Annotated in this window: 163 protein-coding genes, 3 tRNA genes, 1 rRNA gene, 2 pseudogenes and 2 other annotated features; of the genes and pseudogenes, 140 read left to right on the forward strand and 29 right to left on the reverse strand. The window is 38.5% G+C overall.

Annotated features, from left to right (window positions below):
- Window positions 1-63 precede the first annotated feature (63 nt).
- Window positions 64-177: ribosomal RNA gene (gene rrf / locus BQ9859_RS04820) — 5S ribosomal RNA — on the forward strand.
- A 174-nt stretch (window positions 178-351) separates the two neighbouring features.
- Here rrf and BQ9859_RS04825 read toward each other — a convergent pair.
- Both BQ9859_RS04825 and BQ9859_RS04830 read right to left on the reverse strand, forming a co-directional pair.
- Window positions 352-1,332 carry a homoserine O-succinyltransferase gene (locus tag BQ9859_RS04825; protein WP_083662675.1) on the reverse strand — a complete coding sequence of 327 codons (981 nt, stop codon included), beginning with the start codon at window positions 1,330-1,332 and terminating at the stop codon, window positions 352-354.
- A 1-nt stretch (window position 1,333) separates the two neighbouring features.
- A complete protein-coding gene (locus tag BQ9859_RS04830; protein WP_075877108.1) occupies window positions 1,334-2,611 on the reverse strand; it encodes an O-acetylhomoserine aminocarboxypropyltransferase/cysteine synthase family protein in 1,278 nt (425 codons plus the stop codon).
- A gap of 165 nt (window positions 2,612-2,776) precedes the next feature.
- Between BQ9859_RS04830 and BQ9859_RS04835 the strand changes: the two genes are divergently transcribed.
- The 6 genes from BQ9859_RS04835 to BQ9859_RS04860 all read left to right on the forward strand — a co-directional run bounded on the left by BQ9859_RS04835 (window position 2,777) and on the right by BQ9859_RS04860 (window position 7,739).
- Window positions 2,777-3,583, forward strand: a complete 807-nt coding sequence (locus BQ9859_RS04835) for a putative manganese transporter (protein ID WP_075877109.1) — start codon at window positions 2,777-2,779, stop codon at window positions 3,581-3,583.
- Between the two features lie 12 nt (window positions 3,584-3,595).
- Window positions 3,596-4,987, forward strand: coding sequence for a tetratricopeptide repeat protein (locus tag BQ9859_RS04840; RefSeq protein WP_075877110.1), 1,392 nt, complete (start codon window positions 3,596-3,598; stop codon window positions 4,985-4,987).
- Window position 4,988: 1 nt separating this feature from the next.
- Complete coding sequence (locus BQ9859_RS04845) at window positions 4,989-5,534, forward strand: SOS response-associated peptidase (RefSeq protein ID WP_075877111.1); 546 nt, start codon at window positions 4,989-4,991, stop codon at window positions 5,532-5,534.
- Between the two features lie 29 nt (window positions 5,535-5,563).
- On the forward strand, window positions 5,564-6,310 hold the full coding sequence (locus tag BQ9859_RS04850; protein ID WP_075877112.1) for an ABC transporter permease: 747 nt from the start codon (window positions 5,564-5,566) through the stop codon (window positions 6,308-6,310).
- Complete coding sequence (locus BQ9859_RS04855) at window positions 6,307-7,263, forward strand: glycosyltransferase family 2 protein (protein WP_075877113.1); 957 nt, start codon at window positions 6,307-6,309, stop codon at window positions 7,261-7,263. The genes BQ9859_RS04850 and BQ9859_RS04855 overlap by 4 nt, the downstream gene beginning before the upstream one ends.
- A gap of 62 nt (window positions 7,264-7,325) precedes the next feature.
- Window positions 7,326-7,739, forward strand: coding sequence for a zinc ribbon domain-containing protein (locus tag BQ9859_RS04860; RefSeq protein WP_083662680.1), 414 nt, complete (start codon window positions 7,326-7,328; stop codon window positions 7,737-7,739).
- Window positions 7,740-8,003: 264 nt separating this feature from the next.
- Here the strand turns inward: BQ9859_RS04860 and typA are convergent, their stop codons facing one another.
- Window positions 8,004-9,839 (reverse strand): translational GTPase TypA, encoded by a 1,836-nt coding sequence (typA, locus tag BQ9859_RS04865; protein WP_075877114.1) that lies wholly within the window; start codon window positions 9,837-9,839, stop codon window positions 8,004-8,006.
- 301 nt (window positions 9,840-10,140) lie between these two features.
- Here typA and BQ9859_RS04870 point away from each other — a divergent pair, with 301 nt between their 5' ends.
- From BQ9859_RS04870 to BQ9859_RS04895, 6 genes are all read left to right on the forward strand, one after another.
- On the forward strand, window positions 10,141-11,397 hold the full coding sequence (locus tag BQ9859_RS04870; protein ID WP_075876229.1) for an IS110 family RNA-guided transposase: 1,257 nt from the start codon (window positions 10,141-10,143) through the stop codon (window positions 11,395-11,397).
- A gap of 250 nt (window positions 11,398-11,647) precedes the next feature.
- Window positions 11,648-12,847, forward strand: coding sequence for an ATP-grasp domain-containing protein (locus BQ9859_RS04875; protein WP_075877115.1), 1,200 nt, complete (start codon window positions 11,648-11,650; stop codon window positions 12,845-12,847).
- Between the two features lie 4 nt (window positions 12,848-12,851).
- On the forward strand, window positions 12,852-13,604 hold the full coding sequence (locus BQ9859_RS04880) for an esterase family protein (protein ID WP_075877116.1): 753 nt from the start codon (window positions 12,852-12,854) through the stop codon (window positions 13,602-13,604).
- 429 nt (window positions 13,605-14,033) lie between these two features.
- Complete coding sequence (gene cysK / locus BQ9859_RS04885; RefSeq protein WP_407940073.1) at window positions 14,034-14,915, forward strand: cysteine synthase A; 882 nt, start codon at window positions 14,034-14,036, stop codon at window positions 14,913-14,915.
- Window positions 14,915-15,469 (forward strand): serine O-acetyltransferase EpsC, encoded by a 555-nt coding sequence (gene epsC / locus BQ9859_RS04890; protein WP_075877118.1) that lies wholly within the window; start codon window positions 14,915-14,917, stop codon window positions 15,467-15,469. Before cysK ends, epsC begins: the two co-directional genes overlap by 1 nt.
- A 92-nt stretch (window positions 15,470-15,561) precedes the next feature.
- Window positions 15,562-16,824 carry a tetratricopeptide repeat protein gene (locus BQ9859_RS04895; protein WP_075877119.1) on the forward strand — a complete coding sequence of 421 codons (1,263 nt, stop codon included), beginning with the start codon at window positions 15,562-15,564 and terminating at the stop codon, window positions 16,822-16,824.
- A gap of 165 nt (window positions 16,825-16,989) precedes the next feature.
- Here BQ9859_RS04895 and BQ9859_RS04900 read toward each other — a convergent pair whose 3' ends face one another.
- Both BQ9859_RS04900 and BQ9859_RS12705 read right to left on the reverse strand, forming a co-directional pair.
- Window positions 16,990-18,573, reverse strand: a complete 1,584-nt coding sequence (locus tag BQ9859_RS04900; RefSeq protein WP_075877120.1) for an IS1182 family transposase — start codon at window positions 18,571-18,573, stop codon at window positions 16,990-16,992.
- 91 nt (window positions 18,574-18,664) lie between these two features.
- Entirely contained in the window at window positions 18,665-18,961 is a 297-nt protein-coding gene (locus BQ9859_RS12705; protein ID WP_235846396.1) for a hypothetical protein, read from the reverse strand.
- Window positions 18,962-19,328: 367 nt separating this feature from the next.
- On the opposite strand from BQ9859_RS12705, the gene BQ9859_RS04910 reads away from it, so the two are divergent.
- The 7 genes from BQ9859_RS04910 (at window position 19,329) to BQ9859_RS04940 (ending at window position 26,008) form a co-directional block, all read left to right on the forward strand.
- Entirely contained in the window at window positions 19,329-20,327 is a 999-nt protein-coding gene (locus BQ9859_RS04910; RefSeq protein WP_075877122.1) for an FHA domain-containing protein, read from the forward strand.
- Between the two features lie 8 nt (window positions 20,328-20,335).
- On the forward strand, window positions 20,336-23,881 hold the full coding sequence (locus BQ9859_RS04915) for an FtsK/SpoIIIE domain-containing protein (RefSeq protein ID WP_235846397.1): 3,546 nt from the start codon (window positions 20,336-20,338) through the stop codon (window positions 23,879-23,881).
- The gene (locus BQ9859_RS04920; protein ID WP_075877124.1) at window positions 23,878-24,129 is read left to right on the forward strand and encodes a hypothetical protein; all 252 of its coding nucleotides are present in this window, start codon (window positions 23,878-23,880) and stop codon (window positions 24,127-24,129) included. Before BQ9859_RS04915 ends, BQ9859_RS04920 begins: the two co-directional genes overlap by 4 nt.
- Window positions 24,130-24,158: 29 nt before the next feature.
- Window positions 24,159-24,455, forward strand: a complete 297-nt coding sequence (locus tag BQ9859_RS04925) for a WXG100 family type VII secretion target (RefSeq protein ID WP_075877125.1) — start codon at window positions 24,159-24,161, stop codon at window positions 24,453-24,455.
- Window positions 24,456-24,468: 13 nt separating this feature from the next.
- On the forward strand, window positions 24,469-24,768 hold the full coding sequence (locus tag BQ9859_RS04930; RefSeq protein WP_075877126.1) for a WXG100 family type VII secretion target: 300 nt from the start codon (window positions 24,469-24,471) through the stop codon (window positions 24,766-24,768).
- A gap of 141 nt (window positions 24,769-24,909) precedes the next feature.
- Entirely contained in the window at window positions 24,910-25,722 is an 813-nt protein-coding gene (locus BQ9859_RS04935) for a hypothetical protein (protein WP_075877127.1), read from the forward strand.
- A 28-nt stretch (window positions 25,723-25,750) separates the two neighbouring features.
- Window positions 25,751-26,008: a DUF4176 domain-containing protein gene (locus BQ9859_RS04940; protein WP_235846398.1), complete on the forward strand. Its 258-nt coding sequence runs from the start codon at window positions 25,751-25,753 to the stop codon at window positions 26,006-26,008.
- Window positions 26,009-26,044: 36 nt separating this feature from the next.
- On the opposite strand, the gene BQ9859_RS04945 is transcribed toward BQ9859_RS04940, so the two are convergent.
- Window positions 26,045-26,293 (reverse strand): NifU family protein, encoded by a 249-nt coding sequence (locus BQ9859_RS04945; RefSeq protein ID WP_075877129.1) that lies wholly within the window; start codon window positions 26,291-26,293, stop codon window positions 26,045-26,047.
- Between the two features lie 10 nt (window positions 26,294-26,303).
- On the reverse strand, window positions 26,304-26,771 hold the full coding sequence (locus BQ9859_RS04950; RefSeq protein WP_075877130.1) for a divergent PAP2 family protein: 468 nt from the start codon (window positions 26,769-26,771) through the stop codon (window positions 26,304-26,306).
- A 92-nt stretch (window positions 26,772-26,863) separates the two neighbouring features.
- Here BQ9859_RS04950 and BQ9859_RS04955 point away from each other — a divergent pair, with 92 nt between their 5' ends.
- The 7 genes from BQ9859_RS04955 (at window position 26,864) to BQ9859_RS04985 (ending at window position 41,415) form a co-directional block, all read left to right on the forward strand.
- Complete coding sequence (locus tag BQ9859_RS04955) at window positions 26,864-27,235, forward strand: CvfD/Ygs/GSP13 family RNA-binding post-transcriptional regulator (protein ID WP_075877131.1); 372 nt, start codon at window positions 26,864-26,866, stop codon at window positions 27,233-27,235.
- A complete protein-coding gene (locus BQ9859_RS04960) occupies window positions 27,228-28,499 on the forward strand; it encodes a glucose-6-phosphate isomerase (protein WP_075877132.1) in 1,272 nt (423 codons plus the stop codon). The genes BQ9859_RS04955 and BQ9859_RS04960 overlap by 8 nt, the downstream gene beginning before the upstream one ends.
- Window positions 28,500-28,597: 98 nt before the next feature.
- On the forward strand, window positions 28,598-30,181 hold the full coding sequence (locus tag BQ9859_RS04965) for an IS1182 family transposase (RefSeq protein ID WP_075877133.1): 1,584 nt from the start codon (window positions 28,598-28,600) through the stop codon (window positions 30,179-30,181).
- Window positions 30,182-30,442: 261 nt separating this feature from the next.
- Entirely contained in the window at window positions 30,443-35,668 is a 5,226-nt protein-coding gene (locus BQ9859_RS04970; RefSeq protein WP_075877134.1) for a hypothetical protein, read from the forward strand.
- 190 nt (window positions 35,669-35,858) lie between these two features.
- Window positions 35,859-39,368 (forward strand): pyruvate:ferredoxin (flavodoxin) oxidoreductase, encoded by a 3,510-nt coding sequence (gene nifJ / locus BQ9859_RS04975; protein ID WP_075877135.1) that lies wholly within the window; start codon window positions 35,859-35,861, stop codon window positions 39,366-39,368.
- A 160-nt stretch (window positions 39,369-39,528) separates the two neighbouring features.
- Complete coding sequence (locus tag BQ9859_RS04980) at window positions 39,529-40,095, forward strand: hypothetical protein (protein ID WP_143404377.1); 567 nt, start codon at window positions 39,529-39,531, stop codon at window positions 40,093-40,095.
- Window positions 40,096-40,137: 42 nt separating this feature from the next.
- Window positions 40,138-41,415 carry an FUSC family protein gene (locus BQ9859_RS04985; RefSeq protein WP_075877137.1) on the forward strand — a complete coding sequence of 426 codons (1,278 nt, stop codon included), beginning with the start codon at window positions 40,138-40,140 and terminating at the stop codon, window positions 41,413-41,415.
- A 149-nt stretch (window positions 41,416-41,564) separates the two neighbouring features.
- Here BQ9859_RS04985 and BQ9859_RS04990 read toward each other — a convergent pair whose 3' ends face one another.
- Window positions 41,565-42,821 (reverse strand): IS110 family RNA-guided transposase, encoded by a 1,257-nt coding sequence (locus BQ9859_RS04990; protein WP_075876229.1) that lies wholly within the window; start codon window positions 42,819-42,821, stop codon window positions 41,565-41,567.
- Between the two features lie 250 nt (window positions 42,822-43,071).
- On the opposite strand from BQ9859_RS04990, the gene BQ9859_RS04995 reads away from it, so the two are divergent.
- From BQ9859_RS04995 to BQ9859_RS05005, 3 genes are read left to right on the forward strand one after another with little or no spacing between them, the layout of a single operon-like run.
- Window positions 43,072-44,010 (forward strand): peptidase U32 family protein, encoded by a 939-nt coding sequence (locus tag BQ9859_RS04995; RefSeq protein WP_083662683.1) that lies wholly within the window; start codon window positions 43,072-43,074, stop codon window positions 44,008-44,010.
- A 10-nt stretch (window positions 44,011-44,020) separates the two neighbouring features.
- Window positions 44,021-45,247 (forward strand): peptidase U32 family protein, encoded by a 1,227-nt coding sequence (locus BQ9859_RS05000; protein WP_075877139.1) that lies wholly within the window; start codon window positions 44,021-44,023, stop codon window positions 45,245-45,247.
- A gap of 16 nt (window positions 45,248-45,263) precedes the next feature.
- Window positions 45,264-46,952 carry a proline--tRNA ligase gene (locus BQ9859_RS05005; protein WP_075877140.1) on the forward strand — a complete coding sequence of 563 codons (1,689 nt, stop codon included), beginning with the start codon at window positions 45,264-45,266 and terminating at the stop codon, window positions 46,950-46,952.
- Window positions 46,953-47,115: 163 nt separating this feature from the next.
- On the opposite strand, the gene BQ9859_RS05010 is transcribed toward BQ9859_RS05005, so the two are convergent.
- The 3 genes and pseudogenes from BQ9859_RS05010 to BQ9859_RS05020 form a co-directional block, all read right to left on the reverse strand.
- Window positions 47,116-48,330 carry an IS256 family transposase gene (locus BQ9859_RS05010; protein WP_075877063.1) on the reverse strand — a complete coding sequence of 405 codons (1,215 nt, stop codon included), beginning with the start codon at window positions 48,328-48,330 and terminating at the stop codon, window positions 47,116-47,118.
- 111 nt (window positions 48,331-48,441) lie between these two features.
- Window positions 48,442-49,925, reverse strand: a pseudogene (locus BQ9859_RS05015) (IS1182 family transposase).
- Between the two features lie 189 nt (window positions 49,926-50,114).
- Window positions 50,115-50,489: a helix-turn-helix domain-containing protein gene (locus BQ9859_RS05020; protein ID WP_075877141.1), complete on the reverse strand. Its 375-nt coding sequence runs from the start codon at window positions 50,487-50,489 to the stop codon at window positions 50,115-50,117.
- A gap of 282 nt (window positions 50,490-50,771) precedes the next feature.
- Here BQ9859_RS05020 and BQ9859_RS05025 point away from each other — a divergent pair, with 282 nt between their 5' ends.
- The 6 genes from BQ9859_RS05025 to BQ9859_RS05050 all read left to right on the forward strand — a co-directional run bounded on the left by BQ9859_RS05025 (window position 50,772) and on the right by BQ9859_RS05050 (window position 58,477).
- Entirely contained in the window at window positions 50,772-52,466 is a 1,695-nt protein-coding gene (locus BQ9859_RS05025) for a phosphoenolpyruvate carboxykinase (ATP) (RefSeq protein WP_075877142.1), read from the forward strand.
- A 185-nt stretch (window positions 52,467-52,651) separates the two neighbouring features.
- Window positions 52,652-53,965 (forward strand): phosphopyruvate hydratase, encoded by a 1,314-nt coding sequence (gene eno / locus BQ9859_RS05030; RefSeq protein WP_075877143.1) that lies wholly within the window; start codon window positions 52,652-52,654, stop codon window positions 53,963-53,965.
- A 95-nt stretch (window positions 53,966-54,060) separates the two neighbouring features.
- Window positions 54,061-54,378 carry a phasin family protein gene (locus BQ9859_RS05035; RefSeq protein ID WP_075877144.1) on the forward strand — a complete coding sequence of 106 codons (318 nt, stop codon included), beginning with the start codon at window positions 54,061-54,063 and terminating at the stop codon, window positions 54,376-54,378.
- Window positions 54,368-55,951: an ABC1 kinase family protein gene (locus BQ9859_RS05040; RefSeq protein ID WP_075877145.1), complete on the forward strand. Its 1,584-nt coding sequence runs from the start codon at window positions 54,368-54,370 to the stop codon at window positions 55,949-55,951. The genes BQ9859_RS05035 and BQ9859_RS05040 overlap by 11 nt, the downstream gene beginning before the upstream one ends.
- Window positions 55,952-56,060: 109 nt before the next feature.
- Window positions 56,061-57,707, forward strand: coding sequence for an oleate hydratase (locus BQ9859_RS05045; RefSeq protein WP_075877146.1), 1,647 nt, complete (start codon window positions 56,061-56,063; stop codon window positions 57,705-57,707).
- A gap of 71 nt (window positions 57,708-57,778) precedes the next feature.
- A complete protein-coding gene (locus BQ9859_RS05050; protein WP_075877147.1) occupies window positions 57,779-58,477 on the forward strand; it encodes a Bax inhibitor-1/YccA family protein in 699 nt (232 codons plus the stop codon).
- A 139-nt stretch (window positions 58,478-58,616) separates the two neighbouring features.
- On the opposite strand, the gene BQ9859_RS05055 is transcribed toward BQ9859_RS05050, so the two are convergent.
- The 3 genes from BQ9859_RS05055 to BQ9859_RS05065 form a co-directional block, all read right to left on the reverse strand.
- Window positions 58,617-59,225 carry a hypothetical protein gene (locus tag BQ9859_RS05055; RefSeq protein WP_075877148.1) on the reverse strand — a complete coding sequence of 203 codons (609 nt, stop codon included), beginning with the start codon at window positions 59,223-59,225 and terminating at the stop codon, window positions 58,617-58,619.
- Complete coding sequence (locus BQ9859_RS05060; RefSeq protein ID WP_075877149.1) at window positions 59,207-59,725, reverse strand: flavodoxin family protein; 519 nt, start codon at window positions 59,723-59,725, stop codon at window positions 59,207-59,209. Before BQ9859_RS05060 ends, BQ9859_RS05055 begins: the two co-directional genes overlap by 19 nt.
- Before the next feature lie 98 nt (window positions 59,726-59,823).
- Window positions 59,824-60,684, reverse strand: a complete 861-nt coding sequence (locus tag BQ9859_RS05065) for a DUF4438 domain-containing protein (RefSeq protein ID WP_075877150.1) — start codon at window positions 60,682-60,684, stop codon at window positions 59,824-59,826.
- 85 nt (window positions 60,685-60,769) lie between these two features.
- On the opposite strand from BQ9859_RS05065, the gene BQ9859_RS05070 reads away from it, so the two are divergent.
- From BQ9859_RS05070 to BQ9859_RS05085, 4 genes are read left to right on the forward strand one after another with little or no spacing between them, the layout of a single operon-like run.
- Window positions 60,770-61,741: a retropepsin-like aspartic protease gene (locus tag BQ9859_RS05070; protein ID WP_075877151.1), complete on the forward strand. Its 972-nt coding sequence runs from the start codon at window positions 60,770-60,772 to the stop codon at window positions 61,739-61,741.
- 21 nt (window positions 61,742-61,762) lie between these two features.
- Window positions 61,763-62,194 (forward strand): peptidylprolyl isomerase, encoded by a 432-nt coding sequence (locus tag BQ9859_RS05075; RefSeq protein ID WP_075877152.1) that lies wholly within the window; start codon window positions 61,763-61,765, stop codon window positions 62,192-62,194.
- 2 nt (window positions 62,195-62,196) lie between these two features.
- Window positions 62,197-62,550, forward strand: coding sequence for a hypothetical protein (locus BQ9859_RS05080; RefSeq protein ID WP_075877153.1), 354 nt, complete (start codon window positions 62,197-62,199; stop codon window positions 62,548-62,550).
- A gap of 33 nt (window positions 62,551-62,583) precedes the next feature.
- The gene (locus BQ9859_RS05085) at window positions 62,584-63,369 is read left to right on the forward strand and encodes an HAD hydrolase family protein (protein ID WP_075877154.1); all 786 of its coding nucleotides are present in this window, start codon (window positions 62,584-62,586) and stop codon (window positions 63,367-63,369) included.
- A 16-nt stretch (window positions 63,370-63,385) separates the two neighbouring features.
- Here BQ9859_RS05085 and BQ9859_RS05090 read toward each other — a convergent pair whose 3' ends face one another.
- Window positions 63,386-64,120: a TrmH family RNA methyltransferase gene (locus BQ9859_RS05090; protein WP_075877155.1), complete on the reverse strand. Its 735-nt coding sequence runs from the start codon at window positions 64,118-64,120 to the stop codon at window positions 63,386-63,388.
- A 148-nt stretch (window positions 64,121-64,268) separates the two neighbouring features.
- Between BQ9859_RS05090 and BQ9859_RS05095 the strand changes: the two genes are divergently transcribed.
- The 16 genes from BQ9859_RS05095 (at window position 64,269) to BQ9859_RS05170 (ending at window position 78,762) form a co-directional block, all read left to right on the forward strand.
- A complete protein-coding gene (locus BQ9859_RS05095; RefSeq protein WP_075877156.1) occupies window positions 64,269-65,462 on the forward strand; it encodes a carbon-nitrogen hydrolase family protein in 1,194 nt (397 codons plus the stop codon).
- Window positions 65,463-65,519: 57 nt separating this feature from the next.
- Entirely contained in the window at window positions 65,520-66,059 is a 540-nt protein-coding gene (gene rbr / locus BQ9859_RS05100; RefSeq protein WP_075877157.1) for a rubrerythrin, read from the forward strand.
- Window positions 66,060-66,129: 70 nt separating this feature from the next.
- Window positions 66,130-66,423: a DUF1805 domain-containing protein gene (locus tag BQ9859_RS05105; protein WP_075877158.1), complete on the forward strand. Its 294-nt coding sequence runs from the start codon at window positions 66,130-66,132 to the stop codon at window positions 66,421-66,423.
- Complete coding sequence (gene yunB / locus BQ9859_RS05110) at window positions 66,362-67,069, forward strand: sporulation protein YunB (RefSeq protein WP_075877159.1); 708 nt, start codon at window positions 66,362-66,364, stop codon at window positions 67,067-67,069. The genes BQ9859_RS05105 and yunB overlap by 62 nt, the downstream gene beginning before the upstream one ends.
- Before the next feature lie 112 nt (window positions 67,070-67,181).
- A tRNA-Leu gene (locus BQ9859_RS05115) sits at window positions 67,182-67,268 on the forward strand.
- Window positions 67,269-67,280: 12 nt separating this feature from the next.
- Window positions 67,281-67,354 (forward strand) — tRNA-Cys (locus BQ9859_RS05120).
- A 93-nt stretch (window positions 67,355-67,447) separates the two neighbouring features.
- On the forward strand, window positions 67,448-69,613 hold the full coding sequence (gene priA, locus BQ9859_RS05125; RefSeq protein ID WP_075877160.1) for a replication restart helicase PriA: 2,166 nt from the start codon (window positions 67,448-67,450) through the stop codon (window positions 69,611-69,613).
- Between the two features lie 2 nt (window positions 69,614-69,615).
- Window positions 69,616-70,392, forward strand: a complete 777-nt coding sequence (locus BQ9859_RS05130; RefSeq protein WP_075877161.1) for a phosphatase PAP2 family protein — start codon at window positions 69,616-69,618, stop codon at window positions 70,390-70,392.
- Window positions 70,379-71,626: a 16S rRNA (cytosine(967)-C(5))-methyltransferase RsmB gene (gene rsmB, locus BQ9859_RS05135; RefSeq protein ID WP_075877162.1), complete on the forward strand. Its 1,248-nt coding sequence runs from the start codon at window positions 70,379-70,381 to the stop codon at window positions 71,624-71,626. Before BQ9859_RS05130 ends, rsmB begins: the two co-directional genes overlap by 14 nt.
- A gap of 102 nt (window positions 71,627-71,728) precedes the next feature.
- A complete protein-coding gene (rlmN, locus tag BQ9859_RS05140) occupies window positions 71,729-72,766 on the forward strand; it encodes a dual-specificity RNA methyltransferase RlmN (protein ID WP_075877163.1) in 1,038 nt (345 codons plus the stop codon).
- Between the two features lie 4 nt (window positions 72,767-72,770).
- Window positions 72,771-73,520 (forward strand): Stp1/IreP family PP2C-type Ser/Thr phosphatase, encoded by a 750-nt coding sequence (locus BQ9859_RS05145; protein WP_075877164.1) that lies wholly within the window; start codon window positions 72,771-72,773, stop codon window positions 73,518-73,520.
- On the forward strand, window positions 73,513-75,174 hold the full coding sequence (gene pknB / locus BQ9859_RS05150) for a Stk1 family PASTA domain-containing Ser/Thr kinase (RefSeq protein WP_075877165.1): 1,662 nt from the start codon (window positions 73,513-73,515) through the stop codon (window positions 75,172-75,174). Before BQ9859_RS05145 ends, pknB begins: the two co-directional genes overlap by 8 nt.
- A 2-nt stretch (window positions 75,175-75,176) precedes the next feature.
- On the forward strand, window positions 75,177-76,043 hold the full coding sequence (gene rsgA / locus BQ9859_RS05155) for a ribosome small subunit-dependent GTPase A (RefSeq protein WP_075877166.1): 867 nt from the start codon (window positions 75,177-75,179) through the stop codon (window positions 76,041-76,043).
- A gap of 15 nt (window positions 76,044-76,058) precedes the next feature.
- The gene (gene rpe, locus BQ9859_RS05160) at window positions 76,059-76,721 is read left to right on the forward strand and encodes a ribulose-phosphate 3-epimerase (protein ID WP_075877167.1); all 663 of its coding nucleotides are present in this window, start codon (window positions 76,059-76,061) and stop codon (window positions 76,719-76,721) included.
- Window positions 76,712-77,323 (forward strand): thiamine diphosphokinase, encoded by a 612-nt coding sequence (locus BQ9859_RS05165; RefSeq protein ID WP_075877168.1) that lies wholly within the window; start codon window positions 76,712-76,714, stop codon window positions 77,321-77,323. The genes rpe and BQ9859_RS05165 overlap by 10 nt, the downstream gene beginning before the upstream one ends.
- 113 nt (window positions 77,324-77,436) lie before the next feature.
- Window positions 77,437-78,762: a DUF308 domain-containing protein gene (locus BQ9859_RS05170; protein WP_075877169.1), complete on the forward strand. Its 1,326-nt coding sequence runs from the start codon at window positions 77,437-77,439 to the stop codon at window positions 78,760-78,762.
- A gap of 75 nt (window positions 78,763-78,837) precedes the next feature.
- Here BQ9859_RS05170 and rpmB read toward each other — a convergent pair whose 3' ends face one another.
- Window positions 78,838-79,029 (reverse strand): 50S ribosomal protein L28, encoded by a 192-nt coding sequence (gene rpmB, locus BQ9859_RS05175; RefSeq protein WP_075877170.1) that lies wholly within the window; start codon window positions 79,027-79,029, stop codon window positions 78,838-78,840.
- 165 nt (window positions 79,030-79,194) lie between these two features.
- Between rpmB and BQ9859_RS05180 the strand changes: the two genes are divergently transcribed.
- From BQ9859_RS05180 to BQ9859_RS05200, 5 genes are read left to right on the forward strand one after another with little or no spacing between them, the layout of a single operon-like run.
- Entirely contained in the window at window positions 79,195-81,111 is a 1,917-nt protein-coding gene (locus BQ9859_RS05180) for a penicillin-binding transpeptidase domain-containing protein (RefSeq protein ID WP_075877171.1), read from the forward strand.
- Window positions 81,089-82,501 (forward strand): UDP-N-acetylmuramoyl-L-alanyl-D-glutamate--2,6-diaminopimelate ligase, encoded by a 1,413-nt coding sequence (locus tag BQ9859_RS05185; protein ID WP_161941280.1) that lies wholly within the window; start codon window positions 81,089-81,091, stop codon window positions 82,499-82,501. The genes BQ9859_RS05180 and BQ9859_RS05185 overlap by 23 nt, the downstream gene beginning before the upstream one ends.
- Window positions 82,502-82,557: 56 nt before the next feature.
- On the forward strand, window positions 82,558-83,463 hold the full coding sequence (gene mraY / locus BQ9859_RS05190) for a phospho-N-acetylmuramoyl-pentapeptide-transferase (RefSeq protein WP_456237777.1): 906 nt from the start codon (window positions 82,558-82,560) through the stop codon (window positions 83,461-83,463).
- 1 nt (window position 83,464) lies between these two features.
- On the forward strand, window positions 83,465-84,769 hold the full coding sequence (gene murD / locus BQ9859_RS05195; RefSeq protein ID WP_075877173.1) for a UDP-N-acetylmuramoyl-L-alanine--D-glutamate ligase: 1,305 nt from the start codon (window positions 83,465-83,467) through the stop codon (window positions 84,767-84,769).
- A 14-nt stretch (window positions 84,770-84,783) separates the two neighbouring features.
- Window positions 84,784-85,614 (forward strand): undecaprenyl-diphosphate phosphatase, encoded by an 831-nt coding sequence (locus tag BQ9859_RS05200; RefSeq protein ID WP_075877174.1) that lies wholly within the window; start codon window positions 84,784-84,786, stop codon window positions 85,612-85,614.
- Window positions 85,615-85,674: 60 nt separating this feature from the next.
- Here BQ9859_RS05200 and trpS read toward each other — a convergent pair whose 3' ends face one another.
- Entirely contained in the window at window positions 85,675-86,664 is a 990-nt protein-coding gene (gene trpS, locus BQ9859_RS05205; protein ID WP_075877175.1) for a tryptophan--tRNA ligase, read from the reverse strand.
- Window positions 86,665-86,698: 34 nt separating this feature from the next.
- Window positions 86,699-86,886 (reverse strand) — a binding site (T-box leader).
- 105 nt (window positions 86,887-86,991) lie between these two features.
- Here trpS and BQ9859_RS05210 point away from each other — a divergent pair.
- From BQ9859_RS05210 to BQ9859_RS05245, 8 genes are all read left to right on the forward strand, one after another.
- Entirely contained in the window at window positions 86,992-87,420 is a 429-nt protein-coding gene (locus tag BQ9859_RS05210; RefSeq protein WP_075877176.1) for a Spx/MgsR family RNA polymerase-binding regulatory protein, read from the forward strand.
- A 75-nt stretch (window positions 87,421-87,495) separates the two neighbouring features.
- A complete protein-coding gene (locus BQ9859_RS05215; protein WP_075877275.1) occupies window positions 87,496-88,815 on the forward strand; it encodes a replication-associated recombination protein A in 1,320 nt (439 codons plus the stop codon).
- Between the two features lie 75 nt (window positions 88,816-88,890).
- A complete protein-coding gene (locus BQ9859_RS05220) occupies window positions 88,891-89,496 on the forward strand; it encodes a cytidylate kinase-like family protein (RefSeq protein WP_075877177.1) in 606 nt (201 codons plus the stop codon).
- A 126-nt stretch (window positions 89,497-89,622) separates the two neighbouring features.
- A complete protein-coding gene (gene ppdK, locus BQ9859_RS05225) occupies window positions 89,623-92,253 on the forward strand; it encodes a pyruvate, phosphate dikinase (protein ID WP_075877178.1) in 2,631 nt (876 codons plus the stop codon).
- A 90-nt stretch (window positions 92,254-92,343) separates the two neighbouring features.
- Complete coding sequence (locus BQ9859_RS05230) at window positions 92,344-93,477, forward strand: Mbeg1-like protein (RefSeq protein WP_075877179.1); 1,134 nt, start codon at window positions 92,344-92,346, stop codon at window positions 93,475-93,477.
- 165 nt (window positions 93,478-93,642) lie between these two features.
- Window positions 93,643-94,062 (forward strand): Hsp20/alpha crystallin family protein, encoded by a 420-nt coding sequence (locus BQ9859_RS05235; RefSeq protein WP_075877180.1) that lies wholly within the window; start codon window positions 93,643-93,645, stop codon window positions 94,060-94,062.
- Between the two features lie 52 nt (window positions 94,063-94,114).
- On the forward strand, window positions 94,115-94,705 hold the full coding sequence (locus BQ9859_RS05240) for an HdeD family acid-resistance protein (protein ID WP_075877181.1): 591 nt from the start codon (window positions 94,115-94,117) through the stop codon (window positions 94,703-94,705).
- Between the two features lie 78 nt (window positions 94,706-94,783).
- Window positions 94,784-95,329, forward strand: a complete 546-nt coding sequence (locus BQ9859_RS05245) for a methylated-DNA--[protein]-cysteine S-methyltransferase (RefSeq protein WP_075877182.1) — start codon at window positions 94,784-94,786, stop codon at window positions 95,327-95,329.
- A 132-nt stretch (window positions 95,330-95,461) separates the two neighbouring features.
- Here the strand turns inward: BQ9859_RS05245 and BQ9859_RS05250 are convergent, their stop codons facing one another.
- Complete coding sequence (locus tag BQ9859_RS05250; RefSeq protein ID WP_075876442.1) at window positions 95,462-96,631, reverse strand: IS110 family RNA-guided transposase; 1,170 nt, start codon at window positions 96,629-96,631, stop codon at window positions 95,462-95,464.
- Between the two features lie 255 nt (window positions 96,632-96,886).
- On the opposite strand from BQ9859_RS05250, the gene BQ9859_RS05255 reads away from it, so the two are divergent.
- The 9 genes from BQ9859_RS05255 to BQ9859_RS05295 all read left to right on the forward strand — a co-directional run bounded on the left by BQ9859_RS05255 (window position 96,887) and on the right by BQ9859_RS05295 (window position 106,677).
- Window positions 96,887-97,441, forward strand: coding sequence for a DNA-3-methyladenine glycosylase I (locus tag BQ9859_RS05255; RefSeq protein ID WP_075877183.1), 555 nt, complete (start codon window positions 96,887-96,889; stop codon window positions 97,439-97,441).
- A gap of 118 nt (window positions 97,442-97,559) precedes the next feature.
- Window positions 97,560-97,937 carry a BlaI/MecI/CopY family transcriptional regulator gene (locus BQ9859_RS05260; RefSeq protein ID WP_075877184.1) on the forward strand — a complete coding sequence of 126 codons (378 nt, stop codon included), beginning with the start codon at window positions 97,560-97,562 and terminating at the stop codon, window positions 97,935-97,937.
- Window positions 97,912-99,801 carry a M56 family metallopeptidase gene (locus BQ9859_RS05265; protein WP_083662689.1) on the forward strand — a complete coding sequence of 630 codons (1,890 nt, stop codon included), beginning with the start codon at window positions 97,912-97,914 and terminating at the stop codon, window positions 99,799-99,801. The genes BQ9859_RS05260 and BQ9859_RS05265 overlap by 26 nt, the downstream gene beginning before the upstream one ends.
- Window positions 99,802-100,065: 264 nt before the next feature.
- Entirely contained in the window at window positions 100,066-101,484 is a 1,419-nt protein-coding gene (locus BQ9859_RS05270) for an amidophosphoribosyltransferase (RefSeq protein ID WP_075877186.1), read from the forward strand.
- A gap of 130 nt (window positions 101,485-101,614) precedes the next feature.
- Window positions 101,615-102,382, forward strand: a complete 768-nt coding sequence (locus BQ9859_RS05275) for an ABC transporter ATP-binding protein (RefSeq protein WP_075877187.1) — start codon at window positions 101,615-101,617, stop codon at window positions 102,380-102,382.
- Entirely contained in the window at window positions 102,375-104,357 is a 1,983-nt protein-coding gene (locus tag BQ9859_RS05280) for an FtsX-like permease family protein (RefSeq protein ID WP_075877188.1), read from the forward strand. Before BQ9859_RS05275 ends, BQ9859_RS05280 begins: the two co-directional genes overlap by 8 nt.
- A 96-nt stretch (window positions 104,358-104,453) precedes the next feature.
- Window positions 104,454-104,876: a hypothetical protein gene (locus tag BQ9859_RS05285; RefSeq protein ID WP_075877189.1), complete on the forward strand. Its 423-nt coding sequence runs from the start codon at window positions 104,454-104,456 to the stop codon at window positions 104,874-104,876.
- 1 nt (window position 104,877) lies between these two features.
- Window positions 104,878-105,744: a DNA/RNA non-specific endonuclease gene (locus tag BQ9859_RS05290; protein ID WP_075877191.1), complete on the forward strand. Its 867-nt coding sequence runs from the start codon at window positions 104,878-104,880 to the stop codon at window positions 105,742-105,744.
- Window positions 105,745-105,843: 99 nt separating this feature from the next.
- The gene (locus BQ9859_RS05295) at window positions 105,844-106,677 is read left to right on the forward strand and encodes a putative ABC transporter permease (protein WP_075877192.1); all 834 of its coding nucleotides are present in this window, start codon (window positions 105,844-105,846) and stop codon (window positions 106,675-106,677) included.
- Between the two features lie 34 nt (window positions 106,678-106,711).
- On the opposite strand, the gene BQ9859_RS05300 is transcribed toward BQ9859_RS05295, so the two are convergent.
- From BQ9859_RS05300 to BQ9859_RS05310, 3 genes are read right to left on the reverse strand one after another with little or no spacing between them, the layout of a single operon-like run.
- Complete coding sequence (locus BQ9859_RS05300) at window positions 106,712-108,796, reverse strand: transglutaminaseTgpA domain-containing protein (RefSeq protein ID WP_075877193.1); 2,085 nt, start codon at window positions 108,794-108,796, stop codon at window positions 106,712-106,714.
- Complete coding sequence (locus BQ9859_RS05305; protein ID WP_075877195.1) at window positions 108,777-109,733, reverse strand: DUF58 domain-containing protein; 957 nt, start codon at window positions 109,731-109,733, stop codon at window positions 108,777-108,779. Before BQ9859_RS05305 ends, BQ9859_RS05300 begins: the two co-directional genes overlap by 20 nt.
- Complete coding sequence (locus tag BQ9859_RS05310; RefSeq protein WP_075877197.1) at window positions 109,730-110,647, reverse strand: AAA family ATPase; 918 nt, start codon at window positions 110,645-110,647, stop codon at window positions 109,730-109,732. The genes BQ9859_RS05305 and BQ9859_RS05310 overlap by 4 nt, the downstream gene beginning before the upstream one ends.
- Window positions 110,648-110,854: 207 nt before the next feature.
- Between BQ9859_RS05310 and BQ9859_RS05315 the strand changes: the two genes are divergently transcribed.
- The 16 genes and pseudogenes from BQ9859_RS05315 (at window position 110,855) to BQ9859_RS05385 (ending at window position 127,283) form a co-directional block, all read left to right on the forward strand.
- A complete protein-coding gene (locus BQ9859_RS05315; protein ID WP_075877198.1) occupies window positions 110,855-111,283 on the forward strand; it encodes a GNAT family N-acetyltransferase in 429 nt (142 codons plus the stop codon).
- A 183-nt stretch (window positions 111,284-111,466) separates the two neighbouring features.
- The gene (locus tag BQ9859_RS05320; protein ID WP_075877200.1) at window positions 111,467-112,759 is read left to right on the forward strand and encodes an adenylosuccinate synthase; all 1,293 of its coding nucleotides are present in this window, start codon (window positions 111,467-111,469) and stop codon (window positions 112,757-112,759) included.
- 31 nt (window positions 112,760-112,790) lie between these two features.
- Window positions 112,791-113,501: a phosphoribosylaminoimidazolesuccinocarboxamide synthase gene (purC, locus tag BQ9859_RS05325; protein WP_075877202.1), complete on the forward strand. Its 711-nt coding sequence runs from the start codon at window positions 112,791-112,793 to the stop codon at window positions 113,499-113,501.
- A 12-nt stretch (window positions 113,502-113,513) separates the two neighbouring features.
- Window positions 113,514-114,944: an adenylosuccinate lyase gene (gene purB / locus BQ9859_RS05330; protein WP_075877204.1), complete on the forward strand. Its 1,431-nt coding sequence runs from the start codon at window positions 113,514-113,516 to the stop codon at window positions 114,942-114,944.
- 175 nt (window positions 114,945-115,119) lie between these two features.
- Window positions 115,120-115,899, forward strand: a complete 780-nt coding sequence (locus tag BQ9859_RS05335; protein WP_075877205.1) for a ZIP family metal transporter — start codon at window positions 115,120-115,122, stop codon at window positions 115,897-115,899.
- A gap of 84 nt (window positions 115,900-115,983) precedes the next feature.
- Complete coding sequence (locus BQ9859_RS05340) at window positions 115,984-117,219, forward strand: aminopeptidase (protein WP_075877206.1); 1,236 nt, start codon at window positions 115,984-115,986, stop codon at window positions 117,217-117,219.
- 100 nt (window positions 117,220-117,319) lie between these two features.
- Window positions 117,320-119,179 (forward strand): DUF2207 family protein, encoded by a 1,860-nt coding sequence (locus tag BQ9859_RS05345; RefSeq protein WP_075877207.1) that lies wholly within the window; start codon window positions 117,320-117,322, stop codon window positions 119,177-119,179.
- Window positions 119,180-119,315: 136 nt separating this feature from the next.
- Complete coding sequence (locus tag BQ9859_RS12440) at window positions 119,316-119,471, forward strand: hypothetical protein (protein ID WP_235846400.1); 156 nt, start codon at window positions 119,316-119,318, stop codon at window positions 119,469-119,471.
- A 96-nt stretch (window positions 119,472-119,567) separates the two neighbouring features.
- Complete coding sequence (gene thrS, locus BQ9859_RS05355; RefSeq protein WP_075877276.1) at window positions 119,568-121,298, forward strand: threonine--tRNA ligase; 1,731 nt, start codon at window positions 119,568-119,570, stop codon at window positions 121,296-121,298.
- Window positions 121,295-122,218 (forward strand): substrate-binding domain-containing protein, encoded by a 924-nt coding sequence (locus tag BQ9859_RS05360; protein ID WP_075877209.1) that lies wholly within the window; start codon window positions 121,295-121,297, stop codon window positions 122,216-122,218. Before thrS ends, BQ9859_RS05360 begins: the two co-directional genes overlap by 4 nt.
- Window positions 122,219-122,232: 14 nt before the next feature.
- Window positions 122,233-122,610, forward strand: coding sequence for a NifB/NifX family molybdenum-iron cluster-binding protein (locus tag BQ9859_RS05365; RefSeq protein WP_075877210.1), 378 nt, complete (start codon window positions 122,233-122,235; stop codon window positions 122,608-122,610).
- Between the two features lie 226 nt (window positions 122,611-122,836).
- Complete coding sequence (locus BQ9859_RS05370; protein ID WP_075877277.1) at window positions 122,837-123,100, forward strand: GroES family chaperonin; 264 nt, start codon at window positions 122,837-122,839, stop codon at window positions 123,098-123,100.
- A 15-nt stretch (window positions 123,101-123,115) separates the two neighbouring features.
- Window positions 123,116-124,732, forward strand: a complete 1,617-nt coding sequence (gene groL / locus BQ9859_RS05375; protein ID WP_075877211.1) for a chaperonin GroEL — start codon at window positions 123,116-123,118, stop codon at window positions 124,730-124,732.
- A gap of 161 nt (window positions 124,733-124,893) precedes the next feature.
- Window positions 124,894-125,079, forward strand: a pseudogene (locus tag BQ9859_RS12790) (transposase); the annotation flags it as partial.
- Window positions 125,080-125,298: 219 nt separating this feature from the next.
- Window positions 125,299-126,258 (forward strand): transposase, encoded by a 960-nt coding sequence (locus tag BQ9859_RS12795; RefSeq protein WP_407940076.1) that lies wholly within the window; start codon window positions 125,299-125,301, stop codon window positions 126,256-126,258.
- 203 nt (window positions 126,259-126,461) lie between these two features.
- Window positions 126,462-127,283: a M55 family metallopeptidase gene (locus tag BQ9859_RS05385; protein ID WP_075877213.1), complete on the forward strand. Its 822-nt coding sequence runs from the start codon at window positions 126,462-126,464 to the stop codon at window positions 127,281-127,283.
- Between the two features lie 124 nt (window positions 127,284-127,407).
- Here BQ9859_RS05385 and BQ9859_RS05390 read toward each other — a convergent pair whose 3' ends face one another.
- Window positions 127,408-127,950 (reverse strand): rubredoxin-like domain-containing protein, encoded by a 543-nt coding sequence (locus tag BQ9859_RS05390; RefSeq protein ID WP_075877214.1) that lies wholly within the window; start codon window positions 127,948-127,950, stop codon window positions 127,408-127,410.
- A 189-nt stretch (window positions 127,951-128,139) separates the two neighbouring features.
- Between BQ9859_RS05390 and rdgB the strand changes: the two genes are divergently transcribed.
- The 11 genes from rdgB to BQ9859_RS05445 all read left to right on the forward strand — a co-directional run bounded on the left by rdgB (window position 128,140) and on the right by BQ9859_RS05445 (window position 137,833).
- The gene (gene rdgB / locus BQ9859_RS05395; RefSeq protein WP_075877216.1) at window positions 128,140-128,727 is read left to right on the forward strand and encodes an RdgB/HAM1 family non-canonical purine NTP pyrophosphatase; all 588 of its coding nucleotides are present in this window, start codon (window positions 128,140-128,142) and stop codon (window positions 128,725-128,727) included.
- Window positions 128,724-129,236 carry a tRNA (cytidine(34)-2'-O)-methyltransferase gene (locus BQ9859_RS05400; protein WP_075877218.1) on the forward strand — a complete coding sequence of 171 codons (513 nt, stop codon included), beginning with the start codon at window positions 128,724-128,726 and terminating at the stop codon, window positions 129,234-129,236. Before rdgB ends, BQ9859_RS05400 begins: the two co-directional genes overlap by 4 nt.
- Entirely contained in the window at window positions 129,229-129,834 is a 606-nt protein-coding gene (locus BQ9859_RS05405; RefSeq protein WP_075877219.1) for a hypothetical protein, read from the forward strand. The genes BQ9859_RS05400 and BQ9859_RS05405 overlap by 8 nt, the downstream gene beginning before the upstream one ends.
- Before the next feature lie 182 nt (window positions 129,835-130,016).
- Complete coding sequence (locus BQ9859_RS05410; protein ID WP_075877220.1) at window positions 130,017-131,162, forward strand: NlpC/P60 family protein; 1,146 nt, start codon at window positions 130,017-130,019, stop codon at window positions 131,160-131,162.
- Window positions 131,163-131,296: 134 nt separating this feature from the next.
- Window positions 131,297-132,553, forward strand: coding sequence for an EF-P 5-aminopentanol modification-associated protein YfmF (gene yfmF, locus BQ9859_RS05415; RefSeq protein WP_075877222.1), 1,257 nt, complete (start codon window positions 131,297-131,299; stop codon window positions 132,551-132,553).
- The gene (gene yfmH, locus BQ9859_RS05420) at window positions 132,534-133,811 is read left to right on the forward strand and encodes an EF-P 5-aminopentanol modification-associated protein YfmH (RefSeq protein ID WP_075877223.1); all 1,278 of its coding nucleotides are present in this window, start codon (window positions 132,534-132,536) and stop codon (window positions 133,809-133,811) included. The genes yfmF and yfmH overlap by 20 nt, the downstream gene beginning before the upstream one ends.
- Window positions 133,812-133,998: 187 nt before the next feature.
- The gene (locus BQ9859_RS05425; protein ID WP_075877225.1) at window positions 133,999-134,316 is read left to right on the forward strand and encodes a single-stranded DNA-binding protein; all 318 of its coding nucleotides are present in this window, start codon (window positions 133,999-134,001) and stop codon (window positions 134,314-134,316) included.
- 78 nt (window positions 134,317-134,394) lie between these two features.
- The gene (locus tag BQ9859_RS05430) at window positions 134,395-134,880 is read left to right on the forward strand and encodes a YtxH domain-containing protein (RefSeq protein ID WP_075877228.1); all 486 of its coding nucleotides are present in this window, start codon (window positions 134,395-134,397) and stop codon (window positions 134,878-134,880) included.
- 125 nt (window positions 134,881-135,005) lie between these two features.
- Window positions 135,006-135,347, forward strand: coding sequence for an ankyrin repeat domain-containing protein (locus BQ9859_RS05435; RefSeq protein WP_075877229.1), 342 nt, complete (start codon window positions 135,006-135,008; stop codon window positions 135,345-135,347).
- Between the two features lie 23 nt (window positions 135,348-135,370).
- The gene (locus BQ9859_RS05440) at window positions 135,371-136,318 is read left to right on the forward strand and encodes a helix-turn-helix transcriptional regulator (RefSeq protein ID WP_075877231.1); all 948 of its coding nucleotides are present in this window, start codon (window positions 135,371-135,373) and stop codon (window positions 136,316-136,318) included.
- 42 nt (window positions 136,319-136,360) lie between these two features.
- Window positions 136,361-137,833 carry a DUF2779 domain-containing protein gene (locus BQ9859_RS05445; RefSeq protein WP_075877232.1) on the forward strand — a complete coding sequence of 491 codons (1,473 nt, stop codon included), beginning with the start codon at window positions 136,361-136,363 and terminating at the stop codon, window positions 137,831-137,833.
- Window positions 137,834-138,049: 216 nt separating this feature from the next.
- Here BQ9859_RS05445 and BQ9859_RS05450 read toward each other — a convergent pair whose 3' ends face one another.
- Entirely contained in the window at window positions 138,050-139,717 is a 1,668-nt protein-coding gene (locus BQ9859_RS05450; RefSeq protein WP_075877233.1) for a peptidoglycan-binding domain-containing protein, read from the reverse strand.
- 530 nt (window positions 139,718-140,247) lie between these two features.
- On the opposite strand from BQ9859_RS05450, the gene BQ9859_RS05455 reads away from it, so the two are divergent.
- The 12 genes from BQ9859_RS05455 to ileS all read left to right on the forward strand — a co-directional run bounded on the left by BQ9859_RS05455 (window position 140,248) and on the right by ileS (window position 150,484).
- On the forward strand, window positions 140,248-141,243 hold the full coding sequence (locus BQ9859_RS05455; protein WP_075877234.1) for a zinc dependent phospholipase C family protein: 996 nt from the start codon (window positions 140,248-140,250) through the stop codon (window positions 141,241-141,243).
- Window positions 141,230-142,141, forward strand: a complete 912-nt coding sequence (locus BQ9859_RS05460; protein ID WP_075877235.1) for a dipeptidase — start codon at window positions 141,230-141,232, stop codon at window positions 142,139-142,141. The genes BQ9859_RS05455 and BQ9859_RS05460 overlap by 14 nt, the downstream gene beginning before the upstream one ends.
- 106 nt (window positions 142,142-142,247) lie before the next feature.
- Window positions 142,248-142,784 (forward strand): ribosome hibernation-promoting factor, HPF/YfiA family, encoded by a 537-nt coding sequence (gene hpf / locus BQ9859_RS05465; RefSeq protein WP_075877236.1) that lies wholly within the window; start codon window positions 142,248-142,250, stop codon window positions 142,782-142,784.
- A gap of 101 nt (window positions 142,785-142,885) precedes the next feature.
- Window positions 142,886-143,080 carry a hypothetical protein gene (locus BQ9859_RS05470; RefSeq protein WP_143404379.1) on the forward strand — a complete coding sequence of 65 codons (195 nt, stop codon included), beginning with the start codon at window positions 142,886-142,888 and terminating at the stop codon, window positions 143,078-143,080.
- 93 nt (window positions 143,081-143,173) lie between these two features.
- On the forward strand, window positions 143,174-143,902 hold the full coding sequence (locus BQ9859_RS05475) for a sigma-E processing peptidase SpoIIGA (protein WP_075877238.1): 729 nt from the start codon (window positions 143,174-143,176) through the stop codon (window positions 143,900-143,902).
- 4 nt (window positions 143,903-143,906) lie between these two features.
- Window positions 143,907-144,602, forward strand: a complete 696-nt coding sequence (gene sigK / locus BQ9859_RS05480; protein WP_075877239.1) for an RNA polymerase sporulation sigma factor SigK — start codon at window positions 143,907-143,909, stop codon at window positions 144,600-144,602.
- Between the two features lie 128 nt (window positions 144,603-144,730).
- Window positions 144,731-145,510, forward strand: coding sequence for a SigB/SigF/SigG family RNA polymerase sigma factor (locus tag BQ9859_RS05485; RefSeq protein WP_075877240.1), 780 nt, complete (start codon window positions 144,731-144,733; stop codon window positions 145,508-145,510).
- A 40-nt stretch (window positions 145,511-145,550) separates the two neighbouring features.
- Window positions 145,551-145,790 carry a PRC-barrel domain-containing protein gene (locus BQ9859_RS05490; protein WP_075877241.1) on the forward strand — a complete coding sequence of 80 codons (240 nt, stop codon included), beginning with the start codon at window positions 145,551-145,553 and terminating at the stop codon, window positions 145,788-145,790.
- 90 nt (window positions 145,791-145,880) lie between these two features.
- Entirely contained in the window at window positions 145,881-146,294 is a 414-nt protein-coding gene (locus BQ9859_RS05495) for a cell division protein SepF (RefSeq protein WP_075877242.1), read from the forward strand.
- A gap of 2 nt (window positions 146,295-146,296) precedes the next feature.
- Window positions 146,297-147,052 carry a YlmH family RNA-binding protein gene (locus BQ9859_RS05500; RefSeq protein WP_083662697.1) on the forward strand — a complete coding sequence of 252 codons (756 nt, stop codon included), beginning with the start codon at window positions 146,297-146,299 and terminating at the stop codon, window positions 147,050-147,052.
- 15 nt (window positions 147,053-147,067) lie between these two features.
- The gene (locus BQ9859_RS05505) at window positions 147,068-147,532 is read left to right on the forward strand and encodes a DivIVA domain-containing protein (RefSeq protein WP_075877243.1); all 465 of its coding nucleotides are present in this window, start codon (window positions 147,068-147,070) and stop codon (window positions 147,530-147,532) included.
- Window positions 147,520-147,729, forward strand: a binding site (T-box leader). (Overlaps the previous gene by 13 nt.)
- A 34-nt stretch (window positions 147,730-147,763) precedes the next feature.
- Window positions 147,764-150,484, forward strand: coding sequence for an isoleucine--tRNA ligase (gene ileS, locus BQ9859_RS05510; RefSeq protein WP_075877244.1), 2,721 nt, complete (start codon window positions 147,764-147,766; stop codon window positions 150,482-150,484).
- Between the two features lie 111 nt (window positions 150,485-150,595).
- Here ileS and BQ9859_RS05515 read toward each other — a convergent pair whose 3' ends face one another.
- Complete coding sequence (locus tag BQ9859_RS05515; RefSeq protein ID WP_075877245.1) at window positions 150,596-151,753, reverse strand: FAD:protein FMN transferase; 1,158 nt, start codon at window positions 151,751-151,753, stop codon at window positions 150,596-150,598.
- A gap of 149 nt (window positions 151,754-151,902) precedes the next feature.
- Here BQ9859_RS05515 and rsxC point away from each other — a divergent pair, with 149 nt between their 5' ends.
- From rsxC to BQ9859_RS05550, 7 genes are read left to right on the forward strand one after another with little or no spacing between them, the layout of a single operon-like run.
- The gene (gene rsxC / locus BQ9859_RS05520; protein ID WP_075877246.1) at window positions 151,903-153,195 is read left to right on the forward strand and encodes an electron transport complex subunit RsxC; all 1,293 of its coding nucleotides are present in this window, start codon (window positions 151,903-151,905) and stop codon (window positions 153,193-153,195) included.
- A gap of 16 nt (window positions 153,196-153,211) precedes the next feature.
- Window positions 153,212-154,390 (forward strand): RnfABCDGE type electron transport complex subunit D, encoded by a 1,179-nt coding sequence (locus BQ9859_RS05525; protein WP_075877247.1) that lies wholly within the window; start codon window positions 153,212-153,214, stop codon window positions 154,388-154,390.
- Window positions 154,387-154,902: an RnfABCDGE type electron transport complex subunit G gene (locus BQ9859_RS05530; RefSeq protein ID WP_075877248.1), complete on the forward strand. Its 516-nt coding sequence runs from the start codon at window positions 154,387-154,389 to the stop codon at window positions 154,900-154,902. The genes BQ9859_RS05525 and BQ9859_RS05530 overlap by 4 nt, the downstream gene beginning before the upstream one ends.
- A gap of 11 nt (window positions 154,903-154,913) precedes the next feature.
- Window positions 154,914-155,573 (forward strand): electron transport complex subunit RsxE, encoded by a 660-nt coding sequence (rsxE, locus tag BQ9859_RS05535; RefSeq protein ID WP_075877249.1) that lies wholly within the window; start codon window positions 154,914-154,916, stop codon window positions 155,571-155,573.
- 1 nt (window position 155,574) lies between these two features.
- Entirely contained in the window at window positions 155,575-156,150 is a 576-nt protein-coding gene (locus BQ9859_RS05540) for an electron transport complex protein RnfA (RefSeq protein WP_075877250.1), read from the forward strand.
- Entirely contained in the window at window positions 156,150-156,329 is a 180-nt protein-coding gene (locus BQ9859_RS12605) for a hypothetical protein (protein ID WP_075877251.1), read from the forward strand. Before BQ9859_RS05540 ends, BQ9859_RS12605 begins: the two co-directional genes overlap by 1 nt.
- Window positions 156,330-156,347: 18 nt before the next feature.
- Window positions 156,348-156,656, forward strand: a complete 309-nt coding sequence (locus BQ9859_RS05550; protein WP_075877252.1) for a (Fe-S)-binding protein — start codon at window positions 156,348-156,350, stop codon at window positions 156,654-156,656.
- A gap of 49 nt (window positions 156,657-156,705) precedes the next feature.
- Here the strand turns inward: BQ9859_RS05550 and BQ9859_RS05555 are convergent, their stop codons facing one another.
- Both BQ9859_RS05555 and BQ9859_RS05560 read right to left on the reverse strand, forming a co-directional pair.
- Window positions 156,706-157,119 (reverse strand): competence protein ComK, encoded by a 414-nt coding sequence (locus tag BQ9859_RS05555; RefSeq protein ID WP_075877253.1) that lies wholly within the window; start codon window positions 157,117-157,119, stop codon window positions 156,706-156,708.
- Window positions 157,120-157,505: 386 nt separating this feature from the next.
- The gene (locus BQ9859_RS05560) at window positions 157,506-158,186 is read right to left on the reverse strand and encodes a peptidoglycan-binding domain-containing protein (protein ID WP_075877254.1); all 681 of its coding nucleotides are present in this window, start codon (window positions 158,184-158,186) and stop codon (window positions 157,506-157,508) included.
- A gap of 155 nt (window positions 158,187-158,341) precedes the next feature.
- On the opposite strand from BQ9859_RS05560, the gene BQ9859_RS05565 reads away from it, so the two are divergent.
- Window positions 158,342-159,313, forward strand: coding sequence for a nucleoid-associated protein (locus BQ9859_RS05565; protein WP_075877255.1), 972 nt, complete (start codon window positions 158,342-158,344; stop codon window positions 159,311-159,313).
- A 45-nt stretch (window positions 159,314-159,358) separates the two neighbouring features.
- The gene (locus BQ9859_RS05570) at window positions 159,359-159,571 is read left to right on the forward strand and encodes a zinc ribbon domain-containing protein (RefSeq protein ID WP_075877256.1); all 213 of its coding nucleotides are present in this window, start codon (window positions 159,359-159,361) and stop codon (window positions 159,569-159,571) included.
- 398 nt (window positions 159,572-159,969) lie between these two features.
- On the opposite strand, the gene BQ9859_RS05575 is transcribed toward BQ9859_RS05570, so the two are convergent.
- Both BQ9859_RS05575 and BQ9859_RS05580 read right to left on the reverse strand, forming a co-directional pair.
- Window positions 159,970-160,410 (reverse strand): GNAT family N-acetyltransferase, encoded by a 441-nt coding sequence (locus BQ9859_RS05575; RefSeq protein ID WP_075877257.1) that lies wholly within the window; start codon window positions 160,408-160,410, stop codon window positions 159,970-159,972.
- A gap of 75 nt (window positions 160,411-160,485) precedes the next feature.
- The gene (locus BQ9859_RS05580) at window positions 160,486-162,558 is read right to left on the reverse strand and encodes a glutamine synthetase III family protein (RefSeq protein WP_075877258.1); all 2,073 of its coding nucleotides are present in this window, start codon (window positions 162,556-162,558) and stop codon (window positions 160,486-160,488) included.
- 258 nt (window positions 162,559-162,816) lie between these two features.
- On the opposite strand from BQ9859_RS05580, the gene BQ9859_RS05585 reads away from it, so the two are divergent.
- The 3 genes from BQ9859_RS05585 to BQ9859_RS05595 are packed head-to-tail and all read left to right on the forward strand — an operon-like array spanning window position 162,817 to window position 166,594.
- Entirely contained in the window at window positions 162,817-163,509 is a 693-nt protein-coding gene (locus BQ9859_RS05585; protein ID WP_075877259.1) for a response regulator transcription factor, read from the forward strand.
- Between the two features lie 12 nt (window positions 163,510-163,521).
- The gene (locus tag BQ9859_RS05590; protein ID WP_075877260.1) at window positions 163,522-165,591 is read left to right on the forward strand and encodes a sensor histidine kinase; all 2,070 of its coding nucleotides are present in this window, start codon (window positions 163,522-163,524) and stop codon (window positions 165,589-165,591) included.
- On the forward strand, window positions 165,584-166,594 hold the full coding sequence (locus BQ9859_RS05595) for a glycosyltransferase family 2 protein (protein ID WP_075877261.1): 1,011 nt from the start codon (window positions 165,584-165,586) through the stop codon (window positions 166,592-166,594). Before BQ9859_RS05590 ends, BQ9859_RS05595 begins: the two co-directional genes overlap by 8 nt.
- A 51-nt stretch (window positions 166,595-166,645) precedes the next feature.
- Here BQ9859_RS05595 and plsY read toward each other — a convergent pair whose 3' ends face one another.
- Window positions 166,646-167,275, reverse strand: coding sequence for a glycerol-3-phosphate 1-O-acyltransferase PlsY (plsY, locus tag BQ9859_RS05600; protein ID WP_075877262.1), 630 nt, complete (start codon window positions 167,273-167,275; stop codon window positions 166,646-166,648).
- A 221-nt stretch (window positions 167,276-167,496) separates the two neighbouring features.
- Here plsY and parE point away from each other — a divergent pair, with 221 nt between their 5' ends.
- The 11 genes from parE (at window position 167,497) to BQ9859_RS05655 (ending at window position 178,023) form a co-directional block, all read left to right on the forward strand.
- Window positions 167,497-169,431, forward strand: coding sequence for a DNA topoisomerase IV subunit B (gene parE / locus BQ9859_RS05605; RefSeq protein ID WP_075877263.1), 1,935 nt, complete (start codon window positions 167,497-167,499; stop codon window positions 169,429-169,431).
- Window positions 169,428-171,953, forward strand: coding sequence for a DNA topoisomerase IV subunit A (gene parC / locus BQ9859_RS05610; protein ID WP_075877264.1), 2,526 nt, complete (start codon window positions 169,428-169,430; stop codon window positions 171,951-171,953). The genes parE and parC overlap by 4 nt, the downstream gene beginning before the upstream one ends.
- 78 nt (window positions 171,954-172,031) lie before the next feature.
- A complete protein-coding gene (locus BQ9859_RS05615) occupies window positions 172,032-172,610 on the forward strand; it encodes a TlpA family protein disulfide reductase (protein WP_075877265.1) in 579 nt (192 codons plus the stop codon).
- Between the two features lie 161 nt (window positions 172,611-172,771).
- Window positions 172,772-173,107, forward strand: coding sequence for a hypothetical protein (locus tag BQ9859_RS05620; protein WP_235846401.1), 336 nt, complete (start codon window positions 172,772-172,774; stop codon window positions 173,105-173,107).
- Between the two features lie 27 nt (window positions 173,108-173,134).
- Window positions 173,135-174,073, forward strand: a complete 939-nt coding sequence (locus BQ9859_RS05625) for a DMT family transporter (RefSeq protein ID WP_075877267.1) — start codon at window positions 173,135-173,137, stop codon at window positions 174,071-174,073.
- A 34-nt stretch (window positions 174,074-174,107) separates the two neighbouring features.
- Window positions 174,108-174,368 (forward strand): hypothetical protein, encoded by a 261-nt coding sequence (locus tag BQ9859_RS05630; protein WP_143404382.1) that lies wholly within the window; start codon window positions 174,108-174,110, stop codon window positions 174,366-174,368.
- A 121-nt stretch (window positions 174,369-174,489) separates the two neighbouring features.
- The gene (locus BQ9859_RS05635; RefSeq protein ID WP_075877269.1) at window positions 174,490-174,711 is read left to right on the forward strand and encodes a YneF family protein; all 222 of its coding nucleotides are present in this window, start codon (window positions 174,490-174,492) and stop codon (window positions 174,709-174,711) included.
- 97 nt (window positions 174,712-174,808) lie between these two features.
- Window positions 174,809-175,507 carry a biosynthetic peptidoglycan transglycosylase gene (locus tag BQ9859_RS05640; RefSeq protein WP_143404383.1) on the forward strand — a complete coding sequence of 233 codons (699 nt, stop codon included), beginning with the start codon at window positions 174,809-174,811 and terminating at the stop codon, window positions 175,505-175,507.
- A 206-nt stretch (window positions 175,508-175,713) separates the two neighbouring features.
- Window positions 175,714-175,800, forward strand: a tRNA-Leu gene (locus BQ9859_RS05645).
- Between the two features lie 88 nt (window positions 175,801-175,888).
- A complete protein-coding gene (locus tag BQ9859_RS05650) occupies window positions 175,889-176,794 on the forward strand; it encodes a LysR family transcriptional regulator (RefSeq protein WP_075877271.1) in 906 nt (301 codons plus the stop codon).
- A 110-nt stretch (window positions 176,795-176,904) separates the two neighbouring features.
- Window positions 176,905-178,023 carry a 5-methyltetrahydropteroyltriglutamate--homocysteine S-methyltransferase gene (locus BQ9859_RS05655; protein ID WP_075877272.1) on the forward strand — a complete coding sequence of 373 codons (1,119 nt, stop codon included), beginning with the start codon at window positions 176,905-176,907 and terminating at the stop codon, window positions 178,021-178,023.
- The last annotated feature ends 332 nt before the right edge of the window (window positions 178,024-178,355 follow it).

Raw genomic sequence — 178,355 nt, forward strand, 5'->3', positions numbered from 1 at the left:
GAGGACTTGATCTGAAGTCGAGCTGTTATTCGGTTTTGAGAGGCTGACTCTCAAGGAAAGAGATCCGGTGATGAAGGCGGAGTGGACACACCTGTCCTCATACCGAACACAGAAGTTAAGCACTCCAGCGGCGACAATAGTTGGGCCTGCCCCTGCGAAGATAGCACGTTGCCGGTCTCTTCCTTTGCGATCACTTTGTGGTCGCTTTTTTTTCGCTTTTCAAATATAGTTTCTGATGTAGAAAGCAAATGAAAAGGATTGTTTCTTGATTAGATGAATTGCAGAGCTCCAGAAAGTTGAACAATGATGGATCAATACATCTTCTATAAGGAAACAATCCTTTTATAATTTTTATTTACGAAATGCGTGGGAGTATCCATGGGCATCTTTTTCGCCCGTTCCAATCGGAACTCGAATATCACCAATCTTTTCAATTACATACGGTGTAACTTGATATACATAGTTTAACCAGTTACGATAAAGAAGATTGGCGTGAGAACGCCATTTTAATAAAGGCTCTTTCTTTGGATCATCATTTGGAAAGTAGTTGTAAGGAATATGGATTGGTTTGCCTAGATGTACATCACGCCAGTATTCTTGCGCGAGTGTATCTTTACCATATTCAAAATGCCCAATCAGGAAAATCTGACGATAATCCTTGGTCACGATGATATTGGAACCTATTGTCTTGTTTTTGGATAAAATGGACAAGGTTTTAACTTTCCTTAATGCTTCTTCATCAATTGCCGTATGTCTGGAATGGGGAGTGAAATGAATTTCATCAAACCCGTTGGTTAAAAAATCATACTCATCTACTAATGTTTCAGGGAATATACCAAATACTTTTTCTGGAAGCAGTTTTTTCTGAATTCCATAATGGTAATAAAGGCCTGCTTGCGCACCCCAGCAAATATGGACCGTGGAAAAGACATGCGTCTTTGACCATTCCATGATATCCATTAATTCTTTCCAATAATCAACCTCTTCGAAAGCAAGCTGCTCAACAGGTGCTCCAGTAATGATCATCCCATCATAGAACTGGTTGTGTAAGTGATCAAATGTGTCATAGAATTTTACTAAATGGTCGTGACTGGTATTTTTTGCCTCATGGCTTTTAACCATCAGAAAATCGATATCTACTTGCAATGGTGATTTGCTGATCAATCGCAAGATTTGGGTCTCAGTTTCGATTTTTTTTGGCATCAGATTCAATATGACTAATTTGAGTGGACGGATATCTTGTTTTGATGCATCTGAATCATCGATGGCAAATATCTTTTCGCTTTCTAATATTTCTTTTGCCGGAAGATCTTTTGGTATATTGATTGGCATTTTATGCCTCGCTAGCGGCCAGTGCTTGTTTTAGATCGGCGATGATATCTTGTGCATCTTCTAGTCCGACAGAGAAACGAATTAGATCTTTATCAATGCCTGCCTCTTTTAATTGCTCATCTGTCAATTGACGATGTGTATGGCTTGCTGGATGTAATAAACAAGTGCGAGCGTCGGCTACATGTGTTGCGATGATAGCCAGCTTCAAAGAATCCATAAATTTTTCTGCTTTTTCTCTGCTTCCTTTCAAAGCAAATGCCAAAACGCCGCAAGTACCGTTAGGACAATATTTTTGGGCAAGTGCATAGTTCTCATCATTTTCGAGCCCTGCATATTTTACCCACGCTACATCTTCACAGTTTTCTAAGAATTTGGCAACGGCTAGTGCATTTTCACAATGACGTTTCATACGTACAGCAAGAGATTCCAATCCCAGATTAAGATAGAATGCATTTTGCGGAGATTGAATGGATCCCAGATCGCGCATCAATTGACTGGTCGCTTTTGTGATATAAGCCAATTTTCCAAATTTTTCGGTATAAGTAATGCCGTGGTAAGATGCATCAGGTGTAGTCAATCCAGGGAATTTCTCAGCGTGTGCGCTCCAGTCGAAGTTGCCGCTGTCCACAATGGCGCCGCCGACAGAAACACCGTGTCCATCCATATATTTTGTTGTAGAATGAGTAACGATATCACAGCCCCATTCAATTGGACGGCAATTGATCGGTGTTGCGAATGTATTGTCGATGATCAAAGGAACACCGTTCTTGTGGGCGATTTTTGCAAATTTTTCAATATCGAAGATGCTCACAGTCGGATTAGTGATCGTTTCACCAAAGACACATTTCGTATTTTCTTTAAAACATTTTTGTAAATCTTCTTCACTGATCTGTGGATCGACAAAAGTGCATTCAATACCCATTTTTTTCATTGTTACACCAAACAGATTATAAGTACCACCATAAATGGCACTAGAAGCAATGAAATGGTCGCCTGCCTCGCAAATATTGAATACCGCAAAGAAATTGGCAGCTTGACCAGAAGAAGTCAACATGCCGGCAACACCACCCTCCATTGCGGCGATACGTGCCGCAACTGTATCATTTGTAGGGTTTTGCAGACGTGTGTAGAAATATCCGGATTTTTCAAGATCGAACAGTTTGCCCATCTCTTCACTGCTATCATATTTAAAGGTCGTACTCTGATAAATCGGTACTTGACGTGGTTCCCCATTATGAGGTTCATAGCCGGTATGTAGGCATTTTGTATCTATATTCATATTTCTTCCTCCTTATATCGTATGAAATGATTTTACACTTTTTGTAAATGACTTTCAATGCCTTTTGTAAATCCTTTTCTTTTCGTTTCCGAATGATGAAGAAGTGGCATGTTCGCTTTTTTTCCTCATTTCATGTATAATGTCTTTTACGGAAGGATGTGTTATATGGAACTAATCTCAGATGTTGTGGTAGATACACTTCGTTTAATTCCTTTTTTATTTTTAACATATGTATTATTGACCTATGTGGAACAAAAAGATGCTTATAGATTCCACCGGTTAATACAACGATATAAATATCTAGGTCCATCTATTGGTGCAATCTTGGGTGTGATTCCCCAGTGTGGATTCAGCGTGATGGCGGCATGTTTGTATTTGAATTCTTCTATCTCAATCGGCACATTGATCGCAGTTTTCTTTTCGACCAGCGATGAAGCAATTCCTATGCTGTTAGCACGTCCGCAAAGCTTTGATTTATTATGGAAATTACTGATTGCCAAAGTGATATTCGGCATGTTGATCGGGTATCTGATCGACCTGCTGACACGTTTCCATTTCCATCAGGATAAGCGAGATCGTTTTGTGGAAGATGTACATTGTCATCATTTTTGGCAAGAAGTCATCCAGCGTACATTATCAGTTACCGTCTACATTTTTATTTTTTCTTTGCTGCTTTCTTTTATCATGGAGCAGTTTACTGCAGAAAGCATCTCCTTATTCATGGAAAACTTAGGATGGCTGCAGCCCGTTCTTTGTGCTTTGATCGGTTTTATTCCCAATTGTGCTTCCAGCGTCTTGCTGTGTGAATTGTTTTTTCATGGTTTTATTGAGGCTGGGGCGTTGTTTTGCGGTTTATGCTGCAATGCCGGTCTTGGTTTTATGATCTTATTACGGTCGCAAAGTTGGAAAACTGTATTCTTTTGCGCTGCTGTTTTATTCGTCTCTGCATTGTGTGGTTGTTTATTGTTTTAAAGGAGTGATCGTATGGATTACAAAGAGCATTTCCATTCCTTGATCGATTTAGGGAATTATGAAGATGCATTTACTTATTTAAAAAAGTTTAAAGGATATGCATATGAGGAACCTTTTTATTTCGCAAACATGGGATGGATGTACAATCAGTTTCATGATTATGAGAATGCAAAGAGCTATTTATTGACCGGATTACGTGTATTTGAGAAAGATGGATGGATGTATGCACAATTAGGATGTACGTATAATCGATGTATGGAGTATGACAAAGCGTTGGATTGTTTCTATCATGCATTGGATCTTGAATTTGATGAATCTTGGATCCATTACGAGATGTGCATTGCTCATCGTGAAAGAAAAGAATATGAAGAAGCATATGAAGAAATTGAAAACGCATTGCTTGATGTTCCTGATCATCTCGGCTATATGGAAGAATGCGGGGATTTATTAATTACGATGGAGCAGTATGCAAAAGCAAAAGAGATATATGAAAAAGCATTTGCACTATCAAATGAGCCTTACTATCAGTTAATGATTGCCCAGTGTTTGGAAAAAGATGCACGTTATGAAGAAGCTTTATCACTTTATGAAAAGATCCATGCTGAAGAATTACGCAGTGAAATTGCTTTGCATAAAGGAATATGTCAATATTATTTGCAGCAGTATGAACAAGCACGATCCGATTTGAATGATGCGCACCTTTTAGGAAGAGATGATACCCTGTTATATCAGTATATGGGCCGTGTCTATCAAAGTTTAGATCAGAATGAACAAGCCGAGCTATGCTTTCAAAGAGCGTTGACGTATTATCAAAGAGCTTTTGATAATTATGAGGATCGTCGTTGGCTGTATCAAGAAATGATCGATGTCGCCTCCTTGATGCAAGATCCCAGCCATCTGTTAGATATCGTGGAGAAAGGTCTGCATGAATATGGAGGAGAAGCATGGATTCGTTATCAAGCAGCACGTGCTTACAGTGATGTGCAGCAGTATGATCAATCGATTCCCATCATTCAAAACACAGATGCATCGATTTATTCAGATGAATTTGATTATTTATTGGCACATGATCTTGGCCGTGCAAGACGTCAAAGCGAGGCAATCGCAGTATTGGAAAAATTATTGCATGCTCATCCAAATGATACATGGATCTTATGCGAATATGGATGGAATCTGGCGGGAATGGAATATTATGAGGCAGCTGTAAAGATGTTTCAAAAAGCGCTGGCCATTGAAGAAGATCCTTATTGCGAAGCAATGATCGGGTGGTGTTATTATCAGTTGGAACAACAGGACAAAGCCATCGCCTACCTGAAAAAAGCTGAGGAATTAGGATTTGATCAAGAATGGCTCATTCCATTATGTCAAGATTGTGAAGAAAAACAAAAAGCTGAGGTAAAATGATATGTGTGGCCGTTATCAATTCCTATATGAACCTAAGGATGAAGATCCGCCTATTTCAAAAGAAATGCTTGCTGCAATTGATCAAATGCGCGATGGGGAGGTCTTTCCTTCACAGCCCGTTTTATATTTTTATGCACGGCAAGACATGATCCAGGCAGCAATCGGAAGTTGGGGATTTCGTTATCAGAAAAAGCGTGTCATCAATGCGCGGCTAGAAACACTGCAAGAGAAAAAAATGTTTTCTCCTTATGCTCATTATCGCTGTGTTCTTCCTTGTAATGGATATTACGAATGGAAATTAGTAGATGGAAAAAAACAGAAAATGCGGATCTATCATCCATCTAGTGATCGCATTTACTTGGCAGCAATCTTTAATGAATACAAAGAAGTCTGTGTATTGACAAAGAAAGCAGCCGGCAAGCTGGCATATTTACATGATCGCATGCCGATAATATTAGATTCTAAAGGTATGCAGGCCTATTTGCACGGGGAACAAGGCATACCTGTCTTAAATAGCAGGCTGAAGATAGAGCAAACAGAAAAATAAGCAGCAAAAAAGCAAAGAAGGGGATCTGTATGAAAGGAAAGAATAAGATTATCGTATTATCTGTTTTTATATTGTTGTTCCTGTGGAAAGCAGCATCGATCTTGGTTGGTTACAGTTTTATCCTTCCTGGACCTGAACAGGTCTTTGTAGCCATGATTGCTTTATTGCAGGATCTGTCATTTTACGAAGCTGTCATTGCGACCGCGTTACGTTCGATCTTTGGATTGTCCCTTGCATTTTTATCAGCATTTGGCTTTGCTTATTTTGCATGGAAGCATACATGGTTTGCCAATGTATTTTCCCCAGTATTATTACTGATGCGAAGCGTACCGAATATTTCTTACATCTTGTTGATCCTTTATTGGTGTTCCCGCAACAGCAGTTCGATCATCATCAGTTTTTTGATCTTATTTCCAATGATCTATCAAACTTTATACGAGGCATTAAAGGAGTTGCAGCGTTCCTATCTAAATGTATTAAAGATATATCCCAAAAAAATGAAAGAGTCAATTTTACAAGTTTATTTACCGTTATTGCGTCCAGCAATCAGCGCAAGCATCTGTAACGGTATTGCTATGTCTTTCAAGGTAGGGGTGATGGCAGAAATACTAGGACAAGTAGGAACAGGCGTGGGCAGGCAAATGCAGCTGGCACGATTGAATTTTGATTTAGTGACGGTCATGGCTTGGACAGGCTGGATCATATTGTTATTGTTTGTTTCAGATCAAATATTAAAACGCCTGTTAGCAGTATTGTGTAGGGGGGAAGTATCATGAAACAAGGATTAGTCAGCATCATCGTACCAGTTTATAACGTGAGGAAATATATCGAACGTTGTTTGTCTTCTTTAGTCAATCAGACATATTCCTTAATTGAAATTTTATTGATCAATGATGGTTCAAGTGATGACAGTGATCTCATATGTGAGCAATATCAAACACGGTATCAGCAAATTCGTTATTTTACAAAGAAAAATGAAGGTCTAAGTAAAACACGAAATTTTGGAATAGAAAAAGCAGCTGGCGAATATCTTCTTTTTGTAGACAGTGATGATTATATTGAACTTGATATGGTCGAAAAAATGATACAGTGTGCTATGAAAGAACAGGCCGATCTGGTAATAGGATCTTATCGAATGGATTATCCTTTTTTTTCTCTATGCAGAAGGGCGCCGAAATATCAAGTATGGGAACCAGTAGATGCAATCAAAGCATTACTGCATAATCGCACTGTTTCAAATTTTGCATGGGGAAAATTGTACCGGACGTCTTTATGGAAAGATATTAGATTTCCCAGTTGCCGATTTGAAGATGTTTACACTACATATCGCCTTTTCATAAAAGCAAATCGCATCGTCACCATGCCTGATCGGTTTTATCACTATGTACAGCGCAAAGGTTCCATCATGAATCAAAATGGATTGTTGGCATTGGATATGCCGATTGTCTGTGAAATGCGTCGTGCTTTTGAAGAACAGGAACGTATGATCAATGAAGCTTTCCCTTTTTTACATGCATATAATCTATATAATTACTATACGAGTGATATGTTGATGATCTATACCATGATTTTTTTTGTAAAACGAAGTGAGATCGTAAAGTATCCATTGCCTTATTTAAAGTTGGATGGACTGCCTCTCATTCTTCAGATTGCGTATCACCTGTGGCGAGGCTGTGCAAAGATAAAGTTTGGAAAAAAGCTTTTGATCGAAGAAAAAGATCAAGCTTAGCCCAGTAGAAAGTTTGTAACAACAATGTTATAATGAAAATCAAAAGGAAAGGAATAAGCAAGATGAAATTTATGGATAAATTGCGTTATGCACTGTCTCGTTATTTATATGGACGTTATGGTGTAGATCAATTTGGACGTTTTCTTTCGTTCCTCATTACGATTCTGCTTGTCATTTCATTATTTTGGCGAAATGTCATTTTGATTTGCATCACATTGGTATTGCTGATCATATTGTACGCGCGCGTATTATCAAAAAATTATGAAGCAAGACGTAAAGAAAATGAGCGGTATCTTAAAATAAGCATGCCTTTTCGGCGATTTTTTTCAGGATGGTATTTACGTATTCGTGATGGAAAACAGTATCGATATTTTTATTGCCCACATTGTCACCAGCGATTGCGTGTACCAAAAGGAAAAGGTAGAATTACGATCAAATGTCCAAAATGTGCAACACGTTTTGATGCAAGATCATGATAACCTGCATTCTGCAGGTTTTTTTATGTAGGATTGAACGAAAAGCAATTTTTTATCTGAACTTGATGAGGTGTTTTCACCTGAAAAAGTTCTCGTTTCTTTATTTTATCCAATAATAATGATTTATATCTAAACTTTGATATCGCTGCTATCTTTGTTTTCAGGAAAATAAAATGCAATACCCAATGTATCTGATCATTTTAATGTGGCGTAATGCATGGCCCATAAAAAAAAGTGATACAGATGTTCTGTATCACTGTAATATTAATCTTCACGTGCGCTCATCTTTTCACGGTAAAGCTGACGGCGATCATTTGGTGTCAATCCTTTTTTGCGTAAACGAATTGCATCCGGTGTAACTTCAACTAATTCATCATCGTTGATGAATTCCAGTGCTTCCTCTAAAGAAAGGATCTTTGGCGGGGTCAATAACATAGCTTCATCTCGTCCGCTAGAACGAATAGCAGTCAGTTTTTTATTCTTTAACGGGTTGACGTCAAGGTCGATGTTCTTTGCACTGACACCGATGATCATTCCTTCATAAACTTCTGTCTGCGGGGAAATGAACAATGTGCCGCGTTCTTGCAGGTTCCATAATGCATAAGTCATGGCAGTGCCTGTCTCTGTAGAGATCATAGCGCCATTGGCACGCTGAGGAATCTCTCCTTTATATGGTTCATATCCAACGATACGGCGTACAAGCGTACCTTCGCCATGTGTATCATTGATAAATTCGTTTCGATAACCTAACAGACCGCGTGTAGGTGCGTGATATGTAATACGCGCATATCCGTTTTCTTCTTCCATATCCATCAAGATACCTTTTCGTAAATTCAACTTGCTGATGACCGTACCTTCATATTCGCTTGGCACGATTGCTACGACTTCTTCCACCGGTTCTACTTTTACACCATTCTCATCTTTGTGTAAGATAACTTCCGGTTTTGATACAGCTAATTCATAACCTTCACGACGCATATTTTCAATCAAAATGGAAATGTGCAGCTCGCCGCGGCCGCTTACTTTGAAACAATCAGCAGAATCGGTTGGTTCCACTTTAAGACCAACATTGACTTCCAGTTCACGTTCCAAACGCTCTTTTAAATTTCTGGAGGTAACATATTTTCCGCTCTTTCCAGCAAATGGACTTTTATTGACATGAAAATTCATGCTCAATGTCGGTTCTTCAATTTCAATGCTCTCCATTGGCAGAATATGATCTTTGATACAAAGCGTCTCGCCAATGGAAATGTCCGGTATACCTGCGACAACGACGATATCACCGCTGTGTGCTTCATCAACGCTGACGCGTGTCAATCCTTTATATACAAAGATCTGTGAGATCTGTTTGCTGCGTTCATTTCCTTTATCGTCACATACAACAATGGGTTCTTGTGCCTTTAAAGTACCTTGGAAGATACGGCCGATGCCTAATCGTCCGATATATTCATCATATGCTAATGCGGATACCTGCATTTGCAACGGTTCTTCATCTAAATCAGGATATGGCTGACAATGGCGCAAGATCGTTTCAAATAAAGGTTCGATGCTGTCGCTTGGAGTATCCATATCATACTGCACGATGCCTTCGCGAGCAATTCCGTACAAGATAGGAAAATCTAATTGTTCATCCGTTGCATTGAGATCTAAGAATAACTCATAGACTTCATCCACGACTTCTTGTGCACGCTGATCTTTTTTATCGATCTTATTGATCAATAAGATCGGCTTAAGTCCGTATTCCAAAGCTTTGCTGAGAACAAAACGTGTCTGCGGCATAGGTCCTTCGCTTGAATCAACCAGCAAGATGACGGTATCAACGGTCTTGATGATCCGCTCTACCTCGCTGGAAAAATCAGCATGGCCTGGTGTATCTACGATATTGATCTTCACACCCTTATGAATGACGGAACAGTTTTTAGAATAGATCGTGATACCGCGTTCCCGTTCCAGATCGTTACTGTCCATGACGCAATCTACAACTTCTTCGTTGGAACGAAATACATCGCTTTGACGTAGAAATGCATCTACCAATGTAGATTTACCGGCATCGACATGGGCAATGACGGCTATATTGATAATCTTTTCTTTTTCGCTCATATATTCCTCCATTTCCCCGCGCCTAAGGTCGCGCGGACACAAATATTTCATCAATAAATCTCACACGTCTCATTTTTTCGTGTTACCATATAAGAGAGGTGGTACACTACAGAGCACGTGGAGGTGAGTAGGAATTCTACTCAATTGAATATCCTGTATATATATAAGTTGCCGTCATCATCTCAAGCACAAATAAGTAGGACTTTGAGCCTGGACACTTATGATTGTTCAATCAACTGTTGTCGATTCGCTTTGATGACAGTCAATGCCACCTCTCCTTTTGCATGAAAGGAGTTTTTTTATGGTAATGAAAATCGTTCGTTTCAACTGTTGTGGCATGGATGTTCACAAAAACCTGGTTGTCGCTACTATTGGGATCACCGATAGAAAGACCAACATTACAGAATACTTCCAACGATCCTTCTCCACTTTAAACTCCGACCTATACCGTTTAAAGGATTGGCTGCGATCTCATCACTGTTCTGATGTCTGTATGGAGTCTACCGGTAAATACTGGATCCCGATCTTTAACATTCTTGAAGATGAGACCAATGTCCATTTAACTCACCCCAAGTATGTCAAAGCCATCAAAGGCAAGAAGACAGATAAGAAAGATTCCAAATGGATCTGTGATCTCTTCAAACATGATCTGATCAAGTTTTCGTTTATCCCTCCCAAAGAAATTCGGGAGATGCGTGAGATCGCACGTTACAGATACAAACTGGTCTGCATGCGTTCTTCAGAACGGAATCGTTATCAAAACTGTATGACCATTTCTAATGTCGGTCTGGCTTCTGTTGTTTCAGATCCTTTTGGCAAGACGGCTTCCAACATTATGAAAGAAGTCATGAAATCCAATGTGATCGATGATGACAAGATCCTAAAGCTCGTTCACAAAAACTGTAAGAACAAAGATAAGATACTGGACTCTCTTCATGGCTATCACATTGAATCGGATCAACGATTCAAGATGGAAAAATCTTTGGATCATATGGAATATTTAGATCAGCTCATTGATTCATGCGAAGTGGAATTGATTAAGCGTGCGTATCCTTTTCGCAGATCTTTTCAGCACATCACACAAATAAAAGGAATCAGTGCTTTATCTGCTATTCTTATCATCTCTGAAATAGGAATTGATATGTCTCAGTTCGAATCCGACAAACAGCTTGTCAGTTGGGCCGGACTTTCTCCTGCCAACAACGAGAGTGCCGGCAAGAAAAAGTCAGTCCGTATCTCAAAAGCTGGACAGTATCTCAAACCTCTGCTTGTCCAATGTGCTTTATCGGCCATCAAAGATAAGACATCTTATTTTGGAAGAAAGTATTCCAATATCAAGAAACGACGAGGTCATAAGAAAGCAATCATTGCGATCGCACGCATGATGCTGGTCAGCATCTACCACATGATCCTTACAGGAGAAGAATTTAATCCATGTGACCATGAATCCTTTATGGATCCAAAACCAAACGCCAATCCTTCACTTACAGTTGAAAAAGCATTGAACTTTTTAAAACAATCTGGCATTGATATTTCTTCTATTCCAGTCAACTTATAAATTTTTTCGATATCTTTTACCTCCTGTTTTTAAGTCGGCCCTTTTTGCGCATTTTTATTCACACTTTCACCTCAATAATAAACAGTATATATCATATACCTAAAAGCTGATAAATACAATGAAATTTCGACGGAAAACAATTGGATACAGCCTACTTTTGGCTTAGATTGGATCCTGTGAAAGCTGAGATGTTTTTTGGAATGATAAAAATTGTGCTATAATGAAAAAAATATCAAAAGGGGAGTTGTTTATGAATTTTATATTTATATCGCCACAATTTCCAAAAACATATTGGAATTTCTGCAATCGTTTAAAACAACGGGGCGTTTGCGTCCTAGGTATCGGAGACACGCCATATGATGACTTAGATGATCATGTAAAAGAATCCCTACAGGAATATTATCGTGTCGACAATATGGAAAATTATGATGAAATGTTTCGTGCTGTCGCTTATTTCTCATTTCGTTATGGAAAGATCGACTGGATCGAATCCAATAATGAGTATTGGTTAGCACAAGATGCCCGTCTGCGCAGCGATTTTCATGTGACGACTGGTTATCAAAGCGAAGAAGTATGGGAAATCCGCAGCAAATCAAAGATGAAAAAGTATTATGCAAAAGCGAAGATACCGACTGCTCGTTATCATATGGTAACGACATTTGAAGAGGGCAAGGCATTCATTGATACGGTCGGCTTTCCAGTCATTGTCAAGCCGGATACAGGTGTAGGTGCAGCAAAAACATATCGTTTGTCCAATGAGCAGGAATTAAGGGCTTTTTACGAACAAAAACCGGACATTCCTTATATCATGGAAGAATTTATTCCGGGCATGATCATTTCTTATGATGGTATCATGAATTCTAAAAAAGAAGTGATTTTTGATACGTCGCATATTTTTCCAACGCCGATCATGGATATCGTAAATACGCAGGATCATTTGGTTTATTTTAGTGCAAAAGAAATCGATCCTAAATTAAAGAAATTGGGACAACGTGCTGTTAAAACATTCCCAGGAGGCAGTCGTTTTTATCATTTTGAGTTTTTTAAGCTTTTACAGGATAAAAAAGGGATTGGTAAAAAAGGGGATTATGTTGGATTGGAAGTCAATATGCGTCCTCCGGGAGGCTATACGACGGATATGATGGATTTTGCCAATAATGCAGATATCTACTCTATTTGGGCAGATATGGTAACAAAAGATCGTACCGATTTCATCCTGCCTGCAATACGTCCGTATGTCTGTATCTTTGTGTCACGAAGAGATGGAAGACAATATGTTCATACGCATGAAGAGATCTTGGAAAAATATGGTTCGCATATCGTTATGCAAGAACGGATGCCGCAGGCTCTTTCGGATGCAATGGGCAATCAAATGTATACGGCAAATTTTGAAAAAGAAGAGGATGCACAAACATTTGCCGCCTTTGTAGATGAAATGAAGGAGGAATGAAAAAATGAAAGAACAATATAGTAAGCATTACAGTCAGTGTTTGCAGAAAGAAATGGAGGTCAGCGTATATGGTCATGGCGGAAAACCATGTTTGGTATTTCCTCCACAAGATGGGAAACATGGAGATTGGAAAGCCTTCGGCATGATCGATGCGATGGCAGAATATATCAATGAAGGGCGTATTCAAGTTTTCTGCTGCGATTCCATCGATGAGGAAACATGGTCAAATCAATATGGAGATCCACGTTGGAGGATCGAACGTCAGGAAGCCTATTTTCATTATATTTGTGATGAGCTGGTACCAATGATCTTAGATTGGAATGAAGCCGATTGTGGTCTTCGAGCAGGAAAACTGATGACGACAGGAGCGAGCATGGGAGGGTATCATGCAGTGAATTGCATGATGCGCCGTCCAGATTTATTTGATAAAGTTCTTTCTTTGAGCGGTTTATTTCAAAGTGATTACTTTTTCCATGATTATCATGATGATCTGACGTATGCAAATTCACCTTTGAATTTTTTGCAGAACATGCCATTAGATCATCCTTATATCCAAATGTATAATGAAAGTGAGATCATTTTATGCTGCGGACAGGGTGCATGGGAAGAACCGATGATCGATCATATGCATCGAATGGAAGATGTATGCAGCCGCAAAGGGATCAATGCGTGGATCGATTTTTGGGGATATGATGTGAATCACGACTGGCCTTGGTGGAGACGTCAGATCGTATATTTCTTGCAATTTTTGGTATAGATGCAGACAATAAAATAAAAAGAACAAAAGCAGCGAGGGGAACGCTGCTTTTGTTCAACATTATACTTAGTTAAAAAGAAAGGGAAAATTGATTATGAAGAATTGAGCTCTTTTTTTAAGCTCAGTTATAGTATAGGAAATATCACCCGTTAAATTATCATAAAACCATGTTAAATTATGTGAATACAGAAAAAAAGCAGAAAACTTTCATAAGTTTTACATTAATTTGCATTTTTTCATTTTTTAAATCAAATCAATTGTCATTTTTTATGGATTTATGGCATAATGTATAAAATGGTAAGGAGGCATATAGGAAATGACTTTTAAATATCATTGGAATCGATATTCTTTATCTGGAACATTCCTATTTTGTCCACGATGTTGTCATGTGGAGGTGAATTGGTAGAAGTCAGATGAAGGAGGAAAATAATGAAAGCAATTGAATTGATCGGAAATACACCAATGATTCAAATTGGTGATAGCAATGTATATGTGAAATTAGAAAAATATAACCCAGGCGGAAGCGTAAAAGACCGTGCTGTTTATGCCATGCTGAAAGGTGCTTTAGAACGGGGAGAAATTACAAGAGAGCACACATTGATCGAAGCAACGAGCGGGAATACGGGTATTGCCTTGGCAATGTTAGGGGCTGTCTTGAAAATGAAAGTAGTCATCGTCATGCCGGAAACGATGAGCGTAGAACGCCGTAGATTAGTACAGGCATATGGGGCTCAACTTGTCTTAAGTGATGGAAAAAAAGGAATGCAGGGTGCCATTGACCGGATGGAAGAACTGATCAAAGAAAATGATCATTATGTGACGCTGGGGCAGTTTGATAATCCGGATAATGTGAAAGCACATTATGAAACGACAGGTGTGGAAATCTTAAAGCAGCTGCCGGATGTGGGAGTGTTTGTTGCAGGAGTTGGAACAGGCGGTACTTTCAGCGGTGTATCGAAGCGCTTGAAAGAAAAAGATGGATCGATTCTTTGTGTAGCCGTAGAACCGGCTTCCAGTGCCTTGTTGAGCGGAAGAGATGCTGGTCCGCATAAGATCCAAGGAATCGGTGCCAATTTTGTGCCGAAAAATTTTGATTCCAGCGTATGTGACGATATCGCGGTCGTAAGCGATGAAGAAGCAGTCGAAGCGATGATCGCTTTTGGCCGTGAAACCGGTATTCTGGTCGGTATCAGTTCCGGTGCAAATATTGCTGCTGCCAAACGTTATTCTGTCTATTATCCAGATAAAAAAATCGTAACGATTGCACCGGATGGTGCAGATAAATATTTGTCTCTTGTGGAGTTTGCGTAATGGCTTTTTTTCGGAATGCTGCTTATAATATCAAACGAACGATGGAAAATGATCCTGCGGCACATTCACGCATAGAGGTGCTGCTGCTCTATCCGCATATCAAGGCAATCGGTATCCATCGAATTGCACATTGGTTTTATTGTCGGCATCTATTTTTCCTGGCACGTTTCATATCCAATATTGCTCGCTTTTGGACCGGTATTGAAATCCATCCGGGAGCTCAGATCGGCAAAGGGTTTCTCATTGACCATGGAATGGGCGTTGTGATTGGCGAAACTGCGGTAATTGGGGATGATTGTCAGATTTATCATGGTGTGACTTTAGGAGGAACCGGTACGCAGCATACAAAACGTCATCCAACTTTGGAAGATGGAGTGATGATTGGCGCTGGTGCAAAGTGTCTGGGAAATATCACGATTCATAAAGGAGCCAAAGTTGGAGCAAATGCAGTTGTATTGCAAGATGTACCGGCAGGTGCTACTGCGGTAGGGATTCCGGCAAGGATCATTCCAGCAAATAGAAAAGAGAAAAGGGACAATAGTGGGTCGAAGTAAGAGCTTCGACCTTTTTTGTTCACTTTGCATTAGTTGTGTTTTTAGCAATAGTTATGATATGATGTACACGGTATAAATTTCGGAGGGGTCTTATGTGGAAATATGAATGCAAGCGACATCTGCTGTATCTGCTGATTGCGGCTATCGCTGGTGGCGTTTTGTTTGGATTGACGATAGATGACAGTTTTGTAAAAGAAATGAGCAATATATACGATTGGGTTCCTATCACAATCGTCATGCAGGTTTATGAACTGCGCTGGCTTGTAGGAGCGCTTATTGGTGCAGCATTTGTGAATGCAATCTTATTGTTGCGTTACTTGATCATAAAATTCAATATCAGTCCGTTTATCATATTGATGCTTTTCTTTTTTGTGCAGCTCTATCAATTTTTGATTCTTGCCGGTCTTGTTTTGCTGCTGCCATCGGTGTTGGTTTGTCTTTATGGCATGTTCACTGCACATAACGCAGCCTCTAAGAACTTTCGGACATTGCCAAAAGGAAATGGAAATGAAGTAGAAAGAGTTTATCGACTGCATCATGCATTCAATGAAGATGTCAAAGAACTGGCATCCAAGTGCCGAAAAGAAAGTGACCGCTGGTCCATCATCTATGTGTTAGGCCTGCTTGCATTAGCATGTGTTGCTTTGATCATCCCAAATATGATGCTGATGTTGTTATTATTAGCTGCGTATAGCATCTTGTTCGTTTACGTATTCCGCTTACGGGCACAAAGCGTGATGCCTATCAATGCATTATTGTTTGATGAATGCGACCCTATCGCATGTGCAAGTGCCATCTTGCTTTTTTCTAAACGCGGGAAACGCTCTAATTTAAAAATGCATCTATTGTTTGCGCAATGCATGTTATGTTTGGATGATCCGCAATTGGCGATGGATGCCTTGGTATTGATGCCAAGAAACAGAAGCAATAGTTCCATGGAATTGAACTATCAGACATTATTGGCGGAAGCCAATTATCAATTGGGAGATCGCGCAGCTTTAGAGCGGACTTTGGAGTCAGTACGTTCTACAAGGGTCAATTTAGGATCTGCTGGAAACATGCTGCTACAGGAAAGCATTGCTTCTATTCAGAACAAGCTGTACTTGATGGACGAGAGATTTGATCAATGTGAAGCATATTATCGTCAGGCACTTCCGCAACTGAAGCTGCGGTTACAACAAGTGAATGCTCGGTATTATTTAGGTATGATCGCTTTCATCAATAAAGATCTTGAGACTGCTAAAGACCAATTTGATTATGTTGTACAATATGGAAATACGACCACTTATAAAAACAAAGCACAAAAATATCTAGGTATGATCGAAAGATCGATGCCAAAAGAAGAAACTGAGTAAAAAAGAGGCTGTAACGAAATAGAAGATTTTAATTAAACGAATCTGTCTATTGAGGTTACGACCTCTTTTTTCTTTTCTTTACTTTGAAATTGTTTCAATTCTCCCAATTATCCCTGTTTTTTGGCATTATGAAAACACCTATTGTGGAAAACCCATCAACATTATTTATGCTTGTGCTTTTTTTCTTATTTTTTTGTTATGATATTTCATCAGATTAAAGCCTACGCACACCAACAGGAACTCCATTTCTACATTTTTGATGCTTCTCCTATGTAATCTGTCATAAGCATAATCTTCTTTTATCACTCCAAAAGCTCCTTCGCTTTGTATGGATCTTTGCACTCGATGATGGATTCCTTCTTCGCTATTTAGTTTTTTTCTCGCTGTTCTTTCAAACTCCTCAAGTATCGGATTCACGCTTATCGTTCGATCTCCCTTGGCTTTCGTACATTGAGATTTGAGTGGGCAATCCGTGCATTTGCCACAGCTGTGCGTTTGATTGATTCGATAATATTTGCTTCTCTTATCAACCGTTTCATTGATACAGCCAAATTCATGTCCTGCCGGGCAGATATATCTTCCATTTCCATTTCTGTTCCAGTTTGATTTGATGAATGTTTTTTTCTTGTAGCTCGTTTCTTTTTCTTTTGAATACATCATATATTTGATATAGGCTTCCATATCATTTTCTAAACAGAAGAAATAATTATCATAGGATCCATATCCTGCATCCGCTACTACTGTTTTAGGCATCCTGTTATAAAGTGCTCTGAATGTTTCAAGAAATTTGATAAATGTCTTTTGATCGGTTCTATCCTGATAGATACAAGCCAATTGGATATATTCGCTGCTTACTGCTATCTGTGCATTGTATCCTGCCTTGAAGATTCCTGTCTTCATGTAATGGTCCTCTTTCATGTGCATCATCGTTGCATCGTGGTCTGTTTTCGAACAGCTGTTTCTGTCAGGTCCGCATAGTTCAATTCTTTCCAAACAGTTTTGCAGTGTTTCTTTGTATTTCATCAATTCATCATAATAACGCTGAATCTGGCTTTTTCGCTTACCTTTTCCATAAATGAAAGTGATTCCCTCTTGTTCAACGATATGAAAAATTTGGTTAGCCATATTCTCTATGTCTTTTATTGTCCACTCCTCTTTTTGAGATGCTTCAATACGATCACCCAGTTTCTTGACCCATTCGTTTAATCGAGTGAATATTTTATCTCTTGTTTTGATTGCGGTCTTTTTCCAGATGAAAGTAAACTTGTTGGCATTGGCCTCAAGCTTGGTTCCATCAATATAAACCGTATCATGATCAATTGACGGATCTAATATCTCAATTGATTCAAATATATCTCTAAAAATGAATTGGATGTCATATTTTAAATACTTTTGGATGAAACGATGAAATGCCATGTGACTTGGCGTTTCCTCCTGCATCAAGAACATGAAACGGATGTCCGTTCTACAGCTTTTTTCAATATCTCTTAGACTATAAATATGATTCATGAACGCAAACAGGATGACTTTGATCATCTTGAAGGGATTATATTCTTCACGCCCTCTGTGAGCAGGGTGATCAAGATATTTGTTCCAGTTGACTCCTTCCATCACTTCAAGAAAACTGTACACCGGATCAGAAGAATCGATCTTTTTTTCACAATCCAGTGGTAAAATCATCTGAAATGCGGTATAATTCCTATTGCTCAAATAGGAATGATTTAGCTCTAACACTTCGATGTTTTTCATAGCTAAATTATACCAAAAAATGCATCCTTTCTCTTTCGAGATTAGATGCATTTTTTATTTTTGGCTATTCCTTATTCGTTACAGCCTCTTTTCATTTGTGATAGAGCAGCCGGAATAGGAAAAAGCCCATTCCCATTGAATAAGTGATTTCTGTAAAAGAAGTAACTGCACCATGCAATGCAAATCCATAGATGCAGATAAAACAAAGAAATAAATATATGAAAAAATAAGAACGCAATTCTACATATCCTTGCAAGAGCGACATATATAAAAAAATAAAAATGACAACGGCATAGCCTACACTTGCCAACATTGCGATGCGTACATGCCATTTGCTGCTGATTGCACAGGATACAGGGTCGTAGGGAAGAATTACGGATAATACCATGCACATGCATAGGATGATCACAATTTTATGAAAAAATGAGGGGATGCAGGGATAGCGGTTGAAGCAATGCAAAGCCATGAATAAAAAATAGACAGCATTGCATATGCCCCACAAAAGTAAATAAAAAGGGTGTCCTAATTCATTTCCAATATAGGTTTGATTGTTAAGGAAAATGTCTGTCATCGACAAAGCATATAAATTTAAAACAGGTAAGAGAAAGAAAGCAAAAAATGCATGAATGAGCTTTCTTTTATTTTTTATTCGTTTCATCGTTTGGATTATAGCATATCCCTTTCTTTTTGAAAATGTTTAGGGATGGTAAATGTTGATCCGTATATGAGAAGTGTAGGAGAAAGGAGGAAAGAAAGTGCGAAGCGGATTGCAGGATATCAAAGAAAACAATGGATATCTTTACGTGCAAATAGACGAACATGTGAAATTTGATGCATTTATCTATGACCAGATCCGTATGGATGAAGAATGTTTACAGCCAATCCAGAAAGCAAAAAATTGTCTTCGTTATGAGATCAATGGGCTTATCTCACTTTCCTGTTTTCTTGAAAGTTATGTTTTTGAACGAGAGGAGGGATACCGATTTCTGATCCAATTGCTGGAACATTGTCTTAAAGTGAACCGCAACAAACCTATTGTGATGGATGTGCGCTTTATTTATCTTCCTCCACGTGGTAATTTTCTTCGTTTTGTTGCTGTACCGCTGAATGTGGATCATTGGTATCTGCAAAAAGAAGAGTGTCGTGTTTTTGCAAAATATCTTGCTATGCATTTTCAAACGAAAGAAGCATATGAGATCATTGGTTTTCTCGTTCGTTCTACACATGGAAGTGAATTCTCTTTGACTGCACTGCTGCAAGGTTTTTTGTTTTTGAAAGGACAATATGAAGAAAAAATAAAATTTTGGCAAAGGGCAAGAAAAAAAGCGGAGCAGCAGACTTTCATCGCCAGGGAACAACAGTTGCAAAACTTTCAGAAACAACCGGCTGTTAATGAACAAACGAAAGTGGAAGAGAGGTGGAGCGAGGAAGTTAAAACGTGTCAATTAGGAGATGAGAAGGGCAGATATGCTTGGCTGGAAGGAGAAAAAGACAGCTATGCATTGAGAGGAGAAGAATTAGATATTGGAAGAGCGCAAGATTGTGCGATCACTATCTCAGATCTTTCTGTCTCAGATCATCATCTGCATTTGCGAAAAGAAAGAAATCGATGGTATATACGTGATCTAAAGTCGCAAAATGGGACTTTTCTAAATGGGAAAAGAGTGCAGAGAGAAATGCGTTTAAGAGAAGGTATGGTCATTCAAATTGCTCAATTCCGCCTTGTTTTTCATGAACAAAGCATATCGACATGAGAATTTATTTGTTTACAAAAGAATGGATGCAGAGTGCATATGTATCTTTTGGGGATACATTGATCTTTCATCATCCGCATACAAAGCATGTTTTTATACAGCTTGAACCAGGAAAGGAAGATTGGAATGTATATGACAGTGATTGCAGATTGTTAGGCACGCTGTCTCTATCCACTTTTGAGCCAACCGACATTCGCTGTTCATTTTATTTGCAATTGGAGGAAGAAACAAAGGATCCGCTTCAGTTTTATTTATTAAGGCCTTTTACTATAGGAAGAAGCTCAAAGTGTGAATGTGTAATTGAAGATACCTATGTATCCACTCATCATTGCAAGATCGACAAAGAGAATAAAGAATGGATCATTAGGGATCTGGATAGTACCAATGGTACTTATGTGAATGGCAGGCGCATCAAAAAGCAGGATCTGCATGCTGGGGATGTAATCAACGTCTGTCAATTTATGATCATAATAGGTACAGACTTTATTGCAACAAAGGTGTCTCTTACCTTTGATCCGATTCATATAGCAGAAAGATATCATCCTATTCATGAGTGGACGTGTCCTTTTGTATGGCTGGCACCCTATGTAACAAGAGCAATGCCAACGATCCCTCTTCCTTATAAAAAACAACGGGCAGAAACAATTCCATATTTATTTCAGATTGGACCCGGCATTACAATGGCTGCTTGTTCATTGCTTGCCATGCAGGCGAGTACTGGGAATATTTGGTTGCAGATTGGTATTTTGGTCAGCATGGTATTTTGGCCTTTGAGTAGTGCATCTTATCAGCAATGCAAACGTTTGTTTGAACGAAAACGAATTAGAAAAAAATATGGGGAAGCATTGATCTCCTATAATGAAAAGAAAAAGGATCAGCTAGATGAACAAAGTCGATTGCAACAGCTGTGGAAACGATATCTGGTCGAAGAACATGTAAGGGTATATTGTGAAGAACGCTTTCTGTATTTGGGAGATCAGTATAAGGAGAGTGAAGAAAATCATCTTGCCGATGAAGAATGGGATCCCGTATGCCGCCGGATGTATGAGGATTGCCAAAAAAAGGAAACGAATACGATCATTCAGCCTGTATTGATAAAAGCAGATCGATTGATCTGGGTCGTAGGGAAAGAGAGCATAGCCTATGGGCTTTATTTGTTGATGCAGTTGATCAAACAAATTGACAATAACTATCAGATCAGCCTGATAGGTTTTGAAAGCCGTATTGCATTTGGAAGATTGCGCTTTTTGAAAGCATTTCAACCGATCGACGATCTGTTTGCACGACAAGGGGATGAGACTGAATTGATCCTTTGTGATGCCGCCAGCTTTGATTCTCTTTTGCTGAAAAAAGAAAACAGGATCTGTATTGTGGTTACGGATAAAAAAGTACAGATGAATCAAAATGGTATCGTGATCGATCTTGAGGAAAGTAGATACTGGAGGCATACATGGCACTCTTTTTCTCCTTACTTGTTCTCTATCGAAAAATGGAATGATTTTTGCGTTTTTCTCGAAATGACCGTATTTCAAAGAAAGAGTCTTCCTGGTGATTTTTTATCGCTGTTTTCTTGTTGCGATATTCATCATATGCCAATTGAACAGTATTGGAAAAAGGAAAAGGAACATTCATTGGCTGCATGGATCGGATGGGATTTTCGTGGAAATCCCATCATGCTGGATGCACATGAAAAAGCAGATGGACCACATGGAATCATTGCAGGAACCACAGGTTCAGGGAAAAGTGAATTCTTATTGACATATATTCTTTCATTGTCATGTTTGTATTCTCCAAATCAGGTTAATTTCTTTTTGATTGATTATAAAGGAGGGGCGATGGCTAAGGTTTTGGAGGAGCTTCCTCATATCAGCGGGGTCATGACCAATCTGGAAGAAGCTTCATTACAAAGAGTGCGGCAATCTTTGTTAAGAGAGTTAATTGTCAGGCAGTCGTTATTTCAAAAAATCATGAAATTGCAGGATCTTTCGAACCTGAGCCTAGAACAATACAATCATTATCGAACAAAGCAGGATCCATCTTTGCCACACTTATTTCTGATCGTTGATGAGTTTGCACAGCTTCGCCAGGATCATCATGAATTTTTGGATGATTTGCAACGTATCGCTCGTATAGGGAGAAGTCTGGGCATTCATTTGCTTCTCTGCACACAAAAACCAGGAGGCATCATTGATGATCAAATTTGGAGCAATGCGCGTTTTCATATTTGTTTTCGTGTACAGGATGCTTTTGATAGTCAAGATATGTTACATCGAAAAGATGCGATCCATTTAAAAGAACCGGGTGAATTTTTGATGCAGATTGGAAATGAATCACGTCTATTACATGGCATCAGTGCTTATGCGAATGCTGATTATTGTCCCGCGCGTTGTTATCGTGAAAATCAGGTTCATCAATTAGGTATTTATGATTCATTGGGAAAAGAACTGTTTCGTCATGCTTGGAGAAGCTGGCAGTCTTCTCAGAAACAACTCAGCATCATCTGTCATTATTTGAACCATATGGCATATGGGAAATATGAAATTCGCAGGATTTGTCTGGAAAATCTGGAAACATATCGTCAACATATGAAAAAGCAAATGATGAGGCAAATCGGCTGGATCGATCAGCCCCAACAGCAACGAATCATCCCTTTTATCATTGAAAAAAAGACTTATGTTGTCCTTTCGCCTTCTTTGCAAAAAACAAAGCAGTTTTATGAAAATTGTATAGGGTCATTGTTGGATGACAACCAAAATGAACACTACCGAATTTCGGATAGCAGTGATTCTTTTTCACTTCAAAAAGATAGAGAAAGAAGTATCTTATTGTTTCATTTGGAAAGAGAGGTACAACATAGTTATATTTGGATCGATTCCTTAATGCTGTTTCAACCGCTGCCCGATGTATTAAAACGTTTTGTGAAACTGGCTGAGCGGCACACGATCTTTTTCTCCGTGCAGCAGCTGGAGTATAGCTTGCTTTCACTATTGCCGGCATCGTTTGTCAAGATGAGCATTGCAAGCAAGGACAAAACGCTTTTGAGTGAGTGGTTTCATCAGGGAAATTTACCTGTTTCAAATCATGAAGATTGTGGAATCGTTTTTCAAGAAGAAGCTTATAGCTATATTTGTCTAAAAACAAGAGACAAGAAGATCTATCAAAAACCACATTCTTTTTTTGCTAGTGCGGGATGGAGCAGTATTGGAGAAAATGAGGAGGGAGAATTGTTTTTTTGGCAGCCGCGAGGTTTGATGATCCTTTTATATGGTGATCCTGCACAAGAAGAAAAGATTCGTTCCTATCTTGTTGCCTGGGATGCTGCAAGAAAGTATAAAGAGACTTACTCGCTTTTCTTAGGGTGGGGAGGAGAAGAAAATACTAGACGATTTGTTGCGCAACATCGATATGATGCAACCTTATGCTGGATCGGTTGTGGTATGGAAGAATTTGGTTATCAATACGGGTTTCGAACAGCAAGTTGCAAAAATAATGAGATGATCGTCCGCTTAAATGGAACAGAACAACGAATCGTTCTTTGGGACAGAGATAAATGAAGGACACGATATTAGTAGAAGTGCATTTTCCGCAGTTTTTAAAAATTTACGATATGGAACTGGCATTATTTGCAGATACAGAGATTTTGTTAGAAATATGTTTGAACTGGATCAAGGAGCAATATGGATGTGCAGTACAAGAAGGAGAACACTTTTTCTGCAATCCGCGAACAAATGAAATAATAAAAAAAGGAAAGACCTTGAGTGAAACAGGTATTGTTCGAGGAGATATATTGATTGTTTTCTAAGAGATTGATAGAAGAAAGCAGGGGAATCTATGAAAATCAATGTAGACATGAATCAATTATTACAAAATGCTTCTTACATATCACAACAAGCGCAACGATATGCAGATATCTATCATCGTATCTACCAATTATTGGACCAGATGCAAGGTGCGTGGCAAGGAAAGGACTATACGGCTTTTGCGGCCCAGGTGCGAAATTTTCAAAAGGACTTTGATCAAATGAAACTGGTCTTGGATGAATATGCTGCATATCTTCGTGAAAGTGCATCGATTTATGCACGTTTGCAACAGGAATGTATGGTAATGGCAAATCGCTTGCGTTATTGAGGGAGGAATCAAAATGGATCATGTTCATATTCGATCGCAAGAAGTCAATGAGATGGCAGGACAGCTGCAGGTTTATAATGGACAATTGCGTACATGTTTGAATGAAGTAACGGCAAAAATGCGTCAATTGCATTTGAGCTGGGATTCACCGGCAGGATTTGCTTTACAGGAGCGTTTTCTACAATTGCTGCCTGTTTTTGAGCGCTATGAACAGGTAGTAGAACAATATGCAACTTATCTTCGTCAAACTGCGCAATCTTATCAGGATGCAGACAGCATGCTGAAACAACAGGCACAAAACGTTGTATATTAGACAAAAGGAAGGCCAAGATCTACAGTTATATGCATTATTGCTTCAATGTTACCATGCTTGTGAGCACGTGACAGATAAAAAAGAGCAGGCAGTTTTGCTTGCCTGTATAGAAGAACTGATGCAGCTTGCTTTATATAAATAATGGTGATAGATACAGCAACCTATGAATTGATTGAGAAGAAGGTCCAACAAGCAATTCGATATGTGGAAGGCATCGCATATATTGGATCGATAAAAAATCAATTCATGCAAAAGTTACTGGGATTATCCTTTTACTGTGGGTATCGGATTCAAGCTGTGCAAGAAGCTGAGCAAGTGTTACAACGAAAACAAGAACAAATGACAGTTTCTTCCTTTACCCACCATTTCAACCATTACGTAATTAAACCAGGATCTGGATCAGTGAAAGATGCGGGATTTTTCAAGATGGGGGCAGGTGCTGCCTGTCGCTTCAACACTTTTCAAACAGTGATATCAAAAAGTGTTTCTATCATCAAAACAACTTTAGAAACAAACATCTTATCAGGTGTTTTAAAAGCAGAGGTACAGGCTTCATTATTTGATGAAGAAGGCGCCATAGCACCGCAATTGATTGGATATGTTGGTTTACAGGCGTATTTGGCACAGGCATCTCTTGCATTACAAAGCGATATTCCATTTGTCAAAGCGTCAACAAAGTTGACTGGTTCAATAGGGACGGTTTATGCACAGGCAGAAGCGGTTTTGTCAAAAGCGGAACAGACCCTTTCATTGAAGGCAGGAGCTGCTGCATTAACTGGAGAGGCACAATGTGCTTTTGAATTATTTGGCGCGAAAGTTACTTTGACTGGAAGTCTGTCCTTAGGAAGTGCGGAGGCGGAACTGACATATTCACATAAGAATAAAGAATGGGAATTTGGAAGCAAATTGGGATTTATTGCAGGTCTCGGTTTTCGTATAAAAGTAGAGTATTAAGGAGCAAGTTATCAAAGAGTATTTGCCGTTGGGCAGCGTAGTTACATTAAAACAAGGAGATAAGAAATTAATGATCTGCGGCAGGGTGCAGCGCGAAGTACATAGTAAAAGAATCTATGATTATTGCGCATGTCTGTATCCCGAAGGAATGATCGACTCCAAGTCGGTATATTTATTTAATCAAGAAGATATCGATCAAATATTTTATATCGGTTTACAGGATGTGGAGGAATTTCGCTTTCGTCATCATATGGAAGAAGAACTTAAGAAGCTGCAGATGCAATAGCGCAAAAAAAACTGTTTCAATTTTAGAAACAGTTTTTTAATACTGGGTACGCATATAAGAGGATTCTTCGATACGCACATCCTCCAATTCAGGAAGTTCTTCTAATAATAAATCACGGATACCGCCGTAAAATGTATCGTCAATTGCCATACAACCAACGCAGGCACCATGAAAACGTACATAAGCAATATTTCCGTCTAAATGATCCAGACTGACATCACCGCCATCTCGCTGGATATACGGACGAATCTTATCGAGTACTTTTTCTACTTTTTTTTCGTTCATATTAACCTCCTCAAACTGTCATCAAAGGTGCTAATAAAAAAGCCACTAATAAACCTAAGATGATTCCGCCGATCGCTTCTACAAATTTATGTCCAAGTACGTCTTTGATCTTTTCATGATAAATTGGATCAGAGAAATTTACTTTTTGCATTTCTTCGATATCGCTGATCAATTGTTTTGTTAACTGTATATTTTTTCCAGCATAATAGCGCACATTGACAGCATCGTAGATCACGATGAGGGCAATAATGCAGGTAATTGCAAATAAAGCAGAGTCAAAACCTTCCTGTAATCCGATTGCAGTTGCTAAAGCAATTACAGTAGAACTATGAGAACTCGGAAATCCTCCGCAGGAAATGACCTGATGCAGATCCCAGCGATTACTGCGGAAATAAAAAATAAACAGTTTTAACACCTGGGCTGCCACATTTGCTAATAATGCTGCGATCAGCGGGTAGAATGACGGGGAAATAACCATACTATCACCTCGTTATCTTTTTTTGGATTACATTTTTCATTATACCACAAATATTTAAAAAGATGTGCTATAATATGTCACGAGGTGAGCAGATGCGCTATTCGATTGGAGATATTGTAGAGGGAGTTGTAACAGGAATCATGCCTTATGGAGCTTTTGTTTCGTTGGACAGCTCTCATAATGGACTCATTCATATTTCAGAGATAAGTGAGCGCTATGTGCGGGATGTACATACATTTGTCAGCGTAAATGAACGAGTTCGCGTAAAGATATTGGATATAGATGAAGACGGCATCCATTTTCGTTTGTCATTGAAAGCCGTAAATGCTCCAAAAAAGCGCTATCCCCGTTATCGGCATCCGAGCGCACCATATCCAGATCAGAAAATAGGATTTCGCTCGCTTGCTGAGAAGATCGATGATTGGATCGAAGAAGCATATAACAGGAGGAACAGTTATGATTAATCTCGAAACAAAACATGCGTTCTTAAAAGAAAACGTGAAAGACTATCAAGAAACAGTTGATCGTCTGCATCAGCAATTGATGAACAAAGAGTGCAAAGGGAATGATTATGTAGGTTGGGTTGAATGGCCAAATACATATGATAAAGAAGAATTTACCCGTATTAAGGCAACTGCTGCAAAGATGCGCGATATGTGCGATGTTTTCCTTGTTTGCGGAATCGGTGGTTCTTATTTAGGAGCACGAGCAGCTATTGAGATGATCAATGGCCTTTATGCGAATAAAAAACCGGAAATCATTTTTATTGGAAATACATTCTCAAGCACATACATTGCACAGGTACTGGACTACATCAAAGACAAAGAAGTCTGTGTCAATGTAATTTCCAAATCAGGAACGACAACGGAAACATCTTTGGCATTCCGTTTGTTAAAACAATTCATGGAAGAAAAATATAAAGATGAAGCAAAAAACCGTATCGTAGCAACTACTGACAAGGCACGCGGCGTGTTAAAAGACGTAGCGGATAAAGAAGGCTATGAAACATTTGTTATCCCAGATGATATTGGCGGACGTTATTCTGTCATTACGCCTGTTGGATTGTTGCCAATTGCAGTTGCGGGAATCGATATCGATGCTATCATGAGTGGTTTGAAAAAAGCATACGATGATCTTGCTACAAGCGATCTGGACAAAAATACGGCTTATCAGTATGCTGTTTGCCGTCGTATCTTGCAAAATCAGGGATATGATGTGGAAATGCTGGTCAGCTATGAAATGCAAATGGGCATGTTGGCTGAATGGTGGAAACAGCTGTTTGGAGAAAGCGAAGGAAAAGAAGAAAAAGGAATTTTACCTGATTCAGCTATTTTCTCAACAGATCTTCATTCATTAGGACAATTTGTTCAAGAAGGAAAGAAAGTTTTATTTGAGACAATCTTGATGGTCAATAAGCCAACTTTGGATATTACTTTCCCATCGGATAAAGAAGATTTGGATCATATGAATTATTTAAGCGGAAAATCGGTTGACTGGGTCAACAAGATGGCAGCACAGGGAACCTTAGAAGCGCATGTAAATACAGGCGGAGTACCTAATCTAGTGCTGACGATGGAAGATATGAGTGCAGAAAGCTTTGGTTATATGTGCTATTTCTTCTTCCGTGCATGTGCAATGTCAGTATTGATGTTAGATGTAAATCCATTCAATCAGCCAGGTGTAGAAGTATATAAGAAAAATATGTTCCGTTTATTAGGGAAAAAATAATACAAACAGAGAGGCTGTAACGAATAAGGAATAGCCAAAAATAAAAAATGCATCTAATCTCGAAAGAGAAAGGATGCATTTTTTGGTATAATTTAGCTATGAAAAACATCGAAGTGTTAGAGCTAAATCATTCCTATTTGAGCAATAGGAATTATACCGCATTTCAGATGATTTTACCACTGGATTGTGAAAAAAAGATCGATTCTTCTGATCCGGTGTACAGTTTTCTTGAAGTGATGGAAGGAGTCAACTGGAACAAATATCTTGATCACCCTGCTCACAGAGGGCGTGAAGAATATAATCCCTTCAAGATGATCAAAGTCATCCTGTTTGCGTTCATGAATCATATTTATAGTCTAAGAGATATTGAAAAAAGCTGTAGAACGGACATCCGTTTCATGTTCTTGATGCAGGAGGAAACGCCAAGTCACATGGCATTTCATCGTTTCATCCAAAAGTATTTAAAATATGACATCCAATTCATTTTTAGAGATATATTTGAATCAATTGAGATATTAGATCCGTCAATTGATCATGATACGGTTTATATTGATGGAACCAAGCTTGAGGCCAATGCCAACAAGTTTACTTTCATCTGGAAAAAGACCGCAATCAAAACAAGAGATAAAATATTCACTCGATTAAACGAATGGGTCAAGAAACTGGGTGATCGTATTGAAGCATCTCAAAAAGAGGAGTGGACAATAAAAGACATAGAGAATATGGCTAACCAAATTTTTCATATCGTTGAACAAGAGGGAATCACTTTCATTTATGGAAAAGGTAAGCGAAAAAGCCAGATTCAGCGTTATTATGATGAATTGATGAAATACAAAGAAACACTGCAAAACTGTTTGGAAAGAATTGAACTATGCGGACCTGACAGAAACAGCTGTTCGAAAACAGACCACGATGCAACGATGATGCACATGAAAGAGGACCATTACATGAAGACAGGAATCTTCAAGGCAGGATACAATGCACAGATAGCAGTAAGCAGCGAATATATCCAATTGGCTTGTATCTATCAGGATAGAACCGATCAAAAGACATTTATCAAATTTCTTGAAACATTCAGAGCACTTTATAACAGGATGCCTAAAACAGTAGTAGCGGATGCAGGATATGGATCCTATGATAATTATTTCTTCTGTTTAGAAAATGATATGGAAGCCTATATCAAATATATGATGTATTCAAAAGAAAAAGAAACGAGCTACAAGAAAAAAACATTCATCAAATCAAACTGGAACAGAAATGGAAATGGAAGATATATCTGCCCGGCAGGACATGAATTTGGCTGTATCAATGAAACGGTTGATAAGAGAAGCAAATATTATCGAATCAATCAAACGCACAGTTGTGGCAAATGCACGGATTGCCCACTCAAATCTCAATGTACGAAAGCCAAGGGAGATCGAACGATAAGCGTGAATCCGATACTTGAGGAGTTTGAAAGAACAGCGAGAAAAAAACTAAATAGCGAAGAAGGAATCCATCATCGAGTGCAAAGATCCATACAAAGCGAAGGAGCATTTGGAGTGATAAAAGAAGATTATGCTTATGACAGATTACATAGGAGAAGCATCAAAAATGTAGAAATGGAGTTCCTGTTGGTGTGCGTAGGCTTTAATCTGATGAAATATCATAACAAAAAAACAAGAAAAAAAGCACAAGCATAAATAATGTTGATGGGTTTTCCACAATAGGTGTTTTCATAATGCCAAAAAACAGGGATAATTGGGAGAATTGAAACAATTTCAAAGTAAAGAAAAGAAAAAAGAGGTCGTAACCTCAATAGACAGATTCGTTTAATTAAAATCTTCTATTTCGTTACAGCCTCTTTTTTTTATGAATATGAAAAAAAAGGCTATCAAAATGGATGTCTCTACATATACTGAAGTGTGCAATAGGCGAATATGCCGGGGACAAGGAGGATCTGTATGCAGAGATATCGAAAAATACAAGGACCTGCTTTTTTGCAGACATGTACTGCATCCATGATAGCCGGATTTCGGCTGATCGTTCATAAAGATGATAGTTTTCCTATGGAAAATGAAGATGAGATACAAGTTTTGATCAGCCAGGCGAACGGTGGTATGATCATACAGAAATTATCATTTGTGGATGATACGGCAGAAATCAAGGTACAGCATTTACCGCTTGACTGGTATACACTATCTTTGGTCAATGGAACACAGCATGTTATCAAAGAAGATGATCGTTGCTGTATTCATACAATCATAGACGGAGAGAATGTAGATGGAAACCAAATTCGATTTCAATTAACAGAAGAAACACCAGTCAAGGAACTTACCATGCAGCTGTTTAGAGATGTTTGTCAACTTCATATTCATGTATTGGAAGAAGGAACTTCTGGACAGCATTTGCCAAAAGGGGATCGTATCTATCAGTATGAATTTGTTTCGAACAAGAGCCGCCAATGGGTAGAACTCAATGCTTACAATCACTATGAAACGGTATTGAAACTGCCGAAAGGCGAGTATTCTCTCATTGCTCATGACAATACGCAGGCATATTTAGATGATACAAGGATGGAGACTGCTTTAGCGTTAGAAAAAGAAGAGCATTCCCTTATGCTCTTAGAACAGACACAAGAAAAAGCAGCATTGCAAATAAAAGTATTTGTGATGGATGAACAATGTGTGTTGACAACACCTAAAGATTGTTATTTTCAAGTAGAAATTGCGGGAAATGATGATGTACAGACAGTAAATTTGAATGAAATGAATGATTTTGCCATTGTTTTATATGATTTGACACCGGGCATGTACACTATCAAAGCGCATGATGCCAATGGCTACACGATCTTGTATGAAGTTGATGGAGAAGCAAACTTGAGCGGAGACGTTGCGATACAAGATGAATGTGTGCAGGTAGATATTCTCTATCAAAAGAATTCTACATTTTTTCGGCCATCTTTTCGTATTCGCAAACGGATCAAAACGGAGGGCGGCACTCTGACTATGCCAAAAGAAGCTGACTGCTTTGTAGTAAATGTTGCCGGATGTGGAACAGCTTATTCCTTTTATCTGACGAAAGAGAATCATTTTTGTGCAGAGCTGGCAGATTTATGCCCTGGCTGTTATCAGATCAAGGAATTAGATGCAAAAGAGTATACCAGCACGATCCAATTTAGCGATGGAACGCCTGTATTAGACGGCTGTATCGAAATCGGGCCTTGCAAAGGGGCAGATATCCTGTTGGTCAATGAGACAAAACGGAATGGGAAATTGCAGATCTGCAAATATGAAGAAGATGAAAATGGCAATTTGACGCGTCCAAGTAATCATGCTTGTTTTGCAATTCGTCTGCATTCCTTTGCCTATCAAGAAATACTGATGTTAAAAGAAGAAAATGCCTATTGTGTCTTGTTACAGGATCTGGCGAAAGGATGCTATGATATTCGTGAAGTAGAGGGAGAACATGTATTATATAGCGTGGATCAAGGGGAATGGAGCCATCATGCAAGAGTTGTGATTGATGATGGAAGACTGCATGAGATACGCATATTAAATCTAAAAGAAGAAGATTGTGGTAGCATACGTATTGAAAAATGGATTGAAAATGAGCATGGCCATTGGATGCATCCATCGTGTATGGAGCGTTATACGGTCTGTATCACAGGTGAAAAGACCCGACAAGAAGTGGTGTTAAATGTTGAAAATCAATGGTGTGTGTATGTAGAAGGATTAGCTTACGGTATCTATCGAATAGAAGAACTGTATGGAGGAAATGAACGTTATCTTATTAATGGGGTCTTTAGCGAAGATGCGTTGGTTCAGGTGCAAAAGGATTTGCAAGAAGTGAAGATCATCAACCCGCTCTTATCCGCTACAACGCTTCATTTCTCTATTTGTATCGTCGATTGTCAGCATCAGCTTGTAACTCCAGATGCTTCATTTGAAGCAATCGTCATAATAGAAGGGGATCACTGCTACAAAGAAATTTCGTTGAATGAAAGCAATCGCTGGCAGGCAATCCTTGCTGGTTTGCAGGGAGATTATGTGCGAATCATCCAAAAAGATACAATGGGATATCATGTGCTTTATCAGGTGGATGACCAGATATGTGCCGGTGCAATGGTTGTTCTGGATGGAAAGAACCATTCTATCCGCTTGATCGATCAGTTTCATTGTCATGATGGTATATTGTCTGTCGAAAAGAAATGTGTAGATGAACAAGGATGCTTGCATATTCCTCCACAGGATGCAAGCTATTCGATGCAGTTGTGCGGATGCGGGATAGAAGTACCATTTGAATTAAATGCGGATAATGGATTTACTGTTGTATTTGATGATCTGCAAAAAGGAGAATACACGCTTTGTGAGATAGGGGAAGAACCATGCTGCTGGAAAGTAAACGGAGAAGTAGTAGAAAATGGTACGATTTATCTGGATGCGTGCGATATGCACTTGGAAGTAATAGATGCGTTTCCAGTGATGCCTTGTTTGCATATAATGTATCAAAATGAAGAATTGTGTTGTGATCAGCTTTCCTTTGCATTGATCGGAAATGACATGCATAGCATGTATACTTTGGCGAATGATGGACAAGAATTATTGATAGAAGGTATTTTACCAGGGACTTATGAGATTCGTCTCCAAGGGGGGCAGCGCATCTTATTTGAAATCAACGGCTGTGTTTATGAACAAGGAAAGTTTGCTGTTGAACAGGAAGATGTTTATGTCGTATTGATCAAAGAACATTGTGATAATACGTTGGTCTTACACAAGTTTATCGAAAATAGGCAAGGAGCTTATGAATTAGAGACGGCAGGAATAAGTTACATTCGTGTGCAAAGTGTTCTTGGCGAGCAAGAGGTGGTTTTAAATGCAGCTAATCAATTCACATATACGCTGTATGATCTCCCTTTTGGCATGATTTGCATACAGGATGAACAAGATCCTTACGCGCAAATCAAAGTCAATGGAAAATTTGCTGAAAATGGTTGTTTTCAGATACAAAACGGCAGTTATGAAGCAGTGATCATCGAGAAAGCAGCAGGGGGCATACTCGAAATTAACGGCTGCTGTCAAAAGGAAGATACATTCTATGAATGTACAAATCAGAGTCTTCATCTGCAATTGATTAGTCAAAAAGAACAAACGGCAATTTGTTTAGATGCGGAAAATGAATGGCATCAACAATTGCGATGTTTGCCGGCAGGTGAATATACGCTGCGTTCTCTTGATCAGACGGTTTGTTTTTATTTAAACGAGATGCAAAGTTACAATGCGATCACTTTTAAAGTGGAATGCTCTCTGGTGAAAATACAGGCAGTGTTGCAGGAACAGGATACACGTCCTTTGCTTACAATGAATATACAGATAAAGAACGCTCAAGGTTCGAATATAGAAATTGCTGATGATGCGCTTTTTACTGTGCGTATGATTGGCAAACAGTTCTATGAAATGTTAGCTTTTTGCAAAGAAAATCAGTTCCAGATACAGCAAAGGGTAACGAAAGGAACATATGAGTTCTTTGTAAATAACAATGCATATGCTTTATATGACCATACTTTGGTGAATGGACAACAAAGAGCAATTGCACAGTATGAGATCACACAAGATTGTAAGATCACATTTGTATTTAAAGAAAGAGTGAAGCAAACAGGTACTTTGTATATACAAGGATACCGCCAAGATCTAGATTGTGACTGTTTGAAACCTCCCTTTGATTCCACTGTGTTATCGATGGTATTGCAGGGCGAACAGTCCATGCATTCCATACAATTAGAGAAAGAGAATGCTTGGAGAGAGAAAATAACGGGATTAGAAAAGGGAAGATATGAACTATTAGGTGAAAGTACAGGAAATTATTGTTATTTAGTGGATGGAAAGGAAGAAACAAAAGCTGTTGTTAATGTGGATCAGGATATGCACAATATCAAGATCATTGAAAAAACAGAGGATCTATCAAAAGGCATGTTGCTTATTGAAGCTTGGAAATGGGATGGAAAGAGAAAAGAAAAACCGGATACTTCCTTTAGCGTCTGGGTCAATGTGGCACATGATGAACAGCAATGGGATCTATTATTGAACGAGGGAAATCAATGGCTGGGGATGATCGATCATTTACAGCAAGGAAGCTACCAATTAAAGACAGCAGGAAATCAGAGTGCTGTTTACCAAATAGGGGAACAAACGATTTCAAATGGTGAAATAGCATTGGAATCTGCAGAAGTACATGTCAATATTTTGTTTGATGATAATAGAGCGAAAGGCAGCGTACGACTGCAAGCAAAAGTTGATGATTTAAATGGAAATGATGGGGGAACATGGTTCTTTCTGATCACGCGGCCAGGTTTTGAAAAACAAGTATGTTTGGATGCAGGAAACGGATATGAAACAACAATAACAGGTCTCGAAGATGGACAGTATGTGGTTACACAGTATCAAGATCAAAATGTGACTTATCGTGTGGATGGAAAAAGTGAGACACAGCATGCTGCGTTCACTGTAGATGGTGATGCACATGCGGTTGTAGCAATCTTGCCATTGTTAAAGACAGGCACCTCTACATTGCTTGTAAAGGGTGAAGAAATAGAACAGCCGTTGGAATTGATCTTGCAAAAAGCGGGTATGGAAAAAACAATTCTGCTGGACCCTGCTAATCAGTTTCAACAAGAAATAGAGCAGATCGATTCCGGGCGATATAGTCTTTTTGCAAAAGAAGGTCAGTATCTTTATGCATTAGATGGGCAATCGAAACGTTCCTACTGTACAATCGTGTTTGCAAAGGATGCTCATTGTGTCATTGTTTCGCCAGCTAAAGAAGATTGGCAAATTCCAAGTTTTATCACAAAAGAGGAACAAGAAGAACAAAAGGGAGGCATCCAGTTTCGGCTTTGGTCAAAAGATGAAAGAGGATATCTGTGTCATCCAGAAAATATAGATGAAATGGTGCTGACAGTGGGAAATCAAAAAGTCACTTTATCGAAAGAAAATGATTATCAAGCAGCGATATCACAATTACAGTATGGATGTTATGCTATCTCTGCTACGAAAGAGTGCATCTTTCAAATTGATGGCGGCAGTGAACAAAAAGAATGCAAGATCAATATCCAAAGCTCAACGATGCATCAGATCAATGTGATTCTTGTAGACTCATTGAATAAAAGATCGACGACACGATTGGTCTTATAAAGCGTTTGCCGGCAGAGAATATTTCTCTGCCTTTTTTTTCGCAAGGAAGATTTCACAGTCTTTCCCCAGTTTATGTGCTTTGTAAAATAAACGGGAAATAGACAAAGGAAATTTGCAAAAAAAACTTTAAAAAACAAACATTTCGTTCTATAATGATTAAGTAAAGTTTACGCAAGGAGGAAAATTTCAAATGGCAAAGACATTTATGTCAATGGATGGTAATACTGCCACTGCGCATAATGCGTATGCGTTTACCGAGCTAAGCGCTATTTACCCAATCACTCCTTCCTCTCCAATGGCAGAGGTTGTTGATGTATGGGCAAATCAAGGGCGCAAGAACATCTTCGGCAGCGTTGTAAAAGTTGCTGAATTACAGTCCGAAGGTGGAGCAGCTGGTGCTGTTCACGGTGCATTGCAGGCTGGTGCATTAGCTACAACTTTCACTGCATCTCAGGGTCTGTTGTTGATGATTCCAAACATTTATAAGATGGTTGGTGAGTGCTTACCAGGTGTATTGCACGTATCTGCTCGTGCAATCGCATCACGTTCACTGAATATTTTTGGTGACCATCAGGATATTTACGCTTGCCGTCAGACTGGTGTATGTATGTTAGCTTCTCATTCAGTACAGGAAGCAATGGATCTTGCTGGTGTTGCACACTTGGCTGCAATTAAAGCAAGTGTTCCTTTCATTCATTTCTTTGATGGTTTCCGTACATCTCATGAGATTCAAAAAGTAGAAGTTTTCGATACAGAATTATATAAAGACCTGATCGATTACGATGCATTGGAAGCATTCCGTAAACGTGCGTTGAATCCGCACACAAATCCAGTAACTCGTGGTGGTGCTGAAAACGACGATATTTACTTCCAAGGTATGGAAGCTCGTAATGAACACTATGCAAAAGTTCCTGCAATCGTTGCAGACTACATGGAAAAGATTTCTGAGATCACAGGTCGTCATTATGCTCCATTTACTTATTATGGTGCTCCTGATGCTGAACGCATCATCATTGCAATGGGTTCTATTACAGAAACGGCTCATGAAACAATTGATGCTTTGATGGCACAGGGTGAAAAAGTTGGTATGATCAAAGTTCATTTGTATCGTCCGTTCGCACCAGAATATATGTTCAAAGTGATGCCTGCTACAGTTAAGAAAATTGCTGTATTGGATCGTACAAAAGAATCCGGTGCAATGGGTGAACCTCTGTACCTGGATGTTGTTGCAGCACTGAAAGATCGTAAAGATATCGAAATTATCGGCGGTCGTTATGGTTTAGGTTCTAAAGATACACAACCTTGCCATGTGAAAGCTGTATTTGATCACTTGAAAGAAGATAAGATGATCCATGGCTTCACGATCGGTATTGAAGATGATCTGACACACTTGAGCTTGCCTGCAGATGAAAGCTTCCAGATCAATGGTGATTATACATCATGCTTGTTCTGGGGTCTTGGATCAGATGGTACAGTTTCAGCAAATAAATCAACTGTAAAGATCATTGGTGATAACACTGATCAATATGCACAGGCATATTTTGCATATGATTCTAAGAAAGCCGGAGGTGTTACACGTTCTCACTTACGTTTCGGCAACTCTCCAATTCGCTCTACTTATTATATTAACAATGCAGATTTTATCTCTTGTTCATTGGATGCCTACATGTTCAAATATGACATGGTACGCAACTTGAAAGATGGAGGTACATTCCTGTTGAATACAACGTTCTCAAAAGATGAGATCGTTCATCACATGCCAAACCGCATGAAAGCACAGTTGGCTAAGAAACATGCAAAACTGTATATCATCAATGCAACAAAGATTGCACAAGAAATCGGTATGGGACGTCGTACAAATACGATCCTGCAGTCTGCGTTCTTCGCATTGAATGAGCAGATCATGCCATTGGAAACTTCTTTGGAATTGATGAAAGCATTTGCTAAGAAGTCCTATGGTAAAAAAGGTGATGCAATCGTACAGTTAAACTACAAGGCTATTGATGCCGGTAAAGATGGAATGGAAGAAATTCCTGTTGATCCAAGCTGGGCAGAATTGCCATACGATGCTAACCGCAAATTGACAGGTGACGAATACTTCGATAACCATGTAGCTGTTATCAACGGCTTGGAAGGTTACGATATGCCTGTGTCTGCATTTACAAAATACAACTTGCTGGATGGTTCTATCCGCAATAATGTTGCATTTGAAGAAAAACGTACAATTGCGGTTCAGGTTCCAACATGGCATCCAGAGAACTGTATCCAATGTGGTATCTGTTCTTATGTTTGTCCGCATGCTACGATTCGTCCATTCTTGTTGACTGACGAAGAAGTTGCTAATGCTCCAATGGAATTTGATACGATCCAGGCAATGGGTAAAGGTGTAGAAAACTTGAAATATCGTATTCAGGTTTCTCCAGCAAACTGTGTTGGTTGTGGATTGTGTGCTGTTGAATGTCCAGGCAAAGCTGGTAACAAAGCATTGGAAATGGTGGATATCAATGTTAAATTGGATGAAGAACCATTGGCTGATTATCTGTTCAAACACACAGAATATAAGAGCAATTACTTCTCAACGGATACGGTAAAAGGTTCTCAGTTCCTGATGCCTTACTTTGAAGTATCAGGTTCTTGCCCAGGTTGCGGTGAAACTCCATACTATAAATTAGTATCACAATTATTCGGTCGCGACATGTTAGTAGCTAACGCTACAGGATGCTCAATGATCTACTGTTCTTCTACTCCTTCTACACCATTTGTAAATGATAAGAATGGAGAAGGTGTTGCTTGGGCTAACTCATTGTTCGAAGACAATGCTGAATTCGGCTATGGTATGGCTCTTGCTCAAAATTATAAAGAAGCACATATCTTAAAAGTAATGGAAGACAACATGGAAAATGTTGAACCTGCTTTGAAAGAAGCATTCACAAAATATATCGAAGTACATGGCAATCGTGATGCAGAACGTGAAGTTGCTCCAACGATCAAAGAATTAGCTGCTAAATCAGACATTGCTGAAGTAAAAGAATTAGCTAACTTAGATTTGATCAGCAAATCAATCTGGATCGTCGGCGGTGACGGATGGGCTTATGATATCGGATATGGAGGATTGGATCATGTATTAGCAAATGATCTGAATGTAAATGTCCTTGTATTGGATACAGAAGTTTATTCTAACACTGGTGGTCAGTCTTCTAAATCATCTCAGGCTGCAAGTATTGCTAAATTTGCTGCTGGTGGTAAGACAACTGCCAAGAAAGATCTTGGACAGATTGCAATGGCTTATGGACATGTATATGTTGCCAGCATTGCAATGGGAGCTAACAAGAACCAGACATTGAAAGCTATCAAAGAAGCAGAAGCTTACAACGGACCATCTTTGATCTTAGCTTACAGCCCTTGTGCAGAACATGGTATCAAGGGTGGATTGAGCAACCATCAAAAGACACAGGCAAAAGCTGTAGAATGTGGTTATGTTGATCTGTATCGTTACAATCCTGATCTAGAGACTCCACTTACAATTGACTCTAAAGATCCAGATTACGATAAGATGTTAGACTTCATGATGAGTGAAACTCGTTTCTCTCAATTGCCTAAATTAAAAGGTGAAACAGCATACGAGATGTTTGAAAAGACGAAGAAAGACGCTATGAAACGTCGTAATCGTTTGAAAGCACTTGCTGAAGAACACATTTAATCGATAAAAGATGAGCTGATATCGGCTCATCTTTTTTATAGTTTTATGGGAATATAGGGGAACCGAAAAATTTCATTCTTTAAAAATGACAGATGTATCGCTGCATGTTTTGCATAGTCAGCTTCAATGGGGGAAATATAAAGTGTGGGAGGATGATCGTATGCGTATGTTTTATCCAAGCATAGAAGACCATTGTCTATATGTCGATCGTGACACGACAATTAAAACGATATATGAACATCTGCATTGCAAGGATATTGATAAGATTATTGTGCAAGATAAGGATGGAAAAGATATTGGATATGTTCCTTTGTGTCATCTGTTACGGCTATTAACAAGAGATATCAAGTTTTGTGATCATCTGATTGAACAATTTGAATGGAAAGAGATACAAAAAGCAATGCAAGGGGAGGTGGTTGCTTCGCCTTTGCATGTATCTTTGATCAAACATTTTATTTGTCTTCCTGATAAGCAAGCATTTGATTTTCATCATGCATTGGTAATCATAGAAAATAATAAAGAAAGACTTTCCTCTATATTAGAAAGCGAAGCAAGCTGTATCGTTCTGGCTCATTGTGACTTTGTGAGCCAATCTTTGATCAACAAGGCAAAAGAAGAAAAAATATTGCTTTTAAAAACGCCGTTGTCTGCAATAACGGCTGCGAATGCTCTTTGGATGCAGATGCCAGTCGGCAAGATGATGGAACGTTTTCACTTGCATGGGTAAAGATTTGTCTTTATAATAGGGGGAGTGAAAAAGGAGGACCTTATGCTTTCATTGCCTCATATAGGGAAACGAATCATAAAATCAGCAATTGCGGTTTTTTTATGTCTATTGGTCAATGAGTTTCGGCAAGGGCAGGGTGTTGTGTTTTATTCATGCATTGCTGCCGTTTTATGTATGCAGAAAGATACCGCTTCTACGATCAAAACAGGCCGTAATCGAGTGATCGGAACTTTTAACGGTGGCTTCTTTGGACTAATTGGTTTATTGATCGAACAGGCAGCAGGAATCGATCACTGGCTTTTTCATGCTGTTTTGATTTCTGTATTGATCATTCCAATCATTTATACGACAGTATTGTTGAAACAAACCAGTGCGTCTTATATATCATGCGTCGTCTTTATGAGCATCACTATTTCTCATATTCATGATGCAAATCCTTATCTATTCGCATGTAATCGGATTTTAGATACTTTAATTGGTATTGCAATCGCTTATCTGGTCAATCGTTTGCATCTTCCGATGATACGCAGCCATCATCGGTTTTATTTATGTGACTTAACTGTTTTTGATTTAGACCATCGGCATCAGGAAAGAATCACTTTTCGCCGTCTCCAGGAACAAGGTGTGCAATTTGCTTTGCATACACCATATCCTTTAGCCTGCTATTCCAGTCTGCTCGATCTATTTGATACTAAACAAATCATATTGTTTTATGGCGGTTTATTATATGATAAAAAGAACGATCATTACAGGACAACGGCTGTATTGCCAGATACTGTAACAGACCAGCTGTTGAAAATGTTGGATGAACAGCAGGTAACAGTTTTTGCTTATCGTGTGTTAGAGGATATTCTGCATGTTTATGTCCGTGGAGAATTGCAAGATGCGCAGAGTTGTCACTTATGGAAAGCTTTACGTAAGACGCCTGGTCATGCATGTGTCATGGACGTATCGGCAAAGGTGAAGGAAGTCAGTGCAATGACTGCATATGTTCCTGTCGAACAAATAGATATCGTAAAGCAGAGGCTGGATAGAATTGATGGGATTCAAGTATACACGATCACACAGGAACAGTATGTTTATATAGTCATTATTGAAAAATCGTGCATGTTGATGGATTCCTTCGACTATGAGGATCATCAGCAATTGTGTGTGATCACCAGACAATTGGCACAAAAACAATTGTTTGCGTCAGCAGATATAGTATATGTTTATGCAGATCCTGCAAAAGAGGTAAAACAACTGATCTCTAGTTATCCTTATCAGAAGCTGTCTTCTCTTCATCATATACGAAAGAAATTCTGGGGGACAAACGTTTAGAAGCAGTATTTTTTAGAAAGCATAAATTTCACTTAGCTTTTGGAAGGAATGTGTTATAATGGGAGTACATTTTGAAGAGGTGGAAGTGTGAATAAAAATGCGCAAAAAGGGCCGACTTAAAAACAGGAGGTAAAAGATATCGAAAAAATTTATAAGTTGACTGGAATAGAAGAAATATCAATGCCAGATTGTTTTAAAAAGTTCAATGCTTTTTCAACTGTAAGTGAAGGATTGGCGTTTGGTTTTGGATCCATAAAGGATTCATGGTCACATGGATTAAATTCTTCTCCTGTAAGGATCATGTGGTAGATGCTGACCAGCATCATGCGTGCGATCGCAATGATTGCTTTCTTATGACCTCGTCGTTTCTTGATATTGGAATACTTTCTTCCAAAATAAGATGTCTTATCTTTGATGGCCGATAAAGCACATTGGACAAGCAGAGGTTTGAGATACTGTCCAGCTTTTGAGATACGGACTGACTTTTTCTTGCCGGCACTCTCGTTGTTGGCAGGAGAAAGTCCGGCCCAACTGACAAGCTGTTTGTCGGATTCGAACTGAGACATATCAATTCCTATTTCAGAGATGATAAGAATAGCAGATAAAGCACTGATTCCTTTTATTTGTGTGATGTGCTGAAAAGATCTGCGAAAAGGATACGCACGCTTAATCAATTCCACTTCGCATGAATCAATGAGCTGATCTAAATATTCCATATGATCCAAAGATTTTTCCATCTTGAATCGTTGATCCGATTCAATGTGATAGCCATGAAGAGAGTCCAGTATCTTATCTTTGTTCTTACAGTTTTTGTGAACGAGCTTTAGGATCTTGTCATCATCGATCACATTGGATTTCATGACTTCTTTCATAATGTTGGAAGCCGTCTTGCCAAAAGGATCTGAAACAACAGAAGCCAGACCGACATTAGAAATGGTCATACAGTTTTGATAACGATTCCGTTCTGAAGAACGCATGCAGACCAGTTTGTATCTGTAACGTGCGATCTCACGCATCTCCCGAATTTCTTTGGGAGGGATAAACGAAAACTTGATCAGATCATGTTTGAAGAGATCACAGATCCATTTGGAATCTTTCTTATCTGTCTTCTTGCCTTTGATGGCTTTGACATACTTGGGGTGAGTTAAATGGACATTGGTCTCATCTTCAAGAATGTTAAAGATCGGGATCCAGTATTTACCGGTAGACTCCATACAGACATCAGAACAGTGATGAGATCGCAGCCAATCCTTTAAACGGTATAGGTCGGAGTTTAAAGTGGAGAAGGATCGTTGGAAGTATTCTGTAATGTTGGTCTTTCTATCGGTGATCCCAATAGTAGCGACAACCAGGTTTTTGTGAACATCCATGCCACAACAGTTGAAACGAACGATTTTCATTACCATAAAAAAACTCCTTTCATGCAAAAGGAGAGGTGGCATTGACTGTCATCAAAGCGAATCGACAACAGTTGATTGAACAATCATAAGTGTCCAGGCTCAAAGTCCTACTTATTTGTGCTTGAGATGATGACGGCAACTTATATATATACAGGATATTCAATTGAGTAGAATTCCTACTCACCTCCACGTGCTCTGTAGTGTACCACCTCTCTTATATGGTAACACGAAAAAATGAGACGTGTGAGATTTATTGATGAAATATTTGTGTCCGCGCGACCTTAGGCGCGGGGAAATGGAGGAATATATGAGCAAATGGGTCGTAACTCTGCATGAGAAAAAATCAATCAAACAATTAAAAGATGCAGGAGCAGATGAGATCCTTCTCTCTGTCCCATTCTTTTCGTTGCGGGGAGCACATTTATTTGCAATTGAGGAATTGCAGGATATCATAAATGAAATCCATAGCCGGGGATTATTGGCAGCGATAAATTGTACGCGTTTTTTTATGGAAGATGAATTGCCTGCTCTACGGGCATTTTTAAAGTTTTTGAAGGAATGCAAAATAGATCATATTTATTTTGCGGATGAAGGTGTTCTCTATGAAGGGGCGCGATTGCAGATGTCTTCCTGCTTTGTCTATCAGCCGGACACTCTGATTGCAAATCAGAAAGATGTTGCTTTTTATCTCTCACAAGGGTGCGTGGCTGTTTCTCTATCTAGAGAGATCACTTTAGCAGAAATCCAGCAGATTGCATCTAATGTGGATGGATGCGAGGTGCTGGTGCATGGCAGATTTTCTATCATGCATAGCCGTCGTCCTTTGCTGAGCAGTTATTTTTCATTTATTGGAAAAAAGGAAAGGGTCAAAGATCGTCGAGATCTCCAATTGCAAGAGTCTACACGGACGCAGCGGATGCCAATTATAGAAGATGAAAGCGGCACACATGTTTTTAGTGAATATACATTGGAAAGCTTTGCGCAGATTCAGAAGATGCAAGATGCAGGAGTAACACGTTTTCGCATAGACAGTATCTTTCACGATGATGCATGGACTATTGCTGCTTTGCAGGATTATCATGCTGTTTTGCAGGGAAAAGTAGCTGCGGAAGAGATTGTAGAAAAATGGAAAGAACAAAAAGATGAGAATTACAGTGAAGGTTTTTATTATACAAAAACAACATTGGTAAAGTGAGGTGAGCGAGATGAACAAAATTGAATTGCTGGCACCTGCTGGTGATCTGAAACGTTTAAAAATTGCTTTGTTATATGGAGCAGATGCTGTTTATATTGGCGGGCAGCAGTTTTCTTTACGTTCACGAGCCAGTAATTTTACCTTGCAAGATATCAGGGAAGGCGCAGCTTTTGCAAAGAGCATGGAGAAACATGTGCATGTCACACTGAATCTTTTGCCTCATGAAGAAGACCTTCCTGGACTTAAGGAATATGTTTTGGCTTTAGAAGATGCCGGTGTGCATGCATTGATCGTTGCTTCACCAGCTATTGCCACGTATGTCAAACAAATTGCGCCTTCTTTAGAAGTGCATATTTCTACGCAACATTCAACGACCAATTCTTCTGCTATCCAGTTTTGGAAAGAAATGGGTATGGATCGTGTCGTATTAGCAAGAGAGTGCACGCTGGAACAGATCCAAGCCACTTCTGCTAACTCTCCATTACCGGTCGAGGTGTTTATTCATGGAGGAATGTGTATTTCTTTTTCGGGACGTTGTGTATTATCGAATCATATGACAAATCGGGATGCAAATCGCGGTGGATGTGCGCAAAGCTGTCGATGGAAATATGAAGTATATGCAAATGATCAGGCCATCCATGACCCAAATGACTTATTTTCCATGTCCAGCAAGGATTTGCAAGCAGTTCGTTTTATACCGCAGCTGATCGATGCAAAAGTAGCAAGCTTAAAAATTGAAGGACGAATGAAAAGTGCCTATTATATTGCCACTGTGGTGCATGCTTATCGTATGCTGATCGATGAATATATGGAAAAACATGCATTGAGTGAAGAGAGAATTGCTTTTTATGAAGAAGAAATTGCCAAGGCGGAAAATCGACCCACAGGGCCGGGATTTTATTTAGGTATGCCAAAAGCACATGATCAGTTGTATGGAGTGAATGGTGCTGGCGTGACACAGGAGTATATTGCCGATGTGTTAGCTTATGATGCGCATACACAAATTGCAACATTGCAAGTTCGCAATCATTTTTATCCGCATATGGAGGCAGAGGTATTCGGCCCTCACACAGCATCGACACGCTTTCGTATCGAAGAAGTATATGATTTGGAAGATACGGCATTAGACGTGTTGAATCAGCCGATGCAAATTGTTAAAATAAAAAGCGCGCTTCCATTGGAACCACAGGCAATGATCCGAAAAGTTTATGATCGGACACAGCGGAATGTTTATTGATAAGGGAGAGAGAAATATGAAATTAAAGAATAGCTTCTTTTATACGATGCGAGAAGATGCCAAGGATGAAGATAGTAGAAGCGGAAATTTGTTGGTCCGCGCAGGTATGATCAAAAAGACAAGCAGCGGTATTTATATGATCATGCCAATGGGAAAACGGGTATTGTCCAAGGTAGAAAATATTGTACGAGAAGAGATGGACAAAAGCGGTGCTCAGGAATTGTTGATGCCTGCTTTGATATTAGAAGATGTATATGAAAAAAGCGGTCGAAGAGAAGCTTTTGGTTCCAATATGTTTGCTTTGAAAGACCGTTATCAAAAAAATTATGTACTAGGTCCTACGCATGAAGAATTATTTGCAGTAGCAGCAATGATGAAAGGAAGATCCTATAAAGATTTTCCATATAATCTGTATCAAATTCAAACAAAATATCGTGATGAAACCAGACCGCGTTACGGTTTGATTCGTGTTCGCGAATTTATCATGAAAGATGCATATTCATTTGATGTGGATCTAGAGGGCCTGGATGTGTCTTATCAAAAGATGTATCGTGCTTACTGTAATTCTTTTGACCGGATGGATCTAAATTACAAGATCGTTAAGGCAGACACTGGAGCAATGGGTGGACTATTGTCTGAGGAATTTCAGGCTATTACGAATATTGGAGAAGATATTGTTGTTGGTTGTGAAAATTGTGATTTTTCAAGTAATCTAGAAATCACAGAAGTCGTTGATACAGCAAATGATGCGACGGATGAAATGCTTCCTTATGAGATGGTGGAAACACCGAATGCCAGAACGATTGAGGAGGTAGCTTCTTTCTTCGAAAGAAAAGTAACGGATTTCGTAAAAACGCTTGTCTATCGTGTGGATGGTAAGACAGTGGCCTTCTTATTGCGCGGGGATCGGGAATTGAATGAAACAAAGGCATTAAAATTATTAGGAGCGAATGAACTGGAATTGGCTGATTTTGCAGAAGTGGAGCGCGTGACACATGCGCGTGTCGGTTTTGCAGGCCCAATCGGTATTGACTGCCCAGTGATCATGGATCGGGAAGTGTCTCATATGCGCAACTTTATCGTTGGAGCAAACAAGAGCGATCATCACTATGTCAATGTCAATCTTCGTGATTTTACAGTAGAAAAAATTGCGGATATCGCGCAAGTGCATGAAGGAGATTGTTGTCCGAAATGTGGCGGAAAGTTAAAATTTGAACATGGTATCGAAGTAGGAAATCTGTTTAAATTAGGGACGAAATACGCTACAACGATGGGTCTGCAATACTTGGATAAAAACAATAAACTGCAGCCGGTTGTGATGGGATCTTATGGTATTGGATTAGAACGCTGTATGGCTGCCATCGTTGAACAACATAATGATGAACATGGTATCGTTTGGCCATTGTCAGTTGCTCCATATGCGGTTTGTATCGTCATCGTTTCCATGAAGGATGAGCAACAGAAAACAGCTGCTTATCAATTGTATGATGAATTAACAGCAATGGGTGTGGAAGTATTGCTGGATGATCGGGATGAAAGAGTTGGCGTAAAATTTAAAGATATGGAATTAATAGGTATTCCTTACCGCATTACAGTTGGCCGTGGCATCGTTGATGGCAAAGTGGAGTTTGTTGATCGAAAAACACAGAATAAACAGGAATTCAGTCTCGATGAATGCAAAGAGATGTTGGAAAAACTTATCTAAAAAAATATGAGAGGGGAATGTGACCAATCATGTGTAAGTAATATTCGACAGGTTTTGACCCGTGAAAGTCGAATGGTGTCACCTGACCTTTGTCCTCGTCCCTTAAGCCGGTATGATCATTGAGTTGATTTCATGCCGGCTTTTTTTCGTTTTTTATTACATATCATTCTTCACTGCTGTCCATGATCCTGAGCTGATTGATGATCAGGTCCCAGTTCCTGCACCTCTGTGTCCATCTGCTGCTCAGATTCTGAATAGCCAGATACAGCATCTTCCTCAAGCTGTCATCATTAGGGAATACATTCTTTGTCTTTGTCACTTTTCTGAATTGTCGGTTTAGTCCTTCGATCGCATTTGTCGTATAGATGATCTTTCGGATTTCCACGGGATAATCGAAATACGTGCTTAGTATGTCCCAATTTTCTTCCCAGCTATGCACCGCTGTTGGATATTGTTTCTCCCATTTTTCACTGAATGTCGCCAGCTGGCTCATGGCCTGTTCTTCTGTATTTGCCTGATATACCTGCTTGAGATCTTTCATAAATTCCTTGATGTGTTTATAGCTCACAAAACGTGTGCTGCTGCGGATCTGGTGAATGATGCATCTCTGTATCCTTGCTTTGGGATAAACAGCCGTGATTGCTTCTTTGAAGCCGGTAAGGCCGTCTACGCAGAACAAAGAAACGTTCTGTACCCCTCTGCTTTTCAGCTCATTCAATACGCCCATCCAGTATTTGGCCGATTCGCTGGCACCTACCCATAAGCCAAGGACCTCTTTGATTCCGTCCTCATTGATTCCCAGGATCACATAGGCAGCCTTTGTCACCACTTGATGATCTTCACGGATCTTGTAATGGATGGCATCCATGAATACGAAGGGATAGCAGGCTTCTAAAGGGCGATCCTGCCATTGTTTCACCTCAGGAAGGATACGCTCACTGATCTTGCTTACAAGTCCTTCCGATATCTCCACGTCATATAGACCTTTGATCTGCTCCTTGATCTCACGGGTAGACATGCCAGCAGCATAAAGGGACAGGATACGTTCCTCGATACCATCTGCATTGCGCTGATACTTTGAGATGATCTTTGGTTCGAATTCTCCGTTGCGGTCTCTGGGGACATTGACCTCCACTTCACCCAGCTGTGTTTTCATCGTCCTTTTAACGGAACCGTTGCGATAATTCTTTTTAGCATCATCATTTCTTCTTTCCGCATGTTCATAACCGAGATGCTGATCCATTTCAGCTTGTAATGTTTGTTCGAGGACATCGGCGAACATGCTCTTCATGCAGTCCATGATATCCTTGGTAGATGTAAACTTTTGTTCATTGATCAGATCCTTGATCTGTTGTGTCGAAATAAAAGATGTGTTCATGTCGAATTCCTCCTGATAAGATCGTTATTCATCTTCATTCTTACCTGTTTTCAACTATTTACACATCTTTTTCTACATTCTCTATGAGAGCTTTCTTTTGAAAGCTTCATATCAGATTGTTGACAAAGTGGTACTTATAAATAAGTATCGCTTTTCTTTTTTCTTAAAATAGCTAATAATTATATTTTTTACGTAATATTGTGTGGTTTTAGAGATGCTTTTCCATCTCCATTTGGACATTCTTTTTAGATTATGACACGCAAAAATCATCAGCGATTGATGCTGATTTTTTTTTAATCCTCTTAACCTGGTATATCTCAACGTATGATGTTCCTTGCAGTCTGCGAATACTCTCTCTATGCTTTCTTTTCGCTTAGGATAGATTTCCTTCCACTTTGGTGTATGCCGTATCTCATCCATTACTTCTTCCCGGTATTTCTCCCATACATGCCGTGTCACTACTTTCTGGAAGTTCTTTGATGATGTGCATCTTTTTCTTAGCGGACAGTTCTCACAATCTTTTGGATCTGATTTGTATTCTTTATATCCAAGCTTGTTTGTCGTGCTGTAGGACAGCACTTTATGATTCGGACACAGATAACAGTCGTATCCTTCATCATATACATACTCGTATTTCTTGTAATATCCCTGCTTCGTCATCGGTCTTTTATAGGGTGCATACATTTTTTGTCCATTTTCTAATATCGTCTTGCATATTGCCGGTGTTAGATATCCTGCATCCAGACATATATTTTTTATCTGATCCGTATATTTTTCTTTCAATACTTTATATGCTGAAAAGAAAGATACGCTATCATGTATGTTTCCCGCAACACACACGCTTGCCAGCACAAATCCATTTCTGTCGCAAAATGTTTGATGTGAATATGCAAAACATTTTTCCTTTTCCCCTTTATGGAAACAGCCGCTTTCCGGATCCGTTTTGCTCATTTTTATATATTTTGTTTCTATGTCCCGCTTTAATTTTCATCAAAATTCAATTCTTCTTTTTCATTCTTTTTGATTGGTTTCTTGCCATGTTCCTCACGATCTTTGTTTATCTCCTCCAGCAGATCGTTTTCATAAACCTTCTTCATGATTTCAACTTCTTCGTCGGTATACTTGTTTTTATTCGCATTTGCCTTTTGATGCGTGGAATCTCCATATACGCTATCCATATCCACAAAACCATAAGAGATCGCCTGCTTCAATATATGATCAAAGATTTTTTCAAATACTTCGCTGTCGCTATATCTGCGGATATAATTTTGACTCCATGTAGAATAATTTGGTACCTTTTCATCCATGGAGATCCCCAGAAACCAGCGATATGCAAGGTTTACCTGTATTTCTCTGCAGGTCTTTCTCATAGAGCCTATTCCGAAAATGATATTGATGAAGATCATTTTAAAAAGCACCACGGGATCTATGCTCGGTCTGCCAACATCGCTGTAAAGATTCTCTACAAGAGGGTAGATAAAATTCCAGTCAATGCAGCTTTCCAGCATTCTGACATCATGATCCTGTGGTACCAGTTCTTCTATCGTATTTAATATAATATTATCGTTTTTGTTGTTTCTTCTTGTCATTGCCATATCTTATCACTCCTATTTCACCCACTTTTATTATACCAGTTCAAGCATTATAAAAGGCAAAAAGAATCATATGTTTTTGGGTAAAATAGGAATCCTTTTTGCCTTTTTTATTCTATCATATAAAAAATAGACTGTCGACTCCTTTGTCAACAGTCTGATATGAAGCTTTCTTTTGAAAGCTTCATATTTTTATGAAATCCTTTTTGCTATCTGATTGCTGACTTGACTCAAAGTAACTTCATCTAATGAGCACAACATAGACAAGGCACATTCTTGAGCTTCATAATCGGGCAGCTCTAACGTATCCTTGTAAAAAGTACGATACATATGGTACTGATTCAATAATGGTGTAATTTTGATCATACCATCAGGAGATAAGGAATACATGTGCTTGGTTTGAATCAAAAAATTTTCTTTTACAAATTCAACTAACATTCGACTGACACTAGCTCTGGATACACCTAATTGGATGGCAAGGTCGATAGGCCGAAAAGGGTGCTGCGGGCTCGAATGCAATAAGGCAATAGTTAAAAGATATCTTTTTTTTGTTTCGGTAAGTGCCATAGGACCACTCCTTCATACAATCGTTAGCTTTAACTAACATATTACAAAAAAAGTGTACTGGATTTTTATAAGAGTGTCAATTCAAGAAAAGGAATAATTTTCCTTTATTGTTAACCGTCGCTAGCGAAAAAAACAGGATTGTAAGATAAAATTGTAGAGAAAATAAGACAAAATGCATTTGAAAACACTTACACGGAATGAAAAAACTTTCTTTGTATTTTGTTTTTATGGGAAATCATGTATAATAAGCATAACGTGCAAAACGTCAAAAGGAGGAGTACCATGAAAGAAACAATTTATTTGAACGATGATCTCGCGATTATAAATTTCAACAAAGCGTATCCAAAAAATGGAGATGATTTTTTAACATCGTCTACATTTGCAAACTTTGTGCGAATGTATATTGAATATCTGAAGACATTTGATGAAGATCTTTATCTTTATGCTCTTCAAGGAAGAAGCGCTCGTGAAGCAGCTTTTGAAATTATCAAATTATTTCGTATGATGCGTATTTTCCGTTGTGAGGAAATTGAATCTATTTATCTGAATGATAAAGCAAAGTTATTAGAGTTTGTAGATGAACTATATAACTTCTGGAAAAAACATCAGCGTTTTTCAGTTATTTCCAGCGGCACGGCACAATCATTAGGAGCAGATAGCTTTGTATTATTGGACTCCAACTTCAATAATTTGAATCTGTCTTTGTATCGTATGATGGAAGAGCGTGTCATGGGACGTAAAAATCGTGTGTATCGCCAGATGCAGGCTGGAACAAATGCTGCGGTGAGCGTTCGTTTGAACAAAACGAAGCTGAGCGAAAAATACGATTGTCTGCAAGACATTCCATTTATCGATTCAGTGATGCTGCGTACACCGATGATCTTGCATCCAAAATCTAATAAACGTACAGGTATGTTTACGGAACGAAAAGACAATCCGATTGCTGATTTTACAGGTGACGGTGATACTTGGTTCTGTTATCCATGCAAGATTGGTTCCTTGTTAGCATTTATCTACTTTCATCGTGATTTCTTTGCTTCTGCGGTGTCATTAGGAAATCTGTTTGAGTTGGCAAATATCGATGAATGTGAACAAAAACCAGATTTGATTTGTCTCTTTGGTAATGAAGACGGAAAAGATGAGACGACATTCTATCATGATGAAGAAGAAGATGTCTGGGTTGGATGCGTAAGTTATAACCAGCGTATTGAATACTTTGGATATCTGAAAAAGATGTCATTGACCCTGCACAATCTGGCAATGATGAAAAAAGGCTGGCTGCCAATTCATGGTGCTTTTGTCAATATCACATTGAAAAACGGCAAGAAAAAAGGCATTATGCTGATGGGAGATTCTGGTGCTGGAAAATCAGAGTCAATCGAAGCGTTAAAAGCACTGGGAAATGAAAAAATCAAAAAGATCGAAGTCGTATTTGATGATATGGGCACAATTCATATTGAGGATGGTGTTCCTTATGGACAAGGAACAGAAATTGGTGCCTTCATTCGTTTGGATGATCTGGATCCAGGAACTCCATATCGTGACATGGATCGAAGTGTATTCATGTCTCCAGAGTCAAAGAATGCGCGTGTTATTACACCGGCAGCACCTTATGATATCGTATCAACGAACCATAAAATCGATTTATTTGCTTATGCGAATAATTATGATAACAAGATGGGACTACATCGCTTTACAGATATGGAAGATGCAAAAGCTGTTTGTAAACAAGGTAAACGCATGGCTTTAGGAACTACGCAGGAAGTTGGTATCTCAACAACATATTTTGCAAATCCATTTGGTCCTATGCAGAAACAGGAAGTTTGTGAACCGTTGATCGATGAAGTCTTTGAATGTTTGAAAGACAATAATGTCTTTGTCGGTGAGATCTATACTCATTTAGGATTTAATAAAGAAGAACGTGAAGGATTAGAAGTAGCTGCGCAAGAACTTTTGGACTTTATTGAAAAACACTAAAATATCGAAAAATGAAAAAAACAGGTGGATATAAAATAGATGGATACACCTGTTTTTTCTAGTGATGGAAAATTTGTAAAAATGTATGAAAATTACGTAAAAATCGCAATTTTATTCATTCTTACATCTTGCATATTTGACTTATGCATTGTATCATATAATGTGTACGAAGGAGGAATTTTGACATGTCAATTATTGTTGATGTTTATGCAAGAGAAGTGCTTGACTCCAGAGGTAACCCAACTGTTGAAGTTGAAGTAACAACAGAAAGTGGTGCATTTGGACGCGCTATCGTACCAAGCGGCGCAAGCACAGGAGAAAGAGAAGCTTTAGAGTTACGTGATGGTGACAAAGGACGCTTCATGGGTAAAGGTGTACAGCAGGCGGTGAAGAATGTAAATGAAATCATCGCACCAAAAGTAATTGGTAAGAGCTGCTTAGACCAAAATGCAATCGACAAGCTGATGCTGGATTTAGATGGAACTCCATTCAAGAAAAACTTAGGTGCAAATGCTACTTTAGGTGTTTCTATGGCATGTGCTTTGGCAGCTGCTGACTTCTATGGTATGCCATTATATAAATATTTTGGCGGTTTCAACGGAAAAGTATTGCCTGTTCCTATGATGAACGTTTTAAATGGTGGTTCTCATGCAGACTCTACTGTTGATTTCCAAGAGTTCATGATCATGCCTGTAGGCGCTAAGAACGAAAAAGAAGCTGTACGCATGGGTTCTGAAACTTTCCATAACTTGCGTAAAGTATTAAAAGCTCGTGGATATAACACGAACGTAGGTGATGAAGGTGGTTTCGCTCCTTCTTGTGAAAAAGGTAATGAGGAACCATTGGAATTGATCGTGGAAGCAATCAAAGCTGCTGGTTATGTACCTGGCGAAGATATCTGCATCGCTATGGACGTTGCTGCTTCTGAATTCCATAATCATGAAACAGGTCTGTATGAACTGAGCAAATCAGGTCAAGGAACTAAGACTACAGATGAAATGATCGATATGTATGCTGAATGGGTTGAAAAATATCCAATCGTATCTATCGAAGATGGTTTAGGAGAACGTGACTGGGATGGCTGGAAGAAACTGACTGATCGTTTAGGAGATAAGATTCAGTTGGTTGGTGACGACTTGTTCGTAACTAATCCTTCTATCTTAAAAGAAGGTATCGAAAAAGGTATCGCTAATGCAATTTTGATCAAAGTTAACCAGATTGGTACATTGACTGAAACATTCGATGCTATCGAAATGGCAAAAGAAGCTGGATACACTTGTGTTGTTTCTCACCGCAGCGGTGAAACAGAAGATACAACAATTGCTGATATCGCAGTTGGTTTAAATGCAGGTCAGATCAAGACAGGTTCTATGTCAAGAACAGACCGTATTGCTAAGTACAACCGTTTGATTCGTATCGAAGATGAATTGAACGAGCGTGGAGCAAACAACATTGCCCAGTACTTAGGAAAGAACGCTTTCTATAACATCAAGAAATAATTTTAGAAGAACCGTGGTGATGCCACGGTTTTTTTATTTATACAATGATAGAAATCAGAGAAAGTGTTACAATATAGGAAAGAGGAGGTGTTCTTATGATCGATCAATTAAGTGAAGATATGAAAAAATTGATCCTTTTGGGGATTGGTACAGTTGCACTAACTGCCGAGAAATCAAAGCAAATAATTGATGAATTGGTTAAGAAGGGAGAGGTGAGCGTCGAACAAGGAAAAATTTTGAATGAAGAATTAAAACACCATGTACGTTCGAAGGTAGAAGACGCAAAAGAGGAATGTGCAAAACAGCGCTTTGAGAAACTCCAGCAACAGGTCAAATCTTTATCAAAAGAAGAATTAGAAGAGTTGAAAGCCGTCATCCAAGCACAGGAGAACACGGTTGCAAATGAAGAATGAAACATTGACAAGTAAACGCCGTCTGGCACAGATTATCTCCATCCTGCATAAACATCAGATTACAAAAGGAATTGATCCAGTAAAACTGCGTGAGATCATCGAAGATTTAGGTCCCACTTTCGTCAAAATCGGACAGTTAATGTCTTCCAGACAAGATATGTTTTCTAAAAGGTATTGTGATGAGCTGATGAAGTTGAGAACGCAGGTGGCACCGATGGAAAGTTCTGTCGTTCATTCAATTTTGGAAGAAGAATATGGATGCGATATAGAAGAAATGTTCCTTTCCTTTGATGAACATGCACTTGGATCAGCTTCTATTGCACAAGTACATCGTGCAGTATTGCAAACAGGAGAAGAAGTGGTATTAAAGGTACAGCGTCCTTTCATTTATGAGCGTATGGAACGCGATATTTCTTTGTTGCGAAGAGCCAGTAAATTGCTGCATCTTTCGGATGTATTTAGTAATGTGATTGATGTCAATGTTGTTTTAGATGAATTTTGGGAAACGGCAAAACAAGAGATGGATTTTATCAATGAAGCTAGCTTCATGCAACGTTTTGCTGCATTAAATAAAGATATCCAGTATATATCGTTGCCTTTTGTTCGTAAAGATCTCTCTACATCAAAAGTGCTGATCATGGAATATATAGATGGTTATAATATTGATGAATATGATCGCTTGCAGGAAGACGGATACGATTTGAAAGAAATTGCCGCCAAACTGGCCGATAATTATATGAAACAGATCATTCATGATGGTTTCTTTCATGCTGATCCGCATATGGGAAACTTGCGTATACGCGATGGAAAGATCGTTTGGCTGGATTTTGGCATGATGGGGCAGTTAAATGATCGCGATAAAGAACAGATTCGTAGAGCATTTAGCGCGATGGCCCGTAATGATATCAGCGAATTAACTGAAGTGATCCTGACTTTAGGTGTTCACGATGGCCAGTATGATTATAATCGTTTATATGATGATCTAGAAAAGCTGATGGGTGCTTATATGACAAAGAATCTGCAAGAGATCGATTTGGGAAAAGCTGTACAAGAGATCTTTACAATTGCCCATCGACATCGTATCTCCATGCCGAAAGGTATTTCGATGTTGGCAAGAGGACTGATCAGTGCGGAGAGCACTATTGCCTTGTTGGATCCGACCACTAATATCATTACAACGGCTGTCAATTATATGACTGGACAAGGTCTGTTTTCAAAGGAGCATATACAGGAAGAAACGAAAAAGCTTTCCCGTAATGCGTTGGATCATCTTCAAAAAGGCCTGCGTATTCCTTCACAATTTTCGCAGACACTTCATTTGATCAATAAAGGAAGATTAAAGGTAAATTTAGAGGTAATGGATAGTTATCAGCCTATTTATTTAATTGACAAGATCGTCAATAAATTAATTATGTGCATTGTTGCTGCAGCTCTATTGATTGGTTCTTCTTTGATCTGTACGACAGAAATGACGCCGCAGATATTAGGAATTCCAGCCTTAGGATTTATGGGATACATTGCAGCTGTGTTGATCGGAATCTGGATGCTGTTTCATACACATGTAAAACGTTAAACATTCTCGATATTTTCTAGAACTGTGTGAAAATGTCGGGAATGCTTTACTTTTTAATAAACTGCATTATAATGGAAGCAAGATTCTTAAAAGACGGGAGGTTTACATCATGGATTATAAAAAGATGGCTGCAGCTTTCGCAGCAGGAGGAGCTGTGTTGGCTGCAGGTGCTGCTTATACAATGAAACAAAAGAATAACAAACAGCCGGGAATCCATTTTTCAACAGGCGGAGGCAGGCATGTTTATTTATCGGATACTTCACTGGCCTCTTTAGCAGTGGCAGTTTATTTGATACGTGACTATAATTTTGATGGAGACAATATCCACATTTTTGCTCCACAAGAATTTCTTGGCGGCAGATGCAGTAAAGCCAACAATAAAGAGGTCGTGTTAAATGGAAATGTATGGTTACACGAAAATGATTGCTGTCGTTTTTGGGAGTTGTTTCGCAGTATTCCTTCTGTTGAAAATAAAGGCGCTTCTGTAAAAGGTGATATTGTGCATTTTAATCAAGATCATCCTTTCACCTTGACAAAACTTCCAGTGTTGCGTTCACAAAAAGAGGGCAGCTTGGGAGTAGGAAAAAAAGAACGCCGATTCTTAGAAAAATTAGTATTAACTTCAGATGAGAAATTAGAAAAAGTCAGCGTTCAAGATTGGTTTGGAGAAAATTCGCTATTTTTCCAAAGTGATTTTTGGATTTTATTACGAACGTTATATGAGTTAAAAGAAAGTTCTTCAGTACGTTTTTTACGTACATTATTGTTGACGCAGACAGAGGAATTACGGCATATAAAGACATTGGAGGGATGGATGCAGTTACCTCAACATCCCTATGATGCATTGATCGTTCCTTTGTATTCCTATTTAAAAGGTTATGGTGTTCATTTTCATATTGGCGCATCTATAACCGATATCCGATTTAGTGACACATATAACTTACGAGCCAATCATTTGCTCGTTCAAGAAGGAAAACAACGCTATCAGATAGAGGTGAATAGCGACGATCTGTGCATCTGCGCATTAGGTGAAGAAGAGCGAAGGGCAGCATTCGGATCGATGGATGCTTCTTGTCAAATCCCTGCTGAAAGCGAAGATTTATGGAATTGTTTGGCTTCCCACCGCAGTGAACTAAATGTGCCTGGCAAGCTTTTTGAACCCAAAGATGGTGCACAGGGAACATTTATCATAAAATTGAAAGAAACAGATCTTATTGCATTATTGCAGCAGGCGAATATCGATAACAGATTTTGGTGTCTGGCAGATTCCAATTGGGGACTTTCATTTTATATGAATCCACAGTCAGATACGAAAGATGAAATTGCGGATATTTCGTTATATGGCAGTGTCTTGTATCCGTTTGAATTAGGTGATTATGTTCGAAAACCTTTTGCAGAGTGCACAGGAAAAGAAATCCTTATTGAGCTATTGTCACATTTAGGACTGCAGGAGCATCTAGAAGAGATCGTAAAACAATGCAATGCAGCTATACCTTGCGTATTGCCGCATGCACAAGCAGCTAAGCTTGCAGAAAATGAACCGGTATTGAATTCTGCAAAATTAAATGACAGCAATTTCGCAGTATTATCGCCATATCGTAAGATAGCTTCATGCAATTGGTTAGAAAATCAAGTTGCACAGGCATATGATACTGTAGAGAATTTGATGCATCCACAGATAGAACGTAAAGAACAGATTGCTAAAAATTTGAAACAGCAAGCAAAGGCGGTTCGTCTTTTGCGTCAGGTGGAATAAATTGGTTCTTTTGCACGTCAGCAAAATGTATGCTATACTGATATTGCATATCATAGATTGGAGATGATTGTATGTACGAACAAAATTATCAAAGTGGTTATTCTATCGAAGAAGGTATGCGCAAACATGCCATGCGCACATTTGGCTGGATGGGACTTGGCCTTTTAGTGACAGCAGTGAGTGCAGCGTTCTTCTATTTTTCAGGTATTTATTTGCGTGTTTTATTTAGTTTAGGAAGAATGTATATCTTGTTGATGGCTATCTTGCAGATCGGTGTCGTGGTTGCATTTACTTCGCGTTTGACACAACGTCCTGTTTCTACGACACGTATGCTGTTCTTAGTATATTCTTTGATTACTGGATTTACATTTTCCATTATTGGCATTGCATATGATCCCCAGGCAATCATGTTCGCTTTTGGGATTACTGCCGTTTATTTTGGATCTCTTGCTGTCATCGGCTATACGACAAAGATCAATTTATTAAAATTTGGTCCGCTGCTTTATACCTCTTTGATTGTCTTGATCATCGCAGAAGTCATTCTTGCTTTTACAGGGGCTAGCGGCAGCATCATGCTATTGACGACCATTGGATTATTGCTGTTTACAGGATTGACGGCTTATGATGTACAAAAGATGAAGGTTTTATATTTGCAATGTGATGATGAAATGATGCGTCAGCGTTTGTCTATCTATTCTGCCTTCGAATTGTATCTGGATTTTATTAATATCTTCTTGTACATCTTGCAAATGGTAGGCAACAGAAACTAATGTTTGTAAGACCGCAGCAACCTCAAACAGTTATCAAGACTGCTTGAGGTTGCTTTTTTTTGCTCCATCAGGACTGCATGCGCTACGATTGCAATAGAAAAGATGCCTTTTCGTTGAGGCATCTTTTTGCTTATATATATCATTTTTGCTCGATTTGCATTGATTGCATTTCTTGTTTTGTTGCACCATTTTTCTTGCCATAGTTTTCCCAATATACATCAGAAGCTTTGATAAACATCTTTTTTGATAACGGCATGGTTACTTGAAACGTTTGATTCTGCTTTCTTTGGATAGAAACGGCTAATTTTTTAATTTTTCTATTCACCAGAAATTTGAAAGGCGTCTGTAAAATAGCCTCTCCGCTTCCAATTTTTAAAACAGATCCAAAAGGAAAATCATGTTGATCACAAAATAAATGGATCATTTCGACCGCAATGTCATTTTGGCGGGGTTCTAAGAAACCACAGTTGATCAGGACGGAAATAGTGGGGCGATTTTCTGGCAGATGTGTTGCTAGCGCTTTTAAAAAGGTTAAAAGGGGAACAGGCAGAGAATCTGCATATAAAGGAAATATCAAGAGTATTTCTGTTGCATCCTTTATTTGCTCGCAGAGTTCTAATGTGTTATTTTTATTGATTTCTATATACTGATAAGGCATATGGCAATATTTCTCAAATATATGTGCATATAACCTAGAATTAGATCTTGGGGGACGTGGACTGCCATTGATTAACCATATTTTTTCCATTGTTCTACCTCTTTTGACACGATATCATTTACTTTCTCTTCTGGAACAAAAAGTACTTTATAATTTTTAAAACTCATATTTTTTGCATTGCGTGCAACTAGTTTTTGGAAAATGGATGCCTCTCGTTTTGAGATGTCTCCATAAGCGATGATCGTTGCATCTTTTGCGACGACTGCCCGCTGCACGTGATGTGTTTCCCCTTCGTGCAGACGAATGAATGCCTGCTGGATGGGAATGCTTCTTTCTAACAAGGTCTTCATTGGAAGATCATAACCTCCATATGCTAATTTGCTGACATAGAGAACTCTTTCACTTTTTGCGATAAGAGGATAGATCTTTACTGCGTCATCACGGATGACGCATTTGCCGATTGTTTTTGTCCAACATCCAAAACAACCAACACAGTTGTGCATATTTTGTTTAGTCAGATCGATGTATTCAAATGAATGCTCTTGCTTTTCAGTTAAAACAAGTGGGTGATCACTGATGATTAAGTTCATGTATGCCTCCTTTTTTTATCAGGCTATATTATAGTATGTTCGCGTAAAAGAGGGAATTAGAAAGCACTGAAAAGGGAATAACTCCCAAAAAAAATCTCTTATGAGATTTTTTTGTAATTGGCAATATTTGCATTTGGATCAATGAGGGGACGCAGTTTCTTTTTGCTTCCACTGAAAAGAACAGTCACACCTGGTCCATGTCCGCTTGTGAATGAGTCGGAATGTACGATCACCCCGATGCTGCAGGCTCCATTTCGGTAATGTGGTCCATGTCTATTATCATGATCTTCGATCATGATCAAATCGCCAAAGCGCAGTTGATTGATTCCATATCGCTCATTTGCCTCTTTATCTTGCGTCATGATATCATAATCCCCATTCATCATCGTTGTAGACCCTAGACCGCTGCCCATAAGAAAGGCAGGAATCGTCGTAACTACCGGTACATAGAGCGCCTGGTCCTCCTCCTTAAATGGTATTGCATTGAACAGTGATGGATCCAAATTCATGATCTGAATATCAGGATAATCCAATAATTTGAATCCTTGCCCATATGCTTTGATCAATATGCGTTCATCTCCATTCATCATTTCTAAGATCTCATTTGGAAAATAGACCATTACATGGTCGATGCCGCCGTGTTTGCCTGTAACATAACCAATACTGCCTTGTGCAGGGCCGTTGGTGATGCGCGCTTCATTGCCTACGCATGCAAAGGACATCAAAGCCTTGTTTTGTTTGTCACCTGCATTTTTGATGGATACACCTGGCTCAATATGATCTCCGGCAATTCCCATACAGCTATCCAGCATTGCGTAATTATAGACGATGCCTCCTACAGACATGGCGATTCTTCCATAACCATCATAACCGACCCAATGGCCGTCACCGGATAAAGTAGGATGATCAACATTGCCGCTTATGCTCATAATTGGTAAATGATCTATATTTGTTTTCATTTCTTGTTCACTCCTTTTTTCTCATTATACACCAGGAAGAAAAAGTATGCTATAATGAGAGCATGCGTTCACAGGAGGTGATGAGATGTTTTTCCATCACATAAAAATACGTAGCTGTGATCCGCACCCGATCATGGCTGAGGAATATGAAAATATGCATACACGCTTGTCAAAATTTCAGGTTCCTTTGACCCAAATGCCTTTTTATCAGATGCTTTGTGACCAAGCGCATCCATTTTCTAAAAAGCAGACAATAGAAGAATTTGAATTGCCTTTGTCCCGCAATCTTTTTGGATTATACGAGACGATCGTTGCTGTCAATGGTGTCAAATTTCGTTTTTTGATTGATACAGGAGCACAGATCAGCGGAATCCGCAAGCGGTGTTGTGAACAGCTTCATTTAGAAAAGATTCCAGGAGATCTAGAGATTGGAAGTGTGGGAGCAACAAAAATGAAACTGCATGCAGTTCGTGCCAACCGAATACGTTTAGGCGGTGTCATCTGGAACAATGTACCATTGGTCTTGTTAGATGAACAGCGTTTCTCGCTTCCTTTTCTTCGTGTAGATCTTCTGCGCTTTGATGGAATATTAGGCTGGGATTTGTTGTCAATGCTAGATTTTGAGCTTGATACGATCGAGAAACGGATGAAAATCGTAAAAAACCGTTACCGTTTCGATCATCGAAACTTGCTGCCAGGAAGCTTTCCATCTTTGGTTGTGCAAGAACCGGATGGAAAGACTGCATTATTTGGAATTGATACAGGGGCAAAACAAAGCTGGTTAGGCAGCAAATACATTGAGAAAAGGGATTTGCGTATCCTTAGTGAAGCAAAAGTCATTGGTTTTGGGGTGCATGGTAGGGAAGAAATGGTATCTCCAATTGTAGATCGGGTGCATCTATATGTGGATCGTGCCGATATACAGTTGTATGGATGTATCAGTGCTTTTGTTGAAATTTATGAAGGATGTCCATTTGATGGCATCTTTGGCAATGAGATCTTTGCGGGCAGGCGGATTCGATTTGTCAATAGTAAACATACTGTTTTGTTAACATGATAGAAAATAGGAGGAAGTAAGATGATAACGGGTAAAATTGTAATGGCAAATAAAGAAGTGATTCCTTTTGAATTATATGAGGAAGATGCACCGATTACAGTTGCAAACTTTGTAAAACTAGTTAAAGAAGGGTATTATAATGGGAAGACGTTCCATCGTGTGATTCCTGGTTTTGTATCACAAGGCGGATGTCCATATGGAAATGGTACAGGTGATTTGGGGTACACGATTCCCTGTGAAACAAAAGGAAATCCACACCGTCATGTAGCAGGTGCTATTTCTATGGCACATCGTGGAAAAGATACAGGTTGTTGTCAATTTTTTATCGTCCACGAACCACAACCGCATTTGGATGGAGTACATACTGTTTTTGGCCAAGTAACAGGCAATATGGAAGCAGTTCGTTCCATGCACAATGGTGATGTCATGGAAAGTGTATCGGTGGATGCGTAAGAATGAATGATATCAAACGTTTAGGCACTCCTTTATTGGTCTTGATACTTGCGGCTTTGATCACACGCTTGATGAATGCTTACATGCAGATTCCTTATCAGAATATGATCTTGTTGATTGTGGAAGTTGCCTCGCTTTTTCTGTTTGGAATGTTCTTGAATAAAAGTCATGGTCGACGTAATGGAGGAGTTTTTAAAAAAGTATTCGCAATTGTTTTTACGATACTCTTTCTTTGTCTGCAATTAGGATTCTTTTCTTTTTCATGGCTGAATCAGTTTTTGGATCTGATTGGAGGCAATAATGTTTTTTATATCAAGATGATGTATATTTATTGCGGCTATCTTTTTGGTGATTAAAAGATAGCCCTTTTTAAAAGGAGAAGGTAGAAAATGGAACGTAAATTGATCTTTTTTGATATTGATGGAACATTGACGAGCGCACATAAGTTTGGATTTGTGTACGATAGCACAAAAGAAGCTCTGCGTCTTTTACAAGAAAATGGACATTTTATTGCACTGGCGACTGGCCGTGCGGCATTTCGCGCTCGCGCGTTTCAAAAGCAAATTCAGATCCCGAATATGGTTTGTGAAGGTGGAAACCAGCTTGTGTTCGATTATGAAACGTTATCCTATGAATTGCCTGATCAAGAAGTCTTCTATCCTATTTATGAATTAGCAATGAAGGAGAAGATGGGAATCGCTGTTTCCTTGCAGGATAATCGTTTACGGATTTCCCCCAATGATTTATTTCATCGTTATGCTGGCGATTTTTCAAATTTTATGGATGTACAGATAGATCCGCAATTTCAGCTTACGACCCAAGGAATTCGCCGCTTGTTTCTAGCAGGGGATCTGGTACGAATACAATCGTTGATTTTGCCGTTATTGCCGAAAGGAATCGGCATCATGCATTATATGGATGATCAATTTATCATCATAGAACCAGATGACAAGTATAAAGGAATCCAAAGGATGATCGATCATTTACAAGAAGATGAAAAGAATGTCGTTGTATTTGGAGATGGTCCAAATGATCGACAGATGTTTCGTGATGCACCATTTTCCATCGCTATGGGCAATGCGATACCAGAATTGAAAGAACTGGCAGATTATGTCTGTCCGGCAAGCGATGAAGATGGTATTTATCGTGCATGTAAACATTTTGGATGGATATGAAAAAAGAGGATGCTTTTTAGCGTCCTCGCTGTTTTTGTCGCAATATTTCAAATGAAAAGACAGCAGTTGCACTGACGGCATTCAGTGCATTGCGCACCTCACGGCCGTAAGGGATATAAATGTTTTGCCTGCTTGCATTTTTCACTGTTTTGCTTAAACCACGCATTTCTCCGCCGATCGCAATACATAAGCGAGAGGGAAAAGAAAATTCATATAAACTAATGGCATCTTTTCTTTCGGCGCAGTAAAGGGGGATTTGCCGTTTAGCAAGTTCATGCAGAACAGACGTTAGGTCATCACAGCAGATTTGTGGAAGAAACTCGCTTGCACCAGCACTTCCTTTTACGATGATGCCTGCCGCATTTTGCCAATTGCGTTTGGAATAGATCACACCGTCACAACCGCTGGCATACAATGTGCGCAATACAGAGGCAAAATTAAATGGATCTTCAATCCCTTCTATCAATGCTAAAAAGCAATCGCCGGATTTGTCGCAGTCGGCTAGTGTTTGATAGCATCTTTCACCGCAATAACATACGATCCCTCCATGTGTATGACCGTTTGCCAGGGCGTCAATTTCTTGCCTTTGACACTTGCGAATCGGTATTGATCGTTCTTGCGCCCGATATAAGATCCACGTTGTATCACGGTCTTTTTTCTTTTCGTCGACAATTACTTCATGCACTTCTCGTACATTGCCTAAGATGGCGGCTTTCACTGAAATATTTCCTTCTAGTAAATATCGTTCCATAATTTCCTCACATTCATATACATTATAGAAAAATAAGTTTTTATTGGCAAGATATGGCTAAGCTTAACAAGCAGTCTAACACAGATAGCTTGACAATCAATTTTATTCTGTGTATATGATAGAAACATAAAAAAGACAGGTGATGATGATGAAGATTGCAGTTGTATCGATGGCGGTGGATCCAGGAAATTGCCATGCAAATGTCAGATTGATGAAACAATATATCATAAGTGCGGAAAAAAAACAGGCGGATCTGATTGTTTTTCCGCAGAATGCTGTTACAGGATATCCGTTAGGAGATCGATGGCTGGATAAAGATTTTTGTTCGTATGCAGACCGCTGGAATGAAGAAATCGCTGCGATGGCAAATAAGATCGCAATTGTATGGGGAAATGTAAGATATCGGGGAAACCGCTGTTTTAATTGTGCTTTTTTTGCATATCAGCAGCATTTGGAAATCCGGGTAAAAGGATATGAAGGAACCATCTGCAATGATGCACGCTATTTTGACAGCATGGAGAATGCGGAATTGATCGAATATCAAAATGAGTTGATTGCATTAAACTTTCATGATGAGTTGCAGTTAGCGACCATGAATATTACTCTTGATGCGACACAGCATTCGATAGATCCTAAAGGAGCGACACAAGTATATGTCAATACGGGCGGATTTTGGCAGGATGATAGAGGTGTTCATTTATTTGACGGCCGCTGTTTTGTAACGAAGGGACATAAAGTGCTGCATTTCAGCGAGTATGTGGAAGGATTGCATATTTGTACGGAAGAACAAAGCATGGAGGTTTCTTTAGCTGGTCAGCAGAAGCGTTTGGCTTGCCTGTTTGATGCTTTAGAACAGAAAATAGGAAAATTCACATTAATGAATGATCCCTTTTCTAAAAATGTCTCCATGATATATCATCGTCCCTGGTTATGGAAAACGGATATAGGTCTTCCTGTATTTCAAACGGTTGATTGGGGCAAAAGAAAAAGCAGTTTTACTTTATTGGCTGATTTTACACCGGCTCAATTACTGGAAGCAAAAGTGATTCGTTCGTTGGATGAACTGACTTTAGAAGCAGTGATCATTGCTTATTATGAAGAAACTAACAGCATTGACGGTATCTGTCTTCGTTTATTTCAAAATAGGAATCTGTCGCATCAAATCGATGAGCTGTTAAAAGATTTGGGCACAGCAGAAGAAACAATAGTGAAAACATGGATTCAGTTTCAAAGAATAAATTTGAGTAATGAAATTGATAAAAAGTACATACAATATTTAAGAGCAGTGATAAGAGAGAATTTACAAAAAAGAATGTTAATGATGACGAACAATTCGATGTAAAATGATATTCTTTTCCGTGTATATGTTATATAATAAAAAACAGGAGGTAGTAGGACTATGAACTTAAAAGGAACAAAAACAGAAAAGAACCTAATGGAGGCTTTTGCAGGAGAAAGCCAAGCTCGCAATAAGTACACATATTATGCATCAAAAGCAAAAAAAGATGGCTATGTACAGATTGCAAATATCTTTGAACAGACAGCAAACAATGAAAAAGAACATGCAAAATTATGGTTCAAATATTTGCACGGCGGAGCTGTCCCTTCTACTGTAGAAAACTTAAAAGATGCAGCTGCCGGTGAAAATTATGAGTGGACAGACATGTATGCTCGTATGGCAAAAGAAGCAAAAGAGGAAGGCTTCGATGAAATTGCTGAAGCAATGCAAGGCGTGTTAGAAATTGAAAAAACACATGAAGCACGTTATAATGCATTACTGAGCAATATTGAAGATGGTACTGTATTTGATAAGAGCGAAGAGACGGTTTGGGAATGCTTGAACTGCGGACATCTTCATAAAGGAAAAAGTGCTCCAGAAGTTTGTCCTGTTTGCAAACACGCACGCTCATATTTTGAGGTTCGTAAAGAAAACTATTAATCATAAGAGATACGGCAATCGTCGTATCTTTTTTTTATGTTCTGCATAGAATAGAAAGAGGAGGTAATCTATGGATGTACACAGGGTGGTCATAGGGGAACAGTATTATTTACAACTATCAGTGGGATGGTATCCAATTCAATGCATCATGAATGAACAAATGATTTTGGTCAATCAGTATTTATTACAGCTTATTGAAAGAGAAGATATCGTACTTTGCGTATATCAATCAGATGCGGAAAACTTATTGACATTGCCTATTGTTAAAATGAGCAAAAAAGCACAATCGAGGGGTGTTCAAATTGGCATGGAAGCGAAAGAAGCATTACTATTCCTGCAGAAAGAAATGGATCCGCAGACGTAAATGGATCATTTGTTTTATTATATTGGGAATGATTCTCTTTTCTTTCATCCGGATGTTTAATCATTGGATCGAACCGCAGTTACAAGTCATTGCAAAACAACAAAGCAGCATTGCCATGAATAATATCGTACGCCAGATCTTGCAGACGATGGAATATGATACATCTTCATTGCTGAACATTGAACGTGACGAGGATGGATATATTACCAATGTGGATGTGGATACGATCCAGTTGAATCAATTATTATATGAAATGCTGCACACGGTCGATCGTTCTCTAGAGGCTGCAGAAGAGGGGGAAGTAGATCCGACTTTGGATCAGACGCTATATGAAAACGGTGTGATCTATCAATTGCCGATCGGTTATTTGACCCATTTGCCATTTTTAAGCAATTTCGGTCCAAAACTAAATATTCGATTTCGCATGTTAAATGATGTAAGTGGTCATTTTCAATTACAATGTTCCCCTTATGGGGTCAATAATACACTTGTTGAACTATATTTGGTAGTTGAATTACAGGCAGAGGTGTTGACGGTCTTATCTATCAGCGAATATACACACACTTTAAAATTGCCGATCATCGTAGAAATCATTCATGGTCAAACCCCGCAGATGTATCAAAATTGGACTTCTCCTGTATTGTGAAATAGGGCCAATGATGAAAAAATGTTCATGTTGAGATTAATTGATAAAATTATAAAAAAACTCTTGCTTTTTTTTGAAAATAAGATATAATAAAACAGCAACGTGAACAGATGGGGTCATGGCGGAATAGGCAGACGCAACGGACTTAAAATCCGTTGGGAGAAATCCCGTGTGGGTTCAAGTCCCACTGTCCCCACCATTTTTATTGCATGGTTCCGTAGCCAAGTGGTAAGGCAATAGACTGCAACTCTGTGATCACCGGTTCAAATCCGGTCGGAACCTCCAATAAAAAAAGAAACAGATTGGTTTTCCAATCTGTTTTTTTAGTTGTAGAAAAAAACAGAATTTGATACCATGATAACAAGTGAGGTGAAAGAAATGAAACTGGTGAACGTATATATCGAACATCCATCTTTAGCGTTAGATCAGTGTTTTTCTTATCAATATACACAAGAGCATTTGGAAGTGGGTATGCGTGTCTGGGTACCGTTTGGAAAACAGAAAATCATTGGTTTCGTTGATTCTTTTCAAGAACTTTCTGATTCACAGGTGGCTGCGTTATCCTATGAGATCCGGGAGATCATCGATGTTATCGATCGGCAGCCATTGCTTAATGATGAATTGCGCGCTTTAGGAAAATGGATGGCTTCCTATTATGTTGCTTCGACCATCAGCTGTTATCAGGCGATGCTTCCGAAAGTATTAAAGCCAAGCCAAAATAAGGCAAAAGTTATTTATGAGCAAATTGCAGTATTTGATCATTTTGAGCAGGACTTGACTAAACGTCAATTGGAAGTGCTGCAGGAATTTCAATATCAATCGCCTATGCTTGCTGCAGAATACCGCAAGAGATACAAGTCAATTGCGAAGATATTGATTCAAAAAGGCTGCGTGAGGATCGAAAAAAGGGAGAAACAAACTCTGTCTAACAAGAGCATGCCAAAGCGTCCTGTTTTCTCATTGACTGAGGAACAGAGGGCGGCTTTGAAACGATTACAGGAACATAGCGGGTATGATGCATATGTTTTGCATGGGGTCACGGGCAGCGGGAAAAGTGAAGTTTTTTTACGTTATGCATCTGAAGTGGTCCGACAGGGAAAACAGGTATTGTTTTTAGTTCCCGAAATTTCTTTGACGCCGCAAATGCAAAGAGCGGTGGAAGAGCGTTTTGGAGACCAAGTGGCAATCTATCATTCACATTTAAATGATCAACAGAAATATGAACAATATCAATTGGTAAGCAGGGGGAAAGTACAAGTTGTGGTCGGTACACGCAGTGCCGTTTTTTTGCCGTTTCAAAAGTTAGGGGCAATTATCCTGGATGAAGAACATGATACGAGTTATAAACAAGAGAGTATGCCGCGTTATCATTGCCGTGATATTGCCATTTGGAGAGCCAAATATCATCAATGCAAAGTGATTCTTTCAAGTGCGACCCCCTCTTTAGAAACGTATGCAAGAGCTTATAAAGGCGTTTATCAGTTAATTGAAATGAAACATCGGATCTATCAGCAATTGCCATCGGTAGAAATCGTAGATATGGGCGCTTGTATTCGAAACGGTCAAAGTGCGATTTTGTCGGATCGGCTATACGAAGAAATCAAGGCGACCCTGGCGAGAGGAGAACAAGTGATGCTGTTGTTGAATCGCCGTGGTTATACACCGGTATTGCGTTGCATGGATTGCGGTGAGGTGCTGACTTGTCCTCATTGTGATGTAGCCTTATCCTATCATAAGGATGATCATCGCATGAAATGTCATATTTGTGGATATTCTCGTCCTATGCCGAAGCATTGTCCATCTTGTCATGCAGAGCATTGGCGTTATGTAGGAACAGGAACACAACGCCTGCAAGAATATGTGCAAACTTGTTTTCCCGATGCGAAGATCGTTCGTATGGATAGTGATGCAACCAAACGAAAAGGAGCCCATGCACAGTTGCTGCAACAATTTTCCATTGGTGCGGATATATTGATTGGCACGCAAATGATCGCAAAAGGTCTGGATTATGAAAATGTGACTCTGGTTGGGATTGTGAATGGCGATGCATCTTTAAAAAGTGAAGATTATCGTAGCGGGGAATTGACATTCGATTTGCTAGAACAGGCTTGTGGCAGAAGCGGACGAGGCAAGAAAAAAGGGAAAGTGATCTTACAGGCTTATGATTGCACACATTATGCTATTCAATGTGCTGCCAGACATGATTATCAACATTTCTTTGTTGCAGAAATGAAGTTTCGTCATCTGGCACAATATCCGCCTTATACTTATCTATCTGCTGCTTTCTTTGTGCATCATCAGGAAAAGATTGCTCAAGAAGGGGCGCAGGCAGCCTTGTCCTTTCTGAAGGGACAATCTATTTGCAAGGTCCTTGGTCCTATTGCATTAGGCAAAAAGAAAGATGAATATCGTTATCGCGTGATCTTAAAAGGCAGAGATCGGGAAGGGCAGGCACTGCTTTTGCGTAAAATGTTCGAAGCACACCGACAGGCGAAGCTGCGTGCACGCATGGAGATCGATGTTGATTTATTGTTATTGGAGTAAATATGGAAAAAAGAATGATCAAAGGAGTATATGCAATCAGTATCTTGTTGTTGTTCATTGCAGCAAAATGGGATCTGGCAATCAGCTTTGCGCTTTACCAGCCATCGACTGGATGGGCTTGTTTTTTGCAGGATGGTTATCCGATCATCTTAAAATTTTGTCTCGCTTGTTGTTTTTTGCTGCTGATGGATCGTAAGCACTGTTATTTTATTATTGTGGTATTCCTTGCTGATTTTTTTGCGTTGTATGATCTTTCAGCTTTCTTTTCTTATCCGATTTGGAGCTGGTATTCTTTGTTTTGCTGCAGTTTGTTTTTGATCCTGCAATGGTGTTTGTATCAGATAATGACACCATGGCACAGAAAAAAAGCAAAAAAATACATTGTATTCTTTTTACAAGTTTTTTTTGCCGTCTTCTTGATCGTCACTGTGATGAAATGTTTATGGAGCAGAACCAGATATCGCGATTTGGAACAGATGACACAATTTTGCAGTTGGTATATTCCCTGCCGACAGGGAGGCACTTCTTTTCCCAGCGGACATACCAGTTCATTTGCTGCGGCTCTGTTAAGCCTGTATACGATCATTTCCGATATACGAAAACATCGTTCTATTTGGCTGATGTTCATTGTATGGTTTTTGATTGCTTTGATGATGATTTCCAGAATTATCATGGGAGCCCATTTTTTGAGTGATACAGCAGCAGGTATGATGATTGCTGTTCTATGTTGGCAATTTATTGAAAATAAGTGGAGGAATCGTTTGAATGAATGTACGTAAATGGTGTGTGGAAGCACTTTATGAAATCTGTGATGAAAAAATATACAGCAACTTATATTTGCAACATCATCTTCATCAATTAAATGAACAAGATCGTGCGTTGGCTTCTATGATTGTCTATGGCACTTTGCAGAATCAGCGTTATGTGCGTTATCAATGGGAACATATGGTGAAACGACTGCCGGATAAAAGAATCATGTATTTATTGGATATGAGTATTTATCAGTTATTGTTTCTGGATGCGATTCCTGCGTATGCGATCATTCATGAAGCAGTGGAGCTGAGCAAGCAGGTGCAGCCTAAGGCAAAGGGATTGGTCAATGGTGTCTTGCGCCGTTTTCAACGAGAAGGAGAGCGAAAACTGCCTAAAGATGAATGGAAGGCCATTTCTCTGCGGGCAAGTCTTCCAGAGTGGATCGTACAAATGTGGAAGAGCCAGTACGGGGAAGAGGCTTGCAAAAAGATATGTGAAAGCATCAACCAGATTCATCCGCAATGTGTTCGAGTCAATGTAATGAAAACAAGCAGAGAGAAATTGATGGAAACAGGGAAGTATCGTTGCGGCTGTTTGAGCAAAGACGCTTTGTATTTGGAAAAAGGCAATGCGGCAGAAAGTGAAGAGTATAAAAAAGGGGATATTTCTATCCAAAGCGAAGCAAGCCAGATGGTTGCTTTATGGATGGATCCTCAGCCAAATGAGAGAATATTGGATGTGTGCAGTGCTCCAGGATCAAAAGCGGCGCATATGGCAGAACATATGCACAATCAAGGTTTGATCGTATGTGGCGATATTCATCCGCACCGTGTTGAATTGATCAAACAAGGGGCAAAGCGCCTATCCCTTTCTATCTTGGATGCACATGTGATGGATGCTACAAAGCTGGAAGAAGTTGCTGATGCGGCTTTTGACGGGGTCTTATGCGATGTGCCATGTACCGGTTATGGTGTGATGGGACGAAAAAGTGATATCAAAACACATTTAAATCCTTCTGCGATGGATACATTGATTCCCCTGCAATATGCAATTTTGTGTTGTGCAAGTAAAAAAGTACGTCCAAATGGACGGTTGATCTATTCGACATGCACATTGAATAAAAAAGAAAATGAAAAACAAGTCATGCGCTTTTTAAAGGAACATCCCTCTTTCCTATTGCAGAAAGAACAAACTATTTTTCCATATGAACATGGAACGGATGGTTTTTATATTGCGTTGCTTTTAAAAAAGGAAGAATAAATAGTGGAACGGTCCTGTTTGTTTCTTTGTTTAAAGGGGAAAATGTGGTAAAATAGGAACGATGTTACAAGATTGTAAATAAAGAGTAATGACGGTGAGAAAATGAAAAGTTTATATGATATGAATTATGACCAAATGCAGGAATTTGCATTAGAACAAGGCTGGAAAAAATTCCGCGGACATCAGATCTTTCAGTGGTTATATCGTAACCGTGTAACGGATATTGATGAAATGAGCAATTTATCCAAAGAGACCAGAGATCGGTTAAAGGCGGAATTTGTAATTTCGCCTTTGCAATTACGTGATAAGCAAGTCGCAAAAGACGGGACAACCAAATTTTTGTTTGCTTTAGAAGATGGCGCTTTGATTGAAAGTGTTTTGATGCTGTTTGATTATGGGAAAAGTGTTTGCGTTACCTCACAGGTAGGCTGCAATATGGGATGTGCCTTTTGCGCAAGCGGATTAACAAAAAAGCAGCGAAATCTGACAAGCGGAGAAATGGTTGCACAGGTACTTTATATTCAAAGAGAATTGGATCAGCAAGGGGATCGCGTGAGCCACATTGTTGTGATGGGGACTGGTGAGCCTTTTGATAATTATGAAGAGGTCATGAATTTTTTAGCAACTGTTAATCATGATCGCGGATTGGGTATTGGTGCCCGCCATATTACGATATCTACTTGTGGAATTGTTCCTAGAATCTTAGAATTTTCAAAGGAACATACGCAGTATAATTTGGCGGTTTCTTTACATGCCCCCAATGATGAACTTAGGAATCGATTGATGCCGATCAATCATGCCTATCCATTAGCTGAATTGATGGAGGCGCTGGATCAGTACGGCTCTGAAAATAACCGGCGATTAACTTTTGAATATATATTATTGAAAGGAATCAATGATCAGCCTGTACATGCAAAACAATTAGCAAAATTAATTGGCAAACGAAATGCATATATCAATTTGATTCCTTATAATGCGGTAGATGAAAATGGTTTTCAAGGTGTAGATCATGCTTCGGCGATGGTCTTTTACGATCAGTTGATGAAATTGGGAGTTCGCTGTACCATTCGCAAAGAGCATGGCGGTGACATTGATGCGGCATGTGGACAGCTGCGTGTCAAACATCTGCAGAAGAGGTGAGACGATGGATTATTATGGAGCAAGCGATAAAGGTCTTAAAAGAAAAATAAATGAAGATTCCTATTGCTGCATGTTAAATAAAAATGGGGATTTTTTTGCTTGTGTGTGTGACGGGATAGGCGGTGCTGCTGCTGGTGAAGTTGCCAGCAAGATGGCAGTTATTTATCTGCAGGAATGTTTTCAAAAAGCAATGCCATTCAAAAGTGAACCAGAAATCGTTGACTGGATCAAACATGTAGTGGAAGAAGCAAATGATCAGGTGTTTACAGCTGCTATGCGAAGTGTCAAACAAAGGGGCATGGGAACGACCTGTGTTGGAATCTTGTGCAGTAACGATCGTACATTTGTCTTTAATGTAGGGGATTCACGTGTATATGCACTTTATGAAGATTCTTTCTTAGCAATGACAGAAGATCATTCCTATATTGCAGATCTGGTAAAAAGTGGATCCATTACTTTGGAGGAAGCAAAAGTACATCCGGCACGCAATATGTTAACAAACGCATTGGGAGTATGGGATCATATAAAGATTGATATTCATAAAATACGGGAGGATTATCAAAATTTATTGATCTGCAGTGATGGCCTGCATGGTTATGTCAGTGAAGATACCATTCAAAGTATTCTGTCTGATCAAAATAAGTCAAGTGAAGAAAAAGTAACGATGTTGATTCAAATTGCCAATGATATGGGTGGTTATGACAATGTGACCGCTATCCTTGTACAGAAGGAAGCTGGTGAAGCCCATGGATAAGTTAATAGCGAACCGCTACTTGCTTGTTACCAATATTGGACAGGGAGGTATGGCTGACGTTTACAAGGCAATTGATACGATCTTAAATCGTGAGGTTGCCATCAAGATCTTACGCGGGGAATTATCCCATGATCCTATGACCTTGCTTCGTTTTCAACGGGAAGCCAGTGCGGCCAGCAAACTGTCGCATCCAAATGTCGTTGATGTATATGATGTAGGAGAAAGTGAAGGCCGGCATTATATCGTGATGGAATATGTCCGCGGCCGTACCTTAAAACAATTAATTACACAGCGCGGGGCATTGAATTTGGATGAAGCGATCGATATCATGATGCAGTTAGCCAGTGCCATTTCATTAGCCCATGAAAAACATATCATTCATCGGGATATCAAACCGCAAAACGTACTGGTGAAAGATGATGGAACCGTCAAGATCACAGATTTTGGAATTGCTGTTGCCCATGATTCGGTTCAGTTAACCCAAAATCATACGGTAATGGGAAGCGCACATTATCTAGCTCCAGAAACTACCAAAGGAGAGGCGCCTACCACTGCTGTAGATATTTACGCACTAGGTATCGTATTTTATGAGTTGTTAAGCGGGAAAGTTCCATTCAATGGAAATACACCGACGGAAATCGCAATCAAGCATTTGCGTGAACCAATGCCATATATTCGAGATTTTAATCCTTTAATTCCCCAATCAGTAGAAAATATCATTTTGAAAGCAACGGCCAAGCGTGTAGAACAGCGTTATGCTAGTGTGGATGATATGATTGATGATCTTGCACATTGTCAAATGCCGCAATATGCAAATGTGTCTCGCATTCAATTGGAAAATGATCCAATCCTGTCAGTAAAGGTAGAAGATGGACATTTACAGGTAGAACAGCAGAAATCAAGAAAGAAAAAACGTAAATGGATCTTGGCAATAGGTACTGCTATCTTTTCGTTGGTAGTGGTCTCGATAGTGGCCTTGTTTGCGACTGGAGTCCTTTCATTCAATGGCTGGTTAGGAACACCGATTCCAAAAGTTGTCGGTTTATCCAGCGAAAATGCAATTGCTCTTTTGGAGGAAGCCGGCTTTGATCGCAATCAGATCACAATCGAGGAAGTATTGGATGAAACAGTCGAAAAAGGAAATGTCAGCAGTGTGGATCCAGAAGAAAATAAACGAGCAGGGAAAAATGATACGATCATTTTAAAAGTTTCCAGAGGAGGTTATTTCACAGTAGAAAACTATGTAGGGATGACCTTGCCGGAACTTAGAGAAATTTTTTCAAGCAATCATGTCAATATTCGAATTCAACAAAGTGAAGTGCCGCGTTCTGATGTAACAAAAGGAACAATTTTATCACAAAGCATACCAGTCGGAGAGAAAATTGATCCATTAGCAGATAATGAAATTTCATTAACTATTGCATCTTCTCCAAGTTTTACGATTCCATCGAATATTATCGGAATGGATCTGCAAGAAGCGAAAAATCTGTTAAGCGGCTATGGCGCAGCTGTGGTCACAAGCCGGATCAGTGAAGATACTCTAAACGAAGAAGAAAAGCTTGGGTCAGGTGTTGTCGTTCGCTGCGATCCAAGTCCAAATAAAACCTATACACAGGAGGGAACAGACAGCTATATTGTGCTGTATTATTATTAAATATGGAACGAGGAAAAATTATCAAAATCATATCGAACCAATATGATGTCCGCTTAGATAACGGAGAAACGTTACGTTGTATCGCGATGGGAAAGCTTCGCAAACAACGATCACCTATCGTAGGAGATTTTGTTGAAGTAGAGCGATTCGATTCATCGAATGGCATACAAAAAATATTGCCTCGCCGCAATGAATTGCGTCGCCCGGCAATTGCGAATGTAGATCAGGCAATAATCGTGATGTCTACAAAGATTCCAGATTATTCAACGGTATTGATCGATCGCTTGATCTTTCAAATATGTTATGCTGGTATTCAGCCGATCCTTTGTGTTACAAAGATGGATCTGATCGATGATGATTCGTGGATCCATCATTCTATTCAAGAGTACAGGGATAGTGGATATACTGTTGTTGAAAGTGGCAATGGGTATGATGAGGAACAATTGACATCTCTTTTGAAAGGAAAAATTTCTGTATTGACAGGGCAATCGGGTGCCGGTAAAAGCTCCTTGTTGAATCGAATCGAACCGAGTTTTCATCTTCGAACTCAACAAACAAGCAAGGCATTGGGAAGAGGCAAGCATACGACGAGACATTGTGAGCTGCATCCTGTTGCAGGAGGCTGGGTTGCGGATACCCCAGGTTTTTCTTCGTTAGATTTCCAATATATGTCTATTGCAGCGTTAGCAAACTGTATTTTGGATTTTCAACCTTATTTAGGCCAGTGTCGTTTTAAAGACTGCGTACATCTAAAAGAACCGGGTTGTGCAATCAAACAAGCGGTAGATGAAGGAAAAATAAATAAAGAGCGCTATCGTCATTATGCAGAAATTGCACAGCAGATTCAAGATGCACCAAGTCGTTATTGAAAGGGAGGAGTTTTGATGAAAAAATTGATTATCTCACCATCTATTTTATCTTTGGATTATTCAAAGACGAGTGAACAACTGAAAGAACTTGCAAACAGCAAAGCGGAATGGGTCCATTTTGATGTGATGGATGGACATTTCGTTCCAAATTTAACATTTGGTCCGGATATGTTAAAAGGATTCAAAAAAGTATTGCCTCAGGTCATGGATGTACATATCATGGTGGAAGATGCCAAAAAATATGCGGATGTATTCATTGATGCAGGGGCGGATGTATTGACATTTCATAGTGAAGCACTTCAAAATGATCTTTCTGCGATCTGTGATCTATGTGCACATATTCGTAGCAGAGGCGTTTTAGCCGGTGTCAGTGTGCGACCTAAAACGAGTGTGGAACCTTTGCTGCAACATTTAGATCAAATTGACGTCTTACTGATCATGTCAGTAGAACCAGGCTTTGGAGGACAGGCTTTTATGGAAGACATGCTGGAAAAAGTTCGTAGAGCCAGAGAGGTGATCGAACAAAATGGATATTCTACGCGTATTGAAATCGATGGCGGCATCAATGATAAGACTGCAGTGCTCGCAAGAAATGCGGGTTGTGATACCCTTGTTGCGGGAAGCTATGTGTTCAAACAAGATATTCAATCAGCCGTAGAGTCTTTGTTATGTCAGTGATCTTATTGATTTCTCCATTGGCAAAAAAAATTCCTTTGATTGAAGGTGCAGATTATGCCGGTGTTGATGCTGGAGCTCTCCGCTGCATGGAACAGGGGATTTCGATGGTATTTGCTTTGGGTGATTTTGATACGGCAAAAGGAACCTATTCTTCGATTGAGAAGGAAGTAGTATGCTATCGTTTACCTACGCGAAAAGATGAGACGGATATGGAAAGTGCTGTTTATGAAGCAATAGAGAGAAATTATGATCAGATTATTCTTTATGGCGTTTTACAGGGACGCTTTGACCATACAATGGCAAATCTGTATCTTTTGTTGCACCGATTTCCTTTCTTGATCCTGATGGATGAGAACAACCGCGTACGTGTCTTGTCAAAGGGAACGTATATCTTTCAGAAAGAGTATACGTATTTATCATTTTTGGCTTTGGAAAAAAGTTGCATGAGTGAAGAAGGGGTTTCTTACCCTTTAGATCATAAACAAATAGATACTTCAGACATATTCACGGTATCAAATGAAATCATAGGAACTCAGGCAGTTATCACCCTTCATGAAGGTCGTGTATTGATGATAGAAGCAAATGATAACGAATCACTTTGAAAAAAGTCATTGGCGAGAGATGACTTTTTTCAAAATGGAAGATGGCCTCCCTGTTTCTTTACAATTAATGGAAAGTATGTTTAAATTAAGTGGGATTTGAAAGAGGTGAAAGCATGACCAGTTTTAATAAGAACCTTATTTTTTATTTTTTGGTTGGTGTTGTGCTGGAAATTACTGGCGTGCTTTCTATATGGATCAAAAGCTCCTTGGTATCGCTAGTTATGGTCTTATTGGGGATTGCCCTTTTTGTCAGCGGTGGAATTCAGTTGATCCGCTTTTTTTTACCGAAAGTTCATCATCATGGAGATTTTAACTCCATTCTGCGATCAATACTTAGTATCATTGCGTCAATCATTTTGATTTGGTATCAAGGAATCCCGCAATGGCTGATGGTCGTGCTGTTTGGTTGCTATATGTTATTGTACGCTACAGCTTGTATGGTACAATGGTGGCTATATCGGGAAGATCGTGTGCGCGGGCGATTGTTGTTGTTTTTCACTGCTCTGACACTATATGTGGTGGGAGGCATCTTTTTATTGTCACCGCAATTAACGATGGATGATATGTTGATTTTATTTGGAATTTACTTTATTTTGCTGGGATTGACTTATTTTCGAGATGGATTTGATTCTCTTTCAAGCAAAACGAGAAACCGGATGACACGAAAGATCCGCATCACATTGCCTGCCATCGTTTGCGCAGTCATTCCTGCAAAAACATTAAATGATATCAACGCGTATCTAAAAGAAAATGAAGAATTTGAAGAAGATGATTATCAAGAAGCTGGCAATCCGGATCTAGAAGTGTATGTCCATGTTACGGATAATGGATTTGGCTTGTTGGGACATGTAGATATTGGCTTTGAAGGGATGATCATATCTTATGGGAACTATGATACAGAAAGTTATCGATTAAATAGTATTATAGGGGACGGTGTTTTTTTTCTTTCACCAATTGCTTCGACGGTCGAAAATTACCTGTCTGTAGAAAAGAACAATTTATTTGTATATGGTTTGCGGCTGACTGAAGAACAAAAAGCAGATATTCGTCAAGCAATCAATCGGATCATCGAAAAGGGTTATCGCTGGTTGACGAAAATTGAAAGGGAAAATGGTTTTTCTCATCCGAAAGATTATCAAGAAGACTATCCTTCCAGACTTGTTTACAAGACAGGTGCTAAATTTTATAAATTTCGGGAAGGGCGGTTTAAAACCTATTTTGCTTTAGGATCCAATTGTGTATTATTGGCGGATTCGATCATTGGGCGTCTGGGGACGGATGTGCTCAGCATGCGCGGATTGATCACACCAGGTACGTATTTAGATTATTTAGATAAAGAGTATCATAAAAAAGGAAGCATCGTTATCACGCGCCAGTTTTATCCTTGTCACGAAAGCGGTAAAGAAAACAGAGTTTTGGAAAGTATCCATCACCGATAAAAAGCACTTTTAAAAAAGTGTTTTTTTCTTATCAAAAATAAAAAAACAGGCATTGCCTGTTCTTAAATGTATTTACTAGATCGCGTTGTTCTTTTTCAATGTTTTCAGAGCACGGGCACTGACACGCAGCGTCTGTGGCTTTCCGTCAACAATAACCTTCACTTTCTGTAAATTTACATTCCATGTGCGGCGAGATGCACGCATTGAGTGTGAACGTCTGTTTCCTGATAAAGGGCCTTTACCAGTAATTGCACATACTTTTGACATACTGCTTACCTCCTTTACGCGATATTTTTACGCAATTTGCTTATTTATACTACCATTTTTGACATAAAAAAGCAAGCATATTCTTAAAAAAAGATTTCTAAGCAAGTGATAATAAAATTTTCATGATTCTTTTCTTTCTTTCATAAGATAAAGTGGTGAATACGAATGCTACGAGGAAAAGTGAAAAAGAGAATTCGATGTATCTATCTATGTGCCATGTTGCTTTTTTCTTGTATCTTGTCAAAGTTAGGTTATGAACAGATCTTTCATCATGATACGATCATGGAAAGGGCTTTTGAGTTATGGCAGCGCGATTTTGCTGTTGCGGGAATTCGCGGAAGCATTATTAGTGCAGATGGAACGATCCTGGCTCAAGATATGCCTGCATCTTCTATTGTCGTTGTTCCTTCACAGATTCAAGATCCCAAACAAGCCGCTGCCCAGCTTGCGGCCATCTTGCATGCAGATGAAACAGAATTGTATGAAAAAATAACAAAAAAAGTTTCTACACAAAAATTACAGCCGGAAGGCCGGCAAATCGATGAAGAACAAGCGGCTGCAATCGAACAGTTGCAATTAGAGGGGGTATATCTCGTTAGAGATTCGCAGCGATATTATCCGAAAGGAAACTACTTGGGGCAAGTGCTCGGATTTACTGGTATAGATAATCAAGGATTAGCCGGTTTAGAATTGCAGTATGATGCGGTTTTAAAAGCGCAAAATGGATCGTTAAAGATCCCTTTTGATGCCAAAGGACAGAATGTTACTTTATATGAAGAAACTTACAATGCCAGCGGAAATGGTTTGAATGTCATTTTGACGATTGATTCCCATATTCAAGATATCATGGAGCGCGAAATGACAAATTTGATGGAACGTTATCAACCAAAACAGGCATTGGCAATAGCGATGAATCCTAACACAGGAGAAATATTAGGGATGATTTCCAAACCAGATTTTGATCCAAATCATTATGAAGAGTATGATCAAAGCATCATCAACCGCAATTTGCCAATTTGGATGAGCTACGAACCAGGGTCGACCTTCAAATCTGTAACATTTGCAGCAGCATTGGATTATAACTTATTCGATATGTTTAAGGATACTTATTTTGACAAAGGGTATGAAATAGTAGAAGGAGCCAGAATCAAGTCATGGAGAGCAGGAGGACACGGACTGCAAACATTTTTGCAAGTATTAGAAAATTCATCGAACCCAGGTTTTGTTGAAATTAGCCGCAGGCTGGGGATTGATCGATTATATACTTCGATCCAGTCCTTTGGATTTGGAGAAAAAACAGGAGTCGATCTTCCAGGAGAAAGCAGCGGCATTCTTTTTGAAAAAGAAGCAATGGGGGAATTAGAGGCTGCGACAACGGCTTTTGGACAAGGAATTGCAGTAACGCCTATTCAGCTTGTGTGTGCTTTTAGCTCCATTGTGAATGGCGGCACATTGTATACACCGCATATTACCAAAGCATTTACAGATCCTATCAGCAATGACGTATTGTTGGAAGTAGGAACCCAAGCCAAACGCAAAGTCATTAGCGAGGAAACTAGTGAAAAGATGCGGTATGCATTAGAAAGTGTTGTTGCTAATGGCGGAGGAAAATCGGCATATATCAATGGATATCGCATTGGCGGAAAGACAGGTACTGCACAAAAAGCGGTGGATGGCGTATATATGGAAAATGAATATATCTTATCGTTCATTTCGGCAGCACCAATGGAAGACCCGCAAATCGTTATTTATGTTGCTGTAGATGCTCCGCAGAATGATGTGCAATATGGAGGTACTGTTGTTGCACCTGTTGTAAAAGCGATGTATGAAGATATTTTACCTTATATGGGTATTGAAAAGAATGAAGAGCAATTGCCAAAAAAAATTGTTTGGCCTGAAACAGAAGCTGTCGTCATACAAGATTTTATTGGGATGAAGAAAGAGGAAGTGAAACAAGAGGGCATCAGTTTCGAATTTATTGGAGAAGGAAATACTGTCATAGATCAGCTTCCTTCACCAGGAGTGACGCTTACAGAAGAAGGAAAGGTGTGGATCTATCTTGGAGAAGATACATTTAAATGAAGTCTTGCTCACATTCGGCATTGTGAGCCGGGATGATCGGCTGATCAAAGGTGTTCATGATGACAGCCGCTGTGTAAAAAAAGACTGGATCTTTGTCGCGTATGATCAAAAAAGGGAAGCTTATATAGAGGAGGCTTTGTCAAAAGGTGCTGTTGTTTTCTGTACACACTCCTGTCCTTTCGATAATGTTTATGTCGTAACAAATGGAAAAGAGGCTTTGTATACACTGCTCCGCTTATATTATCCAAAGCTTTTTAGCAATATGGTCTATATAGGAATCACAGGAACAAATGGAAAATCAAGTACTGCTTATTTTCTTTATCAATGTTTATCTTGTCGTGAAAATTGTTTGTGGATCGGAACCCATCATGTCCTTTGCAAAAAATTCCAACAGGAAATTGCAAATACGACACCGTCATTGTGTACTTTGGTACAATTGATTGAAAAGGGACACCAGCATGGTGTGCATTGTGTCATCATGGAAGTAAGTTCACATGCAATCATGCAGGAGCGTATCCAAATCATTCGTTTTGATTATATCGTCTATACAAATATTACACGGGATCATCTGGATTATCATCTGTGTGAAGCTCATTATCGTTATGCTAAGTATCGTTTGCGGAAATATAAAAAAGAAACAGGGAAGATATTAGTGAACCATGAAGATCCGCATCTGAAAGATTTGTATCCTTTGATTGAGGGCAACTGTGTAACGTATGGTAAGAAAATGTCGCATTTTTGGCTTCATGATATTGTTGCAAGTGCAAGCGGTCTTCGATTTTTTTTAAATGAGGTAAGTTACGTTACTAAGATCTGCGGTGATTTTCAAGCAGTCAACCTGAGCGCAGTGATTGCAGTTTGCCATTTGTTTGGAATGAATCAGGAGCAGATCCAAACAGCAATTCGGCGACTGCAACCGCTGGAAGGGCGTTTGCAAAAGGTTTGGGAACATCCTTTTGCATTTGTTGATTATGCTCATACAGCAAGCGCCTGTTGTGCATTGTTTGAAAGCATACGAGCTTTTCCTCATGATCGCATCATTACAATAATCGGTTGCGGAGGAGAAAGAGATCAGGAAAAAAGAAAAGAAATCGGCTATATTGCAAGCATGAACAGCGATTTATGCATCTTCACCAGCGACAATCCCAGACGTGAACCTTTATCCCAAATATTTGCCATGATGTGTGCACAAGTAAAAAACAATGTTATGATTTTTGAAGATCGAACATGTGCTATCAAATTTGCAGTGAAAAACAGTAGGAATGATGATATAATACTCGTTGTTGGCAAAGGCGATGAACGTTGGCAGAACATCAATGGAAAAGATTATCCGTTCGATGATGCCCAGGTGCTTCGCTGCGCGCTCAGGGAAAAGGAGGAACGTGCGTGATACAGCTAGATTTTTTAGTAGCGTTTATTGCATCTTTGGTCATAACTTTGCTGGTTATGCCAGGTGTGATTCGCTACTTACATAAAATTAAGTTTGGTCAGACAGAAAGAGAAGAAGGACTGGCCTCACACAAAGTGAAGAATGGAACACCAACGATGGGAGGACTCGTTTTTATCATTGTTCCTGTTCTGGTCTTTGCAATCTTACAATTGGATGCATTGCGGCAAAATAATATTCAGATTGTTATTTTGGCTTATTTGGGATACGGGTTGATTGGCTTCATCGATGATTATTTGATCGTAGTAAAGAAAAACAATGATGGTTTGAAACCTGGCGTGAAGTTTGCCATGCAGTCTGTATTGGCGGTTGTCTTCTTTTTATTGTATCAAGCATCTGCTTCTACAGAGATCATGATACCGATATTGGATATTCATTTTGATTTAGGTTGGTTTTATTTCTTTCTCGTGTTTATCATGTTTACTGCAGAAAGCAATGCGGTCAATTTAACCGATGGTTTGGACGGCCTTTGTGCTGGTGTCAGCATCATTGCCCTGTTTCCGTATGTGATCTTTTCATTACTGCAAGGAAATCGATCGCTAGCTGTATTGTTGCTTTGTATAATTGGTGCTTTATTAGGATATCTTCGCTTTAATTTACATCCGGCAAAAATCTTTATGGGCGATACAGGATCGCTGGCTCTTGGGGGATTATTGGCTGCTGTAGCCATGGTAACCAAAGAAGAACTGTTATTGATCATGATTGGCGGCGTTTTCGTGATAGAAGTATTATCTGTTGTGATACAGGTTACTTATTTCAAAAGGACAGGGAAACGTGTCTTTAAGATGGCTCCGATTCATCATCATTTTGAGATGTGCGGCATGAAAGAAACAAAAGTAGTGAGCATGTTTTGGGGGATTGGCCTCATACTTGCATTGATCGGTTTATTTTTGGGGGTGATGTGATATGGCAGAAGTATTGGTGATTGGAGCAGCACGCAGCGGAATGGCAGCTGCAAAACTACTGAAAAAGCACGGCTATCAAGTCACATTGACGGATAGCCAAATACTGGATAATAAAAAAGAACTAGAAGATGATGGGATTTTGGTTGTAGATGGCGGACATCCAGAATGGCTGAAAGAAAAAAGTTGGGATTTTATCGTAAAGAATCCAGGAATTCCTTATCGTGTGCCGATCGTGAAAGCTTTTGTGGAAAAAAAGGTACCGATCTATACAGAAATTGAGATCGGGTATCGGTTTGCAAAACATTTTCGTTATGGTGCTGTAACTGGAACGAACGGAAAGACGACCATTACTTCTTTACTTTATGCTATGTTACAAAGAAAAGGAAATGCTCTGGTGGCAGGCAATATCGGCTATCCATTATGCGAATGGGCGGACCGTTATGAAGAAACAGAGAAAGATGTGGCAATCGAATTAAGCAATTTCCAGTTGCTGGGCATGGAGCAGTTCCGTCCTTGTGTCAGTGTCGTATGTAATCTGGCACCGGATCATTTAGATTATATGGATAGTTTAGAGGCTTATTATTCAAGCAAGATGCGAATCTATCAAAGCACGCAAGCAGATGATTGGTTTTTGCGCAATGTAGATGATCCCCTTATCATGCAATATGCAGTACATATACCTTGTCAGATCATTGATTTTTCAATGAAAAGGACAGATGTCGATCTGTATCAAAAAGATGGGAAAGTGTGGTTGCATGATCAGATGCTGTTTGCCATTGATACATTGAAAATCGTAGGAGAGTATAATGTATGCAATGCGATGATCGCAGCTTGCATGGCATATCGCATGGGTGTTTCCCTTTCAGATATTCGAGAAGTTTGCGCAACTTTTACACCGGTAGAACACCGCTTGGAATATTTAGGAGAAAAAGACGGGGTGCGTTTCTATAATGACTCTAAAGCTACAAATACACATGCCGTAGCTGCAGCGCTGTCTTCTTTTCCAAAAAATATCATCTTATTGGCCGGGGGCCATGATAAAGGTATTCCTTTTGATGACCTCAAACGTTTTGACGGCCGTGTAAAATTATGCGTATCTTTTGGTGAAACGAAAGATAAGTTTAAGGATGTATTCACAAACTGTATCGTGCATGAAACGATGAAAGAAGCATTGGATGAGGCTTGCAAGCAGGCTTGCTCTGGTGATATCATCTTATTGTCGCCTGCTTGTTCTAGTTATGATCAATTTCATAATTATGAAGAGCGGGGACGTATATTTAAAGAAATGGTGCAGGCCATTCTGTAGAAGGGAGCTCTATCATGGATATTATTGAATTAATCAAATCGATCCTGTATGGAATCGTAGAAGGTATCACGGAATGGCTGCCAATCAGTTCGACAGGGCACATGATCTTGTTGGAAGAGATCATGCCGATGAAGGTAAGCGAACATTTTTGGGAGATGTTCCTTGTCGTCGTTCAATTAGGTGCTATTCTGGCTGTAGTATTGCTGTATTGGAAAAAATTGTTTCCTTTCAATTTCAAAAATAAAAATCGGCCTTTTTTGCGTTATGACATATTCGTGCTGTGGTTTAAGATCTTAGTTGCCTGTATTCCCGCAGCAGTTGTCGGTTTACTGTTCGATGATTGGCTGAATGAGCATTTATACAATTCTATCGTCGTTGCAATCATGCTGATCTTAGTAGGTATTGCTTTCATATTGTTAGAAAGCCGTAATCGTTATCAACGTTCGCGTGTTACTGCATTATCGCAAATAACATATCGGGATGCTTTGATCATTGGTTTCTTTCAGTTAATAGCTGCTATTTTTCCAGGTACTTCTCGTTCGGGAGCAACTATTTTAGGCGCTTTAATGATCGGTATCAGCAGAACAGTTGCAGCAGAATTTACTTTCTTTTTGGCAATTCCGGTCATGTTTGGCGCAAGTTTATTGAAGCTTGTTAAATTTGGATTTGCTTTTAGTACAATGGAATTTCTGATTTTGCTGATCGGCATGCTGACAGCATTTATCGTATCTGTCATCGTTATTCGCTTCTTGATGGCTTACATCAAAAAACATGACTTTAAGATCTTTGGCTATTATCGTATCGTGCTTGGCGTGATCGTATTGCTATATTTTCTGATATTTTAAAAAATGACGGCTGTTTGGTATGATCCAGAATTCTGGAAACATACCGACTGCCGTCATCTTTTATTTTAAAATTTGAAATCCGATTTTCTTTTTTACTTTTTGTAATTTCTTTTCAGCTATTCGGCTTGCTTTCTCATTGCCTTTGCGTAAAATCTCATCAATTTGTCCACTGGCAATGATCGAACGGTAACGTTCTTGCAGATCACTCAGGAATTGATATACGACCTCGCCAACTTCTTTTTTCAGTACTCCATATCCTTTTCCTTGATAACGGGAAACAATGGAATCAATGGATTCTCCGCTAAGAGAAGTCAAGATCGTCAATAAATTGGATACACCTGGCTGATTGATCGGATCATATTGAACGATGCCGATGGAATCAGTGACTGCAGATTTAATTTTATTGCGGGCTTGTGCTGGATCATCCAGCAAATTGATCGTTCCTTTTGGGTTTGCTTCTGACTTGCTCATCTTTTTTGTCGGATTCTGCAGGGAATAGATCTTCGCCCCTACTTTTGGAGTTAACGGTTCAGGAAGTTTGAAGATATCTCCATAACGATGATTGAACCGTTCAGCTAAGTTGCGTGCTAATTCTACGTGTTGTTTTTGATCGACACCTACCGGAACAAAATCTGCATCGTACATCAAGATGTCTGCGGCCATTAAACACGGATAGGTAAACAATCCTGCTGTGATTCCTGTTTCTCCTTTTGCAGTTTTATCTTTATATTGTGTCATACGCTGTAATTCTCCCATATAGGAATGGCAGGTCATGATCCATCCTAATTCAGCGTGTTGATGGACGTCACTTTGCAAGAATAAAGTTACTTTTTCGGGATCTAAGCCGCATGCCAGATATAAAGCAATCAGATCTTTGGTATTCTGCTTTAGTTCTTTTGGATCAACTGTAATGGTGATGGCATGTAAATTGGCAATGAAGATATACATATCATATTCATCCTGATACTGAATAAACTGACGTATGGCCCCAATATAATTTCCTAGTGTCAGACGACCAGTTGGCTTGATGCCACTTAACATCGTTTGCATAATATATTACCTCCTAAAATAAAAAAGCCCTTTTTACAGGGACGTAAAATACGCGGTACCACCCAGCTTATCGCTTGATCAGCAATCACTCCAGCTGTATTGGTGCCACCAGGATCTGCTCAAAAGTTCCAATTCGTTGTTTTCTGTTCATCTGTTTTCACCTGCCACAGACTCTCTAAAGAAGGGAGAAAATAACTACTCATTCTTTCTCTTTGTAAATCCATTTCAATCATACAACGAAATGAATTTGTTAGCAAGTGTAAAAAAATTTTATACCTTTTATGAATGGAATAGGGTATAATAAACGATAGAGGAGTGTGATGAAAAATGATAATTTTATATACATCACCCGGATGTGCAAGTTGCCGCAAAGCAAAGCAGTGGTTGAAGGATAATCAGCTTCCCTTTGTTGAAAAGAATATATTTACAACAATGTTGAAGGAAGATGAAATCAAATATCTGTTATCTCGATGTGAAAATGGTACAGAGGATATCATATCCGTGCGATCGAAAGCATTTCAACAGTTAGATTGCGACATTGATGATCTGTCTGTTTCCCGTTTGGTCGAAATCGTGAAAAAAAGCCCTTCGATCTTGAAGCGTCCTATTATGATTTCTGAAAAGAATATGGTGGTAGGATATGATGATGACGAAATTACGGCAATGGTGCCGCAGGCGTTGCGTAATGTCGTAGAATCGACATGTAATGAGTCATGCCCCAATTATCCGGTATGCGGAAAAGTCCGTGCTTGTTAGCTGTCTTCTGACAGCTTTTTTTATCCTTTATACAATGATGTCGAAATGTGCTATGATAAAGCAAAGGTGATCAAAATGCAACAAGGTACATTATTTACATCGCAGATGAATGAACCATTAGCAAATCGCATGCGTCCTCAGACATTGGATGAATATGTCGGACAGCAGCATTTAGTTGGTAAAGGGAAGATATTACGTCAATTGATAGAAAATGATCTTGTTCCCTCCATGATATTCTGGGGCCCTCCTGGAGTAGGGAAAACTACATTAGCCAGGATCATTGCCCATCAGACGAAAGCATCTTTCATTAATTTCAGTGCAGTGACCAGCGGGATCAAAGAAATTAAAACAGTGATGAAACAAGCTCAGGAAAGTCTTCAGCTGCATGAAAGAACAATCGTATTTGTAGATGAGATACATCGATTTAATAAAGCGCAGCAGGATGCTTTTTTACCTTATGTGGAAAACGGCAGCATCATATTGATAGGAGCAACGACAGAAAATCCTTCCTTTGAGATCAACTCGGCTTTATTATCACGCTGCAAAGTATTTGTTTTGCAGGCATTGTCTGAAAAAGATCTTTATCAGCTTTTGCAACATGCCTTACATGCTGAAAATGGATTTGGCAATCAAAAAATCATCATAGAGGATGGATGTATTGAAATGATTGCTGCCTTTAGTGCAGGGGATGCACGCACGGCATTAAATACACTGGAAATGGCGGTGTTGAATGCAGTAGAAGTTGAAGGTAACTTGACTGTGAATAAAGAATTGATCGAACAAGTGACCGCTTGTAAATCTTTCTTATATGACAAAAAGGGAGAAGAACATTATAATTTGATCAGCGCGCTTCATAAGTCCATGCGGAACAGTGATACACAGGCTGCTATCTATTGGTTAGCCAGAATGTTAGAAGCTGGTGAAGATGCGCTTTATATTGCCCGCCGATTAGTTCGCTTTGCAAGTGAAGATGTAGGGATGGCAGACAGCCGGGCTCTAGAAATCTGTATTGCTGCTTATCAGGCTTGTCATTATATTGGAATGCCGGAATGTAGCGTCCATCTGACACATGCAGTGACGTATTTATCTTTGGCTCCAAAATCAAACGCTTTATATAGGGCATATGAGAAAGCAAAGAAGGATGCATATGCAACGATGAAAGAGCCGGTACCGCTGCACATTCGCAATGCAGTGACTTCTTTGATGAAAGATCTCCATTATGGGCAAGGTTATCGCTATGCACACGATGAAGAAAATGCTATTACAGACATGGAATGTCTGCCACCAGCTTTACAGGGTCATCTTTACTATGAACCTACAAGTTATGGCAGTGAAGAAAAGGTCAGAAGACGGATGCAGCAGCTGGAAATGCTGCGACACGCAAAAAAGAAATAAAGAAGCAAACGTTTTCATATTCTGTTTAAATATATAAAAATGATGTATAATGAAAATGAAAAAGGAGGGATCTCTATGAAAAAAAAGATCATTACGATTTCTAGACAATTTGGCAGTGGCGGAAGAGGAATTGGAAAACTTTTAGCAGAACGCTTAAATATTCCGTTTTATGATAAAGAACTGATTGAATTGGCAAGCAAGAAGAGTGGCATTGATGAGAGAATCTTCAAAAGTGAAGGTGAAGAAACAGGACGCATGTACCAAGTGATCGGTGCCATCGGATATGCATTAGGATCCCCTGCGGGCGGTATTTATGAATATTCGATCAATGATCAGCTATATCTTGCACAGGCAAACATCATTGAACAGCTGGCTGATGAAGGACCTTGTGTGATCGTAGGCCGATGTGCAGATTATGTCTTGGAAGAGCGGGAAGATGTATTGAATGTATATTTGTGTGCAGATATGGATCATCGTTTGCGCCGCGTGATGGATGAGTATCATGTTGAAGATGCTGATGAAAATATGCTGCGAAAAGTAGATAAGCGCCGCAGCAACTATTATCAATATTATACGGACCGCGTTTGGGGGAAGGCTGAGAATTACGATCTATGCATCAATACCGGAAAATTTGAAACAAATGCAATTGTGGATATGATCATAGCAGCGTTTCATCAATAGAGTTAAAAAGGATGTGAAAGGTTTCACATTCTTTCTTTTTGAAAAAGCTATGAAAATGAATTGAATTGTATTATAATATTCTCATGGATAATGAAAACGATTACATATCATTAAGGAGGATTCAGTATGAGTAAAAAATTCGTGTATCTTTTTGCGGAAGGAAATGAGTCGATGCGCGAACTTCTGGGAGGAAAAGGAGCGAACCTCGCAGAGATGAGCAGATTAGGCATGCCGGTTCCCTATGGCTTTACGATCACGACAGAAGCATGTAATCAATATTATGCGGATAATGAAAGTATTAATGATGAAATTCATGCAGAGATCGAAGAGTATTTGGCAAAATTAGAGCAGCAGGCCGAAAAGAAGTTTGGCGATGTGAACAATCCTTTGCTTGTGTCTGTGCGCAGTGGTGCGCGTGCTTCCATGCCAGGCATGATGGATACTATTTTAAATCTAGGGCTCAATGATGAAGTGGTGGAAGGTGTTGAAAAATTAACTGGGAATGCACGTTTCGCCTATGATTCATACCGTCGCTTCATTCAAATGTATGCTGATGTCGTGATGGGACTGAATAAAGCAAGATTTGAAGATATCATTGATGAAGTAAAAAAAGAAAAAGGAATTACTGATGATTTAGATCTGGATGCAGACGATATGAAAAAATTAGTAGTTCTGTTTAAAAAATTCTATGAAGAGGAATTGAACGAACCATTCCCAAGTGATCCGCGAACACAATTATTTGGTGCGATTGAGGCCGTATTCCGTTCTTGGAATAATCCGCGTGCCATTTATTATCGCAAGATGAATGATATTCCTAGCAGTTGGGGAACAGCAGTAAATGTGCAGATGATGGTATTTGGCAATATGGGAAATGATTGCGGTACAGGCGTTGCCTTTACTCGAAATCCGTCTACAGGTGAAAATAAATTATATGGTGAGTTCTTGATGAATGCACAAGGTGAAGATGTCGTAGCCGGTATTCGTACACCACAGCGAATTGACCAGCTGAAAGATGTTGCGCCGCAGGCATATGATAAATTCGTTGAGATTTGCGGTATTCTGGAAAATCATTATCGTAATATGCAGGACATGGAATTTACCATTGAAAAAGGAAAATTGTTCATGTTGCAGACAAGAAATGGAAAACGTACAGCAGCAGCTGCTTTGCAGATTGCTTGTGATATGGTGGATGAAGGAAAAGTATCCATTGACGAGGCATTGATGATGGTAGAACCAAAACAGTTGGATTCTTTGCTGCATCCAATGTTTGATGTAAATGAGCTGAAGGCTGCCAAGCCGATTGCTGCTGCATTGCCAGCTTCTCCGGGTGCAGCTTGCGGTAAGATCGTATTTACTGCAGAAGAAGCTATTACAGAAGCTGCAAAAGGAGAAAAAGTAGTATTGGTTCGCCTGGAAACTTCACCAGAAGATATTGAAGGAATGCATGCTGCACAGGGAATCTTAACTGTACGCGGCGGGATGACCAGCCACGCTGCAGTTGTTGCCCGAGGAATGGGAGCTTGCTGCGTATCCGGTTGCGGCGATATCGAGATGCATGATGATGAAGGATATTTCGCTGTTGGTGGAAAGAAATACAACCGCGGCGAGTGGATCTCATTAGATGGTTCAACAGGAAATGTGTATGGGCAGGCCATCAAAACCGTGCCGGCCGCAATCAGCGGTAATTTTGAACGTTTTATGAAATGGGCGGATGAACGTCGTGTATTGAAGATTCGGACAAATGCAGATACACCTAGAGATGCTGCACAGGCTGTAAAATTCGGCGCTGAAGGAATTGGTTTGGTACGTACAGAACATATGTTCTTTGAAGGAGACCGTATCAAGGCTGTTCGAGAAATGATCGTATCCAAGACGACAGAACAAAGAAAACGTGCATTAGATAAATTGCTGCCGATGCAGCGCGGTGATTTTGAAGGTATTTATGAAGCCATGGAAGGTATGCCGGTGACCATTCGATATCTGGATCCGCCTCTGCATGAATTCTTGCCGAATAATGATGCCGATATCGTTGATCTGGCAAAAGAAATGGATATGGATGCGGATGAACTAAGAAGCATTGTTGTAAGTCTGCATGAATTTAATCCAATGATGGGACATCGCGGCTGTCGTTTAGCAATCTCTTATCCAGAAATTGCAGAAATGCAGACAACTGCAGTTATTGAAGCGGCAATCAATGTACAAAAACGCCATCCAGAATGGACGATGGTGCCGGAAATCATGATTCCATTAGTAGGTGACAAAGCAGAATTAAGCTTTGTAAAAAAGATTGTTGTAGAAACAGCAGACAAGATCATTGCTGCAAATGATATGCAGATGAGCTATCATGTGGGTACGATGATCGAAATTCCTAGAGCAGCATTGCTTGCAGATGAAATTGCAGAAGAAGCAGAATTCTTCTCATTTGGTACGAATGATTTGACACAGATGACTTTTGGATTCTCACGTGACGATGCAGCAGGTTTCTTAACAGACTATTATGAAAAGAAGATTTTTGAAAGCGATCCATTTGCACATTTAGATCAAAAAGGTGTTGGAAAACTGATCGCAATGGCTGCGAAAGCAGGACGTATGACACGACCAGATATGAAGATGGGTATTTGTGGTGAACATGGCGGTGATCCAGCAAGTATTGATTTCTGTCATCGAGTTGGATTAAATTATGTTTCTTGTTCTCCATTCCGTGTACCAATTGCTCGTTTAGCTGCAGCTCAAGCGGCTATTATGAATGATAAATAACTGTAACTGAAAAAAGATGCTTGTAGGAGCATCTTTTTTTTGAAGCAGATATGAAGGAATGATATACTGTTAAAGCAAGGAGTGAGTAATGTGCTAGATATTTTAGATTATATTACTTTGCGAAAAGATCTGTCTTTTACACAGTGTGCTTTTCAGGAAATCGATGCTTTGATCTTTTGTGAATTAGCTTATGTTGAATGGACTGGAATCGTGGAAAAACCGATTCTTTTATCAGAAGCCTGCTCTCGTTTCTTTCAAGAATATGCAGGAACTGATTTTACGACAAAATACGCATATTCTGTGCGTATTCCGCAATTGGTTCATGCTTTACAAAAAACCAGCCGGTATCAACATATTGAATTGCTCAACTATCAAAGTGTTTTTGATGAGACACAAGAAATACAGTTTGCGGCTATCACGCTTCGTTTGGAAGACGGGGCTTTGTTTATAGCTTATCGCGGTACTGACAATAGTATCCTTGGATGGAAAGAAGATATGAAAATGACATATTTAGATGAGATACCGTCTCATCTGCTTGCCTGGAATTATGCCAGCGAAATGTATGAACGTTATCGCTCACATAAAAGAACGCTGATTTCATGGCAAAAAAAGCATACTCCGCTGTATTTGGGCGGACATTCCAAAGGCGGAAATCTGGCAATGTATGTTGCTATTCGTGAACAACAACTGCATCCGTGGCTCCGGAAAGTTTATAACTTTGATGGTCCAGGATTTCGCCCTTCTTTTTATGAACATTATGATGCAGCACCTGTATTAGATAAGATCGTTACGATCGTACCCAAAGAGACGATCATTGGCCGTTTATTGCTGCACAAAGAACGATATACAGTGATCGATGCACAAGGAAATGGCTTGTCGCAGCATGATGGCTTTCATTGGAGCGTAGATGCATATGGATTTGTCCGCGTTGATCACTGGAGCGAGGAGAGCGACCGTATTCAGCAGATGATCGATGAAATGCTGATGAGCAAAGAAGATGCACAGCGAAAAGAATATATTGATCTTATCTTTCATATATTAGATCGTCTGGAAATTCGACAAATTTCTGATTTTTCTTCCATGAGCATACGTCAAGGAATGACAGGTATTCGAGAGTTGTCAACATTGAATAATAATGAACGAAAATTTTTGTTTGATGTCATTAATTTTTTATGGACACAGACAAAATCAGTACTTTTTCATCCGGTAAATGAAAAACAATGAAAGAAATAGACAGAAAAGGGAAGAATGTCCACTTTTAGCACTCAACACTTTACAGTGCTAAAAGCTTGATTATAATGATAAGTGTAATCGGGGAAGGCCCGATGGAAAGATTTCATGCAGATGCAAAAAAAGCATTGGATGAGAAAACAACTGGAGGCGATGGATATGAAATTCTTCCCAAGAACAAATGATTTATTTGATACAGTGTTTGATGATATGTTTACATCACCGATCTTCACATCACGAAATGATATGGCAATGAAGACAGATATCACGGAGAAGGATGGTAATTATCTATTAGATATGGAACTGCCTGGATGCAAGAAAGAAGATATACATCTGGAATTGAATGACGGATATCTGACGGTGAGCGCATCAAGGAACACGAATACGGAGGATAAGGATGAAAAAGGCAATCTGATCCGCCAAGAGAGATACAGCGGAAGTTTCTCGCGAAGCTTTTATGTAGGAGAGAAAGTAAGCGAAGAAGATATCAAGGCAAGTTATGAGAATGGAGAATTAAAGGTCACATTCCCTAAAGAAGTGAACAAGCTGCCTGAAAAGAAGACAATTTTGATTGAGTAGAAATGAGACATCGATCGATGCCTCATCATTTATAAATGAGGAGGAATAAGGTATGCGATTTTTCAATGATGGTTTCGACCCGGTGGAAGAATTTGTTTTGCAATGGAACCAGCATGTTCGACATTTAAGAAGGACATGTCTTATAGTTAGTGCAGGAATGTTGGTCATTGGAATTTTATGTATCTTTTTTCCAAAGGGAATCTTTTTGACTTTGCAATGGTTCAGTGCGATTGCTTTACTAATTTATGGTATTTATCATTTCTTAACTTATTTATATATGCCTGGTTTTTTTCGTGATCCCTTTATCCTGCTCTTGAGTCTATTTTCTGTGATTGCAGGTATTCTGTTATTTGATCTTCCCTTATTGTTGACCATGACCACCGTTGCATTTTTTCTAGGCATGCTTTTATTGCTGGTCGGGGCAGAGAAATTATCGCGGGCAAAACGCCTTCGATATTACCATTTGATGAATACGGTTCCCATTATGATAAGCGGCATGATGAATATGTTCCTTGGAGTCTTATTCCTGTTTTTACCTGTATTTTCTGTTATTACGCTTCATTATTTAATAGCTGCTTATTTGATAATCAGCAGTATCTCACTTTTCATTGAAGCGCTAAGTATGCGCATCCTTCATCGATAAACATGTAAAGACGTTTGAAAAGAAAACGTCTTTTTTTTATAATGAAAGTGTAACGTACAAAGATGAGGTGACTATCGGATGTATATGCAGACTTATCAATCTCCTTTTGCTGAAATTGTTCTAGCCAGTGATGGAGAATATTTAACCGGTCTTTGGTTTCAGGGAGCTAAACATTGTCCGCAATTGCGTCCAGATCATTTTGCAGATTTAGAAATATTTCAGAAAACTAAAAAATGGCTGGACATCTATTTTCATGGACAGCAGCCGGCTTTTTATCCTGCTTATCGTTTGGATGGTGTGACGCCCTTTCGAAAACAAGTGATTGAATATATAAAGAAAGTGCCTTATGGAAAAGTAATGACGTATCAGCAGATTGCTTGGGAAATAGCAAAAAACAACAATATTCGATATATGTCGGCACAAGCTGTTGGCGGTGCAGTCGGATGGAATCCCATTTCGATCATCATTCCCTGTCATCGCATCATTGGCAGCAACGGCACACTGACTGGCTATAGTGGTGGAATTGAGAATAAGGCTCGACTGTTGCAGTTAGAGGGTATTGTTTTAGAAAAAAACATTGTAAAAAGGAGACCAGCTATGAATCTGTCAAGTAAAAAAAGATAAGAATTGTCAAAATTCAATAAAGTATATTTAGGGTATACGAAAGCTCAGTTATATAAGTAGTCTTAAATAACGAATAGCTATAAATGATATATTTATATAAAAAAGTTTGTTTTATGAAAATATTGTTTGAAATTATTGGTATTCAAAGTTTGAATCAGGATGATTAAGTATCCAGAAAATGTAACGACAAAGTTTTGTTGCACAGTGTCCTAAGGCGTTGTAGTGAGACTTTCCTTGAGACTTCTTTAGCGCAAAATAGTTTTTCATAGGTCCAGGTCTTCTGGTCATATTGAAAGCTGTCCATATCAAAGCATATCTTAATAGTTTGTTTCCTCTTTTGGACATTCTAGTCGTATTTGCCTTCCATGTACCGGATTGTCTAACCTTTGGATCTAAACCTGCATAAGCTACTATCTTTTCTGGAGAGCTAAAACGAGTTATACTAATAATGGCAGACATGATATAACCGATTTCTATATCGTTAATCCCAATTAACTGATGTAAAGGAGAATCAAGCACAGTAGGATGTTCTTTGATTTCTTTTTCGATTCTATCAATCTGCCTTTCTTTTAGTTCTAAAGTTTCAATACATTGAATGATATTCAAACCAATGCTTAAAGAGTGAATTCCGATTGAAGTCTTAGCTGCTTCTTTAACAGCTTCAACTTTTGATAGAGAATATTTACCTTTAGAAGCCTTTTTAGCTAGATTCTTTAGTTTATCTATTCTAGCTTCAGATATAGAATTAGCGGTTGGATACTCCTTTAAAATAGCTCGAATAGCAGCTGTGTTGATATCAACAATGGATTCAAGTTCAGGAAATGTTCTATCGAGATATGATTTTAGCTTGATTTTCATTTTTGAAGACTCGATTATTAAGAAATGTCTTTGATTAACCAGCTCTTTCAATTCGCTGCTTAAGAATTCTTGTTCAATCAAAGATTTATATTCAAACGATAAGAACTTTGCGATGGCTCTGGAATCGATATCGTCATTCTTGGCATCACGCAAAGAAATAGATCTAAACTTACTGGTCATATAAGGGTTGATTAAAAAACACTTATATTTCTTGGAAGTTAGAAAATTGAATAAGACCTGATGATAGTGACCGGTTGATTCAAAACCAATCAGTATTTCGCAACGTTTGTTCAATTTAGAAAGAGAAGATAATAATGTTTTAAAACCTTTATCGTTATTATCAAAATGAAGTGAATCAAGAATCATTTCACCAGTAGAAGGATCATAGATACTTGCGACGTGTTCAAATTTAGCAACGTCGATACCACAAAACAGTTTAGACATAAAAAGACCACCTTTCTAGAACCTTGTCATTCTATAGTGGTCTTACTAGTGTAAACTTGCGTGACATGAAGATATCAAAACCTATCCAGCTATAAACAGATGTAATAAGATCCTATAGATTCACTCTCCTTTGAGTAGATAAACCACATAAATATATAAGAGTACTAAGGTTCTATCTACATTATATAAAAGGTTGGAAAGGAAAAGTGATATGAATGCTACGACAAGGTACATTTGTATCATACAAGATAGAATATGAAACGATGTCATTGGTGCAATGAAAGCAATCCGCTTTATGTAGCATATCATGATCAAGAATGGGGAAAAGAAAATTTTGATGAAAACTATCTTTTTGAAATGCTGTTGCTGGAATGCTTTCAAGCTGGATTGTCCTGGGAATGCATTTTGAATAAACGGGAAGCTTTCCGTAATGCCTATGATCAATTTGATTATCAAAAAATTGCTGCATATGACGATAAAAAGATCAACGATCTTTTAAATGAGAAAGGAATCATCCGCAATCGTCTAAAAATCAACGCTAGTATTCAAAATGCGAAAGTATTTTGTTCGATCCAAAAAGAATTCGGTAGTTTTGCGGCTTATTTGACGACTTTTACAAAAGGTGAAAAATGCTATGAAATAGGAAAGATCACGAATGATGTATCAGATGCGCTTTCAAGTGATCTGCGTAAAAGAGGAATGAAATTTGTAGGAAGCATCACTGTGTATTCTTACCTGCAAGCAGTAGGAATAATTGATTCGCATGAAAAAGATTGTTTTTTATATCATTCGCAAAATGATGAAAAATAGAAGTGCATGCTTGCATCTGAAATGTTCTTGAAGAGGTTTCACCTCTTTTTCTATTGACAGTGCTTGTCTATTGCGATAGACTAGAAGTACAGATAAAGATAAGAGAGGAGGGAATAGAATGGATGATAAATGGAGGCTGCATGATAAAGAATATGCGTTTGCGTGTATCGTATGGGAAAACGAACCGATTGCATCGGGTGATTTAGCAAAATTGTGTTCGCAGAAACTGAATTGGAAACGTACGACCACCTATACAGTTTTAAAAAAATTATGTGACAGAGGGATCTTGACGAACGAGAATACGATCGTAACTTCCTTAATAAAAAAGGAAATGGTGCAAAGAAAAGAGAGCCGTCGTTTCATAGAAAAGATTTTTGATGATTCTATCTCTAATTTTATGGTTTCTTTTGCTAAAGAACGCAAGTTAAGCAAACAAGAAATTGAAGAATTAAGAGAGTGGATCAACACTTATGAAGATGGTGAGAATCATGAATGAACTGTTTTTGATGTTTCTCGATCGTACGATCATCGGCAGCTATGTAATTGCAATTGTTCTGGTTTTTCGTTATTTTCTTAAAAAGATTCCAAAACGCTTTTCTTATCTGTTATGGATCGTGGCATTTTTGACTTTGTGTCTGCCGATACAGTTTCAAAGCGGCTATAGTTTACAGCCGGATCTTAACGGAGTCAAACCAAGTATTTTGATGGAGCGTATGAAAATACAAGAGGCGATGGAAAGCATGCCAAGCGATTTTCAGGAGAATGCGCATGCGGAAGAAAGTTCAATAATAGAAAGTGATGATCCCATCGACACTTCTGTCTTGCTCTTGAACCCGTCAATCGACTGGGTGGATGTTGCCGGCAGCATCTGGTTTTGCGTTTTGCTGGCTACAGTAGTATTTCATTTGCTTCGATTACTTTACTTAAAACGAAGTTTGGCAAATGCAGTGTTTGCAGAAGATAACATATTTTTCACAGACAGAAAAGATGCCCCTTTTGTATTTGGACTTTTTCATCCACGAATTTATATTCCACAAGGGTTGGATGAAGATACTTTGCAATGTGTCATTGCGCATGAACGTGTACACATCCGGCGTCATGATCTTTGGTTCAAGGTGTTTGCATTTTTTATTGTTTGTATCCATTGGTTTAATCCAATTGTACATTTTGCGTATCGCTGTATGATCAAGGATATGGAAATGTCCTGTGATGAGACGGCCGTGGCGGAGAATCATATTTCCCCATACCGATATGCGCATGCATTATTAAATATCACTGAACATGCGCATTCTATTTATTCTATGCAGACATTTGCCCAAGGAAATGTAAAACAACGGATACAACATATCATGACGTATCACCGCTTCGGTACAGGAGTTACTTTGGTCATTCTGCTTCTGATCCTGTGTGTCAGTATCGGATTGTTTGCCATGCCAACTTCTTCCAGCCATGCTTTATCAAATACGAGCGAAGGATTGCAGCAAATTTTCGCACATTCGATTCAAGATAAAGAGGATTATGATGAGATTCTTGCTTATTTAGATTTTTCACCATATTATGCATGGAACAATCAGGATATCACTAAAGGTGAAAGCAGTACAGAGGAAACAATTACAGAACGCTCTATCTCGGTAAAATTAAACGTAAACAAAGGTATGAACATACAAAACATAACCGATTTCCCTAACGAGGTCTTAATGTATAATGCCGGTGTTTTATTTGCTTTAGATCCATTGCTGCATCAAATAGAATATGAGATCACAAAAGATGGACAGGTATATACTATTGCATATTCGATGGCAGAGGATCTATTCGATCGTTCTCATTATAAAGATACGATTGCATACGCAAACACGGTTAATACGATCTATCAAAAATTCCTTGCACAGGACGATGCATATATGGATAAAAAAGCAGTATTTGAAGGTTTACAAGAAATAATGCCTGCAAAGTATAAGAATCAATTAAACCGCATGACAACAAATCTCATTTCTGAAGATGAATCTGTATGTTCTTATTCTATAGATTTAAAACAGTTAAACGGGTCTTATGAAAATTCGCGCGTGGATCTAAGTTTCTGTGACGAGGGTCTAAATTCTTATCGATGGAAGTATTATGATATTTACGCAGATTCTGACATAGTGTTGGATGAGAAAGCAGCACAGCAGCTGGTAAATCAATTTGTTGCGATTTTTCGAAAAGATGAAAAAGATCTTTCATTTACAAAGCAAGATCTGACTGAAAATCACTTATATTTAAAAGGTCACTTTGAAACATGGACCGCGCAGGGAAACAACGGTACAAGCGTGATCGTTGTGGATCTGAAAAAAGGCGCCATTGCAGAAGCTGTTTTCCGATAAAAGGATGAATATGTCCCCCACATCCATGATAAAGCAGACAATTGAATGTCTGCTTTATTGTTATCCGGCAATTCAATAGGAAAGAGAAAGAAACTGTCGCAAGCAAAGAAAAGTATGTTACAATAAAGTTGTTCATGGAAGAGAGCGATGTCATCATGACAGAAAGAGGAGAATGCTAACAACAAATATAGAATCAGCTAGTTTCACTGATTCTGTTTTTGTATCTCATCATTGTCATGAGACAAAACAATGGAGGAAGAGTGTATGAGTGGTTTTTTTGGAGTAGCAAGCAAAAGAGATTGTGTACTCGATTTATTTTTTGGGGTGGATTATCATTCTCATTTGGGAACGCGAAGAGCAGGGATGACGGTACATGGAGAAACCGGGTTTAATCGTGCTATCCACAACATTCAAAATTCACCGTTTCGAACAAAGTTTGAAAGGGATATTGAAGAGTTTCATGGGAATTTAGGTATTGGCTGTATTTCTGATAATGAAGCTCAGCCATTATTGGTCAATTCACATTTAGGATCATTTGCAATTACCACTGTTGGACGAATCAATAATTTGGAGTCTTTGAAAGCTTTATGTTTTAATAAAGGAACTTCTCATTTCCTGGAGATGAGCAGTGGCGAAATCAACCCGACGGAACTAGTTGCTGCTTTGATCAATCATAAGCAAAGCATCGTAGAAGGAATCAGTTATGTGCAGGATATGGTAGAAGGTTCAATGAGCATCTTAGTGATGACTAAAGAAGGAATTTACGCTGCACGAGATAAGGTTGGGCGTACTCCTGTGATCATTGGTGAAAAAGAGGATGGATATTGTGTCACATTTGAAAGCAGTGCTTTTTTGAATTTGGGTTATCAACACTATAAAGATCTAGGTCCTGCTGAAATTGATTTTATTACTCCAGAATGGGTTGAAGTTGTAAAGGAACCGGAAGAGGAAATGAAAATTTGTTCTTTCTTATGGGTATATTACGGTTATCCTACTTCTACATATGAAGGGGTCAATGTAGAATGTATGCGAAACCGCTGTGGAGATTTGTTAGCACAGCATGATGAACGCAGCGATGTTCATATTGATAGTGTAGCAGGCGTACCTGATTCCGGTACCGCACATGCTGTTGGTTATTCTAATCGTTCAAAGATTCCGTTTGCACGTCCGTTTATCAAATATACGCCGACGTGGCCGCGTTCTTTTATGCCGACGAGTCAAAAACAACGGAATATGATTGCCAAGATGAAATTAATTCCAGTTCAGGAATTAATTGAAGATAAAAGCTTGTTATTGATTGATGACTCTATCGTGCGAGGAACGCAATTAGGCGAAACGACACAATTTTTGTATGATTCAGGAGCAAAAGAGGTGCATGTGCGTCCTGCGTGTCCGCCTATCATGTTTGGCTGCAAGTATCTAAATTTTTCTCGTTCTAGTTCCGAGATGGATCTGATTACTCGAAGGGTGATTGCCGATTTAGAAAAGGGAAATACGATTACAGAAGATGTATTGAAAGAATATGCTGATCCAAACAGCGAGCGTTATCAAAAAATGTGCGAAGAAATTCGAAAACGCTCGAAGTTTACCACACTTCGTTATCATCGGCTCGATGATATGGTTGCATCGATCGGTCTACCGAAATCTAAATTGTGTACCTATTGTTTTGATGGAGAAGAATGATGAAAACGGGAATGGACATTTTTTGTTCATTCTTTTTTTGTCGGATCCTTACTTCAGTGTAAGGGAAATCGATGGTTTGGTAAGACATGAAAAGCTATACTGATGATGACAGATAAAGGAGGTAGCAGATATGTCATTATTAGAAGTAAAACATGTAAAAAAAGTGTATACGACACGTTTTATGGGGGCAAAAGTCGTTGCATTGAAAGATATGAATTTTCATGTGGAAACAGGACAATTTGTGGCGATCATGGGAGAAAGCGGGTCTGGTAAGACGACTTTGCTTAATATCTTAGCTGCGCTAGATAAACCAACAGAGGGAGAAGTATTGTTAAATGGTAAAAATATCGTACAAATTCCAGATCGTTCCATGGCTGCTTTTCGCCGGCAAAGTTTAGGATTTGTATTTCAGGATTTTAATTTACTCGACACTTTTTCATTAAAAGATAATATTTACTTGCCATTGGTCTTATCAAATATGAAATATGATGAAATGCGAAAACGTTTAATGCCAATTGCAGAGGTGCTGGGTATTGATTCGATCTTAGATAAATTTCCTTATGAAGTATCCGGAGGGCAAAAGCAGAGAGTTGCTATTGCCAGGGCGTTGATTACTTCACCGCAATTGATCTTGGCTGATGAACCGACGGGAGCTTTAGATTCGAAATCCAGCGATGATCTGTTACAAGTTTTTGAAAAGATCCATCAAGAAGGTCAGACCATCATCATGGTCACACATTCTGTTGCTGCTGCTAGCCGAGCACAGCGTGTATTGTTCATCAAGGATGGCAAAGTATATCATGAGTTAGAACGGCAAGGCTTCAGCAGTGGTGAAATGTATGAGCAAATTACACAGGCCCAGACAAAATTGTTGATGGGTGGTGGTATATATGAATAGCATTTTTTTTGCCAAGCTTGCAGTACATAACTTGCAAAAGAACGCAAAATGGTATGTTCCTTATTTTCTGACATGCTTATTTAGTGTCGCGATGTATTATGTGATTTCATCCTTAGCCGACAGTTCTACGATCAAAGCATCATTTGGCGGAGCGCAGATGCAAGCCTTGCTGGGATTTGGCACGTATGTTGTTGCTTTGTTTGTCATTGTGTTCTTGTTCTATACTAATCGTTTCTTGATGAAAAGAAGAACAAAAGAATTTGGAGTTTTTCATATTCTAGGGATGGAAAAAAGGCATATCGTATTTGTGATTGCTTTTGAAACGCTCTACATTGCATTAGCTTCGCTTCTTTTTGGAATCTTATTCGGTATCAGTCTAGAAAGAGCATTATCATACGTGGTTTCTTTATTGGCAGGGGGAACTATACAAATGGATGCGATCGAGCTATCCTCTGTTCGGATGACGATCCTCTTGTTTTTCGTAATATATGTATCCATTTTTTTGAATAGCACAAGGCAGATACATGTGGCAGATCCGATTGATTTACTGCATGGTGCAAGCTTCGGAGAGAAAGAACCAAAGATCAAATGGGTCATGACCATTGCAGGGATAGCAAGCTTAGCAGGAGGTTATGGAATTGCAGTTACGGTAAAGGATCCTTTATCCGCATTCCTATATTTTTTCTTGGCGGTCGTTCTGGTAATCCTTGGTACGTATCTTTTATTTACAGCAGGTTCTATTGCAATATTAAAACTGTTAAAGAAAAATAAACGCTACTATTATCGAACATCTCATTTTATCAATGTATCGACCATGATGTATCGCATGAAGCAGAATGCTGTGGGATTGGCAAATATCTGCATTCTATCAACAATGGTTCTGGTTATGTTATCAACGACGATCTCGCTCTATGTGGGAATGGATGACATTGTATCATCCCGTTATCCTAGAGAAATCGATATCACAATGGAAAATGTGACTCCTTTGCAAAAAAAGCAGATTCAGGATACTGTACAGGAAGAAACACAAAAATTAAATGTGCAGACAAATCATGTTTTAGATTATGAATACTTATATTTTAGTGCTTTAAGAAAAGACAATCAGTTTTTAACAGACACATCTTTAGGAAATATGACAAATTTAGAGGATGTTGTAAATTTATTTTTTGTTTCGTTAGCGGATTATAATCAAAATAGCAATGAACAAAAACAACTGGAATCAGACGAGATTTTGCTCTATGTGAGTCAAGGAGATTATGAAAATGATGCAATTTCTGTTATGGGACATACCTTTTCTATTAGAGAAAGATTACATGAATTTGTAGGCAATAACAGTATGTCGTCTCTAGCCAATACTTCTTATTTTATTGTGGTAAAGGATGATGCGATGATCAAGAAACTCTATGAGCAGCAAAAAAATGTATATGGGGAGCATGCCAGTGAGATGCAAAGTTTCTTGGCATTTGATACGAATGGAAATGCAAATGAGAATACACAGTTATATGAAAGTTTAAATGATCAGATCAGACGATTGAATCTACCTGCTTATTTGGAATCAAAAACAAGTTCGTATGCCAGTTTCTTTTCTTTGTATGCAGGTTTCTTGTTTGTTGGAATCTTTCTAAGTATCCTTTTTATCATGGCGACCGTATTGATCTTGTATTATAAACAGATCAGTGAAGGATACGAAGACCAAAACAGATTTGCCATTATGCAAAAGGTCGGATTAAATCGTCAAGAAGTGCATCGAGTCATTCGATCTCAAGTATGGATGGTATTCTTTTTGCCTTTAGTGGTTGCCGGCATTCATATTACTTTTGCATTCCCTATCATCCATCAATTATTGCGCTTGTTGTATTTAACAAATACTGGTTTATATATCATCACCTGCATCATCTGTTATCTTGTGTTTTCCTTTATTTATTGCTTGTTGTATTTAGTAACTTCAAAAGTATATTATGGCATAGTGAAATAAATCATGTGAAAAAGACTGGTTAAGATCAGTCTTTTTTTCTCGCTTTCTTTATTTAAAACGTGTATCATGGTTTACAGAGAAAGGAGTACGGTCTGGATGAAAGTAATCATATGTTTGGATGATAGAGGGGGCGTTAGCTATCATGGACGCCGCTTGAGTCAGGATCGATTGCAACGAATAGATGTCATACAGCGATTCGCTTCGCAAGGATTCTGTATGAAGAAAGAGACAGCAGATCTATATCATCAAGTTGACCAAAGATGTTATCAAGTGATAACTGATTGGAAACAAGTTCTTTCATCAGAGGGATGGTGGGTCAGTGAAGATCTGGATTTTTTACAATGGCTGGATCAATTGGAGGAACTGGTGATCTATCGATGGAATCGTCTCTATCCAAGTGATAAAAAATTACTGCTTTCTTTATCTGTGGCTGATTGGCGCTGTATTTTGCATGATTCCTTTGCAGGATCTTCGCATGCAAAGATTGATGTGGAACATTATGTGAAAGGAAATGGATGAAATGAAACGACGGAATTTTTGTATTGTACTTCTTCTTGTTATTTTTCTCTCATTATTTGGATGTGAAAACAACCAGGAGCAGGTGGCTCCTTCGTTATCTGCCACGGTCACAATTGAGGATATTCCGGAATATGCGGGAAAGCCTTATGTTGAAATAAATGAGAACATGCCTTCTTTTACAGAAGAAGAACTTTCAAGTACAACATTTGAGAGTTATGGCGAATTGGATTCCTTAGGTAGATGCACACGCGCGATGGCAAATCTTTCGATTGAGCTCATGCCGCAAGAAGATCGAGGAAGTATTGGAATGATCAAGCCTAGCGGCTGGCATACAGTAAAATATGATAATGTGGATGGAAAATATTTGTATAATCGTTGTCACTTGATTGGTTTTCAGTTAAGTGGCGAAAATGCAAACGAGCAAAATTTGATTACAGGGACACGTTATATGAATGTGGAAGGAATGCTGCCTTTTGAAAATATGGTGGCAGATTATATCAAGGAAACGAAGAACCATGTCTTGTATCGCGTAACACCAATTTTTGTCGATGACGAATTAGTAGCAAGAGGCGTGCAGATGGAAGGGTATTCTCAAGAGGATGCCGGGAAATCGATTTGTTTCAATGTGTTTTGTTATAATGTACAGCCAGGCATCATAATAGATTATACAAACGGCGATAGTCGTTTAATGGAAAGTGAAGAAAATGAATCACAGGAAGAAGGAAAGATCCGTGGAAATAGCCGTTCTAAAATATATCATTGTCCCGGACAGGCTGCGTATGAAGACATGGCTGACTCAAAATATCTGGTCTTATTTGATAGTGAAGAAGAAGCAATAGCTGCAGGTTATCGAAAAGCAAAACGATGAGGAAACAGAAAAGATTGTAAATAACATTGATTTTTTTGCTTTTTTCACATAGGATAATAGCAGGCGATGATGCAAAAATAATATTGAGGTGTATCAATAATGGAACATATCTTATATTTTTTCATATATAGTTTTTTTGGCTGGCTATGTGAATGTTTGTATTGCGGCATTCCTGCACGTCGTTTTATCAATCGCGGCTTTTTAGAAGGTCCTTATTGTCCCATCTATGGATTCGGGGCTTTGATCGTATTGTACATATTGCAACCATTTGCCGATCGAATTGTTTTGTTGTTTCTTGCCGGTTTGGTTTTAACCAGTGTGCTGGAGTATATAACCAGTTATTTGATGGAGAAATTATTTCATAGCAAATGGTGGGATTATTCTTCGCGTCGTTTGAATATCAATGGACGAGTTTGTTTACGGAACTCGCTCATGTTTGGCGTATTAGGCGTAATTGTTGTCCGTGTGATCCATCCTATGGTTCAAATGTTCTTACAACAGATTCCTTTTGCCGCTCAGACAATTACAGCGATTGTCCTGACTGGTTTGTTTTTATGGGATAATATCCATACATTTCATGCTATCTTACGTGAAAATGAAGACTATCGCTTGTTGGAAGATAGTTTGCGTGAACTGACTTCACAATTCAGAGAGAATTCTATTTTTCCATTAGAAGAGCCTCTTAGCCAAAAGATCACACAGATCTTAGAACAAACGGATGCCGATGAAAAGCTCATGATAGCAATCGAAAACTTGCAGCAACAGTATCAACAGCGCATGTCCACCTTCCGGCATACCAAGCAACGTTTATCGCAGGCTTTCCCTAAACGATTGAAGCAGGTAAGTCATGAAAATGTGTCGGCACTTTTCAAGGCGTTTGACGAGCATAAACAAATGATACGAAATCTAAAACAAAAAAGTGAGGATGAATGATAAAAAAACAAGATCGTGAGGAGATCTTGTTTTTTTACCAAATTGCATAAATGCCATATAGAAGCAAACGTTTCAATAACGGCAGTTGTTTTATTTGCTTTTTCATCTGATAAAGCAGATCTAGCATTACTGCTTTTTCATCATTACTCATTTGATCATTTGAAAAACGTGCTTTTTGAGCAATGCTCAGTGCAGCTGCGGGAAGTGTCAGACCATATTGCTGTAATTTCTGCATCACATGATAACTAATGAGTATGGACGCATTTATATCATGCTGTCTGCATCTGGATTCTTGAATAAAATGACGGATCAGTAATTGTAAAAAATATAGAAATGGAATGATCAGCCAGATCAAGTGATTTGCAGTATGTGTTTGTGTTGGAGAAGAAGGAGTTGGAATGTCTTCTGTTGGTGTTTGGGTAACGGAAGGAGTCGTTTGTTCTATTTCTTGTGTCGGCTGTTCTGGCTCATTGATATCATTCTCTGCTTGTGTGCTGTGCATAGGTGCAGATTCCGTAAATTCAAGAGGAATCCAGCCTAGATTTGTATCATAGATCTCTACCCAGGCATGTGCGTGAAAGTCCCGTACATTTGCATAATTACCATTAAAATCTTCAGCGGTGATGCGGTAACCCTCGACATAGCGGGCAGGATAGCCATAATAACGCATCATCAATGTTGCAGCAGTTGCGTAATGAACACAATAGCCGCGATGATTTTTTGTCAGAAAATAAGTGAGAAAATCTTCGCCCTCAGGCAAGGATCCTGGGGTCAGGGTGTATTCGACATGTTCATTCAAGTAATCTTTAACATAACTGGCTACTTCTTGCATGGAGGAATTGCGTAAAGTGAAATACCGTGGATTTTTCAATTGCAGATTCGAGAATAAATTTTTTTCATTTTCATTTAGCTGTGTGTAGAAATTTAAAGCAAAACGATCATATGTGCTATCAAGATCTGCTGGTGCATAATTCGTCTGCAAATAAGAATTGAGCGTTTCGCTGCGCCAAATGTGGTATTGATAGGTAGCCTCATTTGCATTGCGAACCAGGAAACTGTCATTTACACTTTGTGGATCACCACCATCAATGGATGCCAGAAAATAAGGTACGACTCGTCTTGTGCTTCCACGGTAATCGTCGATGATAACAGTAGATGTGATAAAGGAAGGATCCTTATTCCAGATTGCTGCATTAGGATCTAACTGTAATAAAATAGAAGGATAGTCAATGGCAGCAGAGTCATATATATCTTGCAGTAATTGGTCCCAATGATTGTCATTGTAATTGGCACCGCTATACGTACGTAAATAATATGTCTGCGGGGTGCCTTGCACTTGGAAATGAATGGCACCTACATAGAAACGATCATTGGCTTCTTGCAGATCGATCGTATCTTGATTTTCATTTATAAAAAGCTGCTGAAACCGGGTCATGACTTTTGCAATTGTTTGATCTCTTAACTGTTGATTATATTGCCAAATGGTTTCTTTTGGAAATATAAAAAGCGATAGGATCAGTAGAAAGGACATCGACAGCAGGAAAAAAACGTATGTTGAAAACGATCTTGCTGATGGAGATCGAAGCAATAACAGTAAGAAGATCCATATCGTTAAAACATAAATCGTGAATGGTTGGGGAACATGGTGGAGCAAGCATGGAATTAACAAGACAATCAATAAAAAAGCAGCGAGATGTGGCCAACGGCAGATTCTGATCAATGAATCAAAAAGAGCAAGCATGAATAGAAAAAGCAGTAAGAACAAGATCCATAAAAGAAAGCGGGATTGTTGGATCGCAGTGTTGATTGAAAATGGGTAAAAGACCAAAGTAGAGTAGAGACGATAGATACTTAAAGTTTGATTATACAAGGATTTCCAGATACTTGGCAGAAAGAGAAATGTTGCAATCAAAATAAGCAGCAAGATAACGGTAAGGATAATCGGGGATTGTTTGGAAAAAACACGCAGATATAGGGTATAGAACAGTGAACCGAGAACGAAAAGGAATAGTATTGATAGAGGTGATAACATAGAAAAAATCAGCTGAAAGTGAATAAAATAAGAAAATGCGATCAAGAAAGGAAAGCAATGAAGAAATCTAGAGTGCCATTGTGTCATTATGATCAGCTCCTTCCTGTTTGATCGCGTAGAGCCCCTGTTGTATTTTTTTTACTGGAAATGGGAATATTTGTACGCTGCTTTTGGGTTGGGATATAATTTGATATAAAGATGAGGTCACATCTTCTATCTGTTGCAATTCGATCATTTGCTGTCTTTGTTCACTGTAATAGATGATTTGCAAATGTATGTTTTCTGTTAAAAGTGCTTTTGCAATCCCTTGGTAGAGTGCTAATGTTTCTTTACATTGCATAATGGATCCACTGAGATCCAGCAATAAATGAATCGTAGAATGGGAAACATTTTCAAATTCCCGTATCATGAGTTTTCCGCTTTTGTAACTTAATTTATGATGGATCCACCTGAATGCGTCACCTGGCCGATATTCCCGTACTTCATGTTTATCTTGCCATGCATCTTCTCTTCTTTTAGAAGCGATGTATGTCTGCAAGGCGTTATGACTACTGGAATGTGCTTCTTGCGGTAACTGTAAAAACGCAATTTCTATCTTCTTTTTTCTTTCCTGAAGCGAAAACAAATGCAAAATATCAAAGCAGCGGATTTTTTGTACCGTTAAATTGATCATTCCTGGTGCAAAGTGTTCACTGGGGTACACTTGATCATTGAATAATGAAATCGTTTGAATGTTTTCTTCTTTTGTAAATGCATTATATTCTTTTATCTGCAGCTCGATGAGAGGATGTCCAAATATGAAGTGATCCTCTATCTGTACCCATATGTGATCATCTCTTTTCGCAAGTCGTATTTGCACAGTGCATTTTTGTAAAATAAGCAAACAGAAAGAAAACAAAGGCAAGAGTATAAGCAGAGGAATCAACATGAACAACCAATAGGCATCCGTAATGACAAATAATATGCAGATAGTGAAGATAAAAGAGAAATAGCAGATCCAAGCAAAGATACGTTTGTACATCATAAGGATGGTTCATTTGTTTCTTTGATAATGGAATGCAAGATGGCAGCGTTATCTTCTTTGTTTGCTTGAGGATCTGCTAAATGTATGCGATGTGATAAGACATCGATAAATACAGCCTGAATATCTTCTGGTAATACATAATTTCGTTCATGGAGATAAGCACGAGCCCTTGCAGCCGCCGCTAAAGCGATGGATCCCCGCGGACTTGCTCCTTGTTGAATCGCTGGATGGTTGCGTGTTTTTTGTATCAGAGTGACAATATAAGCGTATAGATCATCATGGATAAATACTTGCTCACAATCCGATTGCATCTTTTTAATGGTTTCTTCATTCATGATTTGCTGCGGTATCTCGTGCATAACTTCTTTGCTTTTTAAAATGCGTATCTCTGTTTTTGCATCAGGATAGCTGCAGGACAAACGCATGAGAAAACGCTCTAATTGACTGTCGGGAAGCGGTTGGGTTCCTGCGGATCCGTAGGGATTTTGCGTGGCGATCACGATAAATGGATCCCATGCGGGGTAAGTTATCCCATCGACAGTAATGTTGTTTTCTTCCATGACTTCTAAAAGGGCAGCCTGAGTACGGCTGGAAGTACGGTTAATTTCATCGGCTAAAAATATATTGCAAAAAACTGCACCAGGATATAATTTTGCCTGTTTTGTTTCCGGATCGATCATTGTAAAACCTACGACATCACTTGGCAAAATATCAACAGTAAATTGCATACGCTTGCTTTTTAAGCCCAATACTTGTGCAAAGGTTTTTGCAATCGTTGTCTTGCCTACACCAGGAATGTCTTCTAGCAAGATATGTCCTTTTGCTAAGATTGCAATCAAAATTTTTTCTAATAGTTCATCTTTGCCAAAAACAGCTTTTTTTACTTCATTCAGTATTCTTTCATCTAGTCGCATATGATTTACCTCATTTTCAGATTTTTATGGTATTTATATAATATAGTTTGCCTTAAAACATCTGTTTGGTCAATGAAAATACGAGAAATACGGGGCAAAAAGGCAGTTCTATATTTTCTATCAATAGGAATAGAGAGAAAATACTTGCAAGAAATGGAGGTTTTCGTTAGAATAAGAATGTTAGTAGCACAAAAGGAGTGAGAATACATGATCCGACATGCAAAAAAGGAAGATGCAGACTCGTGCATACGCTTGCTCGATGCAATGAAAGAAGACTATGCTGCTTATAGAAAAAAATCATTTAAGGAAGATTTGATGAACAGTATCGAACAGCGTGAAGTCTTTGTCAGTTTGGACGATGATACGTTAGAAGGCTTTGTGATGTTTGACCGTAAGAATAAGGAATTGACAATGCTAGCGGTTCATCCAGATTATCGTAATCAAAGTGTCGCAACAAAATTGATCTATACGGTTGCCGGCTGTTTCGAACCAGAAGACGAGATAAAGGTGACTGCATATGGCAATGAAGAACAGATTGAAGAATTAAAGGGCTTTTATTATTCTTGTGGCTTTGAAGATGATGAAGATTGTACGGATTGTAATGCTGCACTTCATCGTTTTGTCTATAGAGTTTAATCAGGAAACGTTTGTTTCCTTTTTATTTGTTAGAAAATACAAAAATATAGAGGAAATTGTTTTTCCTATATAAAAAGAGGTATTTTTTTATGGAAACCTTGGAAAAACATTGACAAATTTTATGTAGGTTTTATAATTTTGACGTAATTACATAGGTTAGAAAGCTGAAGAGGTGGTTGTACTATGACAGGTAGAGTTGTTGTTGGCACTCAGTGGGGTGACGAAGGAAAGGGAAAAATCGTAGATGTATTGAGTGAGCATGCAGATACGATCGTACGCTTCCAAGGGGGAAACAATGCAGGCCATACGGTAATCGTAGACGGAGAAAAATTCGTATTGCATTTGCTTCCTTCAGGTGTGCTGCACGAAAATGCAAAATGCATCATTGGACCAGGCGTGGTCGTGGATCCTTTTGTATTATTGGATGAAATGTCCGTTTTGAAGAAAAAAGGGTTGAGCTGTGATCATATCTTGATTTCTGATCGTGCGCATATCATCATGCCATATCATGTTTACCAAGATGAACTGCAGGAAAAACATTCAGGCAACAATAAAATTGGCACGACAAAGAGGGGTATTGGACCTTGTTATTCCGATAAATTTGCTAGACATGGCATTCGTATGTGTGATTTACGTGATTTCCATGTATTTGAAGAAAAGGCACGCCGCTTTTTAGCTGAAAAGAATCGCTTATTTACTGAAATTTATGGTGAGAAACCGCTTGACTGTGATAAGATGATCAATGATTTCAAGGCCATTCGCGATGAAATTGTCGCACGTCTGGTAGAGAGTGTCAGCATGGTCAATCAAGATCTAGATGAAGGAAAAGATGTGCTTTTTGAGGGAGCACAAGCAGCTATGCTGGATATCAACTATGGAACTTATCCATATGTTACATCTTCTTCTCCAACTTCTGCAGGTGTTTGTACCGGTGCCGGGGTGGCACCTAGCAAGATCACCCAAGTGATTGGTGTTGTCAAGGCATATTCTACACGCGTTGGCGAAGGTCCTTTTGTCACTGAATTAACGGACGAGATCGGAGAGCAAATTCGTACAAACGGAGGCGAATATGGGGCAACGACAGGCAGACCTCGCCGTTGCGGCTGGTTAGATCTAAATGTTGTTAAACATGCCAGTATCATAAACGGATTGACAGATATCGTTTTAACGAAAATTGATGTGCTGAGCGGTATGGACACATTAAAGGTTTGCGTGGCGTATGAGATTGATGGACAGCGATATGACTATATTCCTTCTTCAGTGGAAGATGTAGCAAAAGCAAAACCGATCTATGAAGAACTAGAGGGATGGAAGGAAGATATCTCCAAGATGGAAACATATGAGGAACTTCCAGAAAATTGTAAACGTTATGTACAGTTTATAGAAAAAATTTGTGGTGTACGTGTATCTATGATCTCTGTTGGACCAGATCGCAAGAACAATATCTATGTTCATGATCTGATTCATGCAAGATAAAAAAGAAAGGGTCAAAAAGACGGAGGTAAACATGAAAGAGTTAGAAATGATGTACGAAGGAAAAGCAAAAAAGGTGTTCAAAACGGAGGATGCAGACCGCTTGATCGTTGCCTATAAAGATGATGCGACCGCATTCAATGGACTGAAAAAAGGAACGATCGTAGGAAAAGGAATCGTCAACAATCGCATGAGCAATTATCTTTGCAAATTGTTGGAAGAAAAAGGAATTCCTACGCATTATGTAGAGGAGCTGGATGATCGCCGTACAGTTGTAAAAAAAGTGGAAATTGTTCCATTAGAAGTGATCATTCGTAATAAAGCAGCAGGAAGTTTCTCTAAACGATTGGGTGTTCCGGAGGGAACAGAGTTAAAGTGTTCTACATTGGAATTTAGTTATAAAAATGACGATTTAGGAGATCCGCTAATCAACTCTTACATGGCTTTAGCACTCGGCTTGGCTACAAAAGAAGAAATTGATACAATTTCCAAAATGGCGTTTGAGATCAATTCAATCTTACAAGAGGTATTTAAGAACATTGGAATTGAATTGATTGACTTTAAATTAGAATTTGGACGTTATCATGGACAAATCATTTTAGCTGATGAAATTTCTCCTGATACTTGCCGTTACTGGGATATGAAGACGCATGATCATTTGGACAAAGATCGTTTCCGTCGTGATTTAGGTGATGCAGAAGGTGCATACCAAGAAGTTTATCACCGTCTTGGTTTAGATAAATAAGGTGGGTGTTCAATGAACGAAGTTTATCAAAGTCCGCTGGCGCAACGCTATGCCAGCAAAGAAATGCAGAAACTATTTTCAAATGATAAAAAATTCCGCACTTGGCGTCGCTTATGGATTGCTTTAGCGGAAAGTGAAAAAGAATTGGGTTTAGACATTACGCAGGAACAGATCGATGAATTGATTGCACATAAAGATGATATCAATTATGAAGTCGCTAAACAGCGCGAAAAAGAAGTTCGCCATGACGTGATGAGTCATGTTTATGCCTATGGCTGTCAATGTCCAAAAGCAAAAGGAATCATTCATTTAGGCGCTACCAGCTGTTATGTAGGGGATAATACTGATTTGATCATCATGCATGAAGCAATGGAGCTTGTAAAGAATAAATTGGTCAATGTATTGGCTCAATTGGAAAAATTTGCTTTGACATACAAGGATTTGCCGGTTTTGGCATTTACACATTTTCAGCCTGCACAACCAACGACATTAGGAAAGAGAGCAAGTATCTGGGCACAGGATCTGTTGATGGATTATGAAGAAATCAGTTACTTGCTGGAACATAAAAAACTGCTTGGATGCAAAGGGACTACCGGAACGCAGGCAAGCTTTATGGAGTTATTTGATAAAGACAGTGAAAAAGTAAAAAAATTAGATACACTGATTGCGAAAAAGATGGGTTATGATGCTTGCTTTGCTGTTTCTACGCAGACGTATTCACGTAAATACGACACACGTATTTTGCATGCATTAAGTTCTATTGCACAAAGCGCACATAAATTTTCAAATGATATCCGTCTTTTGCAGCATTTAAAAGAAGTGGAAGAACCATTTGAAAAGAGTCAGATTGGTTCTAGTGCAATGGCATACAAGCGTAATCCAATGCGCAGTGAACGTATGGCATCGCTTGCCAATTATGTGATCACGGATGCAATGAATCCAGCTATTACGGCAGCTACACAGTGGTTTGAACGTACACTGGATGATTCAGCAAATAAGCGTATTGCTATTCCGGAAGCATTCTTAGCCATTGATGGCATTTTGGACCTGTACCTAAATATCACAGAAGGCTTGGTCGTTTATCCAAAAGTAATCGAAGCACATCTGATGAACGAATTACCGTTTATGGCTACAGAAAACATCATGATGGATTGCGTGAAGCTGGGTGGCGATCGTCAAGAACTTCACGAAGCGATTCGCGTGCATTCTATGGCAGCAGGCCGTGTCGTCAAAGAAGAGGGAAAACCAAACGATTTACTACAGCGTATTGCTGACGATCCGCGCTTCCCGATGACATTGGAAGATTTGCAGAAAATCATGAAACCGGAAAATTTCGTGGGACGCAGCGTGCAGCAAACAGAGGAATTCTTTACAGAATTCATTGATCCAATCCTGGAAAAAGAAAAATCGGTTTTAGGTATCCATGCACAGATTAATGTATAATTGAAAACAGTCCGTCTTCTGGACTGTTTTTTTCTTGTTCGCATTGTCATATGAGTTGCTATTTCTTTTGATCGATGTTATATTTTATAAAATTTCTGTATGCTTTTGTAATGATGATAGCTGAATTGCAGCAATCATGTAATACATAGTATGAAGAAAGAAGGAGAGTGACAAAGTGAATTTGTTTTTGGGTTTGATCATACCGTTCATAGGGACCGCTGCGGGATCTGCTTGCGTGTTTGTCATGCGGCAACAGTTACGTGATCATGTACAGAAAGCATTGCTGGGATTTGCCAGCGGAGTGATGATTGCAGCATCGGTATGGTCTTTATTGATACCGGCAATGGATCTCTCAAAGGATCTTGGCAGGCTGGCTTTTTTACCGGCAGTGATTGGCTTTTTTGTTGGTATTCTGTTTTTGTTGTTTTTGGATTGGCTAATACCTCATTTGCATTTAGGCAGTGAGGAAGCAGAGGGGCATAAGAGCTCATTCAAAAGAACGACGATGCTGATGTTGGCAGTGACGATTCATAATATTCCTGAAGGAATGGCTGTAGGCGCTGTTTTTGTCGGCTTGTTGTTAAGCGGTAATGAAATCAGTCTGGCTTCGGCCTTTGCCTTGTCGATTGGAATTGCCATTCAAAATTTCCCAGAAGGGGCTATTATTTCTCTTCCTTTGCGTAGCGAAAAGGGCATGAACCGCAGAAAGGCGTTCCTGTATGGTGCGGCAAGCGGCATCGTGGAACCGATTGCAGGAGTGTTGGTATTACTGCTGTCACATTATTTGGTGCCTGCTTTACCTGTCCTGTTATCTTTTGCTGCAGGAGCGATGTTGTATGTCGTGGTAGAAGAATTGATTCCAGAAACTTCGCAAGGTTCGCACAGCAATTTAGGCACGATCGGTTTTGCTTTTGGTTTTGCATTAATGATGATGTTGGATGTCGCATTAGGTTAGAAGACAGCTTGGCTGTCTTTTTTTGCGGTAAATGATAAGGAAATTTAAAATTATGCTATACTAACAAAAAACGGAGGAATTTGCATGGAAACATTATTAGAAAAATATGCGCGATTAGCATTGCTTTGCGGAGTAAATTTGCAAAAAGGACAAACATTGCTCATACAAGCGGATATTGCTGCTGCTGAGTTTGCTGAAGTGGTGACGAGAGAAGCATATGCTTTTGGCGCAAAAGAAGTGGTTGTACATTACAGCGATGAAAGAATAACGAGATTGCATTATCTATATCAAAGCAGTGATACGCTTTGCACGATTCATGATTGGAAATTGGAATGTAAATCGGATTATTTGAAGAAAGGGGCTTGTATCTTACATATCATCAGCGATACACCGGGTATTTTCGCTGATTGCGATACAAAGAAAATAACAGAAGCTCGTTTGGCATACGCTAAAGCGAGCAAAGATCTACAGCGATATACGATGAATAATGAGTGTGCCTGGAGCATTGTGGCAATACCTAGTCCTGCTTGGGCAATGCAAGTTTTCCCTGATCTGACAAAAGAGGATGCCATGAAAAAATTATGGCAAGCAATTTATGATAGTGTCTATATCAAAGAGGGAGCAGATCCTGTTCGTGAATGGAAGTCAAGAAATGCACATTTTCATCAACGCGTAGCGGCTTTAAATAAGCAGCAGTTTAGAATGTTGCATTTTTCGAATGGATTAGGAACGGATCTGAAGGTACGGTTGGTCGAGCATCACCGCTGGGAAGGAGGCAGTGAGAAAACAACAAATGGAATCGATTTTAACGCGAATCTTCCAACTGAAGAAGTCTATACGATGCCGCATCGTGAAGGTGTAGATGGAATTGTATATGCAAGCAAACCATTGGATCATAATGGTGTGTTGATCAAGGATTTCTATATTGTGTTCAAAAATGGAAAAGTAGTTGATTTTGATGCAAAGCAAGGAAAGGAGGCACTCGCTTCTTTGATCCATTTTGATGAAGGAAGCAATCGCTTAGGTGAAGTGGCTTTAGTTCCATATGATTCTCCGATTTCTTTATCAGGACTTCTATTTTATAATACTTTATTTGATGAAAACGCTTCTTGTCATTTGGCCCTGGGAGATGCTTATCCATCTTGTCTAGAACACGGTGTGCAAATGACAGAAGAAGAATTGCGTGCAGCCGGGGCCAACCAGTCAATGGCACATGTTGATTTTATGTTTGGCACAGCTGATCTTTCTGTAAAAGGGATTGGCAGATATGGTGAAATAGAGATCATGAAAAATGGCAACTTTACGTCCTCTTTTCGATAAATATCATTTTATTTTCGAAAATAGGAAGCCGATTTTTACGGTTGTTCCTCTATTTAATAAATGATATACTGAGATGTGTGAAGATAGAAAGGATGATGATATGCGAAAAAAAATATGGATAGGGGTCTGTCTGATTGCTGTATTCTTTGTGATGTTTCCCAAGGCTGGCAAAGCGGTAGATGCCTATACAGTAGATAATTTAAATATCACCATTCATGTCCAAGAAGATGGAAAACTGCTCGTTCATGAAGAGTATGACCTGAATTTTAATTACTATCGCAGTAGTTTTGTGCGCAATATCACTTCAACATATCATATACCTACGACAACGTCACAGGGAATCATCTATCAAGATTATTATTTCCCAGTAAGAGACATCGAGGGAGACCGCCTTTTGTCTGTGGATCGCAACGAAGATGGATCTGTTGTTACGATGGGAGAAAAAAATAAGCAGTTGACAGGACAGCAAAAGTTTTCCATTTCTTATACGGTTCAAACAAGCGATCTGCATATGCCGGATAATTCGCAAATGTTATATTGGACATTGATCACGAATTTGGATACGAAAGTAGAGCATATGCATTATGAGATCTATATGCCGAAAGCATTTGATCCGCAGGAGGTCTATGCGAATACCGGAAAATATGGAGATTCCAAAAATACCTTAAGTACACAGATAAATGGAAATGTGATCAGCGGAGACCTTTTACAGCCCTTAGAAAAAAATGAGATGGCGACGATTAAGGTCAATCTGCCAAATTCTTATTTTACTTTTCCTCAGCCGGTGGATGGAAATATCACCGCATCTTTATTCTCTATTCTGCTGTTATTGGTTGTTTCATTGGTATTTTGGCGTTTTGGACGTGAACAGGAAATATTCATTGATGTACAAACGGAAGTACCAAAAGAGATCAACAGCAGTGAGATCGGCTATATCATGAATCGCTTTTCAAGCAATGATGATCTGTTATCAATGTTTATCGATTGGGGGAATCGCGGTTTTTTAAGAATTCATGATCACGGTGAAAATTTTGAATTAGAAAAATTGCGTGAGATGAATGATTTGAATGCGAAGCCGTATGAAAAAGAATTGTTTGATACGATCTTTCAAAATAATACGACCGTAGACCAAGACGAATTAAGAGAAGCGCGTGTGGCGTTCGCATTGGATAAATCAAGGCATTTATTGGATCGATCTTTTACTAAAAAGAATGGACGACAGGTCTATACAGACAGTTCATTGATCCTACAGGCTGCTATGGTCATCATAACATTGTTACCGTCTTTATTCTTTGTATGGGTGATGACATATACTCGTTTTGAGCTTTGGGAACTTTCTTTGCGCAATATGATTCCGTCCTTTTTGCTCGGGTTGGATCTGATAGGATGGGTCTATCTGATGCGTCATCGTTTTACCTTTAATATCAAACAATTTTCCATCCGAATGACAATTTTGATTGTTGTTGCATTTATCTTGTTATCATTTAATTCTGTCACTTTGTATTTATATGGAATTCAAAAATGGTCGTTGGTCGTTTATTTATTTGTGAGCGTGGCATTATTTTTCTGTATGTTATTCATGGATAAACGGACACGCAAAGGAAACGAATGGAAAGCAGAAATATTAGGAATACGTGAGTTCGTAGAGAGTGTAGAGCCTGAACAACTAAATAAGTTATTTCAACAAAATCCAAAGCTTTTTCAAGAATTTCTTCCGTATGCTTATGTTTTGGAGCTGGCAGATATTTGGGCCAAAAAATTTGAACATATTCCTGTTCAACAACTGGATTGGTATGATGGTATGCATGAATATGATCACTTTGATACGTTTTTGTTTTGGCATACATTTTACTATTGTTTCTACTATATGAAACAAAATACGATGTATCGACCGCCGATTAAAGAAGCAGGCTTTTTCCATTTTTCTTTGAGAAGCTTGCTGCCAAAAAGAAAAAAATAGCATTGACGAGATCCTCTTTATTTGTACCGTTCCTAAAGAGGATCTTTTAATTAAAGACATATGACGGAGATACTTGTTTCATATCTTGCGTTTTCCATAAGAACTTATTGCAAATGGATTGACAATGAATTTGTGAATGATTATGATAATACTATCAACAAAGAAAAGGATATGGGAATGGATGGTCACATTCAGAGAGAAGGCGGTTGGTGCAAGCCTGATGGAGGATATTCATTCTTACTACCTTGGAGTTGCCCCTGAAAAGAGGGCCGTAACCGGCGTTAACGGATAAGAGAGCATGTGATGAAAATTACATGAACAAAGGTGGTACCGCGCTTGACAGAACGTCCTTTGAGTTCTGTCTTTTTTTATGGAGAGGATGATGAAAATGATCGATATCAAAGAAAATGAACAGTTAAGCACTTTGAATCATTCCTGTGCACATATGATGGCGCAGGCAGTCAAACGTCTGTATCCCCAAGCAAAATTTTGGGTTGGTCCGGTTGTATCTGAGGGATTCTATTATGACATGGATCTAGGCGATAAAAAAATTACGGATGATGATCTTGTCCAGATCGAGAAAGAAATGAAAAAGATCGCAAAGGATGGAAAACGAATCGTACGTGAAGAGATTTCGAAGGCAGATGCTTTGGAATTATTTAAGGACGATGAGTATAAGCTGGATCTGATTCAAGGATTAGAAGATGGAAAAATCACGATTTATCGCCAGGGAGAATTTGTTGATTTATGCCGCGGACCGCATGTAGACAGTGTAAAGCGTTGTAAAAATTTTAAACTGTTGAAACATTCTGGTGCTTATTGGAAGGGTGACGCCAACAATAAAATGTTACAACGTGTGTATGGTATCTGCTTTGAAACGAAAGAAGATCTGGAAGAACATTTAGCGTTGTTAGAAGAAGCAAAAAAACGTGATCATAAAAAGCTGGGCCGTGAACTTGGTTTGTTTATGATGAGCGAGTATGCTGCCGGTATGCCGATCTTTTTGCCGAATGGCATGATCATGCGCAACGTATTAGAACAATTCTGGTATGAAGAGCATACGAAAGAAGGCTATCAATTTATCAAAACGCCGATCATGATGAGCAAAGAACTTTGGGAAACGAGCGGACATTGGGATCATTACAAAGAAAACATGTATACGACAATGGTGGATGATCGTGAATTTGCCATTAAACCAATGAACTGTCCGGGGGCGATGCTCGTTTACAATAACGGTCTGCATTCTTATAAGGACCTGCCTCTTCGCATTGGTGAATTAGGCCAAGTACATCGTCATGAAGCGAGCGGAGCGTTAAACGGTTTGTTCCGAGTACGTACGTTTACTCAAGATGATGCACATTTGTTCATGCGTCCAGATCAAGTAGAAGAAGAAGTTAAACGTCTGATTCGTTTTATCGACCGTATGTATTCGATTTTCGGATTAACTTATGAAATTGAGCTCTCTACGCGTCCGGAAGATTTCATGGGAGAAATTGCTGTATGGAATCAGTGTGAAAAAGCGTTGGGCGATGCTTGTCATGCAGCAGGCAAGGATTATCGGATCAATGAAGGTGACGGCGCTTTCTATGGTCCAAAACTGGACTTCCATATCAAAGACAGTTTGGGACGTGTATGGCAATGCGGAACGATCCAGATGGATATGAACTTGCCAGAGCGCTTTGATTGTACCTATGTCGACAGCGAAGGTAAAAAAGTACGTCCGGTAATGCTGCATCGTGTAATCTATGGTTCAATTGAACGTTTTATTGGTATCCTGATCGAACATTATGGAGGTCATTTCCCAATGTGGCTGGCGCCAAAACAAGTAGAAATCATTCCGGTTCTCGGCGATAAACATGGTGATTATGCTCATCAGGTAAGCAAAGAACTTGCACAGGCCGGTATTCGTTGTCATGTAGATGATCGTAACGAAAAATTAGGTTATCGTGTGCGGGAAGCACAATTGGCTAAGGTTCCTGTTCAGATTGTCGTAGGTGAAGGAGAATGTAACGATCATACAGTTACGATTCGCCGATCACAACATAAAGAGAGCATGACGCTTCCATTAGAAGAAGCCGTTCAATTATTTGTTAAAGAGATTGAGGAGAAGAAAGCATGAAAAAGTTAACATCTATCGTTCTAGCTGCCGTGATGTCTTTATCTTTGTTTGGTTGCGGAGCATCGCAAAATAAAGAAGTGAAAGTATTGGCACCTACTGGTGCACCCGCTCTGGGTGTTTTAGGTGCTGCTACAGCTGAAAATGTGGCATCTTTCGAGACAGTCAGCGGCAGTGATGTATTACAGGCAGAATTGGCAAAAGAAGACAGTGAATATGATATCATCGTAGCACCTAGCAATTTAGGCATGATGTTGTCTTCAAAAGGTGCAGATAATTATGAATTGGCCGCTGTTATTACATGGGGTAATTTATATTTGGTTTCTGCTGATGAAGATGCTCTAGAAAAAGATGGTGAATTTGCCGCTTTTGGTGAAGGTGCCGTTCCACAATTAGTGTTAGAAAATGCGATTGATTTAAATTCTGTTAAACCAAACGTTACTTATTACAATGCAGTTAGTGATGCGCAGGCGCAATTGATGAGCGGAAAAGCAGATGTTGCATTATTGGCAGAACCTGTCGTAACGGCAACGATTGCAAAAGCAAAAGAAAACGGAAAAGAATTGAAGATCATTGGCGACCTGCAGCAGATGTATGCAGAAAAAAATGATACATCTGCAGATAAAGGATACCCTCAAGCAGCAATTTTTGTGAAAAAGGGTGAAAGTGCATCTGTCAGCGATGTCTTAAAAGCAATCGAAACATTTGCCAATGAAACTAGCAGTGACAGTGAACAATTAACGGATGCGATTAATTCAGTCGGAGTTGATAAACTGGGAATTCCAAATGTAAATGTTGCAGTCAAATCTTGGTCACGTCAAAATATTCGCTATGTCAGTGCACAGGATGCAAAAGAAGATTTGGCACAATTTGCTAAGATCTTTAATATCGATGTAGATCTGGATACGTTATTAGTAAAATAAAGGGGGGGTAGCTTATGAAAGTAGCAGTTACTTTTGAAAATGGGAAAGTGTTTCCGCATTTTGGCAAGACGTCTCAATTTTTAGTGGCAGATGTAGAGAATAACAATGTTGCAAATGAGCAGATTCTTTCTACAAATGGCAGTGGCCATGGCGCTTTGGCAGCCCTATTGAAAGAATGGGGCATAGATACTGTGATTTGTGGTGGTATTGGACAAGGTGCCATCAATGCTCTGGAGGCACAAGGTATTTCAATTATTCGTGGTGTAGAAATGGATGCGCGTATGGCATTACAGGCATTTGCAAATCAAGCATTAGTAGATGATCCTAGCCGTAAATGCACACATCATGAACATGAAGAAGGACATGATTGCGGTTCACATACATGTCAATAAACCAGCAAAAAACTTCTCAATTTGATTGAGGAGTTTTTTTTGATTTGTGCCTGAATCCTATACAGAAAAGCAATTTTTTGTCCATATGTTTTTTTTGCTGTTGATCCGATTTGAAAAAAGATTAAAAAAAATTAGCACAGGGGTTGCCAAAGTGCTAAAAGTGAGTATAATAGACTGTGTTAGCAGTAAAGCACAAAGAGTGCTAATTTCTAAAGGAGGAATTGAAATGCTGAAACCGTTACATGACAATGTAGTATTAAAGAAAGAAGAAGTAGAAAATAAGACCGCAAGTGGTATCATCTTAACAAGTGAAAACAAAAATAAGCCTAGTATCGGTGTTGTTGAAGCAATCGGTGAGGGTTGTAAAGATGCCGGTTATAAAGTAGGCGATAAAGTCGTTTACAAAGAGTATTCTGGAACTCGTGTAAAGATGGATGAAGAAGAATATATTGTAATTGCCGATGAAGATATCTTGGCAGTTGTAGCATAAGGAGGTATATGATTTATGGCAAAAGAAGTTCGTTTTTCAAAAGATGCTCGTGAAGCAATGCTTAGAGGTGTAAACACGTTAGCAGATGCTGTACGTGTTACATTGGGACCAAAGGGACGTAATGTCGTTTTAGAGAAAGAATACGGTTCTCCATTGATTACAAATGATGGTGTCTCTATCGCAAAAGAAATTGAATTAGAAGACAAATTTGAAAATATGGGAGCAAAGTTAGTTTATGAGGTAGCTAACAAGACAAATGATACAGCAGGTGATGGTACGACCACTGCTACGATCTTGGCGCAAAGCATGATCGAAAATGGATTGAAGGCTGTAGAAAAAGGAGCAAATCCAGTCTTGATGCGTGAAGGTATCGAATATGCCAGCAAAGAAATCGCTAAACATATCTTAGAGAAATCACGCAAGGTAGAGACAAGCAATGATATTGCATCTGTAGCCACAATTTCTGCCGGCAGCAATGAAGTTGGAAATACAATTGCTGAAGCAATGGAAAAGGTTGGTCGCGATGGAGTGATCAGTGTCGATACGTCAAACGGATTTGAAACGGAATTGGAAATCAGTGAAGGTTTGCAATACGATAAGGGTTACGTTTCTCCATATATGGTCAGTGATCGTGAAAAGATGCAGGTGGAAATGGAAAATCCGCTGGTATTGGTTACAGATCAAAAGATCAGCAACATTCAAGAAATCTTACCTTTATTGGAACAAGTATTGCAAGCAAATAAACCGTTGTTATTGATTGCAGATGATTTTGAAAATGAAGTAGTTTCTACTTTGGTAGTCAATAAATTGCGTGGCACTTTCAATGTCGTAGCAACGAAAGCACCTGGTTTTGGCGATAATCAGAAAGAATTGTTGCAGGATATTGCTGTATTGTGCGGGGCTAAATTCTTCTCTAAAGATTTGAACATGGATCTAAAAGAAGCACAGATGAGTGATTTAGGTCAAGTGAAAAAATTGGTTGTTACAAAAGACAACACAACGATGATTGGCGGAGCCGGAGACAAAGCGGCTGTAGAAGCACGTAGCAATGAGATTGCTGCACAAATGGACAATACGACAAGTGAGTATGATAAGAAACGTTTGGCAGAACGTTTGGGTAAATTAAATAACGGTGTTGCTATCATCAAAGTAGGGGCAGCTACGGAAAGTGAATTAAAAGAAAAGAAATTGCGTATTGAAGATGCATTGAATGCAACTCGCGCAGCTGTAGCAGAAGGTATCGTCATTGGTGGCGGAGCTGCTTTGGTAGAAGCTTACGTGGCAATGAAAGATCAGTTAAAATCAGATATCGTTGATGTACAAAAAGGTATTAAGGTTGTATTTGACGCTTTATTGGCTCCTATCGCCCAGATCGCAGAAAATGCAGGTTATAATGCTGAAGAAATCGTTGATGCACAAAAGAAAGCAGAAACAAATATTGGCTTTGATGCAAAAGCTGGCGAATGGATCGACATGTTTGAAAAAGGAATCATCGACCCTACAAAGGTAACTCGTAGTGCTTTATTGAATGCAGCAAGTATCTCTGCATTATTCATTACGACTGAAGCCGGTGTTGCAGCAATTAAAGAGGATACACCAGCACCTGTTATGCCTCAAGGCGGAATGTATTAATAACACTCTATAGAAAAAGAGGCTGTAACGAATAAGGAATGGCCAAAAATAAAAAATGCATCTGATCTCAAAAGAGAAAGGATGCATTTTTTGGTATAATTTAGCAAGGAGTCAACTGGAACAAATATCTTGATCACCCTGCTCACAGAGGGCGTGAAGAATATAATTCCTTCAAGATAATCAAAGTCATCCTGTTTGCGTTCATGAATCATATTTATAGTCTAAGAGATATTGAAAAAAGCTGTAGAACGGACATCCGTTTCATGTTCTTGATGCAGGAGGAAATGCCAAGTCACATGGCATTTCATCGTTTCATCCAAAAGTATTTAAAATATGACATCCAATTCATTTTTAGAGATATATTTGAATCAATTGATCATGATACGGTTTATATTGATGGAACCAAGCTTGAGGCCAATGCCAACAAGTTTACTTTCATCTGGAAAAAGACCGCAATCAAAACAAGAGATAAAATATTCACTCGATTAAACGAATGGGTCAGGAAACTGGGTGATCGTATTGAAGCATCTCAAAAAGAGGAGTGGACAATAAAAGACATAGAAAATATGGCTAACCAAATTTTTCATATCGTTGAACAAGAGGGAATCACTTTCATTTATGGAAAAGGTAAGCGAAAAAGCCAGATCCAGCGTTATTATGATGAATTGATGAAATACAAAGAAACACTGCAAAACTGTTTGGAAAGAATTGAACTATGCGGACCTGACAGAAACAGCTGTTCGAAAACAGACCACGATGCAACGATGATGCACATGAAAGAGGACCATTATATGAAGACAGGAATCTTCAAGGCAGGATACAATGCACAGATAGCAGTAAGCAGCGAATATATCCAATTGGCTTGTATCTATCAGGATAGAACCGATCAAAAGACATTTATCAAATTTCTTGAAACATTCAGAGCACTTTATAACAGGATGCCTAAAACAGTAGCAGCGGATGCAGGATATGGATCCTATGATAATTATTTCTTCTGTTTAGAAAATGATATGGAAGCCTATATCAAATATATGATGTATTCAAAAGAAAAAGAAACGAGCTACAAGAAAAAAACATTCATCAAATCAAACTGGAACAGAAATGGAAATGGAAGATATATCTGCCCGGCAGGACATGAATTTGGCTGTATCAATGAAACGGTTGATAAGAGAAGCAAATATTATCGAATCAATCAAACGCACAGTTGTGGCAAATGCACGGATTGCCCACTCAAATCTCAATGTACGAAAGCCAAGGGAGATCGAACGATAAGCGTGAATCCGATACTTGAGGAGTTTGAAAGAACAGCGAGAAAAAAACTAAATAGCGAAGAAGGAATCCATCATCGAGTGCAAAGATCCATACAAAGCGAAGGAGCTTTTGGAGTCATAAAAGAAGATTATGCTTATGACAGATTACATAGGAGAAGCATCAAAAATGTAGAAATGGAGTTCCTGTTGGTGTGCGTAGGCTTTAATCTGATGAAATATCATAACAAAAAAATAAGAAAAAAAGCACAAGCATAAATAATGTTGATAGGTTTTCCACAATAGGTGTTTTCATAATGCCAAAAAATAGGGATAATTGGGAGAATTGAAACAATTTCAAAGTAAAGAAAAGAAAAAAGAGGTCGTAACCTCAATAGACAGATTCATTTAATTATAATCTTCTATTTCGTTACAGCCTTTTTTTTGTGCTATAATCAGACTGATTAATAAAGGAGTAAGTTATGAAAAGAATTTATATTTCTGCTGATATCGAGGGAATTTGGGGGAATGTAGATAGCGCATATACTATGAAAAATGGATATGCATATGAACAATACCGCACGCATATGATCGATGAAACCAACATTGCAATTCGTACTCTGTTCAATCATGGCGTACAAGAAATTGTTGTAAATGATGGTCATGGCGGAATGGATAATCTAGTAGCATCACAGCTAGATGATCGAGCGAGCTTAGTCATTTCTCATGGAGCCTACAAAGAATATGGAATGATGGAAGGAATTTCATCCAAATTTAATGGTGTTTGTTTTATAGGATACCATTGCCGGAGCAATACACCTGGTGTTATGGCACATACTATTTGGGGAGCACAAGTCCGCTGTATAAAAATAAACGGAAAAGAGCTGGGAGAAAGCGGGATCAATGCCCATTTGGCATGGCACTATGGATTGCCGGTTCTCTTGGTTAGCGGTGATTCTTTATTAAATATGCAGTTAAAGGAAGAATTAAAGGGGAATTACCATTTTGTTGAAACAAAACAGACAATTAATTCCTTATGTGCCATTAATTGCTCAAAACAACAATTGATCCAGCGTTACGATCATGAGATCAGGCAAGCTTTGCAGGATCAGTATGAAATATTTCCAGAGGATCATTATGTCATTGATATTACTTTCCATAAAGAGCGAAATGCATCTTTTGTAGCAAGAATCCCTTTAACAACACAGATCGATGCGTGTACGGTGCAAATCAAGGGAAATGATTTTGATGAATTGTATCGGCGAATGCGTTTTATGATCAAGATATGCAATGCATTTGAATGAGATTGACAGGGTCATCTTATAAATGAAAGAAAAGCTGTAATGAGACAGATGATAAATTGAAGATCATCTATTCATTACAGCTTTTTGTTTAACGAAGTCTATTTCTTACATCAATATATCGGTTTTATTTAAAATAACGATTTAACAGACCTTCGAATGCTTTGCCGTGACGAGCTTCATCACGAGCCATTTCATGTACTGTATCATGGATTGCATCTAAGTTTGCTTCTTTTGCACGTTTTGCCAGATCTACTTTACCTGCAGTAGCACCGTTCTCTGCTTCTACGCGCATTTCCAAGTTTTTCTTTGTAGAAGGTGTAACAACTTCACCTAATAATTCAGCAAACTTAGCAGCATGTTCTGCTTCTTCCCAAGCAGCCTTTTCATAATATAGACCAACTTCAGGATATCCTTCACGGTGTGCTACACGAGCCATTGCTAAATACATACCAACTTCTGAACATTCACCTTCGAAGTTTGCACGTAAATCTTTTATAATGTCTTCACTAACACCTTGTGCAACACCTACAACATGTTCTGCTGCCCATGTTCTTTCTCCTTCTTGTTTTACGAATTTATCAGCACCTACACCGCAGATTGGACATTTTTCTGGAGCTGCATCGCCTTCGTAAACATAACCACAAACTGTACATACAAATTTAGCCATTGAAAATTCCTCCTTTTTCTCAACGCTTTTACTATACGAGGAATTAATGAAAATTTCCAGTATAGTGCACTAAATTTTAAAAAAAATTTAAAAAATGAGATGAAAAATGCGTTTAAGGTATTTCTTGCTTTTCTTACATAGAAAATATAATTAAAATCTGTTAGAATGTCTGATAGGCGGGTGGATAAAATGAAAGAAATATTGATTGCAACAAGCAATGCCCATAAAGTGGAAGAATTTTCAAGGATGCTTTCACCGTTAGGCTATCAAGTAAAAAGTCTTTTAGATATAGAGGAACCGATTGAAATTGAAGAGAACGGAACAACTTTTGCTGAGAATGCCCTGATCAAAGCAAGAAGTGTACATGCTTGTTTACATAGGGCTGTTATCTCTGATGATTCAGGACTTGCGGTAGATGCATTGGATGGTGCTCCGGGAGTTTATTCTGCACGTTTTTTAGGGAAGGATACTGACTATAAAATTAAAAATCAATATATTATCGATAAAGTAAAAGGAAAAGAAAGAGGCGCACAGTTTGTTTGTGCTATCGGATATGTAGAAGAAAATGGTGAAGAACATGTTTTTATAGGAGAGGTGCATGGAGAAATAGCAACTGAAATGATTGGAGAAAAAGGATTTGGTTATGATCCGATTTTTTATTATCCACCATATCATACTACCTTGGCAAATGTAAGCGAAGATCAGAAAAATGCGATATCGCATCGGGGCAAAGCTCTAGAGAAATTGTTGGCATTTTTAAAGGAGGAAGAAAAATGATCCATGTTGTTTTATATGAGCCGGAAATTCCGCAGAACACAGGCAATATCATGCGCACATGTATGGCTGCCGGATGTAAGCTGCATTTGATCGAGCCGCTTGGTTTTTATTTAGACGAACATCATTTACGGCGTGCAGGAATGGACTATGTAAAAGATCTTGATTATACGCTCTATCCGAATTGGAATGCATTTGTTGACAAAAATGGTGATGAAAACTGTTATTTTATGACACGGTACGGAAAAAAAGCACCGTCCGCTTTTGATTTCACAACTGTAAAAGGGGATATTTACCTTGTGTTTGGAAAAGAGAGCACAGGAATCCCATTATCCATTTTGAAGCAGCATCTGAGTCGCTGCATGCGGCTGCCGATGGTGGCTAGTGCCCGCTCTTTAAATTTAAGCAATACTGTTGCTATTGGCGTATATGAAGTATTAAGACAATTAGATTATCCGGGTTTATCAAAAACAGAAGTGATCAAGGGCGAGGATTGGATCCTGCATGAATGATTACATTGATAGTTTTTTTGACACGAAACGAAAACGCTGTGCTTTTATAAAACTATTGTGCTGGAGTTATTGGACATGGATCTGTTTTGTTGCGCTGTATACAGCTTTCAGACTTTTGTTATTAAATGATTATGCATCATTGTTTTCATTGCTAGATGATGCAAGCATGAATTTATTTTTTATATCGCGAATGGTGTTAAAGATGATGTCCTCTTCACAAGGAACTATCTTTCACTATCTATATATTGCTCTGTCAACATTGAAAATAAGCGAATGGATCTTATTTGGTGTCTGTTTGTTTTTGTTTTATTACAGCAAACATAAACGAGTATATTTGATTGTGATAGCAGTTATGCTGGGCTACATCTGTATATGTAGCGTTCTGTTTCTTCAAGCGATGTCTGCCCATTCATTACAAGATGTTGCTTGGAATATAAAAGTGATAGGCGGGATCAGTGGTATCTGTTTTCTTTTGTTTCTTGGCATAGTGACCTGTAATATGATTCGCACTCTATGGCAATATCGAATTGCGATGCGTTATCACATTGTTGAAATCTTGGATAATGAAGATCAAAACCTGGATTTTAAAGGGGTGTAAGCGCTTAAAAACACAATTTTCAAAAAAATCACACAAACTCACATATTTTTTAAATATTCCTTTAATCATAGGCTTTTGAGTGCTTGTGAAAAAAAGGCAGATAGGATTTTCTTTCTTACAAATTTGCAAGATAAAGGCAGTTGTGTTATAGTGTGTTCGTTGATAAATTGAGGTGAGTCAAAATGAACTTTATCGAGAAGAACGGTAAAAAAATAGCAATTGCACTATGTTTTGCGACATGTGTGCCTGTTATTTCTACTGTATATGCCTATGAAGCACAGCCGGGATGGCATGGCGAAGGAGCTGATCGTTATTATGTTCTTGAATCAACGAGAGAACAAGCAACAGGTTGGTTACATTTAGACGATGGCACTTATTATTTTGATAGTGAAGGTAATATGGTGTTTGGCTGGCAGGAAATTGACAGTTTCAAATATTATTTTGATGGAGACGGTCAAATGCTGACTGGTAAACAAACAATTGATGATGTAAAATATAACTTCCAGAAAGACGGCAAGTTACTGACAGGATGGAATGAGGATTATCTATATGATGAAAATGGATTTCCTGTCACAAATCAATACATCGAGATTAAAGATGACGTATATGTTTATGTAAATGAAGATGGCCAAAAAGTAACCGGCTGGAAGACCATCAACGATCGTAAGCATTATTTCTATGAAGATGGTACGATGGCTACAGGAACAATTACCGTTGACGATGAAAAATATTATTTAGATGAGTATGGCGTTCTTTATACAGGATGGCAATACGATGGAGATAATAACCGCTACTATCATGACAGTCATGGTAAACGTTTAAAAGATACAACAAAAGAAATTGATGGTGTAGAATATATTTTCGATGAAGATGGTGTCGCAACAGATAAAGAGACATATGATCAGGAGCAGGAAGCCAAAGAAAAGAAAGCAGCTGAAGAAAAAGCAGCACAGCGAAGAAAATCATCAGCTTCTAGCTATTCATCAAGTTCTGCTGTATCTTACAGCGGCAGCAGTAGCAGTATAGCAAGTGCTGCATTAGCACAGGTTGGTGTAAATCAAGATTGTACGATGTTGGTAACAAATGCGTTGGCAGCAAACGGTATTTATTTCCATGGCTGGCCAGCTGATTACATGTCTTTAGGTACGATAACTAGCAGTCCGCAGGCAGGTGATTTAATTTACTATGCAGATGGTGGATTGGGAGCCGCACACATTGCTGTCTACATTGGAAATGGACAAGCTGTTCATGGTGGATGGTATGGAAACAGTACAGTTGTTTCTAGTGCTTATACTGGTTCTTCACCTGTATTCATTCATATCGGTTAATATATAAGCACCTACATCATATTGATGTGGGTGTTTTTATTTTGTTGATATATTATGATATTTACGATTGAGAACTTTTTGTATTTTGTGGTAGAGTATACACATACTATATGCATATTGAGGAGGATTTTGCTATGGAATTATGTACTGGTGTTTCATTTCATTTGTTAGCAAGCAAAAAATTTAAAGACATTGGTTTTTTTATTCGTTTTTTGATTCCTTTGCGCGAGGAGAGTGCAAGTATATATTCACTTTTAGCTTTGATGATGAGCGATCGTTTAGAAAAGTATCCGACCAAACAGATCATGAGTCGATATTTAGATGAATTATATGGTATGGGAGTAGGAGCACAGACCATTGGTTATGGGCAATCACAAGTTTTGGAACTACGGACAAGGATGATTCATCCCTACTTTGTACAAGATCCAGATTATCTAGAAAAGGGAATCGTATTTCTAAAAGAGATGGTCTATCGTCCTTTATTAAATGAAGAATGCTTAAATGAAGCAAAAAGGGTCTTGTTAGCAAAATTGAAAAGGATGCGAGATGATGCTTCCCAATATGTTGTCTCTAAAGGACTAAAACTAGCAGGAAAGGATCATGCGCTTGGCATCTCTGCATTAGGTGAAGAAGGTATCATACAGAAAGTAACATTGCAAGATATTCAACAAGCACATGCCTTTCTGCTAAATAACAGCAATATTGACATCATTTGTTGTGGTGATTTACAAGAAGAGGATGTGAAAGAACTTATTTGGCGTCATTTCCCATTGCAAACGCGAAACATGGATACAAAAACATATTATGCGATCGACACAAACATTCCTTTTAATGAAGTAAGAGAAGAAAGGGATATTCCGCAATCTTCCATTATGGATGTCTATTTTACGCATATTGATGTAAAACATGACCGTTATTATGCTCTTCGTGTCATGAATGCTATGTTAGGACAGTATTCAACAAGCTTGCTGTTTCAAAATATTCGTGAAAAGCATAGTTTGTGTTATTCCGTTTTCTCCAGTCTGATTTCTTTTGACGGGGCTTTAGGAATCATGACAGGTACAAATAAAAAAGATATCGCTCAAGTATTGGAATTAATAGCAGAACAGATCAAATCTTTGCAGGATGGAGATTTTGACGATGAACTGCTTGCAGTAAGCAAAACGATGGTTATCAATTCTTTACGTGCTGGAGATGATAATATGAACAGTATGGCTGCTTTGCAATATCAAAATGACTTGCTGCAACGTAATTACACCAGTGATACGATTATTTCTCTTGTTGAACGTGTAAGTCGAGAGGATGTTGTCTGGGCTGCTTGTCATTTAGAGCACAAAGCAACTTACATCGTTACGGGCAAGGAGGCAGAAGATGAAACAGATCACGAATAAGAAATATCAAGAAACTTACTATACAGAGACTTTGGATAATGGATTGCGTGTTGTTTTATGGCATAAACCGGGCTATGTCAGATCATTATTTATGATGGCGACTCCTTTGGGGGCAATGGATCTGTGTCAAGAAGATTCACAGGGCAATGTATATGAATATCCTGCTGGAATTGCTCACTTTTTGGAACATAAGATGTTTGAAAAACAAGACCAAGATATAATGAATGATTTTTCTGCTTTGGGCGCGAATGTCAATGCATTTACTTCCTATAATGAAACTGCTTATTATTTTTCTACGACAGGGGATATCGAAAAACCTTTAAACTTATTATTGGATTTTGTGCAGAATCTGGATATCAGCGAAGAATCTGTAGAAAAAGAAAAGGGAATCATCGTTTCAGAATTAAACATGTATCAACAGATGAGTGATGCCAGATTACTGATGGAAACATATAAATCGTTGTATCATACACATCCATTGAAATATGATATAGGCGGAGATGAACATAGCGTTCGTTCTACTACAAAGAAACAATTAGAAGATTGTTATTCTAGAAATTATCATCCAAGCACGATGATGTTAGTTGGGGTGAGCGGTGAAGACCCAAATAAGATTATGGAGGTCATACGCTCAAATCAACAGCAGAAACAATTTGCTCCTTTATTTCAAATTCATCGCAAGGCACAATTAGAGCCGATACAGGTAGTTCGAGAAACATTTGATTTTACAATGGACATTACAGTACCTAAGATTGCGGTTGCCTATAAATTGACTCCTTGTGAGAATATCATGGATCGGCTACGTCAAGAATGGTGTGTCCGCATGGCACAAGATTATTATTTTTCTTCCTTAAATCCACAATATCAGAAATGGCTGGATGAAGGAATCATCTCTGACTATGTTGGTGCAGATATTGATTTTGGCGATGATTATGGAGTAATGTTATTTTATACAGAAACAACAAAGACCAAACAATTTGAAGAAATCATCTCCGCTATCTGTCTGCAAATGGCGCAGGATCCATTAGACGAAAAAGAATTATTGCAATTAAAACATCGTTACTACGGACAGGCAATAAGATCATTGAACAGTTTTGATGATATTGCTATCGGTTATATTCGCAGCAGTTTTGCTGGATATGATTATTTTGCGAGCATGGATCTCCTCCATACGATCACATCAAAAGATATCGTAGATACTTGCTTTTCTTTAGATCTCAGCAATCGCAGCATTGTGATTGTTAATCCAAAAGAATAGAAGCTATTTTCACAAAATACATCAAAAACTGCCTAATAAGGGCAGTTTTTTTCTATATTTATAAAAATAGAGGCAATTATTATCAAATACATGATTTGATGGAAAGGGGTGTAAAATGATAAGATTCAGACAGATCAGGGGGGTGATAGTAATGAGCTTGCACTCATACCGGAGGGAGGAATAACAGATGAATGTCATAGTTTTAGTTGGAAAAGTAGTTGAATTGCCTTATATTCGTGAAACAACAAATGGATATCGTTGTGCAACCATGGTCATAAAAGTAGATCGTCCTTTCGCAAATAGTGAAGGTGTTTATGAACAGGATGAAATAGCGATTACCTTATGGAAAGGGATTGCACAGACAACTTGTGATATATGTGCAATTAATGATGTGGTTGCAATAAAAGGCAGACTTACAAGCCGTATCTATCAGCGAGATGGTGTAACCTATCGAAATTATGAGATCATTGCAGAAAAGGTATCTTTTATAAAGAAAGATTGCTGAGAGGTGAAAACCTCTCTTTTATTTTGATGTATAAATTATGAGAAAAATCCCATACTAGAGATGACAGGAGGTATATAGATGAAACGATGGAGCATGGTATGTGCAATATTAGCTACTTCATTATTGTTGGGGGCATGTTCTAATAGTAGTGAAGAAACAGAGAAGAAGGTAGAAGATACTGCAGAAAAGGTAAAAAATAAAACTGAAGATGCTGTTGATGAAGGAAAAAAGACATTAGAAGATATGATGCAGTATCTGAGTAATGGCAATGAATCAATTGGACAGGAAGAAGCTATTACAGATATCCCGTTTGCGGCTTATGATGGAAGAAGTTTTCAATATAATGGAGAAACGGTATATCTTTATCGCATTAATTTAGATGATGCAGATATGAAACGTCTTACGCAACAGTTGCAAGAAGACAGTATCGTAAATGTAGAGAGAAACGGCCAAAAAATGCAATACAAAGGGGCACTTTATGAGGACTATTTATTACTGTATGATCCAAAGACGGATGCAAGCAGTTTAATAGATCAAATACAACAGTATGATCATGCACAATAAGGAAAAGAGAAATCTCTTTTCTTTATTGTATACTGCAATGTGAAATTGTGATAAACTTTAATACGACATAAATAATGTAAGAAATAATGTTATAGTGTAGACGTAATGAGAAAGGATGTGTCTACATGATAACAGAAAAAAAATTAGCAAAAGAATTATTAAGTGCAGTATGGGATGAAGATGCACAAAGAGTAAAAGAATTGATTACGTATGGGGCAGATCCAAGTTGGATATTTAATGGTTATCCAATCCTTCTACATGCAGTATTTACACGTAATGCTGAGATTGTGAATATATTGATCGATGCAGGTGCTTGTCAAGTAGATGAAGCGCTTGGGTTTGCCTTAGATCGCGGAATAGGAGAAATGATTCCGCCGCTGGCATATCGTGGTGCCATTCCTGTATTGCATGATCCAAAACCCGGTTTTGGACTGTATCCAAGTCGCTTTATTGCTTATCATGCATAAATATAGAGGGGGAAGTGCAGAAAATGAATCGTAGTGCGCTTTGTATCAGAATGTTGCAGTTATTAAAAACAAGAGGCCGTATGAAGATCAATGAGCTTGCAGAAGCATTAGAGACAAATCCGCGAAATATATCTGAATTTCGTAAAGAACTGGAAACAGCGGGCTATGTGATCAAGCAGACTAGAGGTCGATATGGAGGATATGAACTGATCGGCGATGTCTTGTTACCTTCATTGGCACTGAAGGAGAAAGAAGAAGGAGCTTTGCGAGAAGCAGACGATTATTTGCGCTCCCATTCTGATTTCGTACATTATAAATCGTTTTCAAGTGCAGTGGAAAAAATATTGGCTAATGAGCATGGAAATAGGAAAATACAAGGTACTTACGTTTTTTCACAACAGCCCAATATGAGTAAAGAAGAAAAAGAATATGTGGATCGTTGCATGCGGGCAATTCAAAACAGGTTATGTGCACAAATTACATATCGGCCGCTCAGTGATGCCCACCCTTACACCATTTTGATTCAGCCATATGAAATATTATATTATCAAGGAGCTTGTTATTGTTTAGCTTATTCTTTAAAAGCACATGATTTTCGCATATTTCGCTTCAGTGATCAGCGAATGTTTCAATTTACCATTCAATCACAAACATTCAAAAGAGATTCGCATTTTGCTTTGGAAAAATACATAGGGGAGAATGGTTTGATCAAAGGTCAGTTCATCTTTGCACGTTTCGTTGTCAAAGGGGTGAAAGCAAGGACCTTAGCAGAACGACCGATTGGTGTTTCCAGTAAGATCATATGGAAAGATGATCAAACTTTATTTGTGGAAGCATGGATGGAAAGCAGCTATTCTCTGATGGAATTGATGCTGAAACTGGGAAAAGCCGGGGAATTGCTGGAACCAGGCAATATTCGCGAGCGGCTGAGAGAAGAGTGCGAGCAAATGTTATCTCTTTATACATCCTAAAAATGATCTATGTTATAATGTATAGCGAAATGGGTGATTTGAGTGATACATTTAAGTGATATTCGAAAATATGAACGATGTCAGACTTTATTATGGAGAGCACGCCATGAACCGATCCCTTTTTTTCCTTTTGTGCATCCCAGCGTTTCGATGAGTGAATTAGCCGTTCGTTATTTTGACTTACATCATTATTATGAAGGGAAAGCGGGTGATCCTGCAGAATGTGGATTAAAGGCAATTCAGCAGTATGATGATTTAGTGAACGTTCGTTTTGAAGCACAGGGGATTCGAGTACGGATCACATTGATGAGACGAGGGGGAAATGGTTTTCATGTATATTTTGGTTATCGGAGTTGTTATCCACATGAAAGCGAAGCACAACAGATTGCAGATGCTTTGAGTATCTTAAAGGCATTGCAGATTCCTGTAGATGGCGTGTATATCATTTGTCTGAATGCAAAATATAAAAGAAAAGATATGCTCGATGTACGATCACTATTGCTGATCAGTGAGTATCTATTTAATCAGAAGAATAAACAACGCCATACGATACGTGAACTTTGTGATCCTCTTATGCGGGATCTGCAGACAATAAGCAAAGAAATAAACGCTTGTATAGAAAATCCAAATTGTCCAGTTAGCAAAAGGAGCACTAGCTGTACCAGAGGAGGAAAATGTCGCTATTTTGATACTTGTTTTCCGCAACAGCTGCCAGATGATTCGATTCTGTATTTACAACAATCTGCCCATAAATTAGAGATGTATGAGGAAGGAATTACCCACATGCAGGATGTGGATATAAACAGGTTAGAAGGTTTTCGATTTCAATTTGCACAAATATTGGCAGCAAATAATCAGGGCTTTTTTATTGATTACTTCGCATTACAGACATGGTTAGAGGATGCCATTTCTTATCCGATCACGTATTTGGATTTTGAATGGGATACATATGCACTACCTCCATATGAAGGCATGCATCCGTTTGATGTATTATGTTTTCAATACAGCATGCATATTGAAACTTCAAAAAATGCTCCTTTGATCCACCGTGAATTTTTGGGAGAGGAAGATTGTCGCTTATCTTTTATCAAACAACTCTTGGTTGATTTACCAAAAGAAGGTATCATCCTGGTTTATAATATGGAAGGTGCCGAGAAACTTCGGTTACAGCAATTGGCTGGTCAGTTTCCAGCTTATGCTTCCGAGTTGCAATCTGTATGTGACCGTATGATGGATCTTTCGCTGATTTTCTCGGCGGGAATCGTGCATCATATGAAGATGCATGGTATGTATTCCCTAAAAACGTTACTGCCTATATTCTCATCATTATCTTATCAAGAATTGCCAATATCATTTGGAATGGATGCAGTAAAAGAATATCGTGAGATGAAACGGGCAGATCATGAAGAACGAAAGCGTATCAAAGAACGTTTGTTTACTTATTGTGGGATGGATACGTATGCGGAATATATTTTATTGCATGGACTGATTGATTTATTAAAAAGAAAGATATAATTATTGAGCAATTTTTTAAGTAACTTAGAACAATAATTTTATTAACATCTTGTTAAAGTGAGGTTGTAATTGTTTATAACAATATTTGTTCGTTTGTTTTAAATTTATTATAATGATACATTTTTGTTTAGAGGTTATATTTGAAAAAGCGACCCCTGTGTTTGATGGACCAAAATTTAGGGATCGCTTTATCTGTAGGTGATTGTATTTTATAGATTAATAAAATAGTTCACTATAGACAGTGTTGATTAATTCCCATGTTTGTTGACCAACAATGCCATCTTCATTAATTCCCATCATCTTTTGAAATGCCAGAACCGCTTTTTGTGTTGCTGGTCCAAAGATGCCATCAGCTGCAATATTAGGGATGTTTGGATAATAAATAGAAATCGATTTCAGCCGTTCTTGAATCAGTAAGACAGCATTTCCTCTGGATCCAAGTTTTAATACAGTTCCTGGGTATGGCGGCATCTCTTCACTATCTATTTCTCCTTCATTGATCAAGAAATTTATCTCAAATAGCTTATTCCATGTCTGTTGTCCGACAATTCCATCTACATTTAGACCAAATAATCGTTGGAAGATACGAATTGCATTCGCGGTCGCTGTGCCGTAAATGCCATCTTCAACTACCATCGGGATACTTGGGTATAATGTAGAGATGTTATTTAATGCAGTTTGTATTAGGAGAACATCATTGTTTGACGATCCTTGTTGTAAAAGATATCCCGGGTATTCAGGAATTGTTTCATCTGGAACTATTTGATCGGCTAATGTTTCGTAAAGGTCATAAATGCGTGTCCAGGTGGATCGACCGACAATGCCATCTACGATCAAACCAAAACTACTTTGAAAATTTTCGACCACTTTTGTTAAATTCGGTCCAAATCGTCCATCAATAGCAACGTTTGGAATCTGCGGATAGAAGACAGAGATACAAGAAAGGTAATACTGCAATAACTGAACTTCTACACCACGGTCGCCTTCTTTTAATACAGTGCCAGGATATTGTCCACTATATAAATCTTCAATACGACCGATTGAGGATAGTTCAGCCAGTTTACGAACGGCAGCATATATATAACTGATTTTATACCATGTAGCTTTACCTACGATTCCATCTACATTTAGGTTAAATTGGCGTTGAAACGCAAGGACTGCGGCTTCGGTTTTTTCATCAAAAATACCATTAACTGGAAAAATTACTGGAATTGCAGGATAGTTGATTGCAATTGCATTTAAAAATTCTTGCATTTCCATTACTTCTTGTCCTTTTGAACCGATGCGTAAGATACCTGGATAGGAAGCTTGTACATCTTGGATATTATTGCTTTCACGAATTTGTATGTTATCGCCATAATAATAACGAAGAATCTCAATTGCTGTATAACCTTGATTGGCTAATGAAAGTGTACCCCATTGTTTTAGACCGGGACAGCTTGCATTTTTTCCATCGCAATATTCTGCATAATAAGGTTCTTCATAATTGGCTTTTTGAATATATTGATTAAATACTTCATTGACAATTTCAGCAACAGAATCAAAGATATTACGATCTTTTACAAAGGCTTGATCATATGCGGTTGAATTGGTAATATCGAAATCATATCCTTGACTTGGATACCATTCTGTATAAATACGATTCAAGGCTAAAGATGTCTGTGCCCATATATTTGCTTTTAATGCCTCATAAGGCCAAGTTGGATATATTTCAGAACTAGCTACATTTTTAAGATAATAAAGAAATGGAACGGTTACATTTTCGGCAGTATTTTGTGGCTTTCCCAGGTGGACAGTGATATAGGTCGGAATAACGATTTCGCCTTTGATCCTATTTAGAATTGCCGGCGTCTGTCCTTGATTGTTTCCGCCATAATTTGTCAATAAATGATGATCAGGAATCGTATCGACTGTTCGTCCTGTAAATACTTGTCTTCTAGAAGGTGCAGGATGGACAGGAAGATAGCAAGTTTCGTCCGCAAAAATTTGAATGTTTTGTATTTCCTGTGTTTCATAGCCAGATTTACGGAATTCTACGGTATATGTCTCATAAGGGCGTGTATCATTTTCCTCTTCTAATGATAATTCAATATCTGGTGCATATAAGGGGATATTGGGTGTTTTTCCTTCCGCATTTGTTACATAAAAGTTTTCATATACAATTTCAGATTGATTTCTTTTATAGATGCGAATCAGTGCATTTTCGATAGCAAATGCTTCATCTGCAATCGATGTTTCTATTTGTAAATAACCGGTTGCGATAGTCTCACCTCCTGTCTTATGTTATGAAGAAGAAAATTGCACATAAAGGAGACTGGCCTATGATACAAATAAAATTTATGAAATGTGAAATCTGCAGTGACTTCACTTTAATTGTGTTATAATGAGTTAAAGTGAAGAAAGGAGGGCGTTGTATGCCCAACATTATCACACATGTGATCTTTGCACAAGAAGTGCTGTCACAAGAAAAAAATACGGAAATTGCTGCTGTAATCAATCGAAACCAGCATTTGTATGAGATAGGAGCCAATGGACCTGATTTTTTGTTTTTTTCTCATGCAAAACCTTGGGAAGCATATAAATCACATACTTTGAATCATTTAGGTTCAAAAATGCATGCACAGAAAATCAACGCTTTTTACAGCGAGGCGGTTAACTGCATTACGAGACAAACTGTGACAGATGTTCGAAAAGACATGATGGCGTATTTATTCGGGCATTTATGCCATTGGGCATTGGACATGGTTGCGCATCCTTATGTTTTTTATCGTACTGGAAACTGTAAAGGGAAAAGTGCGAGCTATCATCATCGAATGGAATCGATGATCGATGCTATTGTTTTAAAAGACAAGCGCGGGATGGATATCCAAGATTGGCATAGTTATGAAATCTGTACTTTTGATGAAGATATGTTAAAGGCAATTGCGCGTATTTATGTACCTTGTGCAAAGCAGGTATACGGAACAGAAATCAAGGTGCATGATCTTAGAGAAACACTGGACTCTTGGAAAGATGTGCAAAAAATGCTGTATGATCCAAGTGGACGTCGGTATAAAACCCTTTCTGCAATTGAAAGTCTATTGCATAAAAAGTGGAAGATTTCAGGAAATATCGTTCCGCCGGCAGTAGACACACATTATGATGTGATGAATCTAAAAAAACGTTTTTGGCTGCATCCATGTGATCCTTCTGTATCTAGCAACGCTTCATTTTATGATTTGTTTGATGAAGCAGTCCAAGTTGCTTTACAAGTCATTCAAGTTGCGTATGATTGTATCATAGAAGGAAAAGATGTGACTGCATTATGTGACATTTTAAAGGATCGTGCATATGATACAGGGATGAATGAGGGACATGAAATGCGTTGTTTCGATATCATCTTTGAGGAGGATGCAAATGAAATTGTTTGATCTGCATGCCGATATCGGCTACGCTGTATGGAAACGAAAAAAGGCAGGATGTAAGAATATCCTGTCTTCCTTTTATACGGATCAATGGAAAAAAGGAGATATTAAAGCCGTCTGCATGGCCTCTTATTTTGATGGCCATCAAAACTGGGAACAGATGATGGAAATGGTCGAATTGCTAGTTGAAGAAATTGCGGTCTGTCCACAAGTAACCCTGGTTACGAATGCAAAAGACATTCATCTGGAGGATGATCAAATTTATGCAATATTATCAATAGAAGGAATGTGCGGCATACACGATCATGTAGAAGACCGACTGGACTGGTTATATGAAAAAGGGGTACGTTTGGGTTCGTTGTGCTGGAATGAGAAAAATGCACTGGCATGCGGAGTAAAAGGAGGGAAGGGAGGCCTCACGGAGCTGGGGATACGCGCTGTTCAACATATGGAACAAATTGGCATGCGGATCGATGTTTCACATGCGAATGAAGAGACTTTTTGGGATATCTATGCACATACTACAGGCTGTTTGATCGCCTCTCATTCAAATGCAGCCGCCTTATGTCCGAATCCAAGAAATCTAACACAACGGCAAATTGAAGCAATAGCACAAAGAAATGGGCTGATTGGCATTGTTGCAGCGGCACCTTTCGTGCATCCGATACGTTCCAATCAAAACTTTGCACATTTGATAAGACATCTGGAATGGATGTGTTCCAATGCAGGATTTGATCATGTAGGTTTCGGATTTGACTTCATGCAGTATTATGATGGAGTTTTAGATGATGTAAAAGGATTAGAAAATCCAGAACAAGCAAAAAATTTGTCTTTGTGGTTACAAGAACATGCTTTATATAAAAAAACAGCATTTGAAAATGCTGCCCGAATTCTTTCATTCTAAAGTGAAAACCCTTACAAAGGTATTCTATCATATTTTTCATAAAAATCCTAGTCTGTATTTTATGTAATGCAAGGGTATAATAGAATTAGAAACAAGGAGGGATTTTATGAAAGTCCAAATTTATGGTAAGAATATTACCGTTACTCCGGCCATCGCCGAAAAAATCGAAAAAAAATTGAATGTATTAAACAAGTATTTTATTATTGGTGAAGAGGATACAGCAAATGTTGTCGTTCGCGTATATCCAAATAAGCAAAAAATTGAGGTAACTATTCCAACAAAATATGCTGTGCTCCGTGCAGAGGTCGTACATGATGATCTCTATGCAGCAATTGATTTAGCAATCGATAAATTAGAAGATCAGATTCGTCGTCAAAAAACACGTTTGATGCGTAAAAATAAAACAAAATTGGCAGAAGCGTTTGTTGATCATGAATTATTAGGTGACGAATATGATGAGAATGAAGACGAAGTTGTCCGCACCAAAACGATTGATCCGGATCTGATGGATCTAGATGAAGCAATCATGCGAATGGAAATGCTGGGACATAGTTTCTTTATTTACCGTGATGACGAAACAAGAGAAATTGCGGTTGTCTATAAACGTCATGATGGCGGTTATGGATTAATTGAAACAGAATAACAGAAGGGAAGCCGACAGATGTCGGCTTTTTTTATATTGCCGCATGATTTGTGTGGGAATTGTCTTTATAATGCATGTATCCTATGGAAAGGGGTGAAATCGTGAAGTACAGTATTATGGTAAATCAAGGATGGATCAACTTTTATGATCGGTTTAGTAAACGTTATAACGTTAGTTTGGAAGTGCATGAAAGAATCCATTGCTCCTATGAATTAGCAGTCTTGATTCGAGATCATTTAAAAGAAAAGGGACTAATGGCATCATTACAACCTGAATTTAGCAAAAAAATGGAATAAATATTAAGTCAGAATCATATTTTTCATTGAAAGCAAGAAGCGACAGGTTCTGTGATAACTACGTTCTATACTACATGGCAGGGAGGAGATGGGTTGGAGAGCTATGTAGAAGTTGCATGGATACACAACTGGTTGACGAATCTGATCAGTGTTTGGCTTGCTTTATTTTTTATTCAACGTCCATTAAGAGGAAAACGCATCGTATGGTATTGTATGATCACTTCCTTTTATAGTTCCATCAGTTTTTTTGATAATGCCTGGATCGGGTTGTTTTGTATTGAAGGAATTGCTTATTTATATGTATTTTATCGCCAGAAACTATTATATATAATTTCTATATTGTTTCGTTTTTTATGTCATGCTACTTGTTTTCTTTTTTTTGAAGGAAGTTTTCATTTAGGGGCATTCTTCCCTTGGATACATACTCCAATTTATTTAAGTTGGATCGTGTATGGTTTTCTTTTCTTTTATTTTTTAACACATGCTTTGACATTGATGAAACAGAAATTTCGGTATGGCTGTAATTTATATGGAGTCAAAACTTTGCATATGTATGGCTATATGGACAGTGGTAATTTAGTGACATGCAAGGGAATACCAGTTATTTTTTTAGATGCCGCTTATCGTGAAGAAATTCAAGGAAAGGTATCCAGTATTGAAATAGGAAGCATTTATGGAAAACGTGAGATGGAAGCACAACTGATTTATTGTTCTTTGGATGGCGGAACGAGGATGAAAACATATGTCGTATTCGTACAGGGATTGCGTATACATGGGGGTTATCAGTTATTATTGAATTTAAAATTACTGACAATGAGGTGAATGGATGAAAATAATTACTTGGATAAGACAGCTTTTATTTGAAAAGGATGAGAAATATGTATTCTATATGCAAGGGCATGATACGTTGCCGCAACCTTTAAATAAACAAGCGGAAGAAGAAGCATTGATTGCTTGGGAAAACGGAGATGAAGAAGCAAGAAACCGTTTGATTGAGCATAATCTTCGTTTGGTTGTTTATATTGCAAAAAGGTATGAAACAAACCCTGTGTTTATGGAAGATCTGATTAGTATTGGTTCAATCGGATTGATCAAAGCAGTAAATACATTTCGAAGAGATAAAAATATAAAACTGGTCACGTATGCATCTCGTTGTATAGAAAATGAAATCTTAATGTATTTACGGAAGAAAAGCAAACATCGGTTAGAGGTGAGTTTTGATGAACCGTTAAATATTGATTATGACGGTAATGAATTATTACTAAGCGATGTGTTGGGGACAGAGGATGATACTGTTATTCGAGAATTTGAAAAGAATGAAGACAAAAGGGAATTGTTAAAAGCGATGAGGGGATTGAAAGAGAGAGAAAGACTGATTGTAGAAATGCGTTATGGGATCAATCATGAAGAGTTGACGCAAAAAGATATTGCACAACGATTAGGTATTTCTCAATCCTATATCTCTCGTTTAGAAAAGCGTATTTTGCATAAACTGAAAATGCAGCTGAAGGCAGACAGTTAAAGCGCAATGCGCTTTTTTTTGTCAAGACTTTTTGATTTCCAATTACTTACAGACGTTCACTTTCTCCTTCGAGAATAGAAAAAAGTAAAGAAGGGCAGACTGCTAGTACAGGCCAAGGGAGTGAGAACGTGAGTCGTTATAAAGTTGTGATTAGTGGAATGCCCACTGAAAATTTAAAAGTATTGAATAACGAGGAAATGGAGGAATTGTTTCTGCATTTTCAAAACGGAGATAGGGAAGCAAAAGACAAATTGATATGCGGTAATTTAAAATTAGTATTATCGATCGTTCAACGTTTTTCCGCACGTTGTGAAAACATGGATGATTTATTCCAAGTTGGATGTATCGGTTTAGTCAAAGCAATCGATCATTTCGATCTATCACATGAAGTGCGTTTTTCTACTTATGCGGTCCCCATGATCATGGGAGAGATTCGCAGATACCTGCGTGACAATCAAGTGATTCGGGTCTCTCGACATTTAAAAGATCTCTCTTATCAAATTTTTCGCATAAAAGAGCAATTTATCCAAGAATATCGCAAAGAACCTTCTATTGCCTATCTTGCACAACAGTGCGGTGTAAAGGAAAAAGATATCATGGATGCCTTGGATTCTTGTCAAAGTGTATTATCGATCTTTGAACCAATCTATAGTAATGAAGGAGATGAACTATATTTGCTGGACCAAATAAAGGATGAACATGATATGATTCGCAGAGAACGGGATCTGATATCTTTAGAAAAAAGCATGCATATCTTAAATGAACGCGAACATGATATTTTACATAAACGATTCTATGATGATATGACACAAATGGAGATTGCCCAAGAATTAGGAATATCTCAAGCACAAGTGTCCCGATTGGAAAAAAATGCGATCAACGCATTAAAAAAAGAAATGGAAAGGTGAATTGGAGAAAAATTCTGCATAGAATAGGGTAGGTGATCCTATGCGTTTTAGTGAATTGGCTAATAAAGATGTCATTAATGTGGGTAACGGGGAATTGTTAGGACAAGTGCATGATGTAGAGTTTGACGAAACGTACCGAATCCGAATCTTATATGTGAGTTTGCAATTAACAGGAATTCGTCGTATTTTTCCATGGTTATTCACGAATGAAGAACAAATGATCCACATAGAGGAAATCGTTCGAATCGGCAAGGATGTCATTTTGATAAAATCATGCTAAAAAGTGGGGAGATGTATGCATTTTATATATCTTCCACTTTTTATTTAAGGGCTTTGATGTTATAATAACCGTATAATCGGAGGTACAATTATGGGTGTTGTTGATAAAATCAAAGAGTTTGTTGCACCGATCGATGAAGACGGTGAAGATATTTTAGAAGTAGAAGAAGAGATGGATGAAGCGCCGCGTTCTCGTTATGAGCGTGCAAAATCAAAAAATATGAATGTAAATACGATGAGTGCAAATACAAAGATGGTATTATTTGAACCGCGTTCTTTTTCAGAAGCGGATGAGGTTGGTAAACGTTTGAAAGAAGGGCGTGCAGTAGTTGTTAATTTACATAAATTAGACCGTGAATTTGCACAAAGAACAATCGATTTCTTGACTGGTGTTGTTTTTGCATTGGATGGCAAGATCCAGAAAATTGGCACAAATGTCATTTTATGCTCGCCAGAGGGTATTGGAGTACAAGGCGTCATCAATGTGGATGGCGGAGATGAATAGTCTTGAAAGAGTATATTGAACATTTTAAAGGGGCTCAAGAGCTGGCAACGCGTTTGATGGATCAGATACAGATGTCACAACGTCAAAACCGGGTAATCTTCACCCCTTTTTTATCCGTTGGTGAAGGAAATGTCTTGACTTCTTTATGTGGAAAAGAACATCCTTATAAATGCAATGGAGGGTTTGTTGACGCACAGCGTTGTTGTTATGCACTTTTGCCATATGAAGAAATGGATGTAGAATTTCCTATTGTTTTATTAAAAGCAAAGTATCGCTCACGATTTGAAAATTTAACACATCGCGATGTATTAGGTGCATTTCTAAATCAAGGTATCGAGCGTGAAAAGATTGGTGATATCTTGATTCAAGATGATGCAGTCTACATCGCGGTAATGGAGTCAATAAGCACATTTTTAATTGGACAAATCACGAAAATCAAACATACAACATTATCATTTGTTCCCTATAATGGTATTGTCCAATATGAACAGGCATACGAATTACACCAGTATAATGTTTCATCACTGCGTATGGATGCGATTGTGTCGGGAATTTGCCATCTTTCCCGATCAAAGGCTGTTTCTTTGATTTCTTCTGGATTGGTAAAAGTAAATGATCTTCCACTTGAAACAAGCAGTGCTTTATGTCATAATAATAGTACTGTTTCCATTCGTGGGTATGGTCGCTTTCAATTTATCGAAGTTAAGCATATGACCAAGAAGAACCGCTTCGTAATTGAAGTGCGTGTCTTTTGTTAAATTGGAGGTGAAGGCATGGCACAGAAATTTGATCGTATGAAAGATGGTTATAACCGTTATCAGGTCGATCTTGCGATGGAAGAGCTGGACATGCGCATTGACAATTTGCAGCGAATTAATGAAGCATACCAGCTTCGCTGTAAACAATTAGAGGAGCAGATTCGTTATTTGGAAAGTGTCTATAGCCCTGCGTTTCAAAATTTGCGTCAAAAAGAAGATGCAGCGTCGCAAATGGTTGCGATTGCGATGAAGGAAGCAAATACGATTGTCTCGACAGCAAAGCAAAATGCGGATGTCATCATTGGCGAAGCTTTATTGAATGCGCGTGAGATGCTTGCCGACATTACGCATTTGGCGCAGGAAACGCAAGATGCAAAGGGAACAATGAAAAGACAGACACAGAGAATTGCAGATCTTCTTGATGAATTTGAAGAGATTGCATTTCCTGAAGTGGAACTGTTAAATGAGAAAAAGCGTTGAAAAAGACATGTCCGTTGATGGCGTCTATAGAGAGCAGATGGATGGTGGAAATCTGTGACAAAAATGAACGGAAATCACTTTGGAGCTGATTTTCTGAAAAAAAAGTAAGAAAATACGTGTCCCTCGCGTTAGTAGGTTGAGTGCATGTATGAAAGCATACATGAATTAAGGTGGTACCGCGTGAAAACGTCCTTAGAATAGGACGTTTTTTTATTAAAGGAGGAAAAAGGTATGGATTATAAAGACACGTTACTGATGCCAAAAACTGCATTTGAAATGCGTGGCAAACTACCAAGCAAAGAGCCAAACTTTCAAAAACGCTGGAAGGAAGGTAAATTGTACGAAAAAATGCTAGAGAATCGCAAAGGAGCAAAACCATTTGTTTTGCATGATGGACCTCCTTATGCAAATGGTGATATTCATATTGGGCATGCGTTAAATAAGATCATCAAAGATGTGATCGTACGTTCCCATTATATGGATGGCTATTATGCACCATTTATTCCTGGCTGGGATACACATGGCTTGCCAATTGAGACAGCAATTACAAAATTAGGGCATGATCGCAAGAAAATGCCGTTGGCAGATTTTCGTAAACTGTGTCATGATTATGCATTACAGCAAGTTGCAACACAGAAAAAAGGATTTTTATCTTTAGGATGCATCGGGGATTATGATAATCCATACATCACATTAAAAAAGGAATTTGAAGCTGATCAGATTCGTATTTTTGGAAAAATGGCAATGGATGGCTTGATTTATAAAGGATTAAAGCCAGTCTATTGGTCGCCGTCATCTGAATCTGCATTGGCTGAAGCAGAAATTGAATATCATGATATCAAAAGTCCGACCATTTATGTTGCATTCCGTGTAAAAGATGGGAAAGGCATTTTGGATCATGATACAAGTTTTATTATCTGGACAACAACTCCATGGACGATTCCTGCCAACTTGGCCATCTGTTTAAATAAGGATTTTACCTATGCTTTGGTACAGAGCGAAAAAGGAAAATATATCGTATTAGAAGAAATGGTAGATTCCTTATGGGAGAAATTTGGATTCCAGGAAAAGCAGATTTTGCAGACATATAAAGGTTCTCAGTTAGAATTCATCACTTGTCAACATCCGTTGTATGATCGTGAGTCATTGATCATTCTTGGCGACCATGTTACTGCAGATGCCGGTACTGGATGTGTACATACTGCTCCTGGTTTTGGTGCAGATGACTTTTATGTTTGTCAAAAATATGGTATCGACGCATATTGCAACGTAGATGAACATGGCTGCATGATGGAAGATTGTGGTGAATGGCTTGCCGGACAATATGTAGATGATGCCAATAAAACAGTAACGATGAAGTTGGATGAGCTTGGCTGTTTATTAAAACTGGAATGGATTACACATGCTTATCCTCATGACTGGCGTACGAAGAAACCAATCATTTTCCGTGCAACCACACAATGGTTTGCTTCCATTGACAAGATTCGTGAAAAATTATTAGATGAAATTAATGCAGTAAGCTGGATCCCTTCTTGGGGAAAACAACGTATGCATAATATGATTGCAGATCGCAGCGACTGGTGTATTTCACGCCAAAGAGCCTGGGGTGTTCCAATTCCTATTTTCTATGCAGAGGATGATACTCCAATCATGGATAAGGCTGTATTTGATCATGTTGCTGATCTATTTGCACAATATGGTTCAAATGTATGGTTTGAACGTGATGCAAAAGATTTATTGCCAGAAGGATATACGCATCCTGGTTCACCAAATAATATTTTCCGCAAAGAAATGGATACGATGGATGTCTGGTTTGATTCAGGTTCTTCTCATACAGGAGCCATGATTGCACGTGGGGAAGGGTATCCTGCCGACTTATATTTTGAAGGTAGCGATCAATATCGCGGTTGGTTTAACTCTTCATTGATCGTTGGAACAGCTGTTCATGGAAAAGCACCATATCGTCAAGTGCTGAGCCATGGATTTGTCATGGATGAAAATGGCGAAAAGATGAGCAAATCACGAGGAAACAGCGTTTCACCAAAAGAGGTTACAAACAAATATGGTGCTGATATCTTGCGCTTGTGGGCAACAAGCATTGATTATCAGGCAGACTGCCGCATTGGCGATAATATCATCAAACAATGTTCAGATACTTATCGTAAAGTCAGAAATACATTCCGTTTCTTATTAGCAAATGTAGGAGATTTTGCAAAAGAAAATTTGCAAAATCTGGATTCCTTGCCTTTAAGCGATCAATACATGATTGCTTTATTAGCAGATGTAAACACAAAAGTTCGCAAAGCTTATGCAGAATATCGTTTTTCTGACGGAGTGACGGCTCTTACTAATTTAATGACAAATGATTTCTCAGCATATTATCTGGACTACACGAAAGATATCCTATATATCGAAAAGATGGATAGTTTACGCCGTCGACAAGTACAAACGGTACTTTATACCGCATTAAATGTGTTAGTACGTTTGTGGGCTCCGATTTTATGCCACACCTGCGAAGAAATCAACGATTATCTCCATCTGGAAGAAGACAGCATTCATTTGGGAAGCTTTGCAGAAGTAACATTTACTTTTGCTGCAGATGATGTGAAAGCAAAAATGGAACGTTTGTTAATGATTCGCAGCGATGTGTTGAAAGCACTGGAAAATGCACGAAATGAAAAAGTAATCGGTAAATCTTTGGAAGCGCATGTTCAGATTCATGTTTCTGCTGATGATCGTATGTTGATCGATGAAGTGTTCCCGAATACATTCCAGCAATGGTTGATCGTTTCAAAAGTTACTTTCAGTGAAGAAACTTTACCGGCTTATGAAGTTTCACAAATCAAAGTTGAAAAATGTGATGGAGTCGTATGTCCTCGCTGTTGGAATATCACAAACTCTACTGCTGAAGACGGCTTGTGTGAACGTTGTCGTATGGTATTAGGTAAATAATCATTTTTATAGATCCCCTTTATGATGATTTTGGAAAGGGGATCTTTTTTTGTCTGCAAACATAGAAAAAATGGAATCCTATTTGGATTCCATTCATTAAAAGAATTCATATTATTTACTGATATTCTTTTGTAAAGAAGGGGTGAAAAGGATGGTATAACCGTCTTGCTTCAGTGTGTATTCGTCGTTTGGTATTTCAAAACAGGTATCGTCAAATACCCACACAGCTTGTACGTGTATGTTCTTTTGTTGAAGCTGATTAATTAACTCTTTTCCTTCTTCATAACTTAATGTGAATAAAGTTGTTGATAGGCAATCCGCTAAGGTACTGTCGTCGCAAACAACTGTTACAGAACGCATGAAACGTGCTGGATAAAGCGTCGTAGGATCGATGATATGGGAATAAAGTTTGCCATCTGCTTCATAATATCTTTGATAATCTCCACTTGTGACGATCGCATGGGTGCCATCTAATGATAGTACTGCAATATTAGCAGTTTCAAGCTCGTTTGCAGAAGGCGTTTGGATACCCACGCGCCATGGTTCCCCATCTGTTTTGCTGCCGATCACCATAACGTTTCCGCCTGCATTTAAAATAGCGCTATTGACACCTTTATCAGTTAAGTCCTCATATATCTTCTCAACTGCATATCCTTTAGCAATTCCCCCTAGATCGATGGAGACATTTTTATCTTTAATATAGATACGATTATTCGCTTCATCTATATCAACTGCATCCCAACTATTTGGGTTATATGCTGTTTGCAGTTCTTCTAATGCAGGCAAGGATCCGCTTTTTCCTTGTTTATTTTGTTTGATCCCTTCCTCGCGATATTGATGCCATACATTGAGAAGGGTTCCTTGTGTTGCGTCAAAATGATCACTATATTGGTAAAAAGAATATGCTTTTTGAATACATTCTAGTAATGGTGTGTCAACCTTGACTGCTGTTTTACCGGCTGCTTCATTTATTGAACACAAATTTTGTATATCTTCATATGTATGATAATAATCAAAGAGTTTATTGTAGTAAATAAAACGTTCTTTGATGAACTGTAAATGTTCTTGGAATGTCTCTTGATCGGTTGTTTCTGTATAGGTTACAAATGTATCGAATCCAATATCGGTCAAGGTTTCACTGTATTGCTGAACATGATTTTTGGTTTGTGTACGTTGCTGCAGGACAAAGTAGATCGTGCAAATTAAAATTAAAAAACACAAAGAGAGCAGCAACCAGGAACGAACTTGTTTTGTTTTATTGTCTTTCATAGCATCACCGTTTCTATATTATAACAAAGATTTTTGTCGACTACAGGGAGATTATAGAAAAAACGGATTTTTCTGTTTTTCTGTATATTGTAGTGTTATAATTATAAATGATTCGACAGGAAATGCGAAGGAAAGGAACGGTGAATACAATGTCATTGTTATTGGGGGCCATGCACCAGCATATCCCCGGTTTCAAGGAATTGTCCGAACATAAGGACGTTATTGAAGTAAAGCCCGGAAAAGAAGTTTTCATTCCTCTCTTTGCCAACCACTCACAAAATTTTGAGTTGTTAGTGAAAGAGGGAGATTCAGTATTGGTCGGAACGAAACTGGCGATCTGCAAAGAAAGAATGACAGTACCTATTTATTCGAGCGTATCTGGTGTTGTCAAAGGAATGCGCAAAATGATGCATGCATCATTGAAACCAATTGAGCATATCGTAATTGAGCCAGATGGAAAACAAGAAACAATTGCAGCTTTTGAACCATTGAATTATGAACAGGCAACGAAGGAAGAATTAGTTGAATTTATGATGAATGCTGGAATTGTAGGATGTGGAGGTGCTTGTTTTCCGACTTACATGAAGTATCGAAATGTAAAGGGAATTGAAAAATTGATCATCAATGCGGTAGAATGTGAGCCGTTTATCACTGCAGATTATAAGATGGTAGAGGCATATTGCGATGAGATGGTTTACGGTATCAAAGCAATGAAAAAAATGGCAGATGCCAAAGAAGCAGTCATCGCGATTAAAAAATCGCATCCGGAATTGATTTCAATCGTAGAGAAGGCGTGTGCCGATACAGCAGATGTACATGTAGCAGCAGTTCCGGATGTATATCCAATGGGATGGGAACGTGTGCTAGTCCGTGAGCTCATGCATAAAGAATATGAAAAATTGCCTGCTGAGGTAGGTGCCATCGTAAATAATGCAACGACGGCAATTGCTTTTGCTCGCGCATTGACGAAAGGAATGCCAATCGTTGACAAAGTTGTTACCGTTTCAGGTGATGGTGTGAAGAATCCAGTCAATGTGCATGTTGCGGTTGGTACTCCGGTACATGAGATCATAGCGGCCTGCGGCGGTTATACAGCAGAAGATGTAAAATTGATTGCTGGTGGGCCGATGATGGGAAAGACCATCGTTAATGATCAATGGGTAATTGATCGTGCTACAAATGCGATTACTGTTCTTGTTACACGATCATTTGATTCAGTAGCCTGTTTGCGTTGTGGACGCTGCAGTGATCATTGTCCAGCTGGACTGCAGCCGGTGAGAATTGCACAAGCAGTAAAAGCAAATGATAAAGAAGCTATGAAGAAACGCGGAGCGCTTGACTGCATCGAATGTGGATTATGTACTTATGTATGTCCATCGCAATTAAATGTTACAGAAAATGTGCGGAAAGCAAAACGTACATTGCTGGCAGCAAAAAAGTAAGGGGAGGTAAGAACGTATGAAGTTTACTTTTAATGTTTCGCCAAACCTTCGTCAAGGACAAAGTACAAAAAGGATCATGTTCGAATTGATGCTTGGTTTGGCAGTTGTTTATCTTTTTTCATTATTCTATTATTTTAGTGAATATGGAGCATCCTATGCATTGCAGGCTGTTTTGCTTTTGTTTGTTGCATTGATCGTTGCTCTTGTGACTGAAAGTGTTTTTGCTCTTGTGTTAAAAAAGGATATGAAACAGTATCTAAGCGGATCTTTTGGCTGGATCACTGCAATCATCCTGACTATGATGTGTAAAATCGATATTACACCATATGCATTAGGAGTGGCAACATTCTTTAGCATTTTCTTTGGAAAATTGTTATTTGGCGGCTTTGGAAATAATATCTTCAATCCGGCTGCTTTTGGAAGAGCTGTTATTTTTAATGCTTTTATTGGAGCTACAACAAATGTGGTCACTTCTGCAACACCATTGACTATCCTTGGCACAAATTTTAGCTGGATGCCTGGTACGGAAAAAGCTATTCAATCCATGATGGATTCCGTAGGCGGTATTACGACTTTATTTACCGGCTGGTATCCAGGTGCTATTGGTGAAACGAGTGCATTGCTGATTATAATTGTTGGCATAGTCTTGTCAATTCGCCACGTCATCGACTGGAGAGTACCAACTGTTTATCTGATCTCTATCTTTGTTTTGACTGCAGCAGTCGCATTATTATGCGGTATTGATAGTTATAATGGTCTGCCAGGCTTTATCTGGTATCCATGTGTGCATGTATTGAGCGGGGGTGTTGTATTTGGCGCGGTGTTTATGTTGACCGATCCGGTTACCTCTCCGACAAGTGCGCAAGGCAGAACATTATTTGCATTAGGTGCCGCAATTATTACTGTATTGATTCGTTTAAAGGCTAATATGCCGGAAGGCTGTCTTTATTCAATATTGATCATGAATATGTTGACTCCTTTGATTGAATCAGCTATGGATGGCAAACAGTTGGTTGTTCGAATTCGTGCCAGAAAAGCATTTGCCGGTTTAGCTGCCATCGGATTGGCTCTTGTCTTGTTAGCTGCCAGTGTCGTAACGCCGGTGAATGAAGATCCTACTACTTCTGCTACTAATGAGACAATGTATGATCAACTTATAAATAATCAATCTGTAGAAAGGGGCGGTAGTCTATGAAAAAGATTTTGCATCTAACGTTATTTTTGGCTATCGTTTCTGCAATAGCTGGCGGTGCTTTGGCTTATGCAAATCAATTGACAGCACCAATCATTAAAGCAAATGAAGAAGCTGCTGAAAAAGAAAGCTTATTGGAATTGTATCCGGGATCTTCTGTAGATGATTTTACAGAAGTGGAATATGATGGAGAGTCTGCAACGATCCAAAAAATCTATCGCTATAAAGAAGACGCTTATGTATTCAGCATGGCTGTCAGCGGTTATAGTGAAGGTACAACTTTCCTGGTATCCATTGATGATGCAGGTCAAATTGTAGCTTACAAAGGGATGAGCAACGGCGATACGAAAGGTTTAGGAAGCCGTGTTTTGGATGACGAACAATTTATCAATGGTTTGATTGGTCATGATGCTTCTGGTAAATTGGATACGATCTCTGGAGCTACTCGATCAAGCCAGCCTGTCGTTGATGGAATCCATGAAGCTGCTGAAGTTTGTAAGCAGATAAAAGAATAGGAGGAAACAAGATGGATAGAAAAAAGAACTTTACTGCCGGTTTCCTTCGTGAAAACCCAGTTTTTTCCCTTTATTTAGGATGTTGTTCAACACTTGCAATTACCACTTCACTTAATAATGCAATTGGGATGGGAGTTGCAGTTATTGCTGTATTGATCCTTTCCAATGTATTGATTTCTTTGATGCGCAAGATCACACCAAATGAGATTCGTATTCCTGTTTATATTGTGATCATTGCAGCACTGGTCAAAGTGATTCAGATGCTGATTCAGGCATATGCGCAATCTTTGTATACTTCGTTAGGAACCTTTATTCCTTTGATCGTAGTGAACTGCATCATCTTAGGACGTGCAGAGGCATTTGCATCCAAAAACGGCGTATTGGACTCTGCTTTAGATGGCTTAGGAATGGGCTTAGGTTATACTTGTGCGATTATTGTTATGTCTTTGATTCGTGAAATATTGGCCACTGGTATGATTCATTTTACCAATCCGTTCGATGCAGCACAGGTCTTATTTGAAATTCGTTTGATTCCGGAGGATTTTGTCATATCCTTGTTCTCACAACCTTTTGGAGCTTTCTGTACATTTGCTTGTTTGGCAGCGGCATTAGTTGCTTATAAAGACCATCAGGCAAAAAAACAAGAACGTTTAGAGAAGGAGGCAAAGTAAAATGGGTGAATTATTTACATTGCTGATTACCAGTGTTTTGATCAATAACGTTGTATTGAATCAATTTCTAGGAATTTGTCCATTTATGGGCGTTTCAAAAAAAGCTAGCAGTGCCATTGGTATGAGCCTGGCTGTTGTCTTTGTTATCGTTGCTGCAAGCATCGTTACTTATGGGTTGTATTATTTAGTACTTGTTCCTTTAGGAATTACCTTTATGGATCTTATCACGTTTATTCTTGTCATCGCATCTTTGGTTCAGCTGACAGAGATGTTTATCAAAAAAACGAGTCCATCGTTGTATAAGTCTTTAGGTGTCTATCTACCATTGATTACGACAAACTGCGTTGTATTGAATGTATGTTTACAAAATATCGAACAACAATTCGATTTTGCACACATGTTGGTTTACTCTGTAGGTACACCATTGGGCTTTGGTCTTGTCCTTTATATTTTTGCGACAATTCGTGAGCGATTGGATGTCTGTGATGTACCAACACCTTTTAAAGGCAATCCAATTGCACTTGTTGTTGCGGCTATTATGGCAATGGCATTTGGCGGACTGGCAGGTTTGGTATAATGAAACTTCAAACAATTGTGGCTGCCGTTATTTTCATTGCTGTGATGGGTGGAATCTATGCGATATCGTATGTATTGAATCATAAAACGCCAAAACCGCCCGGATGTGAACATTTAAAACCGCAGTGTAAAGGGTGTCATGATACACATTGTATCAATCATCCGAATTATCAACGATAGAAAGGAAGGGGCATATATATGATAGCAGCAATTGGCATGATGTTGATCTTAGGTGCCTTGTTAGGACTTGGACTTGGTATTGCCGACAAATATTTAAAAGTCGAAGTAGATGAACGAGTAGAGAAGGTGACTGAAATGCTGCCAAATTATAATTGCGGCGGCTGTGGTTATGCAGGTTGCAGCGGACTTGCAGAGGCACTTGTTTCTGGTGAGATTCAAACTGTTTCCTGCCGCCCTTGTAAACCAGAGAGACGTCAAGAAATTGCCGATTATTTGAACAATACGCCAGGTCCTGATGGGACTTGTGTCAAAGTAAAAGTTTTATAAAAGAAAAGCTATGTTTTCGATTTCATAAAAGAAAACATAGCTTTTTTGTTTAGTTTAGATAATCAATATACATTTGGCAACGATCGATTTGTCGTTTTACGATGCTGTATCGAAAAGGGATCGTTAAGGAATCGCCATTTTTGAAGCGAATGCAAGTTTCACTTTCTTTTGGATGATAGTCTTTAATTGCACCCAGATTGATCCAGATTGTATTCGGACTGGAACACAAGCCAAAAGGCATAAATAATTCATTACGTCGGATTGATGTCAAAACCGGAATATGTTTACGAGCTGTCATGATTTGTGCAAATGCTTCCCGTCGTCCTTGTAAAGTGGATCCCTCCTGCTTACAACGCATATTTAAAAATGCACTGACAGATCGACAAGATCGATATTCTTTTCCTTTATCTGTATTGATGCATACACAACTATTATCCCATTCATAATTTAAATATAAAATCATTTTGATTCCTCCTCTATCTGTTTCATACGCGTAAAGTGGAATCATCCCTAAATAATTGATGAATTTTAGTTCTTAATATACAACAACTTATCTGCATCTAGGATATCATTTTATGAAATAATTAGACGTCGTCATCTTTATATTGAACACATGGGAATAGGGAACCAGTTTGTTCAAAGTTTACTCTACCAACTAAAAAATATGACGAAAGAAACCTTAAGTTCTTTGATGATGTATATTCCAACTTGGTTCAATATGATGTTTGTATGCAAGCATTCAAAAACGAAAAGAAGAAAAAGTGTTTGACCTTTTCTTCCATTTAGATAGGGTAACTTTTTCATTTGTCCCTTTTTGACAATAACAGAAAGGGACAAAAATGTCAAATATCAGGGATCGATTACCGTTGGCGTCTTACCAATACCTACGACTTCTGCAACAATTTTTCTCCAGGAACAACATCCACATATTCCATCGGCTGATAATCCATTATTTCTCTGAAATGCTACCAAAGCATTTCTTGTGTTTTGACCAAAAGCACCATCTAATGTTTTTGTAGAATAGCCTAGTGCGTTCAATGCGTCCTGCAATACAAGGACATAAATTCCTCTGCTTCCATTTCTCAGTGTAGGATATCCGGCACTACAAGCGGGAGGACCGTAACGCTTATCAAAATGGACCCAGGTAGGAGTAAGATTTTGCGGTTCTACATAAGACCAGACACCTAAATTATTGGCAGTCCACCATAAACGATTTCTTTCGCTGCTGGTCAATGCCTGTCCACAGTCAAAGGCAACCCCTGCATAATGTTGAGATTGTTGCCCGTGACCTCCTTCCCAAATTCGTTTAAAGGCATAACGAAAAGGGATCGGTGAATTGAATGAACGCCGGGTAGCGTTCCAGCTTTCCAGTGCTGCAGTGCTGGTCCATAGTACACTGGACGTACTCGAACCACGGAATTCCTTTACTTTCATCGTCGAACCATATACATAAGGCATTGTTTCATTCTCACCGCGATAAAATATTTCCAAAGCTTTTGTATTTACATCATAAACGATAATTTTTGCCACTATATACCTCCTTTCCATTCTATTTTATGAAGCTTCAGATGATCTATATAGGCAGAAAAAAACAATTTGATAGAGAAATGGAGTCTTTTTAGGTAGTTGAAGGTTCATAAAGAACATGATACACTATTTCTCGGCAAGCAAAAGGAGAGAAGTGAATGGAAATCAAAGAGATCGCAACCTACCTGATGGACACAGGGGAAGGCTTGTTAATAGGAGGATATCGTGAAAATGGGATCGTTGATGAAGAACGTTCCTTTCTTTCTACAAAATTAGAAAAATTATTTACATCTAGTCAACGAAAGGAGGCAACCTTGCCTAGTCATGCATGGATTTTAGAGCAGTTACGAGCATATCAAAATCAAGAAATGAGTTTTATGCAGTTCAGTGAGAAAGTAGGGCAGCAATATTATGCATGTAAAAGGGAATGGAACTTGTTCATGCCTAGCTCATTGGTCATCGCATTAGTTTCTTTTGAACAAGCGCATTATTTGTTATTATGCGATCAAAGCTATAAAAGCAGTTTTCAATGTTCTTTAGATGATCATCAACAGGCAGTTTGTACACCGCAGAAAATTTTATCAAATACTTTATTAAAAAGTGATTTTGGCTTTACGATTTCTTTAGGAGATCATGCAGTCCATATTTATGAACAAAAACAGAAAAAGGGCTACGTCTTGAGTGAGAATTTTTTGGAAGCAGATCTCCTTCCTTCTTATGCAGAAGTACAAAAGGTGATGGATGAAAGTGTACGCGGCCTTAGTGAAAAATATGAAATGGATATTACGCAGGCATTGACCAAGATGAAACAGCTGACAAAGGATCACGTGCAAGAACAAGAAGAGCTTTTAGTAGAAGAGGTGGCAGAGGAAGTATTTCATGAAGTTCCATATGCCGCTGACGAATTTTGTGCTTTAATGAAACAACATGGTATTCGTGATACGATTCCGCTAGAAAGTGTAAAAATAAGAAAATCATTATCTATGCAGCAGATCAAAACAGATACAGGTGTAGAGATCACGTTTCCTGTTGAATATATGAATGAAAGCGATAAGCTTGAAATCAAACATGAGTCAGGAGGTACAATCCTGATATCTATCAAAAATGTAACACATATACAAAATCGTTAATAGATGCATACGAATATGCTATACTGTTAATAGGAGGAGAATGCTATGGAACAAAGACAGTTTATTTGTCCTAAATGCGGCTGCCACGAATACATTAGTGACCAGTTTCAAGCAACAGGCGGGAACTTTGCTAAATTGTTTGATGTACAAAACAAGAAATTTATCACTATTAGTTGCAGACAGTGTGGATATACGGAGTTATATCGTGCTGAAACTGATGCGGGCATGAATATTTTAGACTTCTTGATTGGTGGATAAAAAAAGGCAAGATGAAGAAAAGGTCTAGAAAATTTCTTCATTCTTGCTTTTTTATAATTCATTTTTGATTGATTCATAATGGTGGGAAATCGTGTAGATACGAATACCGTGCGCTAGGATACAAATGCTAAGAAAAAGCCAGAGATAATGAACATTCTGCATCTGTCTTTTGTAGAGTTCAGCTAGCAGATAGGTTACAGGAAGAGACAATCCTTCACATAACATAATACCCAATAAGAGTTGTTTCTTTGTAATAGAGTGTAGAACATCGATATAGCTTTTTTTATTGAAAAAGAAACGAGCAAGAGAAACTAGTAGAAAACAGAGCAGTCCCCATAAAATTAAGTCAATTTGTATCAGAATAATTAATATTATGCAATTTACTAAGATCATCTACATCAATAGAAAAATTTATGCATGGGAATATGGGGAACGTGTTCATCATAAAATATTTCACCATTCACACTATAACCTAATGATTCATAAAAATGTTGTAAATAGCATTGCGCATCTAATAAAACTTCTTTTGCGTTTAGCAAGCGAAGCTTTTTTTCTGCATAGATGACTAGCTGACTACCTATTTTTTGATGCCGATATGCTTTTTGCAATGCAAGTCTGCCTAAATGGTAGCTTTCTTTTTTAGGATCATCTGTATACAGTCGTAAACAGCCAATCGCCTGTGCTCCTAGATATGCACAAATATGGATAGCTCGTTCATCAATGTCATCAAATTCATTGTGAAAACCTTGTTCTTTTATAAATACATCTTCACGAATGGTTTTCCATTCTTGCGGATGGTTACAGGTTCGAAACTGAATCTGTTCTTTGCCGTTACGCATTTATCATCTCTCCTTTTGTTTATTTGTTGTACTATGAAGAAAAACGGCTGTCGATTATCAGGACAGCCGTTTGTATTATTTGTAATATAAGATATCTCCATATGTTGGGAATTTCCAAAATTCTTTTGCAACATAAGTTTCAAGCTGATCACAATCTACTCGCAGATCTTCCATCAATGGCAAAATGATATCTTTGAAGTAATAGGCTTCTGCTTGTTTATCCTCTTTTACACTATCATTCATTGCATCGCTCAGCTTCTTTGTTTTTTGATATGCGCTAACATAGATTGCATGTATTTGTTTCAACAGATCTTCTTCACTGCTTGTGTCTAAAGAAGCAATTGCTGTTTTATTAGCGATGATCGTTTCACTTAAATAGCGCGAATATTCCATTGCACTAGGCAGAATTTGTTTTCGCACAATGCTGAGCATTGTATACGCTTCAATACTGTTGACATTATTGTAGTTTTCCAATAAGATCTCATAGCGGCTGCGCAATTCAGAGGCTGTAAATATTTTATGACGCTCAAAGAGGGCAATGTTTTTTTCATTCAGATAACAAGGCAATGTATCTGCAGTGGTTGGCAAATTCAGCAAACCGCGTCTTTCTGCTTCTTCAATCCATTGTTTTGCATAGCCGTCTCCGTTAAAGATGATGCGTTTATGTTTTTCATAGGATTCTTTAATGACTTTTCGAATGGCAGTCGTGCGATCTTCTTTGCTTGCTTCAATTTGATCGGCAAAATGACATAATGCATCAGCAACTGCTGTATTTAAGTTAATGTTGCTGCAAGCGATGGATTGTGAGGAACCTAACATACGGAATTCAAATTTGTTTCCGGTAAAAGCAAATGGGGAAGTACGGTTGCGGTCGCTGGTGTCCTGGAAAAAACTTGGGAGACTATGGACATCCACATTTAAACTGGCATTGTTGCTTTGTTCGCTTTTTTTGTTGTAGATAAAATCTTGAATTCTCTTTTCCAGATCGTCCCCGATAAATACGGATAAAACAGCCGGCGGTGCTTCATGGCCGCCTAATCGATGATCATTGCCGGCACTTGCAGCTGCGATGCGCAGCAATTCTGGATATTCATCCACAGCTTGTAAAATAGCTGTTAGAAATAATAAAAACTGTTCTTCATTTCCTTTTGGAGAGAGCAAATTCTCTCCGTCAGCCGACAATGACCAGTTGTTATGCTTTCCGCTACCGTTGATACCATCGAAAGGCTTTTCATGTAAAAGACATACCAAATCGTGTTTATCCGCAATCTTTTTCATCAATTCCATGATGATTTGATTTTGATCGCAAGCACGATTGGTGACTGTGTAGATCGGGGCAAGCTCATGTTGACATGGAGCTACTTCATTATGCTGAGTTTTTGCAGGAATCCCTAATTTCCAGCATTCCTCGTTCAATTCCTTCATGAAAGAAAGCACACGCGGCTTGATCACGCCAAAATAGTGATCATCCAGCTCTTGCGTTTTTGGAGGACGATTACCGAACAACGTCCGTCCTGTATAGACAAGATCCTTTCGCATATGATACATTTTTTTATCAATTAAAAAATATTCTTGTTCAGCGCCGACAGTTGTAATGACTCTGTTGACATCTTTTCCTAAAAGATGAAGCAGACGTTTTGCTTGCTTTTCAATTAATTCTTCTGATTTTAACAAAGGCGTTTTCTTGTCTAAAGATTCGCCTCCATAAGAAAGAAAAACAGTTGGAATACAAAGTGTTCCATCCTTAATGAAGGCATAGCTGCTCATATCCCAAGCAGTATAGCCTCTAGCTTCAAATGTAGAGCGTAATCCTCCATTTGGAAAGCTGGAAGCATCGGCTTCACCTTTGATCAACTCTTTCCCTGACAGTTTTAAAATGACGTTATCTCCATCCGGCTCGATGAAACTGTCATGTTTTTCTGCTGTGATACCAGTCATTGGCTGAAACCAATGGGTGTAATGCGTGGCACCTAATTCAACGGCCCATTCTTTCATTTCGTTTGCAATTACATCCGCATCTGCAATGGAAAGTTCGCTTCCTTCTTTCAAACATTGATGATAACGGTCATACACATCTGCGGAAAGACGTTTTTCCATCGTTTGATCATTAAAGACCATTGATCCGTATAGACTTGTAATCGTCTGCATGCGCTACCTCCTTCATGGCATTATGAGAAAGCGCCACCAGCCTAGAATGACCAGCAGCGCTTCGCTGTTTCTACGTTGTTAGTATAGGTGAAATAACTGAATTTGTCAATTAATAATCCGTCCATTATCATCGAGTCATGCCCATTGAACAGGGTATGCATTGTTTATTGAAAAAATGCGTATCTTTAAAAAATCTTTTGTTTTTTATACTGTTCATATTTTGTTTTATATTCTATCATTGAATTACAGGTGATAAGAATGCAAGACAAGATATTAATTGTAGAAGACGATCAGGAAATTTCACAAGTATTAGCGATCTATATGAAAAATCAAGGCTATGTACCATACCTTGCTTTTGATGGCGTGCAAGCTCTGCAATTATGTGAGAAATATTCGATTGATCTGGCAGTCGTAGATGTGATGATGCCGAAAATGGATGGTATTTCATTTATCATGAGGATTAGAGAAACACAATCATTTCCTATCATCATCGTATCAGCGAAGACAGAAGATTTGGATAAGATCACAGGATTGAATGTCGGTGCAGATGATTATGTAAGCAAACCTTTTGTTCCTATGGAACTGATGGCCAGAATCAAAGCACAGCTTCGCCGTTATCATCATTATAGTAAAAAAGAAGAAATGACAAGCGCAGGTTCTTATCAAGTACGCGGTCTTGAGTTAAACAGTGAAACGAAAGAAGTAATGGTAGATGGTGCTTTGATTCATTTGACACCAATTGAATTTCGTATATTGGAACTGCTGATCCAATCGCCGGGACGAGTATTCAGCGCACAGCAGATCTATGAACAAGTTTGGAAAGAGGAAGCTGTCAATACGGAAACAGTGATGGTACATATACGAAATTTGAGGGAGAAGATCGAAGTGAATCCAAGAAAGCCGCAATATCTGAAAGTGGTTTGGGGTATTGGATACAAGATTGAAAAATAGGAGCAATTACGTATGCGGAAAAATATATATAAAAGATTGATATTGTTTCTATCTATTGCTTTATTGGGTCTTTGTTCTCCCATCTTCTTTCACTTTTATGCACAAGAACAAATTAGGAATATCCATTATGCAGAGAATGAGCAATTAGCGCTGGAATGGAAAAAGAATTATCTGATGCTCTACTATGCTGCAAGTGGATATGACACTTCAGCTGTTTTTGATCCAAATGTGCAGCTTCCTACGATCATCAAAGACTCTTTGATCAACCAATTAGATCAGTACTGTTATCTTATTGATACAGCACCGGATGAATATTTTTATTATCGTATCGTCAATGATGAAAATGAAGAAGTAAAGTCTAATTTTCAAGCAATTCCCAAGAATACATTTGTTTCATTATTGGTTACTTTTGATGCAGATGGAAATGCCTCTTACAAACTAAATAACCAACAGGTACAGGAAAGTCTATGGGCGTTATCTACAGGTGTAGAGGAAGCTCAACAAATATATCAAACAATGTTGGAACTTATTGATTTTGCCAATTTAGGCATTTATGATTCACAGCAGCAGTTATCAATAAAAAACAGCCTATACGAAGCATTACGACAGCCAATTGCATCAAATGTTACTTATCAGGTGTATATTCCTTCTACTTCTCTATATGTACAACAGGTCATCGATGCAACAAATCAGCAGATTTTCTTTTACGAAAAATTATTTATGATGTTGTTCTTGATAGCATGCGTGACTGCCGGTATTTTTTGCTTTTATAAGAAGTATGATCCTTCTGATTCAGATAAACACATATTCTGGATTGGCCGCCATTTCCCGCTGCTCCTGCAAGTTTGTATCTTAACGATCCTATTCATGTCTGCACAAAATACGAATGAGATATTCTCATATACTGACTTCTCTTACCAATTTGTTATTGAATTTATTGTCTTTGGTATGTTGGCCGTTTATCTATATATTAATTTATTAATGGCACTGCGCAGCTACGATCGGGATGATCCTTTTTCTTATCTTTGTCGTTATGCAATATTGGCAAAACTATTTTACCGATATAGATATTTACAAGTGTACAAGCTGTTTACAATTTTGTTTTTTGCTCTTTTATTCGTCATCCTCTTATCTTTTGCAATGTTGTCGTTAGGATGGATCGGTATCGTTATTTATAGCTTATTTTGTGTTTTTACTTTTTATGTCACGGCGAAGACCTATACGCAATTTTGCAGAGAATATAATGATATTACTGATTTTCTTTGTCATCGTACATTGCCGCTTTCAAAGTTATCTATCTTTTCCAGATTAAAAAGTGCTCTTGATCAGAATCATTTATTATTTCAACAAGCGGTTGATGAAGAAGTTCGATCACAGAAAATGAAAAGTGAATTGATTACCAATGTGTCGCATGATCTGAAAACACCATTGACCAGTATCCGTGGATATATCGATTTGTTAAAAAAAGAAGAGCTAACGCCGCAAGAGCGGATGTATACGGAAAAAATTGCATATGGTATTGAAAGACTGACACATTTGGTAGAAGATTTAATGGATGTCAGTCGTGCAGACAGCGGCAACTTAACTTTACATTTAGCATCTGTAAAAATTGATGAATTGATACAGCAGGTCATTTTGGAACATGAACGTGCTTTGAAGAAAAGAAAACTATCAATTCGTATCGAAAAAGAAGAAAATGCAGGATATATTTATGCAGATCCTGAAAAAACTTATCGAATTTTTGACAATTTAATAGGAAACTGTGTAAAATATGCTATGCCTGACACACGAATCTATGTCGTCTATGAAATGGGGGACAACAATATTTCGATTTGTGTCAAAAATATCAGTGCACATGAAATACGCTTTGATGCCCGTGAAATTTTACATCGTTTTGTCCGTGGAGAAACCTCTCGGACAAGTGAAGGCAGCGGACTTGGGCTAGCTATCGTACGAAGCTTTGCTCAAGCACAAAACGGTTGTTTTCATGTAGAGGTAGATGGAGATTTGTTTAAAGCTATTGTTTCACTTCCTATCAGAAAAGAGAATCAAGCGGACAGAGAGGAGAGCAAACATGAATGAAGAATTAGTTAGTATCATCGTTCCTGTTTATAATGTTGAAAACTATATACAGCGTTGTTTATGCTCGTTAGCAGCACAAACATATCAACCGTTCGAAGTGATTTTGGTCAATGATGGATCTACAGATCATAGTGGTATGCTGTGTGAACATTTTTGTCAGCAAGACGCTCGTTTCCATTATTATGAAAAAAAGAATGGCGGGGTCAGTGCAGCTAGAAATTATGGAATTGAACATGCGCATGGCGGGTATTACCTTTTTGTCGATAGTGATGATTATATTGATAGCGATATGGTTGAACGAATGATGGCTGTCATGCAAAAAGAAAATGCTGATATCGTACAATGTTTTTATCGTATGGAGTTCCGATTCGGTTTTTTCTGTAGACGGGCGCCTTCTTATCAAGTGCTGGACCGTTTGCAAGCATTAAAACTATTATTGAAAAATACAAAAGTAAATAATTATCCATGGGGAAAATTATTTCGGGCAAGTGTTTTTGAAGGTGTTGAATTTTCAGCAAACTGGCGCATGTTTGAAGATGTCTGCACAATCTTTAAAGTATTTATGAATGCGAATACAATTGTTACCATGCCGCAGCGTTTTTATCATTATGTGCAACGAAAAGGAAGCTTTATGAACCAAAAAGGTGTATTTGTAATGGATATCGATACTTTAATGATGATGCGTGCTGCTTTTGAATACCAAGAGACGATGATTCAAGAGGCTCTTCCAAATGGCGGGATTGATAATAGACAAAATTATTTCATGACGAATATCTTGATATTATATACAATGATCGTATTCGTAAAACGTAAAGAAATTCAAAAATATGCATTGCCGTATTTAAATATTTATGATCAGCCATTCTTTTTACGAATGATTTACCGTATCTGCCTCTTTATTGCAAAATGTAAATTTGGCAAAGGATTGAAGATATTGGAACAATCCGATCCTTCTGCAGCAAAGCAATTGAAGCATACACACCGCGTTCCGCAAGAGCTATAAAAATATTACATAAAAAGAAAGTGATGTGAAATCATGTTCTAGATTCTCACATCACTTTCTTTGTAACCAAGATACTTTGTTTTCTTCGCCTTTCCATATTTTTTTGATATTGGAACGATGGCGATAAATGATCAATATAGTCATCAGCCAACTTGCGATAATGATTGCAGGGTGCTCATACTGCATGCATGTAATAAATACGCTTGAAGTAATGGCGGCAACCATGCTGGCAAGGGAAACCATTTTAAATAATAACAGAAAAATTAAAAAAGCAATGAATGGAACAAGCAAATACCAACCGTTTTGAAAGGTGAAGATACTGGTGGCCAATAGGAAACCAAACATCGTAGCAACAGCCTTGCCGCCTTTAAAGTTTGCAAATACCGGATAACAATGTCCGATTGCTGCAGCTAATCCAGTCCATATGGAAGTGCTGGGACTGATAAGAGCACTGAGTGCAATAGCAATTACAACCTTTAAGATATCACAGGCTATTACCGCAGCTCCGGCCTTAGCTCCTAAAACTCGACCTGCATTTGTTCCCCCTAAATTACCGCTTCCATAGTTACGTACATCCGTCTTATAAAAAACTTTGCCTATGACCAAGGCAAATGGTATGGAACCAAGTAGATAACCAACGACTAAACAGAGTAATGTTGGTACTGTAAAGAAAGCATTCACACAATTTCCTCCTTAGTGTATCATCATTCAATAAATCAGCTTTATTTTATCATTCTTTTAATTCATTGCAAAGAGTTTTACTGTAAAGCATTGGTTAAAGAAAGCGCCTTTCTGTCATATAAGCATGATTTATAAAAATGAATCTATATGATTTCACTCTGCAAAAAATGATTTTTTTTGTTATAATATCGTAGACTGATTTTGAAAAGAGGGGTGCATGTATGGCACAAAAACAATATGATGCAAGCAGTATTCAAATATTAGAAGGCCTGGAGGCTGTGCGCAAGCGACCAGGTATGTATATAGGATCCACAGATTATAGAGGTCTTCACCATCTTGTGTGGGAAATTGTTGATAATTCTATGGATGAAGCACTGAATGGATATGGTGACACTATCACCATCACACTTGAGAAAGATGGTTCTGTCAGTGTGGAAGATTTTGGACGCGGCATGCCAGTTGGTATGCATGCAAGCGGTGTGTCATCTTTACAAGTTATTTTTACGATTTTGCATGCGGGTGGAAAGTTTACAAGCGAAGGCGGTTATAAAACCAGCGGAGGTCTCCATGGGGTCGGTGCCAGTGTCGTAAACGCTTTGAGTCAATGGGTAAAAGTGACCGTCTGTGATGGAAAAGATCTATATGAAATGGATTTCAGCAATGGCGGTAAAAAGATCAGCCCTTTAAAAAAAATCGGAAAGAGAAATAAAAGTGGTTCAAAAGTGCAGTTTTTACCTGATGCAAATATTTTTTCCACTACGCATTTTTCTTTTTCCAGCATTTGTGAACGTGCACAGGAAAATGCATTTTTGTTAAAAGGACTAACGATGATCGTAATTGATGATCGCAAAGAAGAACAAAGAAAAGAAGTATACCATTATGAGAACGGCTTGGAAGCTTTTATTGATTATCTGCATGAAGATAAAAATGTATTCCATCCGCCAGTGAGTTTTTCTGGTACAGTAAATGATATCAAAGTAGAATGTGCATTCCAATATACCGATGAATATCAAGAAAATATCTTTTCTTTTGTGAACATGGTGCGTACCAAAGATGGAGGAACACATGAAAGTGGAGCCCGAAATGCTTTCACAAAAGCCTTTAATGAGTTTGCAAGGAAAAATGGTCTCTTGAAGGAAAAAGATAAAAATTTTGAAGGCAGCGATGTCCGTGAGGGACTTACGATCGTGTTGTCTTGTTCAATTCCCGAAAATTTGCTGCAGTTTGAAGGACAAACAAAAAGCAAATTAGGTACGAGTGAAGCAAAAAGCGCAGTAGACAGCGTGGTAAGTGAGCATTTGAATTTCTTCCTGGAAGAAAATAAAGAAATTGCATTTGCCTTGGTGCGCAAGATGATCAAAGCTAGCAGTGCAAGAGAAGCGGCGCGAAAAGCAAGAGAAGATGCAAGAAAAGGAAAAACAAAAGGCAAAAGCGAACGAATCTTGTCAGGAAAATTGGCCAGCGCCCAATCGAAGGATGCCAGACGAAAAGAATTGTATCTCGTCGAGGGAGATTCCGCCGGCGGCAGTGCAAAGCAAGGACGGGATTCGAAATACCAGGCGATCCTGCCGTTAAGAGGAAAAGTGCTCAATACCGAGAAGGCCAGTATTGCAAGCATAGAGAAAAATGAAGAACTGAATACGATCGTACATGCGTTAGGTGCAGGAATAGGTGCTAATTTTCATGCAGAGGATTCCAATTATCATAAAGTGATCATCATGACCGATGCAGATACCGATGGTGCACATATCCAAACACTTTTACTAACTTTCTTTTATCGCTATATGCGCGATCTGATTGATAAAGGCATGCTGTATATTGCTCTCCCGCCTTTATATAAAATGCAAAAAGGAAAACAGATCCAATATGCCTGGAGCGATGAAGAACTGGATCAATTACGCGAGACGTTTCCAAAAGGATATACACTGCAGCGTTACAAAGGTCTTGGTGAAATGAATGCAGATCAGTTATGGGATACAACGATGAATCCAGAAACACGCTCATTGATTCAAGTGGATATTGAAGATGCAGTTAGTGCGGAGCGCAGAGTTTCGGTTTTGATGGGAGATAAAGCAGATCTAAGAAGAGAATGGATCGAAAATAATGTATCTTTCACATTAGAAGATGCTTATAGCGAGGAGGTGAAGAAACGATGAAAAAAAAGGAGACAAACCTGAATCAGCATGTGATTGTAACTCCTTTGGAAGAGATCATGAGCGATCGTTTCGGAAGATATTCGAAATATATCATTCAAGATCGAGCATTGCCGGATGCACGTGATGGGCTGAAACCTGTACAGCGCCGTATCTTATTTGCTATGTATGAAGATGGAAATACCTACGATAAACCTTATCGAAAGTCTGCAAAAACAGTAGGAAATGTCATTGCCAATTATCACCCGCATGGAGATTCCAGCGTATATGACGCGATGGTACGTATGTCTCAAAATTGGAAGATTACAAATCCGTTGATCGATATGCAAGGTAACAATGGATCGATTGATGATGATCCGGCAGCAGCTATGCGTTATACAGAGGCAAGGCTTTCAAAAATTGCCGACTTCATGTTGATGGATATTGATAAAGATACTGTATTATGGGCTCCGAATTTTGATGATGAAAAAATGGAACCGACTGTACTTCCTTCTCGTTATCCGAACCTGCTTGTCAATGGAATTACCGGTATTGCCGCCGGTTATGCAACAAACATTCCTCCACATAATCTGGCAGAGGTGTTGGATGCCGCCATTTATCGTATTCAACATCCTGCATGTACATTAGATGAATTGATGCAGTATGTAAAAGGGCCTGATTTCCCGACTGGAGGAACTGTCCAAGGTCTCGATGGCATCCGTCAGGCATTTGAGAGCGGGAAAGGAAAAGTGATTGTAAGAAGCAAGGTCACGATAGAGGAGACAAAATCGATACAGCAGTTAATCGTCCATGAGATTCCATATGAAGTTGTAAAAAGCGCACTTGTGAAGAAAATTGATGATATTCGATTAAATAAAAAAATTGACGGTATCATGGACGTGCGCGATGAATCCGATCGTAACGGTTTGCGAATCGTTGTTGATATAAAAAAAGATGCTTCTGCACAAACGATTTTAAATTATCTATATAAGAACACAGATTTACAGATATCCTATAACTATAATGTGATCGCTATCGTAAACAAATGCCCTGTTCAACTAGGTCTAGCGGGCATGTTAGATGCTTTTATCGCACACCGTCAGGATGTCGTTTTACGTAGAAGCCGTTTCGATTTAGACAAAAAGGAAAAACGCTGTCACGTATTGGAAGGACTGATCAAGGCGGTATCTATCTTAGATGAGATCATTGCATTGATTCGTGCTTCAAAAGACAAAGCAGATTCTAAAAATAAAATAATGGAAACTTTTGATTTTACCGAACCGCAGGCCGAGGCAATTGTTACCATGCGTTTATATCGCTTATCCAATACAGATATTACACAGTTAAAAGAAGAATATATGCAGCTTGTTAATGAAATAGAAGATCTAAATGAAATATTGGCTGATCCAAAGCGATTGCGCCGAGTGATGATCGATGAGCTGAAAGAAGTGAAAAAGACATTTCCTACGCCGCGTAGAACGCAGGTTGAATCTCAAATTGAAGAGATTGTCATTGATGAACGGCAAATGGTTGCCAATGAACAAGTAATGTGCACAATTTCAAAAGATGGGTATGCGAAACGTGTATCACTTCGTTCTTATAACGCATCTAACGATGTGATGAGCGGTTGCAAAGATAGTGATGTGCTGATTGGCTATCGAGAAGTAAACACTTTAGATACCTTGTTATTTTTTAGTGAAAGCGGAACTTACGGTTATTTGCCTGTCTACGAATTGGATGATGCAAAATGGAAAGATATCGGCAGTCACATCAGTTCCAAGTTGCGTATCACTTCTCAAGAAAAAATCATCAATGCCTATGTCCTGAGTCATTTCGATACTGCCGGATTTATCATTACATTGACAAAACAAGGGATGATCAAACGTACAGCAGTCAAAGATCTGGAAACCGTCAGAAATTCGAAAACGATGATAAATATCAAATTGGAAGATGATGATTCTGTCATTGCGTGCCTGTTTGCTTATGAGAATGATGAAATCTTGGTTGCTTCCACCAATGGGTTTGTAACTCGTTACCCGATTCAGCTCATACCAGAAACATCGACTCGTTCAAAAGGGGTAAAAGCAATGAACACAGGTGAAGGACAGATAGCCTCCGGATGTATTTATCATAACGATTCTGCACAATTGCTTGTCATTAGTGATCAATGTGCGATGAAACGTATTAAAATGAGTGACATCCCTGTCTTAGGCAGACCAACAAAGGGTGTTCGCATCTGTAAACGCATGAAAAGCAAACCCTATGTCATTGCCCAAATCCGCTGTTTACATCTAAATGATTCATTTACTTTTGTAACGGATGAAACGCATTTTATGACAATGAAAGATATTCCGCTGATGAGTTGCGATTCTACATTTTCAAATCCGATTCCACATGCAGAAAATTTCTTCTTTTATGAACCTTTTGGACGCATCGAATATGAACCGGTCTTAAAAGAAGAAACAGAGCAGAATGATGCAGTGATAGAAGATTTGTTTGAAGAAGACTATATTGATGGACAAATGAGCTTGTTTGATGATAAATAAAAAGTTCAAAGAAAGGTATGGAGATAGAAGATAAGGGATGCTATACTTATAGTAACTATTTTAAAAGGATGTGAGATCATGAAAAAAATAATGATTTTATTAATCGCAATCTTCATGTGTGGCTGCAGTGCGCAAGGAAATGACGCTTGTCCTGAAAAAATGCTGGAACAAGAAGGAGAACGGGCAGATATGAGCGCTTATGGCACATTAACTGACCAAGAACACGTTTTTTATGAAAAAACAATGGAAGATGTCCTTTCTATTTTTGAAAATAAGCAAAGTGCAATTGTATATTTTGGTTATGTTGGCTGCCCATGGTGCGCGGAAGCAATACCGATCATGGATGAAGTAGCAAAGGCGAAGGGTCTTACAATCTGTTATGCACCAACATACGATGGTGAAAAATATACATTGCAAGGAGATATTCGTAATAAGATATTCTCTTATCTGAATGATTTTTTATCGGAAGATGACGATGGAAATAAAGCAATGTATGTTCCTTTTGTTGTTGTGATAAAAGATGGAACAGTTGTTTCTGCTCATGAAGGAACTGTCAGTACACATAACGCACATGAACGTGTGATGAATGACAGTGAAATTATTGAATTAACTAATATTTATCAAGATATGTTTGATGCGTTGGTTTGTAATAATTGATTCATGTTAAAAAAGTGCATATGCTGAAGCTATGCATTTTTTTAATGCATATAATGAAATGAAGGAGCAAAAATGTGAAGCAAATACAATCATTGCATATGTGGATCAATGCGTTGCAGACTTGGTATTATCCGTTGATCATTATTCATACGAAAGAGAATATGGCACATAGAATACAAATTTTATTATATGAAAGCAGTGAATTTTATTGTATTTGGACAAAAGAGGGTATACTTTTACGTTATGCAGATACTTGGTATCATATCGTTTTTATCTTGAAGACAAATAGAGAATCTGCAAGAAGCCAGGCTTTGCAAAGAAAGGCAAATTATTCTATAGAGATAGAAAAGGTTTTTAGGGGAATCACTTTTACTTTGTGCAACCCGTCTATGAAAACGATATGCCATGTGGTTTCTATGATGGACATAAATAAAGCAATTATTGGAATTTTTAATAAGATTAAGTTGAAAAAAATAAAAAGGGATGGTATCATCTAAAAAATAATGCAGAAGGGGGGATTGAAGATGAAAAGAAGCGTTGCAAATTTACTTTTGATTATTGTCACAATCATATGGGGAGGGGGCTTTATCGCGACATCTGCTGCTCTTGAGTGTTTTGATCCTTTTTACGTACTGATGATTCGTTTTGTTGGATCAGCTATGCTTTCTTTTTTGATTGCTTTTCCCAGACTAAGAAAAGTGGAACATAAAACCTTATTGAAAGGATCTGTTGCAGGTGTTTTTTTATTTTTGGCATTCGCGTTTCAGACATTTGGCCTGCAGTACACTACAGCAAGCAAGAATGCTTTTTTAACAACCACAAATGTGATGTTTGTCCCTTATATCTATTGGATGTTGTTTCATCAACGGCCATCCTATCGACAAGTGATCGCGTCTTTTCTGTGTATAGGGGGCATAGGTTTACTTACGCTAAAAGGAAGCGCGATTTCTTTTGGCTTGGGGGATTTCTTTTCATTGATTTGTGCAGTGTTTTTTGCCTTTCATATCATTGCATTGGATTGGGCTACCAAAAGTGAAGATGTATTGGTCATCAATGCTATGCAGATGTTGATAGCAGCAGTTTTTTCAACTTTCTGTGCTCTTTTGTTTGGTGCTCCACCTTTACGTATTGGCATGCAGGCAATCTTAAGTGCATTGTATATGATTGCAATTTCAACGTGTTTGGCGTTTCTTCTACAAACAGCGGCTCAAAAATATACAAGTGCAAACAGTGCCTCTTTGATCTTGTCGATGGAAGCATTGTTTGCCAGTATCTTTTCGTTTCTGCTTTTGCATGAAAAAATCAGTTTGTTTATGATTTTTGGAGGCATCTTGATTTTATGCTCGATACTGATCGTTGAATATCATAAAGTGGATAAAAAACAAAATTCGACAAAGTTAGAAACGGACGATTGTTATAGTGATGTGGGTGATCACAATGCATTTTTACGCAACGAATCATGATTTTCAATCCTTTTTAAATGAGCATCTTTCGCTTATGGAGAATATTATACAATTTGATACGAAGGGAAAGATAGTTGCATATGTGGATAAGGAAGAATTTCGCAAACGTGCATGCACTTTTTTTCAAGTGCCTTTGCAGTATACAGCTGATGATGAGTTATTTCTTTTTTCTGTTACAAAAGAAGATGCATGGAAGATCAAGGTTTGCAGCCGTCACTTCCTTTTGGATAACATTGATGGCAATCCGTGGTTATCTTTATTGGAGAGGATTTATGATTGCTGGATCATTATCTGAAAGTTTTTGTTTTAAATAAACTTTTAAATGTGAATTCTATTTGAAGGTTTTGTTTTATTTATGTATTGTCAATGATAAAAAATAATAGTAAAATATTCTATAGTGTTAGGAGGATTATATAATGAGTTTCGATTTAGGGCTATCCATTGGTTGTACGCTGGTTGGTTTAGTTATAGGTTTAATTTTAGGATTTTATTTCACAAGAAAGAAATTTGAAAAAGAATTAAAGGAAAATCCACCGATTAATGAAAAAATGATTCGTGCGATGTTCTTGCAGATGGGAAGAAAACCGTCTGAAGCACAGATCAAGCAGATAATGAAATCAGTGAATGCAAACCGATAAGCACAGCATACTGTGCTTTTTTTCTTACATTTTTAAAAGATTGCAAACGAATAAATCATAACATGTTATACTGTGATTGATGAAAGATGGTGGTATTTTGAAGCGTATCATTAAAATAGCAGTATGTCTGCTCTTATTGGTCAGTGTTGTAGGAAGTGCGGTCTTGTTATATCGCGGTCATCAATCTTATGAAGACTTAATTAATAAACAGCCGTTGGATTCCTTGATTCAACAGATTCAAACAAAAGAAGATTACGTTTCATATGAAGATATTTCTCCATATCTCATTGATGCTACAATAAGTATTGAAGATAAAAATTTTTTTGTACATCATGGTGTCGATATTGCCGGCGTAGCAAGGGCAGTTCTCAGCAATTTGTTTGGTATCGGAGATCCTAGTGGCGGTAGTACGATTTCCCAGCAGTTATGCAAGAATTTATACAGTTTGTTTTATGACACATCGATAACACGTAAGATCACGGAAGCTTTTTTAACCTATGAGCTAGAAGGGAAATATGAAAAGAAAGAAATTCTTGAATTATATTTAAATGTGATTAATTATGGTGATGGCTATATTGGAATTAAGGAAGCATCCTTGGGTTATTTTGGAAAGCTTCCTAAAGATCTGACATTAGATGAAGCCAGCCTCTTGGCAGGTATTCCGCAGTCACCTAATAATTATCAATTAAGCAACCATTATACTGAGGCGAAGGAAAAGCAGAAACTTGTATTGGAAGCGATGGTAGAGGAGAAGAAAATAGAAGAAGAGATGTTGAAAATTACAGAAGAAGGGTGATGTTTCGAAGAGTATAGATGTAGCAAAACTGCATGGTAAAGATAGAGGGCATTTGTTTTCTTTTAAAATATGATGGATATTTCTTGAAATAATTGGAGAAAAGACATATATGAAATAACATATGTGTCTTTTTTTATTCAAAGATTAAAAAAAGTAAAAAAAAGCCTTGCAAAATATAAAAGACTCTGTTATTATATACGAGCAATGCCCGAGTGGTGAAACTGGTAGACGCAACGGACTCAAAATCCGTCGGTAGCGATACCGTGCCGGTTCGAGTCCGGCCTCGGGCACCATATGAAAAGAAAAGCCAGTGATGGCTTTTTTTTGTTCATTTCTAACTTGAACTTTACAGATTTAATACAACGAGCAATTAGGAGCATTATGACTTTACAACAATTAAGATATATAGTAGAAGTTGCCAAGAGCGGCACTTTCATGGAAGCGGCAAAGAATTTATTTCTATCACAACCCAGTCTTACTAAATCCATCAAAGAATTGGAAAAAGAAATGGGGATCCTCATTTTTGATCGGACGAATAAAGGCGTCTCTGTCACAAAAGAAGGAGAGGTTTTTTTAGGTTATGCACGTCAAGTTTTAGAACAAGCGGCATTGCTGGAAGAGAAATATAAGAATCATGTTGGAGGGAAACAGGAATTTAGAGTTTCAACGCAGCATTATTCATTTGCTGTAAATGCCTTTGTGGATTTGATTAAAGAATGCGGTGGAGAGGAATATGATTTCAGTCTAAGAGAAACACAGACTTTTTCCATCATTGATGATGTGTCTCGGATGAAGAGTGAAATCGGTATTTTATATTATAATGCATTTAATCAGATGGTGATTCAGAAATTGTTAAAAGCGAATGATCTTGAATTTACAGAATTATTTACTGCCCGGCCGCATATTTTTGTAAGTGCAAACAATCCATTGGCAAAGCAAGCAGTTGTGGATATGGAAGATCTTGTTCAGTACCCTTATCTTTCTTATGAACAAGGGGAACATAATTCTTTTTATTTTTCAGAAGAGATCTTTAGTACGATTCAACGTTCTAAAAATATCCGAGTAATGGATAGAGCAACCTTATTTAATTTGTTGATTGGATTAAATGGATATACAGTTTGTAGCGGTGTGATTGATAAAGAATTGAATGGCGAAAATATCATTGCTGTTCCGCTTCGTGCAGAGGGTGAAATGCATATTGGAGTTATCACACATAAAAAAGCAGTTTTAAGCAAACTGGGTATTTATTATATTGATGCCTTAAAAAAATATACCTATCGAAATTAATGACTTGTCGATATAGCAAAAAGTTATGGTGAAGCCATGTTTTTATGTATTTTACAGAAAACGGACATTGTGGTGTAATGGTGCATGTGAAGTAAACGGAGGGAACTACAATGTATAAAGAAAATGCACCATTCAAATATGATTTCGTAGGAAGTTTCTTGAGACCGGAAACTCTTAAAAAAGCAAGGATTGATCATGCAGAAGGAAAAATCAATGACGAAGAACTAAGAAAAGTAGAAGATCATGAAATTTCAAAATTGATCTTAAAGCAAAAGGAACTCGGATACCATGTGATAACAGATGGGGAATTTCGCCGCAGTTATTGGCATCTTGATTTTATGTGGGGATTAAACGGAATAAAACATATTGAATTAGATCATGGGTACTTCTTTCACGGAGAAGAAACTACGCGCGGTTCGATTGCTGTTTCTGGAAATATAGATGGCAGACACCATCCATTTATAGAACATTTCAAATTTGTTAAACAATTTGAGGATGAGAACACAGTTGCCAGACAAACGATACCTGCACCGGCTCAGCTCTATGCGGAATTATTTCGCGGTGATAATGGGGATAATACCATAAAATATTATCCTGATGATGAATGTTTGATCCAAGATATTGCGGCTGCATATAGAACGGTGATAGCAGATTTGTATGCAGCAGGTTGCCGCAACATTCAATTTGATGACTGTACTTGGGGCTTGCTTTGTGATGATCGATATTGGCAAAATGTGTCTAATGCGGCTGCGGAACGTGAAAAGACAGCAGAAAAGTATTTACGTCTGAATAATCTTGCGCTTGAAAACAAGCCTTCAGATCTTGTGATCAATACACATGTCTGCCGTGGAAATTATCATTCGACCTGGGCGTCCATGGGCGGTTATGAACCTATTGCGAAAGTTCTTTTTGAAAATGAAAAAGTAGATGGTTTTTATTTGGAGTTTGATGATGAGCGTTCTGGAGGATTTGAGCCGCTGCGTTTTGTAGCAAAGGATAAAAAAGTTGTGTTAGGTCTGATTACTTCAAAATCTCCAAAATTGGAAAATCCAAAAGATATCGTGGCACGTATTCATGAAGCAGCGAAATTTGTCCCGTTTGAACATCTATGCTTGAGCCCGCAATGCGGTTTTGCTTCATGCGAGATCGGTAATAAATTAACTGAAGAAGAACAATGGAAAAAGTTGATTCTCGTGAAGCAGATTGCAGAAAACGTATGGGGAGAATAGCTAAAATGAGAAAGAAGTGGAATTAGTTCCATTTCTTTTTTTTGTAATGTTTTAGAAGAAAAAGCATGGTTAAAGGAAGCGACGAGAAGGATATAGAGAGCGGGAGAGGAGGAAAAGAAGGAAAAAAGTAAAAAAAGTGAGAAAAAAGAATTGACAAGGGAGAAACGGAGTGGTATTATAACTGAGCACGCAGCGAGGTGCTGCGAGCTCGATCTTTGAAAACCAAACAGAGAAACGTCAATTCAAAAAAAAGAAGAAGGACGCAAGTCCGGATAAGAAAAGAAAAGACGCTAGCAAAGAAAAGCGAAGCGTAAGAAATGAGCTAAACAAAC

This window comes from Merdibacter massiliensis (assembly GCF_900155395.1).
Classification (GTDB): Bacteria; Bacillota_I; Bacilli_A; order Erysipelotrichales; family Erysipelotrichaceae; genus Merdibacter; species Merdibacter massiliensis.

What these genes read in the sequence shown, in the direction of transcription:
- BQ9859_RS05405 (WP_075877219.1), top strand. Translation starts at nt 129,229, where the DNA reads ATGAATGATTACATTGATAGTTTTTTTGACACGAAACGAAAACGCTGT.
- BQ9859_RS05055 (WP_075877148.1), bottom strand. Translation starts at nt 59,225, where the DNA reads ATGGAAAAAATATGGTTAATCAATGGCAGTCCACGTCCCCCAAGATCT.
- ileS (WP_075877244.1), top strand. Translation starts at nt 147,764, where the DNA reads ATGGATTATAAAGACACGTTACTGATGCCAAAAACTGCATTTGAAATG.
- BQ9859_RS04920 (WP_075877124.1), top strand. Translation starts at nt 23,878, where the DNA reads ATGAAGGACACGATATTAGTAGAAGTGCATTTTCCGCAGTTTTTAAAA.
- BQ9859_RS05035 (WP_075877144.1), top strand. Translation starts at nt 54,061, where the DNA reads ATGATCGATCAATTAAGTGAAGATATGAAAAAATTGATCCTTTTGGGG.
- rsgA (WP_075877166.1), top strand. Translation starts at nt 75,177, where the DNA reads ATGGAACGAGGAAAAATTATCAAAATCATATCGAACCAATATGATGTC.
- parC (WP_075877264.1), top strand. Translation starts at nt 169,428, where the DNA reads ATGAAAAAAAAGGAGACAAACCTGAATCAGCATGTGATTGTAACTCCT.
- BQ9859_RS12605 (WP_075877251.1), top strand. Translation starts at nt 156,150, where the DNA reads ATGAAACTTCAAACAATTGTGGCTGCCGTTATTTTCATTGCTGTGATG.
- BQ9859_RS05440 (WP_075877231.1), top strand. Translation starts at nt 135,371, where the DNA reads ATGAATCGTAGTGCGCTTTGTATCAGAATGTTGCAGTTATTAAAAACA.
- BQ9859_RS05525 (WP_075877247.1), top strand. Translation starts at nt 153,212, where the DNA reads ATGAAGTTTACTTTTAATGTTTCGCCAAACCTTCGTCAAGGACAAAGT.
- nifJ (WP_075877135.1), top strand. Translation starts at nt 35,859, where the DNA reads ATGGCAAAGACATTTATGTCAATGGATGGTAATACTGCCACTGCGCAT.
- BQ9859_RS12705 (WP_235846396.1), bottom strand. Translation starts at nt 18,961, where the DNA reads ATGGTATTATCCGTAATTCTTCCCTACGACCCTGTATCCTGTGCAATC.
- BQ9859_RS04900 (WP_075877120.1), bottom strand. Translation starts at nt 18,573, where the DNA reads ATGAAAAACATCGAAGTGTTAGAGCTAAATCATTCCTATTTGAGCAAT.
- BQ9859_RS05570 (WP_075877256.1), top strand. Translation starts at nt 159,359, where the DNA reads ATGGAACAAAGACAGTTTATTTGTCCTAAATGCGGCTGCCACGAATAC.
- BQ9859_RS05145 (WP_075877164.1), top strand. Translation starts at nt 72,771, where the DNA reads ATGGATTATTATGGAGCAAGCGATAAAGGTCTTAAAAGAAAAATAAAT.
- BQ9859_RS04870 (WP_075876229.1), top strand. Translation starts at nt 10,141, where the DNA reads ATGGTAATGAAAATCGTTCGTTTCAACTGTTGTGGCATGGATGTTCAC.
- BQ9859_RS04925 (WP_075877125.1), top strand. Translation starts at nt 24,159, where the DNA reads ATGAAAATCAATGTAGACATGAATCAATTATTACAAAATGCTTCTTAC.
- BQ9859_RS04875 (WP_075877115.1), top strand. Translation starts at nt 11,648, where the DNA reads ATGAATTTTATATTTATATCGCCACAATTTCCAAAAACATATTGGAAT.
- BQ9859_RS05625 (WP_075877267.1), top strand. Translation starts at nt 173,135, where the DNA reads ATGAAAAGAAGCGTTGCAAATTTACTTTTGATTATTGTCACAATCATA.
- BQ9859_RS05635 (WP_075877269.1), top strand. Translation starts at nt 174,490, where the DNA reads ATGAGTTTCGATTTAGGGCTATCCATTGGTTGTACGCTGGTTGGTTTA.
- BQ9859_RS05060 (WP_075877149.1), bottom strand. Translation starts at nt 59,725, where the DNA reads ATGAACTTAATCATCAGTGATCACCCACTTGTTTTAACTGAAAAGCAA.
- yfmH (WP_075877223.1), top strand. Translation starts at nt 132,534, where the DNA reads ATGAAACAGATCACGAATAAGAAATATCAAGAAACTTACTATACAGAG.
- BQ9859_RS04950 (WP_075877130.1), bottom strand. Translation starts at nt 26,771, where the DNA reads ATGGTTATTTCCCCGTCATTCTACCCGCTGATCGCAGCATTATTAGCA.
- BQ9859_RS04935 (WP_075877127.1), top strand. Translation starts at nt 24,910, where the DNA reads ATGGTGATAGATACAGCAACCTATGAATTGATTGAGAAGAAGGTCCAA.
- BQ9859_RS05410 (WP_075877220.1), top strand. Translation starts at nt 130,017, where the DNA reads ATGAACTTTATCGAGAAGAACGGTAAAAAAATAGCAATTGCACTATGT.
- BQ9859_RS05065 (WP_075877150.1), bottom strand. Translation starts at nt 60,684, where the DNA reads ATGAAAACAAATATAGATCATTTACCAATTATGAGCATAAGCGGCAAT.
- BQ9859_RS04955 (WP_075877131.1), top strand. Translation starts at nt 26,864, where the DNA reads ATGCGCTATTCGATTGGAGATATTGTAGAGGGAGTTGTAACAGGAATC.
- BQ9859_RS05165 (WP_075877168.1), top strand. Translation starts at nt 76,712, where the DNA reads ATGTCAGTGATCTTATTGATTTCTCCATTGGCAAAAAAAATTCCTTTG.
- BQ9859_RS05045 (WP_075877146.1), top strand. Translation starts at nt 56,061, where the DNA reads ATGGATTATAAAAAGATGGCTGCAGCTTTCGCAGCAGGAGGAGCTGTG.
- BQ9859_RS05260 (WP_075877184.1), top strand. Translation starts at nt 97,560, where the DNA reads ATGGATGATAAATGGAGGCTGCATGATAAAGAATATGCGTTTGCGTGT.
- BQ9859_RS04855 (WP_075877113.1), top strand. Translation starts at nt 6,307, where the DNA reads ATGAAACAAGGATTAGTCAGCATCATCGTACCAGTTTATAACGTGAGG.
- BQ9859_RS05265 (WP_083662689.1), top strand. Translation starts at nt 97,912, where the DNA reads ATGAAGATGGTGAGAATCATGAATGAACTGTTTTTGATGTTTCTCGAT.
- BQ9859_RS05050 (WP_075877147.1), top strand. Translation starts at nt 57,779, where the DNA reads ATGTACGAACAAAATTATCAAAGTGGTTATTCTATCGAAGAAGGTATG.
- rsxC (WP_075877246.1), top strand. Translation starts at nt 151,903, where the DNA reads ATGTCATTGTTATTGGGGGCCATGCACCAGCATATCCCCGGTTTCAAG.
- BQ9859_RS05270 (WP_075877186.1), top strand. Translation starts at nt 100,066, where the DNA reads ATGAGTGGTTTTTTTGGAGTAGCAAGCAAAAGAGATTGTGTACTCGAT.
- murD (WP_075877173.1), top strand. Translation starts at nt 83,465, where the DNA reads ATGGCAGAAGTATTGGTGATTGGAGCAGCACGCAGCGGAATGGCAGCT.
- BQ9859_RS05390 (WP_075877214.1), bottom strand. Translation starts at nt 127,950, where the DNA reads ATGGCTAAATTTGTATGTACAGTTTGTGGTTATGTTTACGAAGGCGAT.
- thrS (WP_075877276.1), top strand. Translation starts at nt 119,568, where the DNA reads ATGATCGATATCAAAGAAAATGAACAGTTAAGCACTTTGAATCATTCC.
- rsmB (WP_075877162.1), top strand. Translation starts at nt 70,379, where the DNA reads ATGAATGTACGTAAATGGTGTGTGGAAGCACTTTATGAAATCTGTGAT.
- priA (WP_075877160.1), top strand. Translation starts at nt 67,448, where the DNA reads ATGAAACTGGTGAACGTATATATCGAACATCCATCTTTAGCGTTAGAT.
- BQ9859_RS04835 (WP_075877109.1), top strand. Translation starts at nt 2,777, where the DNA reads ATGGAACTAATCTCAGATGTTGTGGTAGATACACTTCGTTTAATTCCT.
- BQ9859_RS05550 (WP_075877252.1), top strand. Translation starts at nt 156,348, where the DNA reads ATGATAGCAGCAATTGGCATGATGTTGATCTTAGGTGCCTTGTTAGGA.
- BQ9859_RS05105 (WP_075877158.1), top strand. Translation starts at nt 66,130, where the DNA reads ATGGATGTACACAGGGTGGTCATAGGGGAACAGTATTATTTACAACTA.
- BQ9859_RS05305 (WP_075877195.1), bottom strand. Translation starts at nt 109,733, where the DNA reads ATGATGTACAAACGTATCTTTGCTTGGATCTGCTATTTCTCTTTTATC.
- BQ9859_RS05650 (WP_075877271.1), top strand. Translation starts at nt 175,889, where the DNA reads ATGACTTTACAACAATTAAGATATATAGTAGAAGTTGCCAAGAGCGGC.
- BQ9859_RS04965 (WP_075877133.1), top strand. Translation starts at nt 28,598, where the DNA reads ATGAAAAACATCGAAGTGTTAGAGCTAAATCATTCCTATTTGAGCAAT.
- BQ9859_RS04830 (WP_075877108.1), bottom strand. Translation starts at nt 2,611, where the DNA reads ATGAATATAGATACAAAATGCCTACATACCGGCTATGAACCTCATAAT.
- BQ9859_RS05385 (WP_075877213.1), top strand. Translation starts at nt 126,462, where the DNA reads ATGAAAAGAATTTATATTTCTGCTGATATCGAGGGAATTTGGGGGAAT.
- BQ9859_RS05095 (WP_075877156.1), top strand. Translation starts at nt 64,269, where the DNA reads ATGAAGATTGCAGTTGTATCGATGGCGGTGGATCCAGGAAATTGCCAT.
- mraY (WP_456237777.1), top strand. Translation starts at nt 82,558, where the DNA reads ATGCCAGGTGTGATTCGCTACTTACATAAAATTAAGTTTGGTCAGACA.
- BQ9859_RS05310 (WP_075877197.1), bottom strand. Translation starts at nt 110,647, where the DNA reads ATGCGACTAGATGAAAGAATACTGAATGAAGTAAAAAAAGCTGTTTTT.
- BQ9859_RS04850 (WP_075877112.1), top strand. Translation starts at nt 5,564, where the DNA reads ATGAAAGGAAAGAATAAGATTATCGTATTATCTGTTTTTATATTGTTG.
- BQ9859_RS05490 (WP_075877241.1), top strand. Translation starts at nt 145,551, where the DNA reads ATGCGTTTTAGTGAATTGGCTAATAAAGATGTCATTAATGTGGGTAAC.
- BQ9859_RS05590 (WP_075877260.1), top strand. Translation starts at nt 163,522, where the DNA reads ATGCGGAAAAATATATATAAAAGATTGATATTGTTTCTATCTATTGCT.
- BQ9859_RS05515 (WP_075877245.1), bottom strand. Translation starts at nt 151,753, where the DNA reads ATGAAAGACAATAAAACAAAACAAGTTCGTTCCTGGTTGCTGCTCTCT.
- BQ9859_RS05220 (WP_075877177.1), top strand. Translation starts at nt 88,891, where the DNA reads ATGAAAAAAAAGATCATTACGATTTCTAGACAATTTGGCAGTGGCGGA.
- BQ9859_RS05000 (WP_075877139.1), top strand. Translation starts at nt 44,021, where the DNA reads ATGAACAAAATTGAATTGCTGGCACCTGCTGGTGATCTGAAACGTTTA.
- BQ9859_RS05400 (WP_075877218.1), top strand. Translation starts at nt 128,724, where the DNA reads ATGATCCATGTTGTTTTATATGAGCCGGAAATTCCGCAGAACACAGGC.
- BQ9859_RS04985 (WP_075877137.1), top strand. Translation starts at nt 40,138, where the DNA reads ATGCTTTCATTGCCTCATATAGGGAAACGAATCATAAAATCAGCAATT.
- BQ9859_RS05620 (WP_235846401.1), top strand. Translation starts at nt 172,772, where the DNA reads ATGGCACATAGAATACAAATTTTATTATATGAAAGCAGTGAATTTTAT.
- BQ9859_RS05565 (WP_075877255.1), top strand. Translation starts at nt 158,342, where the DNA reads ATGGAAATCAAAGAGATCGCAACCTACCTGATGGACACAGGGGAAGGC.
- BQ9859_RS05235 (WP_075877180.1), top strand. Translation starts at nt 93,643, where the DNA reads ATGAAATTCTTCCCAAGAACAAATGATTTATTTGATACAGTGTTTGAT.
- BQ9859_RS04840 (WP_075877110.1), top strand. Translation starts at nt 3,596, where the DNA reads ATGGATTACAAAGAGCATTTCCATTCCTTGATCGATTTAGGGAATTAT.
- BQ9859_RS05285 (WP_075877189.1), top strand. Translation starts at nt 104,454, where the DNA reads ATGAAAGTAATCATATGTTTGGATGATAGAGGGGGCGTTAGCTATCAT.
- epsC (WP_075877118.1), top strand. Translation starts at nt 14,915, where the DNA reads ATGGCTTTTTTTCGGAATGCTGCTTATAATATCAAACGAACGATGGAA.
- BQ9859_RS05290 (WP_075877191.1), top strand. Translation starts at nt 104,878, where the DNA reads ATGAAACGACGGAATTTTTGTATTGTACTTCTTCTTGTTATTTTTCTC.
- purB (WP_075877204.1), top strand. Translation starts at nt 113,514, where the DNA reads ATGAACGAAGTTTATCAAAGTCCGCTGGCGCAACGCTATGCCAGCAAA.
- BQ9859_RS05005 (WP_075877140.1), top strand. Translation starts at nt 45,264, where the DNA reads ATGAAATTAAAGAATAGCTTCTTTTATACGATGCGAGAAGATGCCAAG.
- hpf (WP_075877236.1), top strand. Translation starts at nt 142,248, where the DNA reads ATGAAAGTCCAAATTTATGGTAAGAATATTACCGTTACTCCGGCCATC.
- cysK (WP_407940073.1), top strand. Translation starts at nt 14,034, where the DNA reads ATGAAAGCAATTGAATTGATCGGAAATACACCAATGATTCAAATTGGT.
- eno (WP_075877143.1), top strand. Translation starts at nt 52,652, where the DNA reads ATGTCAATTATTGTTGATGTTTATGCAAGAGAAGTGCTTGACTCCAGA.
- BQ9859_RS05240 (WP_075877181.1), top strand. Translation starts at nt 94,115, where the DNA reads ATGCGATTTTTCAATGATGGTTTCGACCCGGTGGAAGAATTTGTTTTG.
- rpmB (WP_075877170.1), bottom strand. Translation starts at nt 79,029, where the DNA reads ATGTCAAAAGTATGTGCAATTACTGGTAAAGGCCCTTTATCAGGAAAC.
- BQ9859_RS04995 (WP_083662683.1), top strand. Translation starts at nt 43,072, where the DNA reads ATGAAATATTTGTGTCCGCGCGACCTTAGGCGCGGGGAAATGGAGGAA.
- BQ9859_RS05025 (WP_075877142.1), top strand. Translation starts at nt 50,772, where the DNA reads ATGAAAGAAACAATTTATTTGAACGATGATCTCGCGATTATAAATTTC.
- BQ9859_RS12440 (WP_235846400.1), top strand. Translation starts at nt 119,316, where the DNA reads ATGATTATGATAATACTATCAACAAAGAAAAGGATATGGGAATGGATG.
- BQ9859_RS05455 (WP_075877234.1), top strand. Translation starts at nt 140,248, where the DNA reads ATGCCCAACATTATCACACATGTGATCTTTGCACAAGAAGTGCTGTCA.
- BQ9859_RS04860 (WP_083662680.1), top strand. Translation starts at nt 7,326, where the DNA reads ATGAAATTTATGGATAAATTGCGTTATGCACTGTCTCGTTATTTATAT.
- BQ9859_RS05360 (WP_075877209.1), top strand. Translation starts at nt 121,295, where the DNA reads ATGAAAAAGTTAACATCTATCGTTCTAGCTGCCGTGATGTCTTTATCT.
- trpS (WP_075877175.1), bottom strand. Translation starts at nt 86,664, where the DNA reads ATGCAAACGATGTTAAGTGGCATCAAGCCAACTGGTCGTCTGACACTA.
- BQ9859_RS12795 (WP_407940076.1), top strand. Translation starts at nt 125,299, where the DNA reads ATGGCTAACCAAATTTTTCATATCGTTGAACAAGAGGGAATCACTTTC.
- BQ9859_RS05295 (WP_075877192.1), top strand. Translation starts at nt 105,844, where the DNA reads ATGGAACATATCTTATATTTTTTCATATATAGTTTTTTTGGCTGGCTA.
- BQ9859_RS04895 (WP_075877119.1), top strand. Translation starts at nt 15,562, where the DNA reads ATGTGGAAATATGAATGCAAGCGACATCTGCTGTATCTGCTGATTGCG.
- BQ9859_RS05090 (WP_075877155.1), bottom strand. Translation starts at nt 64,120, where the DNA reads ATGGAACGATATTTACTAGAAGGAAATATTTCAGTGAAAGCCGCCATC.
- BQ9859_RS05300 (WP_075877193.1), bottom strand. Translation starts at nt 108,796, where the DNA reads ATGACACAATGGCACTCTAGATTTCTTCATTGCTTTCCTTTCTTGATC.
- BQ9859_RS05170 (WP_075877169.1), top strand. Translation starts at nt 77,437, where the DNA reads ATGACCAGTTTTAATAAGAACCTTATTTTTTATTTTTTGGTTGGTGTT.
- BQ9859_RS05630 (WP_143404382.1), top strand. Translation starts at nt 174,108, where the DNA reads ATGGAGAATATTATACAATTTGATACGAAGGGAAAGATAGTTGCATAT.
- BQ9859_RS05540 (WP_075877250.1), top strand. Translation starts at nt 155,575, where the DNA reads ATGGGTGAATTATTTACATTGCTGATTACCAGTGTTTTGATCAATAAC.
- BQ9859_RS04990 (WP_075876229.1), bottom strand. Translation starts at nt 42,821, where the DNA reads ATGGTAATGAAAATCGTTCGTTTCAACTGTTGTGGCATGGATGTTCAC.
- rbr (WP_075877157.1), top strand. Translation starts at nt 65,520, where the DNA reads ATGAACTTAAAAGGAACAAAAACAGAAAAGAACCTAATGGAGGCTTTT.
- pknB (WP_075877165.1), top strand. Translation starts at nt 73,513, where the DNA reads ATGGATAAGTTAATAGCGAACCGCTACTTGCTTGTTACCAATATTGGA.
- BQ9859_RS05435 (WP_075877229.1), top strand. Translation starts at nt 135,006, where the DNA reads ATGATAACAGAAAAAAAATTAGCAAAAGAATTATTAAGTGCAGTATGG.
- BQ9859_RS05425 (WP_075877225.1), top strand. Translation starts at nt 133,999, where the DNA reads ATGAATGTCATAGTTTTAGTTGGAAAAGTAGTTGAATTGCCTTATATT.
- BQ9859_RS04825 (WP_083662675.1), bottom strand. Translation starts at nt 1,332, where the DNA reads ATGCCAATCAATATACCAAAAGATCTTCCGGCAAAAGAAATATTAGAA.
- rdgB (WP_075877216.1), top strand. Translation starts at nt 128,140, where the DNA reads ATGAAAGAAATATTGATTGCAACAAGCAATGCCCATAAAGTGGAAGAA.
- purC (WP_075877202.1), top strand. Translation starts at nt 112,791, where the DNA reads ATGAAAGAGTTAGAAATGATGTACGAAGGAAAAGCAAAAAAGGTGTTC.
- sigK (WP_075877239.1), top strand. Translation starts at nt 143,907, where the DNA reads ATGAAAATAATTACTTGGATAAGACAGCTTTTATTTGAAAAGGATGAG.
- BQ9859_RS05585 (WP_075877259.1), top strand. Translation starts at nt 162,817, where the DNA reads ATGCAAGACAAGATATTAATTGTAGAAGACGATCAGGAAATTTCACAA.
- BQ9859_RS05280 (WP_075877188.1), top strand. Translation starts at nt 102,375, where the DNA reads ATGAATAGCATTTTTTTTGCCAAGCTTGCAGTACATAACTTGCAAAAG.
- BQ9859_RS05495 (WP_075877242.1), top strand. Translation starts at nt 145,881, where the DNA reads ATGGGTGTTGTTGATAAAATCAAAGAGTTTGTTGCACCGATCGATGAA.
- BQ9859_RS05555 (WP_075877253.1), bottom strand. Translation starts at nt 157,119, where the DNA reads ATGATTTTATATTTAAATTATGAATGGGATAATAGTTGTGTATGCATC.
- BQ9859_RS05180 (WP_075877171.1), top strand. Translation starts at nt 79,195, where the DNA reads ATGCTACGAGGAAAAGTGAAAAAGAGAATTCGATGTATCTATCTATGT.
- BQ9859_RS05020 (WP_075877141.1), bottom strand. Translation starts at nt 50,489, where the DNA reads ATGGCACTTACCGAAACAAAAAAAAGATATCTTTTAACTATTGCCTTA.
- BQ9859_RS05505 (WP_075877243.1), top strand. Translation starts at nt 147,068, where the DNA reads ATGGCACAGAAATTTGATCGTATGAAAGATGGTTATAACCGTTATCAG.
- BQ9859_RS05080 (WP_075877153.1), top strand. Translation starts at nt 62,197, where the DNA reads ATGAATGATATCAAACGTTTAGGCACTCCTTTATTGGTCTTGATACTT.
- yfmF (WP_075877222.1), top strand. Translation starts at nt 131,297, where the DNA reads ATGGAATTATGTACTGGTGTTTCATTTCATTTGTTAGCAAGCAAAAAA.
- BQ9859_RS05255 (WP_075877183.1), top strand. Translation starts at nt 96,887, where the DNA reads ATGAAACGATGTCATTGGTGCAATGAAAGCAATCCGCTTTATGTAGCA.
- BQ9859_RS04980 (WP_143404377.1), top strand. Translation starts at nt 39,529, where the DNA reads ATGCGTATGTTTTATCCAAGCATAGAAGACCATTGTCTATATGTCGAT.
- BQ9859_RS05615 (WP_075877265.1), top strand. Translation starts at nt 172,032, where the DNA reads ATGAAAAAAATAATGATTTTATTAATCGCAATCTTCATGTGTGGCTGC.
- BQ9859_RS05430 (WP_075877228.1), top strand. Translation starts at nt 134,395, where the DNA reads ATGAAACGATGGAGCATGGTATGTGCAATATTAGCTACTTCATTATTG.
- BQ9859_RS05070 (WP_075877151.1), top strand. Translation starts at nt 60,770, where the DNA reads ATGTTTTTCCATCACATAAAAATACGTAGCTGTGATCCGCACCCGATC.
- BQ9859_RS05320 (WP_075877200.1), top strand. Translation starts at nt 111,467, where the DNA reads ATGACAGGTAGAGTTGTTGTTGGCACTCAGTGGGGTGACGAAGGAAAG.
- BQ9859_RS05085 (WP_075877154.1), top strand. Translation starts at nt 62,584, where the DNA reads ATGGAACGTAAATTGATCTTTTTTGATATTGATGGAACATTGACGAGC.
- BQ9859_RS05275 (WP_075877187.1), top strand. Translation starts at nt 101,615, where the DNA reads ATGTCATTATTAGAAGTAAAACATGTAAAAAAAGTGTATACGACACGT.
- BQ9859_RS05580 (WP_075877258.1), bottom strand. Translation starts at nt 162,558, where the DNA reads ATGCAGACGATTACAAGTCTATACGGATCAATGGTCTTTAATGATCAA.
- BQ9859_RS05340 (WP_075877206.1), top strand. Translation starts at nt 115,984, where the DNA reads ATGGAAACATTATTAGAAAAATATGCGCGATTAGCATTGCTTTGCGGA.
- BQ9859_RS05460 (WP_075877235.1), top strand. Translation starts at nt 141,230, where the DNA reads ATGAAATTGTTTGATCTGCATGCCGATATCGGCTACGCTGTATGGAAA.
- BQ9859_RS05365 (WP_075877210.1), top strand. Translation starts at nt 122,233, where the DNA reads ATGAAAGTAGCAGTTACTTTTGAAAATGGGAAAGTGTTTCCGCATTTT.
- BQ9859_RS05215 (WP_075877275.1), top strand. Translation starts at nt 87,496, where the DNA reads ATGCAACAAGGTACATTATTTACATCGCAGATGAATGAACCATTAGCA.
- BQ9859_RS04960 (WP_075877132.1), top strand. Translation starts at nt 27,228, where the DNA reads ATGATTAATCTCGAAACAAAACATGCGTTCTTAAAAGAAAACGTGAAA.
- BQ9859_RS05595 (WP_075877261.1), top strand. Translation starts at nt 165,584, where the DNA reads ATGAATGAAGAATTAGTTAGTATCATCGTTCCTGTTTATAATGTTGAA.
- BQ9859_RS04880 (WP_075877116.1), top strand. Translation starts at nt 12,852, where the DNA reads ATGAAAGAACAATATAGTAAGCATTACAGTCAGTGTTTGCAGAAAGAA.
- groL (WP_075877211.1), top strand. Translation starts at nt 123,116, where the DNA reads ATGGCAAAAGAAGTTCGTTTTTCAAAAGATGCTCGTGAAGCAATGCTT.
- ppdK (WP_075877178.1), top strand. Translation starts at nt 89,623, where the DNA reads ATGAGTAAAAAATTCGTGTATCTTTTTGCGGAAGGAAATGAGTCGATG.
- BQ9859_RS04930 (WP_075877126.1), top strand. Translation starts at nt 24,469, where the DNA reads ATGGATCATGTTCATATTCGATCGCAAGAAGTCAATGAGATGGCAGGA.
- BQ9859_RS05655 (WP_075877272.1), top strand. Translation starts at nt 176,905, where the DNA reads ATGTATAAAGAAAATGCACCATTCAAATATGATTTCGTAGGAAGTTTC.
- BQ9859_RS05040 (WP_075877145.1), top strand. Translation starts at nt 54,368, where the DNA reads ATGAAGAATGAAACATTGACAAGTAAACGCCGTCTGGCACAGATTATC.
- rsxE (WP_075877249.1), top strand. Translation starts at nt 154,914, where the DNA reads ATGGATAGAAAAAAGAACTTTACTGCCGGTTTCCTTCGTGAAAACCCA.
- BQ9859_RS05245 (WP_075877182.1), top strand. Translation starts at nt 94,784, where the DNA reads ATGTATATGCAGACTTATCAATCTCCTTTTGCTGAAATTGTTCTAGCC.
- rlmN (WP_075877163.1), top strand. Translation starts at nt 71,729, where the DNA reads ATGAAAAGTTTATATGATATGAATTATGACCAAATGCAGGAATTTGCA.
- BQ9859_RS05575 (WP_075877257.1), bottom strand. Translation starts at nt 160,410, where the DNA reads ATGCGTAACGGCAAAGAACAGATTCAGTTTCGAACCTGTAACCATCCG.
- BQ9859_RS05010 (WP_075877063.1), bottom strand. Translation starts at nt 48,330, where the DNA reads ATGAACACATCTTTTATTTCGACACAACAGATCAAGGATCTGATCAAT.
- rpe (WP_075877167.1), top strand. Translation starts at nt 76,059, where the DNA reads ATGAAAAAATTGATTATCTCACCATCTATTTTATCTTTGGATTATTCA.
- BQ9859_RS05530 (WP_075877248.1), top strand. Translation starts at nt 154,387, where the DNA reads ATGAAAAAGATTTTGCATCTAACGTTATTTTTGGCTATCGTTTCTGCA.
- BQ9859_RS05075 (WP_075877152.1), top strand. Translation starts at nt 61,763, where the DNA reads ATGATAACGGGTAAAATTGTAATGGCAAATAAAGAAGTGATTCCTTTT.
- parE (WP_075877263.1), top strand. Translation starts at nt 167,497, where the DNA reads ATGGCACAAAAACAATATGATGCAAGCAGTATTCAAATATTAGAAGGC.
- BQ9859_RS05370 (WP_075877277.1), top strand. Translation starts at nt 122,837, where the DNA reads ATGCTGAAACCGTTACATGACAATGTAGTATTAAAGAAAGAAGAAGTA.
- BQ9859_RS04845 (WP_075877111.1), top strand. Translation starts at nt 4,989, where the DNA reads ATGTGTGGCCGTTATCAATTCCTATATGAACCTAAGGATGAAGATCCG.
- typA (WP_075877114.1), bottom strand. Translation starts at nt 9,839, where the DNA reads ATGAGCGAAAAAGAAAAGATTATCAATATAGCCGTCATTGCCCATGTC.
- BQ9859_RS04970 (WP_075877134.1), top strand. Translation starts at nt 30,443, where the DNA reads ATGCAGAGATATCGAAAAATACAAGGACCTGCTTTTTTGCAGACATGT.
- BQ9859_RS04945 (WP_075877129.1), bottom strand. Translation starts at nt 26,293, where the DNA reads ATGAACGAAAAAAAAGTAGAAAAAGTACTCGATAAGATTCGTCCGTAT.
- BQ9859_RS05345 (WP_075877207.1), top strand. Translation starts at nt 117,320, where the DNA reads ATGCGAAAAAAAATATGGATAGGGGTCTGTCTGATTGCTGTATTCTTT.
- BQ9859_RS05250 (WP_075876442.1), bottom strand. Translation starts at nt 96,631, where the DNA reads ATGTCTAAACTGTTTTGTGGTATCGACGTTGCTAAATTTGAACACGTC.
- BQ9859_RS05315 (WP_075877198.1), top strand. Translation starts at nt 110,855, where the DNA reads ATGATCCGACATGCAAAAAAGGAAGATGCAGACTCGTGCATACGCTTG.
- BQ9859_RS05200 (WP_075877174.1), top strand. Translation starts at nt 84,784, where the DNA reads ATGGATATTATTGAATTAATCAAATCGATCCTGTATGGAATCGTAGAA.
- BQ9859_RS05210 (WP_075877176.1), top strand. Translation starts at nt 86,992, where the DNA reads ATGATAATTTTATATACATCACCCGGATGTGCAAGTTGCCGCAAAGCA.
- BQ9859_RS05130 (WP_075877161.1), top strand. Translation starts at nt 69,616, where the DNA reads ATGGAAAAAAGAATGATCAAAGGAGTATATGCAATCAGTATCTTGTTG.